The following is a 171,947-nucleotide window of genomic DNA, read 5'->3' on the forward strand; positions in this document are numbered from 1 at the left end:
GTCGAAGACGACCACGTTGTCGTAGAGCACATAGCCCAGAATCGTGAGCAGACCGATGACCGCCGCGGGCGTCACCTCGAAACCGACCAGCGAGTAGATACCCGCGGTCACGATGAGGTTGAAGAACAGCGAGCCGATGGCCGCGATCGACATATCGCGCTCGAAGCGAATCGCGATGTAGGCCATGGTCAGCACGACGAACACCACCAGCGCCAGCAACGCCTTGTGCGTCACCTGGCTACCCCAGGTCTCACTGATCTGAGCGATGCTGATGGCATTGCGGCTGGGCTGGCCGCTCGAATCCTTCGGATGGAAGGCGTCGAACAGCGCGCTCTGCAGCTTGTCGGCCTGGTCGGTCGACAACGAGTCCGACCGGACCTGAATGGTGGCCGAGGAACCCGAGCCCACCTTCTGCGTGGTCACCGGGTCGTGGCCGATCACGGTCCGGTAGACCTCGTCCACCTTCGAGGTGGTGACGTCCGCGGCGGCGGGCAGCTGGATACGGGAACCGCCCGCGAAGTCGATGCCCAGGGTGAATCCCTTGAGCCCCATGCTCAGCGCGGCGATCGCGATGAGCACCACGGCGATGCCGTAGTACACCTTGCGCTTGCCGACGATCTCGAAACCGCCGGTGCCGGTGTACAACCGCTCGAACAGGCTGTGCTTCTTACCCGAAACCGTTGTCTCGTAATCGAGTTCGTTGTCGGGATCCACCGCGATGGGAGAGGACTTGGCCATGATCACGCCTCCTTCACCAGGACACCGGCCGCGGCCTTGCGTTCCTGTGCGAGCTCTGCAATAGCGCCCAGGCCGTTCACCGACGGCTTCGCCCAGAACGGCGAGCGCGAGACCAGCATCATCAGCGGCGCGGTCACCAGGTACAGCACGATGACGTCGAGCACGGTGGTCAGACCGAGGGTGAAGGCGAAGCCCTTCACCTGACCGGCGGCCAGCACGTACAGCACCGCGGAGGCGATGAGCGACACCGTCTTACCGGAGAGGTTGGTGCGCTGCGCGCGCTGCCAACCGCGGGGCACCGCGGAACGGAAACTGCGCCCTTCGCGCATCTGGTCCTTGATGCGTTCGAAGAAGACCACGAACGAGTCCGCCGTCATACCGATACCGATGATCAAACCGGCGATACCGGCCAGATCGAGGGTGAAGTTGATCCACCTGCCGAGCAGCACGATCAGCGCGTACACCGCCACACCGGCCGCGAGCAACGAGAATCCGGCCAGGAAGCCGAGCATGCGGTAGTAGAGCAGGCAGTAGAGCAGCACCGCCACCAGACCGATGGCACCCGCGATCAGGCCCGCGCGCAGCGAGGACAGACCCAGGGTGGCCGACACCGTCTCGGCCTCGGAGGTGGCGAACGACAGCGGCAGCGAACCGTACTTCAGCGAGTTCGCGAGTTCCTTGGCGGTCGTGCCGTTGAAGTTGCCCGAAATCTGGGTGCTGCCGCCGAACTGGCCGCCGGACTCCACGCGCGGCGCACTCACGACCTTGGTGTCGAGGGCGAAGGCCAGCTGCTTGCCGACGTACTCGTTGGTCAGGTTGCCCCAGGCGTCCGAACCGCTCGACTTGAACTCGACGTTCACCACCCAGCGGCCCTGCCGCTGATCCAGGGTGCCGGTCGCGTCCTTGATCTCCTGGCCGTCCAGCTTGGACTTGTCCAGCAGGTAGACCTCGTTGCCGTCGGTGCTGCAGGTGACCAGCGGCAGGTTCGGATCGTCATTGCCCTGCAACGGATCCGGCTTGCTGCAATCCATGCTCGCCATGGCCTGCAACTGGACCGCCTGGTCGGTGCTCTGCCGCAACGCCTTCGCGGCGGCGATCTCGGCCTGGGTCTGCTGCTGCGGGCTCTGACCACCCGGCGCGGGGGTCGGCGACGGCGTGGTCGGGGCCTGCGCGGGGAACACCCGGTTCTGCGGAGCCTCGGTGGTCGGAGCCGGAGCCTCGCTGGTCGGCGTGGCGGTCGGGGTCGCGGTGTCGGTCGCGGGTGGGGTCGTGGGCTGACCGGCCGCCGGTTGCTGCGGAGCCTGCTTGCCGATCTGCGGCGCGGTCACGTTCAGCACCGGACGCACGTACAGCTTCGCGGTGGTGGCCAGCGACTTCGCCTGCGCGCCATCGTCGCCCGGGACCGTGATCACCAGGTTGTCGCCGTCGATGACGACCTCCGACCCGGCGACGCCCAGACCGTTGACGCGCTTCTCGATAATGCTCTGTGCCTGCTTGAGGCTGTCCTGACTGGGCTTGCCGCCGTCGGGGGTACGCGGCGTCAGGGTGACGCGGGTTCCGCCCTGCAGATCGATGCCGAGCTTCGGGGTGTGGTGCTTGTCGCCGGTGAAGAAGATCAGGCCGAACAACAAGGCCACCAGCGCGGCGTAGACGCCGAGCAGGCGCAGCGGATGCGCCGTTCCCTGGGAAGGTGGCACAGTACTTATCTCCTAGGCGGGTCGATGATCGAACGTGTGGGTACACACCGCAGCGCCACCGGGCTGCTGGATTACTCGAGCAGCGCGATGGCGCGGGGCGGTATCAGTCTTTGGTCAGCTTCGGCGCGTCAGCTGCGTCGACCTCGTTGCCGGAGACGACCTCGGTGGTCTTGTCGACCGTGGTCTCCTCGGCGGCGTCATCGTCATTGCGCACCTCGCGGATCGACGCCCGCAGCCAGGTGGTGACGACTTCCTCGGCGATCTCCAGATCGACGCTGGTCTCATCGAGTTCGACCACGGTGCCGAACAGGCCCGACGTGGTGACGACGCGGTCGCCGACTTTCAGGCTGTCCTGCATATCCGTCACCTTGGCCATCTCCCGCTTCTGGCGGCGGACGCCGAGGAACATCGGGATGAGCAGAGCAACCAGCAGCAGCGGCAGCAGAAGGTCCATCGTCGAAGTCAGCCCCTAGTCAATGGTCGGATGGGTGCGTTTCCCACACAGTCTGCCAGTAGACCCTGAGAGCTGCGCGGTCGACCGCCGACTATGCCGACCGCGCAGTCCCACTCAGGCGGACCGCACCCCGTAGGTGTAGTCGTCGAGCGGGAAGTTGGACGCCTCGCGATGCGCGTTCAGGGTGCTGGTCGGACGCAGCAAGGCCGCCTCGCCGTGCTGGTTGAAATAGTAGCTGCGCGCGGTCGCGCACTGGCCGCCGTAGAACACGGACGCACCCAGCTTGTCGGTGACGCGATCCAGGAATTCGGTATTGGCGCGCTCGGTCACCTCGAAGACCTTCTCGCCGCGGCGGAACATCTCACCGAACAGGCGCGCCATGTGCTTCATCTGCGCCTCGATGGTGGTGAAGTAGGACAGACCGCTGTAGGAATACGGGCTGTTGAGGCTGATGAAGTTGGGGAACTTCGGGACGGTGATGCCCTCGTAGGCCTGGAAACGGTTGTCGCGCCAGAACTTTCCGAGATTGCGGCCTTCGCGGCCGATAATCTCGATGGCCGGGAAATTCACGTCCCAGAGGTTGAAGCCGGTGGCCAGGATCAGGGTGTCGATCTCGGTCTTGTGGCCGTCGGCGGTCACGATCCCATCCGGTTCGATGTGGTCGATGGAATTCGTTTCCAGGCGAACATGGTCCTCGTTGAACGTCTTGAAATACGTATTCGAGAACGTCGGCCGCTTGCACCCGAAATCGTAATCCGGCGTCAGCTTCTTGCGAATCTCCTTGTCGCGCACCGACGCCCGCAGATGCGCCTTGGCCAGCACGCCCGCGGCCCGGTTGAGCGGCTTGGCCTGCTTGAAATGCAGCACGCCGACCACCATCAGCGCCTCCAGCATGGAGGTGTTGACCAGACGAGCCGCCTTTTGCGTCAAGGGGACTCGCGCGAACAGGTTCTGCACGGCGGGCGGGATCGGCGCATCCACCTTCGGGACCACCCAGATCGGGGTGCGCTGGAAGACGGTGAGCGCCTGCGCCTTCTTGGCCACCTCCGGAATCAGCTGCACGGCCGTCGCGCCGGTGCCGATGATGGCGGCCTTCTTGCCGGTGAGGTCGAAGTCGTTGTCCCACGCGGTGGTGTGGATGATCTTGCCCGCGAACGTGTCGATGCCGGGGAACGGCGGGGTGTAGGGCTGGGACAGGAAGCCGGTGGCGGCCATCAGATACCGCGCGGTCAGCGATTCGCCGTTCTCGATCGAGACGACCCAGTGCTGCTGCTCCTCGTCCCAGCGCGCGCCGCCGACGACGGTGTTGAAGCGCATGCGGCGGCGCAGGTCGTACTTGTCGGCGACGTGCGCGGCGTACTTCTTCAGCTCCGCGCCCGGCGCGAACAGGCGCGACCAGTACGGGTTGGGCTCGAAGGAGTACGAGTAGGTGACCGAGGCGATGTCGACCGCCAGGCCCGGGTAGTGGTTCACATGCCAGGTGCCGCCCAGATCGTCCTCCCGCTCGAGGATGACGAAATTGCTCAGGCCGAGCCGATCCAACTCGATGCCCGCGCCCATACCGCCGAAACCCGCACCGACCACGATGGCGTCGTACTGAGGTGCCACGCCGAACCTCCCGCAAAGAGTGATACATCAGTCATGGAATGACATCTCATTCCGTTTGTGATCACCGTATCATCGTGCCTGTGACGAAGCCATCCTCGAGAATCGAACGGCGCAAGGCCGAGCTCCGGAAGGAGATCATCGACACCGCGTTCGCCTGCTTCGCCGAGAAGGGCTATCACGCCACCGGCATCGCCGATATCGCCGGTGAGCTGGGCATCGGGCACGGGACGTTCTACCGGTACTTCGAGAACAAGCGCGACATCATCGACCATGTCATCGACGATCTGGCCGCGCGGATCATCGAGTCGCTGGGCACCGACAACGCGCCGGACGCGGCGGACAGTCTCGAGGAGTACCGGGCGCAGGTGGATCGGATCGGCGACGCGCTGAATCGGATCTTCCTCGAGGACCAGCGGGTGGCGCAGCTGCTGCTGTTCCAGGCGACGGGGATCGACGCGGAGTTGACCATGCGGCTCTACGGGCTGCTCGATACGGCGGACTCGTTGACGGCGGGATATTTGGAGCACGGGGTCGAACGGGGTTATCTGCGTGCGGATCTCGATACCGTGAATACCGCGCGGGCGGTGACGGGGATGCTGTTGGCCGCGATCCTGCACGGGATTCGGACGCCGGACGCGGGGGCGGTCGACGATCTCAGCCATGCGATTCGGCATCTGCTCATCGATGGGGTGCGCAAGCGCTAGACGGCTGTGCGCGCCTCCGGTGCAAACAGACCCGTTTGTCCGATGCGGCCGGATCCGCAAGGGGCGGAAGAAATTCGGACATGAGCCCATTGGCACAATGGCGCGCGTGACCCCAGAGGACGTCCGCCGCACCCGGTTCGGCCCCGCACCGTTCGGGCACCCCGGCTACCACCCCGACCAGGTGGACGCCTTCTGCGCGCGCATCGCCGACACCATGGCGGGGCGCGATCACCTCACCATCGCCGACATCCGGCTCGCCGAATTCGACGCGCCCCCGCCGGGCCGCCGCGGCTACGACATCGAACATGTCGACGACTTCCTCGACCGCCTCTGCGTCGACCTCGAACACCTACGTCACGGCCGCCCCCGCACCCCGGTCGGCCGCCCCCACGAACCCCTCACCCCGGACGACGTCCTCCACATCCACTTCTCCGCTCCCCCCTACGGCGTCCCCGGCTACCAAGCCGACGAGGTAGGCGCGTTCCTCGACCGCCTAGCCGCCACCCTCGCCCACCACGGCCCCAACGGCTTGACCGCCAAAGACATCCAAGAAACCACTTTCCACCTAGCCCCCGAAGGCACCCCCTCCTACAACCGCGAAGAAGTAGACGCCTTCCTCGACCTAGCCCTCCACCAACTCGCCCACACCGAAGTAACCCCGGGCTGAGCGAATAGCCAAGGCACTCGCCGCCACAACGAACGCGATGACTCCGCGGATATCGGCCTGACATCGGGGCGAATCCGCACCCGCCGCGCGGGTGGCCACCCTGTGCCGCGCGGCATCGGCGTCGATCCATCGCCGGACACGGACTCCGGGGAGCGCCGCGAGCTTGGAGAGAGGCGGAACATCGAGCCTCGCCGTGGCAGCCTCGGACCGGCCCGCGAAAGGCGCTCGGACAGGTCAGTCGCGCTGGGCGGCGTAGGCGGGGAATCTGGCGCGTAGGGCCTGGTCGAAGGCCTGGGCGCGGGAGTGGGAGTCGGTGGGGTCGAAGCCGAAGCGGCGGAGGCCTAGTCGGCGGTAGGGGCGTAGGTACCAGGGCATGAGGGCGGCGGCCGCGTCGGCGTGGCCGTTTAGCAGCGCCCAGACGGTGGTGGCTCGCACGCGGGCGGCGGGAATTCGGCCGTGGCGGTTGGGCTTTCGGGCGGCGGCGAGGAAGGCTTCGGGGGTTGCGGTGGGGGCGAAGAGGTCCGAGAGGGGGACCGTCATCCACGCGCGGAACCAGGCGAGCATGACATCGATCTCGGCGGGGTAGGTCAGCTGTTGACCGCGCGACACCATGGTGTGGTCTTCGAGTTCGCCGAATCTCAGGTGATCGATTTCGTCGGAGCGGCGGTCCTCGCCGGTGGGTTCCTCCAAGGCTGCTTCGGCGGGCAGGTCGCGGAGGACCTCCGCCACCCTCGTGGAGAGGATCGACGCGTAACCGTCGATCTGTATGCCGCTGCGGCCGATTCGATCGAATCGTGCGCCTATGGCGAGGCGGATGTCGGGGATCGGGGCGTCGGCGATGAACCACAGCCTGTCGTCACCGAGGGAGTCGGTGGGCGTGAAGCCCTGTGCCGCCAGGGTTTCGGTCAATCGGGTGGTCAAAACGTCTAGCATGGCCGCGATTTCCGAGCGTTCGAGCACCTCGAATGCGTCGCGCTCGGCCGAGGGAAATCTCATTCCGTAGCTGTAGCCGATCAGCGCCTCTGCCACATAGATCGGCAGATCCAACGCCCGCTCATCGGTCACGCCGGACGTCAGTTGTTCGCGCAGCGGTTCGCTGACGGGTGGGAGGTCACCGCTCACCCGCAGCTCGCCGGTGTCCAGATCGGTTCTCACCGACCACACCGGTTTGCCGTCCGACCACCCCTCGATTCCGCTATATCCGGTGGCTTCGGCGACCCCGAACCGCAGCACCTCGCACCCTGCTGACAGTTCGGAGAGGTCGGCGAGTTCGTCGAGCGTCTCGCCCGCGTCGCCGACGACGACATACCAGCCGTCATAGTTCGTGGCGGCCGAAAAGGGCTGTTTCTCATAGGGACTGTGCTCGCCTGTGCGGTGCAGGCCCAGCTCGCGGCAGACCGTGCCGGAGTCCTTTCCCCGCACGGCTATCCAGGTGACTGAATACCCCATGGTCGCGCCCTCCCTGTCGCTGGATCAACGGTAGCGGGAGGGTCCGACAGGACTGAGTTTTGTTGGTAGCCAGAGGTTTACACAGCGTGTTGCTTTGATCATGGTGTTGTGTCGAAGTTCTCGAAAGTATGATCGATGTTATGGGTGAAATCGCTGATGACCTGCTCGCCGCCAATGCGGTGGTTGAGCGGCTTCGTGCGGTGCACTCGGAGATTGCCGCATTGCAGGCCGAAGAGGTTGCGTTGATGACGCAGCTGTATCGGATTCGGCGCGCGGAGCAGCTCGAGCTTGGTGTTGGGCAACTGTATGCCGGGGAGGACGCCGCTACCGAGATCGGGATGGCGCTCAAGGTGTCGCAGCGGTCTGCCGATGAGCTGATTGGGATTGGGCTCGGGTTGGAGCATCGGTATCCGGCTACGCGGGAGGCCTTCGCGGCGGGGCGGATTGATTTGTCGCGGGTTCGGGCTATCAGCCAGACGCTGACGAATGTGCCCGAGGAGCTGCTCGAGCAGTTGGAGCCGAAGGTTGCCGCGTACGGCGAGAAGGCCGATCCGGCTCGGCTGCGGCGGACTGCGCGTCGGTGGCTGTTGGAGGCCGATCCGGAGGGGCAGGCGTTGCGGCGCAAGGCGGCTGAGGCGGATCGGTATGTGGATGTCCGCGCTGCTGACAATGGGACGGCTGTGGTGGATGCGGTGCTGCCTGCTGCCGGTGGACAGACGCTGTACGAGCGGTTGCGGGAGATGGCGTCGGGGCAGGTGTGTGGGAAGGATCCGCGGACTACGGCGCAGCGCCGGGCTGATGCTCTGGTGGCGCTTGCCGATGGCACGGGGCGGCTCACCTGCCAGTGCGGGCGGGCGGATTGCCCTCGGGCTGCGATTGATGCGGCCACTCCCCCGGCTCGCAAAGCGCTTGTGCAGGTGGGTGTCTCGGCGGAGACGTTGGCGGGGCTGCGGGACAATCCGGCGCTGTTGGCGGGGCTCGGTGCGATTGACGCCGATCTTGCACGGCAGGTTGCCCGCTATGCCCGGTTCCAGCTGATCGGCGACACGACCGAGGCCGGGTCTACTGCATCGACCACTGAGATCGAGACCGATTGCGCGGCGAAGGAATTGCAGTATCGGCCTTCGGCTCGTGTTGCCGCTCGTGCCCGTGCTCTTGATGGGATTTGCCGTGCGCCGGGGTGTCAGGTTCCGGCGGCGGCCACGGATCTCGATCATCAGGATCGGTTCGATCACAAGGATCCTGAAGACGGGGGTCGCACTACCGAGTCGAATTTGGGTGCGCGGTGTCGGCGGCATCATCGGCTCAAGACGCTCGCGGATAATCGTCGGAATGGCTGGCAGGTTTTTCATCATTCTGACCGGCGGGTGGAATGGCGTTCACCGTCGGGGGATTCGGTTATTACCGGTCCTGAGGGTGTGAAGTACCTGTTCCCGAGGGAGTGGGTACCGCCGGTTACTGCGGGTGGGGTGCCGGATGCGGAACCTCATGGGTCCGTGTGGGATCCGGGGAATGCTGTCAATGCGATGACCGAGATTTTGCATGTCTATGCGACACCGGCTCAGCGACGGGAGCAGTGGGCTCGGATGCGGGCTCGGCACAACATGTGATTCAGATGCTCGAGGCCAGGTAACACGGGGGAAGACTACTTGCGTGCATGGCTGGCAACTGGATTGGTCGCGGAGTGCAGGTACCGGAAGTGTGGTTGCGTCGCCTGCCCTACCGGACTTGGGCTGACGCCAAGTTGGGAGCCGTAACTCACCTACCGGCCCACGGACTGCACGGATCACCTTTTACTACATTTTTTCGGCGGATTTGAAGGTTCTTCTGTAGGTCAAGGGTGATACGCCGATTGCCTCGTGGAGATGCTGGCGTAGAGAAGTGCCCGTGGCGAAGCCGACCTCTGTGGCGATTCTGTCTACCGGCAGGTCTGTCGTTTCGAGCAATTCGCGGGCTCGAAAAACTCGCTGTTGGATCAACCAGCGGCCGGGGCTCATGCCTACCTCGTCTCGGAAGCGGCGGGCGAAGGTGCGGCCGCTCATTCGAGCTTGATCGGCCAGGTCGGACATGGTGACTGGGTGGTGCAGGTTTTCCAAAGCCCATTGGCGGGCGGCGGCGGTGCCTGCGGCGGTGGGTGGTGGGACCGGCTGTTCGATGAATTGGGCTTGGCCGCCTTCCCGCCAGGGCGGCACGACGCAGCGTCGGGCGACCGTATTGGCGACTTCACTGCCGTGATCGGTGCGAATCAGGTGCAGGCACAGGTCAACTCCCGCGGTTGCACCCGCCGAGGTGAGGATGTCGCCATCGTCGACGTACAGGACGTTCGGGTCGACCCGAACCCTCGGATAGTGCCGACGGAAGCGATCGGCGAAATTCCAGTGCGTCGTGGCGGGCCGATCGTCGAGCAGCCCGGCGGCCGCGACCACGATCGCACCGGTGCAGATCGAGACCAGTCGCGCCCCGGGCCGAATCAGAGCCAGCGCATCCGAAACGGCCTGCGGTAGACCGTTTTCGAGGATCGGGACCACATCGCAGGGCGGAATGACCACGGTGTCAGCGGTTTTCAGCGCACTTGCGTCATAGGCGACAGCGATATCGAAGTCGGAGTTGGTGCGCACCGGACGACCATCCAGCGAGCAGGTGACCACCTCGTACCGACCATCGGCCGTACCGAACACCCGGTTCGGAATGCCGAGCTCGAACGGATACACGCCATCCAGCGCCAGGACGACCACACGATGCGGATGCATGGCACGATCCTATCGAATAATGGCAATCCTGCCATTTTCTGGTGACCCGATCGACGGCAAGCTGAGAGCCATGAGCGAGAAGGACACCACGATCCCCACCACGATGAAGGCCATTGGCCAGGATGTTCTCGGCGGACCCGAGGTGCTGCACGAGGTAGAGAAGCCCGTTCCGCAGCCGGGCCCGAGCGAGATCCTCGTCAAGGTGCGCGCCACCGCCCTCAACCCGACCGACTGGAAGCATCGCCGACTGCGGGGGCTCTTCCTGCCGGAGCCGCCGTTCGTGCTGGGCTGGGATGTCTCGGGCGAGGTGGTCGCGACCGGTGTCGGCGTCACCCTTTTCGAGCCGGGCGACGAGGTCTTCGGCATGCTCCCCTACCCGCACGGCCACGGCGCGGCGGCGGAGTACGTCACCGGTCCGGCGCGCGCCTTCGCCCGCAAACCCGCCAACCTCGATCACGCCCAGGCGGCGGCGATCCCCCTCGCCGCCCTCACGGCCTATCAGGCGATTGTCGACACCGCGAATGTGCAAGCGGGCCAGCGGGTTCTGATCCATGCGGCGGCGGGCGGCGTGGGTCACTTCGCGGTGCAGATCGCGAAGTCGCGGGGCGCGTACGTGATCGGTACGGCGAGCGCCGCCAACCATGACTTCCTCCGCTCGATCGGTGTCGACGAGCCGATCGACTATCACTCGGTGGATGTCATGGAGACGGTTCGCGATATCGATATGGTGCTGGACCCGATCGACGAGGAACATGCCATTCGCTCACTGCGTACCCTGCGCCCCGGCGGCATCGTCGTGGCCATCCGTGGTGGTGTGGGCACCGAATTGCGCGCTGCCGCCCAGCAACTCGGTGTTCGCGGCGTCTCGCTGCTGGTCGAGGCCGATCACGCCGGAATGGATGCCCTGCGGGAGCTGACCGAGTCCGGTGCCCTGCGACCCACGATCGCGGGCACCTTCCCGCTCGCCGAGGCGGCCAAGGCACACGCCCTCGGCGACACCAACCGCACCGTCGGCAAGCTCGTGCTCACTGTCGACTGAAACGCTTACGGCTCGAACAGATCCAACTGCGGTTCGCGGGGACGTACCTCGATGGAACCGAAGACCAGATCCGGCGGCGGTACCAGGCCCAGGTGCTCCCACGCGGCCGCGGTGGCGACGCGCCCCCGCGGGGTGCGCGCCACCAAACCGGCTCGAACGAGGAAGGGTTCGCAGACTTCCTCGACCGTGGCGGCTTCCTCGCCGACGGCCACGGCCAGCGTGGAAACGCCCACCGGGCCACCGTTGAAGCTGCGGATCAGCGCGCCGAGGACGGCGCGGTCGAGGCGGTCCAAGCCGAGAACGTCCACGTCGTAGACAGCGAGCGCGGCGTGGGCGATATCGGGGGTGACCAGACCGTCGGCTTTCACCTCGGCGTAGTCGCGGACTCGGCGGAGCAGGCGGTTGGCGATGCGGGGCGTGCCCCGGGAGCGGCCCGCGATTTCGGCGGCGGCGTCGGATTCCAAACGCACGCCGAGGATTCGGGCCGAGCGCTCGAGGATGAGTTTCAGTTCGTCTGGCTCGTAGAAGTCCATGTGGCCGGTGAAGCCGAAGCGGTCGCGCAGGGGGCCGGTCAGGGCTCCGGAGCGGGTTGTCGCGCCTACCAGCGTGAAGGGGGCGATGTCCAGGGGGATCGAAGTTGCGCCTGGGCCTTTGCCGACGACCACGTCGACTCGGAAGTCCTCCATCGCCAGGTAGAGCATTTCCTCCGCTGGCCGGGCCATGCGGTGGATTTCGTCGATGAACAGGACATCGCCCTCGACGAGGTTGCTGAGCATGGCGGCGAGGTCTCCGGCGCGTTCCAATGCGGGGCCGGAGGTCAGGCGCAGGGCGCTGCCCAGCTCGCCCGCGATGATCATCGCCATGCTGGTTTTGCCCAGGCCGGGCGGGCCGGACAGGAGTACGTGATCCGGTGTGCCGCCGCGCAGTTTCGCGCCGCGCAGGACCAGGGCCAGCTGTTCGCGGACGCGGGGCTGGCCGATGAAGTCGTCGAGGGACTTCGGGCGCAGGCTGGCTTCGATCTCGCCGTCGGATTGCAGATAGCTTGCGGTGACGGCGGATTCGGTGTCTTCGGTGAAATCCTCGGTCATGATCGCCTATCGATTCTTGCCGAGCAGACCGAGAGCCGTGCGCAGGGCCTGGGACGTGCCGAGAGTCGGGTCGTCGGCGAGGACGGCGTCTACCGCGCCCTCGGCCTGGCGGGCGGGGAAGCCGAGGCCGATCAACGCGTCGACCACCTGTTCGCGCACGGGGGTGGCCATGGGGGCGGGGCCGGAGCCGGGCGGGCCCGATTGCACGGGAACCAGATTCACCTTGTCGCGGAGTTCGACGACCATGCGTTCCGCACCACGCTTGCCGATGCCGGGGACTCGGGTCAGGGCGGCGACATTGGATTCCGCGAGGGCCTTGCGCAGAGCCTCGGGCTCGAGGACCGCCAACACGGCCATGGCCAGTTTGGGGCCTACGCCCGAAACCGTTTGCAGCAGACCGAAAAGTTCGCGGGCCTCGGTGTCGGCGAAGCCGAACAGCGTCATGGAGTCCTCGCGGACGATCATGGTGGTGTACAGCCGCGCGTCCTCGCCGCGGGTCAGTCCGGCCAGCGTGGCGGGGGTGGCGTTGAGGCGGTAGCCGACCCCGGCGGCCTCGATGACCACATGGTCGAGTCCGATCTCGAGTACCTCGCCGCGTACCGACGCGATCACCGTGTTACCGCCTTCCGTTGCTGGGCAAGCCGTTCCTCGTACAAGCGCTGCTGTGCCGCGGCCATCGCCTCCGCCTTGGCCATGCGCTCCAGCATGGGTGCGCGCCAACAATGGCAGATGGCCAGGGCTAGCGCGTCGGCGGCGTCGGCGGGTTTGGGCGCGACGGACAGCCCGAGGATACGGGTCACCATGGCGGTCACTTGCGCCTTGTCCGCGGAACCGTTTCCGGTGACGGCCGCTTTCACCTCCGAGGGGGTGTGGAAGCGGACGGGGATGTCGCGGCGGGCTGCGGACAATGCGATGACGCCCGCGGCCTGCGCGGTGGCCATGGCGGTGCGCACATTGTGCTGGGAGAAGACGCGTTCGATGGCAACGACCTCGGGCTTGTGGGTGTCCATCCACGCCTCGGCCCCGTCGGCCACCAGCAGAAGGCGTTGCGCCAGTTCCATTTCCGGCGGGGTGCGGACCACGTCCACCTGCAGCATGGTCACCTTGCGGCCCATGCTGCCGACGACCATGCTGAGCCCACACCGGGTGAGCCCGGGGTCGACGCCCATCACCCGCACCGAAACCCCTCTCACCGTGAACGAACAACTGTTCGAGAGTCTAACGGACGCCCGTCGCGACATTCTCCATCGACACGGCGGGGATCGGTGCGGGGTCGGCGGATTCGGCCGGAATCAGGAACCGCTGGGCGCGGGCACGCCGGGGCGGCGGCGACTGGAGTTGTCGACCGTGGCGCTGAGGTAGTCGATGCCGGTGACGTAGCTGGGTTCGTAGGTGTCGGGATCCCACGTGGTGGGGCCCGTGCTCCAGGTGCCGTCGGGGTTCATGGTGGAGGGGCCGGGGTGCATCATGCCGTGCTTCCACGTGCCTAGGCATCCGGCGCGCACCTCCTCTGTGGAGTGGCTGTTCACCCAGACCGACATGTCGTGCGTGCCAACGAAATCCGAGCAGTGCACGCGGACCTGCACGCGGTAGATGTCGTCGGTGTCGTTGCGGCACACGCGATCAGCGCACGAGACGCCGTCGGCCAGGTCCTGGGCGAAGGCGGCGGGGGCGAACGCGACGGACAGCAGGGCAGCCGCGCCGAGACCGACGAGCAAGCGGTGAGCCATGCGTGAAACTCCTTTGCGACAGTGTCCCGACCTGGGATTCAGCTTGTCGCACAGGAGGTTTCAGGTATATCGGGGAAATCCCTTAATTCGTCGCTCCCCCACCCTGATTCGCGGAGACGACGCGGGCCGCCTCCGTGCTGGAAGCGGCCCGCGTCGTGTGAGCTTTGTCAGCTAGGCATCAAGCTCGGCCAGCACCTCGTCGGACACGTCGATGTTGGTGTAGACGTTCTGCACGTCGTCGCAGTCCTCCAGCGCGTCGACGAGCTTGAACACCTTGCGGGCCAGCTCGGCGTCGGCGGGGACGGTCACCGAGGGCTGGAAGCCGGACTCGGCGGAGGTGTAGTCGATGCCCGCCTCCTGCAGCGCGGTGCGGACCGCGACCATGTCGCCGGGCTCGGAGATGATCTCGAACTCGTCGCCCAGGTCGTTGACCTCCTCGGCGCCCGCGTCGAGCACGGCCATGAGGACGTCGTCCTCGGTCTGCCCGGCCTTGTCCAGAGTCACCACACCCTTGCGGGAGAACAGGTACGACACCGAGCCGACGTCGGCCATATTGCCGCCGTTGCGGGTCACGGCCACGCGGACCTCGCCCGCGGCGCGGTTGCGGTTGTCGGTGAGGCACTCGATGAGAATGGCGACACCGCTGGGTCCGTAGCCCTCGTACATGATGGTCTGCCAGTCGGCACCACCGGCCTCTTCGCCGCCACCGCGCTTGCGGGCCCGCTCGATGTTGTCCTGCGGCACCGAGTTCTTCTTGGCCTTCTGGATGGCGTCGTAGAGAGTCGGATTGCCATCCGGGTCACCACCACCGGTGCGCGCCGCGACCTCGATGTTCTTGATCAGCTTGGCGAACAGCTTGCCGCGCTTGGCATCGAGGGCAGCCTTCTTGTGCTTGGTGGTGGCCCATTTTGAATGGCCGCTCATTCCCTACTTCCTCGTTTCGGGGGTCTGTGTTGTTTCCGACATTCGAGAGTACGTCAGACTCCGGCGCGCGGGCGCACCACGGTGTCGACGAACAGCTTGTGCACCCGAAGATCGCCGGTTACCTCGGGGTGAAACGAGGTGGCCATGACATTGCCCTGGCGAACGGCGACGATGCGTCCGGCGGCGGGGCCGGAGGGGACGGTGGCGAGGACCTCGACGCCCTGGCCCGCCTGCTCGACCCAGGGGGCGCGGATGAAGACCGCGCGGACAGGGCCGTCGTCGAGGCCCTGGAACTCCAGGTCGGCTTCGAAGGAGTCCACCTGCCGACCGAAGGCATTGCGGCGCACCGTCATATCGATGCCGTGCAGGGGCTTCATGTCCGGGCGGGTGTCGAGGACCTCGCTGGCCAGCAGGATCATGCCCGCGCAGGAGCCGTAGGCGGGCAGGCCGTCGCGCAGGCGCTGTTTCAGGGGCTCGAGTAGCTCGAAGACTTCCAGGAGCTTGCTGATGGCGGTGGATTCGCCGCCGGGGATCACCAAACCGTCAATGGTGGCCAGCTCGGATTCGCGGCGCACGGCGACGACATCGGCTCCGCAAGCTTCCAGCGCATGCACGTGTTCGCGCACGTCGCCCTGCAGGGCCAGCACGCCAATTGTCGGTTTCACGCCGTCGAGCATACGTTCGCGGGTGGTTGTGGCCCTGCTCACCCAGGGTGTCAGGGTTCCGTTAGGACGAGTGTCCAGGACGCGGCGCGGGTGAAGACTCCGGATGTGACTGATGTTCTCCCGCACACCTCGTCCGCGGCGCGAGGTGGACTCGAGGTGCCGCCAGCCCGGCACGGACTGACCGTATCGACCGGGTTGGCCGGGCTCTCGCTGGACGCCATGGCCTCGGTCGCCTACGGACCCGAAGCGATCGTGCTGGTGCTGGCCGCCGCCGGGACCGTCGGACTGGGCTTCACGCTGCCGGTGACGCTGGCGATCGTGGTGCTGCTGGCCGTGCTCATCGCCTCGTATCGGCAGGTCATCGCCGCCTTCCCCAATGGCGGCGGCGCGTACGCGGTGGCGAAGGAGCGGCTCGGGCATCGGACCAGCCTGGTCGCGGCCGCGTCGCTGATCGTGGATTACGTGCTCAATGTGGCGGTCTCGATCGCCGCGGGTGTGGCGGCGCTGACTTCCGCGTTTCCGGCCTTGTTCCCCTACACGGTATGGATCTGCCTGGCGGTGCTGGTCGGGATCACGGCGCTGAATCTCTACGGCATCCGGGAAAGCGCTCGCGCGTTCATGATTCCGACCGTGGTGTTCGTCGTGGGCATTCTGGCGGTGATCGTGGCGGGTCTGCTGCGGGGTGAACCGGCCACGGTGGCTACCGGCGAGGTCGTGTCCGAGAATGCGCGGACCATTGGAATCCTGTTGCTGCTCAAGGCTTTCTCCAGCGGGTGCGCGGCGCTGACCGGGGTCGAGGCGATCGCGAATGCGGTGCCCAGCTTTGCCACCCCGAAGGTGAAGCGTGCGCAGCGTGCCGAGGTGGCGCTGGGCGTGCTGCTGGGTGTCATGCTGATCGGGCTGGCGACTCTCATCGAGAAGTTCTCGATACGTCCGCTGGATGGCACGACCGTTCTTTCCCAGCTCACCGAGGCGGCGCTGGGGCACGGAATCGGTTACTACGTCGTGCAATTCGCGACCGTGATCCTGCTGGCACTGGCGGCGAATACCTCCTACGGCGGGTTGCCGACGCTGACCAAGATCCTCGCCGACGACAACTGCCTGCCGCACCGGTTCGCGGTGACCTCGCCTCGCCAGGTGTATCGGTTCGGCGTTCTGGCCCTGGGCATTTCGGCGGCGGTACTGCTGATCGCCTCCGAGGGCAATATGAACGCGTTGGTTCCGCTGTTCGCCATCGGGGTGTTCGTGGGCTTCACCATCGCGCAGGTCGGCATGGTGCGGCACTGGCTGGCCAATCGAATTCCGGGGTGGCGCTGGCGAATCGGGCTGAACGGGTTCGGCGCGGTGCTGACCTTCGTCGCGCTGGTTGTCACCACGTCGATGAAATTCGCCGAGGGCGCGTGGCTGATCGTGCTGGTGCTGCCGCTGCTGGTGCTGGGCATGGAGCGGATTCGCAAGACCTACGGGCGAATCGAGGGCTGTCGCGGCGCGGGGTGCGTGCCCGCCGAGCCGCGGCCCTCCGACACCGCGATCATCGTGCCCGTGTCGGAGGTGTCGGAGCTCAGCCGCGAGGCGCTCTCGGCGGCCATGTCCCTGGGCCGGGACGTGACGGCCGTGCACGTGTGCCTACCGGGCGAGAACATCACCGTGTTCACCAAGGCGTGGGAGGCGTGGCATCCCGATGTGCGGCTGCTGCTGCTCGAGGACGGTGATTCGACCGTCGGCGGGCCGGTGGCTCGGTATGTGCGTGACAATTTCGCGGGGCGGCGCAAGGTGGTGGTGATCGCCGAGATCGAGCCGCCCGCGGGGTGGAATCACGTGCTGCCCAGCCATCGCAGTGACGAGTTGGAGAAGACGCTGCGCAAGATGTCCGACACCGTCGTGTGCCATCTGCGGGTGCAGACGGCCTGAGCGGCTAGGCGGTTCCGGGCGGGAAGGACGCGGCCTGCGGATCGCGGAAGGTGCGAATCAGGCCCTCCTGCATGACAACCGCGACGAGCTCCCCCGCCTGGTTCCAGATCCGCCCGCCGGTGAGCGCGCGGCCCGCTCCGGCGCTGGGCGACTGCTGGTCGTAGAGCAGCCAGTCGTCGGCGCGGAACGGGCGCAGGAACCACATGGCGTGATCGAGCGAGGCGTTCTGGGTCGGCTCGTCGGGGTGGATGACCTTCGACGAGCCCAGCAGGGTCATATCGCTCATGTACGCCAGCGTGCAGACGTGGAACAGCGGATCGTCGGGCAGCGGGTGCCGGTAGCGGAACCACACCTGCTGCTGGGCGACCGTCCCGTCGCGGCGATCGATCTCGTCCTGCGGAATGGTGCGAATGTCCCAGTGCTCCCATTCGCGCATGGCCCACAGGCGTTCCGGGCTCATGGACTCCTTGGCGTCGGGCAGCTCCAGCGGCGGCCGCACGATGGGCATGACGTCCTGATGCACCGGCCCCTCGTCGCCGAGATGGAAGGAGGCCGACATGGTGAAGATGGCCTCACCGTTCTGCACCCCGGTCACCCGGCGCGTGCAGAACGACCGGCCGTCGCGAATGCGATCGACGAGGTAGACGGTCGGCTGCGCGGGATTGCCCGGCCGCAGGAAGTACCCGTGCAGTGAATGCACCTGATAGTGCGGATCCACCGTGCGCACCGCCGACACCAGCGCCTGCCCGGCCACCTGCCCGCCGAACGTGCGCGGCAACTGCGTCTTCGTCGACGCGCCCCGGAAGATGTCGCGTTCGAGTTGCTCTATCTCGAGCGCCTCTTCGATCGTCGCCATGCACCCGTCCCTTCGCGTTTGTCGCGCTCAGGCTAGCAAGGAGCGATTCCAAGGAATCCTTACGGTTTGTTTATGCCGAGCGGTGGCAGCATGTGCTGACGGGCTCACGCCCGCTGAGCAATTTCGCTTTCTACAGGGGGTGCCAGTGTTGGCAATCGCCGAGGCCGATCAGGCCTTGGCCCGGCTCGACGCCGACCGGGGTGGGATGTCCGCGAATCTCGCGGAGCTGGAGGAGCATCCGGGCGTGCGGTTCCTGGATGGGGTGCCATTGACGGGTGTCAGCGCGGCGCGGTGGGCCGCGGCCCGGGCGCGACTGGACGCCATGTGGACGCAGTTCCGATTGTTCGAAAGTGTGGTGGCGCAGGCACATCGGGTCCGCGGGCGACGCGTGCGGCCGGGCCACACGGAGTTGACGGAGCTGACGGAGTTGTTGTGCGGGCCGTCGGTTGTGCTCGCGCCGCAATCGATTCCGCTGTCCGAGCGGGACCTGCTCGGCCCGGCGGCGGTGCGCCGCTCGCTGACGCTGGCGCAGCTGGTGGGCGAGATGACCGCGGGCTATCGCGAGGTGGCCCAGATCGCGACGATCGCGGACACGGTGGCATCGAACTTTCTGCCGGGCGTGGATCGAGCCGGGACGCGGCTGACGGAGGCCCGGCGGCTGGCCGTGGATCTGGATCTCGCGGCGATCGGGCATCCGCTGCTCGCCCGGCTCGACGAGCTCGAGCGACGGTTGAATACCGAACGGGCGCTCGCCATGTCGGATCCGCTCAGCCTGGCGGAGCGACACGCCGACGGTGCTGACTCTTCGGTCTCGAGTCGCGATATCGATGACGTGCAGGCGAAATTGACGGAGCTGGCAGCCCGGCGCGACACCGTGGCCGAGCGGCTGGCCCGGTTGGATACCGCGCTCGACGAGGCGGAGGCGGCCGCCCGCGCGGCCGACGCCGCCGCCACGGTGACGGGCATGAAGATCGCGGGCTTCTCCCCCGCGCCGCTGGAACCGCTTGCGCCGCTGCGCGATCGGCTGCGGGCGCTGCGGGCGGGCAGTGCTCGGCACTGGACCCGGCTCAATGACGACGTGGTCACGGTGACCCGCGAGGTCGAGCGTGCCCGCGCCGCCGCCGACGCGGTGCGCGACACCGCCGAGGCTCTCATCGACCGGCGTGACGAATTGCGTGGGCGCGTCGACGCCTACCGGGTCAAGGTCGCGCGGCTGCGGCTCACCGAAGATCCCGTCGTGGACGCCTGCTATCGCCGCGCCCACGACCTGTTGCATTCCGCGCCTTGCGATCTCGCCGCCGCCACGCGGGCGGTGGCCGAGTATCAGCGGGCGATCACCGAGAAGACGGCATAACCCTGATGACCACTTGCATGCGGCCCGGTTGCGGCGGCACCATCCTCGACGGTTTCTGCGATGAGTGCGGGTTGGCCCCGGCCGCCGTCACGCATTCGGGCACACTCGCCGGATCCTCGGCACGGACCGGATCCGGTCGGCAGAGTCGGCGCGGGTCCAGTCGGTCCTCGTCCCGCTCCACCCGGACCGCTCGGTCCAGTCGCGGTCGGCTCGGTGCGGGCCTGGTGTCGATTCCCCAAGTGCCCTATCGGGATCCGTCGACCGCCGTCCTGGCCGACCCGCGGGTGCCCGAGCACGAACGCTTCTGCAGCAACTGCGGTCAGCAGGTGGGCCGAGGTCGCGATGGCGCGCCCGGCCGCACCGAAGGCTTCTGCCGCAACTGCGGCACCGCCTACTCGTTCACACCCAAGCTGGTGCCCGGGGATCTGGTGGCCGGGCAGTACGAGGTGCTGGGCTGTCTCGCGCACGGCGGCCTGGGCTGGATCTATCTGGCCCGGGACCGCAATGTCAGCGACCGCTGGGTGGTGCTCAAGGGCCTGCTGGATACCGGTGACGCCGACGCCATGGCCGCGGCGGTGGCCGAGCGGCAGTTCCTGGCCTCGGTCGAGCACCCGAACATCGTGAAGATCTTCAACTTCGTGAAGCATCCCGACCCGCTCACCCACGAGCCGGTCGGCTACATCGTCATGGAGTATGTCGGTGGCGCGTCGCTCAAGGAGCTGCGCTCACAACGGGATTCGTACGGCAACCTGCAGCCGATGCCGCTGGCGCAGGGCCTGGCCTACATTCTCGAGATCCTGCCCGCCCTGGGCTACCTGCACGGCATGGGCCTGCTCTACTGCGACTTCAAGCCCGACAATATGATTCAGACCGAGGAGCAGCTCAAGCTCATCGACCTGGGCGCGGTCCGGCACCTGGACGACGAGGACAGCGCCGGATTCAAGACCGACGGCTATTGCGCGCCGGAGCTGGAAGACGAAGGCGCGTCGGTGGAATCGGATCTGTTCACGGTGGCGCGCACCCTGGCGGTGCTGACCTTCAACTTCGACTACCGCGGCGCGTACCGGTACACGCTGCCGCCCGCCACGGAAGTGCCGCTGCTGGCGCAGTTCCCGTCGTTCCGGCGGCTGCTGGAGCGCGCCACGGCCGCCGATCCCAATGAGCGGTTCGGGTCGGCGTCGGAGATGGCCGAACAGGTCACCGGTGTGCTGCGCGAGGTGGTGGCGGCTCAGGACGGGCAGCCGCGACCGGCGCTGTCCACCGTATTCAGCGGGGAGCGGGCGGCTTTCGGGTCGAATCCGGAGCAGTGGCCCGCCACCCCCGACCCCGCCGCCATCGCGGCGGCGCTGCCGGTGCCGATGGTGGATCCCACCGATCCGGCCGCCGGGTTCCTGGCCACCACGTCCATCGGGGATCCGGTGCGGTTGGTCGCCGCGCTGGAGGCGGCGCCGGTGTCCTCGCCGGAGGTGACCCTCGCGCTCATCCGGGCCCGCATCGAGGCCGGTGATATCGACACGGCGCTGGGTGAATTGGCGGAGTGGGAGAAGTCCGAGGACGCCGACTGGCGGATCACCTGGTACCGCGGGCTCGCGGCGCTGGTCCGCCGCGACTTCACGGCCGCGTGTGACGCCTTCGACACCGTGTACGGCATGCTGCCGGGCGAGTCCGCCAGCAAGCTGGCGCTGGCGGCGGCGCGCGAATGCGCGGGTGAGCACGACGCGGCGTCGCGGCTGTATCTGCGGGTGTGGCGGACCGATCACGGATTTCCCAGCGCCGCTTTCGGTCTGGCGCGGACCCGGCTGCAGGAGCGCGATATCGACGGTGCGATCGCGGCCGCCGAATCGGTGCCGTCGAGCTCGAGCCATTACACCGCCGCGCAGCTGGCGGCGTTCGGGGCGCAGCTGGCGGGTGGGTCGGAGCGGTATCTGGTGGCCGCGGGCACGCGGCTCGAGGCGCTGCCGCTGGATCCGGAGCACAAGGCGTGGCGCGGCATCGCGGTGCTCGACGCGGCCCGCGCGCTGGCGGCGGCCCGATCGGTCGAGCCGGGGACCACGGTGCTGGGCTGTCGATTCACCGACGACGAGCTGCGCCGCGCGCTGGAGTTCCGCTATCGCGAACTGGCTCGCTTGTCGTCGAGCAAGCTGGCGCGGCGCGATCTGGTGAACCGGGCCAATGCGATTCGGCCCGTGAGTTGGGTGTGAGGGACGTGCGAGAGCTGATGACGATCACAGCGGAGGAGACCGGCGTGTGCCCGGTGTGCGGGGCGGGATTCACCGCCGGAGATCGCTTCTGCGAGGACTGCGGCGCGAACCTGACGGGCGAGGTGGCGGTCACGGTCCCGGATCGGCGCGAGTTGGATCTGGGCGTGGCGGCGGCGGTCACCGATCGCGGAAAACGCCACGCGCACAACGAGGATGCGATGGCGGTACGCGTGCTGGACTCCGGGGTCCGCATTCTCGTGGTGTGCGACGGCGTATCCAGCTCGGATCACGCCGACGACGCGTCCGCCCGCGCCGCCGCGACCGCGGCCGATCGGCTGTCCGTCGAGGTGGGTGGCGGGCTCGGGGTCGAGGCGGCGACCGTGCTGGCCGTCGGGGCGGCCGCCGATGCCGTCGCGGCGTTGGGGGCCAATGGTGATCGCACGCCGTCGTGCACCATCGTGTGCGCGGTGGTCACCGACCGCGCGGTCACCGTCGGCTCGATCGGTGACAGCCGGGCCTACTGGCTCACCGCCGAGCCGTCGGGGAGCCCGGCCCGCAAGCTGAGCACCGACGATTCGGTGGCGGCCGGGCTGGTCGAGCTCGGCGTCGACGAGGCCACCGCCATGTCCATGCCGGACGCGCACACACTCACCGCCTGGCTCGGGGCCGACGCCGAGCGCATCGATCCCCACGTCCGCACGTTCGTTCCGGATACGCCGGGCGCGGTGCTGGTGTGCAGCGACGGCCTGTGGAACTACTTCCCCGCCGCCGACACCCTGTCCGAGCTCGCCCTGCCGCAGGCCCGCACCGCGCCCCTCGCCACGGCGCACCGACTGGCCGACCTGGCATTGGCCGCGGGCGGCGGCGACAACATCACCGTGGCGCTCACCCCGTTTCCCGTGAGCACGAGGAGCTACTGATCATGAACGACCCCTTGGGTTTCCGGATCGAGACCTTCCAGAACGAGTACCTGCCCGCCGGGGCGACCCGGGTCAACGCGGTGGTGACGGTGACCGCCACGGGCAGCGGCGCGATGCCCGTCGGCGGCGGGGCGGCCGAGGTGATCATCGTCGATTGCTCGGGCAGCATGGACCACGCCTACGGCAAGCTCGCCGCGGCCAAGAACGCCACCGCCGCCGCCATTTCGGCGGTGCGCGACGGTGTCGAGTTCGCGGTGGTGGCGGGCACCGACGTGGCGCGCATGGTGTATCCGGTGACGCCGACACTGATCACCGCGACGCCCGGCAACAAGGCCAATGCCATTGCCGCCGTGCAGAACCTGCGCGCGGGTGGCGGCACCGCCATCGGCACCTGGCTGCGGCTGGCCCGGCAGCTGTTCGGGAATCGCGAAGGGCTGCGCCACGCCATCCTGCTCACCGACGGGCGCGACGAGCACGAGACCCCGCAGCAGCTGGACGCCGAAATCCAGGCCAGCACGGGCGTTTACGTCTGCGACTGCCGCGGGGTGGGCACCGACTGGGAGATCGCGGAACTGCGCAAGGTCTCCACCGCGCTGCTGGGCACTTGCGATATCGTCGCCGATCCCAAGGACCTCGTAGCCGATTTCCAGGCCATGACCACCACGGCCATGGGCAAGTCGGTCGCCGATGTGGCGCTGCGGCTGTGGACGCCGCGCGGGGCGAGCGTGAAGTTCGTCAAGCAGGTCGCACCCGAGCTGCTGGATCTGACCGGGCGGCGCACCGAAACCGGTACGCAGACAGGGGAATACCCGACCGGGTCGTGGGCTGGCGCGGAGAGCCGCGACTACCACCTGTGCGTCGAGGTCGCGCCGGGCGGGCTCGGCGATGTCATGCTCGCCGGGCGGGTGAGCCTGGTGCGCGGCAGCGGTGATCGGGCCGAGGTGCTCGGGCAGGGGCTCGTCAAGGCCGTGTGGACCGATGATGTGGCGCAATCCAGCAAGATCAGCCCGGAGGTGGCGCACTACACCGGGCAGGCCGAACTGGCGGGCGTCATTCAGGAGGGCCTGGCCGCGCGCCGGGACGGCGATCTCGACACCGCCACCAAGAAATTGGGGCGCGCGGTACAGATCGCGGCCGCCTCGGGCAACACGGACACCGCCAAGCTGCTCGAGGGCGTCGTCGATGTGCTCGACGCGCGGACCGGGACGGTGCGCTTGAAGGCGGCGGTGCGCAAGGCGGACGAGATGACCCTGGACACGCGGTCGACCAAGACTTCCCGCGTCCACAAGCGGTGAGGTGAGCGCTGTGCAGACCTGCCCTGCCGGACACGATTCGACCGCGACCGACTACTGCGACGTGTGCGGACTGCTGCTGGGTGCGACCGAATCACCCACGCCCGCACCGGAACCCGAGGGTGAGCCGTGCCCGTTATGCGGGGAGCCGCGGACCGGACGCTTCTGCGAGGGCTGCAGCTACGACTTCGTGGCGGGCGTCGCGCCGGTGGTCACGCCCGCCGTCGTCGCATCGACCTGGACCGCGACCGTCGTCGCCGATCGCGCCTACTACGACACCATGCGCAGCGAGGACGACGACGTCGAGTTCCCGGCCTACTGCCCTGCCCGGGAATTCCCGCTGCGGGGCAGCCAGGTGCGCGTCGGCCGATTCAGCGCCTCCAAGGGCATCGACCCCGAGATCGATCTCACCGGCCCACCCCAGGACCCCGGCATCTCGCACCTGCACGTGCTGCTGCTGTCTCGGCCCGAGAACGGTTGGGCGATCCTCGATCTCGGCTCCACCAACGGCACGCGACTCAATGGCGCGACCGATCCCATTCCGCGCGGGGAGACCGTGCCGGTGCGCTCCGGCGACCGGATCCATCTGGGCGCGTGGACCACACTGACCCTGAAGCAGGACAACGCATCATGACGACGCTGCTGAATCGGCCCGGTGCGCCGACCGAACCCGCCCGGAGCCTGCCGGGTCGGCTTCGGGCGGCCGTGCCGAGCCGCTCCGACACCCCGACCTGGATCAGCTATCTGGCGATCCTGGCCGTCGTGCTGGCGGCCATCACCGCGGTGGTGATGACCGGCGACGCCCGATCGACGCGGCACGGCATCGATGTCATCGGCCACCACACCGCGCCAACCGTCACCTCCACCGAGGACCTGTACTTCGCGCTGGCCGACATGGACGCCCAAGTGGCGAATGTGCTGCTCGCCGGGGACGATTCGACGCTGGCGACGGTGCGCAAGAACGCGCTGGCCACCTACGAGCAGCGCCGTGTGCAGGCCGACACCGATCTGCAGCAGGCCATGACCATCGCCACCAATGACGACGCGTCCCAACAGATCCGGACCCTGCTGGACAAGTTCGGGCAGTACCAGGCACTGGCGGCGGAGACCTTCCAGCTCAGCGACCTCGATCGCGGCGCGGCCGGGCAGCCGTCGGCGCGCACCCTGGCGGCGTATCGGTCCGCGACGGGCATGGTGCCCGATCTGCTCTCGCGCGCACAGAAGCTCGCCGATACCAATAGCGGCGTGCTGAGTCAGGCGTACCGCGATGCCGAGGACACCACGGTGACGGGACGGGCGTGGATCGCCGTCCTGGGTCTGCTGTTGTTGGCCGTGCTCATCGGACTGCAGGTGCTGCTGCGGGTCGCCGTGCGGCGGCGGGTCAATCCCGCGCTCGCCGTGACCACCCTGCTGGCGGCGGGGCTGCTGGTAGGCGGCTACGTCGCGGAAGGCTCGGCGGCACACCAGCTCACCGTGGCCAAGCACGACGCGTTCGACTCGCTGCTGGCGCTGCGGCAGGCGCGGGCGATCGGCTACGACGCCAATGCCGACGAGAGCCGGTACCTGCTCGACCCCGAGCATGCGACCGACTACCAGCAGAGCTATTTCAAGAAGTCGCAGCGGCTGGTCGGGGTGCAGGCCCGTGGCGTGGACGACTATTCCGCCGCACTGGACCAGGCGCTGGCCGCGCACGGCACCGACATGAAGCAGGCGATCAGCGCCGATTCCTTCCTCGGCACCGAATTGCGCAACATCACCTTCGGCGGCGAGGGTGCGGCGGCACAGCAGAGCGTGACCGCCTACCAGGCCTACCAGCACGACGATCACACCCTGCGCGGGCTGGCGGGCACCGATCTGCGGGCGGCCATCGCCCTCGACACCGGTGCCTCCAACGATCATTTCGCCGCCTACGACAAGGCGCTGGTAGCCACGATCGACATCAACCAGCACGCCTTCGACGCGGCCATCGCCGACGGTGAGGACGCGCTGTCGGGCTGGACCGACTGGCTGCCCTACGGCGCGGCGGTGCTGTTCGCGGTGCTGATCCTGGTGGGCGTGCGCCCGCGACTGGCCGAATATCGCTGACCCGGCGGGAACGGGCACGGGAGCTCGGCCATGATGGTCTCCGTGCCCGAATTCACCGCCATCAGCCCGGAGGGCCTGCTCGATCTGATCGCCGAGCGGGCCATGGCAATGCCGGGATACACGGTGATCGCTGTCGACGGCGCGGATGCGGCCGACCCGGTATCCGTCGCGAAGGGTGTCGCCGAACGGCTTCGGGCGCAGGGGCGTCCGGCCGAGGTGGTGTCGCTGCACGATTTCGTGCGGCCCGCGTCGGTGCGGTTGGAATACGATCGGGACAGCGAATTCACCTACCGCACAGGCTGGTTCGATTACGCGGCGGTGAATCGCGAAGTGGTGAAACCGCTTCGAGACAGTGGGCGGTACCTACCCGCACTGTGGAACGAGCGGGCCGATCGATCCGCCCGCGCCCGCATCCGAGAGGCCGTCGACGGAACCGTCCTGCTGATCGCCGGTCCCATGCTGCTCGGACGCGGGTTGGATTTCGATCTCACTGTCGCCCTTCGTATGTCACCGGCCGCGTTGCGGCGGCACACGAGCCCCGACCAGATGTTCACCGTCGAAGGACTCTTGGAGCACGGCCAAGCGGACGACGCCGATCTCGTGATCGCCTGGGACCATCCCGATCGGCCCGCCGTCCGCCTGACCTGAGCTCGGTGCGCTAGCTGCTCACCGGGAGCCGGGCCGCTCGCTCGGCCAGGGCGGCGAAGGCCGGTTTGGGTTGCCAGGCCAGGGTGGTGGGCTCACCGTGGCCAGAGTCGAGGACGCGGACCAGACCCGGGCTGGCGAGATCCAGGTCGTCGAGGGGGTTTTCGCGGTGCGGGAGGTCGTAGCGTGCGAAGCAGTAGCAGAAGGCCGCGTCCACGCCTGCCGCGTCGAGGATGTCGAGGAGTTCGGTGATGTGGGCCGCTTGGGCTTGGTCGTCGCGCTCGTAGTTGCCGTTCAGGCGGAGCGGGCGGGCGGTCGCGGGGTCCCAGTCGATGATGTCGAAGCCGTGCGGGCCCGCATCGGGCGCGCCGCGGAAGCTCGAGCAGCCGAATTCGGTGATGGCTACCGGCTTTCCGAGGGCCTCGCCCCGCGCCGCCCAGGCGCGCATGGTGTCGGGGTAGTCGCGGGCGAGATCGGATCCCCGGTATCCGGCGTCGGCGGCGAGGATGTCGAAGAGGTCCCAGTTCACGTTTTCGAACGGGAGGCTGCAGTAGGTCAGCTTGCCGTGGAAGCGTTCTCGCGCGATTTTCGCGGCGCGGGCCAGAAGAGCGTTGACGCGCTGCGGGATTCCGGCGACAGCGCGCTGGCCCTCGGGTGTGCGTAGCGCGGCGGAGCGTTCGTCGAGGGTGTCGCCCGGCAGATAGCCCAGGACGAACATGGTGAGTTCGGAGCCGACGGCCAGCACGATGGTTGCGCCGCTAGTGCGCAGTTGCTCAGCGTGTTCCGCGCAGTCGGCGACGACAGCCAGGACCTCGTCCTCGGTGACGTCGTTCAGGAACGGGCACAACCACACCTCGAGATCGGCGGCAGCGGCTTCGGTGGCGGCCAGTTTCAGCCTGTCCGGGTAGCCGCCGGTAATCCGGACGGCCCGGCAGTGCAGGTCCTGCCGGATGACGCGCATGTCCTCGCGGACTCTCGCGGTTTCGAATGGTTCGTGCGTGCTGTTGCCGCGGTTCACGAAGCCGGTGTCGTAGCAAACGCCGATCGCTCTCATCGGCCACCTCCTGCAATTAAGGTACATCTCGTACTCTAACAAGGTACGCTCGGTACCGTTATGAGCGATACGACACCTCGTCCAACCCGCCGCCGGGGCACGGCACTCGAACAGGCCATCCTGCGCGCGGCCGTGGACGAACTGCTCGAATCCGGCTATCCGGGGATGACCATGGATTCCGTCGCCAAGCGCGCGGGCACCAATAAGAACGCCATCTACCGGCGCTGGCCCAATCGCGCGGCACTGGGGGTCGCGGCGTACCGGCAGCTCACCTCGGCCGCCCTCGACCTGCCGGACACCGGCAACCTGCGTGAGGACGCGCTAGAACTGTTGCGGCGCGCCAATTCTCATCTCGCGTCGCCGCTGGGCGAGATCCTGCGCAGCCTGTTGTCCCAGCTGGCCAACGAGCCGGAGTTGCTGGCGCAGTTGCGGGAGCAGGGGGGCGACGCCGGGGCGCGGCCGTGGCTGGCCATCCTCGAGCGCGGGGTCGCGCGCGGCGAGGCACCCGCGGCCGCCTGCGTACCCCGCGTCGCCACGACGCCAATCGACCTGCTGCGCAACGAGTTCGTGACGCGCGGTGTCCCGGCGGTACCCGACGAGGTCCTGGTGGACATCGTCGACACCGTCTATCTGCCGCTGCTGCGCGGCTATTCGGTACCCGGCTGACCGCTCACCGGTCTCGGAAATCCGCCAGCGCGTCCTCGGCGGTCGCGGGCGCGAACGGCTTGACCGCCGTCACCCGGAATTCCCGCAGCTTGGGTAGCGGACCGTCGGTGTCGACCAGGATCCAATCGTGGTGGGTCCGGGCCGTCATCGCCTGATCCCCGGCCGCGATGCCCTGCCAGGCGAAGTCGACCGCCACCGTCAGGGTGCCGTCGGCATTGCGGGCGACCTCGAGATGCTCGACTCGGTGCGCACTCGCCTCCACGGCCCCGGCGGTCCGGGTGTACCAGGCCGCGATCTGCTCGGGCGTCTCGGCCGAGCTGCCATCGGACAAATGCAGCACGGCGTCCTCGGTCACCAATTCCAGAATTCGGGCCGGATCCTTGGCGGGCGGCTCGATCAAATACACCCACGCATACACGAACGCGAGCACCCGATGCTCCAACTCGGCTTCAACCAGCGCGCCCCGCAACTGCTCAATCGTCGACTCGGACATGCTGGCAACTTTATCCCCCTGCCCGGAATGGTCGTACGCTAATAGTCCGCAATTCAGATTCGAGGCCAAGGGGATGTCATGCCTGCTGCATCGAATACGGTGGTGATCACCCGGCCGCTCGGCGAGGTGTTCGCGTATTTCGCGGATGCCACCAACAGTGCTCGCTGGCGGTCGGGGGTCAAGGAAATTGTCGCCGAGGGCGAGCCCGCGGTGGGGACGGTTTATCGGCAGACGGTGTCGGGGCCGGGTGGGCGCGGGATATCCGCGGATGTTCGGATCATCGATTTCGTTCCCAATGAAAAGGTTGTGCTCGAGGGTATTTCGGGGCCATTGCGGCCTACCGTCTCCTATGCGTTCGCACCCACGGGCGAGGGCACCGAGGTGACCTTCTCGCTCTCGGCGGAGTTGTCGGGGTTGAAGAAACTCCTCATGAACGGGCCGGTTCAGAAGACGATGAGCGCGGAGGTGGCGGGGCTCGATCGGGCGAAGGCGCTGCTGGAGTCCGGGGCCGCCTGACTCACCGCCGTCGGTGGCGAGGATCGAAGGTTTCGGTGGGAAATTCGTCATCGCCGCGCTTGTTGTCACCCCGCCGGGCAGGCCAGAAGCGGCTGGCGTATTGGCCGCGAATGCGGCTCAGATCGGGCTCGTCGATTTCGGTGATGCCGACCTGGAAGAGCATGAGCATGGTGGCCATGCTGACGGCAATGATCAAGGGGGTCAGCAATTGTCCGGCCTGCGCGCCGGACGGGGCGTGCATGTGGTCGGCGACGTGAGCGCTCATGGCGAACATGCCGGTGTAGTGCATGCCGCAGACCGCCACACCCATAATGAGGGCCGCGCTGATGGTGGCGATGATCCCACTCACGTGCAGGGCGAACCAGAGAGCCGCGGTGGCGGCGACCACCGCGATCACAATGGACAGCAACACGATCCACGGGTCGTATTGCACCGAGGCGTCGGTCTTCATCGCGTACATACCCGAGTAGTGCATCGCCCCCACACCGAGCCCGGTGATCGTGCCGCCGGTGATCAACGCGAACGCCTCCCCGTGCTGATGCACCACGATGTACAACCCCAGCCACACCACCCCCATGGCGATAACGGCGCTCAGGATCGTAATGGGCACGTTGTAGCGAATCGTGCTGTCCTCCACCGAGAATCCGAGCATCGCGATGAAATGCATGACCCAGATCCCGGTCCCCCCGAGCGCCACCGCCCCGGTCGCGATCCACCCACCGTGCCCATGCTGATTCCGCGCCCGCACCATGCACCGCAGCGCCAGCAACGAGCCCGTGACGGACATGACATAGGCCAGAACAGGGGTGAGCCACCCATAGGTGAAATGGTCAATTGCCAGCATGCGGGCTCCTTGCCAGAAAACCTGTCTATGACTGTTCACCAGTGAATGAGCCGAACACTAGCCAGAAACCACCAGGTAGTAAATTTGCCGCAGTACAGTCCGAAATAATTAGCTGAGTTTGCTGAGCGGTATGCACGCAGGTAGCCGGTGGTATGGGCGGGTTGTCCGGCCGACGAGGGTCGCGTATGCGGACCTTGACAGCTAGCACCCTGTCCGCAACCCCGAAAGGGCCGAAAGTCCCTCGGCCGCAATGAAAAAACCGCCGGGCGGTCCAGTGGACCGCCCGGCGGTGTCGAATCAGGCTGTCGCGGAGGCGATTACCAGCCGCGCTCGGCTGTGCTTACCAGCCGCGCTCGGCGAGGCGGTGGGGCTGGGGGATCTCTTCGACGTTGATGCCGACCATGGCTTCGCCGAGGCCGCGGGAGACCTTGGCCAGGACGTCCGGGTCGTCGTAGAAGGTGGTGGCCTTGACGATGGCGGCGGCGCGCTGAGCGGGGTTGCCGGACTTGAAGATTCCGGAGCCGACGAAGACGCCCTCGGCGCCGAGCTGCATCATCATGGCGGCGTCGGCGGGGGTGGCGATGCCACCGGCGGTGAACATGACGACGGGCAGCTTGCCGGTCTCGGCGACCTCGCACACCAGCTCGTAGGGGGCCTGCAGTTCCTTGGCGGCCACATACAGCTCGTCCTTGGACAGCGAGGTCAGGCGGCGGATCTCGGCGCGGATGGTGCGCATGTGGGTGGTGGCGTTGGAGACGTCGCCGGTGCCCGCCTCACCCTTGGAGCGGATCATGGCCGCGCCCTCGGTGATTCGGCGCAGCGCCTCGCCCAGGTTGGTCGCGCCACACACGAACGGCACGGTGAAGGCGAACTTGTCGATGTGGTTGGCGTAGTCGGCCGGGGTCAGCACCTCGGACTCGTCGATGTAGTCGACACCGAGCGACTGCAGGATCTGCGCCTCGACGAAGTGGCCGATGCGGGCCTTGGCCATGACCGGGATGGAGACGGCGTTGATGATGCCGTCGATCATGTCCGGATCCGACATGCGGGACACGCCGCCCTGGGCGCGAATGTCGGCCGGGACCCGCTCGAGCGCCATGACCGCGACGGCACCGGCGTCCTCGGCGATCTTGGCCTGCTCCGGCGTGACGACATCCATGATCACACCGCCCTTCAGCATCTCGGCCATGCCGCGCTTGACGCGGGCGGTACCGATGGTGGGGGTGGTGTCGGGCGTGGTCACGGCAAACTCCTGGGTCATGTGGGCCAATCGGAAAGTTTCGAATCGAACATGTCGATTCTAGGGCCCCCGTGCAGGCCACTTCATAGCCAGTCCGACACGACTGGACTGCCCGCCATCCGACTCGATGACGGGCGTCACACTCGCCGAGCTACCGGTTCGCTACCTACAGCGGTCCGACGACGAAGATCTTCGCCCAGTATTCGGCCGCCGCGGGGCCCATCATCGGTTCCAAGAAGTCGTAGAGCAGGTAAGACACGAAGAACTTTCCACCTTCCACACACGGCCCGCCGATCTCGTTGCGCGGCAGACCTTCCCAGCGACCCTAGCTATCGATCAGCCCAGTGTGAAGACATACCGGCTCGTCGGCACCAGATCCAGATTCAGATGCGCCCCGAACCGCACCACACTCTCCATCAGCGCGGTGACGCGACGTTGCAGTTCAGCGTCGTCCCCACCACTCCCGTAGAACGCGTGCGCACTCGTCATGGCCTCCATCGGGAACAGTTCCTCGACGAGCGCATCCACCCGCTTCCCCTCCGTAATGGGTTCGCTGACAGTGTTCTGCACATACCCGAACGTCCCCTGCGTCTCGATAGCCACCGGCGTATGCAGAACATGCCACCGATACAGCCACTCCTCCCGAGTCAGGTCCTCGGGAATCCGCAAAATCGCGACATTCACCAGCGCGTCGGTCCGCACCCCGTCCTCGACCACCGGAGGCTCAACCGGCCGCCGCTCCTCGACGACCCACCCATTGACCTCATCCGCCACCGTCCGCAGCACATCGGTGACGGACTCGCGCTCCCCCTCTGTCCAGACGCTGACAATCGCATCGATCGGCGCGTCATAGGTCGTGTGCTTCACCTGCGCGTCCGCAACGTCCGCGTCCCGCACATTGATCTGCAACGCCGTGGCCCCCACCCCCGCCAATTCCTTCCTCAGCCCCTCCCCCCGAAGCCGCTCCCCCAGCCCCTCACCCCACAACGCATACATCAACTTCATGCCGTAATTCCTTGCCACAGATCACCATTGATCGCCCCACGCTAACCCGGCGAACGGGCGAACGCGGGCGATCCGGCCAAGGATCCCGGTCAGCGGATGGAGCGGACTTCGGGGTCGGTTTCGGCGTCGGCGGCGGCGAGGGCTTCCGGGAGCAACTGGTCGAGGTGGTAGGGGTAGACGGTTTCGCCGGAGTGGTCTAGGTGGGCTATGTCGGTGGGGGTGCACCATTTGTGGCCCTTGATGGAGCGGCGTTCTATGTAGTCGAGGTTGGTGGGCTTGGCTTCGAAGTTCTTGACGCGGAGGGCGAAGAAGAGTTCTTCGGAGCGGATTAGTTCGCCGTTGAAGGGGAAGACGGCTACTCGGCGCCAGAGGGGGCCGCGGAGGGACGAGGAGTCCGCCGGGTAGCCGGTTTCTTCGTAGAGTTCGCGGATTGCGGCTTCGCGCAGGGATTCTCCGGGGTTGACGCCGCCGCCGATGGTGAACCAGAAGGGGACGTCTGGGACCTTCGGGTCTACGCCCTGGAGCAACAGGACTCGGTCGTTTTCGTCGACCAGGACCACGCGGGCGGAGGTGCGGACGGTGTCGACCTCGAGACCCGTTGCGGCGGCGGGGGTTACGCGTTCGGCGATTTCGAAGTAGGTGGGCAGGGGGGCGGTACCGGCCAGGTGGACCCAGCGGACCAGGCGGCGGGTGCGCAGGGTCAGGGTGTCGCGGACGGCGTCGTTGTGGAAGCGGCGGGCGATCAGTACCCGGGCTTCGGCGTCGGCGAGTTCGGCGACCAGCTGCGGGGGCAGCAGGGCGATGTCGACGGCGGACAGGGCCGCGGCGAGCTGGTTTTCGACGGTTTCGCGGTCGCGCCAGTTGGAGCGTTCGGCGCGGTCGGCCAGCGCGGTCAGGCGGCGGGCCTGTTCGACCAGGGCGGGGTCGTAGAGACCGGCCAGGGTGGTCGCCACCGAGCGGGCCACCACGGCGCGGCGAGCCAGTGCCGCGTCCAACGCGTGCCGGGCCTGGTCGGTGCGGACGTGCAGGCGGTCGAGCCGGTTCGCGGTGGTGTACGCCCAGACCGAGGCGGTGATGAGCAGGGCCGCGATGAGGGCGAGGACCAGGATGGTGGTCGCCGAGAAGGTGATCATCCGGCGGTCCTGACGCGGACGTCGCCGACGGTCACGGTCTCGTAGACGCGCAGGATCTGCTCGGCGACGACCGGCCAGTCGTATTCGCCGACAACCTGATTCGCGGTGCGGATGTAGTCCTCGCGCCGGGTGTCGTCGGTGAGCATGGTGTCGATGGCCCGCGCCAGCTCCCCGGAGTCCCCGACCGGCACCAGCATGCCCGCGCTGCCGTCGCGCAGCACGCGGCGGAAGGCGTCCAGATCGCTGGCCACGACGGCGGTTCCGGCGGCCATGGCCTCGACCAGCACGATGCCGAAGCTCTCACCACCCAGGTTGGGGGCGACGTAGACGTCGACACTGCGCATGGCGGAAGCCTTTTCGGCGTCGGAGACCTGGCCGAGGAACCGCAGATGCCGCGCGTTCTCGCCCGCCTCGCGGCGCAGCCGGTCCTCGTCTCCCCGGCCGACGATCAGCACCTCGAGATCCGGGTGCCGCCGCACCAATTCCGGTAGCGCGCCGAGCAATACCTCCATGCCCTTGCGCGGCTCGTCGAAGCGCCCCAGGAACAGCACCGACCTACCGGGCCGCGGATAGCCCGCCAGCAGCGGCGCGTGCGCGAACGCGGGAACGTCCACGCCATTGGGGATTTCGACGGCGTCCCCGCCGAGTGCCTCCACCTGCCAGCGTCGCGCCAGCTCACTCACCGCGATCCGGCCGCTGATCTTCTCGTGATACGGCCGCAGCACGCCCTGAAAGGTACTGAGCACCAGCGATTTCGTGGTCGAGGTGTGGAAGGTGGCCACGATCGGCCCCTCCGCGATCTTCAACGCCAGCATCGACAGGCTGGGCGCGTTCGGCTCGTGAATGTGCAGGACGTCGAAATCGTTTTCGGCGATCCAGCGGCGAATACGCGTATACGCCGTGGGCCCGAACGAGAGTCGAGCCACCGACCCGTTGTAGGGAATCGCCACGGCCTTGCCCGCCGACACCACGAAATCGGGCAGCGGCGTGTCGTCGGCGGCGGGCGCGAGCACGCTCACCTTGTGGCCGCGCTCGATGAGCACCTGCGCCAATTCCACGACATGCGCTTGCACACCGCCCGGCACGTCGAACGAGTACGGGCAGACCATGCCGATCCTCATAGTGCCCCTGTTCCGCGAGACCCGGCGTCAAACCCCAGTGTCCGCTGCGCGGCCGCGATTTTGTCCAATCTCGCCTGCGACAAGTCACTTTCCCACATGGGCTGCAGCATGTGCCAGTCGGCGGGATGGGCGGCGATATTGGCGGCGAAGACATCGGCCAGCGCCTGGGTCGCGGGGGCGATGCCCGGCGAGACGTCGATGGGCGGGAAGACCGCCATGCCCCAGCCCTCGGTGCCGTCGGTCTCGGTGAACCAGCAGTGCACGGGCAACAGCGCGGCTCCGGTTTCGACGGCGAGCTTGGCGGCCCCGGCGGGCAGCCAGGTGCGTTCGCCAAACATGCTGACCGGGACGCCCTTGCCCGTGAGGTCGCGCTCCCCCATCAGGCAGACAACCTTGTTCTGCCGCAGGCGATCCGCCAGCTGCGGGAACGGCGGCTGCTCGCCGCCGGTGAGCGGGAAGACCTCGAAGCCGAGGCTCTCGCGGTATTCGACGAAGCGCTCGAACAGCGACTCGGGCTTCAAACGCTCTGCGACGGTGGAGAATCGGCCGTGGTTCTGGACCAGCCAGACACCGGCCATATCCCAGTTGCCGGAGTGCGGCAGGACCAGCAGGGCGCCTTTGCCAGCTTCCAGCGCCGCGTCCAAATACTCGGTGCCGTCGACATGCAGCTGGCCCAGCGCCTTATGGTCCATCGACGGCAGTCGAAACGCCTCACGCCAGTAGCGGGCATACGAGCGCATGGCCGCTTCGATCAGACTGTCGGGTACCTGCGCGGGCGTCGTACCGAGCACGTGAGCCAGATTGCGCCGCAACATGTTCGGCTCCCCGCGATGCGCCTTCCGGTTCGCCCGCCGAGCCACCAAGTTCGCCCCGGCGTCGAATCCCTTGCGCACCATGCCTTCCGGCAGCCCGCGCACGACACGCCAACCGGCCGCGTACGCCTTGTCGGTCATCGCGGACGTGAAATCGGTGGTCACCGCTGCGGTTCCTCCGGAGCCTTCGCCACGGGGGCGAGAACATCGCGCGCGCCGGGCGACCTGCGCACCGCCAACACCCGCTGGAACACGGTGATGATGCTCAACACCGCGAGGATGTACATGGCGACGTAGACCGCGTAGCCGAGCCACTCGATGCCGTAATAGTTACCGATACCAGTGAATCCCGCCCCGACCAGCACGATGATGAGCCGGTCGGGACGCTCGATGAGACCGCCGTCGGCGGACAGGCCGGACGCCTCCGCCCGCGCCTTGGCGTAGCTGATGACCTGCGAGGTCACCAACACCACCAGGGTCGCCACGAACAGGTGCTTGGAGTTCTCGTGGTACACCGCCCACCAGGCCAGCGCCGCGAAGATCGCGCCGTCGGCCACCCGGTCGCAGGTGGCGTCCAGCACCGCACCGTATTTGGTGCCGCCGCCGCGGGCGCGCGCCATGGCCCCGTCCAGCATGTCGAACATGACGAACAGCCAGATCACCATGGTTCCCCAGAACAGGTGACCGGTCGGGAACAGCGTCACCGCCGCGGCGATCGAGGCGGTGGTGCCGATCAGCGTCATGGCGTCGGGCGTGAGCCCGGTGCTCACCAGCGCTTTGCCCAGGGGGGCAGTCGCTTTGGCGAACGTCTCGCGACCGAAGAAACTCAGCACGCTGCCCGTTGTCCTTTCGTGCCGTGTCCCTCGCTCATGCCTAGTCGGCTTCCTTCCACGCCCGTGCCAGCAGCGCCCGGGTTTCCCGCAGCAGCTGTGGCATCACCTTCACTCCGCCGACGACGGTAATAAAGTTCGCGTCCCCACTCCAGCGCGGCACGATATGTTGATGCAGGTGATCGGCGAGTGAACCACCGGCGACACCACCGAGATTCAGCCCGACATTGAAGCCCTCCGGCCGCGACACCTGCTTCATGACCCGAATCGCCTGCTGGGTGAACGCCATCAGCTCGGCGCTCTCCTCCGGCGTCAGATCCTCCAGATTCGCCACACGACGGTACGGCACGACCATGGTGTGGCCGGGGTTGTACGGGTACAGGTTCAGCACCGCGTACACCCACTGCCCGCGCGCGATGATCAGGCCGTCCTCGTCCGACATCTCCGGAATGTCGGTGAACGGGTGCCCGGTCTTCTTGGGGGCCTTGGGTTCCTCGACCTCGCCGGTGATGTAGGACATGCGGTACGGGGTCCAGATCCGCTGCAGCCGGTCCGGGTCCCCGGCCCCGGTGTCCACGATCTGCTCGGGCCGGGGCGCGGTCGGTTCACTCATTGATCGCCTTTGCGGATCTCGAAACCCTCCGCGGTCGGAGATGCGTTCTCGCGCCGCTGAATCCAGTCGGTGATGGTGGCGATGGCGTCGGCGACGGGCACGCCGTTGACCTGGGTGCCGTCGCGGAAGCGGAAGCTGACCGCGTTGTTCTCCACGTCGCGGGCACCGGCGAGCAGCATGAACGGGATCTTCTGCGCGGTCTGGTTGAAGATCTTCTTCTGCATGCGGTCGTCGGAGCGATCGACCTCGGCGCGAATATTGTTGTCGCGCAAGGCTTCGATGACGCCGTCCAGGTGCTCGGCGAAGGTCTCGGCGACCGGGATGCCGACGACCTGCACCGGCGAGAGCCAGGCCGGGAAGGCACCCGCGTAGTGCTCGGTGAGCACACCGAAGAAACGCTCGATGGAACCGAAGAGCGCGCGGTGGATCATGACCGGGCGGTGCTTCTGCCCGTCGGAGCCGGTGTATTCGAGCTCGAAACGTTCCGGCAGGTTGAAGTCCAGCTGAATCGTGGACATCTGCCAGGTGCGGCCCAGCGCGTCCTTGGCCTGCACGGAGATCTTCGGGCCGTAGAAGGCCGCGCCGCCCGGATCCGGGACCAGCTCCAGACCGGAGTCCGTGGCCACCTTGCGCAGGGTCTCGGTGGCCTCCTCCCACAGCTCGTCGGAGCCGACGAACTTCTTCGGGTCCTTGGTGGACAGCTCGAGGTAGAAGTCGTCGAGGCCGTAGTCGCGCAGCAGGCTCAGCACGAATTGCAGCGTGGAGGTGAGCTCCGCGTGCATCTGCTCCTTGGTGCAGTAGATGTGCGCGTCGTCCTGCGTCATGCCGCGCACGCGAGTCAGGCCGTGCACGACGCCGGACTTCTCGTAGCGGTACACCGAGCCGAATTCGAACATGCGCAAGGGCAGTTCGCGATACGAGCGACCGCGCGACCGGAAGATCAGGTTGTGCATCGGGCAGTTCATCGGCTTGACGTAGTAGTCCTGGCCGGGCTTGCGCACCGAGCCGTCCTCATTGAGTTCGGCGTCGAGGTGCATGGCCGGGAACATGCCGTCGCGGTACCAGTCCAGGTGGCCGGAGACCTCGAAGAGGTGGCCCTTAGTGATGTGCGGGGTGTTGACGAACTCGTAGCCCGCGGCAATGTGGCGGCGGCGCGAGTAGTCCTCGAGCTCCTTGCGGACGATGCCGCCCTTGGGATGGAACACCGGCAGGCCCGAGCCCAGCTCGTCGGGGAAGGAGAACAGGTCCAGCTCCAGGCCCAGCTTGCGGTGATCGCGCTTCTCGGCCTCCTCGAGCAGGCGCAGGTACTCGTCCTGGGCCTCGGGGGATTCCCACGCGGTGCCGTAGATGCGCTGCAGGTCCTCACGCGACTGATCGCCACGCCAGTAGGCGGCGCTGGACCGGGTCAGCTTGAACGCCGGAATGTACTTGGTAGTCGGCAGGTGCGGGCCGCGGCACAGATCGGCCCAGATCAGCTCGCCGGTGCGCGGATCCAGGTTGTCGTAGATGGTCAGCTCTTTACCGCCGACCTCCATGACCTCCGGATCGTCGATGCCCGACTTGTCGGAGATGAGCTCGAGCTTGAACGGCTCCTTGGCCAGCTCGACCCGGGCCTCCTCGACCTCGACCACCCGGCGCGAAAACCGCTGCGCGCCTTTGATGATCTTCTTCATCCGGGATTCCAGCTTGGCCAGATCCTCGGGGGTGAAGGGGCGCTCGACCTGGAAGTCGTAGTAGAAGCCGTCCTTGATGTACGGGCCGATGCCCAGCTTGGCGTCCGGGAACTCCTGCTGCACGGCCTGCGCGAGCACGTGCGCGGCCGAGTGGCGGATGACATTGCGGCCGTCCGGGGAATCGGCGGTGACGACCTCGACCTCGGTGTCCAGCTCCGGAATCCAGCTCAGATCCTTGAGGTCCCCCGCCGCGTCCCGCACCACGATGACCGCGCTCGGCCCCTTGCTCGGCAGGTCCGCCTCGCGCACCGCGGCCCCGGCGGTAGTCCCAGCCGGAACCCGGACGCGGGCGACTGGGGTCTGCTGGGCTGAGGTGGTCACGGCTGCGCACTCCTTGGCATCGTCATAGGCGAGAGGTCCCGCCAGGTCTGGTGCGAGGATCTTCTCCCCGCGATCGTGGCCGGTCACGAATCACATACCTCCGGCCCGCCCACTCTATCTGCACCCATATAACCCCGCGCCCGGCGGACCCTCAGCCCCGGGCCGCGACCTCGGCGAGCAGGGCCTCGCGCTCCGGGGCCGGGCGCTTGGGGCAGCTGGTGCACATGTCGCAGCCTGGGACTTCGAAGACCAGGCAGCAGGAGATGCGGCGGACGAAGGTGCGACCGGCGATGTCTTGGAAGCGCGGGACCGGTAGGCGGCCCGCGACGTCTCGAGCCAGGCGGGCACCCGCGTCGGCGGCACCGATGTCGAGGGCACGATTGCCGATGGCGTCGGCGACTATCGCCCAGAGAGAAGGAACGCCCGCGCCGGAAACCTCGGCAACGACCGGGATGACGCGAGAGAGCGTGTGGCGCAATGCCTGGCCGATCGGCGTGGTGGTGCAGCAGGCGGCCGAATGCGGTTCGGGGTGAGCGCAATTCACTGCAGACGCAGCGGACTCAGCGGTCTGCGCGGACGGGGCAGGCTCCAGACCGACAGCACGATCCGCCGCGAGACCCGCAGCGTGGTCAGCCATGGAAGCCAGGGAGGAGCTGGTCGACAGCAGGGCGGGGCTGAGCGCGATCGAATATGCGTGGGGCTCGGGGACTACGCGCTCGACGCCGCCGTCCGGGCGGATCTCCAGGGCGATGTGTTCTAGGGCCGGGTTGAAGGCGGGGTGGTCGGCGGCGATGGCGGTGACTATTGGGGCGACCAGAGACGAGGCGGCCATGCACCACCAGAGGGTGCCGGAGACTCGGGAGTTGCTGGTGCCCCAGCTGATGCCCATGTCGGCGATGCGTTCGGCCAGCCATTGCGGGCGCAATAGTTCGGTGCCGGGCACCAGGGCTTGTGAAACCGGGGGCTGCGCAACCATTTCCATCCGACTCCGATCAGGCCGACTCTCGCTGATTCCTACCACCCATTACCCACCGCGGTTACAGACCACGATTGACCGCCCGGCGGTTGGATCACCTTCACTACCCGGCGGCGGTAACTTCAGGTTTCACTACTCGGCGGGCTACACCACTTTTCACTATCCGCGGCAGCTACAAACCACAATGTCATGTTTCCGCGCTCTAGCGGCCCGCTCCCCCAGCGACAGCTCCCGCGCCCTCGGCGAGGCAGCCCCACGATAAGCCGCCACCCGCTCCCCCCTCCCCCGACGCGCCCGAATCACCGGGACACGCTTTCCAGACCCCCACGAGCATGCAAATCGGCAGGTGGTTACTCGGGAAATGCCTGCCGATTTGCATGCTCGTCGCTGGTTGTGCGCGTCGTTCCAAGATCGGCGGGGAGAGGGGTCGTAGCCTGGCGGTGGCGCGAAGTCGAGGTGGTCGCGTGTGGTCGTCCCAGTCCCCTGAGCGTGGAGGTCCGCGGCGCGTGAGTCCTGCCATCGAGACGATCGTCATGAGTGGGTATGCGGTCGCGCTACTCGTCGTCGCTCTCGGGCTGGATGCGATGGCGCGCAGGGCGCATCGGGGGGCTCGGGTGTGGGGGCGGGGGAAGGCGGGGCGGTTTCATCGGCGGGTGGCCCTGCTGCTGATGACGGTGTCGGCGGGGTTCCTGGTCGCGGCGGGGGTTCGGCAGCCGTTGGATTTCCTTGTGTTGCTGCCGTTTTCGCTGACATGGGCGGGGGTGGCGTGGGTGTTGACCGCGCATCTGCGGCGGGCGGTTCTCGGCTGAGGCAGAGATGCACCGGCGCGGACCCCCGAAAGGGAGCCCGCGCCAGGTCATTTCGGTCAGTGTGCCGGGGCCAGGGCCGCTAGCTCGGGGGCGTCGATTTCGGCAATGCCCGTTTCGGTGACTTCCAGGACTCGGGCGGGGCCGATGTCGAAGAAGAGGCCCGAGACCTTCAGGCCGCGTTGCAGGATCGCGCGGCGGACCACCGGGTGGGCGCGCAGGGTTTCCACCTGGACGGCCACGTTCACGATCGAAAGCTGGTCCGCGACTCCGAATCCGGCCTGGGCGGCCGCGGCCGCGACCGGGTCGTCGGAGTGGAAGCGGTCCAGGCTCGGTCGGCCGTGGACGAGCCAGTTGCCCAGGCCGGGCCCGGTCGGCCCGCCCGCGACGAGCGCCTTCATGGCACCGCAGGCGGAGTGGCCGCACACCACCACGTTGTCGACCTCGAGTTCCTCGATGGCGAACGCGAGGGCCGCCTCGATCGAGCTGTCGCGCCCGCCGGGCACCACGAGATTGCCGACATTGCGGATGGTGAACAGGTCACCAGGCCCGCTATTAGTGATGACGTTCGGCACGATCCGCGAATCCGCGCAGGTCAGGAACAGCGAGTGCGGGTTCTGGACGTCGCGGAGCTCATCGAGGTGCGGGCGCACGACATGCGCGTTGCGGCGGTGGAATTCGGCCACACCGGAGGCGATGGGATCGCCCTCCGCCTTGCGCCAGGGCCGCAGCACATCGTCGAGCATGGTGCGGGCCCGTCCGCGCACCGGCGGCCCGGTCAGCGCGTGCGCCATGTGCGCGGTACCGAGTTCCACGAATTCGACCGTGCCACCGGTGTTCTCGTGCTGGCGCGCCCAGTCGTGGATGGCCTCGTACCCGGCATGGTCGAGGAAGTCGACGCTCATCTCCACCAGGACGTCGGCACCCGTGGGCACCTTGGACAGCTCCGAGGACAGCTTGGGCAGGGCCAGGAAGGTGCAGGTGCCGTCGATGGTGACCAGCCAGCGGTCGGTCCCGGCGACGGGCGCGGCATTCACCACGACCCGGACCACCCGCCACAGCAGCAGCCCGAAAGCCAGTGCCAGACCGATGATCACGCCTTCCAGGAGGTTCAGGAACACCACGCCGAGTACAGTCACCAGGTACACCAGCAGGTCGCCGGTGCGCTTGGCCAGCTTGATGTGCCCGATCTTGACCAGCTGAATGCCGACCACGATGAGCAGCCCGGCCAGCGCCGATTTCGGAATCTGTTGCACCACACCGACGAGCGCCACCGAGAACACCAGAATCCAGAGTCCGTGCAGGAACGCCGAGGCGCGGGTGCGGGCCCCGGCCGAGACATTGGTGGCACTGCGCACGATGACGCCGGTGACCGGCAGCCCGCCGAGCGCACCCGACACCATGTTCGCCGCACCCTGTCCGACCAGTTCCCGGTCGAAGTTGGTGCGCGGCCCGGTGTGCATCTTGTCGACGGACACCGCCGACAGCAGGCTCTCCACGCTGGCGATCAGGGCGATGGTCAGTGCCGCGAGCACGACCGCGCCCCAGTCACCGGACGGCAGCGACGGCAGTCCGATGGCGTCGAACAGCGAGCCGTTCAACACGATTCGCTCGGGATCCCCGGGCAGCACCAGCGACAGCACGGTGCCGGTCACCACGGCGACCAGCGGTCCGGGAAGCACCCTCAGCTTCCCGGGCACGTATTTCCAGCCGAGCATGATGGCGATGACGACGAGTCCGACGAAGAAGTCGTCGCCGTGCAGGTTCATCAGTTCGCCGGGTAGCTGAATCAGGTTCTGCCAGGCCGAACTGTGCGAGGCACCGCCGAGCAGCACGTGCAGCTGCTGCAGCGCGATGGTGATGCCGATGCCCGCGAGCATGGCGTGCACCACGACCGGCGCGATGGCCAGCGCCGCGCGGGCAATGCGGCTGAGCCCGAACAGGATTTGCAGTCCGCCCGCGAGAACGGTGATGAAACAGGCTGTTTTCCAACCGAATTCGCTGATAGTGGCGGCGACCACCACGGTCAGACCCGCGGCCGGACCGCTGACCTGCAGTGGCGATCCGCCCAAAAGACCAACGACCACGCCGCCGACGACGGCGGCAATCAGTCCGGCGGCAATGGGTGCGCCGGAGGCGACCGCGATGCCGAGCGAGAGCGGCAGCGCGACCAGGAAGACGACAAGGGATGCAGGAAGATCATGGCGCAGCAGGGTGTCGAATCTGCTGGCGGTTCCGCCTGGCGGTGAATCGGTGTCGCGAGACATATCGCTCCTCAGCGAGCATGTGCGGGGGCATCGAAATAAAGACTGCGGACGGCTTTGGCCGCAGACTCACCGGACGAGCAAAGGCCAGGCTAAGAGTAAAGACTTAGCAAAGCCTGAGAAATTTGTGCCCCAAAGTTAAAGGGGTGTGAACCTTTTGGATTCACACCCCTCCGCACTCAACGCTCGGCCCAGGTCGTCAAGCGGGTTGGGCAACCCGCCCCGCGCCGTCGATCTCACCGATGCCGTTCACCGTGACCTCCACCACCCGGGCGGTCGCGATATCGAAGAACAGTCCGGAGAGCACCACGCCCCGCTCCTGCACCCCGCGCCGCACCACGGGATGCGCGTACAGCGTCTCGAGCTGCACGGCCACATTCACCATGCCCAGCTGATCGACCGGTCCGTAGCCCGCCGCCGCGGCGGCCGCGGCCACCGGATGCCCGAGCCGGAACCGCTCGAGGCTGGGCCGCGCGTGCGCGAGCCAGTCGTCGAGCTGGGATCCGGTGACCAGTTCGCTGTGCAGCGCACCCATGGCACCGCAGCCGGAATGCCCGCACACCACGACCGAGCGCACATCCAGCTTGTCGAGGGCGTAGATGAGCGCGGCCTCCATCGAAGAGTCCTGGGCGTCACGCGGAATCAGGTTGCCGACATTGCGGACGGTGAACAGGTCACCGGGCCCGCTGTTGGTAATGACATTGGGCACGATCCGCGAGTCGGCGCACGTGACGAAAAGCGAGTCCGGTTCCTGCCCATCGCGCAGCACCCCCAGATGCGGGCGCATGACGTGCGCGTGACTGCGGTGATAGGCGGCCACGCCCGCGACGATCCGGTCCACGTCATTGGCGGTGCGCCGCCACGGCCCGAGCACCTCGTCGAGCAGATGCCGCGAATGCCCGCGCGCGGCCGGCCCGTCCGCGGCGTCGGCCATGCGCACCGCGCCGACCTCGACGAATTCGACCGTGCCGCCCTCGGTTCGATGCTGATCGACCCATTCCTGCAGGGCGTCGTAGGCGGCGTGGTCCATGAAGTCGACGGTCATCTCGAGCACCACGTCCGCGCCCGGCGGCACCTTGTGCAGTTCGGCGGCGAGCTTGGGCAAGGCCAGGAAGGTGAAGCTGCCGTCGACGAGCACCCGCCAGCGGCCGTCCTCGAGTTCCTCGGCGGTCACCGCGACCCGGACCACCCGCCACAGCAGCAGCGCGAAGGCCAGGATCAGCCCGACCAGCATGCCCAGCAATAGATTCCAGAACACCACCACGAACGCCGTGGCCGCGTACACCGCCAGATCGCCGCTGCGCCGCGCGCGCCGAATGTGGGCGAGCTTGATCAGCTGGATGCCGATCACGATGAGCAGCCCGGCCAGCGCGGCCTTGGGAATCGAGCGCACCACATCGACCAGCGCCACCGAGAACAGCAGAATCCACAGCCCGTGCAGCATGGTCGAGGCCTTGGACCGCGCCCCGGCCTGCACATTGGTGATGCTGCGCACGATGACCGCCGCCACCGGCAGACCGCCGATCGCACCGGAGACCATATTGGCCGCGCCCTGCCCGAGCAGTTCGCGATCGAGATCGGTTCGGCGCGCGTGATTCTGGCGCATCCGGTCCACCGCGACGGCCGATAGTAGGGTCTCCACGCTGGCGATGAGGGCGATGGTGAAGGCCATCAGCGCCACCGTGGCCCACCCGCCCTGCGGAACCTGCGGCAGGTGCAGTTCTTGCAGCAGTGAGCCATTGAGGGTGATGCGCTCGACCCGCACCGGCAGCACCCGCGCCAGCAGGGTCGCGACCACCACGGCCACCAGCGGCGCAGGCACCCGGCGCGCGGGTTCGGGCAGCCGCCGCCAGCCGACCAGAATGGCGATCACGACGAGTCCGATGCACAGATCACCGGCGTGCACGGAGGCCAGCTGGTGTGGCAGCGCGACGATCGCCTCCCACGAGGAGGTCAGGGTGTCGCCGCCCAGGAGCACGTGCACCTGCTCCAGCGCGATGACGATGCCGATTCCGGCGAGCATGGCGTGCACCACGACCGGCGCGATGGCCAGCACGCCGCGGGCGATTCGGCTGAGCCCGAACAGAATCTGCAGACCACCGGCCAGGATGGTGATGAAACAGGTGGCGGGCCAGCCGAATTGGTTGATGGATTCGGCGACCACCACGGTGAGGGAAGCGGTCGGCCCGCTGACCTGCAGTGTGGAGCCGCCGAGCAGACCGGCGACCACTCCGCCCACCACGGCGGCGATGAGTCCGGCGGCGACCGGTGCGCCCACGGCCACGGCGATGCCGATGGACAGGGGCAGGGAGACGAGGAAGACGACGAACGACGCCGGTAGATCGTGGCGTATGAGTCCGGCCAGGCCGGGAAGCGACGTCCGTGGAGGCTGATCGGTGTCGGTGGACATATCTCTCCTTCGCCGGAACGGCGGGGCCGTCCGGTTCATCGGTCAACATGTACTGGCATCGAGAGGCAGCGGCGGGCGAGGCAGGGAGAACCACGACGCTTGGCAGACCGCGGGTAATCGTAAAGACAATGCAAAGGAAGCGAAAAGCTTTTGCGACGATTGAGGCGAACCGCTATCAAACTGTGACACAGCTCACGCCTCGATGCAAACCCTCCTAAGCAACCGGTCGCTTGTACCTATGATCTCCCCAACTGAACGTGGAGATCAGCATGGCCGCAGTCCTCGCCGGTGACCCGGGATATTCGAAAGTCATTGCCCCGCAGGGCTGGAGCCGCTGGCTGGTGCCGCCCGCGGCCCTGTCCATCCACCTCGCGATCGGCCAGGCCTACGCCTGGAGCGTGTTCAAACCGCCGCTGGAGAAGGCCATGCACATCTCGGGCACCGGCAGCGCGCTGCCGTTCCAGCTCGCGATCGTCATGCTCGGCCTGTCCGCGGCGTTCGGCGGCACGATCGTGGAGCGCCGCGGGCCGCGCTGGGCGATGACCGTCTCGCTGGTGTGCTTCTCGTCGGGGCTGCTGATCTCGGCCCTGGGCGCGGCCGTCGGCCAGTACTGGCTGATCGTGGTCGGATACGGATTCGTCGGCGGGATCGGGCTGGGCATCGGGTACATCTCGCCGGTGTCGACACTGATCCGGTGGTTTCCCGACCGGCCCGGCATGGCAACGGGTTTCGCGATCATGGGATTCGGCGGTGGCGCGCTGATCGCGTCGCCGTGGACCACCGAACTGCTGACGGACTTCGGTAGGGATCGACCCGGGATCGCCGAGACCTTTCTGGTCATGGGCCTGGTGTACGCGGCGTTCATGGCGATGGGCCCGCTGCTGGTGCGCGTGCCGCCGCCGGGCTGGGCCCCGGCCGGGTGGACTCCCCCGCAGACCCGGGCCAAACTCGTGAGCGGGCACGACGTGGCGGCCAATGACGCGATCCGGACCCCGCAGTTCTGGCTGCTGTGGATCGTGTTGTGTTTCAACGTGACCGCGGGCATCGGGATTCTGGAGAAGGCCGCGCCCATGGTGGTGGACTTCTTCAAACAGACCTCGACGCCGGTCTCGGCCTCGGCGGCGGCGGGTTTCGTGGCGGTGCTGTCGGCGGCGAACATGAGCGGGCGGATCGGGTGGTCGTCGCTGTCGGATGTGATCGGGCGCAAGAACATGTACCGCGTCTACCTCGGCGTCGGGGCGCTCGCGTATGTGCTGGTGTGGTCGGCCGGGCGGGACAGCAAGCCGGTGTTCATTCTCGGCGCGATGGTCATCCTGTCGTTCTACGGCGGCGGATTCGCCACCATCCCGGCGTATCTCAAGGATCTGTTCGGGACCTATCAGGTCGGCGCGATCCACGGTCGGCTGCTGACCGCGTGGTCGGTGGCGGGTGTCGCGGGACCGCTGATCGTCAATGCCATCGCCGATTCCGGTGCGCGCCACGGCAAGACCGGGCCCGCGCTCTACGGCACATCGTTCGCCATCATGATCGCCCTGCTGTGCGCGGGCTTCCTGGCCAACGAGCTGATCCGGCCGGTGTCGGCGAAGCACCATCTGCGGGGAGCAGACCAATGACCGAGCCCACCCCTGTGCCCCGGCGTATTCCGCTGCTCGTCCTGTCCTGGACGTGGGTGGCCGTGCCCTTCGCCTACGGCGTGGACCGGCTGATCGTGAACCTGCTCAAGCTCTTCCACTGAGCAGGGTTCCGCGGATGCCGCTATCCCGCCGCGCTTTCGTCGCGGGCATTGCCAGCTCGGTCTTGGCCACCGCGGCCTGCGGTAGGCACCCGGAGCCGAACTCGACTTCGGCGGTGACGAGTTCGTGGACCGCGCCGCCCGGATTGACGGGCGAGCTCACGCTGTATTCGGCGAATCCGCAGGAGCTCACCGATGAACTGGTGGCCGCGTTCACCAAGCTGTCCGGGGTGAAGGTCACCGTCTTCAATGGCGAGACCGGGAAGATCACCGCCAAGCTCGACAAGGAGGGCGCGCGGCCGCTGGCCGATGTGGTGTACCTGGCGTCGTGGACTCCCGCCGCGCAGTACGACTACGACGGCCGCACCCTGCCGTACACCCCGCGCGGGGCCGATCGGATTCACAGCGGCTGGATCGGCCAGGACCACGGATTCGTCGGCCGCGACGGGTCGGCGCTGACCATGGTGGTGAACACCAATCTGACCCCGCGCCTGCCCAACGACTGGGCCGATCTGGCCGCACCCGAATTCCACGGCAAGGTCATCATGCCCGATCCCCGCGAATCCGGAACCGCCCGCGATCTGCTCGCCGCCATGGTCAGCGCGTGGGGTAAGGACCGCACCTGGGCCATGTTCGACGGCCTGTTCGCCAATGGCATGACCGTGCGCGGCGGCAATGGCCCGGCCTTGGACGAGGTGACCGCCGGGAGCTACGCGGTCGTCCTCGGCGGCGTCGACTACTCCGCCTACGACGCGGCCGCCAAAGGCGTTCCGCTGCGGGTCATCTCCCCCGCCTCGGGCACCATCATCACTCCGCGACCGATCTTCATCCTCAATACGACCCGCAATCCCGTGGCCGCGAAAGCCTTGGTGGACTACATGTTCACGCCCGAGGCCCAGCGGATCTCGGCCGCGCACAAGATGATCCCGGCCCGCACGGACGTCCCCGTCGCCCCCGGCACCCGCACCTACGACGAGGTGAAACAGCTCCCCTTCTCGTGGGAGTTCGTGAAGGGCAGCGGTGCCGATGTGCTGACCGAGTTCACCGGCCGCTACCTGAGCTGATCAGCCGCGACCGTGCGCCCGCTCGTACGCCTCGCGAGCCGCCGCGGCGCGCTGGCGTTCCCGCTGATCGGCCAGGATCGGATCGAGGCCGTGCTTGGCCAGGCGGGCCCGCCGGAAGACGTACATGAGGGCGGCCGTGAAGTAGATGAGCGGCAGATACAGCAGCGCCATCATGGCCAGCCCCATCCACAGTGGGCCGGGTATGAGCAGGAACAGGCACAGCGGCGGAATGATCGGGATCAGAATGCGCAGCATGTAGCGCCGTGCCGCACCGGGCCCGGTGAGGTCGTCGATCACCCACTGCGACATCGACGGCGGCAGCGTCCCGCCGGTGATATACCGCAGGCGCTGTAGCGGATTCGGTCGGGTGGGCTCGCTCATCGGTGACTGCTTTCGGCGGGGCGGGAGACGAGGTCGCGGGCGACCGCGATGGCGTCGGGGGTGTGTTCGAAGAGGTGTGCCGTGCCGTCACCGGGCAGTGCGCCGATGGCCGCCAGCCGCCGCCGATGGTCCGCGCGCAGCCCGGACATGAGCACGGTGATGCCGCGGTGTTCGAGTTTACCGATGGCGTCGCGCAGGGTGAGCGCGCCGGTGGTGTCGAGCGCGGTGAGATGGGACATGCGCAGAATGACCACCCGCACCTCCGACACCTCGGCCAGTTCGAGCAGGAAGCGATGCGCGGCGGCGAAGAACAGCGGCCCGTCGAGGCGGTAGGCCACGATGTGGTCGTGCAGCAGGCCGTGCTCCTCGGCCAGATGGTCGGCGTCGTCGAGCGGAATCTGGTGCATTCGAGCCTCTTTGGCGACCGAGCGCAGCGCCAGCAGCACCGCGATGCCGACGCCGATCGCGACCGCGGTGACCAGATCCATGGCGACGGTCACGACGAAGGTGACGGCCATGATCGCGGCGTCGCCCTTGGAGGCGCGGGCGATGGCGGCCAGCGAGGCCGTCTCGACCATGCGCACCGTGGTGGCCAGCAGCACTCCGGCCAAGGCGGCCAAGGGAATCCAGGCGACGAGCCCGGCGGCCAGGTAGACGATGGCGGCCAGCACCACCGCGTGGGTCAAGGCCGCCAGCCGGGTGCGCGCGCCGGAGCGCACGTTCACGGCGGTGCGCGCGATGGCCCCGGTGGCAGGCACGCCGCCGAACAGCGGGGCGGCGATATTGGCCAGGCCCTGGCCGAACAGTTCCCGGTCGGGGTTGTGGCGGGTGCCCACGGCCATGGAGTCGGCGGCGGTGGCCGACAGCAGTGATTCCAGTGCCGCCAGCGCGGCAACGGCGAGCGCGGGGGCCAGCAGCGAATCCAGCTGGTCCGGGTGCAGGAAATCCAGTGTGGGAGCCTGCAATCCGGAGGGGATCGTGCCGATCAGATTCAGGTCGAGATGGAAAAGCTTGGTCGCCACCGTGGCGAGAATGACCGCCAGCAGGGCGAAGGGTAGTCGCGGCAGATACCGGCCGCCGATCAGCAGTACCGCCGCGACCGCCAGCGCGAGCACGAGCGAGGTCCAGTTCGGGCTGGCAGCGAACTGCCGGACCGCGTCGAAAGCCGACCGCCACACCTTGTCCCCGTGCGCGTGCGCCACACCCAACGCGGACGGAAACTGTTGCAGCGCAATGACCACCGCGATGCCCGCGGTGAAACCCTCGATCACCGGGGCGGGCATATAGCGCACCGCACGTCCCACCCCGGCGACCGCGAGCACCACCAGCACGAGCCCGGCCAGCAGCCCCACGGCCAGCACCCCGCTCGCTCCGTGCCGATGGAAGATGGGGACCAGCACCACGGTCATGGCTCCGGTCGGTCCGCTCACCTGGAATCGGGAGCCGCCGAAGACCGCGGCGAGCGCGCCCGCGACCACGGCGGTGGCCAGACCGGCGGCCGCGCCGAGCCCGGAGCTGATGCCGAAGCCCAGCGCCAGCGGCAGGGCCACCAGGGCGACGACGAGCCCGGCCAGCAGATCCGCGCCCGGCGCGCGCACGGCCGGTCGCCAATCCGACCACGACGGCAGCAGCGTGCGCACCGTCAGAGCGCTTCGGCCAGACGGATTTTCAGCGCGGCGAGCTGTGCGCGCAGCGCATCGGGCAGGCGGTTGCCGCCGATGGTGGCGTACCAGTCGTCTATGGATTCGATCTCGCGAACCCATTCCTCGACATCGACGGCGAGGGCGGCGTCGATGAGGCCGCGGTAGCCCTCGGCCAGACCGTCGAGATCCAAGGCGTCGGCGGTGGGCACGAAGCCGATGGGCGTGCGCTCGGCGTCGGCGGTCCCGTCCAGGCGTTCGAGCGCCCATTTCAGCACGCGCACATTGTCACCGAAGCCGGGCCACAGGAATTTGCCGTCGGCGCTGCGCCGGAACCAGTTGACCTGGAAGATCTTCGGCAGCTGCGCGCCCTGGCGCTCCCCCATGGCCAGCCAGTGCGCGAAGTAGTCGCCGACGTGATAACCCAGGAACGGCAGCATGGCCATGGGGTCCCGGCGCACCACGCCGACCTGCCCGCGGCGGCGGCCGTGGTCTCCGAGGACAGCACCGACGCGGTGAACACACCGTGTGCCCAGTCGAAGGATTCGGCGATCAGCGGAATCGTGGAGGCACGGCGGCCGCCGAAGAACAGCGCCGAGATCGGCACGCCGCGTGGATCGTTCCACTCCGGGGCCACCGACGGGCACTGCTCGATCGGCGTGCAGTAGCGCGAATTCGGGTGCGCGGCAGGAGTTCCCGACTCCGGGGTCCAATCGTGTCCGTGCCAGTCGATCAGGTGGGCCGGGGGCTGCTCGGTCAGGCCCTCCCACCAGATGTCGCCGTCGTCGGTGCGCGCGGTATTGGTGAAGATGGAGTTGCCCGCCTCGATGGTGGCGATGGCGTTCGGATTGGTCTTCGCGCCCGTTCCCGGTGCGACACCGAAGAATCCGGCCTCGGGGTTCACCGCGTAGAGCCGCCCGTCGGCCCCGAATCGCATCCACGCGATATCGTCGCCGATCGTCTCGGCCTTCCAACCGGGCAGGGTCGGTTCCAGCATGGCCAGATTCGTCTTACCGCACGAGGACGGGAAGGCGGCGGCGATGTAGTACGTCTTGCCTTGCGGCGAGGTCAGTTTCAGGATGAGCATGTGCTCGGCCAGCCAGCCCTCGTCGCGCCCGAGCACCGAGGCGATGCGCAGCGCGAAGCACTTCTTGCCCAGCAGCGCGTTACCGCCATAGCCGGAGCCGTAGCTCCAAATGGTGCGGGTCTCCGGGAAGTGCGCGATGCACTTGGTCTTGTCGCACGGCCACGGCACGTCCGGCTGTCCGGCGGTCAACGGCGCGCCCACCGAGTGCAGGCGCTTGACGAATTCGGTTCCGTCCGTGAGCTTTTCCCACACCGGAGTCCCAGAGCGGGTCATGATCCGCATCGACACCGCCACGTACTCCGAATCGGTGATCTGCACACCGTATTTCGGCTCCTCGGCGTCGAGCGGCCCCATGCAGAACGCGATCACGTACATGGTCCGCCCCGCCATGGCCCCGCGATAGTGCTCGGTCAGGACGGTCCGCATGTCCACCGGATCCACCCAGTTGTTCGTCGGCCCGGCGTCACTCTCGCGCTCGGAGCAGATGAACGTCCGATCCTCCACCCGCGCCACATCGTCGGGATCCGAGACGCACCAGAAGGAGTTCGGCTTCGCCGATAGCGGGACGAAGGTGCCCTTGGCCACGAGTTCGGCAGTGAGCCGATCCCATTCGTCGCGGGAACCGTCGCAGAAGACGATCCGCTCGGGCGCGGTCAACTCGGCGACCTCGGTGACCCAGGCCAGGATTCCCGGGTGATCGGTCGGGGCCGACACGGTTCCGGCGGCGACAGGACGTTCGGGCACGGCGAACCTCTCTTCACGAAATGACTAGGTGTTTATTTTAGAAAACATGCAAACAAGAAAGTCAACGGGTCCCCTGCTGAGGATCGGAGAGGAACCCGCGGTCAGGCGGTGTGTTCGAGGGCTTCGCGTTGGCCGGTGACGACGCCGGTCAGGATGGCGCGGGCGACCGCGAGCAGCTCGGCGACCTCGGGTGAGGTGAGGGCGTAGGTGACCGACAGGCCTTCGCGGCGAGCGGTGACCAGTCCGGCGCGACGCAGAATCGACAGCTGCTGAGAGAGGTTGGCGGCCTCGACGCCGATCTCGGCGAGCATCTCCGAGACCGCGTGTTCGCGCTGGCTCAACAGTTCGAGGACCCGGATGCGAACGGGGTGACCCAACGTCTTGAAGAAGTCCGCCTTCATTTGATAGAGCGGCCGTTGCATTCCTGGCACAGTTGCAGAGTTTAGCAAGCAGGACAATCAACTGGTACTTTCGGTCGTCCCTCGGACCACCCGACAAAAGGATCGACCGTGCCCCTCGCCACCCTGAATGGGATCCGTATCAACTACGACGTGACCGGCAGCGGACCCCTGGTCGTGCTGGTCATGGGCACCGGCAGCCCGGGGCGGGTCTGGCGGACGTATCAGGTTCCGGCACTGGTGAAGGCCGGATTCCGGGTCGCCACGTTCGACAATCGCGGCATCGCGCCCTCGACGGAGAGCGCGTACGGCATGCGGATCGAGGATCTGGTCGCCGATACCGCCGCGCTCATCGAGCATCTGGGCGGGCCCGCGCATGTGGTCGGCACCTCGCTGGGCGCGCGGGTCACGCAGGAACTCGCCTTGGCGCGACCGGAATTGGTGCGCAAGGCGGTCATGCTGGCCACCACCGGTCGGCCACATCCGTTGGCGGCCACCCTGAATCGGGGCGAGCGGGCGCTGCAGGAGCAGGGCGTGAAGCTGCCGCCGGAGTACGCGGCGGCGATCAAGGCCATTCTCAATCTGTCCCCGCACACCCTCGAGGCCGACGATCAGGCCCAGCAGTGGCTCGACATCTTCGAGTACTCGGCCAGCGCCGAGCCCTCGCCGGGTGTGCTCGCGCAAATGCGTTTGGACCGCTCCGCCAACCGCCTCGCCGCCTACGGCGGCATCTCGGTCCCCTGCCTGGTGGTCGGCTTCGCTGACGACCGCATGCTCCCACCGGTTTTCGGTCGCGAAGTGGCCGAGGCGATTCCGGGCGCGCACTTCGTCGAACTCGAAAAGTGCGGCCACTACGGGTATTTGGAACAGCCCGACGCCGTCAACCGCACCATCATCGAATTCCTGCGCGAAGCCTGAGCATCTCGCGACCGGGTCAGTCGACGGGTTCCTGCTGGGTGGTGCAGTGGATGCCGCCGCCGCCCGCGGCGACCGCGTCGATGTCGATCTGCACCACCTGGCGATCGGGGAACAACCGCGCCAGGGTGGCATGGGCCGCGGAATCGGTGTCGGGATCACCGAATTCGGGCGCGATGACGCCGCCGTTGCACACGTAGAAGTTGATGTATCCGGCGGCGAAGTCGTCGTCCGCGCCCCGGTACCGCAAGTGCGAAGGGACTTCGAGGGTTTCGATCTCGAGCGGGCGGCCCTGGGCGTCGGTCGCGTTGTGCAGGATGTCGAGGTGACGGCGGGTCACGTCGTAATCGAAGGACTCCTCGTCATTGTCCAGGGCCGCGACCACGACGCCCGGGCGGACGAAGCGGGCGTAGAAGTCGGTGTGCCCGTCGGTGATGTCGTGCCCGGCGATGCCCGGCAGCCAGATCACCTTCTCGATGCCCAGTAGATGTTCGAGCTCGGCCTCGACATCGGTCTTCGTCCAGCCCGGATTCCGATTCTTGTTCAGCACACAGGATTCGGTGATGATCGCGGTCCCCTCGCCGTCGACCTCCAGTCCGCCGCCCTCGAGCACGAGGTCGGTGTGCACGGTCTCGACCCCGGCATGGCCGTCGACGACGGTGGCGACCGTGGCGTCGCGGCCATGCCGCTGCTTGCCACCCCAGCCATTGAAGTTGAAGTCGACGCCCGCCTTGGTGTCATTGCCCTGCACGAACACCGGGCCGGTGTCGCGCATCCACAGATCGTCGATCTCGGCGGCGAAGAGCTCGACATTCGCGCTGCCGAGCAGACTGCGCGCCACGTCGAATTCGTTCTGGCGCACCAGCATCGAGACCGGCTCGAAACGGGCGATGGTGGTGGCGATCCGCGCCAGATCCCGCTGGACCCGCGGCAGCAGCTCCCTGCCCCAAATGGCTTCGCTCGCACCGAAGGCCATCCAGGTGCGCTTGTGCGGCGCGGCCTCGTCGGGCATTACCCGGCGTCGCTCCATCCCACTGCCTCCTCGCTGTAGGTAGCTCCCACTTGGCCTTGCACGGTTTCCAAGAGTGAGTGTACAGTCACTCACATGACGAAACGAGCACTCTCCACATCGGATTCCCGCCGGGAGGCGGTGGTCGATGCGGCGATCGCGGCGTTCGCCAAGACCGGGTATCACGGGACGCCGACCAGCACGGTGGCGACCAACGCGGGGATCTCCACCGCGTATGTGTTCAAGCTCTTCCCCAGCAAGGTGGAGCTTTTCGTGGCCGCGTTGGATCGGTGCTTCGAGCTCATTCGGCAGTCCCTGGCGACGGGGGCCGCACGGGCGGGAGACGGCGATCCGGCGAAGATCCTGCACGAAATGGGCGGCGCGTACGCCGAACTCATCGAGAACAAGAGCCTGCTCCTGTTGCAGGTGCACGCCCTGTCCGCGGCCGACGTGCCGCAGATCGGCGATGCCATGCGGCGCGGGCTCGGGCTGGTCACCGACTTCGCCAAGAGTCGGTCCGGCGCAACCGATTCCGAGGTGCAGATGTTCATGGCCATCGGGCAGCTGTGCCACCTGGTCACCGCGCTCGACCTCGACCATCGCGAGGAGCCCTGGGCGGCAACACTTTCCGAGGGGATTCGGCACGTCGATTCACCTGCGGACGCGAGCAAGTAAACAAGCAGAGCCCCGGCTTCGGGGCTTTTTTTTTGAACCATACAGTGACTGACCAGTCACTCACCCAATAGTCCCGAAAGGACCGAGACAATGTCGATCAACACCACCACCGCCCTCGAAATCGTGCTGCCCGGTCAGGTCGAGCCCGACGGCCTGCTCGTCACCCATCGTGAACTCCCTGCGCCCGGCCGCGGTCGGGCGCTCGTCCGGGTGGAGGCCAGCGGCGTTTCCTTCGCCGAGCAGCAGATGCGGCGTGGCAAGTATTACGACCAGCCCGCCTACCCGTTCGTGCCCGGCTACGACCTGGTCGGCATTGTCGAGGCGGTCGGGCCCGACGTCGATCCCGGGCTGATCGGGACCCGGGTCGCGGCGCTGACGAAGATCGGCGGGTGGAGCAGCCACGTGCTGCTGGACGCGGCGGACCTGGTGGCGGTGCCCGCCGGGTTGGATCCCGCCGACGCGGAAACCTTTGTGGTGAACGGGATTACGGCCTGGCAGATGCTGCACCGGATCGCGCGGGTGCGGGCCGGGCAGACCGTGCTGGTGCACGGGGCCAATGGCGGGGTGGGGTCGACGCTGGTGCAGTTGGCGCGGCTGGCCGGGGCGCGGGTGATCGGGACGGCCTCGGCACGCAATGCCGAGCAGGTACGGGCGCTGGGCGCTGAGCCGGTGAACTATCGCGGCGACATCGTCGCCCAGGTGCGTGCGCTCGCGCCCGGGGGCGTGGACGCGGTGTTCGATCATGTGGGCGGGCCGGGCATCGTGGACTCGTTCCGGCTGCTCGCCGCGGGCGGAACGCTGGTCGCCTACGGCACCGCCGCCACCAAGGACGAGGAGGGCAATTCCCGTCTGCCCGTGCTGATGCTGATCGGTCGGCTGCTGCTGTGGAACGCGCTGCCCAACCACCGCCGCACCCACTTCTACAACATCTGGGCGGGCAAACGACGGCTCGCGAGGTTCCGCGCGCAGCTCGCCGAGGACCTGAGCGCGGTCCTGGACCTGGCCGCCCGGGGCCAGTTGCGCGCGCAGGTCGGGGCGCGGTTCCCGTTGTCGCAGGCCGCCCAGGCCCTGGCCACCGCCGAATCCCATTCCGTCACCGGCAAAGTCGTGCTCGTCGCCGACTGACCGAACAGCGGACGCTGGCGCGCGAGGATATGCCGTATATCTTTGCGCGCCAGCGTCGTTCGTCGTGGAATCGGCCTAGGGTGAAAAGGAACAAGATCACTTATTGAAGGGAATCGGCGCGTGACGGGCAAGGGCGTGGAGTGGCTGGAACCGATCGAGGCGTCCACGCGGCGCTTCCTCGCGACGGTCGAGACGCTCACCGATGCCGAGATCGCGGGCGAATCGCTGATTCCGCCGTGGACGCGCGGGCACGTCATCGCGCACGTGTGCCGGGCCGGGGACAGCCTGGTCCGGCTGCTGACCTGGGCGCGGACCGGAATCGAGACGCCGCAGTACGCGAGCATGGAAGTCCGGGCGGAGGAGATCGAGGCGGGCGCGGGGCGGCCGGTAGCCGAGCAGCTCGACGATCTCGTGGCGAGCGCGCAGCGGTTCGCGGACGCGGTGCGGTCGCTGACGCCTACGGCATGGAACCGTGCCGTGCGGGCGCGCACCGGAGAATTACGGACGCCCGAGGCGATTGTCCCAATGCGATTGCGCGAATTGGAGATTCATCACGCGGACCTGAATGCCGGGTATTCGTTTTCGGATATTCCGGAGCCCGCCGCGCGCTGGATTCTCGAGGATATGGCCGATGCCTTCGCCCGCCGCGAACACGCGAGTCCCGCACTGCTGCTCCGTGCCACCGATACCGACTTTTGCCGCGATCTCACCGGGGACCGCCGGGCCGCCACCGTCGAAATCGCCGGTGCGCAGGCCGATCTGCTGGGTTGGTTGAGCGGGCGGATTCCGGCCGAGCGGGCCGGGCTCACCGCGGATCGCACCGGGCGGATTCCGCCCGCGCCGACCTGGATCTGATTCGGTCGAATTCGGCCGTCTCCCTGTCGGTCCGGCAGCTCGCGGGTCAGACTTGGATATGATCACCGCCCGCATTACCGCCGCTCTGGCCGCCGTCCTCGTGATCTCGGGTGCGCCCGTCGTCTCGGGGAGCATGGCCATCGGTCCGGACGCCGCGCCCGCCCGGGCCTACGGCCCCGCGTCGTGCGTTCCGGGGAATCCCACCCAGCCCACCGGCGAGCTGTTCGCCACCACCAATACCGAGACGATTACCGATCCGGCCGATCCCCGGCTGTCCGATCCGCTGTCCCTGTTCGAGCTCGAGGTCGATGCGACCGCCGCCACCGAGCTGGCCCTGCCGGTCGGCTCGCAGCTGGTCGACGGAGTCTTCTGGTCCTCGGACTCGAACGCCATCACCTACGAGCGGTCCCGCCAATTCCAGCTGGCCTGCACCGATTACAAGAATCTCTGCTGGGTCGCCGACGATCTGCGCGTACGCCACAACCAGGAATCGGTGCTGACCTTCGAATACCTGCCCGGCGAGGACACTCGCGCCAATGGCTTCACCGTCACCGTCCCCGGCATCGACCGCACCCGCTTCCACGACGCCCTGGTCGCCGACCCCGTGGTGCGCGACCGGCTCGGCGGCGGCTCCATCACCCAGTCCGGCGACCTGATCCTGGTGGCCGACCGCGCCGACATGGACCTGGTCCGCACCTTCGTGACGAGTCTGGGTGGATCCTGGAATGCGAACTCGATTGCCTACGGCGACCGCGAATTCGTCCATTCCACCGGCACTTCCGCCCTCGCCTGCGCGGTGTGAGGACCCTCGCGACGAGCACCCGCGCCTAGTCCAGCTGGTCGGTTTCTTCCAGGAAGATGCGGAGGCCCTCGCGGATCTTGGCGGCCGCGTTCTCCAACTGCTCGGGCGAGAGGGCCTTGCCGAAGGCGGCGGCCTTGAGGAGTTGGCGCTGGACCTCCTCGAGGTTCATCGTCGCCCAGTCGCGTCGTGAGAGTTCCGGCATGGGCCGGTACGATACCTCGAGTAGAACGTTTGTTCGAGTGTCACAGAATGGCCGGGTGTGGTGTCTTGTGGGTGAGAAGTTTCAGAGTCAGGAGGCACCCATGACCACCGCCGCGACCGAGGCGTTCGTCGCACACCGGAATCTGCTGTTCACCGTCGCCTACGAGATGCTCGGGTCGGCCGCGGACGCGGAGGACGTATTGCAGGAGACGTGGTTGCGGTGGGTCGGGGTGGATCTGGACACCGTGCTGGATCAGCGGGCGTATCTGGTGCGGATCACCACCCGGCAGGCGCTGGGGCGGTTGCGGACACTGGGGCGGCGCAAGGAGTCGTATGTGGGTCCGTGGCTGCCCGAGCCGCTGTTGACCGCACCCGATGTGGCCGAGGATGTCGAACTGGCCGAAAGCGTTTCGATGGCCATGCTGCTGGTGCTCGAGACACTCACGCCGACCGAGCGGGCGGTGTTCGTGCTGCGCGAGGTCTTCGATCTGCCCTACGAGGAGATCGCCGAGGCGGTCGACAAGACGCCCGCGGCGGTCCGGCAGATCGCGCACCGGGCGCGCTCGCACGTGGCGTCGCGCCGTCCGCGCGGGACGGTGTCGCAGGCGCAGTCGCGCGAGGTGCTCGACGCGTTCCATCGCGCGGTCGAGACCGGTGATCTGCAATCCCTGCTGGACCTGCTCGCACCGGATGTGGTGGCGCTCGGCGACGGCGGCGGGATTCGCTCGGCGCTGCCGAAGCCGATCAATGGCGCGGACAAGGTGGCGCGGCTGCTCATCAAGGGCTGGCAGGTCCTCGGGCCGGAGGTGTCCTTCGAGACCACGGTGGTCAATGGCCATCCGGCGCTGGTGGTGCGGCGCCTCGGCGAGCTCGACACGGTCATGGCCATGCGCATCGACGACGGGCTGATCACCGGCATCTACTCGGTGCGCAATCCGGAGAAGCACTCGCACATGGCCGAGGTGACCGCGCTGAGCCGGTGAATCCGCATTGGCCGCGGCCGAATCGGATTCAGCCGCGGCCGATGTAGGGCATCCCCGTCGCCATGATGGTCAGGAACGGCACGTTCACATCCAGCGGCAACTCGACCTGCTGGGCCACGACCCGAGCCACATGCGCGGCATCCATGGTCGGCTCGGGTCGTACGCTCCCGTCGGCCTGCAACGAGCCCGAGGCGATTCCGGCGGTGAGTTCCGTTGCGGCATTACCGATATCGATCTGCCCGGCGGCGATATTGTGCGCGCGCCCTTCCAGCGCGAGTGCTTTGGTGAGCCCGGTGATGCCGTGCTTGCTCGCCGCGTAGCCGACGGTGTGCGGTCGCGGCGTGTGCGCGGAGATGGATCCGTTGTTGATGATCCGCCCGCCCTGCGGGTCCTGGTTCTTCATGAGTCGGAAGGCCGCCTGCGCACACAGGAACGCACCCGTGAGATTGATATCGACGACCTGTTTCCACTCGTCGACGGTCACCTCGTCGATCGCCTTGGCGGGCCCGAAGATTCCGGCATTGTTGAACAACGCGTCCAGCCGCCCCCACCGCTCGGTGATATGCCCGAACAGCGCGACCACCGCCGCCGCATCGGTCACATCGGCGACGAACGCCTCCGCGGCCCCCGGCCCCGGCGCGGCGGCCACCGACTGCTCGAGTGTGGCGGCGGTCCGGCCGACGGCGACAACCTGATGCCCGGCCCCGGTCAACGCGTGGGTCACGGCCCGGCCCAACCCGGTACCCGCACCGGTCACAAGAACGATCTTGGATGTGCTCACCGGAGCCAGCCTACCGGCCTCAAAAAATCCGACCGACCAGCCCGTCGAGCTGTGGACCAGCGAGAACTTTACGAACGGCGGTGAAACGGAATACCAAGCCACACCGAATATCCGAGCATGCGGGTTCGGCGGCGTGGCCGGACGTGCTACATCAAGCGTGCACCTGTCCCGTAAACCTTTGCGGCCCAAACGGATCGATCGGCGTTCGACACGTCTACCTGCTAATCTCTGGCAAGAGCGTTCGGCGTGGAGCGAAAGTTCGCGTGGTGGGGCCCGCTTCTGCAGGGGGGAAACGTTGCTGTCGGTTGGGTTTTCGAGGGCCCCGGGGGTCCGCGGTCCGGGTCGGGTCGACCCGAATGGTACCGAAGAATCTTACAGTGCACAGGATTTGGCCGTCGCACGGGCGGCCAAGGCGACGGTCACCGGTGAGATTCTCGACGGTGTCGGGGATGTGGTGTCGTTTCGACATCTCGAGGGTCGGCGTCGGCGCGCGCTGACCGTCACGCTCTCGCTCGTCTCGGCGGGGCTCGGCGGCGGGTATGTGCTGTGGCTGGTCGACAACGGTCTCGGGGCCCAGGACAAGTACGAGCAGTTCGGGACCATCGCCATCATCATGGTGACGCTGGTGGTCACCGTCGAGGCGATTCGTTTCGCACTGGTGCTGGCCATGTCGCTGACCACCGCCCTGGCCCGCAAGCCGGTGCCCATTCGCGCCCGCGCGGGGCTGAACGTGGCGCTGCTGATCACCTTCGTGCCCCGCAGCGAGGACATCGCGGTGCTGGAGCGAACCCTGCTGGCGGCCAAGGACATTCGTCATCGCCATCCGGGTGTGTTCGATGTGTTCGTGCTCGACGAGGGCGATCCGGATCAGCCCGACAAGGTCGCCAAGCTGGTGGCCGCCGTCGATCGGCGGCACGGCAATCGGGTCCGGTATCTGACGCGCGCGGACCGGGCCGAATATCACCAGAAGAAGGGGCCCTTCGAGACCCGCACCAAGTTCGGCAATATCAATGCCGGGCTGGACATGATTCGCGCCGACGCGGATCTGCCGCGCTACGACGTGGTCATGGGCATCGACCCGGATCACAAGCCGATGGCCGAGTTCGGGGAGCGAATGCTCGGCTATTTCAACGATCCGGATGTGGCGTATGTGGCGGGCCCGCAGGCGTACGCGAACGCCGAGGAGAATGTGGTGGCCAAGCTGGCCGAGAGCCAGCAGTTCGTCTTCCACAGCCTGATCCAGACCGCGGCCAATGCCCATGGCGCGCCCATGCTGGTGGGCACCAGCTACGCCATCCGCATGAGCGTGCTGACCGACATCGGCGGCATCCAGCCGTCCATCACCGAGGACATGGCGACGAGCTTCGCCATTCTGCCGCAACGCAATCCGCTGACCCGGCGGCATTGGAAGGGCGTCTACACCCCGGATCTGCTCGCGCACGGCGAGGGACCGGCTTCGTGGGGTGACTTCTACAAGCAGCAGAACCGTTGGGCGCGTGGGGCGATCGAACACATGCTGTTCGGCCCGTTCGTGTGGCAGATGCTGCGCATGTGGCGGACTCCGGCGCGGATCGTGCACTACCTGCTGCTCATGGCCTTCTACCCGGTCATGGGGGCGGTGTGGCTGTTGGGCGCTGCGAATGTGGCCATCTTCAGCTGGTTCGGAGTCAGTGGCGCGGTGGTGTCCCCGGACAGCTGGTTCCTGTTCTACGGCTGGGCGTCGGTCAGCCAGATGACGCTCTACACCTGGGTGCGGCGGCACAATGTGAGCCCGTACGAGACGACCAATTCGTGGGGCGTCTACGGCATGTTCATGAGTGTCATCACCGCGCCGGTGTACGCCAATTCGCTGATCAAATGCCTGCTGCGGCGGCCGGTCGGATTCGATGTCACGCCAAAGGGATCCAAGAGTCGCGGCGATAGCTGGTTCACCTTTCGACTGAATCTGCTGTGGCTGGTCTTCTACGTCACCGTCGCGGTGCTCACCACCGTGCGCGGCTGGGCGGCGGCGGCCACCCTCATGTGGCCGGTGTTCGGCGCGCTCATCTCGGCCGCGCCGATGCTGGTGTGGAAGCTGAATCCGCTCTTCGTGGCCTGGAGCGCGCGCCGCAAGGCCCGTGCCACCACCGCTGTCCTGGTGGTCGAGCCCGTCGAGGAGGAGCGGGCGTGCTGAAGAAGACGCCGACCCGATTCGTCCGCTGGGTGGTCACGGCGGTGGTGGTCGGCACCCTCGCCATCGCGACCACCGCGACCGTGGCGGCGCTGTATCACCGGTTCCAGCACAATCGGCTCATCAACTCCGACACCTACAAGGCGCAGTACGGTTGGTGGGAAGTCGTCACGCTGCCGAAAGACATCGACGCCAACATCATTCACTCGGTGGTGCTGCCGACCGGAAAGGTGCTGTTGATCGCGGGCAGCGGCAACGATCACCACAATTCCGACAAGGGCGTCTACAACTCGCTGATCTTCGATCCGGAGACGCGCACCGCCAAGCGCATCGACACCCCGGTGGATCTGTTCTGTTCGGATCAGGCGTTCCTGGCCGACGGCACCGTGCTGATCGCGGGCGGGACGGGCAGCTACGAGGTGCTGCCGGAGAATCTCACCCACGCGGGCGGGTACATGACCATCCGCAACGAGGACCCGGACCACCCCGGATTCGTACCCAAGGGAACGACTTTCACGGGCAAGGACAGCGGGAAGGTGTATCGGTCCGACCGCGATATCACCGTACCGCCCGCGGTGAAGGATCCGGTCACCTACAAGGTGTCCGCGACCGACCGCAATGTGTACGTCTCGGCCGAGGCGACCGGCACCGACGGCGTGTGGGATCACAACGACCACTACCTGATCGGCGGGCTCACCTACGCCCAGCAGCAGAACCTGTACGGGTTCGCGCCGGAGATGGCGTTGAAGAAGAAGGAATATCAGGGGATCGACGCCTCGTATCTGTTCAATCCGTGGACCGAGAGCTACGAGGCGGTGGGCAGCATGAACTACGCCCGCTGGTATCCGACGCTGACCCGGCTGGCCGACGGGAAGGTGATGGTCACCTCCGGGCTGGACGGGTCGGGGCGAATCCTGGACGGGCAGACCGAAATCTACGATCCGGCCACCAAGAAATGGGTGGAGCGCGACGATCTGCGTCGCAATCTGCCGACCTATCCGGCGGTATTCCAGACCGCGACGCCGGGACGGTTGTTCTTCAGCGGGCCGAGCACCGGGTGGGGTCCGGCCGAGCAGTATCGCGATCCCGCCATCTGGAATCTGAACGACAACTCCTTCGATCTGGTGCCGGGGCTGCGGGACCCGAACATGCTCGAGACCGGGTCGTCGACGTGGCTGGGGCCGGTGCAGGATCAGCGGCTGCTCGTGGTCGGCGGTGGCGGCGTGGGTGATTCGGCGCTGTCGACCGGGCGCATCGATGTCGTGGATTTGAAGGCGGCGCAGCCGAAGTTCGAGCCCCTCGCCGTCCTGCCGCAGGGCACGCGGTATCCGAATCTGGTGCCGCTGCCCAGCGGGGACGTGTTCATCACCAACGGGGCCAATGACTATCGCGGGCGCGGGGCCAGCGACATTCTCGCCGCGTATCTGCTCGACCAGCAGGGCGGGCTGCACCCCATGGCCGATCCGACCGTGGGCCGCGACTATCACTCGACGGCGGTGCTGCTGCCGTCCGGGCAGATCATGACCGAGGGGTCCAATCCGCTGTTCGCGGACAAGAAGAACACGCTGCCGGGCAAATTCGAGCGGCGGATCGAAATCTACACGCCGCCTTACCTGTACAAGCCGGACGGCAGCACGGTGGCGCGGCCGGTGATCACCGGTGGGCCCGCCGAGATCCGGCGCGGAGAGTCGTTCGACTACCAGGTGGGCAGCAGTCTGGCCACCGAGCCGGGGGCGGCCGAGGTGAAGTCCATGCGGTTGCTCACCCCGGCGGCCATCACCCATGTCACCGACACCAATGAGCGGGTGATCGATCTACCGGTCACGCACACGGATTCCGGTCTGTCGGTGCGTGTTCCGGACAGCTCGGCCATCGCGCCCGACGGGTACTACATGTTGTTCGCGGTCAATGCCGCCGGGGTGCCCAGTGTCGCGAAGTGGGTTCACCTCGGCTGAAAAGCGTTGCTAGGACAGCTGATCGAGCAGCAGCTGTCGATCGAACTCGCCCGCGGGCTGATCGCTGGTGCCGCAGCGGCCATCGGACTGGCCGGGGGTCTTGATGAAGGCGTGCTCGACCATGGCGTCGCGGTCGAAACGGGTGCTGGGCAGGGTTCCGACCTTCTGGCCGTGTGGATTACACCAGTCGACCAGGTCGGCGGTATTCGGCGCGCCATTGACCGAACTGTCGATCATGACGTACAGCTGATGGCCGTAGGCCTGCTCGATGCGGGCGGCGTAGGAGCGGATTTCGGCTTCGGGACGCCGGTTGGCCACATTGAGCGAGATTCCGGCCACCGGCTGATTCGGGCTGATGGCACGCAGCAGGTCGGCGACCCGGCCCGGGTCGACCCACGTGCTGTTGCCGACATCCACGTACACGGCCGTCGCTGGATTGTGTTGCAGCAGTTGCCCGTAGGCGAAGCCCAGCAGCGCGAGCCGGGCCGCCCGGTCGGCGTCGTTCATCTCGGTGGCATGCGGGAGCGCGTCGGGCTCGAGGATCACAATGGCCGGATTGGCTCCGATCGTGTCACTCACCCCTTGAATCCACTGCTTGTACGCGTCCGCACCGGCCTGTCCCCCGCCGGACTCGCCGTGGAGGTCCCGGCCCGGAATCCCGTAGGCGACGAACATTGGAATCGACTCGGTGGTGTGCGCCCGTGCGAGGTCCTGCCGGATCGTCCCCACCGTCACGTCCAGGTCCCGGGCCAGCCATTCGGCGACCGGAGTCCGCAGCAGCCGTTCGAGATTCGCCCGCACGTGCGCATCGGTGACCGTCGGCAGGGTGGCCCGCAGATCGGCGTAGTACTTGTCACTGGATTCGAGGAGGTACTCGCCACTGGCGGGCGCATTGCGCGCGGGCGCGGTCACCACGGGAGTCGAGGTGCTGGGTGCCGCCGACCCCACCGGCCCACGCCCGCACCCGCCCAGCACCAGCGGTAACGCCACCGCGCACAGGGCCCCCATCCGGACGACCCGAGCCCGACCCCACCGCGATCGCCCTAGCCGCATGCCCAACAGTATGCCGGTCGCGCGGAAGAGATTCCGGACAGGGTGAGGACCGATGGGTTGAGATTCTCAAAAATTGCCTCGCATTAATGAGACTAGGTTGCGAGGTGGCGGTAGAGGGTGGCGCGTGAGACGCCGAAGCGTGCGGCGATGTCGTCGATGCTGTGGTCGCCGGAATCGCGCAGGCGGCGAGCGGAATCGATCATGTCCTCGGTCATGGCACCGGGGCGGCCGCGCCGGGTCCGGCTCGGGGTCGCGGTCGCCGGTACCGGGCGGGTGGGGATCGCGACGCGCGATGGCGGTGGCGTGTCCAGCAGTCGGCGCGCACCGTTCAGGATGGCGGCGCGCAGCTGGTCAGCGGGTTCCTCGGCGAACCAGACGACCGGGTCGCTGAGGGCGGCGTAGATCTGGGCCGCCCGAACCCGGTCGGCGAGCGCCGGATTCGGGCCGGTGATGAGATCCTGGACCGCGAGGGCGAGATCGCGCAGCCGGGCGAAGGTCGTCGCGTCCTCGGACAGGGCTTGATCGCGCATGTGGATGCGCAGCAATTGCCGGTGCGAGAGCCACACATCCAGCAGACCCTCGATCACCGCCCAGCATCTGACCTGCGAATTCTCGATCGCGCCCGCGGCCTCGAGGACCGCCTCGCTCTCCACCAGCAGCGGTTGCACGAGCGCGGCCAGGATCTCGGCCTTGCTCGGAAAGTGGTAGAGCACGGCGGTTTTCGTCAGGCCGACCCGGTCGGCTATCTCCCGCACGGACACCGCGTGCGCGCCGCGCTCGGCGAACAGCTCGAGCGAGGCGGTCAGGATGCGGGCGCGCGAATCATCGGTCACGGTTCCCCATCCTACCCCTTGACTGACCGACGGTCAGGGGTTTATCGTCAAATCACCGACCAACGGTCAGTAATTTTGAGACAGGAATCCGATAATGAAGAACGAACGAATCCTCATCTCCGGCGCGGGAATCGCGGGCATCACGGCGGCGTATTGGCTGACGCGCAATGGCTTCCGGCCCACCGTGGTGGAGCGCGCGGACGCGCTGCGCAAGGGCGGCCAGGGCGTCGACATTCGCGACACCGCGATCGAGGTCGCCGAGGGCATGGGCATCATGCCGCGGGTCCGCGCCGCAGCCACCGACGTGATCGGCATGCGTTTCGTCGACGCCGCCGGAAACCAGACCGCGGGCGTGGACATGCGGAAGGCCAGGGAGCGCAATGCCTCTCGCGAGGTGGAGATCATGCGCGGCGATCTGGTCGGCATCCTGCACGACCACACCGCCGATCGGGTCGAGTACCGGTTCGGCGACTCCATCCGCGCCCTCGAGCAGGACGCACACGGCGTCACGGTCACCTTCGAGCACGCCCCCGCCGAGCGCTTCGACCTCGTCATCGGCGCGGACGGGCTGCACTCCCAGGTCCGTCGCCTGGCCTTCGGCCCCGAGGAGGCCCTGACCCGGCACATGAACCACTACTTCGCCTTCGGCAATGCCAACCCGGATCTCGGCCCCGACCGCTGGGTCACCATCCACAACACCCCCGGCACGCTGACCGGCATCTATCGGTCCGGAAACCACCCGGATGCCAAGTCCTACTTCATGTTCCGCAGTCCTCGACTCGACATCGACCCGCGTGATCCCGCCGCCGCCCGGACCCTGCTGAGCGACCGGTTCGCCGCCAGCACCGCCTGGAACGTGCGACGCCTGCTCGACGACGCGCTCGCCGACCCGGACCTCTACTTCGACTCGCTGGCCCAGGTTCGCATGCGCGACTGGAGCACCGGCCGCATCGCCCTCATCGGCGACGCGGCGCACTGCGCCTCCCCGATCTCCGGCGCGGGCGCGGAGCTGGCGCTGGTCAGCGCGTATCGAATGGCCACCAGCCTCGCCGAGGCCGAGGGTGAGCACAGCGCCGCCTTCGCCCGCTACAACGAGGCCCACCGGCCCCTGGTCACCCGCAAGCAGAAGCTCGGCCCCAACCTCCGCCTGATGATCCCGAAGACCCGGCCCGGCATCGCATTTCGCAATACCGTCACCCGCGCCGCGGCCCTCGTCGGGTGACTATCGCCACCTCAGAAACAGGTTTCCAATTGGAAACCTGTTTCTGTATGGTCGGATTCGTGACCGAAACACCGACACCGCAAGAAGCGCTCGATATCGTCACCGCCACCACCCAGAAGGCGCGGACCGCGTACCCCCTTCCGGCGTGGCAGCCGCCGCTGGCGGGAATCATGGGAGCGGCCATCATCATTCTGTTCGGGCTGAGCGACGATCGTGGGGACGACCGGCTCTGGCTCGCCGCGATGGCACTCGGCGTGGTGTTCTTCGCAATGATGTGCTGGCTGTGGGCATTACAGCGCAAGCGCGGCATCAAGCCGCGGTACCCGGCGCAACAGCCGATCGAAGGGTGGAAGCGGGGGCTGTGGTCCGTGGTGCCGACGCTGGCCTTCATTATCGTCTCCGATCTCGGGACGGGCTGGATGCACGTGGTGATCGGCGTCCTTCTCGGCGGGTATCTGTGGATCGGGTTCGCGCGACAGCGGGCAGGCAAATGGCCGTACTGAACGAGCTGTTCGCCTCGCTGCCACGCTTGAAACTCGTTGCGTTCCTGGAGGGTTGCAGCGAAGCCGAATTCGGGACGATCACCGAGCTGTGCGAGATGAACAAGTCGACGCTGTCGAAGGCGATGACCGCGCTCGAGGACGCCGGATACCTCCGGGTGCGTAAGGGATACGTGGGACGGCGACCCAAGACGTGGCTCGGGCTGACCGACAGCGGCCGCCTGGCCTACCGCGAACACCTCGCGGCGCTCAGCGCGCTCACGCGCAGCGCCCGTGAGAATGCGGGCGAGACCGGCGCGTAATTTCTTTGGCAGACTTCACGTATGGCAGATCGCTGCCCGTTCACTACGGGAATCCACGATGTCGACGCGTTGCACGAGCAGTTGCGCACCACCGGGACGGGGGTACATCGGGCCGAGTTGCCCGACGGATCGCCGGTATGGGTGATCACGGGATACGACACCGTGCGGCGATTCCTGGCCGACCCGAATGCGTCGGCGGCCAAGGCGGACAGCACCATGGGGTATCGCGGGAACAGCCTGCCGCCCGCCTTGGATGCCAACCTGCTGAACATGGACGGCGAGGATCACCGTCGGATTCGCAAGCTGGCAGCGGAAGCCTTTGCGCCGCCGCAACATTCGGCGCAGGAGAAGGTCGTGATCGATATCGTGACCGACCTCGTCGCCCAGCTCCCGGCGACCGGCGAGATCGATCTCATGGACGGCCTGTGCGAGCCGCTGCCCGTGCGGGTAACCGGAACACTGCTCGGCCTGTCCCCCGACCAGCTCCCCGCCTTTCGCGCCGCGTCGGCTCCCCTGCTGCGCGCCGACGAGTCGCATGAGCCCGAGGCCCTGCGGAATTCGATGCGGACGCTGCTCGGCTTGATCGCCTCGGCGATCGCCGCCAAGCGGGAGCAGCCCGGTCAGGATCTGCTCTCGGCGTGGATCGCCGCCACCGACGGCGACGACCGCCTCACCGAGGACGAGCTCATGAGCCTGGCCTTCCTGACCATTATCGGCGGCTTCGAGAACACCATCGCCCTCACCTCCCTCGTCCTCGACGAACTGGTCCGCCACCACCAGCCCCAGGCCCGCGAACTCCTCGACCGCCCAGCCGAATTCGACGCCCTGATCCGCTCCCTCCTCCGCACCTGCTCCCCCATGAACTACGCCATCCGCCGCTTCCCCCGAACCGACCTCGACATCAACGGCGTCCGAATCCCTCAGGGCCACACCGTCTTCGCCTCCCTCCGCTCGGCCCACACCGACCCCACCGCCCACTCCCGCCCCCACCTCACCTTCGGCCACGGCCGCCACTACTGCCTCGGCGCCGCCCTAGCCGAAATGCAAACCACCCACGCCGTCCGCGCGGTCCTCCAGAAGTACCCCCACCTGAGCCCCCTCGCCCCCCGCGACACCTACCGCCTGCGCTCCTCCTGGGTCACCTACGCCCTCGCCGAACTCACCCTCACCACCACCCAGCCCTGACCCACATCAAGATCAGGGAGTTCTCCATGCGGTCATCCAATCGAATTTCCGCCCTGACAGCTCCCTGATCTTGGTCCGAGAGTGCGTCCTTGGCGGTCGATCCATCAACGTCACAGACCCTCGTCCGCATCGTCCGGCGGAATCTCAGGCAATCCTTCACTCTCCCGCAGTTTCTCGGCCATCGACGTCAGCAGGTCCTGAGATTCTTGGGACAGGTCGAAGGCACGACTCGACAAACGGCGGAGTCCGGAGCCCTGGAGTTGAGACAGCAGCACGAGATCGTGATCGATCTTCGCCGCATAGCTGTCGTTGAAGAAGTAGTCGGGCTTGACCTTGAAGAACCTCGCCAATGCCGCCACCGTCGCGTCCGACGGGTTGGTGCGGCGGCCCGACCTCAACTGCGAGAGATACGGTTTCGAGATCGGATGGCCCGACGCCGTCAAGGCAGCCACCACCTCCGCGTTCGTGTGCGGGTGACGCCCTGGCGGATGCACAGTTTCGAACAGTTTGTTCAGCCGCCGGGCAAAGTCTCCCGTGGACATCGGTGTGTCCGCGACGCGAACGAACCTCCGGTAGTTGATATTCGGTGGTGGTACAGGCGAATCCACAGAATCAGCCGTACTACCAGGTGTCACATCTACATCCCCGACGACTCTGAACGAGCGCCGTGGCGACAGTGAATCCACAATCTGTTCGGTAGCGGCCATGTCTTCCCGCGGAATTTCAGGAGCGGGGAGAGCAATCCCGAACAGCCCGGCCAGTACCCGCCTACTGATCGAGTATCCCTTCGTCACAGGGGGGTTCACCCCACCCAAAGAGCGCCGTGGGATACCGAATAGCCCGGTCAATACGCGCCGAACCATGGAGAGATTCGACATCAGCCCGCCTCCGTACTTGGCGGTCGCGGCTCTTGCGGCGGTTCCGGTTCCGCCGCCGACAGACCACCGGAACCCTTGGACGGGCCTGAGATCACGGCCGCCAATTGCGGGACGGACCCCAGCTGGGCCAGCACCGATGGGGCCGCGAACCCGAGCGCGACCGCAACATACGCGCCGCTGATTTGGCCGGTTGCGCCGAACAGCGCCGCTACGCTGGCTCCGAGCATGGTCCGGACCACCAGCATCCAGGCATGCACCGGCAAATCGATATAGGTCCGCACGTTCGGTGGCTTCCCCCTCACCCTCCCCGTGGGTGTCCGTCTCGCATCCCGCCATACGGCGAGCCAGCGAAGAACCGCGAGCACTTCGACACCGGCACCGCCGCACGCGCCGAGCAGGGAGAACTCCCACCAGTGCACGATGTCCCCTCCCCGGTCAGTTTGATTACAGGACACCATCATCGCGCTCGTGCAGCAACCCATTCACCGGGTGGAAGCCAAGGCCGGATCCGGTCGGATGTGGAACTGCGGACATGGCCAGCCTCGGCGGAGTGGTTGGTGATCTTGCCGTCGAGGATTCGGTACTGTCCCTCGTATGTTGTTGAGGGGGAAGGTCATCGCGTTGGCCGCCGTTCTACCGATCGCGCTCGGCTCGGTCGGTTCGGTTGCGGCCGAGCCGGTTTCGCAGTCTGCGGGGCTTCGGGTCGGGGTGACCACGCTGCATCTCGTCGACGCGGGTCGGCCGGATCCGTGGCAGCCGAGCACGCCGCGGGAGCTCGTTGTCACCATTCACTATCCGGCAGTGCACGCCGAGGGCTATCCCGTGGCGGATCGGCTGCTGCCGGGGATACCGAGCACCGTGCTGGCCGCCCGCGCCCACGTGGACGCGCCGACCGAGGCCGGTGCACTGCCGGTGCTGTTGTATTCGCCCGCGGCCAGTTTCCCGGCGCAGGCCGGTGCGACGCTGGCCGAGGATCTGGCCGACAGCGGGTACGCGGTGGTGTCGATCAGCGATACGCACGGGACGGCACCGGCCACCGTCTTTCCGGATGGGCACGTCGAGCTCTATGACCCGCGGAACGTCACCGAGCCCCTCGACGACGTGCTGCGGATCGCCTCGGCTGCCCGCGCGGGAGACATCGGTTTCGTGCTCGACAAGCTGGCGACGATGGCGCGGGGCGACACTCGCGATGCCGACGGCAAGCAGTTGCCCGCCGGTGTGGGTGCCGCGCTCGATCTGAGCAAGGTCGGCATGTACGGGCATTCGCTCGGCGGCACCATGACGGTGTTCGCCGACCAGCGAATCCAGGCAGGTGTCGATCTGGACGGCTATGCCCCACCGTCCTATCTCGCCCCGGGGCTGGTCGCCGCTCCGGAGCGTCCGATGCTGTTCCTGTTCGGCAATACGCCCGATCCGGATGTCCGTCGCACGTCGGTGGACAGCATGCTCGCGGGCCGTACCGGCTGGACCCGTGAGCTCGCCCTCTCCGGTGCCGGGCACTGGGCCTTCTCCGATTTGGTTTATCTACCAAGGCAACTCGCCGAATCGCCGATTCTGTCGGCGTACCTCGGCACGATTGCGCCGGATCGCGCGCATGCCATCATTCGAGCGTACGTGACCGCGATGTTCGATCGCTTCCTGCGTGGCAGACCGGCACCGCTGCTCGATGCGAATCCCTCGGAGTTTCCCGAGGTGACGGCCGCCTGATCTGATTGCCGGGCGGGGCATCGGTATGCCGATGGGAGGCATAGGATCGGCTATTGGCCAGTCGATGTTGGTGCTGCCTAGCGTGGGATTCGTCAACGATGCATGCGAGGAGATTCCGATGGCAAAGATCCTGTTCGTCATGACCGGCGTCGATTACTGGACGTTGGCGGACGGCAGTAAGCATCCGACCGGGTATTGGGCCGAGGAGTTCGTCGCGCCGTACGAGGCGTTCACGAAGGCCGGGCACGAGATCGTGGTGGCCACGCCGGGCGGGGTGGTGCCGACGGTGGATCGGGGCAGTCTCGCGCCGGAGGCCAATGGCGGGGCCGAGGGGGCGCAGCGGATCGCCGAGGTGTTGGACGCGGCCAGCGAGCTGACGCGTCCGGTCGACTTGGCGGGCGTGGAGCTCGGGGAGTTCGACGCCGTCTACTACCCAGGTGGGCATGGGCCGATGGAAGACCTTGCGGTGAACCCGGTTTCGGGGCGGCTGCTCACCGACGCGCTGGCTTCGGGCAAGCCACTCGGGGTGGTGTGCCATGCGCCCGCGGCCCTGCTCGCCACCGCCGACACCGACGGGAAGTCGCCGTTCGCGGGGTACCGGGTCACCGGGTTCACCAATGCGGAGGAGACCCAGGCCGGATTCGCGGACAAGGCGAAGTGGCTGTTGCAGGATCGCCTCGTCGCGCTCGGGGTGGACTTCCAGGAGGGCGCGCCGTGGGCCCCGCACATCGAGGTCGACCGGAATCTGTACACGGGACAGAATCCGGCCTCCTCGGCTCCGCTCGCGGCGGAGTTGTTGAAAGCCCTGTAAGGCCCGGCGGTTACGCCTTCCGGCCCCAGTTCGGGTCGCGGCGGCGCAACTCCCACTGGGCGATCGAGCGCTTGTGCACCTCGTCCGGCCCGTCGGCCAGACGCAGGGTGCGCAGGTGCGCGTACATGCTGGCGAGCGGAAAGTCATCGGAGACTCCCCCGCCGCCGTGCACCTGAATGGCGCGGTCGACCACCTTCAACGCCACGTTCGGGGCCGCGACCTTGATGGCGGCGATCTCGGTGCGCGCGGCCTTGTTGCCGACGGTGTCCATCAGATAGGCGGCCTTCAGGGTGAGCAGCCGGGCCATATCGATCTCGATGCGGGCCTCGGCGATCCAATCCTGGATATTGGCCCGATTGGCCACGGGCTCACCGAAAGTCACCCGCGACTGGGCGCGATCGATCATGAGATCCAGGGCGCGCTCGGCCATGCCGATGGACCGCATGCAGTGGTGGATGCGGCCCGGGCCCAGGCGGGCCTGGCTGATCATGAAGCCGTCGCCCTCACCGGCGAGCAGCGCGGTCTTGGGGACACGCACATTCTCGAAGGTCACCTCGGCGTGGCCCTCGCGGTCCTGGTAGCCGAAGACCGGCAGGCCGCGCTGCACGGTCACGCCCGGGGTGTCGATCGGCACGACCATCATCGACTGCTGGCGATGGGTGGGCGCGCTGGTATCGGTCTTGCCCATGACGATGAGCACCTTGCAGTTCTTGTGCAAGGCATTGGAGGTCCACCACTTCCGGCCATTGAGCACGTAGTCGTCGCCGTCGCGATCCATGCGCAGCTGAATATTGGTGGCGTCGGAACTGGCCACCGCGGGCTCGGTCATGGCAAAGGCAGAGCGGATCTCACCGTCGAGCAGCGGGCGCAGCCACAGCTCCTGGTGCTCGGGCGTGCCGAAGAGGGTCAGCACCTCCATGTTCCCGGTGTCGGGGGCGCTGCAATTGGTGGCCTCGGGCGCGAGATGCGCGCTGCGGCCCATGATTTCGGCCAGCGGCGCGTACTCGAGATTCGTCAGGCCCGGACCCCATTCGGCGTGCGGGTGGAACAGATTCCACAGCCCGCGCTTGCGGGCCTCGGTCTTGAGTTCCTCCATGATGGGCGGCTGGAAGTGCGGGTCGCCGGATTCGGCCATCTGCGCCTCGTACACCGCCTCGGCGGGGTAGATGTGCTCGTCCATGAAGGCCAGCAGGTCGTCCCGGTAGCGGAGGGCCCGCTCCGACGGCTCGAACATCGAAACTCCTGACGGTGGCGTGTTTTCCGACTCACTCGCGGAAAATATAGAAACGGACCGTACGCGAACTTGACGCCGGATTCAATTCTGGAGCGCGGACAGCCCCGCCTGCAGCAGCGGTTCGACGCCCGCGCCGAAGTGCTCGAAGCCGGAACCGACGGTCTGGCCGTGGGTGAAGCGGAAGTAGATGCCCTCGCTGATCACCGCCAGCTTGTAGGAGGCCAGCGCGACATAGAAGCCGATATCGGAGATATCGCGACCCGAGCGGATCGAATAGCGTTTCAGCACTTCGGATTCGGACGGATAGCCGGGCGCGAGCGCGACATCGCTGACCCCGATCATCCCCTTGTCGCTCATGCGCTGATACACCAGCAGCAGCCCGATATCGGTGAGCGGGTCACCGAGGGTGGCCATCTCCCAGTCGATCACGGCCGCGACCCGGTCGCTGTCGTCGACCAGCACATTGTCGAGGCGGTAGTCGCCGTGCACGATGCCGGTGGGCGATTGCGCAGGCAGGTGTGCGGCCAGCAGCCGGTGCAGCTCGTCGGCGGCGGGCAGGTCGCGGCTGTAGGAGGCGTCGAGCTGCTTCTTCCAGCGTCGGACCTGCCGTTCCAGGAAGCCGTCGGGGTGGCCGAAGTCCCGCAGGCCGACCGCGATCGGGTCGACGCTGTGCAGGTCGGCGAGGGTGTCGATGAGGCCCTCGGCGATGACCCGGGTCCGCTCGGCGCCCAGGGCCGCCAACTCCGTCGCGGTGCGATACGGGGTGCCGAGCACGCGTTCCATGACATAGAAAGGCGCGCCGATGATTTCGGTGTCCTCGCACAGCGCGTACGTGGCGGGCACGGGCACGCCGGTTCCGGCCAGGGCGGTGATGACGCGGTGCTCGCGGGCCATATCGTGCGCGGTGGCCAGCACGTGGCCCAGCGGCGGGCGGCGCACGATCCAGGCGGAGTCCCCGTCGCTGATCTCATAGGTGAGATTGGATTTCCCGCCCGCGATCAGACGGCCGGTCAACGGCCCGCGCACCAGGCCGGGCCGAGCCTCGGCCAGCCACACCGCGAGTCGCTCGAGGTCGAGGCCTGGTAGCTCGGTGTGATCGTCACTCATGGGTGTCCCGCCAATCCCTGTACCGGCTGCTCACTCGCCGAGCAGACGCGCTTGGAAGCGGCGCATGCCCGCCAGCCAGCGGTCGTAGTCGGCACCCTTGTGACGGTACATATCGAGGACCTCCGGATGGGGCAGGATGAGGAATCGCTCGTCCGCCATGGTGGCCAGGACCAGTTCGGCGACCGTGTCGGGGCTCAGCACCCCGCCCGATGTGGTGATCGCGCGGGTTCCGGCCCGGCCCAGGGGATCACCGGATTCCGCGGCCGCGTGCAGCAGCGGTGTCTCCACACCCATCGGGCACAGGCAGCTCACGCGAATCCCGCGATCGCCGTAGGTCACCGACAGCCATTCGGCGAAACCGACGGCCGCGTGCTTGGTGACCGAGTATGCGGCCGAACCGATTTGAGTGAGCAGCCCCGCCGCCGACGCGGTGCTGACGAAGTAGCCCTCGCCGCGCTCCAGCCAGCCGGGCACCAGCAGTCGGGCCGCGCGGATGTGGGCATTGAGGTTCACGTCCAGGGGCACCGCCCAGTCCTTGTCGTCGCCGAGCTCGACCGGACCCATGACACCCGCGTTGGCGAAATACAGGTCGACCGGCCCGAATTCGGCCTCGCAGCGAGCGATCAGCTCCTCGATGCGGGCCGGATCGGAGACATCGGCCCCGACCGCGACGGCCGCGCCCGGCACCTCCGCCTCCAGCTCCGCCACCACGGCGGCCGCGGTGTCCGGGTTCAGATCCGCGACCACCACCTTCGCGCCCGCCCGCACCAGGTGCGCGGCGATCGCGCCGCCGATGCCGCCACCACCGCCGGTGACGATGGCGTTCCTACCCGCGACCTGCACGAGAGCTCCTTCCGGCCCGGACCGACAACCGATTTCGCCGTCTCGGGCTGGCTCGGGTGCGCCGGGTAATGCGAATATGAAATCTACGTCGGATTCAAGTTGACGGCCCGGCTGGCGTCAACCAACCTGGTCACGAGGTGGAGATCGGTGCAGGGACGAGAACTCGTCGAGAACTGGAAGCGGCTGGGTAGCGCCAGCGTCGCCGCCAATGGGATCGAGCTGAAGGTGGTGGAGCACGGTACCGGCGTGCCGGTGGTGTTCTGCCACGGGTTCCCGGAGCTCGGATTCTCCTGGCGGCACCAGGTTTTCGCGCTCGCGGAGGCGGGGTTCCGGACGCTCACCCCGGATATGCGCGGGTACGGCGGCAGTTCGCGGCCCGAGCGGATCGATCAGTACGACATGCTCACCGTGTGCGGGGATCTGGTCGGGCTGCTCGACGCGTACGGGCTCGAGGACGCGATTTTCGTCGGGCACGACTGGGGCGCGTCGGTGGTGTGGCACCTGGCACGGGAGCATCCGGACCGGGTGCGGGCGGTCGCGGGGTTGAGCGTGCCCGCCACACCGCGCGCGTCGGGTCCGCCGACGGCGATCATGCGGTCGCGGCTGGGCGAGGACTTCTACATGATCTGGTTCCAGGAACCGGGCGTCGCCGACGAGGTCCTCGATGCCGATGTGCGGCGCACGCTGCTGCAGGACGACATCCTGAGCGCCCAGAACTTCCTCGACACCCACAAGCCCTTGCCGCCGCTGCCGGAGTGGCTGACCCCGGCCGAATTCGATTACTACGTCGAGGCTTTCACCGCGACCGGCTTCACCGGAGGCCTGAACTACTACCGCAATCTGGATCGCACCTGGGAACGCACCGCGCACCTGGAGGGCGTGAAAATCGGCCAGCCGTCCCTGTTCATCGCCGGATCCACCGACCCGGTCATCCAATTCACGCCCATACAGAAGATGTCCGCCGTACTCAGCGATCTGCGCGGCTCGATCATCCTCGAGGGAGCCGGACACTGGATTCAGCAGCAGCGACCCGAGGAGGTCAACGCGGCGCTGATCGACTTCGCGCGTAGCGTCTAATCCGACTTCAACCCGAGCGCATTGGCCCACAGCTCGGTCAGCGTGGCCACCAGCTTCTCGAACGGAATCCGTTGATTCTGCACGAAAACCAGGTTCGCCATGCGGCTGACCATGCCCGACAGGGCGTGCGCGGTGATCATTGGATCCAGCTCCGCGCTCGCCCGCCCCGACTCCTGCAATTCGCGAATCATGCGGGCATTGCGCTGCGCGAACGCCTTCCCCCGCTCGACACGCATGCGGCGGAAGTTCTCGTCGATGTGCGCGACCTGTTCGAACAGCGCCATGAGTCGCGCGTTTCGCTTGTAGGACAACAGGTAATCGCGGTGGGCGGCCTCGATCAACGCGCGCGGATCGGTAATGCCGCTGCGCTCCCGCACGTGCGGGTGCAGCATCTCCTCCGACACCTGTTCGACCAGGGCGGCGAAGATCTCGTCCTTGCTGTCGAAGTAGGTGTAGAACGAGCCCGAGGCCATTCCGGCGGTCTTGGAGATGTCGGCGATCTTGGCATCCAGATAGCCGTCGCGCTCGAACACCTCGCGGGCCGCGGCGATCAACGCGCTCCGCGTCCGCTCCCCGCGCTTGGTCCGCGGGGCCGTACGGCGGGCGGCACTCTCCCCTGCCATCGATTCGGACGCCAACGCTGATCACTGCCTGTCTGCTGCGGACAACTTCCCGGCAACCGTATCAACCGCGTGTCGCGGTTACCCGGCGTGTGCCGCGATCCGGCGATCGATCACCGGCAGCGCGAACTCGGCCCAGCGAATGTTCTCCTGCTCGAAGGCGATTCCACGCAGCAGGCTCAGATACGGGCCGATGCGGTCGGCCTCGGCGAGATAGGCCTGTTCGCTGCGGCCGTCGAGGAGCCGCGTGCGCAGGCGTTCGTAGCGGGCCAGCTTGGCCTTGGACCACTCCAGTTTGTCGGTGATGGCGGCGCGCAGGGCCGGGGCGTCCTCGGTCCGCATGGCCTGGACCTTGACCATCATCTCGTCGCGAATGGCGGTCGGTTTGGACGGTTCGGCGATGAAGTCGCGCAGGGCCGCGCGGCCCGCAGGGGTGATGGCGTGCAGGCGCTTGGTGGGACGGCGTTCCTGCTCCACGACGCGGGTCTCGATGAGTCCGTCGGCGGCCATCCGCTCGAGCTCCTTGTAGAGCTGCTGCGGGGTGGCCAGCCAGAAATTGGCGACCGAGGCGTCGAAGCCCTTGGCCAGGTCGTAGCCCGAGGCCTCACCCTCGAGCAGGGTCGCCAAGATCGCGTGCCGCAATGCCATTCGCTCAGGCTACTACTCAATTAATTGACTATTCCGGCGTGGCCCGGCTCGGAATGGCGGCGCGGGATCGGCGGCACCGGGGAGACTAGTGCCGTGGACGATGCCGAGCGGTTGATTGTGGTGGATGCCGCCAATGTGGTCGGATCGCGGCCCGACGGGTGGTGGCGGGATCGGGCCGGGGCGGCGCGGCGACTGCTGGCGCAGTTGGCGGTGCTGCGGGATCGACTGCCGGAGACGGTGGTCGTGGTGCTGGAAGGGGCGGCCAAGGCGGCGGCCGACGGGGATCACGAGGGGTTGCGGGTGGTACTCGCGGAGGGGTCCGGGGATGACGCGATCGTGGAGGTCGTGGCGGCGGGGGTCGAGCGGGGCGAGGTCATGGTGGTGACGGCCGATCGCGGATTGCGTTCGCGCGTGGAGGCATTGGGGGCGACGACGATCGGGCCGAGCTGGCTGTGGAACGAGCTCACCTAGCCGGTGCTCGGTGAACGGCCGGAAGATCCACCCCGACCCGACCCTGAGTGGGCATCCCCCGTCGGTGGGATTTGGGCGTGACGGTTTTTCGGTAGGTTCGGAATCGTGCAGCCGCCTTTGAACGTTCGCCTGCGCGGCGCATGCCTGATGGTGGGCGTGCTCTGCGCGTCACTGCTGGGACTGCTGGTGATGGCCGCTCCCAATGCGCGCGCCGACGGGGCGGTGAGCGGGGGTGATCTGACGGTGGCGCAGTCGCTGGGGGCCCGCGAGCTCACGGTGATCGTGCGGCGATCCGAGCCGGGGCCGTTGCGGGTCGATGTCGTGACGCATGCCGGGACGGCGGCGGGGACACTCACGCTGACCGCGACGCCGGTCGATCAGGGTGGTGAGAACTCTTCGGGCACCGTGGAACTCGGGCCCACACCCGGACCGTATTCGGCGACGCTGCGGGTCGATCATGCCGGGCCCTGGGAATTGAGCGTCTCCGACGGTGAACGGACGGCGCGGATTCCGTTCCTCGTCGCCGCGCGGGTGGTCACGCCGTGGGAACGGGCGGCCTATGGTGGATTCAGTGTGGCGGGGGTGCTGTTGCTCGTGGCATTGGGCACCGCGGTGATCTCCAAACGCGGATGGCCGACAGTGATTCCGGTGGGGGCGTTGATCGTGGCATTGAGTGTCGGTGCGACCGGTGCCGTGCTCTCCGGCCGTGCGCCGCAACCGCGTCCGGCCGGGAGTCTGCTCGATCCGACCTCGGGGAATATCGGGAATCCGTATCCGGAACGGGATTTGCCGATGACCACGAATTACTCGCGGCCACCGGTGAATCTGACCGTCGGGGCGGGGAAGAGCGGGCAGGGCACGGAAGTGCGGCTGTCGCTGACCGATTCGGCGACCGGGCGGCCGGTGGATGACCTGCTGGTCACCGACGATGCGCTGCTGCATCTGATGGTCGTGGGGCCGGATGGGCGGTTCTGGCACCGGCATCCGATCCGGGTCGCGCCGGGCGAGTATCGGGTGGAGTTGGGGCTGGGGGAATCTGGGGACTACGCGGTCGCGGCGGAGATCGCGCGGCGAGGCGGCGGGGTGCAACTGCTGCGCGCCGCACTGCACCTCGGCGCGGATCTGGTGTCGAGGGCGGACACCTCCGCGCCCGGGGTGGGCCCGGCAGCACAGACCCCGACGGATACGGGTGCGCCGACCAGCGGCCAACCGGGAACGGCGACACCCACCGGCGGGATGAATGCGGCCTCGCTCACCGTGACCGAGGCCGTCGCGGGCGAACCCACCACGCTCACAGCGGCTTTCGGCGGCTCCGCCGATCTGCAACCGTGGCTGGGGATGCTCGGCCATCTCATTGCCGTCGGCCCGCTGCCCGAGGGCGTGCCGACCGGGACCGCCGCCGCGGCCGTTCCCGTCTGGGCGCACGCCCACGCCATGCTGCCGCTGCCCGCGCTCGGTGCGCAGCCGCCCGACGAGACCGTCGCGGCCTACGGCCCGAATGTGGCCTTCACCTTCACATTTCCACAGCCCGGCCGCTATCTGGTCTGGGCCCAAGCCGAACGGGGGTACTCCGTCATGACCGTCCCCGCCACCGTCGATGTGCGGGCGGGAGGCCCGCGATGACCGCGCGCCGGTGGTTGATCGTGGCCGTCGTGGTGGTGATCGCGATCCTGGTCGCCTGGTGGCTCTGGCCGTCCGGCGGCTCGAAACCGGTGTCGCGCAGCACCGCCGGGCCCTACTTGGTGCGGTTGAAGGTCGACTCGCCGCGCACCGGCGACAACACGATCGACCTCGACATTACCGACCAGCACGGCGATGCCGCGACCCCGGATCGGGTCTCGGTGGAGCCCGCCATGCCGCAGATGGGTCACGCGCTGCCGCCCAGCACCGCCACCGCCGTGACCCCGGGGCACTATCGCGCGACCGTCAACCTGCCCATGCCCGGGCAGTGGGAGATCGCCGTGAAGCTTTCCGGCGCACCGGGATCCGGCAGCGCCACCTTCTCCGTCCAGGCCAACTGAAGCAGGAGCAGCACATGGACCTGACAGCCACCGGGCGCGGCCTCGCCCCCGATACGACCAAGGGTGCGGCGTTGGCGACCGCGCCCATTACCGTCCGACCCTGGTTACCCGCGGCCATTCTGTTCGTGGCCAGCCTGACCTTCGCCATCGGCTCGACCTGGGATATCCAGTGGCACTCCGATGTCGGGCCCGACACCTTCTTCACCCTGCCGCACCTGTTCATCTACGCCAGTGCGGCGACCGCCGGATTCACCGGGCTCACCGTCATTCTCATCACCTCGGCGGCCGGTCGGGCCGGGCGGCGGGTGGACGGGGAACTCGGCGGGCCTGGAATCCACGTCTTCGGGCGCACGTTCACCGCGCCGCTCGGGTACATGGTCGCGGCGTTGGGCGCGGCGTCGTTCCTGCTGTACGGGCTGTGGGATCTGTGGTGGCACAGCCTCTACGGGTTCGACGCGATCATCGACTCGCCGCCGCATATCGGCTTGTTCCTGTCCAGCACCGTGATCTCGGTGGGAACCGTGATCGTGTTCGCGGCCGCGCGCGCCCATACGTGGGGGCGCCTCGGCGCGCTGTTCGCGCTGGCTCACCTGGTCACCAACAGCACGGTGACCGCGCTCGCGGTGCAACGGTTGAGCAATGGGACCGTGCGCTGGACCGTGGCGGTCACCGCGTTCATGGTGATTCTCATGCTGGTCGCGGGGGCCGGATTCAGTCGCTGGGGTGCGACCGTGACCGCCGTGTTCGGGTCGGCGACGCAGGCCGTGTTCTGGTGGTTCGCGCCGTGGGCGGCGCGGGCGTACGCCGACTTCGTGGGATTGCCCATGCGGGAACACATTCGGGGGATTCCCTCGACGCCCGCGTTGATTCCGTTCGTGCTGATTCCGGTCGGCATCGTGGTGGATTTGCTGCTGCGGCGCGGCGCGGGCGATGCGGGCCGACTCGCCCGGCTGCTGCCCGCGGTCGCGGGTGCGGTCGGCGGCGCGATCATCGCCGCCACCAGCCCGGTGCAGAGCGTGCTCATCTATGAGGCTCGCTTCCATCTGTCGGCCCTGGGCGACGGCCATTTCGGGCTCGCCTCGGTCATTGTCGCCACGACCATCGCCGCCGCCGTGCTCGGCGCGCTCGGCGGATTCCTGGGCTGGCGCTTCGGCGGCATGCTCCGGCTGACCGCTCCGAGCCAGGAGGCCCTCGCATGATGAGACGACTATTCGCCGCGGCCGCAACGATTCTCGCGGTTTTCGCGCTGTCCATGACGGCCGCCGGGACCGCCTCGGCGTACGAGCCGGTCAATATCGTGCACACCGAACACGTGCAGGCCGGGCCGTATTCACTGACCGTCGGCTTCAGCCAATGGCCGTTGCGCGCCATGCAATCCCTGGATTTCACGTTCATTCCCGACGGCGGGATCGACGACAAGTCCGGCACGCTCACCGAGGTCCAGCCCAATGGCAAGACCCGGCGCGTCGAACCCCTCTCCCGCCATCCCCGCAAGCGCGAGGACTGGGGCCTCGATGTCCGGTCCCTGGATGTCCAGGGTGCGTGGACGTTCCGCTTCGCCATCGACGGGCCGCAGGGCCACGGTGTCGGCGAACTCACCAACCTGACCGTGCTCCAGCAGCCCGGGCCGCCGCTGGGACTGAGCTGGGCGGTCAGCTCCATTCCCCTGATCGGCCTGATCGTCTTCCTGGCCTACGCGTGGCGGCGCACCCGCCGCGCCGCGCCCGCGCTGCAGCCCGCGTGAGCTACTTGGCGTCGGAGTAGGACTCGACTATGGCCGTGGTGAAGGGGAATCGGACGGGGGTGGGGCCGAAGGTCAGGTGGGCGGCGGTGTGGGCCGCCGCGCCGATCATGGCGGCCACCTGCTCGGCCTCCTCGGCCGGGCAGTGGACGATGACCTCGTCGTGTTGGAAGAAGACCAGCTCGGCGCGCAGACCGGCGCGGTCGATGGATTGACGCAGGGCCGCCAGGACCAGCAGGGCCCAGTCGGCGGCGCTCCCCTGGACCACGAAATTGCGGGTGAAGCGGCCGCGGGCGCGGGCTCTAGCGGTGCCGCTGTAGGCGGAAAGGTCCGCGTCCGTACCGGATTCGTCGAAGGCGGTGACGGGTGGGCAGGTGCGGCCGAGCCAGGTGCGGACCAGGCGGCCCTCCTCGCCCGCGTGCGCGGCGTCGTCGACGTAGGCGATGGCGGCGGGGTAGCGGCGGCGCAGTTCGGCCATGTGGGTGAGGGCGTCGCCGGAGGTTTGGCCGTAGATCGCGCCCAGCATGGCGATTTTCGCCTGCGCGCGGTCGCCGCCGAAGGCTCGGGCGGCCAGGTCGGCGTAGAGGTCGTCGCCGCGGGCGGCCACCTCCATCAGGCCCGGGTCGCGGGAGATCGCCGCCAGGACACGGGGTTCCATCTGAGCGGCGTCGGCGACCACGAGCCGCCAGCCCGGATCGGCGCGGATGGCCTGGCGGACGATCTTCGGAATCTGAAGCGCGCCACCGCCATTGGTGGTCCAGCGGCCGGTGACGGTGCCGCCCGGCAGGTATTCGGGGCGGAAGCGGCCGTCGTGCACCCACTGCTCGATCCAGGACCACCCGTGCGCGGTGTAGAGGCGGTAGAGGGACTTGTAGGCCAGCAGGGGCGCGACGGCGGGATGGTCGATCTCCTGCAGCTCCCATTTGCGGGTGGAGGACAACGAGATTCCGGCGCGGGCGAAGGCCTTGATGATGTCCTGCGGCAGATCGGGGCGCACCCGCATGCCGAAGGCCCGCGACACCTCGTCGGCCAACTCCGCCATCCGCCGCGGTTCTCCCCCACCGGAAAGCCGCTCCCCCAGAACCGAATCCAGCAACTCCCGATGCAGATCCGCCCGCCACGGAATCCCGGCCCGCGTCATCTCCGTGGCGACCAGCAGCCCCGCGGATTCCGCCGCGAGCAACATCCGCATCCGCTCCGGATGCTCGGCCCGCGCCGTGCGCGCCACCTGCGCCCCATAAACCTCCAGCAGCGCATCCATTTCATCCGTGCCGGGCGGCAGCGGCACCGGCCCCGATTCGAACAACGTCGGCTCGGTATCCGCCGCCCGCAGCGGCGCATCCGCCGGAACAGCCAACCGATGCAATCGCGCCCACGCGGCCGCCAACGACCGCGGCTGCCCGGCCTGCCCTTCCTCATGACCGATCAGCAACGCCTCCGCCGCCTCCACGTCATAACACCGATCCACCCGCGCCCCCGCCTCCACCAGCCGCCGATACATCCCCGCCGTAGACCGCCACACCCACCGCTCAACCTCCGGCCGAGACCGCACCGCATCGATAAGCGACGCCTCCCGCACCACCGCCCCGACGGCCCTCCCGTCGGCATCAACCGGGCACAACTCCGCCCCACCCTCATTTGTCTCGACCACCGCCCACCGCATACCGGCGAGTCTCCCAGCAGGCACAGACAACTTCGTGCACCGACGACCCGGCGTCACGCTCCCGGGGGGTTGCGGCGGCCCGACCGCCTTTGTCACGATGGCGGCCGTATGTCGTCTGATCCAGATATCGCGCGCGACAGCCTCGACGGATTGTCCGTCGGCGACGCGCTGGGAGCTCAATTCTTCGTCCCGGGCCGTTCCGTGCCCGCCCTGCTCGCCGGAAATCCACCCGCACCACCGTGGGAATGGACCGACGACACCGAGATGGCATGCTCGGTCCACGCGGAAATCCGCGCGCACGGCCGCATCGACCGCGACCGGCTCGCCACCCTCTTCGCCGAACGCTGCGAGCCCTATCGCGGATACGGCGGCGGCACGGTCGTTGTGCTGCACCAGATTCGGGACGGGCGGCCGTGGGCCGAGGCGGCGGGCGCGGTCTTCGATGGGGTCGGTTCGTGGGGCAATGGTGCCGCGATGCGCGTCGCCCCGCTCGGCGCGTACTTCGCCGGACAGCCGGATCGGGCCGCGGCGCAGGCCGCGCTAACGGCGGAGGTGACCCATCGGCATCCGGAGGCCATCGTGGGAGCCATGGCGGTCGCTGTGGCGGCCAGCCACGCGGCAGCGACGCGCGGAAGCCGTTGCGCACCAGAGGAATTACTGGCGGCCGTCGAGCCATATCTGATCGACGGCCGGACCGCGCGCGGCATCCGCCGAGCACACGCACTGCTGGGCCGCCCCGTCGCCGAGGCCGCCTACGAGCTCGGCAATGGCGCGCAGGTCAGCGCCCCGGACACCGTCCCGTTCACCCTCTGGGCCGCCGCGACCTTCCTGCACGACTACCCCCGCGCGATCACCGCCTGCGTCGAGGCGGGCGGTGACGCCGACACCACCGCCGCGATCGTCGGCGGAATAGTGGCGGCGCACACCGGCATCGGCACACACGGTGATCGGCGCGGGATCCCGACCGCCTGGCTGGCCGCGCGGGAAGCGCTGCCGGACTGGGCTACCGAGTAACCCACCCGGGCAAGCTCAGCTCACGCTCAACCCTGCATGTTCGCGAACATGCCCGGCTCGTAGGAGCCGCCCTTCTGGTGCAGGATGACGCCCATGCGGTTGGCGGCGTTGATCATGGCCACCTGTGCCACCAGTGCCGCGGTTTGGTTGTCGTTGTAGTGCTTCCGAACCTGCGCCCAGGTTTCGTCCGAGACGCCGGTGGCGGCGTCGGCCAGGCGGGTGCCTTCCTCGGCGAGGGCCAGGGCGGCCTGCTCGGCCTCGGTGTAGACGGTGGCCTCACGCCAGGTCGCGACCAGGTTGATCCGAACCGCGGGCTCCCCGGCGGCGGCCAGTTCCTTGGAGTGGGCGTCGGCACAGAAGCCGCACCCGTTGATCTGGCTCGCCCGCAGGCTCACCAACTCCTGTGTCGACTTGGGCAGCTCCGACTGCATGATCAGCATCCCGACATTGGCCATGCGCTTGGCGAACTTCGCGCCGAACTCATTGGCGAACAGATCCATACGGGGTTCCATGATGTCGCTCTCCTCGATTCTCGATGGGACGACCAGAAGATGCCGCCAACACGCGTTCTGTGACAGCCCCACCCATGTAACCCGCGACACACGGTTCCCGACTCAGGCGTTCAGGACGCTCACGATGTATGGCGCGTATCGCATCCCGGCGCTGACTATCGGACGGTGGACCAGTAGCGTGCCGGAACGTGATGACGTATCAGAAGATTGGACGGGTTGCGGTTGCCGGGTTGGCGGTCGTGACGGCGCTCGGGGTGGCCGGGTGTGGGAGTGGGGATAAGAAGGAGAGCAAGCCGAGCAAGGTCACGACGTCGAAGGTGGCTGCGGCGCAGGGGAATTATCCGGCGGCGCCTACTGCTGCGGACCTGAATGCGGAGCTGCAGAAGGTGGTGGATCCGAGTGTGCCCAATGAGCAGAAGCTCGATGCGCTGCAGGGGATTTCGGCTGATCCGACGTTGCCGAGCCGGTTCGCCGATTTTTATCGGCAGAACAATGCGACGGTGACCGTTACCGGGGTGACCGATCTGGGTAATGGGTCGCTCACCGCCGATGCCGACGTTTCGGTCAGTGGCGGGCAGCCGCAGAAGGCCGTGGTGCCGTTCGTGGTCGAGGACGGCAAGTGGAAGGTTCAGAAGGAGTGGATCTGCAACATGCTCCAGTTGGGCAACCAGACCTCGCCCGCCTGTAGCTGATTCGGCTCGGCGCGACAGCGCGGCCCCGCGGTCGACCGGTCCGGATCGGCCGTGGGCGCGGCTCGTGCACTCGTAGGGCGAGAGCGTGCTCAGCGAGCGATTGGCGTGGCCTCCGCGAGGATTGCGTCCACCGTCTGCTCGACGGTGAGGTCGGAGCTGTCGAGCCAAAGACCGAGGGGCGGAGTGGTTTCGCGCAGGCCCGTGTCGAGGTCGGCCACGGTGAAGGTGCCGTAGGCGGTCTTGGCGCGGGCGGCCTCGCGCGCCTCGACGGCGGCCGGGCTGGGTGCGAGGACGACGACATACAGTGGGTCCGTGCGGATCTCGCCGATCAGGTACGGCAGCATGTCGCCGAGCACGACATCCTGAACGACGGCGGTGAAGCCCGCGCTCGCGTACTCGTCGGCCGTCCGCGCGGCCAGGCGATGCCGCAATCGCAATTGCGCGAGCGCCTCGGGATCCGGCTGCGGCGACATCTCTCGGCGACCGCCGACCACGAAGCGGCGGAAGACATCACCGCGCACATGCGCGGACCGTGGCAGCCGCTCCGCGAGGGCTTGGGCCACAGTGGATTTCCCGGCCGCCTGGATTCCGGTGATCAAGTAGACGGCGGGAGCGAACTCTCGATCGGAATCGGCCATGATCCGGACGCTAGCCGAATCGGCAACGCGATCGAAGCCATTATTCGCTCAGGTGAGGGCCTGTGTCGCCGAACGTAGCTCCGTCAGGGCGACGCGAACATAGGGCGCGAGCGCTATGTCACCGCGGGTGCCCGACCATTCGGCGAAGCCCTGCTTGAAGGCGAGGACGCCCAGTTCGCTGGCCAGAATCGCGACGGCCTTGGGGGTGCCGCGGGCGATCAGCGCCTCGGTCATGGCGGCGGCGAGGCCGACGCTCTTGAGCGCATCGCGTTCCTGGAGTTCGACATTGGCGGCGATGGCGGCCTGCACGCGGGGCGCGATCTCGCGGTTCATCGGGCCCATCGCGGCCGAGGCGCGGTCGAGCCCGGCCGCGACGGCTTCGAGCGGGCTGGCGGACTCGGGGGCCTCGGCGATCCCCTCGGTCAGCAACCGGCTCAACGTCTCCTGTCCGGCCACCAGCAGATCGCGCTTGTCGGGGAAGTACCGGAAGAAGGTGCTCTTGGTGACTCCGGCGCGCTCGGCGATCTGCGTCACCGTCGTCGCGTCGTAACCCTGTTCGGTGAACAGGTCCACCGCGGCCAAGACCAGCCGCTCGCGTGCTCCGGATTCCCAGCGTGCCATGCGCATCATCGTAATTGATGGGACCGTTGTCCCATCACTCTGCTACAGTGATGAGACAACGGTCCCATCACAGTCGAGGGAGTTGCCATGCACGTCTTCATTACCGGCGGAACCGGTCTGATCGGGTCGGCCGTCGTGGCCGAACTGCTCGCCAATGGCCACACCGTTCTTGGCCTTGCCCGCACCGATTCGGCCGCCGAAGCGCTCGCGGCCGCGGGTGCCGAATCCATTCGCGGCGATCTGTCCGATCTGGCGACCCTGCGCGCGGCCGCCGCCAAATCCGACGGCGTAATCCATCTGGCCTTCCGTCACGACTTCAGCACCCAGGACGCCGTGGCCGCGGCGGTGGCGGAGGAGTCCGCCGCGCTCGCCGCGCTGGGTGCGGAACTCACCGGCACCGACCGCCCGCTGGTCACGGTCTCGGGCACACCTGTGACGCCCGGCCGCCCCTCTACCGAGGCCGATCCGTTCTCGACCGAAGGACCGGTCGGCGGCCGCGGCCGCTCGGTCATGGCGGTCCTGGATTTGGCCGCCCACGGCGTCCGCAGTTCGGCCGTGCGCCTACCGCGCACCGTGCACAACGAGGGTAGGGGCGGATTCGCCGGAATCCTCACCGAATCCGCGCGCCGCACCGGCGTCGCCGGATATCCGGGCGAGGGCACGCAGCGCTGGCCCGCGGTGCACGCGCTCGATGCGGCCGTACTCTTCCGGCTGGCCCTCGAGCGCGCACCGGCCGGAACCGTGTGGCACGCGGTCGCGGACGAGGGTGACGCCGTGCGCGATATGGCGGCGGTCATCGGTCGGCGGCTGGACCTACCGGTGCAACCCGTGCCGTCCGATACCTTCGGCCCGCTCGGCGAGATCTTCGCTCTCGACCAGCCGTCCTCCAGCGCCCACACCCGAGCCGAACTCGGCTGGCAGCCCGCCCATCCGGGCCTCCTCGCGGACCTGGAGAACATCCAGCCCTGACCTGCCCCCAATGTCCCGGCCGCTCAACGGGTCTGCCCCACCGGAACACGCGATGGTCTCTGGGCTATTCGGGCACACGCGGGCGCGGGTTCGCCTAGCGTAGGCCCATTGACGTCGAGAGGGGTCGAGATGCGGGCCGGGATGTTGAGTGCGGCGGAGCTGGTGCGGCTGGTCGAGGCTGGGACGCTCGACACGGTCTTGGTGGCCATGACCGACATGCAGGGACGGTTACAGGGGAAACGTTGTTCGGCACGGTATTTCGTGGAGGAGGTGCTCGATCACGCGACGGAGGCGTGCAACTATCTGCTCGCCGTCGATGTGGAGATGACCACGGTCGACGGGTACGAGATCTCCTCGTGGGAGACCGGCTACGGGGATTTCGTGCTGCGGCCGGATCTGAGCACGCTGCGGCTCATCCCGTGGCTGCCGGGCACCGCCCTGGTGCTCTGCGATGTGGAGCAGGTGGACCCGCACGGTAAGCCCGGGCAACCGGTCGCCGCGTCACCGCGCCAGGTCCTGCGGGCCCAGCTGGACCGCTTGGCCGAACACGGTTTACACGCCTACGTCGGCACCGAGCTGGAGTTCCTGGTCTTCGACGACAGCTACGAGGCCGCCTTCCGCGGCGGCTACCGCGACCTGACCCCGGCCAATCAGTACAACGTCGACTACTCGATGCTCGGCACCAGCCGCATCGAGCCCCTGCTGCGCCGCATCCGCACCGAAATGTCCGGCGCGGGAATGTATGTCGAGTCCGCGAAGGGCGAATGCAATCCCGGTCAACACGAGATCGCCTTCCGCTACGACGAGGCGCTGACCACCTGCGACAACCACACCATCTACAAGACCGGGGCCAAGGAGATCGCCGCCCAGGAGGGCCGCAGCATCACCTTCATGGCCAAATACAATGAGCGGGAGGGCAATTCCTGTCACATCCACCTCAGCCTGCGCAATGCCGCGGGTGAGCCGGTATTCGCCGACGGCGACGGCCCGTCGGCGCTCATGCGGCACTTCATCGCCGGACAACTGGACAGCCTGCGCGAACTGACCTACTTCCTGGCTCCGAATATCAACTCCTACAAGCGATTCCAGGCCGGTAGCTTCGCACCCACCGCGCTGGCCTGGGGCCGCGACAATCGCACCTGCGCGCTGCGGGTCGTCGGCCACGGGCCATCGCTGCGGCTGGAGAATCGCATTCCGGGCGGCGACGTCAACCCGTATCTGGCCGTCGCCGCGTCCATCGCCGCCGGATTGCACGGCATCGAACACCATCTCCCCCTGGAGCCGGAGTTCCACGGCAACGCCTACCGCTCGCACCGCCCGCGCGTCCCGCGCACCCTGCGCGAGGCGGCACAGCTGTTCGGTGAGAGCAAGGTCGCGCAGAAGGCCTTCGGCCCGGAGGTGGTGCGGCACTATCGCAATGCCGCGCAGGTCGAGCTGGACGCCTACGATGCGGCCGTAACGGACTGGGAGCGGGTGCGTGGCTTCGAACGACTCTGACCCGACATCGACCGACACCGGGACGATCCGGCGGCCGATCATCGGGCTGCCCACCTATTCCGAACGCACCCGGTTCGGCCACTGGGATGTCGATGCCGCCGTGCTCTCGCGCACCTACATCGATATGACCGTGCGCGCGGGCGGCATCCCGGTGCTGTTGCCGCCCACCGGAACCCCGCGCCCCGAACTCGTCGAGCGCCTCGACGGCCTGCTGCTCACCGGCGGCGCCGACCTGGATCCGGATCGCTACGGCGCGGACCCGCATCCGGCCACCGGCGCGCTGCGACTGGACCGCGACGAATCCGAATTCGGCCTGTTCGCACTCGCGCGCGCCGCGGACATGCCGGTACTGGCGGTCTGCCGCGGCCTGCAACTGGTGAACGTCGCGCTCGGCGGCACCCTGCACCAGCACCTACCCGATGTCCTCGGCCACCGCGAACACAACCGCGCACCAGGGGTTTTCACGGTCACCACCGTCACCACGACCCCCGGCAGCCTGGCCGCCGCCATCGTCGGCCCCGAGGTGAAGGCGCACTGCCACCACCATCAGGCCATCGACACCCTCGCCCCGGATCTCGTCGCCTCCGCCCACGCCCCGGACGGCACCATCGAGGCGGTCGAGACCCGCGACGGCCCGTTTCTGCTGGGCGTGCAATGGCATCCGGAAGAGAACGCGACCGAGCTCCGCCTCATGCGGGCCCTGGTCGATCGCGCGACACAGTACGGAAAGGAACGCAACCGGTGACCACGACCGACGTCATCAATCCCGCGACCGAACAGGTGATGGCCACCATCGGCCTGGCCGACGAGGCCGCCACCGATGCCGCCATCGCGCGGGCACAGCGCGCGTTCGAGGGCTGGCGGGCCGTCGCCCCCGGCGATCGGGCCCGGTTGTTACGGCGCTTCGCCGACGCGGTCGATGCCGAGATCGAGCAGCTGGCCCGGCTGGAGGTGAGCAACGCGGGCCACACCATCGGCAATGCGCGCTGGGAGGCGGGCAATGTCCGCGACGTGCTCAACTACAGCGCGGGCATGCCGGAACGGCTACTGGGCCAGCAGATTCCGGTGCCGGGCGGGGTGGACATCACCTTCTGCGAACCGCTCGGCGTGGTCGGCGTCATCGTGCCGTGGAACTTCCCCATGCCCATCGCGGGCTGGGGCTTCGGACCCGCGCTCGCCGCCGGGAACACGGTGGTGCTCAAACCGGCCGAGCTCACCCCGCTCACCGCCATCCGGCTGGGCGAGCTGGCCCTGGAGGCGGGCCTGCCCGAGCATGTGTTCCAGGTGCTGCCGGGCAAGGGCTCGGTGGTCGGGGCCCGGTTCGTCACCCATCCGGCCGTGCGGAAGGTGGTGTTCACCGGCTCCACCGAGGTCGGCAAGCAGATCATGGCCGGGTGCGCCGCGCAGGTGAAGCGGGTGACCCTCGAATTGGGCGGCAAGAGCGCCAATATCGTGTTCGCCGACGCCGATCTCGAGAAGGCGGCCGCCACCGCACCGTACGGGGTGTTCGACAATGCCGGGCAGGACTGCTGCGCGCGTTCCCGAATCCTGGTGCAGCGCAGCGTCTTCGACCGCTTCCTGGAACTGCTGGAACCGGCCGTGCAAGGTGTCGTGGTGGGCGATCCCTCCGATGCGACCACCGAAATGGGTCCGCTCATCTCCGCCGCGCACCGCGACCGCGTGGCCGGATTCCTGGAGCCGTCCACCAAGGTGGCGTTCACCGGCACCAAACCCGAGGGACCCGGATTCTGGTTCCCGCCAACGGTCGTGCTGCCCTCGGGCCCCGAGGATCGCATCCTCACCGAGGAGGTTTTCGGCCCGGTCGTGACGGTCCTGCCGTTCGAGGACGAGGCCGACGCGCTGCGCCTGGCCAATGCCACCGAATACGGCCTGTCCGGCTCCATCTGGACCTCCGATGTCGGGCGCGCCCTGCGTGTCGCCCGCGGTGTCGAGGCCGGGAACCTGTCGGTGAATTCGCACTCCTCCGTGCGGTATTGGACCCCGTTCGGCGGCTTCAAACAGTCCGGGCTGGGCCGCGAACTCGGCCCGGACGCCGCGCGCGCGTTCACCGAAACCAAGAACGTCTTCCTCGCCACCGAGTAAGATCCGCCACCCATTCGAAGGAGATACGTTGCAGCGCTTACAGGATCGAGTCGCGGTCGTCACCGGCGGCGGCAGCGGCATCGGCCTCGCCACCGTCCGGCGCTTCGCCCAGGAGGGCGCGAAGGTCGTGGTCGCCGATATCGACGCCACGAGCGGTGAGGCCGCCGCGGCCGAGGTCGGCGGGCTGTACGTGAAGGTGGACGTCACCGACGAGGATCAGGTGAAGGCGATGTTCCAGACCGCCGTGGACACCTACGGCGGACTCGACATCGCCTTCAACAACGCCGGAATCTCTCCGCCGGAAGACGATTCCATCCTCACCACCGGTATCGAGGCGTGGAAGCGGGTGCAGGAGGTCAATCTGACCTCGGTCTACCTGTGCAGCAAATACGCCATCGAGCACATGCTCGAGCGGGGTAAGGGGTCGGTCATCAATACCGCGTCGTTCGTCGCGGTCATGGGCGCGGCCACCTCGCAGATCTCCTACACCGCCTCCAAGGGCGGTGTGCTGTCCATGAGCCGGGAGCTCGGGGTCCAGTTCGCGCGCCAGGGGATTCGCGTCAACGCGCTGTGTCCGGGACCGGTCAACACTCCCCTGCTGCGGGAACTGTTCGCCAAGGATCCCGAGCGGGCCGCGCGCCGACTGGTGCACATTCCGGTCGGCCGGTTCGCCGAGCCGGAGGAAATCGCCGCCGCCGTGGCCTTTCTCGCCAGCGACGATTCCTCCTTCATTACCGCGTCGCAATTCCTGGTGGACGGCGGCATTTCCGGTGCGTACGTGACGCCGATCTAGTCAGGCGCTGACGGGGGCTTCGGTCCCCGGCGGCTCCTCCACGGTCCGCTTCGGCCCGGTGAACCAGCGCCGGGCCGAGGCGAACCACCAGATGGCGATCGCGCCGACCACGCCGACCAGGGTGATCGGCGCGTAATTGACCGCGTTCCAGGTGAATCCGTCCACCCACGGATAGCCGTGGTCATCGGTGGGCAGGATGAACAGCAGGCTGATGAACACGATCCAGATCAGGGCGATGACGCCGATCGGGCGGTACCAGCGGCCCAATTGCCAAGGGCCACGCTGGAATCGGTCGCCGTGGCGCAGGCGCAGCAGCACCGGCAAACCGTAGGCGATGTACAGGCCAATGGTCGCCACGGAGGTCGCGGCGGCATAGGCGGTCGGGGCGTTGGCCTCGGGCACCAGCATGGACGGGATCAACAGGATGAACGCGAAGACCGATACGAACAGGACCGCGTTCACCGGCACCCTGCGCGAAGACAACGCCGACCACAGCTTCGACCCGGGCACCGCGCCGTCGCGGGAGAAGGCGTAGAGCATGCGGGACGCCGCGGTGACCGAGGCGTAGCCACAGAACAATTGGGCCACCGCCGCGATGATCAGCAGGAAGCCCGACCAGAACGAATTCAGCGAGTTCTGCAGAATGTAGATGACCGGGTAGCCGCTGTTCTTCGTCGAATCCAGGGAATCATCCAGATTCGGGATCGCGAATGTCACCGCCAGAATCAGCAGATAGCCCGCCACGGCCGAGACGATGATCGTATTGATGATGCCCTTGGCCGCCATTCGTGAGGCATCGTGCGTCTCCTCCGACATGTGCGCCGAGGCGTCATAGCCGGTGAACGTGTACTGCGCGTGCAGCAGCCCGAGCAGGAAACTGAAAGCGACGCCACCGAATCCGATCGCGCTGTTGTCGACGGTCTTGGTGAACACGAAACCGATGCTCTGATGGTGATTCGCGCCGAACCCGAGCACCAGCACGAACAGCGCGACACCGCCCACATGCCACCAGGCCGACACATTGTTGATGACCGCCGACAGATGCGGGCCGATCACATTGAGCACCGCGTGCAGCACCAGGATTCCGGCGAACACCATGAAGATGGCATTGCGGTCGGTGCCGATATCCCAGCCGATCACATTCAGCACCACGGTGGTGAAGATCGCCGCCCCGTAATCGATGGCCGCGGTCACCGCGATCTGCCCGATCAGATTGAACCAGCCGGTGAACCAGCCCCACACCGGTCCACCCAACTCCGCCGCCCACCAGTACAGGCCGCCGGAAGTCGGGTAGGCGGAAGCCAATTCGGCCATGGCCAAGCCGACGAACAACACCATCACCGAGACCAGCGGCCACCCCCACGCCATGGTGATGGGCCCGCCGTTCTGCAATCCGATCCCATAACTCGCCAGACCGCCGGTCAAAATCGACACGATCGTGAAACTGATGGCGAAGTTGGAGAATCCGGACCAGGACCGCGCCAAATCCTGCTTGTATCCGAGTTCGGCCAGCCGTCGTTCATCATCGGATTCCGATTGGGTTGCCGTCATGCTCGCTCCCGAGTGAAAACGCCGCCCTCACACGGCGTTTGCCAGGAGCCCAGTGTGCGGCACGCCGCCGACACGCGCAGCCCAACGCAGAATTTGGCAGGCCGATCAGTCTGCTCGGAGACCGGCGGCGGTGACGGTGACCAGTCGGGCGACGGCGGCCTCGGAGGTGGCGTCGGCCGCCGCCGACAGGGCGTGCAGGCAGTAGGAGGCCAGCTCCGCGGGCGGGGTGTCGGTGCGCAATTCGCCTGCGGCGGCGGTCTCTTCGATCAGCTCGCGGATCAACTCGCGAAGCTGGTTCTGCGCGTGGACGATCTGCTCGTCGGGATGCAGGAAGGTCACCAATTCGCGGTCGTGAGCGCCGGTTTGGTGCGCGATGCGGGCGTACGCGGTGAGCACGGCGATCAGGCGGTCGCGCGCACTCCCCTGTCCGTCGCGCGCCTGGACCAGGTCGGCGAGATGCGCGTCGATGCGGCGACCGTGCCAGGTTCGCAGAATCGTCTCCACGTCCGGGAAGTATTTGTACAGCGTCGCCCGCCCGATCCCGGCCCGCTCGGCCACCTGCGACATGGTCACCCCGCGCAGGCCCTGTTCGAAGGCCAAGGCCGCCGCGGCATCCAGGATCGCATCGGTCACCCCGCGACGATGGGCGTCGATCGTATCGTTCCACAGCTTCGGCACCCGACAACCATACAGACTGACCGGCCTATAGACACACACTCTTGACCAGAGACACAGTGTCTCGATAAATTCAACGCATGCCCACCGATCCCCACCCCGAATACCACGACCCCGACGCGCCGGACACGCTGTACGCGACCAAGCCGCCCTGGGATATCGACCGCCCCCAACCCGCCTTCGCGGCCCTTGCCGAATCCGGCGCACTGCGTGGCCGCGTCCTCGATCTCGGCTGCGGCACAGGCGAACACGCACTCCTCGCCGCCCGACTGGGCCTGGACGCCACCGGCATCGACCAGTCGGCGCAGGCCCTCGACCTGGCTCGCGCCAAGGCCGCCGAGCGCGGGTTGAAGGCCACCTTCCGCCGCCACAACGCCCTCGACCTGTCCACCCTGGGCGAAATCTTCGACACCGTCCTGGACTGCGGCCTATTCCACCTCTTCGAGGGTGACGCCCGTACCGCCCTGGTCTCCGGCCTCACCGCCATCGTCAACCCCGGCGGCCGCTACTTCCTACTCGGCTTCAGCGATCGCCAACCCGGCGACTGGGGCCCACACAGGCTCTCCCGCACCGATATCGAATCCGCCTTCCCCACCACCGACTGGCACCTCGACTCCCTCGACCCCGCCACCCTCGACATCAACCCGACCCCCGTCCCGGTCGCCGCCTGGCTCGCCGCCCTAACCCGCCGCTGATCCCCATGCCCCTCGAATCCCGCGTCCCGGTCAGGCGAGACCGGCTCGGAGGACGAGGATTGCTATTTGCGTGCGGTTTTCGAGGGACAGTTTGGCGATGATGCGGCTGATGTGGACCTTGACGGTGGATTCGCTCATGTGGAGGGTGCGGGCGATTTCGGCGTTGCCTGCGCCGGTGGCTACGGCGAGGGCTACCTCGCGTTCGCGGTCGGTGAGTTGGTCGAGGCGGGAGAGGGCGTCGGGTTGTTGGGATGCGGGGCCCTGGGTGAAGGCGGTGAGCATGCGTTTGGTGATGGCGGGGGCGAGGATGGCGTCGCCCGCCGCGACCACCTCGACGGCGCGGGCCAGTTCGCGGGGTGGGGTGTCCTTGAGCAGGAAGCCCGCGGCACCGGATTCGAGGGCGGCGTAGACGTATTCGTCGAGGCCGAAGGTGGTGAGGACGACGACCGCGGGCGGGTCGGCCAGGGCGCGGACGCGGCGCGTCACCTCCAGGCCGTCCACGTGCGGCATGCGGATATCGGTGACCACCACGTCGGGGCGATGCTTGTGGACCAGGTCGACAATGGCGCGGCCGTCGGCGTCCTGGGCCACGACCTCGATGCCGCCGCCCGCCTGAAGAATCATGGCTATGCCGGAGCGGACCAGTTCCTCGTCGTCGAGTAGCACCACCCGGATCACGCGACCTCCCTCATGACGGCGTCATTCGTTGCTCGAATCCGGCTCGGCGAGCGGGAACGTCGCGTGCACCACGTACCCGCCACCCGCCAGTGGGCCGGAATGCAGGGTGCCACCGGCCAATTCGACGCGTTTGCGCATGCCGAGCAGTCCAAAGCCGGACCCCTGGGCGGCCAAGGGCGTGTTGTCGCCGTGGCCATTGCGGACGTCCACATCGAGCACGCCGTCGACCACCGCGAGGGCCGCGCGCACCTCGGCACCGGCCGCGTGCTTGGCGGCATTCGTCAACGCCTCCTGGACGATTCGATAGGCGGCGCGGCCGATAGGGCCCGGCACCGTCGGCAGTTCCTCGGGCATCGACAGCTCCACCCGCTGCCCGGCCGCGACCGCGTCGGCGACGAGTTCGGGGATCGCGGCCAGGTCGGGTGCGGGACGCAGCAACTCGCGGTCCGTCGAATTCCGTTGCGGCACCGTGTCCGCCGGTTCGCGCAGGATGCCCAGCAGCTCCCGCATCTCGGTCAGGGCCAGCGAGCCGGTGGTGCGGATCGTCCCCGCGATCTCGGCCGGTTTGCCGTCGGAGGACACCTCCAGCGCCCCCGCGAGCACGGTGATCTGCGAGATCCGGTGTGCCACCACGTCGTGCAGTTCGCCCGCGATGCGCAACCGCTCCGCCTCGACGGCCGCGGCGGCGCGCAGATCGCGTTCGCGTTCGGCCTGCTCGGCGCGCTCCCGCAGGGCGACAAGGGTTTCCCGGCGCTGACTGGTCCACAGACCTAGCAGCAGCGGCACGGCGAACACGACGGCGACGATCGCGGCGCGGCCGAAGAACAGGGCCGGGTAGGTGCCCGCACCCCACGGCACCGTGACCGCGATCAGGGCGGCCAGCGCCGCCAGCCAGGTCGGACGCCGATTGCCGTAGCGATGGGCGACGCTGTAGATGGCCAGCAGCACCGGCGCGACGGCACCGGCGAGGACCTGACCGAGCACCGCGGCCGCCAGCACGGGCAGCGGCCGATAGCGGCGGAACAGCAGGATGACGCCGACCGCGATGGCCACCGGCGGACCCGCCGCGGCGGGCAGCAGACCCAGCGGCGAGGTCTCCACCTCGGACAGCCCGATACTGCCGAAGGCCAAGGCGAGCACGGCATCGACGACCCACCTCGCGATCCGCCGTGTCCTGCTCACCCAGGCAACCCTAGTCGGCGCGGCATCCTCACACGTCACGGCGCGCGAGCAGCACGACACCGGCCGACAGCAAACCGGCGGTCAACGCGAATAACGGCAGCATCAGCAGCACCGGATTCCCCGTCCCGGGCTGCACCGCCTGCCCGGCGGACAGGAACGGCATCAGCTTCGAACTCAGCCCGGCCAGCACGCCCCCGACCTCCACCACGGTCGGGAAGGCGACGGCCGCGACCATGGCGACGGTGGCGTTGCGGGTGAGGGCGGCAACCCCCAGACCCGACAGTGCGGCCAGCGTCACGTACACCGGCACGGCCGCGAAAGCCCAGACGGTGTGCGACATTTCGCGCGGCATTGTCGAGACCAGGCCCTGCACGAGCACGGTGATACCCACCAGCGCGGCCCCGTACAGCGCGGACAGCCCGCCGACGGTCAGCGCCTTCGCGGCCATCACCCGGCCCGGGCGGCGCACCGTGAGCATGGTGGTGGTGATGGTGCCGTAGCGGTATTCGTGCCCGAAGGCGTTCACCGCGACGGCGGTCGCGAACAGCGCGGCCAGCACCAGCGGCAGGCCGTGGATCGACGCCACGAATTGCTCGGCGGGCGTGGCGTAATCACGGCTGGCGGACAGGTAGGCGATGAAGCCCTGCAGCGCGAGGCCGACCGCCAGCAGCACCCAGGTGGAGCGCACGGTGGCCAGGCGGGTCAGTTCGTAGCGAATGGCATTGGACATGACGGGAATTCCTGTCGGCGTCAGGCGGCGTGGCCGCGGAACTGGGCGGAGTCGGCGGTGGCGTGGAAGAAGGCGTCCTCGAGGCTGGTGCGCGCCTGGGTCAGCTCGGTGACCAGCAGGCCCGCGCCCAGGGCGAGCTCGGCGACGCGCTTGCTGTCGTGACCTTCGACCACCACCGCGCCACCGGGCTCGACGTGAGCGCGGAAGCCATTGCGGCCCAGGATCTCCGCGAGCGCCTCCGGGCTGTCCGTGCGCGCCACGATGCGCTGGGCGGAATTGCGGCTGACGAACTCCGACACCGATTCCGCGGCCAGCAGTCGGCCCGCGCCGATGACGATGAGCGAATCCGCCAGGTGCGCCATCTCATTGAGCAGATGCGACGACACGAGAATGGTTCGGCCCTCGCGCGCGAGCCCCTTGAGCAGATCGCGCAGCCACCGCACACCCTCCGGGTCCAGACCGTTGGCGGGTTCGTCGAGAATGAGCGTGGCCGGATCGCCGAGCAGCGCCGCGGCCAAGCCCAGCCGCTGCTGCATGCCGAGACTGAAGCCACCGGCCCGCTTATCGGCCACATTGCTCAACCCGACCAGTCCGAGCACCTCGTCGACCCGGCTCGGGCAGATGCCCGCCCCGGCCGCGATCATGCGCAGATGTCCCAGGGCGGTGCGCTTGGGGTGGACCGAGCGAGCATCCAGCATCACGCCCACCGACCGCAGCGGATCGTCGAGTTCGGCGTAGGTCTGCCCGTCGAACAGGGTCCGCCCGCTGCCGTGGTCGAGCCCGAGCATGAGCCGCATGGTCGTCGACTTGCCCGCGCCGTTCGGGCCGAGGAAGCCGGTCACCACGCCGGGTCGCACGTCGAAGGACAGATTGTCGACCGCGGGGACGTCCCCGTAGCGCTTGCCGAGTCCGCGCGCCTGAATCATCCATTCACCTCGTCCTGGGTCATTGCTTCACCTTGTTTCGGAGGGGCGACGCCCGTTGCGTCACCGTGTCGCCTTCGACAATGCGGTGTTCGCAGCTCCCGAACATCAGACGACGGCACACGGCTGGCTAACACTTTTGGCTTACCCGGGGTCGCGACGACCTCTTGCTCGGTTGAGCAAACCGGCGTACGTTTTGCTCATGCAAGCAAAAATCGACTCGGGCAAGCAACAGCCGGATCGGACCTTCACCGAGACCGCCCGGCGCGCCCAGATCGTGGACGCGGCCATCGAGGTCATTGCCGAGCAGGGGTACGCGAACGTGTCCTTCGCCAAGATCGCCAAGCAGGCCGGGCTCAGCAGCACCGGGATGATCTCCTACCACTTCCGGGGGAAGGGCGATCTGATGCGCGAGGTGGTCGGCCGCATCATGGCGACGGCCGCCGAGTACGTGGGCGCGAAACTCGATGCCGAGCAAGGCTATCGAGGTCGCATGGCCGCGTTCTTCGGCGCGAATCTGGCGCTGGCCGACGAATACCCCAAGCACGTGCGGGCACTGTCGAACATCGTCGCGAATGCCGGGACCGATGACCCGCACCTGTTCGGATTGCTCGACCAACTCGGTTCCGTGCAGGCCGCCCAGGTGGAGATCCTGCGGGCGGGCCAGCGGGAGGGGGTCTTCCGCGACTTCGATCCCGTCGTGATGATCACCGCCATTCGCGGCTCCCTCGACGCGGCGATTGCCCGTGCCGCCCACGATCCCGGCTTCGACACCGCCGTCGCCGCCCGGGAACTCGCCGAACTCTTCGACCGCGCCACCCGCAAGGACGCTTGATCATGTCTCAGCCCGCCACCCCCGCCCAGACCGTCCCCACCGATGCCCAGAAGCGCGCGGCCCTGCGCAAACACATTGCGCGCCAACTACTCCTGGAGCTGATCCTCCCCCTCGGCGCGTACTACGGACTGCGCGCGGCCGGTGTGAATCCCTGGGCGGCGTTGGTCGCCCCGGCCCTGCTCACCCTCGGCTTCCTCGCCTACGACGGGCTGCGCCACCGCCGCGTCGACGGGGTCGCGCTGTTCACGCTGCTCATGATCGTGGTCGGCACCGCGGTCTCCGTCGTCACCGGCGACCCCCGCACCCTGCTGGTGCGCGACAGCTGGCTCTTCGGCGCGATCGGGGTGTGGATTCTGGCCACGCTGTTCACCCAGCGACCCATGATGCGCAGCGTCGCCCGCACCATTGTCACCGTCAAGATCGGGGAGGCGGGTTATCGGGAATGGGATGCGCGCTGGGACAACGATTCTCGCTTCCGCCATAATCTGCGCGTGCTGTCCGCGGTGTGGGGTGCCGGGTTCGCCCTCGACGCCGTCATTCGGATCGTCGTCGCCTATTCGCTGCCCCTGGACGCCATTCCCCTGGTGACCACCCTGCAATGGCTCGCCGTGCTGGCGGTGCTGATTTCCTTCCATATCGTCTACGTCAATCGCAACGGCCTGAAAGTCTAGGGCCGAAAATTGCGTTAGCCCCCTCGACAAAACTCTCGCCACCAGCCCGAATAGTGATACGTTTTCCCTATGGCCGAATCGGTCGGGTAAATCGTTGCGCATCAGGGAGATGCCGTGTCCAGGTCTGTGAAAGTTACTACCGCATGGGTTTGCGGGGGGATTCTCGGGATTGTTGCCGGTTTGTTCGGAGCGGGCGGCGCGCACGCCGACGACTCCGGCGGTCCGGCTCAGGTCGGGGACGCCGTGTATTTTTCGCTCGACCAGTGGAACTGCTCCATCGCCGGAAACGGCGCGGTGGGCTGTGATCTCGCGGTTCCGGCCGCCGTCATGAATGTGCTGTACGCCGGAGCGCAGGTGCCATTCCCGAATGTGCCTGCCATAGTTATCGATTCGACGGCCACGCCCGCACATCCGGAGTGGAACTCCAATGGCAGCCATACGCTGCCGGGCGGGAATCCGGGTTTGACGGCCATCACCCAGGTGAGCGGACACGATCCGCGGTACTCCATCACCTATGCCGGGGCGACCTGTCAGGTCACCTTCAATGGCTCGGCCGTGTGTAGTTCGATGGGGCACGGGTTCAGCCAAAGGGGACCAGTGCCTTTCGGCTACTGATCCCCTTCGGATTCGATCGATTACCGGAGCCAGACGCCGGAATCCCAGTCACCGTAGTCCCAGACATTGAAATCGTAACGACTATGCGCTCCCCCGAAGAGGTAACCCCACCAGCCCGCGTCGGTGTCGCAGATCTGGTCGTCGCTATTGCACACGGACAGGACCGGGAAGCCGCCGAACCAATCATCGACGCCCGCAAGGGGATAGCCGATGATGCCGCTGCCGGGCGTCGCGGAAAGACCCGGTCCGCCCGGGCCCGCGGCCCGCTTGGGATCCGACAGCAGAATGGCATTCGCGTTATCGACATCCTGGTGTGCGGTGACCCAGGCGTGCACGATTCCCGCGCCCTCGCTGTGGCCGATGATCCGAATGTGGTCATCGGGGCAATCATTGCGGTGCTGCCAGAACAGCCGGTCGAGTTCGTTCAACCCCGACATCGGGTCGGCGGAGTTGTATCCGACGGGCTGGTTCACATACGGAGCGAAGATCGACGACGTGTTGTCGCCGAGTCCGCCGATGCCGATCGCCCAATCACCGGTGCAGTCATCGGCATTGGCCTTCGGAGCCGTCAGGTGTGTCATGGTGGAAAAGAGGAGTGCCAACAGTAATGCGGCGAAGAGCGCCGTTGCTCTACGCATGGTCGTAAACTTTCTCTACGTACTTGCCTCCGGGGCCCGCCCGGCTTGCGCAACATGTACCCAGCAATTGCTGGCGTTCTTCACTTCTGTTGAAACAGTTACAACCACCCCGTTTTTGTAGGCCGTTTCGCGATGTCAGCGGCCCGCGTCCCCGGTTCCCCACCCGCTTGCCCGGCATTGACAGCTCGACACGCGTTGCGAGGCGGGATGTGGGGTCGGCGGGAGGGTGGTGCAGATAATGCGGGAATGGAGGTTGTGGCGGCGTGGTGTGGGTTTGTGGGGGCTTGGGTTTTGGTGGCCGGGCCCATGTATCAGGGGGCGGTCGAGTTGGGAGAGTTGGGGATCAATACGGCGGAGATCAGGGAACGGATCGGAGGGATGCCGCATCCCCGGGTTTCGCCGTGGTGGTGGCTGATACCGCCCGTTGCGTTCGTGAAGACGCGGCGGAGTGAGAGTGCTTGGCAGCGGCAGGTTTTGGAGGCGTTGTCGGAACGGCAGCGGGTGGAGTTCGTGACGTACTCGAACAAGGCGGCGGGATGGTTCGTGGTGGGTGGGGGTGCGGCGCTGATCGGGGTGAAGGAGGCCGTGGAACTGGTCGAGGTGATGGAGTGGCCGGGGGTGGTCGCGGTGGGGTTGATCGTGGTGGCGGCGGCTGTCGCGTTGGCGTTCACGGTGCGGCGGGTGCATTTGACCGACAAGGTTCTGCGGATCAGCGAGAGCGGCCGGGGGTAGGTCGGGGGCTCGAACCTATGATGATTAGGTTCTGGTCGAGGTGTGGCGGGAAGGAGCGGGATGTCGCCGCGGGTCGGGTTGAGTACCGAGCGGGTGGTTCGGGCGGCGGCGGAACTCGCCGATGAGATCGGGTTCGAGAAGCTGACATTGTCGGCGCTCGCTCGGCGGGTCGGGGTGAAGGATCCGAGCCTGTACGTGCATGTGCGGAACCTGCATGATCTGCGGGTTCGGGTGGCGCTGTTGGCCAGTGGCGAGCTCAATGATCGGATCGGGGCGGCGGTGGCGGGGCGGGCCGGGAAGGATGCGCTGGTCGCGTTCGCCGATGCCTATCGCGCCTATGTGCTCGAATATCCGGAGCGGTACGCGGCCACGCAGATTCGCATGGATCCGGCCGAGGTGGCCGGTGAGCCCGTGCTGCTGCGCAGTATCGAGTTGACCGGGGCCATCCTGCGCGGCTACGGGCTGGGCGAGCGCGAGGGGTTGGATGCGGCGCGCCTGCTGCGCAGCACTTTTCACGGGTTCGCCACGCTGGAGGCCGCGGGCGGTTTCGCGCACTCGCGCGCGAGCGCGGACTCCTGGCCGCACATTGTCGACGCACTGCATCAATCACTGTCGAACTGGCCGTCCTACCCCGACTGACCGTCGTGGTTGATCGAGGAATGGTGACAGTTGGACGACGGATCGGTTCAGGCCCGGCCTGTCCGCACCGCGTCCGGCACCTCCCTGCCCCAGGCTGAGACGGGTCCTCACAGTCGTGGGCACGTGCGAAGGGAGGCACACGGTGGGTTTACGACGTCGTGAGCTACTGCTCGGGTTTGCCGGTGTGGGCGGCCTCGCCCTGGCCGGATGCGGCCGACAGGACGCGAAACCCGCCAAGCCACCCCAACCCGCGGTCATCCGATTCGATCCCGCGCCCGGCCCGATCCCTGTCGAACCACGCAGACCCGGGCTGATCACGGTCACCAACGGCACCCTGACCTCCGTCGAGTGGATCGACGAAACCGGCAGGGCGCTACCGGGCATCCAGGCACCCGACCACCGCACCTGGACGAGCTCCGAACCGCTCGGATACGGCCACACCTACACCGCGAAGGCGGTGGCGCACGGCGCGACCGGCGACATCACCGCCACCACCACCTGCACGACCGTCGATCCAGATCGCCTCGTCGACGTCTCCCTGCGCTCGTCGAACCTGAACGAGATAGCCGAAAACGACGTCTACGGCGTGGGTTTCGTCCTCGTCGCCCACTTCGACGAGCCCATCGACCGCGCCGCCGCCGAACCCTGCCTGCAGGTCGTCACCGAACCCGCCGCCACCGGTGCGTGGTACTGGCTCGACGACCAGAACGCCCACTGGCGACCCGAGCACTACCACGCCCCCGGAACCCGAATCACCGTCTCCGCCAACCTGTTCGGCATGCCCCTCGGCGACGGCGCGTACGGCCAACGCGACCAACGGATTTCGATCACCATCGGCCCCGCCCACGTCGCCATCGCCGACGACGACACCAAACAGATCGAGGTCTTCGAGAACGGAAACCTGGTGCGCACCATGCCGACCTCCATGGGCATGGGCGGCACCGCGGTCATCGGCGGCCGCACCCTGTCCTTCTGGACCCGCCCCGGCGTCTACACCGTCCTGGACCGCAAGGACCCGGTCATCATGGACTCGGCCAGCTACGGTCTGCCCACCAGTTCCCGCCTCGGCTACCGCACCAGCATCAACAAGGCCGTGCGCATCAGCCACGACGGCATCTACGTCCACGAGCTGGCCGAAAGCATGTGGGCCCAGGGCAATACCGACGTCTCCCACGGCTGCCTCAATATCTCCCCCGCCGACGCCGCGTGGTTCTACGACTACGTCATCCCCGGCGACGTCGTGGAGGTCCGCAATACCGGCGGCGACCCCCTCGACATCTGGCAGAACGGCGACTGGACCATCCCCTGGCCCGAGTGGCTGCACGGTTCCGCCCGCGGCTGACCGCAAGCCGGGCCCCGACCGAATCCCGGTCGGGGCCTTGACTTTCGGGTACGGCTCGGCCTTCGGATACGGCTCGCGCGAACTAGCGCGCGCTGCCCACCAATTCGCCCGCGGTGCCCGCGAGGATGGCACCGGCGGTCCCCGCGGGCCATTCCAGCCCGGCGTCCAGCTTGGCCAGCACATCCTCGGCGGGCGACTCCATCAGGCACCGCTCGATCTGACTGATCGCCCCGGCCGATGGGCCACCCTGCTTCGCCACATCGGCCTGCGTCCAGCCGTTCTCCTTGCGCCGCGCCTTGACCCGGTCCGCGAGCGCCTGGAGATCCGGCGCGCCCGGCGTGGCACTCGGCTTCGCCGCCGCACTCGCCTTCGCTGCCGCATTCGCATTCGCCTTCGCCGCGGCTTTCGGCTTAGCCACGGCCTCCGCCTTCACGGCCGCCTTCGCGCCCGTCGCCTGCTCCGCCGCGGCGACCTTGGCCTCGGCCGACTTCGCCTCAGCGACCTGCGGCTTCGTCTTTCCGGAAGTGATCAGTCCCTGCGTGATCAGTCGGGACCGCTTCCGCCTACCCATTTTCGCCATATACCGCTCCTCGATCCACGAGCCCAACCGTCATAAGAAACCTCGGAAAGGTTGCCACAGGTTGGCTGGAATCCCGGGCGATCCGCACACTTCGGCGCGCCTCAGGCGGGCGCGGCGGCCACGGTTGCTCGGCGGGTGCGGTATTCGCGACGCCAGCGGTAGTAGCCGAGCAGGACGAGGACGAAGAAGACGCCGTAGACCGCGCCCGAGGCGTACAGACCGGATTTCAGGGCCAACGGGACGCCGACCAGATCGACCAGCATCCACACGATCCAGAAGTCGGTGAGAGCGCGGCTCTGGGCGAAGGTGGCGATGGCGCTGCCGACGAAGACGTACGCATTGGCCCACGGCGACCACGCGATGTGCAGCCACGGCAGGTGCGCGAAGGCCTCGGCGACCGCCGCGGTCCCGATTGCCAAGACCGCCAACAGGGTCAGGCGTTCCCGGCGGGACGCCGGGCGGACCATCAGCGCCTGATGATCGCGGGTGCCACGGGTCCAGGCCAGCCAGCCGTAGCCCGCGAGGACGATGAACAGCAGCTGCTTGAGCGCGTTTCCGGGCACGTGCGCGTGAATCGACGCCACCAGCAACAGCACCGCGCCGACCAGTTGGACCGGCCAGGTCCACACCGTCTTGCGCATGGCCAGCCACACCACCGCCAGCGACAGCACGTTGCCGATGGCGTCGGTCCACAGAATGTGCTCTCCGAGCAGGTCGAATGCGGCGTTCACGCGAACCACCGTGCCATATCGCCCGCCGGAGGGGGTAAGCGCTCGATATGACTCACACGATCACGCCCACCGCCACGGTGCCGCCGGTCGAACCGCCCGAGCCGCGGCCACCGCGGCGGCCCGACGAACCCGTCCCGACCCCGCAACCACCGACACCGTTCCCGTCACCGGGACCGCCCGTCCCCGAACCGCCCGACCCGATGCCGTATCCCCAACCGCCGGAACCGATTCCGAACCCGAACCCGCAATGGTCATGAGACGCCCCCCTTCGATACTGCGCCGCACCCTGCGTACCGCCCCGTGGAGCCGCAATCCCCTGATGCGGCCGCTGGATCGACTCGAGGGCTGCCTGTGGATCCTCGCGTTGCTCGTGGCCGTGGCCGTCCTGCCGTTGGCGGCGGCCTGGGGCAACGACGCGACACACGCGGCCGCGGAGCGCATTCGCCTCGACAATGCGAGCAAGGTCCGGGTCACGGCCACCCTCACCGGCGACCCCGTCCGCCCTTCCACCGGCGACGGCGCGCCGCCGGGTCAGCCTCGCGCCCCGGTCCGATGGAATCAACTCGGCCACACCGGAACCGCCACGATCGAGGTTCCCGATACCGTGAAATCCGGTGACTCCGTCGGCATCTGGCTCAACCGCAACGGCCACCCCACCGGCGCGCCGCGTTCCCTGCGCAATGCCGACGCACAGGGTCTCGATATCGCCCTGCTCACGGTGCTCGGCACCTGGTACTCGGCGAGCATGCTGATCTGGGGCGGCCATCGCGTGCTGAAGCGCCGCCGCGAATCCGAGTGGGGACGCGAATGGCAGGGTCTCGGGCGAAGTATCGGCCATGACCATTAGACGCTTTCCAAACCCCCAACCAGCGTGTGATGGAGTGAAATCTCGTTCGGCCGCCCATCGGTGGAGGATTCTCGCGCGCACGCCGAGCCGGGATGACGGACCCCACGGCCGTGAGTACGTTGGCGATCATGCGTACCGATGACGATTCCTGGGACATCAAGACGAGTGTCGGATCCACCGCCTTGTTCGTGGCCGCCGCCCGCGCCCTGGCCGGACGCGCGCCCGACGCACCGGCGCACGACGAGTTCGCCGAACTGTTCGTCCGGGCGGCGGGCCCGGAGTGGATCGATCTGCTCGAGGGCCGCGCGCCCGAACATCCGCTGCTGACACCGGATTTCGGCGCGCAGTTCCAGCAGCATCAGATCACGCGGACGCGATACTTCGACGACTTCATGACCGCGGCCGCCGCGGCGGGCATCCGTCAGGTCGTGATCCTGGCGGCCGGGCTGGACTCCCGCGCCTACCGACTCCCCTGGCCCGACGGCACCGTGCTCTACGAACTGGACCAGCCACAGGTGCTGGCCTTCAAACGCGACACCCTCACCGCCGCCGGGCACAAGCCGACCGCCGAACGCCACGAGGTGGCGGTGGACCTGCGCGAGGACTGGCCGAAGGCCCTGCGCGAGGCCGGTTTCGATCCCGACGCGGCGACCGCCTGGCTGGTCGAAGGCCTGCTGATCTACCTGACCCCCGCCGCACAGGATCAGCTCTTCGACGCCATCGCCGCGCTCAGCGCACCCGGCAGCCGGGTCGCCATCGAGCAGATGGATCCGCTGCCCGCGGAGGCCGTGGCCGCCATGTCCGAGGGCGACGACTCCGGGTCGGAGTGGGTGTCGATGATCTACAACGAGCCGCGCACCGACTCCGTGGAGTGGTTCGCGGGACGCGGATGGACCGGCGAGCGGGTGCACCTGACCGACTACATTCGCGATCTCGGCCAGACCCCGACCGGCGCGGGCCCGCAGCAACAGTCGCTGATCAGCCTGGTCACCGTCACCCGGCCCTGACCTCGGCGCGGCGCGGGCACCGCGTCCGATTACTATCGGGACATTCGGCTCGAATCCTGCACACCGATCCAGGATGGAGAACACGAATGAACGCACAGACCCGCGCCGCCCGTCGCCGCGCCACCGCACTCCTGGTCTACCCGCGCGCACTGCAGTTGAGCCTCGGCCTCGCCCTGCGCTCCCGACGTCGACGCGGGCTGTATCGCCCCGGGCGCTAGGTCGATTCGTAACGCCGGATCACGGCCGCCAATCCGGGCCACCAGGAAAGGAATTCGTCCCGAATGGGTCCGTGGGTGCCCAGTTGACACAGCACGCCCATGGTCGTGGTGGCCGAGCGGGCGACGGCGGTCAGTTCGGGTGGCAGTGTCATCTGGCGGAAGACGTTGGACAGGCGAATGCGCAGCAGCGCGCGTGACTGCTCACGAACCCATTCCTGAGTGAGCCGAAAGTCTTCGCGCAGCAGGATCTCCAGGAACGGTCGCGCGAGCCGGATGAACTCGTCGACGTCGAAATCCTGTCCGGGACGGACGAATCCGTGTGCGCGCAGGGCCGACTCCAGCTCGGCGGGGGTGCCGTTGTAGAGCGCCTCACCGAGCTCGGCGACGGTGCGTTCCAGATGCGGCGGCGGGGCGGCGCACGCGCCGAAGTCGACGATGCCGAGACGGCCGTCCGGAAGGATCAGGAAGTTGCCGGGATGCACGTCGCTGTAGTGCAATCCGCTACGGACCCGGCTGGATTCGATGAATCGCAGGATCGCCAGCCCGGCCCGGCTGCGCTGTTCCGGGCTGCCGCTGGCGATCACCGCGCTCAGCGGCGTCCCGTCCACCCATTCGCTGATCAGCACCTCGTCGGCGTGCTCGATGACGTTGGGCACCAGGAATTCCGGATCATCGGCGAAGGTGTCGGCCATGATCTGCTGATGTTTGCCCTCGCGGTGGTAGTCGAGTTCGTCGCCGACGATGGCGCACACCATGCTCACCACGGCCCGCACATCCGCCCCGGGCATGAGCGCGCCGATAATGCCCGACATGCCGCGCAGCATGCGCAGATCCGCCTCGACGGCCGCGCGCGCACCGGGATACATCACTTTCACGGCCACCGCGCGACCGTCGTGCCACACCGCGCGATGCACCTGCCCCAGCGACGCGGCCGCCGCCGGGCGATCGTCGAATTCCCGGAACCGGGTCCGCCAGCCGGGCCCGAGATTCGCCGCCAGCACCTGATGCACGAGGGCGGGCAGCATCGGCGGCACCGAATCCTGCAATCGGCTCAGGGCGTCCCCGGCCAGTTCCGCGAAGCCCTCGCCCGCCAGGTCGAGCGGCAGCACCGCGCGATAGACCCCGGCCATCTGACCGACCTTGGCCGCGCAACCGCGCAACTCCCCGAGCACCTCGAACAAATGCTGCGCGGTGCGCAATTGAATGTCGCGCTCCACCTCCGCGGCCGGACGCCCCAGCATCCGTCGTCCCCGCCCCGCCATCCGACGCCCCATGTACGCGACCGGGATACCGGCCAGCTTGGTATCGCGCACCAGACGGCTCGTCGGCACCGGCCGCGCCGTCGCGGGGAACGGGATCACCCGTGCCACCGCTTCCCCCGAACCCGAATCGGTCATGTCCACACCACCCACCGTTTCTGCGGTCTGCAGTCTGGCACATGCCGATCGGTCAGCGGCCGTGGCCTCCGGGGTGATCGTCGGAGTCGCCGACGCCATCGTGGTCGTCGGGGAACTGCGTGCAGTTCGGGTTGTTGACGTCCGGGTACGGGCAGAGCGAGGTATCGGTTCCCGGATCGGGTGTCGTCGGGTCGGCGACCGCGGCACCGGCCGTGCAGATCCCGGCGAGAACGTAGACCGCGGTCAGCGCGGCCACCAGCGGTTTCTTGGTTCTCATGGACGTGCCTCCTCGAGTCGTTGACACGAAACGAAAGCGCATCCAGACAGCGTACCGATCGGTCTTATTTGCCCGGGTCAGAGCCGGATCGGCTCACCGAAACGGCGGGACAGCAGGCGGTAACCCGCAGGGGTGAGGGTGCGGGCCGCGGCGGCCACGCGAAGCCAGCGCGGCACCCAGCTTTCCGCACGACCACGCTCGATCACGCGGACTATCGCGTCGGCGATGGTCTCGGGCGCGACCGGGCGGGGCAGGGAGCGGCCGTAGGGGCGGCCGCGGGCTGTGAAGAAGCCGGTGCGGACCGCGGCGGGGACCACCACGCCGATATCGACGCCGGATCCGGCGGCCTCGAGGCGCAGGCTTTCGGCGAACAGATCGAGTCCGGCCTTGGCGGCCGCGTACACCGCCTCCCCCGCGACGCCGAGGCAGCCCGCGATCGAGCTGACGAAACACACACTGCCGCTGCCCCGTTCGACCATCGCGGGCAGGAGCAGGCGGGTCAGTTCCAGGTGCCCGACGAGATTGACGTCCAGGACGCGATGCAGATGATCCGGCGGCATCGCGGTGAACGGGCCCGACCAGCCCAGTCCGGCATTGGCGACCAGGATGTCGACCCGACCGTAGGCCGCCAGCGCCGCGGAGACCAGGGCCGCGCGCTGTTCCGGTTTCGCGAAATCCGCCACCAGGCCCAGCGCGCCCAGCCGGTCGGCGGTCTCCTCGACCTCCGCGGCGAGGTGTCCGTGCACCAGGACGCGGGCCCCGCGCGCCACGAGCCGTTCGGCGGTGGCCGCGCCGATTCCGGTCGATCCGCCGGTGACCAGTGCCACCGCCCCTTCGATTCGCACCCTCCGATCATGGTACGAGCGCACCGATTTCGGAGGACAATGCGCAGGCATGGACTTCGACCTGTCCGAATTGCTGGCGGCGCGGCGCGGGGAGTCGTTCGCGCTGCACGAGCGGTATCTGAATCCGCAGCAGCCGAAGGTGTTGCGCGCCATTGGATTCGACAAGACGTATACGCGGGCCGAGGGCGCGTACCTGTTCGACGAGGACGGCCGGGACTATCTCGACTTCCTGTCCGGATTCGGGGTTTTCGCGGCCGGACGCAATCACCCCGTCGTGCGGAAGGCACTGCACGACGCCCTGGACGCGGGATTGGCCGAATGGGTGCAGTTCGACTGCCCGCCGCTGCCCGGGTTGCTCGCCGAGCGTCTCCTCGCCCGCACGCCCGGGCTGGACCGGGTGTTCTTCTGCAACAGCGGCGCCGAGGCGGTGGAGGCCGCGCTCAAGTTCGCCCGGCACGCGACCGGCCGCAGTCGCATTCTCTTTTGCGACACGGGTTTTCACGGACTGAGCCTGGGCGCGCTGTCGGCCAACGGCAGCGCCGAGTTCCGGGACGGCTTCGGCTCCTTGCTGCCGGGCACTCGAATCCGGTTCGGCGACCTCGACGCGCTGGCCTCCGAATTACGCGCGGGCGATGTCGCCGCGCTCATTGTCGAACCCATTCAGGGACACGGCATGGCCATACCGCCCGCCGGATACCTCACCGCCGCGGCCGAACTGCTGCACGCCCACGGTGCGCTGCTGATTTGCGACGAGGTCCAGACGGGGCTGGGGCGCACCGGCACCTTCCTCGCCTATCAGACCGAGCCCGTGCGACCCGATATCGTCACCCTCGCCAAAGCCCTGTCGGGAGGCTATGTTCCGGTCGGGGCGATGCTGGCCACCGAGCGGGTCTTCGGATCGGTGTACTCCTCGATGGATCGAGTCATGGTGCACAGCAGCACCTTCAAGGGCGGCACCCTGGCGATGGCGGCGGGGCTGGCGATGCTCTCGGTGCTGGACGCGGAGGACCTAGCGGGCAATGCCGCCCGGGTGGGCGCGCAATTGCGCACGGCCCTCACCGATTTGAGCACGCGATACGACGTTCTCGGCGAGGTGCGCGGCCGGGGACTCATGATCGGCCTCGAATTCACCCGCCCCGTCGCGCGCCGTGATCGAGCGGTCTGGTCGATGCTGCGAAAGGCTCGCGTGGGACTGTTCGCGCAGATGATCGTCGCGGGCCTGTTCCACCGCCATCGCATTCTCACCCAGGTCTCCGGCGATCACATGGAGGTCATCAAACTGCTGCCGCCATTGATCATTGGCGAGCACGAGGTGGCGCGGTTCGTGACGGCGCTGGCCGATGTGCTCGACGACGCCACCACACCCGGCGGCCTGCCGTGGGAATTCGGCCGGACCTTGATCGCGCGAGCGGTGCAGCGCTGAAGGTTCGCCGAGTACCCGTAAGAGGTCGGCGAACTCGGTCCGCGACGTACGCCGATCGGTCTATCCTGAGCGACGCTCCCTCTCGTCTGCTCGGCCGGTCGATGTGCGAGGTGATGGTCGAAATGTCCACTGTGGTGACCCTTGACCAACTTCGGCGAGATCTCCGGGAATTCGCTCGGCTCGCCGAGGTCGACTACGACCCGACCGTCGTCGATCCGATCCTCGAGGCGCTCGAGCCGCAGTGGACCACGTCCCTGATCGGGGTGCGCACCACCACCCATCCGGTCGCGCGCCGCGAACTCAATGTGCGCTTCATGAGCTCCGGTGACAATCCGGTGCCGCCGCTGCTCCACGCCGGGCTGCTCGAGTTCACCGGACATCCCATGGAGAGCTTGCTGATCGACATCCCGGCCGCGGTACCGGTGCTCTACGGCGTCGACGCCGGGGTGAACCGCGGTCTCGAGAAGATCTGGATGCTGCCCGCGCGACCATTCGGCGTGGACGAGATCCTGGATCTGCCGGGCATCCCGAAATCGGTGCACGCCCACGCCGGGCATCTGCGGGCGTACGGCGGCGAAATCGCCATCGTCGCACTGGATTTCCGCAATGGCACCGTGAATCTGTACTCGCAGGTGCTGCCGCCGGGCCGACTCACCACCGCCGACATCACCACCATCCTGTCCGATCTCGGCTTCGTCGCCGCGACCGCCCGGGAACTGGAGTTGCTCTCCCAGACCTTCAACCTGTACCGCACCTTCTCCTGGACCGATCCGCACATGCGCCGCATCTGCTTCCCGGTGCGCTATCAGGCCGCCACCTTCCCGCGCGGCCTCGATCCGGTCCTGGACCGTTTCGTGGCCGGGGCACCGTACGCGGGCACCGGCGACCGCGGCTTCACCTTCTATGCCGCCTACGGCCCCGACGACCGCTACTACAAGATCCAGACCGACTACACGGCCGTCGCCACCGTCCGGCTGCCCGACGGCATGCTGCCACGCATGAACTAGCCCCGCGGTTTTCGCGCCGCCGGGCGGGTAAAACCAACATCATGACGGCGAGATCGGGGTTTCGGCGGGTTGGGCGGTTCGATCGGGCGATCACCGCGGCGATCGCGGAGATTCCGCCCTCCCGGGCGGATGTGATGCTGCTCCGAGTGACGCGCAGCGCGGATTTCGGCCTGTTGTGGCTGGTGTCGGCGGGGGTGCTCGCCACGCGCAAGGGGTCGCCGCGGCGGGCCGCGGTGCGTGGGGTCGCGGCGCTGACGGGTGCGAGCGTGCTCGTCAATTCGGTGCTCAAGCCGATCATCGGACGCCGTCGACCGGCGGCCGAGTTGCTGCCCGTCCGCCGCAGGCTGACACCGCGGCCGCGGTCGTCGTCGTTTCCCTCCGGGCACAGTGCGGCCGCGGCCGCCTTCGCCACCGCGGTCGCGCTCGAGAATCCGCGGGCCGCACGGGTTCTCGCGCCCTTGGCCGCCGTGGTCGCCTACTCGCGAATCCACACCGGCGTGCACTGGGGCAGCGATGTGGTCGCGGGCGCGGCCGTGGGATCGGGATTCGCACTGGCGACCCGGCATTGGTGGCCAGCCCGGCCCAAGGGGGCGGCGCACGCCCGCGCCGTGCGCGACGCGCCCTGCTCGGTCGAGGGCAAAGGCATGGTGGTGCTGGTGAATCCGGCGGCCGGGAATCCGGCCGTCGATGTCACCGCCGAGATCGCCGAGGCGCTTCCGGCCGCGCTCCTCGTGCACACCGAACCCGACGGCGATCCGGCCGACCGCCTCGACGAGACGATTCGCCAACTGTCCGAACCGATTACGGCCCTGGGTGTCGCGGGCGGCGACGGCACCGTGGCGGCCGCGGCCACCTTCGCCCTGCGCCACGGCCTGCCCCTGGCCGTGATTCCGACCGGCACCCTCAACCACTTCGCCCGCGATCTGGGCGTGCTGGGCCTCGACGACACCGTCGAGGCCCTGCGCTCCGGATCCGCCGTCGCCGTCGATATCGCGCACGTCGACTTCGATGACGACAAGGGTGCCCGCAGCGAGCAATTCATCAATACCGCCGGTCTGGGCATCTACCCGGATGTGGTGCGGCTGCGCCGGAAGTGGGAGTCGCGGTGTGGCAAGTGGCCCGCCTTCGCGGCCGCCCTCGTGGTGGCCACCCGCCGCGCCCGGCCCTTCGAGGTGCACATGGACGGGCGACGACTGTGGTTGTGGTCGTTGTTCATCGGCAATGGCGGCTACCATCCGCACGGCGCGGTACCGGCCTTCCGCGACGACCTCACCTCCGGGCTGTTCGACATTCGCTGGCTGCGCGCGGATCTGCCCTGGTCGCGCACCCGGACCGCGCTGGCGGTCCTGCTGGCCACCCTGGACCGCACGCCCGCCTACGGCGAACGCCTGGCGTCGGAGTTGCGGCTGCGCCTCTCGCCCCGCCAGAACCTGACCGCCGATGGTGAAATGATCGGCACCACAACCACTCTCCACTTCCGGCTCGCGGGGCGACTCACCGTCTATCGGGCGACCTGACCGCCTGCCGTCGGCCGTCGAAAGGTGAGGGCGACGGCCAGCGCCAGGGCCGCGACGGCCGCGGCGGAGGCGAACGCGGTCGTCATGCCGGAGACCATGGCGTGCACGGGAGACCCGCCCGCGCTCCGCGCCGCGGTGCCGAAGATGGTGACCATGATGGCCAGACCGAGGGAGGCACCGGTCTGCTGCAGGGTCTGCAGCGCACCACCGGCGGCCCCGGCCTCGTGCGGCTCGACGGTGGACATGATGACCACGTTCAGGGGCGAGACCGAAAGCCCGATGCCGCAACCGATCAGGATCATCGCCAGGAACAGCAGCGGGAAATAGGCGGTGGTCTCGCTGAGTCGAGTCAGCAGGACCAGACCCGCGATCAGGCTGGCCGCACCGGCCACGGTGAGCGGTCGCGGGCCGAAGCGCGGGAGCAGTCGCGGGATCAGGCGAATGGTGGTGAACATCAGCAGCGCGGTGGGCAGGAACGCGAAACCGGTTGCCAGGGCGCTCAATCCGAGGATCTCCTGCAGGAACTGGGTGAGGAAGAAGAACATCGACATGCCCGCCATGGGAACCAGGAAGATATTAGCGTAGGCGGCGGCCCGATTGCGGTCGACGAACAGGTGCAGCGGCAGCAGCGGTTGCGCCGTGCGGGATTCGATGGCCAGGAACGCCGCGATCAGGACCGCGCCCACGGCCAGGCTGATATCGGTGCTCGCGGCCGACCAGCCGTGCGAGGCGGCGCTGATGAAACCGTAGACCAGGGCGGCCACCCCGCCGGTCGCGGTGATCGCCCCGGGCAGGTCGAGGTGAGCCGACTCCCGTTCCGCGACAGGCAGATACAGCAGCGAGCAGATCACGACCGCCAGGCCGAACGGCACATTGATGAACAGCACCGAGCGCCAGCTCAGCCACTCGGTGAGCAGGCCGCCGACGATCAGGCCGATGGCGAAACCCGCGCTCGAGACGCCGGAGAACCAGGCCAGCACCCGAATTCGAGCCTTCGGATCCTGGAACGTGGTGGTCAGCAGCGCGAGGGTATTGGGCCCGGCCATGGCACCGCCCACGCCCTGCAGGACCCGCGCGACGAGCAGCCAGCCCGCGCTGGGCGCGAGCCCGCCCGCCAGCGAGGCGAGAGTGAACAGGCCCGTCCCGGCGATGAACAGGGCGCGCCGCCCGAACAGGTCACCGGCTCGCCCGCCCAGCAGCAGCAAGCCGCCGAAGACCAGGCTGTAGGAGTTCATGACCCACGACAGCCCGGTGGCGCTGAAGTGCAGGTCGGTCTGGATGCGCGGGAGCGCGACATTCATGACGGTGATGTCGAGGACGATCATCAATTGGCAGGTCAGCAGCGTGAGCAGGACGATGCCCGACCGGCGCCGCGGGGGTGCGGAGACACTCGCGACGGCGGTGTCCGCGGAAAGCATGGATGACAAGGAATTCTCCATCGAAGGGGAGTTAAACGGAGGAAGCCTCCGGTTCCGATGGAGTTATCATATGGAGGGTTCCTCCATTTACGCAAGACTATCCGGAGGGTCCATCCGTTTTCTAGTGGAGGGTTCGTGGAAGCACCGTCGACCGGGAAACCGATGCCGCCCGGGAAACCGATGCGCGCCGACGCGCGGCGGAACTACGAGCGGATCGTGGCCACCGCCCAGCAGGCCTTCGCCGAACTCGGCCCGGAGGTGGCGCTCGAGGAGATCGCGCGCCGGGCGGGCGTCGGCATCGGCACGCTGTACCGGCATTTCCCGAGCCGCGACGCGCTCATCGAGGCCGTCTACCGCACCAATATCGAACAGTTGAGTCAGCGGGCGCGCGAGCTGCTCGAAACCCACTCGGGCGCCGAGGCTTTCGAATACTGGCTGCGGGAACAGGTGGCCTGGGTGATGGCCAACAGCGTCCTGGCCACCACCCTGAAGGCGGGCATGGACCACAACACCCCGGTCTTCCAGCTCTGCCGCACCTCCATCATGGACGCGGCGACCATCCTGATCGACGCGGCCCGGGAGGCGGGTGCCATCCGCCCCGATGTCGAGCCCCGCGACCTCCTGCGCTTCGGCCACGGCATCGGCGTCGCCTGCGAGGCCACGCCCGAGGCCGCCGAACGCATGCTCGCCATCACCATCGACGGCCTCCGCACCGAAAAACGGTGAGGGGCAGACGCGTACGGGTGACCGGGGTCAGCGGGTGCGGTAGCGGTGGCCGCCGTCGGCCTTCGCGGCGTACATGGCGCCGTCCGCGTCGTGAATGAGGGTGGCGGCATCGCGGGTGCCCGCGCCGGTGGTGGCGATGCCGATGCTGGCACGGATGTCGACCGGGCCCGTCGACAGCTCGAACGGGCGGGCTATCTCGGCGAGGATGCGTTCGGCAATGCGTTCGGCCGCTTCCTCACCGGCGGTGGTCGCGATGACGAATTCGTCGCCGCCGTAACGGCATACGCAGTCCGCCGGATCGGTGACGGCGCGCAGCCGCTCGGCCACGGCCACGAGCAGTTCGTCGCCGACCCGATGGCCGTGCCGGTCGTTGATCTGCTTGAAGCCGTCCATGTCGACCACCAGGAGCGCCAATGGTTCTGCGGCGGACAGTGGTTCGAGGATTCGTTCCTCGAGGACGGCGCGGTTGGGCAGGCCGGTGAGGCGGTCGTGGGTGGCGGCGTGGTGGAGGCGGTCCTGGAGTTCGGTGATGCGGTGTTCACGGGCGGCGACGGCGGCGCGCAGGATGGTTTCGTGTTCGCCGAGGGCACGTTCGGCCAGGGACTCGGCGTATCCGGCGACCGCGGTGCCCGCGTGCAGGGCCCAGGTCACGTCGGCGGGGGCGGGCGGGGCGGCGAGCATGAGGGCGCTCGCCAGGGGGCCGACGAAGCGGGAGCTGGTCGGCAGGCCGGGTAGGTCGGTGGCCAGTTGGGCGCCGAGTACCCTTGCGGCACTGCCGTTCTCGGGGTCGTCGGTGCTGATCCGGTCGAGTTCACGCAGGAATTCGGCGGCGATCTCGGCGGCCGCCACGGTGCCGGTGCCCGTATATCCGCATGCCGCGAGCAGTTTCAGGTATTCCTCGGCGGCCCGCCGCAGGGTGTGTTCGCGGTCGCAGCGGTCCGATCGGGTCGTACCCATTCGCCGCACGCTCATCGCAGCCTCCCCACACCGGCGAATCCGGGGGTGCGTAGCGCCGACTTCTCGGTCGAAGGGTCCGGCCGCCACGCCGTCGGCGCGACCAATCCCGGTGGCACCGACTCGAATCCGTCGAAGAAGCGCTGGATCTCGTCGCGGGTGCGCATGGTGAACGGGGTGGGCGTGCGCTGATACAGGTCCGCCGCGGCGTGGTGGGCGTCGGTTTCGGCGCTGGCGTGCACGATCACCAGGTAGCTGCCGCGGGCCAGTCGCTTGCGGATGCGCTCCAGGATCGCGATCGGATCATCGGAGTCGGGGATGAAATGCAGCACGGCGATGAGCAGGACCGCGACGGGCTGGTTGAAATCAATCAGCCGACCGGCACCCTCGGCGGACAGCAACTCCTCGGGTTCGCGCAGGTCACCCTCCACGACGAGGGTGTCCGGATCACCCTCGAGCAGCGCGCGACTGTGGGTGACGGCGACCGGATCATTGTCCACGTACACCACCCGCGCCCCGGGCCGCGTCGCCCGCGCGGTCTCGTGCACCGGGCCCACGGTCGGAATCCCGGACCCGATATCGATGAACTGGGTGATCCCCTGCTCGGCGAGGAAGCGCACCACCCGCCCCAGAAACGCCCGATTCTCCCGCGCGATGACCGGCGCATCGGGCATCCGCGCCATCGCCTCCCGCGCGAACGCGCGATCCACCTGGAAGTTGTGCGATCCGCCCAGGTAGTAGTCCCACACCCGCGCCGCGCTGGGCCGGTCCAGATCAACCGTCAACGGCGCCCATTCCGGCCGCCCATCGGCTTTCTCGGGCTCCATCGGCACGCATCCTCCCCACCATCGATCAATCGTTTCCCCGCCACAAATCCACGATCCTCGCCCTACCCGAAGATCAGAGTACCGAGAAAGCGCGCTCACCGTGGGGAAGGACCGCCGCGCCACCCGATCTAGCGAGGATGACCGACCGGTTTGTCATCCCATCCGGCCGCCTCGACCATGTCGAACCAGGTGAGCGCCGGGGCGCTGCCGGGGTAGTACAGGCGATGCAAATGGCTCGCGAAATTCATCGGTGAGGATTTGGCGGGATTCGCGTGCACCTGCGCCGCGATGACCGCGGGCAGGGCGTAACCCACGTCGTGGCGGGGCCAGGCGGCATGGACGCGGGCGGCGAATTCGGGACTGAGACGATCCCGGAACGCGCCCATGATGTCGGTGGCGATGCCCTGCTGCGCGACCGCCGCCACCGGGCCGAAGCGATGCGCGATGCCGTCGCTGGTGTGCAGCGCGATCGCATCCCACACCTGTTTCACGCGAGCCGGATCCACCCCGCGGGCGGTGAGGAATTCCGCCGCCGCGTCCGCGCCGTCGACCTCGAAACGCTGGTCGGTATTGGCGTGTTCGGTCGCGCCCAGATCGTGCAGGAGGCAGGCGATGTAGACGAGTTCGTCGTCGTAGTCGGTATCGGCGCGCAGTCCCGAGGCCGCCGCGATCTCGCGGGCGAACAGGTAGCTGCGCACACAGTGGTTGTAGGTGAAATCCGGGGACACCGAGGCGGCCAGGGCGTCGGCGGCCACCGCCAATTCCGTTGTCGGCACGCCGAATTCGGCGCGCGCGGCGGTGTCGGCGGTCACGTGCGTGGTCATGGAAAGACTCCGTTTCGTAGGGAACGTGCCGATTCTGGCGAGCCCACCGCCGCTCGAGAAGTGGCCAGAATGCCGCGTATCGCTAAAATCTGGCCATGAGAGTTGTGGCCGTGCTCGCCCTCGACAATGTCGTCGCCTTCGACCTCGCCGTCCCGGGGCAGATCTTCGGCACCGCCAATGCCCTGGCACCGACGCCCGCCTACGAGATCCGCATCGTCGCCGCCGGACGGCGGGTGCGCACCGAATCACTGTTCGGCGCAATGGATTTGCACACCGACTGGGATCTGGAGGCGCTCGCCGACGCGCACACCATCGTCGTCCCCGGCCGTACCGCGTTCACCGACCCGGACCCGAGAGTCCTTCGGGCACTGCGGGAAGCACATGCCCGAGGGGCCCGCATCGCGTCGGTGTGCACCGGGGCCTTCACCCTCGCCGCCGCCGGACTGCTCGACGATCGCCGCGCCACCACACATTGGCGCTACGCTGCCGAACTCTCGAATCGCCACCCGCGCATCGACATCGACCCCGCCGTGCTCTATGTCGAGGACGGCCGGATCTGCACGTCGGCGGGCGTGGCCGCCGGACTCGACATGTGCCTGCACCTGGTCCGCCGCGACCTCGGTGCCGCCGTCGCCGCCGACACCGCCCGCTTCACCGTCATGCCGCCCCAACGCCGGGGCGGCCAAGCCCAATTCATCACCCACCCCGATCCCGACACGACCGACACCGTCCTCGACGACACCCTGCACTGGATGACCGCCAACCTGCACCGGCCCCTCACCCTCGCCGAGATCGCCGACCACGCCGCCCTCAGCATCCGAAGTCTCAACCGCCACTTCCGATCCCAGACCGGCACCACTCCCCTGCAGTGGCTGCTCCACGCCCGCATCCGCTACGCGCGCCAGCTCCTGGAGACCACCGACCATTCCATCGAAACCGTGGCCCGCCATGCCGGTTTCACCACCGCCACCGCCATGCGCCACCACTTCACCCGGCACACCGGCCTGGCTCCCCTGCCCTACCGGGCCAACTTCCGCGCGACCCACACCGCCGAGCCGCGGCGAATTCTCGCTAGCCCCACCAGAAAGCGGTCGCGATGATGCCGTAGAGGGTCACCAGGGCCGTGCCTTCGAGCCAGTTGGAGTCGCCGTCGAGGACCACCACGATGGTCACCACGACCGCGAGCAGCAGGGCGACCAGGAGCAGGGGCGGCAGCACCAGGGTGAAGGACGCGCCGACCAGCGGTGAGAGCAGGACCAGGGCGGGGGCGACCATCATGGCGATTTGGATGGGGCTCTGCAGGATTACCGAGAGGGCATGGTCGGACTGGTTGCGGTAGGCGAGTTGAATGCCGACCACGTTCTCGACCGCGTTACCGGCGATGGCGACAATGACCAGACCGGCGAAGGTCTGCGAGATGTGCAGCGAATCCATGGCCGGGGTCAGGGCCGCGACGAACCAGTCCGAGACGAGCGCCGCCGCGACACCGGTGATCGCGAGCATCGCGCCCGCCAGCCAGAGCGGCCAGCGCACCTCCGACTTTTCGGCGGGTTCCTCGGCGGGCTCGTGCTGTCGCTTCATCGAGGCGGGCAAAGACAATGCGAACAGCACCAACAGCAGAATCGACACCACGACCGACAAAGCGCGCTCATGCCCGGCCGCCGGAGTGTGCAGCAGGGCCGTGAGAGCCGGAACCACCAGCGCCGCGACCGACAGGGTCAACATCAACGAGAGCCTGCGGGCCGCCGCCGATTCGAAGTACTGGGTCCCGTTCTTCACGCCCCCGACCACGAACGCCAATCCGAGCACCAGCAGCACATTGGCCAGAATCGAGCCGACGATGGTCGCCGTGGCCACCTCGTACAGTCCGCTTTTCAGCGCGAACAGCACCACGAACAGCTCGGGCAGATTCCCCAGCGCGCTCTGCACCACCCCGGTCGCCCCGGCCCCCAATCGCTCCCCGACCTGCTCGACACTGCGTCCGACCAGACTGGCCAGCAATGCCAGCGCCGCACCCGAGGCGATGAACGGCACGACCGTCCCGCCGATCCGCGCGTAGTGGGTCACGCCCGCCGCGACCAGCACCGCGCCGGTCACCCCGATGAGCCGCCAATCCGATCCCGAGAACGCCATGCCCACGATCATCCCCAGCCAGCGTCCGCGACGGTCCACATCGGCGCGGCGACACGCTCAGTGCCAGCCCGGATCCGCCGGAAGGGTCGCCACGGCGAGGAGGGGAAGCGCGGCGAGGGCCAGGCAGGCGAGAGTGTGTGCCCACTTGTGTTCGAAGAGGATGCCGACGAATTCGCGCAGGATGGCGCTGGGCACGTAGTAGAACGCCGTCGGGGAGCCGACCACGGTCGCGGGCAATCCCAGCTTGCGGGCCAGGATTCCGGTGCGCAGGGCGTGGAAGTTACTGGTAACCAACACGACCGGGATCGGTGCACCGAGGCTGGCGAGCAAATCGCGGGAGTACAGCAGGTTTTCGCGGGTCGTGGTCGAACGGTCCTCGCGCAGTATCGCCTCGGCGGGCAGGCCCTCGGCGATCAGATAGTCGGCCATGGCATCCGCTTCGGCCACCGCCTCATCGGCACCCTTGCCGCCACTGGTGACCAGCAGGGGACGACGACCGAGGCTCAATGCCCCGCGATACACGTCGAGCGCCTTGTCCAATCGGCTCGCCAGCAGTGGGGGCACGCGCGCCCCGATCAGACCCGAACCGTGCACGACGATGGCGGCCGGGGTGCGCGGATAGGGCAGGCGCAGATAGACGAAGGAATACAGCAGGAAGGCCAGCAGCACGAAACCGATGTAGCCGATCATCAGGGTGATCGCGGCCAAGGTGGCAGCGAACCACAGGTTCTGGCTGTAGAGGGCCACGACAAACAGCACGTAGGGCGCAAGCAGCACCACGCCGAGGCCGAAGGACAGCAGGTTCGCGACCCGTAGCCCTTCCCGACGCACCATCAGCACCCCGTTCACTATGAGCAACCCCGCCAGGACCAGCACCAGCAGCGGTGAGAGGACGACGATCACCGCGGCCAGCAGCGACAGCGCGCTGCCGCTGTCGGTGTGAATCACTCCAATGACGGTGAACGCCAACGCGATCAGAAGTACCACGCCGTTGCCGAGTCGGCGCGGCTCCCGACGCACGCGCAGCGCGAAGATCCCCAATCCAAGAATGCCGAGTGCGAGAGCTACCACGTGGCAACAGTAACCGCGGGTCCCGGCCTTGTCCCGGTCATCGCAGGCGCGTCGTGGCTCTGTCGCAGTTCTGTCGCAGGGGCCCGAATCCCAGTCAATTCTCAGAATCCGGTGGTGCCATCGATCTGCAAGCAATTACCCAGCAAATGACAGCGCGGCTGTCGAGAGGAAACCGTGAACACGCGAAAGACCCTGCGAGGCAAACGAACCGCCCAGCTCGCCGCCGGAGTGACCGCCCTGGCGATCCTGCCCATGACCCTGGCCATCGCACCGGCCTCGGCCGCGCCCGGCGATACCCGTCCCGAGACGGTGACCTGCCTGACCGGCGGCTGCGAGACCAAGCGGCCCGGCGGCGAGACCGAGAAGGATCGCGAGGTGAGCAAGGCGCTCCGGGAGCTCGTCGAACTCGAGAAGCGTCAGGAGCAGGAGCGCAAGGAACGGGAGCGGAAGGAACTCCAGGAGCGCAAGGAGCGACAGGAACGCAAGGAACGCAAGGAACGCCAAGAGCGCCAGGACCGTCTGCATGGTTACGACCGATACGGCTTCGACCGCTGGGGCTATGACCGCGGTGGGTACGACCGCAACGGCTACAACCGTGCCGGGTTCGACCGTCAGGGCTTCGATCGCCAGGGCTTCGACCGCCACGGCTTCAACCGGCACGGCGTCGACCGCGCGGGCAACCCGCGCCCGATGCCCGCGCCCGCGCCGAAGAAGCCGCTGCCCGCACCCGTCGACGACTTCCTGCGCGGACTGCCCCAGCCCGTCGAGAACGTGGTGCGCCCGCCGGTCGAGGCGGCCTGGCAGATCCTGCCGCTCTGAGCGGCGCGCGCGTCCCTCGATCGTTTGCTATCAGATAGCCAGATGCGAAGATGACGACCGTGGCGAGCATTCTGCTGGTCGAGGACGATCCGGCGATCCGCGAAGGCCTCGGTATGGCCCTGCGACGGCAGGGCCATACCGTGCGGACCGCCGAGACCGGGGAGGAAGGCGTCGAACTGTCCCGATCCGGGGACACCGATCTGGTGGTGCTCGATGTCATGCTGCCCGGCATCGACGGCTTCGAGGTGTGCCGACGGCTGCGCGCCGAATCCGCGGTCGCCATCATCATGGTCACCGCCCGCGACGACGATATCGATATTGTCAGCGGTCTGGAGGCCGGAGCCGACGACTATGTCGTCAAGCCCGTGCTGCCCCGGGTGCTCGACGCTCGCATCAAGGCGGTGTTGCGCCGCCGCACCACCGAGCCGCCGCGCGTCGACCGCTTCGGCGCGCTGAGCATCGACCGGCAGGCCATGACCGTGACCAAGCACGACGAGCCGATCGCGTTGACCCCCACCGAAATGCGGCTGCTCCTGGAGCTCACCGCCGCGCCCGGCCAGGTCCTCAGCCGCCAGCAGCTGCTCGAAAAGGTTTGGGAGCACGACTATCTCGGCGATTCCCGGCTGGTCGACAATGGCATCCAACGACTGCGGGCCAAGGTCGAGGACGATTCCGCCGTCCCGCGCTACATCCAGACGGTGCGCGGCTTCGGCTACCGGTTCGGACCGGTATGAGGGCCCTGCCGACCGGCATGAGGGGCTGGCCGACCGGCCTGCGCACCCGCCTGCTGGTGGCGTTCGTTCTGGCTACCAGCGCCGGTGCCGCCCTGGCCTCCTGGGCCGGATTCGTCACGGCCCGTTCGGCACTCGTCGGTGACGCGCAGGGTCAGGCCATCGACGCGCTGCGGCAGCGGGTGACCGCCGTCGCGCCCTATGTCAGCTGCCCGCCCACCCAGCTCACCCTGGATCGGCTGCGGGAGGTGGTCGGGGACAACGCGTTGATCACCTACGGCAGCATGCAATCCGGCGCGGGTGACCATCTCGAACTCATCGATCCCGAGTTGCGGGCCGCGACCGCCGAGCGCAATCACATGGTTCTGCAACGGGTACATACTTCGGAGGGCGTGCCGAAATTGGCTCTGGGTATGCCGATTCTCATTACCGAGGTGAATGGCGCTCAGCGCCGGTCGGGTGTCGAGGTTTTCTCCGTGGTCGACCTGTCGGAGACCCAGGCCCGCATCGATGCCACCGGCCGCTCGGCGATCATGACCAGCGCCCTGGCACTTCCCGTCGCCGTGCTGGCGGCTCTGTTGGCCGCCCGCGGTGTGCTGCGGCCCGTGCGTGAATTGCGCGGTGCCGCACGGCGATTCGCCGACGGCGACCTGTCGGCCCGGGTGCGCCCGCGCGGTTACGACGAGCTCGCCGAGCTCGCCCGCACCGTGAACGAGATGGCCGCCGAACTCGAGCGCTCCATTGCCCGCCTGCGCCGCTCCGAGGCGGAGTCGCGCCGATTCGTCGCCGACGTCTCGCACGAATTGCGCACGCCGCTGTCGGCATTGAGCGCGGTCGTCGATGTGCTGGAGGAGGATTCCGAGCATCTCACCGCGGACCAGCGCACCTCGGCGCGCCTGATATCGGAGGCCACCCGCCGATTGACCGGTCTGGTGGCCGATCTCATCGAGGTGTCGCGCTTCGACGCCACCGCCGAACGGCTGCACCCGGAGCGGGCCGACATTCCCACGGCCCTGCACGCCACCCTGCGCGCCCGCGGCTGGACCGATCAGGTTTCCATCGACGCACCGGAATCCATTGCGGCCGAGGTCGATCCGCGACGGCTGGATGTGGTGGTGGCCAATCTCGTCGGCAATGCGCTGCGCCATGGCGCGCCCCCGGTGGTGATCGCGGTGCGCGGCACCGACTCCGAGGTCGTCATCACGGTCACCGATCACGGTCCCGGCCTGCCCGGCGAGGATCCGAACCGGGTCTTCGATCGCTTCTACAAGGGCGATCCCGCCCGATCCCGCTCGCAGGGCAGCGGTCTCGGGCTGGCCATCGCCCGCGAGCACACCCGGCTGCACGGCGGCGATCTGACCGCGGAGAACCTGCCGGGCGCGGGAGCCCGCTTCACGGCTCGCTTTCCGCGCTGGGCGGCGCAAAACCCCGGAGGACAACAATGATTCGACAGTGCTTGATGATTCGACAGTGCGCGGCGGCCGCTCCCCTGCTGGCGGTACTGCTGTGCGGGTGCACCATCTCCACCTCCGAGGTGCACGATGCCGGTGACGCCGCCACCGGCCTGTCCCCCGGGGTGACCCTCTACTACCTCGACGGCCAGGGTGCGCTGGTGCCTGAGTTCCGCGACGCGGGCAATCTCGGCTCCATGGCCGATGCCCTAGATCTGCTGCTGCGCACCGCGCCCGCCCCCGGACTGCACTCGCAACTGCCGCCCGACTCCGCTGCCCGGCGGCCCGCGGTCAGTGAGATCGGCACCGAGATCACCATCGAAATGCCCTATCCGGCAGCCGAACTCACCGCTCCCGCGGTGTCGCAGCTGGCCTGCACGGCCCTGGGGGTGCATCGCCAATCCGGCGGCAAACTCTCGACCGTGCGCATCGTGCCGAGCATCGGAGAAACGATCGGCCCCCGAGGCTGTCCACTGCTGCGCTGACATTCACCGGGTACGGTGCCGACTCTCCTTGCCGGAGAGCGCGGATCGTCGGCACACCCGTGCCCGCTAAACGTCAGCGGAATGGAATAACTGCTTGGGTCTGCGGAGCTCGTCGCCGGGGGTGGGATGGGAGGCGCGGTAGGACACGCGTCGGCTCAGGTTTCGTTCGGCGATCCGCTCCACCAGTAGTGGTATGAATTCCCGGACGCGGTGGTCCTCGAATTCACGGTGAATGCCACGGACTTCCTCTTCGACGACGCGTGCCGGAAGATGGGGAAACTTGTCGGCCAGCCGCGCGACGAGCTCGCTGATCTGGTGCTCCTCTTCGGATGCCGTCATGCCCTGATCTCGCCCTCCATGTGACTGTGTGACACCGGCACCCGACCCCTCAGCGGCTGCGCGGTGGAATGGACAACGGCCCGGGATCATGGTGACTCCCGGACCGTGCCACTCGAGTGTCGTGTCAACCGCCGAATATTTCTCCCCCGAATCCCTTTATGGCACAGCTCGTCACTCACTCGGCACGGCAAGTCGTCGACAGCGACAAATGCAATCGCCAAATGAAATTGCAACTGCAACAGCACCATTCATCAGAAGGGCGCGGGGACCTCGATCGTGAGTTCCGACGGGCTGGGATTCGTGCTGACCTGGACGGCGACATGACCCGAACCGGGCAGGGTGAAGAATGCGGCATGCCACCCGTAATGGCTGTCGTATTGGGTGGTTTGCGTGTCGGTCATGCTCGCCCCGGTGTCCAGATTGCGCATTGTCACGGTGGTGGTGACCTCGCAGTCGGCGGCATTGGACGGGGAGGTCGAGCCGGAAGGGGCGGGGCCGGAGTCCGGCGTGAAACCCACCGTCACCCGCGTCGAGCTGTCGATGAAATTCGCGAACTCGCGCGCCTGCTGCCCCTGGCTGGCCTGAATCTCGGCGGTGACCTTGCCCGAACAGCCCGGTGCCACGGTGACCTGGACCGGATCGAAGTACAACGGCCCGTCCGCGGCGGCGGGACCGGCCGACACGAACGCCGACAACGGCACCGCCGCTATCGCCGCGACCTTGTATACAGCTCGCATCACGTCACTCCGTTCTCATCCCCCTGAACTGGACAAACCTGACGAGGCTCGACGCTAGCACCCGATCTCGACCGTCCGCGCCCAGGCCGGTGGGCGTGCGCGTGTGTAGCCGGGATCGTCTTCGCTCCAGGTCGTGGTCCGGGAGAACAGGCCGACGACGGTCCGGCACGGCGGCCGGGTCGCGGGCCAGGGCGTGTGCCCGTCGGTGAGGGCCACGATGACGTCCGGGCGGGTGTGGGCGCGTAGGGCTTTGGCGAAACCGGTGCGCAAGTCGGTGCCGCCGCCACCCACGAGCGGAATGCCCTCGGCGGCGCACAGCGGGTGGGCGATGCGGGCGGCGGCATCGCAGGACAGGACGGTGACCAGGTCGCGGCGGCCGCCGACGGCACGCGCGATCGCGGCCACCTCGAGCAGGGCGCTGCCGAGTTCGGCATCGCTGACCGACCCCGAGGTATCGATGATCACGCTGACCCGGGGTGGGTTGCGGCGCAGGCTCGGCAGCACCACGCCGGGCAGACCGGCGGAGCGGCGGGCCGGGCGGCCGTAGGTGTAGTCCTCGCCCACTCCGGGCGCGGAGACGGCGGCGCGCAGGGCCGCGCCGAGGAGGTCGCGCCAGGGTTGGGGTGGGTGGAAGACCTGTTCGGCCCAGCGCCGCCAGCCTTCGGGGGCATTGCCGGGGCGGGCGTTGATGCCCTGCGCGACTCGGAACCGGACCGCGTCGCGCTGTTGTTCGGTGAGGCCGTCCGCGCCGTCGGGACCCAGTTCCCAGGGGCGGGCCTCACCGTCGGCACCGCTGCCGCAGTCCAGCCACGCCATCTCGGGCGGGTACGGCCCGAAGTGGAACTCGCGCAGGTACTCCTCCATGAGTTTGCCCGCGGGCAGGCCGAGCTCCGACGGCAGGATCGCGCCCTCGGGTCGGACCAGTCCGTCGCCGAAGATGTCGTCGTTGATCTCGAAGTCGGCGGCGATATTGCGGCGCAAGGCTTCTCCGGGACCGTGCGCGTCGTGTTCGCGGGCGAAGCGTTCGCCGCGGCCGTGGTGGTCGCGCAGCAGATGCGACACCTCGTGCACGAGCACCCCGGCCAGTTCCTCGACGGGCATGCGGTCCACGAAGGCGGGTGACACGTAACAGCGCCAGTATCGGTCCACGCTCATGGTCGGGGTGTGGGGCGACTCGACGAGGTGCAGTGCGAACAGCGCGGTCGCCAGGTAGGGCCGCACGCGTACCGCGTACAGCCTTGCGGCGCAGAGCTTCTCCAGATCCAGTGTCGCCGTGGTCATTGGTTCGCCCGGACGAGGTCGGCGGCGCGATCGGCGCGCTGCGAGATGGAGACGACTCCGGCGAGCTGTTCGATCGCGGCCGGGACGGCCCAATCGTCCTGTCGCAGCGTGGCCAGCGTGGTGGCCGGGACCACCACCAGGTCCGGCGCGCCGGTCTCGACGGCCCGCACCAGCAGCGCCCACGCCGCGTCCCAGCGGGATCGGCTCGGGCGCTTGCGAACCGCCGCCACCACGCCGTCGAGGACGGCCTGGCGCAGATCGCCGCGTTCGGGCAGGATCGCGGCGGCCGGATCGGCCAGCAGGGTTTCCGGGTCGGGCAGGTCCATGCGGTCCAAGCTGGTCAGCAGTTCGAAGCCGGGACCGTCGCCCACCGTGCCACGCACCAACAGCGACAGCACATCTCGCGAGGATCCGGCCGCGGTGGCGAAGGCGATGAGCCGCAACGCCATCTCCCAACTGCGCGGCGAGGCCCAGGCACCGCCCCGACGGGTCTCGGAGGTGGGCATCTGGTGGACGAGCTTGGGCCGGGCCGCCAGCAGGACGCAGACCGCTCGGCGCGCGTAATCCACGGCCTCCGTGAGCTTTTCCGGATCCAGCCGGGGCAGCGTGGCGCGCGGCCAGACACCGCCCAGACCGCGCACGACCACATCGTGGTCGTGAACCCACTGCAAATGCACGAACCGATTGGCCAGCGGCGGGCTCAACTCCCACCCGTCCGCCGCCGAGGACCGCGGATTGGCGGCGGCCACGATCCGCACGCCCGCAGGCAGTTTCAGCGCCCCGATCCGCCGCTCCAACACGAGCCGCAGCAGCGCGGCCTGCACCGCCGGAGGCGCGGTGGACAACTCATCGAGGAACAACAGGCCTTTCCCGGCTCGCACCAGCCGAACCGCCCAATCCGGTGGAGCCATCGGCACACCCTGCTCAGCAGGGTCGTCCCCGACAATCGGCAGCCCCGAAAAGTCCGACGGCTCATGCACACTCGCGATGACCGTGGTCAACGGTAGATCCAGCGTCTCGGCCAGCTGTGTGAGCGCCGCGGTCTTACCGATCCCCGGCTCACCCCAGAGCAATACCGGCAGATCGGCCGCCACGGCCAGGGTGAGCGCCTCGAGTTGATTGTCGGGCCGCGGTTCGGTGGTGGTCGCGCCGAGCAGCGTCAGCAGGTCGGCGGCGATATCGAGTTGGGAGGCATCGCTCCGATGGACATGGGTGTCGATAGGCATATGAATCACCTTGTGGGGTAGACGAATTGAATGGATCCGATGGGATCGGTAATGGCAGTGAGCGCACGTTTGCGCGCGATGTAGGTCAGCGGGTCGAGGCGTGGCGTGGGTGGGCGCGGCGGTCGGTGGGTCGCCGCCGGGCGGGGGCGTTGGGTCCGGACCCGGTCAGGCCAGCGCGGTAGAGCCCGTACGTGATTCGGCGTTGCGCGGACGCCTCCAGCTCGTCGCGGAGTGCGCCGTCGCGCAGTGCGGCCTCGGCACCGAGCAAGTTCGCGATGACGGCGACTGCGCCCGCGGTGTCGCCGTGGTCGAGGCGGTCGCGAATGCCTTGCAGGCAGTCCGGATTGCGGTGGGCCTGATCGATGACCCGCAGACAGGGCAGCGGATTTCCGGTCAGTGCGATCAGCAGGTGTTCGCGCGCCAGCTCGGCCGGGTCGTGGTCGAGCGCGGTCAGCACACCGTCGACCAGCCCAAGGCGGTGTCGCGCTCCCCCGCATTCGACCAGCAGCGGCTGCGCCGAACGGTCCGGGGCACAGCCGGATTCGCTCGGCCTGTAGTCCGGTACCAAAGCGGCGGCGACCAGTGGGTGCAGCCGGTCGGCCGATATGGCTCCGCTGCGCAGCAGTTCCAGATCCGGCGGGATCCAGGTGGCGGCGTCGGGAAGGATCGGCAATCTGGAGACCGCGCCTGCCGGATGCGCCGCCGGTCGCACCACGACATGACCAGCATCGGACCCGACCAGCTCCGCGACGACATGCCGTCGAGCTCCCAAGCGCAGCACGAATGTATCCCCTTGCGCCCCTTCCGCATCGAGCAGAATCCGCGCCTCGGCGGCCCATCGATCGATCGCGGCATGGCGCCCCTCGGGGATCATCCCCAGCAGGTCAGGGTCCACACGCGAGTTCTCTCCGGTGGAATCCCCTGCGCCGAAACGCATCCGAAGCTCATCGACTCTGCGCGCATCCCACAGGTGCCGGTGCAGATCCATCCGGAAGCGCCGATTGGGTCGAGGATGCGGGTGCCGCCCGGCCCCGGCATCGGAGGCGGCCCAGAGCCCCAGTTCGATCCGCTGCCCGGCCTCCGCCCATCTCGGCGCGGTACGAACCACCAAGTGCACTGCACCACACGGTGTTTCACACCCCAGCGGATCGTATCGAGCCAGCGCGATGGTCGACCCCGGACGCAACAGCCCGTCCGGCGCAACCCTCGGCATATGCCACCGCAGCAGATCCGGCGCCAAATGCCGCAGATCGCCCCGAACCCGATTGGCAAGTTCACGACCGTATTCCCGCGCCAGTGAACGTAAATCAATATCCACATCGAACCCGGCGGCCGCACAGGCCCCCGCCCAATCCCCAACCCGACGTCGAGCGGTAGCGGTATCGATCATGGAGGGCGGCACGGCAAACTCACGCACGCGCAGCCAGAAGGACTTTCGGGATCCGTCCCCATTCGCAAACTCGGTGAGCATCAGCACTCACCTGCGACGAACGGGACCCCCAATCTGCGATCAGAAGCAATCATCATCGTCTAGATCATAGAGCCCGCTCCGACTCCCGACCACCCCGGGTTGCCTCCGGCCTGACGAGCGGCACCCGCAGCCGACGGGTTTTCGCCCGCCCGCGTACCGGTGGGCGCGATCCGTAGCGCAGCAGTTCCATCAGCAAATCCTCGGCACGACGGCACTGGGACGTATCCACCCAGAGCCGCCAGACGGTTTCGGGGTCGCCCGCTTCGAGGGGTGTCACTCGGGCGGGGGCGACGTATCCGGCGACGCCGATGTCGGTCAGTGCGAACAGGACTCGGTAGAGGTGGTGTTCCTCGAGGTCGGCGAGGATTACCCAGGAGTGGGCGTGTAGGCCGTTGCTGAAGCCGTGGGGTGGGATCCAGTACGGGACGCGGCGGGTGCCGTAGCGCGAATCGGGGATTTCGGGGACTGCGGTCACGGCTCCACCTCCTCCAGCGGTGATATCGAGCCTAACCCTGGATCTGGGAGCCTAGGAATCCCAAGAGGATCTGGACGTCGTCGGCGTAGTCGACGTGCGCGTTGGAGGCGTAGAAGGTTGCCATGTCGACGCCCTGGCGGCCCAATTGCACCAAGCTGCTGATCGAGTCGGGGCCGCTGAGACTCAGCAGGGTCTGCGCGGCGCCGAGGAGGTCGCCGTGGATCGCACTGGCGAGCGGTCCGGCGACGGCGTTGGCCACATCGAGTCCGGCCGGGCCCAGGGCCGCCACCTGTGCGGCCGCGCCGAGTACGTCGTTGCGCGTGAGGGATTCGACCGCCTGCCACAGGATGTCCTGCATCTGCGCGACGTCACCGGCGATGCGGAGGATGTTTACGCGGGTCAGGGTGTCGGCGATGAGGCTGGCGGCGGCGGTCCAGCCGGTGGGGTCGATGGCGGCGGCCGCGCGGATCACCGCGCCGACGACGGTCAGGTCGACGCCCTCGGCGGCCTGCACGATCGGGGTCAGGGCGGCGTTCACCTCGGTCGCGATCCGATGCGCGCCGAGCAGGTCTCCGGTGGTGATCGCATCGGGCAGCTTGGTGAGTCCATTGAGGATCGTCGGCAGATTCGCCGCCGTCGCCGCCCAGCCGCTGCCCACCACAATGGCCTGGTCGAGAAGCATCTCCGGCTGAATGGCGGCGGGAATCAGATTCGCGATCGGGGTCGTGTCGCCGCTGAGGACGCGTCCGAGCGCCGCGAGGAACGGCGAGGTCCCGGCATCGAGCGAGCAATAGAGATCGCCCTGGACGCACAGCGTGCGGACCCGGTCGGTGAGCGCACCGAAGTTCCGACTCCGGGTTCCGGCGATGCCGTGGCCGGGCTGCGGATCCCCCAGCGCGAGCGAGGCATCCGGATCCCGATGCGGATCGGCGACCAATCCGACGCCCAACACCCGGTCCGCGGCGATCGGACCCGCGCCATTGCCGATCTCGGTCGCGAGGTCCCCGACGCCGTTCGCGCCCTGGCTGTATCCGGCCAGCAGGACCCGCGTCGAGTCGCACAGCTTCCCCAACATCGAGCGGAGTTCGTCCTCCAGACTGGTCAACGATTCGGCGTAGCTCAGGCCCTGATCGAAGGCGCTGGCCGCGTAGGGCGCGTACAGCACCGTGATGTCGCGGCCGAACTGCCGTTGCAGCCCATCCCCGATCGGTCGCAACATACCGACCGGCACCGTTGGATCGGCGTCCATGCGCGTCTCCCACGTCCCCGGCGCGAGAATTGCCGTGTACGGCGTGCACGTCGGCCTGCCGCCCACCTCACCCCGCGCGTCACCCACCACCACGGTCCCGAATGCGACCGCCGCCGCGGCCACCGTGGCCGCGCCGGACCTCACCAGCCTTCTCATCGCCCAATTCCTCTGTTGCCAAGCGAGTTTCGGGGACGGCGCTTCGCAGGCTCGATACCGCCGCCCCATCCCAGCCAATTCTCGGCATTCGGTCCCGATTCCGCAGGACTTTCAGACACATTTTCTTTTCAGATTTGGGGATGGGGTGTTGTCGTGGCAGGCCGGGCCGCCAGGCGGATGCGCAGGCCGCCCGGTTGCAGTGCGCCCGCGGGAATCAGGCGCACCGGGCTGGCTGGGACCGGATGGACGGTGTAGCGGGTGAGAATCCAGGCCAGGACCAGGGTGGCCTCGGTCATGGCGAAGGTGTCGCCCGCGCATTTGCGCGTGCCCGCGCCGAAGGGGATGAGGGATTTTCGGGAGGTGGGGTTGGTCGAGAGCCAGCGATCCGGGTCAAAGCGATCCGGATCGGGGAAGGCGTCGCGACGGTGATGCAGCAGATAGGGGCTGTAAACGACGGTCGCGCCCGCGGGGATCGGGTGGTCGCCGAGGGTGGTGTCGGAGGTGGTGCGGCGGGTGAGAATCCAGGCGGCCGGATACTTTCGGAGGGTTTCGGTCAGGACCCGGCCGAGGAATTCGAGGTGCTGGACGTGGTGGTGGGCCGGGGATTCCCCGCCGAGGACGGCGTCGAGCTCGGCATGCACCCGGTCTTGGAGGACGCTGTCGCGGGAGAGTTCGTGCAGTGCCCAGGAGACGGTGGTGGCGGTGGACTCGGTACCGGCGATGAGCATCAGCGTCAGTTGATCGGTGAGCTCTGTCCGGGTTCGCCCCTCCCCTACCTCCGGTTCGGCGTCGAGCAGTGCCGTCATCAGATCGCCACCGGCACAGGCATTGTCGCGTCCGCCGATCATGTCCTCGACCGAGTCACGGAGGCGACGCCGAGCGCGCTCGTACCGCCGGTTGGCGGGCAGCGGCAGACGAACCAGGCTGGGCGGCAGGAACATTCGAATGAAGATGCCCTGGATGTAGGTGGTGATGTCGGAAATGTTGCGCTCCAACACCTTCGGTGGCAGCGCGACGCCGAAGACGAGGAATGCGGCACAGCGTGCACCGATGCGCAGCATGTCGGGAAAGACGTCGATCACCGCGCCGTCGCGCCATTCGTCGACCACGACGGCGGTCTGATCGACGATCGTGCGGGCGTAGCCGGGCATTCGATGCTTATGGAAGACGGGCTGCACCAGTCGGCGCTGCGTGGCGTGGTCAGCGTAGGGGCAGGTGCCGACATTGTTGCCGGTCAACTCGCGCAGGCGAGTGAAAAAGAAGCCGCCCTTGTCGAACGTACGTGGGTCGTGCAGCAGTTCGCGGGTCCGTTCGGGGGTGCAGACGACGTAGAACGCCCCGGCACCCAGACGTAATCGGACGACATCACCGTGTGCGGTGAGAGATCGCAGCAGCGCCAAGGGATCTCGTAGCAAGGCCAGACTGTGGCCGAACAGCGGCAGGGCACCGGGCGCGGTGGGTACCGGCGCGGGGCGGCGGGCATGCGGGCGCGGCAGGGCGATGGACATGACGATCCTCCGGGCGATGGTGGTGAATTCCCCTGATGGGCACGACTGTTCGGCGGTCGACCGCGACCGCTCGGTGCTCGGCCTGAACTATTCGGCGGACAGCAATCTCGGTGAGGTGCACAGCCGGACGGTGTCGGCCTGCGCGTAACGCTCGGAGCGCAGCGACCAGTCGAGATTGCCGCGCATCCAACTCTTCATGCCCTCGACGCACACCCGCACGGCGTGGCGATCGGCGTCGGCCAGCCCGCACCAGTCGGCGCACATGTCCGCCAATTCCTGTTCCGCGCAATGGAACGCGTCGATATCCTCGGCGACCCGCCGATAGACGAGGTCGATCGCGGTCCGCAGATCGCAGCGCCGCTCGGTGGCCACGGCGAGCACGCCATTGCTGACCTCGCCGATGGCCAACTCCTTGCGCAGCGACAGCACATCATTGACCCAGACCACCACGTCGGCGGTGTGGTCGAACATGCGGCGAAAGGGATCGCTGCGGGCGATGATGCCCGGAACCTCCAGCCCGGCAGCGTATTCGAGCAATCTCAGGCACGGCGTGATGCCACCGGACTGGCGGCGCAGCTGCGCGTACGGCAACACCTTGGGGACGTGCCGCGAGCGCCGATTGATCGCCTCGTAGGCGAAGGACTCCATGAAGCCCGCCATATCGTCGACGAAGCGCAGTCGCCACGCGACACTCTGCGGACCGGCCAGCAAACGCCAGACCGCGGCCAACTGCCGAACCAGTCCGGCGTCGTAATCGCCGGTCTGGCAACCATCCACGGGCAGGGCGGCCAGCACCTGCGCCAGCGCCCGCTCGTGGCCGTGGGTGGCGGCGCCGCCCGGACCGTCGTACCAGTCGTCGATGACGAAGGCCCAGGTGAACCACCCGGCCAGGGCCTCGAGCCGATCCTCTCGCACGAAGGGAAAGGCCCGGGCGACCAGTTCTCCCAATCGAGTTCCGGCCAGTCGCTCGCGTTGGCGCGGCGTCTCCAGCAGCTCGAAGGCATCCGCCCAGTCGAGAATGAGCCGTTCCAGACGGGCGCGATGCGGTGAGATTCGGGCGGGCAGGGCGAAGAGCGGATGCTCGGGAGGCGGTAGGCAATCGAGTTCGCGGACATCGACCGCGGTGGTGGAAACCGACATGGAGCCTCGATTCCGAATGAACGGGAGCTATTGCGCCGCACGGTGGTTCGACCATCCGATCATGTAGCGCTATGAATAACCATAAGTTTGCTAGATCTAGATCGAACAGCCTGGTTTGGGCCACAGACCTGCCAATTTGGGACTCCCTTTCGCCCGTTGTGGGCGAATCGCCAGTGCCGAACGCGCCAACCTCATGGCGAACCTGGCGCAATCGATGGACGTTGGCGCGATCCGTACTGTCGAGCGCATCCGGTGACGACAACGCTGAACCGCGTGACCGACCACGCGACCGGGGGGCTGCTGCAGATTCGTTCCATCACCAACACGGCCCTGCTCGTCGACTTCGCGATCGGGCACGGGCTCTCGCTCGAATCCGCCCTACGCCACACCGGAATTCACGAGCGCATGCTGATGAGCCCGGACGGGTACGTCACCCAGGATCAGGAAATCGCAGTCATGCGCAATATCATCCGCCACGTCGGCGACGAACCCGGGCTGGGCCTGCTGGCCGGAGTCATGTGCCAGCCGCCGCTGCTGGGCGCGCTGGCCTGCGCGATCATGAGCCAGTCCACCGTCCGCCGCGCGCTCGAGGTCGGACTGCGCTACGCGGACCTGTCGTGTTCGTTCGCGCGCTATTCGGTCGAACAGCACGATGACGAGATCTGGCTGGTCCGTGACGATTCCACCGTGCCGGAGGATCTGCGGCGCTTCTCGCTCGAGCACGACCTCGGCGCCCTGGCGTGCATCCAGCGCGAAATGCTGCCGTCGCGGTGGCGCACCAAGCGCGTCGAGGTCACCGTGGCCGCCCACCCGATCTACGACGGCTTCGCCATGGTGCTCGGCGTGCCCGAGCTGATCTGCGACGCGCCGCGCACCCTGATCGTCTTCGGCGCGGAGCTGCTGAACCTGCCCATGCCGCAGGCCAGCCCGATCACGGCGCGCCGATACGAAAGCCAGTGCGCCGCAATGCTCCAGCGTCGTCTGGACCAGAACGGTGTCAGCGGCCAGGCCCGGGGCCCGGTGATCCGCGGCGCTCGCCGTCTGGCGCTGGTCACCGGGGTCTAGGACGCGCCGTGACTCGCTCCGTACATCACCTGCCGGTGGGCGAAGGACTCCCACCGCCGCGACGCGCGCCGAACCGATTCCGGCCCCGCGTATCCCAGCAGCTCGGCCTGGCGCGCCAGCCCGAGACGTTCGCCGTGGGCGTCGGCGCGGCGCAGGCGTTCGAGTCGGGCCCGGTCCAATTCCTGCCGCCAGCTGGTGCCGGATTCCAGGAGTCGGCGCTGCAAGGTCCGGCGGCTCACCGTGAGTCGGCGCGCCACCGCGTCGAGCGAGACGTCGCCCGCGTCCAGTGCGTCGGCGAGCGTCTCGGCCACGCGATCGACCCAGGCGGTGGCCAGGGGTGGTGGCGGGGGCACGGTGGCGGCGATCTGTTCGAGAATGCGGCGCAGGATGGGATCGGCGGTGGTCAGCGGAATTCCGAGGTCCGCGCCGCGCAGAGTGATCGAATCCTCCGAGGCCCCGAATTCGATTGCGCGCGTGCCGAGCAGGTCGTACATATCGGTGTAGTTGCGTGGGGCCCGCTGCCGCAGGCGCACCCGCACCGCGTCGAAGGTGCCCGCCGCGACCCGGCGGGGTCGGCCGAGCAGGGAGCTCACGCCCCACAGGTGGGTGAGATCGCGGGCCCGGTCGTCGCCTTCGACGATCTCGAGTCCGACGGTGACATCACCGTTGTCCTCCTCGGTGAACGACAGCCGGTGATTCGTGCTGATATCGCTGATGTACGGGCCGACCGTGGCGAGACCCTCGCCAATGGTCGCCGAGGTGGAGAACAGGTAGTCGCACAGGCCACCGGCCCCGAGCGTGAAACGACATCCCACGCGAACCGGAAGAATCGGATCGTCGAGGGCCTTTCCGGCGACCTCCCACAGACGGCAGTACACCGAACTCGGAATCTGGACATCGCCGTCGTCCAAGCTCCAGGCGGGCAATCCAGCTTCCCGTAGCAACCACTCGGGCTCCAACCCATTGGCAGCCACCTGTTCAATGGCGAACCGGCACAACGAAAGGCGGTACGTGGTCTCCAAGGCCCCTCCGGCCAAGCGCAGAGAAACACCAACGACAACGAAAATCTAGTCGCCCGAGCAAGATCGGGTGACCACATCGGGAGAGCGGATGCGATTTGTCCGCAACGCGTCAGCGGAGGGGATCCGATGTGGGCTCCCGATCGTGCGGGATGCGCGGCGCGCGGGCGTAGTTCTTTCGATCTACATCCGGGGAGCTACCGCGCGATGGCTAATAGTGGGCGAATGGCTGATGTGCGAGGAGGTCTGCCCTCGGTAGCGTCGAACGCATGATCACAACCCTCCTCGCAGCGACCGACACCGGCACCGGCGAATCCGTGGCATCGGTGGTGTTCGTCATCGGCGTCCTCGCCGTCGCCCTGGCCGCCGTCGTGCTGTTCATCGCGGCACTGGTGAGCGTGGTGCGTTCACGCACCTATGCGGCGGGCGGCAAGGCGATCTGGGCCCTGTTGATCCTGGCGTTCCCGTTCCTGGGTCCGGTCGCCTGGTTCCTGTTCGGCCGCAAATCCACCTTGCTGAACCCGATCCAATATTCCTAGCGATTCCTAGCGGGCCTGCTGGACCACGGCCGAAACGGTCGTGGGCTGGCCGATTTCCCGCTGCGCGTCCGGGATCACGACATGACCGGCGAATCCGCCGACAATGAACGCGCCAATAACGATGCCCGCGATTTTCGAATTGATTCGGCGGGGCTGCTGAACGGCGAACAGGCCGAAATTCTTTACCGAGCCACGTGTCTGGTCGTACATGGTTCCTCCAAACTGCTGGGCCGCCCCGGCGCGGTGGTTCCGTGCCGTCGAAATACCCAATGTCTCTCTCCGACTGTGTTTTCGGAGTTCGAGACCTCAACGCGAATTACGGTCCTAGTAGTACCACGCCGATGGGCCGATATCCATGGGTATTCCAGGTCACAATCCGCCCGGTTCGCTCTCGCAGATCCCCTGCAAGGGGACCCTTTCGTAGGTCGTCGCCAAACCGCGGACCACCACCGGATGCGCGGTTCGGAGAATCACACCAATGAATAAGGGAATTCGCTATGCGGAGGCGTTCGCGCGTGTGCACGACATCACCCTGTGGCGCGACACACGTCCGGAGCGCACACTGGTGAACGTAGAGCCGAATTCCTCCCCCGGAGTTGATGCGATGGCAACCAACGGCCCCTTCGGAATCGATCCCGAAGACTTCGAACGCGCCCTCCGCGAGGCGGGCGTCGACCTCCGAGACCTCCTCGGCAAAGCCTCCGACTACCTCGACCGCACCACCACCAACCCCCTGACCTCGCTCCTCGGTCTGCTGGTCCAGCCCGAACGAGCCCCCAAACGCGAGGGACCCACCACCGGCGAATCCGGCGACGGCGTCTGGGCCGTCTACGTCCTCGACGATTCCGGCACCGCCACCGTCGACCAGATCTTCCCCACCGAACTCGAGGCCCTGCGCGCCCACCGGGACAACACCGACCCCCACCGCCGGGTCCGTTTCCTCCCGTACGGTGTCCCGGTCAGTGCCCTGGACGAATTCACAAAGCCCGAGCCGCCCCAGGACTGACCCTCACTCGGTGACGAGCAGCGACTCCAACACGTGCGAGACCAACTTCGCGAGACACTCGAGCGAAGGATCGGCCCCCAACGCCGCCACATCCGCCTGAATCGCCTCCGGCAGCCCCGCGTCCACCCCGGAGGCGATATCGTTCGCCATCCACTGCACCTCGGAATCGGTCACGAACCCCAGCGACTCCAGCGCCTCCCGCGCCGTCTCGGTATCCAACTCCGGCCCCGCCGCCGCCCGCACCGCCGCGGCCGTCGGCTCATTGACGTGCTCGGCAATGGTCTCCAAGAGACCCTGTAAAGGCTCGACATCGGTCATCTCGATCGATTACCCACCCGGCAATCGAAGAAACTGCTGCCTCTACGCCGCCGATGTTGAATGTGCGTTCGATGAGCTATGCTGTGCGGCGATGACTACCGGGACGGCCTTGCGCCACACACGGATTGGTGACCCGGTGCTGTTCTGAGCACCGTGCGGGCTCCCCCGTCGTGTTGATCACAACCTCGACAGATCAACCACGACAGGAGAATTCATGCCCATCAAGTCACTGCTGATCCCCACTCCGGACGGTCGGGCCGACGGTTTCGCCGCCTTCCCCGACGACGGCGAACGCCATCCGGGGGTACTGATGTACGCCGACGGCTTCGGTTTGCGCCCCGTCCTGCGCGACATGGCCCGCGAACTGGCCGACCACGGCTACTACGTGCTCGTCCCCAACCTCTTCTACCGCCACGGCCCGGCACCGGTGATCGACCTGCCCGCCCACATCGACGCCGACACGCGCCCCGGCATCTTCGCAGAGCTGATGCCCATGATCGAGGCGCACACCCCCGACCGCATCCTGCGCGATGCCGACGCCTACCTCGACTTCCTCACCACGCAGCCCGAAGTCAGCCCGGGACCGGTCGCGGTGACCGGCTACTGCATCGGCGGCCTCCTGGCGACTCGCACCGCCGCAGCCCACCCCGATCAGGTGGCCGCCCTCGCCGCCTTCCACGCCCCCGTGGCCGCCGCCGGACCCGATGCCCCCGCTCAGATCAAGGCCCAAACCCACTTCGGCCACGCCGCAAGCGATCTGACACCCGACGACCTGAACGACCTCAACCAAACCCTGACCGCCGCGGGCCTGACCTACACCTCGGAGATCTACCCCAACACCATCCACGGCTTCACCATGTCCGACACCGACTCCTTCAACCCCTCAGCCCTGCAACGCCACTGGTCCCGCCTACTCCCCCTCCTCGACCGCGCCTTATAGGCACGGCAACCACGGTGCCGCACTGACCACCCCGGTCAGCGCGGCTCCCGCCGATCTCAGAGCGACGTGCCGGTCGAAACACAGCTATTCGTCGCAGGGTTGTACGCCTGGAAAAACAGCGTGCACCCGTGCAGCACATCATCGAGAGCGAAAGAGCCGGTGGAGGATCCGGTCGAAGCAGCCGCTCCGGCCACCGGCGCAGTCGGCTCCTGCACAATCGGTGCCGCAGCAGCGGTACCGACCACGGTGGCAAACCCGACCGCCGCCGAAGCGACGGCAAGCGATCCACGAATCATATTGCGCGCGTTGACCAGTGACATTACTTGTCCCCTCTGGGAGCGATTACCGAACAGAGTGACGAACACTCGTGTTCGCACACCGTACAGCAAGTGACCCACTCCCACTTCAGATCTCGTAGGCGACTGTGCTCGGGTCCGGTGCCAGCAGGAGTTCCGGGGTGAGGCAGCACTGGCGGGTGACGAGGGCGGCCGCGCCGCGGACGACGGCTGCGCTGCCCAGAGGGGAGGCCGCGAGGGTGATTGGGCGTTTGGGGGCGGCGAGGATGCCGGTGATGAGTTCGGCGCGGACGCCGGGGGCGAGGTCGTCGAAGAAGGGTGGGTAGCTGCCGCCGAGGATGATTGTGCCGACGTCGCAGAGGTTGACCAGGGAGGCCAGGGCGACGCCCAGGGCCGAACCGGCGCAGTTGACGGCGGAGCGGGTGTGGGTGTTGCCTGTGCGCAGGGATTCGCACAGGGCGTCGAGGTTGGGTTCGCCCGCGGCGGTGAGGATCGCCTGGAGACCGGCGTATTGCTCGACGCAGCCTTGGCTGCCGCAGGTGCAGGGGCGGCCCGCGCGCTCGATGACGACGTGGCCGAGTTCGCCCGCGAAGCCGCTGCCGCCGCGAAACAGGGTGCCGTCGAGGATGATTCCGGCGCCGATGCCGACATCGCCGGAGACGTAGACGAAGTCGTCACCGGCCAGGCGGCGGGGCCACACGTGGGCGAGGGCGGCGAGATTGGCCTCGTTGTCCACCAGCACCGTCGGCGTCGCGAGCGCGGCCGCCAGGCGATCGCCGATCCTGATGCCGGTCAGCGCGGGGACATTGGGCGCGTGTACGACCGTGTCCTGGTGCACGATGCCCGGTACGGCCAGCCCGATTCCCAGTGCCTCGCGGCCGGATTCAGCGAGCGTGGCGCGGATCAGCTCGGCGAGGCGGTCGATCAGATCGTCGGCGGTGCGGCGGCGGTTGTCGAGGTCGACGCGTGCTTCGGCCGCCGTCGACCCGTCCAAGCGCTGCACGAGGACGGCGAGGTGTCGCACATTGATTTCCGCGCCGACGGCCACCGGGGCCTCGTCGGAGAATCGCAGTGGCCGCGAAGGGCGGCCGCGACCGCTGTTCACCAGGTCGTCCTCGGCCAGAATCCGTTGTCGCAGCAGCGGTTCCACCAGGTTGGCGATCGTGGCCTTGGTCAGGCCGATGCGCTGGGCGAGCTCGGCGCGCGAGGCCGGGCCGTCCAGCAGGGCCGTCAGCAGGGCCTGCAGGTTTCCGGTGCGCACCTGCCGCAGGTGAACGGGGCCGGGCGGCGGCGTCATCGCTCGAGATACTTCGACTGGGCCGACAGGTACCGCTCTCGCACCGCGTCCACCGCGAGGGCCTCGTAACGCCTTGCCGCAGACGCGGGTTCGGGCCAGGACGGGATCTCGGTGCCACCGTGCAACGCCCAGGCGGCCTGGCGGGCGGCGCCCTCGGCGACGTATTCGCCGGGCTCGGGCGCCAGCACCGGCACCCCGAACACCGTGGGTGCGATCTCCCGCACCGCGGGCAGCGCGGCCGCGCCACCGATCAACCGCACGGTGGTGATCGAAACGCCCTGGGCGGTCAGGGCTTCCAACCCGGCAGCGATCCCGCACAGCATGCCCTCCACGGCGGCGCGGGCGAGATTGGCCCGTGTCGTGGTGGCGGTGGTGAGGCCGTGCAGGGCTCCGGTGGCGGTGGGCAGGTTGGGGGTTCGCTCTCCGTCGAGGTACGGGACCAGCACGACACCCTCCGCCCCGGGCGGGGCCGACAGGGCGAGATCGCTCAGCTTCCGCAGTCCGACACCGAGCAGATCGGCGGCGGTGTCCAGCACCCGCGCGGCATTGAGGGTGCAGACCAGCGGGAGATAGCGGTCGGTGGCATCGGCGAAACCGGCGACAATGCCGGTCGGGTCGGCCGGGCGCACGGCCGAGTCCGCCGATACCACGCCCGAAGTACCCAGCGAGACAACCACATCCGTGCCCGCCGCCAAACCGAGCCGGGCCGCCGCATTGTCGCCCGCACCGACGGCCAGCAGCGGACCGGACGCCGACGCCGTCGACTCGCTAGGGCCCATCACCTCGGGGAGGAGCAGATCGCTTCGACCACAGGCCAATTCGAGCAAGTCCCGACAGTATTCACCGGTGCGGGAATCGAAATAGCCGGTGCCCGAGGCGTCCGAGCGGTCGGTGGTGAGCTGCTCGAGTCCGCCGCCGCGCAATCGCCAGGTCAGCCAGTCGTGCGGCAGGCAGACCGCGGTGGTGCGGGCGAGGTTGTCGGGCTCGTGCTCGGCCAGCCAGCGCAGCTTCGTGACGGTGAACGACGCCACCGGCACCGATCCGGTGCGCTGCGCCCAGGTCGGCGCGCCCAGTTCGTCGACCAGGTCGCGGGCGGCATCGGCCGATCGAGTGTCGTTCCACAACAGTGCGTCTCGCACGACCTGCCCCGCCTCGTCCAGGCACACCAGACCGTGCTGCTGTCCGGCGATACTGATCGCCGCCACATCCTCGAGGCCGCCCGCGTCGTCGAACGCTTCGTGCAGCGCAGTCCACCAGTGCTCCGGATGGACCTCGGTGCCGGGTGGATGCGCCGCCCGGCCGAACCGCACGGCCCGTCCGCTCTCGGCGTCACGAATGACGACCTTGCAGGCCTGGGTGGAGGAGTCGACCCCCGCTACCAGTGTCATCGTGCGCCCAGCAGGTGTTCGAGCGCCAACTGGTTCAAGCGGACGAAGCCGTAGCCGCGTTCGCCGACCCGGTCCGGGTCGAAATCGGCTGCCGGATCGGCCAACAGGTCGGTGTAGTGCTCACCCGGGGACAGGGTCGGGGTGTGCAGGGTGTGCACCCCGGCCTCCGAAAGCGCCTGCTGCACTTCGGGATCCGCGCGGAAGGCGCGGGCTCGCTCCTTGAGCAGCAGGTAGGTGCGCATATTGGCGGCCGCGGAATCCCAGACGCCCTCGATGTCCTCGGTCCGCGAGGGTTTGTAGTCGAAGTGGCGCGGACCGTCATAGGCCGGTTCGCCGTTCGGCCCGCCGTTCTCCAGCAGGTCGACCAGGCTGAACGCGTTCATCAGATCGCCGTGGCCGAAGACCAGATCCTGGTCGTATTTGATGCCGCGCTGCCCGTTCAGGTCGATGTGGAACAGCTTGCCCTGCCACAGCGCCTGCGCGATGCCGTGCGCGAAGTTCAATCCCGCCATCTGCTCATGCCCCACTTCGGGATTGACCCCGACCAGCTCCGGATGCGCGAGGGTGGTGATGAACGCCAGCGCGTGCCCGACGGTCGGCAGCAGGATGTCGCCGCGCGGCTCATTGGGCTTCGGTTCGATCGCGAAGCGCAGGTCGTAGCCCCGGTCGCGCACGAATTCGGTGAGTACGTCGAGGCTTTCGCGGTAGCGGTCCAGCGCCGCGCGCACGTCCTTGGCGCTGTCGTATTCCGCGCCCTCGCGCCCGCCCCACAGCACATAGGTCCGCGCCCCGAGCTCGGCCGCGAGCTCCACATTCCGCAACACCTTGCGCAGCGCGAACCGGCGCACGCCCCGATCGTTGCTGGTGAATCCGCCGTCCTTGAACACCGGATGGGTGAACAGATTCGTGGTGACCATCGGCACCACCATCCCGGTCTCCGCCAACGCCTTTCGCAGCCGCTCGATACGCCGCTCCCGCTCCCCCGCGTCCGCCCCGAACGGAATCACGTCATCATCGTGAAAGCTGATCCCGTACGCCCCCAACTCGGCCAGCCGATGCACCGCCTCCACCGCATCCAGTTCGGGTCGAGTGGCATCCCCGAACGGATCCCTCCCCCGCCACCCCACCGTCCACAATCCGAACGAGAACCTATCCGCTTGCGTCGGCGTAACCATGACCATCCTCCACTTTGTTCAGACATTGAACTAAGTGCTCGGCAGCCTACTCACCACCCGCCCAGAAGTTCTGGAAATCGCCAAAATGGCTCGGTTCGGAACCAGGGCCACTCGGTTCAGAACCACGACCATGGGCGCACTCGATTGGCCAGATCGATCAGGTCGAAGCGGTGCTGCGGGCGGGTGGCGGTCCACGCCACCGCGCGCAACGCCGCCTCCACGCCGCGGCGCAACCCTCGCTCGGTTGCCGGATAGCCCAGCACCGTGCGGTCCGTCGCGCCGGTCAGCGCTCCGCAGCGGAGCGCGGCCAGGGCGGCGCTGAGGACGATGACTCGCAGTCGCCGGGCCCGGGATCCGTCGGGCAGCGCCTCCAGGCACTCCGCGGCGCGCTGCACATGCCGCGCACGCAGTTCGGTCGGCGGTCGCGAGACCGCCAGCAGCGCCGCGGTCATCCCAGCCAGCTCGGCCAGACCACTCGTCGGCGGTACCGACGCCAGCGTCGCGACGGCTTGGTCGAGGTCGCCCGCCTCGATACGGCAGCGAGCCGCGCCGAAGGCCGCGCTCTCCATCCCGCGGTCGATGGCCCATACGGCTCGGTAATGCTCACGCGCCGTTGCGCGCCAACGCGATTCGTCGGCGTCGTCCTGGGCTTGCAGCTCCGCGGCCGCACCCAAGGCCATCATCGGCGCGATCTCGCCGGGCAGCGCCCCCCGGACGGCGTCGAACAGCTCATAGGCCGACGCGTAGCGCCCCTCCAGCAAGTCGGCCACGGCCCGATACCAGTCCAGGCGCCAATCCATTTCGGCCGCCGTGCCGTCCAGCCGAGCCATCGCCTCGCGGGCCTCGGCGAGTTTCCCGAGGTCCAACTGCGCCCGCACCTCGGCGAGGGCGGCCTCGTGGGCGAACGAGACCGGTGGTGTCAGGACCCCGGCGGCGGCCGATTCCCTGTAGACGCGCAGCATGTCCAACGCACGCTCGGGATCCTCGTGCAGCAGTGGGGACAGCAGCTCGGCGCTGGGGTCGTCCGGATCGATCAGCGGAACGGCCAGTGCGGCAACGACATCCGGTGACCGCAGCAGTGGCGCGCGGGCGACACCGTCGGCCAGGCCGTCGGTGGGCAGCAGCAGCACCTCGGTACCGAAATCGGCTCGCGCGGGACCGAATACGGTCGAGATCTGGGGAATGCCGCGCCCGGTGTCGGCGGCCAGCACCGCCCGCAGCACCCCGGCCGCCTGGCAGTACATGTCGTACATCGACGAAAAGCGTTGCGCCGGATCGGGATCGGTGGCACGCATCAGCAGGCGGTGAAACGCCGGATACCGCCGCAGCGCGCTCGCCCGATCCGGCGACGGCAGGCCCGGCAACCGGTTTCCGTGCCGATCCAGCGGCATCGGCAGGGTCAGCGCGGCCAGGGTGCGACCGACGGCGTAGATGTCGGCCGCGACGGAGGGACCGGTCTCGGTGTATTCGGGCGCCTGATAACCCACCGTCCCGTACAGGCTGCCGCCGGAGCCCAGCGCGGCCACCGCACCGAGGTCGATGAGCCGGACCTCACCGTCCCCGACCATGATGTTGTCCGGTTTCACATCGTTGTAGCCCAGTCCCAGCCCGTGCAGATAGTCCAGGGCGGGCAGCACCTCCATCACGCAGGCCAGCGCCTCGGCCACCGAAAATCGCTCGGGCGCACGATCATCCAGCAGGACGCGCAGGGATTGGCCGCCGATGTACTCCATGACGATGTACCCCGACACCACGCCGTCCTCGGAACGGTGCTGGACGAAGTTGAAGATCTTCACGATGCTGGGGTGCGCCAACTCCGACAGGAACTGCCGCTCGGCGACCGCGACGATCCGCGCCTCCATGTCGCCGGGGTTCTGCAGGCCTTTCAACACCACCCACCGCCTGCTGACATTGCGGTCCCTGGCCAGATAGATCCACCCCATACCCCCGTAGGCCAGGCACCCGTGCACATCGTATTGATCCGCGACCACGGTCCCCGGCCGCAGCGGAGGCCGGAAGTTGAACCGGGTGCCGCAGCGCGCACAGTTGCCGGTCGGCCCGGCATCCAGTTCGCGGCCGACCGGGTGGCGGCATTTCCAGCAGAACCGCTTGTCCTGGGGCACTTCGGGATCGACCGGCACGGCGGCGGCCGGATCGATCGTCGGCACCGTCGGCAGCGGCACCATCCCGGTGCCGAGTTGCTGCCGCACGGCCCGGAACCGCGCCGCTCGCCCCGAGCCCACGGTGCGTTCACCACCGATCCCCGCGCCAGCGACCGCGGAGGTGACCTCCACGCCGCGCTGCGCGATGGGACCGGAAGTGACGGAAATATCCGACATGAGCACCTCGACCCGTGAACCGACACCTACCCCGGAACCCGAACCGCTCCACCGCGTGGAGGCGCGCGGTGGAGCGGTCGACTGTCGGCCCCTGGGTGGCGTCACTAATAGGGGGGACCGACGAGCTTATGGGATTGTCGAGGACTGGATGAGGTGTCGCAACCACAGCCTCGATATCGCGACACCCGGTGTTCACCCGACCCGGTTCAGTGCTCGCGGTGTTCGAGCGGACGCTCGGCGAGGACCGGGAACTGCCCGGTGAATCCGGACCGGGCCGCGGCGATCGCCATCACCCGTTTGCGCGTCAGGAACCAGCCGATCGTCATCACCGGCCCCATGACCACCACCATCGCGATCAGTGCGCCGCGCTGGGTGTCGTCCTTGCCGAAGGCCATCAACGCGAGCACGCCCACCAGGAAGAGCAGTGCCGCCCAGTTGGTGTAGGGCGCGCCCGGCATCCGGAACTTCGGGCGGACGGCCTTGCCCTCGCGGGCCCAGCGCCACAGCTTCAGCTGGCAGACCAGGATGGCCGCCCAGGCCGCGATGGTGCCTAGTGCCGACATGTTCAGCACGATCTCGAAGGCCTTCGCGGGCACGATCGCGTTGAGCCCGACACCGCCCAGGGCGACGGTGGCGGTGGCGAGAATTCCCACGTACGGCACGCCACCGCGGCTCATCCGGGACGCCACGGACGGGGCGCTGCCGTTGACGGCCATCGAGCGCAGAATGCGGCCGGTCGAGTACAGTCCGGCATTGAGGCTGGAGAACGCGGCGGTCAGCACGATCAAGTTCATCACCGAGCCCGCGCCGTTGATGCCGAGCTTGCTGAAGAACGTCACGAACGGACTGGTACCGGCCTTGAACGCGGTGTACGGCAACAGCATCGACAGCAGCACCAGCGAGCCGACGTAGAACAGGGCGATGCGGGCGATGACGGAGTTGATCGCACGGGGCATGACCTTTTCCGGATTCTCGGCCTCGCCCGCCGCCGTGCCGACGAGTTCCACTGCCGCGTAAGCGAATACGACGCCGGTCGTGGTCAAGACCAAGGGCAGTGTCCCGGTCGGGAACAATCCGCCGTGGGCCGAGATCACACTCGGCCCGGTGACCTCACCCGCGATCTTGAACCGACCGAGCAGGAATACCAGACCGACGACCAGGAAGCTGATCAACGCCACCACTTTGATCAGGGCCGCCCAGAATTCCATCTCACCGAACCACTTGACCGACACCATGTTCAGCGCGACCACGAACACCAGCGCTATGAGTGCGATCGTCCATTGCGGAATCACCTTGGTCGCGCCCCAGTAGTGCACGTAGGTGGCGATGGCGGTGATGTCGACGATGCCGGTCATACACCAGTGGAAGAAGTACATCCAGCCGACGCCGAAGGCGAGCTTCTCGCCGTAGAACTCGCGGGAGTAGGAGACGAATGATCCCGACGAGGGCCGGTGCATCACCAGTTCGCCGAGCGCGCGCAGGATGAAGAACACGAATATCCCGCACACCGCGTAGGCGATGAACAGGCCGGGACCGGCGACCTTGAGACGCCCGGCGGCGCCGAGGAACAGACCGGTCCCGATCGCGCCGCCAATGGCGATCATCTGCAACTGCCGCGGGCGCAGGGCCTTGTGATAGCCCGCATCCTCAGCCTCGATGCCGAGCGCGGACGTCGGCGCGTCCGTTCGACTTTCAACGGTGGCCATAGTGGAAGACCTCTCATGTGCTTGGGCGATAGTGCCCTGAATCACACCATCGTGCGGTGAACCATATACATCGTTTGATGGCACATGCAATGCTGTGATGACAGGTTTACGAACCCGAAACCTGATCCCGCGGAGCAGGCCGTGCGGGACGCGAAGCATCGACGGTCGGATGTGGTTTCCTGGAGACGTGGCCGAGACGGAATTCACGATCGACGAGCTGGCGCGCGAGACCGGCATGACGGTGCGCAGCCTGCGCGCCTACCACGAGCGCGGCGTGCTGCCGCCGCCATACCTGAAGGGCCGCACCGGTTTCTACAACCAGGAGCATGTGAACCGGCTGCAGATGATCAGCCGTCTGCTCGACCGCGGCATCAAACTGCACGGCATCCGCGAATTGCTCGAGGCCTGGGATCGCGGCGAGGACCTCGGCGATGTGCTCGGAGTAGAGGAGACACCCGAACCCGGCACCGAGCAGACCGCCCGCCTCACCGGCCGCGAAGCCACCCCCGCCCGCCGCATTCCGGCCACCCACCTGGCCGAACGCTACAGCGAGGTACCCAACGGCCTGGCCCGCATCGTCGCCGCGGGCCTCTACGAGCCCGTCGACGTGGCCACCTACCGAGAACGCAATCCGCGCTTGGTCGCCCTGACCGAACAACTCGTCACCGCCGGTATCCCCCGCACCCGCGCCCTCGACGAGGTCGAGCGCTTGCGCGCCACCTGCGAACACATCGCCCGCCGCTTCGCCGACCTGGCCGAATCAACCCCGGCCGCACTCCGAACCCTCCCAGGCCAGGCCGCAGCCGACCTGATCGACGAATTCCTCACCCGCTACCTGGATTCGACCCCCCGCGAACTCTCCCGCCCCTATGACTCACCATGAGTGCATAAACCATCAAACAGTGGCACATAAGTCAATGGTCCTCACCGGTCAGGCGTGGTACAGGAGATAGATCGAGAGCAACGTCATCACCACCATCATGGGCATGGTGAACGACAGGAGATACAGCCGGTACCGCCGCTCCCGGCGGATATCCTCCACGGTCGGCGCCACCGGCCCGAGCGTGCCGATGCACAGCTTCCGCGGTCCCCGCCCGAACAACGGCGCCCGGAAATAGATCTGGGTGACCTGCCCGGCCACCACCGGAACAACCGCGCGCGCAGGGATTTTCCCGGGCCCGCCCTGCACCGCGGTGACCACATGCTCCCCCGGCACCACGGGAATATAGGTGCTCCCCCACCGCACCCCCGGCACAGCCTGACCATCGATGGTGACCTTCACCCCCGGCAGCACGATCGTCCCGTCCGGAAACGAGGCCTCGAGGCGAATCCCCGTGCGCCCCGGCTCCGTCGCATACGGAGGAGACCACCCCGCCTCTGCCTCCGACTGATTCGACAACCACATACGAATGGATCGCCCCCAGCCCCCACCCCGTAAACGACTGCGCGGCCGCCTTTCACGACGGTGCGACAAAGGTGGCGAAGTACATCGCGGTGAGCTGTTCGGTCAGTCGTTTGTTCGACCACCGTCGTTGGTGCGCGAGGCGGTCGAGTAGGTCGAGTGACATGAGTGACCACAGCAGGTCGGTCGCGGTATCGACAGAAAGGTGTGGGGCGAGCACCCCTTCCCGTGCCAGCCGTTCGACGACGCGACGGCTGCCTTTGAGCCAATTCCCCTGGGTGGTCCGCCACAATGCCGCCGCGTCCGGGTCGGTGTGCTGGGCTTGCTCGAAAGCCCGCAGCACCGCCAGGATTCGCAGATGTGATCGCACGAGGTGGGCGACCCATTCACGCAGACCCGACACGGCATCGGGGGCATCCCACACGGCCTGGAGCGATTCCGCGAGATTGTCGGTCTCGCCGAGACTGCGGTAGAGCGCGGTGACGAGATCGGTCCGCGTTGCGAAATGCAGGTAGACAGCTCGGCGGGTGACGCCCGCGCGCTCGGCGACGGCCGCCATGGTCAACGCGGGCAAGCCGTCGTTCTCGATGATGTCGCGGGTCGCCGCCAACAGGGCGCCGACCGTGCGGTGGCCTCTGGCGTTCTGCGGCTGGGTCATGTCCGTCTCCGAATGTTGGTGCGAATTGCTGCGAGCACGTGCGGGATGTGCACACCATGTGTAGTTTAGTTTCTACACATAGCGTGTAGTTCATGGCGGTGGTCATGTCGGCTACAGCTGTCACGGGACATTTTGGGGCGGTGGGGAATTGAGCAACCGAATCAGTCGCCGAGCGTTCATCGGCACAGCAGGTGTGGGCGTTCTCGGTGCGACGGCGTGGGCGGTTGGTGATCGTGTCACGACACGCGCGTCGACAGCGGTCGGCGATGGTCTGCGCGCGGTCGTGCGGGGCCGGGTGTCGTTGCCGGGAGACCCGGGTTTCGAGGCGGCGAGCCGACCGTGGAGTAACGCTGTCACGCAGCAGGTGCGGGCGGCGGTGGAGCTCGCCGACGCCGACGATGCCGCCGCGTTGGTGCGGTACGCGCGCCGAGCCGGAGCGTCGCTGTCGGTCCAGCCCAACGGCCATGGTGCCAGCGACGACCTCGAGGGCATAATCCTGGTCCGCACAAGCAAACTCGACACAATTCAAGTAGACCCCGCCGCGCGAACTGCCCGGGTCGGCGCAGGCGTTGCGTGGGGTCGAGTGCTCGCCGAAGCGGGACCGCATGGATTGACCGGACTGGCGGGCAGTTCCGCAGCGGTCAACGTGACCGGCTTCTGCCTCGGCGGCGGATTGAGCTGGTTCGGGCGCAAACACGGGTGGGCCGCCGACAGTGTTACCGCGTTCGACATCGTCGACGCCGACGGTCACCCCGGCCGGATAACCGCCACCTCCGACCCGGACCTGTTCTGGGCACTGCGCGGCGGCGGTGGCGACTTCGCGCTCGTCACCGCAATCGAGCTCGATCTACACCCGGCCCCAGCGGTTTTCGGCGGGCAAATGGTGTGGCCAGGGACCACCGCACCCGCGGTCATGACAGCCTTCCGGGACGTCACCGCACACGCCCCCGACGAATTGACGGTGTGGTTCCAGCAATTCCAGCCCCCAGGATCGACGACCACACTCACCAGCGTTCTCGTCGCTTATCTGGGCGACGAAACCACCGGCCGGGCCCTGCTGTCCGGGTTCGACTCGATTCCGGGCAGACTCCAAGACACCCGCCGCATGATGGCGATCGCCGACCTCGGCGAAATCGCCTCCGAACCAACCGATCCCAGCCCAGAAAGATTCGCCTCAGAGCTGCTGACCGACATCGACGACCACACCGCCGACGCTCTGCTGCAACCAATAACCCCACTGCTCGCGATGGAGATCCGCCACCTCGGCGGCGCGTTCGCCCAGCCGTCCGACAGCGCGGCCGGGCCACTGACGGCCCCCTACTGCCTCATCGAAATCGGCATGGTCACCACACCAGAATCGAAGACGGCGATCGAGGCCCGCCGCCAGCAGTACCGCGACGCCCTACGCCCGGTCCTGGCCGACAGAGCACCCTTCACATTCCTCACACCGGGCGACACCGCAGCACGCGCTTTCACCCCCGCCGCGCTAACCCGCTTGCGCACAATCAAACACAGTCGCGACCCCTACGCAATCATCCGCTCCAACTACCCCGTCCTCGCCTGAATCACCGCCCACCCGAAGCGGCGTCCCCGCCTGGCCGGTTCGGTCAGGCGGGCTTGGGGGTGGTTGAGGCTTGGATGATGGCGGGGAAGTAGGTGCGGGCGAACCAGCGGGCGTGGTCGTCGGTGTTGGTGGGGAGTACGGCGCTGGGGACCATGAGTAGGGATGCGGTGAGGCGGATGAGGATTTCGGCGGCGCGGAGGGCGGATTCGAAGGGGAGGGTGTCGTCGGCGAGGGCGGCGGCGATGGTTACTCGGATTGGTTCGAAGGTGGTGCTGTGGTCGGTGAGGAACGAGGTCAGGGTCTCGGGTTCGTATTGACGTAGTGCTGCGACGAGGGGGTGGCGGCGGCATTCGCGGATGCCGAGAACGAATGCTTCGACCGCCTTGTCGGTGGGGTTGCCCTGGTCGAGGATTTGGCCGCTGATCTCGGCGAAGAAGGATACGACTTCACGGACCACGACCTGGCGAACGATTTCGTCCTTCTCGCCGATGCGCCGGTAGACGGTGGGCCGGGAAACCTTGGCGCGGCGGGCGATATCGCCGACGGAGGTCCGGCGGAACCCGTGCTCGATGAACTCGGCGCGTGCGACGTCGAGCAGACGTGTGTGTTCGGCGTCGCCGGTCGGCGGTGCCACGGCGAGCAAGTGCTCGAGATCCATGCCTGCGTCGGTCATGGCTGTGAGGCTATCGCCTGCCGGATCGCCTGCCGCGCTGCGGATTCGGCTCATCACCCCACCCTTGCCGTCTGTGTTACACAAAGATACTTTTGTAAACATGTTACAGGGTGGTGGCGCAGGGGGCCGCCACCCACATCGTCGAAAGGCCTCCCATGAGGACGCTTCATCACCTCGGCCCATCTCCCGAACACGCCCGCTACCAGGCATTGCTGCCCGAGTTCTGGGACAAGGTCAAACGGCAGGAGGCCGAAGCCCTCGAGCGGGGCTACCCGATCGAGGGCGCCTTCGAATTCGGGCAGAAATGGTTCGGCGCGTGGGCCGATCAGAGCCTGGACAAGCTGCGCGACTGCATGGCCGAGGACTGCGACTTCATCGACAGCTCGACCTTCCAGAACATTCGCATCGGCCGAGCGGAAACCCTCGCCAACTGCGCGGCCTGTTTCGAGGCGTTCCCCGACATCGCGTTCTACCCCCAGGACGACAGCCTGCGATCCCTGCCCTACGGCGACTACTCCCACGGCCAACTGCGCATGGCGATCCCGTGGCGGGGCATTGCCCGCTGGACCGGACCGCTGCGGCTGCCCGGCACCGACATCGTGCTCCCACCGACGGGGCGGTGCCTGAATTTCATTGGGGTGGACCGCTATCTCCTGACCGACGACTTCAAGATAACCCACATCGATACCGATTGGGACATGCTGTTCATGGGTGTTCAGTTGTCCCCGTTGGGGATTCGCGCGCCGCGGTTGGGTGTGTTGAAGGCCGCCGCGCTGGCCGCACAGGTGGCCGTGCCGCTGCTGCGGCGACTGAACAGCGGCGGCCTCGATGGCCACCGTCGCTTCGACCTGCCGTTGCTCAGCATCGCCGGACCGGGAGCGTCGGCATGAGCACGAATTCCGTGACGCGGCCGCGTTCCCGGCGTCGCGTGAGCACCTTCGCCCGGTCGATCGACCCGATGATCCCGGGCCCGAAAGGGCGGCCATTGCTGGGAGTACTACCCGAATTCCGCAGGGACCCTTTCGAATCCGTGCGCGGTTGGGCTCGCGAGTACGGTGACGTGTTCCACGTGCCGCTGCCGATGCTGAACGTGGTGATGGTCAATCATCCCGAATTGGCGGCCACCGTGCTCAACGACCGCGACGGCAACCTGGGCCAGTTCGGCCGCGTCGGGGAATTGGTCGCGCGGGTGACGGGGGCGACCATGCCGATCATGGAAGGCGACGCCCTGCGTCAGCGTCGCCGCCTGCTCAGGCCCATGTTCGGTCGCCGCCACCTGGCGGTGATCGCGGAATCCATTGTCGCGGAGTTCACCCGCCGCATCGAACGCTGGGATCGCTTCGCCGACACCGGAGAAGTCGTGGACCTGCAGGCCGAGCTCATGCGCGTCACCCTGCCCGGGTTCCTGCGGGCCATGTACGCCACCGAACTCACCGAAACCCAACTCGCCCATGCCGACATCGATATTCGCCTGATCCTGCGCACCCTCGCCTCGGGCGTATTCCTTTCTCCCCCAACGATTCCGCTGCCGATACCGGGCACCGAGAACCTGCCGAAGTCGTTCCGGCGCTTGTACGCCCTCGTCGACGGCCTCATCGAGCAACGGCTCGCCGACCCGGCCGAACACCACGACATCCTCGGCCTGCTGCTGGCCAGCCGCTACGAGGACGGCACCGGCCTGTCCCATCGTGACCTGCGCATGGAACTGATCACCCTGATGGGCGGCGGCTACGAAACCATGGTGGCCTCCATGTCTCACACCCTCGCCCATCTGGCGCTCAATCCCGAACCCGCGCAACGGCTCTACGACGAGATCGACGAACTCGACGGCGCCGCACCCACTTACGACGATCTCGCCCGCCTCACCTGGGCGCGAGCGTGTTTCGACGAGGGGCAGCGCCTGCAGGGCCATCCGATGAACCCTCGATTCGCCTGGCACGCCACCGAACTCGCCGGATTCCACATCCCCGCAGGCACCGTCGTCGGGGTCCCCGTCTACACCCTGCACCGCGACCAACGCTGGTGGCGCGACCCGGACCGCTACGACCCCACCCGCTTCACCGACACCACCACCCATCCCCCACGACCCGGCCAAACGTTCATCCCCTTCGGCGCGGGACCCCACCACTGCCTCGGCTCCGCCTTGGCGTACCTGAACGCCCAATTCCTGCTCACCCCGATCTTCCAGCGCTACCGGTTGCACACCCCACCGGGCTGGACACCGCGGCACGCCTCCACCTTCTCCATCACCCTCGACGGCGGTCTGCCCGTCCACCTGACCAAGGTCCGCGATCAGGTCAGAACTTCTCGAACAACTGCTGCGGAATGATCGGTTGGTGGTAGGTGCATTCGCCGGACAGCACAGTGGAACCATGTAGCCGTGACATCGGGATGAGCAGCTTGTCGCCTGCGGTGAGTTGAATTTTGTGGGTGACGTTGTTCCAGAAGTGCATCTCACCGACCTCGATCATGACCAGGCGATGTTCGTCGTGCACATGGGTTGTCGAGGTCTCCTCGTGCGATTCGACGAAGGTGTCGAGATCTACTTCGATGTGCTCGTCGGTGAGGTAGCGGTCGATCTGCTCGGCTTTCCGCTGATGCTCGTCGATGCGGTCCGCCCAGGCCAATTGGGTGGACAGATCCTCGTCCCACAGGTCGGCGAACCATGCCGCATCCGAGAAACCGGCGGCGAAACCCTCGATCGCGCGCGGGCCGAACGCCTCGTACAGCGGCTGGATCAGCGCGTCCACGAGCCGGTCCGGGTCGGTGGGTTCGGTGCCGCGACCGGTGTCGAAATAGTCTGTCCCGCCGCCGAATCCGTCGGTGAACAGCCAGCGGAAGCGGTCGCGGGTCAGCTCCTCGTTGATCCTGCGGTGCGCGACCGCGCCGAGGAAATCGAAGCACCGCTCGCGCCGTCGGCTCAGATAGTGCAGGTGGTTGCCACGCGCGAGTGACGAGGTCAGATACAGCTGCCAATAAGCGCCCGCGCCCGGACGCAATCCGGCCGCGTCGAGCAGGCCGCGGTACTGCTCACCGCGTCGCACCCAACCTCTGTACTCGTCCACGAGCATCTCCCGCAGCGCGGGATGGACGGCCTGATACTCGCCATTGGCCCCGTGCGAGACGGCCACGTACTGGGCCGGTGTGAAGGCGCTGAACTGCAACAGCGTGAAGGTGGCGGCCGCGCGTCGGTCGCGGGTGGCGGCCGCGACCTCGAAGACTCGTCCCGGCTCGGCGAGCCGCCGCTCGTAGTAGTCGCGAACCCGTTGCCGCAGCCATTCCGGCCCGGCGTACTCGACCGGCTCGCGGCCATTGTCGAGCAGTGCGAACAAATGGTTTTCCAGGACCGGTCCCGCCATTGCCGACAGTATTCGGTTCCGGTCGCTGTAGAACCGCGGCTGTTCGATCGCGGCCGCCTTATCGTCGACCGGCGGCAGATAGAGCAGGTCGCAATCGTAGACATTGCGCAGCATCCGATGCCCTAGCAAACCGCTCAGTTTGAGATAGTCGCTCTCGGCGATCGGTTTCGAATAGTCCAGCCATTCCAGGTCGGCCGGGCGGACCGGTCTGCGATACGGATTGTTCTCGGTGGTCAACTCGTCCCATTCGGCGGCCCGAAAGGCGGGATTCGCCGCAAAGGCACGCACAATTGCATTTGCATCGGTTGGGTCCGGCAGCTGCCGGGCGTCGATCTGCTCATTCATTGTCTTCTCCATGGAAGGGGCAGGACTGATACGCATCGGTGTCGTCGTCGGGAATGAAGTACTGACGCCATTCGAAATTCGACGGATCCCCGTAATCCCCCATGGACGGATGCAATGTCGCAACGTCCCAGGCGGCCAGTCGATCGCGTATTTGTTTCCGGGCGGCGGCTCCGGCCGGGGTGCCGCCTTCGATCCCGTGGAAGACATTGCGGGGCTGGAACATGAGCACCAGGCTCTCGCCGAGCCGCCGGGATCGGCGGAGCCGGTGCGTCGGGGCGGCCGCGAAAACGAACATCGCGGTGCCGTGGAAGCAGAACTCCCACAATGGATCTGCCGGATCGCGGGCGAAGTCGGCGGGCCACGGCCGGTCATCGTGCCGGTGCAGGTACCGCAGGGCGGCCCAGAAGGTCTGGGCGTGATCCTCGTGCGAGGCCGAGTCGTCGGGTTCGATGAAGGCGGCGAGCACCTGGCGCAACTTCGGGGTCGGGCGGACGTAATCGAGGAAAACCGCGAGTCGCTCGGCGAGCGGTCGATAGTCGTTCCGTTCGAGCGGAGTGACGAACAATTCTCGCCTTTCCAGCGCCCGCCGACCGAAATGGCAGGGGTAGTCTCGGTGCCCCACCTCCCATTGGAACACGGTCAGCGCTGATGCGAACCAGCGTGGGATCTCCGGCGCACCGATCGCCTCGCCCTGATCCAAGACGTAGATTTCCTGCGCGGCTAGTTCGGACAGTTTGTCGGGTAGAAATGCCAGTGGTTGCGAAACCGGCATAACTCACCCTCCTCCCTGATTCTTTTGTTACGGATACATTACCAATGTCGATCCGCCAGGTATCGTATGCAGACCCCGAGATAGATCGCAAGGAGTCAAAGTGCACCGGCCTTAACACAATTCAATCGGGTTAATATTTGCCATACATTCGGGGGCCGACAGGTAAATCCGATTTCGCATGTGAATGTTTTAGAGCAGGGCAATTTCCGGCCTCGTCGAGAGGCCGTCAATGCGCCGCGACATGAATTACTCGGCGCTTACCGGCGGATGACGATATCCCGAGGTACCGGTCGACGGGTCTCCGCCAGCCGCGTGCACATCAGCAGCGCGACGAACGGAATCGCGATCAGGACGGCCAGCGTGGTGGCGAGACCGCGGGCGTCGGCCAACAGACCGAGCAGCGGCGTGGCCGCGCCTCCGGCCGACACCGCCAAACCCAGCGTGACACCGCTCGCGGTGCCTACCCGGTTCGGCAAGTACTCCTGGCCCAGCGTCGTGTGCACCGCGAACGGAAGGTATATGCCGATGCCACAGATCACGACGGCCACGAACAACAGACCGAGGGCCGGTGCCAGCACGACACCGGCGAATCCCGGTACGGCCAGCAGATATCCGAGGCGCAGGGTGCGAACCCGGCCGATCCGATCGGCCAGCCAGCCCCCGCCGATCGTGGCGAACGCGCCCGCCACCGTCATGGTGGTCAACGCGGCCGACGCTACCGAGTGCGAAGCATGGAATCGATTGATGGCATAGAGCTCCAGGAAGGTCGACAGTCCGAAGAACAGGATGGATCGGCAGATGACGACGCCGGTCAACCAGCCGAACGACCGCCAGTCGTCGAGCCGATCCACCCCACCGGGCCGCGCCACGCCATTGTGGTGCGCGCCCGAAAGCCGTGGCAGCAGTGGCCATATCACCGCGGCCATGGCGACCGCGGGCAGTACGAGCAGCGGGGTGCCCGTCAGACCGGTGGCACCGAGCACCGCGGTGACCGCGACCGGGCCGATCGCGAAACCGAGATTGCCGCCCAGGGCGAACCAGCTCATCGCCTGGGCGGAGTCGCCTCCGACCACACCGACCGCGCGGGCCGCCTCGGGATGGTAGGCGGCGACACCCGCTCCCGAGAGCGCGACGGCCAGCCAGATGAGGGCGTAGTGCGAACCGAGCCCGGACAGCGCGATACCGCTTCCCGCCGTGAGCAATCCGCCGACCAGCAGCCATGACATCGGACGCCGGTCGGCCAGCCAGCCGAAAACGGGCTGTACCACGCTGGATACCAGCGTCGCGGCCAGCGTGATGCCGGTGACCGCCAGGTAGCTGTAGTGATAGGCCAGCAGGAGAAACGGGATGATCGCGGGCACCGCACCCTGGTAGAGATCGTCCACGACGTGACTGAGCGCGAGCAACGCCACCGCGGGGCGGGACACGCGTGTGCGGTCGGTCGCCGTTTCCTCAGATGTCTGAGGACCTTTCGTCATCGTGTCCCTCCCGGGATCCGATTGCCGTGCTAGGTCGTCAAGCTCCGCAGTGCCCGCAGGGTGACGGTGACGTTGGCCTCGGTCGCGGCGGCGGCCGCCTGCGGATCGCCCGCGCGGATCGCCTCGGCCAAAGCGACATGCGCATCGCTCACCCCCGCGATGCCGGGGCCCGCGTCGACATCATCGATCAGATCGCGGAGCGCTTCGGGCAGCCTCGTATTCGCGAGGGAGCCGAAGATCTGGTCCAGCAGCGGATTGTGCGCGGCCGCCACCACCGCACGATGGAATGCGAGGTCCGCGGCGATGAAGACCTCGTCCTTACCGCGCTGTTCCGCCTGTTGCCGCTCGGCCAGCGCGGAATCCATGCGGCGCAGGTCATCCGGAGTGCGCCGCACCGCGGCCAGCCGCGCGGCCTGCAGCTCGATCGCCTCGCGCACCTCGTACACCTCCAGCACGGTGGCGCGGCGGACCAGGGTCTCGAGTCCGTTCGCGGTGGTGGACACCACGAAAGTTCCACGGCCCTGGCGTGATTCGAGCATCCCGAGGTGCACCAGCGCGGTGATCGCCTCGCGCACCGTCGACCGGCCGACTCCCAATTGGGCCGCCAGTTCGGTCTCGGCCGGGATCCGGCTCCCGACGGGCCAGGCTCCGTCGGCGAGCTGACTGGACAACTGGCGCAGCGCCATTTGGACCAATGGCGTGCGACGCAAAGGCTCGAGACTCATCCCACTCCTCAGTTGTCTGAGGACCAGGATAACCCCGGGAGACGACCATGCGGCAGCCCTTCGATCCAACGGAGCGAACCGTCCCACGGCTAACCGTCGGTGGTTCGTTGCCTAGCGGGCGTCCGACACCTGCTGTTCGAGGTCAGCGATCTCGGCGCGGAGCCATTCCTTGTCCGCGTTGGCGGTCGCCGCAGCGAGGGTGAGCATTCCGCGCCGGAATCGATCGGGCATCTCGGCGGCCTTCAGTGGCCGTCCCTGCTCGTAGAAGTAGCTCGCGGGTTCTTCGTAGAACGCGAGTCGGCGGCGCAGGACCGCGGCCTGATCGGCGGGATCCGGCAGGAATCGCAGGAACGCCAGCAGGATGAAGAAGTTGTTGCGGTCGGTGATCTCGACCTGGGCCGGATTCCGCAGGCGCCGCAGCAGTTCCGCGCGACCGGCGTCGGTCAGGGTGTAGACCTGTCGCGCGCCATCGTCGTCCTTGGTGAGCAGACCGGCCGCGCGCAACCGGTTCAGCGCCGGGTAGAGCGCGCCATCGCTGACGGGCCGGATGTGGCCGGACAGCCCCGAGATGCGCTGGCGCAGCTCATAGGCGTGCATGGACCGCTCGAAAAGGAACCCGAGGATGCTCAGCTCCAACATGGGCCAACCATAGCCTCTAATCGACTTATCTCGAAAAGAGGTAGCTCGATTCGAGACACTCTATTAGAGTGTCGGTATGACCGATTTCGTGACTACTTCCGAGGGAACCCGGCTCGCCTACGTGGATTCGGGCGGACCGGGCCGCCCCTTGCTGGCGCTGCACGGCGCGTTCGGCTGCGGCAGGTGCTGGATGCCGATGGCCGAACGCCTCGGCCGCCGCATCATCGCGCTGGACCAGCGCGGGCACGGCGAATCCGATAAACCGGGCGACTACTCCCGGGCGGCGTTCGTGAGCGACGCGGCCGCCGTCATCGAGAAGCTGGGGCTCGGGCCGGTATCGGTGATCGGGCATTCGCTGGGTGCCATCAACGCCTATCAGCTCGCCGCGCAACGTCCGGAGTTGGTCGAATCCTTTGTGGCACTCGACTTTCCGGTCGAGGTGGGCGAGTTCACCGATCCGTGGCTGGACGCGCTCCCGGCACGATTCCCCAGCCTCACCCAAATGCGAGCGACCCTGCACCGACTGGTGTCGATGGGAGTGCCCTTCCACTTCATGGAGAGCGCGGTGCGAGACTCGGACGGCTGGCACTTCCAGTGGCGCGCCGAGGATATGCGGTCAGTGAAGCGCGGCGTCATCGGCACCTGGTGGAACGACTGGACGGGCAGCACATGCCCGGCCCTGCTGCTGCTCGGCGGTGACAGCGCGGTGGTCCCGCCCGACCACGCGCGAGAGATGGTGTCCCGCAGACCGAATACCGCCCTGGCGACCATCGCGGGCGCGGGCCACGACCTCTACCTAACCCACACCGACGAGGTCGCCGCACACATCGCCCGATTCCTACCCTGACCTCACACGAACGCCCGCACCGCGTGTCCACGGTCGAGCAGCGACCGGGTGGCCCGCCGCCCGGTCGCCCCAGCCGCCTCGGTCACCAGAAACGTTGGCTGATCTGGCTTGGATTGCCTTGCCCTACCGTTCAATAGGCGACTGTGAAGACGGTCCTGTGCCGGGTCGGCTTCTCGATCTCGTCGACGAAGGCGATGGCATAATCCTCGCCGCTGATGCACGCGCGGCCCGTGCTGCGCGACACGCAGATTTCCCGCGCCACCGACGAGGCCGAGGCGCGCACCATTCTCGGATGCGATCCGGCCCAATGTCGGGATGTACTCGGCCAATCCGGTGCCGTGGGCCTGCAGGGCAACCACCAGCACATCGGCGCCCGCTGCGACATCACGCACGAATCCCTCGTCGAACAACGAACCCGGACGGAGGACCAGATCACTCCGGTTCGCCAGCGGCCCGATATCGCGTGCGATGGCAACAACCCGATGTCCACGAGTCGCCGCCTCGGTAGCGATGTTGCCACGGAGTAACCGGTGGCGCCGAATACTGCGATCGTCGTCATTGTTCTCCTCGAGTATCACGCGATGGCGATCAGTCGACGATGAGTCCGCCGGTCAGGTTGGCGACGGTGCCGGTCATCGCCGAGGCCCGATCGGAGGCGAGCAGGACCGCCGCTTGCGCGAGTTCGTCCAGCGCGGTCAACCGCTTGCGGTGCGTCATCGCACCCTCCATCTCGAGCAGTTGATCCTTCGCCATGCCGATCGCGTCCGCGTGCAACCCGAACACGGTGTGGATGGTCGGCGTCTCTGCCATGCCGGTGGTGCGCAAGCAGATCGCGCGAACACCGTGCTGCGCCCATTCGGCCGACAGCGCCCTGTTGAGACCTTCCATGGCCGCCCAGCCCACACTCATTCCGCCCACCAGAGGCATCGGCAGTCGGGCAGGTTCGGGGGTGTTCATCATGATCACCCCCGAACGCTGGGGGATCATGTGTCGCGCTGCGGATTTCGCGGTGACGAAATGCGCCCGGGTGTAGGTCGTGATCGGCCGCAAGAAGTTCTCAACCGGCAGGTCGGCGAGCGGGATGCCCTGCAACCCTCGCGGAGAGATCCCGATCGCGTTGAACGACACGTCGATACTCCCGGCGTCGGCGACGACCGCGGCCAAATGCTCGGTTACCGCCTTCTCGTCACCGGCATCCACCACAGCGGTCTCGGCGGTGCTACCGGCGGCCGCTATTTCCTTCGCGACCGCGTCGATGCTCTCGCGATTGCGGCCGGTCAGAAACACTTTCGCGCCTTCGTCGGCGAATGCGCGAGCCACCGCGCTGCCGACCGCACCGCTCGCGCCGTACACGACAACGTTCTTGTTTTCCAGCAACATAACCTTCTCTTCCTGTAGCTCACGGCCCCTACATGGACAGAGGCGAGCTCACCGCGAAAGTTATCGGTGTCGTATCACCGCGAATCCGGGGTCGGCTGCTCTCGACCGGTCGACGGCACCGTCGCCCTGCAATACGCTCATGCATCGAAATCTGTTGATTCACAACGAATACGGGCGTAGTAAGGCCAGGGACGAGGAGGATCGGCGAATGCGGATCGGGACGATCGGGGCCGGGCGGATGGTGGAGTCGCTGGCCGGGCGGTGGGCAGCGGCCGGGCATGAGGTGCGGATCGGTGCCCGCGACACAGGTCGGGCCGCCGAACTCGCCACTCGAATCGGGGCTGTTGCGGGAGGCGGAATACGCGAGGCCGTCGAGTTCGGCAACGTCATACTGTTCGGCGTCAAACAGGCCGCGATCGTCGATGCGCTCGAAGCCGCCGGTGCCGCGGATGGCGCATTCACCGGCAAGATCATCATCGACTGCGGCAATGCGGTGGACCTCAGCGACTTCTCGCAGGTCACCTGGGACGGCAAATCTCTCGCCGAACAGGCCGAGGCCGTCGCGGTGGGCAGCCGAGTCGTCAAGGCGTTCAACCTCGCCGCCTACACCGTCTGGCAGAAGAATCCCGTCCAGTACGACGGCCGCCCACTGGCCATCCCAATCTGCGGCGACGACACCGCGAAGGCAACGATCGCCCCGTTGATCACCGGCATGGGCGCCACTCCGCTCGACGTCGGTGACCTGCGGCAGGCCCGCCAGTTGGAAGCCATGGGCGTGATCATCATCAAACTGCTGTTCGGTGGCGTCGGCCTCAACAGCGTCTTCCAATTCCTGCCCGAACCGGCCTGATCAACCCGAACCATCGATCGCCTGTGGCGCTCAACGGGCGCGGATTCGCGTAGTTCACTACTCATGACGGAGGTCGCCAGCAAGCACAGACTTGGGATGGTTGGGGTGGGATCACAGGCGCTGAGGCGCGGCGAGAGGCTCGTCCGTCGGGGGCTGGATTGAACCGGGGGGAAGCCGACGCACCTCGACTCGGGGCGTAGCACTCGCGCCCGCGAACCATCTCCCGAATGGAGCGTCATGGCAAGCACACTCAATCAACGGCTCACGCCCGCAACGGAGGACCGCGTTCTGCGATCGTCCGCGGTACGTACGCAAACGACAGGCGCGGACTCGTTCATCGCCATTCCGCCACAGATCGACAATGGCGACGAGGCCAGGTACGCCGACAAGTCCGGCACCTACACCAAAGGTGTTCTGCAGGAAGGGATCGGGCTGGTCGACCTGGCCGCCTATGACTCGTTCATACGGGCCTTGAGCAGCGGCAATCCCTCGGACTTCGAAAAGATAGTCCTGGGCGGGCCGCGCACGCTGAATGGTCCGCAGGGCGGGTTGAGCTTTTCCCTGTCCAGCGCGGACGTGAGCCAATTCGCGGTGCCACCGGCGCCAGCGCTGGCGAGCGAGGCGTACGCGACCGAACTCGTCGAGCTCTATTGGGCATCGCTGCTGCGTGATGTCGCCGTCACCGATTACAAGTCGAATCCGACGGCGGTGAAGGCCGCGGCCGAGTTGTCGTCCATGCGGGCCTATGCCGGACCGCGTGATTCGAGCGGCTCGGTGACCCCGGAATTGCTGTTCCGGGGTACTTTCGCGGGGGAAACGGTGGGACCCTACCTGTCGCAATTCCTCGTGCAGCCGACCGCGCTGGGATCATTGCCCATCACTCAGAGATACGTAACGAACAAGGCGGGCAAGGACTTCGCGCTGTCGCCCGCCGAGTACCAGCAGGTGCAGAACGGTCAGCCGACCGGCCAAAGCCTCACTCCGCTCGCGCAGCCGTTGTATCTGCACGACGGGCGCGGACTGGCCGCATACACCCATGACGATGTGCTCTACCAGGCGTACTTCGTGGCCTACCTGGTGTTGAACACCATCAACAACGGTGGACCGGTGCCGCTGAACCCCGGGAACCCCTACCGAGGTTCCAAGACCCAGAACGGCTTCGCGTCATTCGGCCAACCGGATATCGCGGCCACCCTCGCCACCGTGGCCGATCTGGCGCTGAAGGCCGTCTGGTATCAGAAGTGGTGGGTGCATCTGCGGCACCGTCCCGAATCGGGTGGCGCGATCGTTCACCTGCTCCGCACCGGCCAGGGCGGGTCGATTCAGGGCCATGTCAGCGACACCGTGGTCGATTCGCAGGCGGTCGCCGCCAGCTTCGCGGCGAACAACAGTTTCCTGCTCTCGCAGGCCTTTCCGGAAGGATCGCCGACGCATCCCGCCTAACCGACCGGGCACGGCGCGGTCGCCGGAGCCTGCATTACGGCGCTGAAGTTCTTCTTCGACGGCAGCTTCGTCCTGAAGAATCCGATCGTGTCGTCCTCCGACGGCCAATCCACCGCCCCATACACCGCTCCCGCAGGCGAACCTCCGCTGACCGTCAACGGAGAGTTGCACAAACTCGCCGACAACATCAGCTTCGGCCACGGCATTCACGCCGGAATCCACTGGCGCAGCGATACATTGACATCGATTCAGCTCGGCGAGGCGGTCGCACTGAGCTATCTGCGAGACCGCGCCCACACCTACAACGAGCAGTTCAGTATTTCTCTCACGAAACTGGACGGCTCCATCGCGACCATAACCAACCCCTAGCCTTGCGGTTTAGCAGCGAAGCCGCGGGCCATCCGGCCCGCGGCTTCGCTGTGTTGTGGACCTAGCTGGGCGTTATTCAAAACGCGCTGACCTGCATAAACTCCAAAGCACCCACGCCAGAATCAGCTCCACAGCACCACGCAACACATCCCGCCGGCCCAAGAAAACGTCGGAGAACCGGCCACGTGAGCCACGCAGAATCCGGCAGCGCCTCTCACCGGCGACGACCGCCGAGCTGATCCGGGACTACACCGACGGGGTCTCCACCGCGCAGCTCGCGGTCCGCTACGGGATCTCCAAGACCGCGGTCCTCACCCTGCTCACCCAACGCGACGTGCCGCGTCGCTACCAGTCGATGACCGCCGCCGACATCGATCACTCCGAGCGCCTATACCTGAGCGGCCACTCGCTGGTGACGTGCAGCAAGCTCACCGGCTTCCCCGCCAGCACCATCCGCGATGCGCTGCGCCAGCGCGGCACACCCATGCGCCCGGCCGGAGGCCGACCCAGTCACCGCTGATGTCTCGGCGTGTCGACACGCCGCACGCTCCACCAATCTCGAGCAGATAGCAACCCGACAGCGAATCAGTTCGGCAGTCGAGCGACGCCTGAACCCACGCGCGCACAGGAGACCCCCAATGCCCACCACGACCACCTACTCCCCTGAACCATCCGATACCTGCACCGCTCCCACACCGCCGACGCATCAGACCGCACCGCCCAATCAGCGTGCACACACGAGCTTCTTCTGGTGCGTGCTGCTCACCGCAGCCACCGTCAGCATCACCGGGAACGCCACCCACGCCGTTCTTCACGCGCACGCGCTGCCCGCAATCGCCGCCGCAGTCGCGATAGTGCCGCCGATCGCCCTACTTGCCGCAGTCCATGGCGTCACGGTCCTGCTCCGTGCGCACGCGCACGCTCGGTGGATGCACCTGCTCGCCACCGTGATGACGGTCCTCATCGCGGTCGCCGCGTTCCGGCTCTCGTTCACCGCCCTGCGCGATCTCGCCGCCCTCGCCGCCATCCCCCAACCTGAAGCGTGGCTGTGGCCGGTCATCATCGAAGGCTCCATGACACAAGCCACCGTCGCGCTACTCGCACTCGCCCACACCGGCTCGACACGTGCACACGCCACAGCCGGGCAACAGCTCGAAGAAGGCGTCACCCAGAACAGCCGCGCGGAAAGTCCACGTGCACACGATGACTCGGCGACCAACCACGAAACCGCCAACGGTCGAACGCCGCTTCACAGCAATCCATCACCACAGCGATGGTCATCCCTGGCGAACGCGCTCTGCGACCGCGACCCTGCCCACCGACGTGCCCCAGCCGATGTAGCCATCGTCCTCTCCAAGCACTTCGACCAGGGCCGGACCGCTACCGAGATTTCCCGCGAGACCGGGCGCAGCCGGTCCACGATCAGCCGCATCATCGGCGATGCCACCCGTATCCGAGCAGGTGAAGGACACGGCTGTGAGTCGATCCCAATACCACACCCGTGAAGCAACCAGAGGTGCGACGAACACCGAGCGATGACTGATTCCATACTTTACTTTGGAGTAAAGCTTGTGCGAGAGTGTTGCGGCTCATGCACTGCGTACCCATCCCCTGGCGACGCGGGGCGGTGATTGGACAAGGTTCGCCCTGAAATCCCCACAGGCATACGAGGTCGACCGATTGCCCAAGCAGCCTCGCCGGTCCCACGCACCCTTGCTAGTTAGGTAAGCCTGACCTACACTGTCAATGGTGTCAGGATCGAGCGAGGCCCCGAGGGCTGCGGCGGCCCCGATCCGCTGCCGACGGTGGGTTCCATTGATTCAGCATCAATGGAACCCACCGTCCTTCTCAAGCCCAGCCACCAGTGCCAGCCCAACCTTCTACGACTCAGGCCCAGCCCAATCCTCAGCCAACCATTGCTGAAACATCAGATGGCGGAATTCGTACGCGATTCCATTCGCTCGCAGTATCCCTGCTCTTCGCGCCCTGTCGAGAAACTCGGATGGTCGGCTCGAGAACTCCCCACTGACCTTGAGCACGAGCGACGCAGCAAGATGTCGTTGACCCGCGAATCCGACCAAGTACCAGACAACGAACCCAGCCCAAATACCACAGCTGAGTGCCCCCCTGGTCGCGTCCTCAGAGTCATACCGACCGCCCAAAATAAGGAGCGCGGTGGCCAAACCGAATACTCCGAACAGAAGAAAGGCTGCGAGACCCGACCATAGAGCAGACAGCCGGCCGTCACGGATCGTCTGCCTCTCGCTCTGGCCAAGGATCAGTCGCTCCTCGAAGGTCGTCGAAAATCCGAGGATGACGCTCGTGATCCCAGCAACAGCGCCAGCGATGCCAGCCAAGACCGCGTACACGGAAAGGTAGACCGACAACGATTCCGATGGTCCGAATACGCCTGCGAACGCCGTGAAAGCAGCGAAAATTACCAAGGCGCTACCACCGACGACGATGCCGCCCCGCAATGCACGTGGCCATCGAGAGCGGCCGGGAACACGCCACGCGAACCGTTCGGAAATCCCGCGAAACCCCGGCAGCGGCGACTGCGACCCGGCCTCCAGCCCATAGCCCACGAGCAGAACTGGAGCAAGCACGAGAGCAGTGACTGGCAATGTGAGGCCATTTACCCGATGGAGCAATGCGAGAGGTCCAAGTATCGCACCGGCTGCCAGAGCCGACAGTCCCGCGTGGACTGCAAGACACGTCCGGACTCCTGCCAAGCGCCACACCTGATCCAGAGTGAAGCCGGTCCCCTCGCGTCCCCGATGACGTTGCTGTTCGAGATAACGAGCCAGTGTCCTCAGCCAAAGACCTGCGGTGGCTTCGGAAGTCGGTGCGGCCCGATCGTTCTCGTCGGCGCCTGCGACGGCGAGCGGTATGAGGGAGCCCAGAAGTAGGCGTTGCGCCTCCTTCGTCTCGGTGGTCTTCGCAAGCGCGATTGCGGCATGTTCCCCGTCACGATGAAGCATTGCGGCTGCCATACCGAGCATCAAGGGTGTACTCAGCACCTCAACAATCGGACCGTCGGTGTGCTCGACCACCTCATTCACCAACGGCGAAAAAGATTCTGGCGCAATCTGATACCGATCTCGATACCGGTCGAGATATGACCAGATGTCTTCCGCGATCAAACCCTGCACAACCAAGATTTCGGCGCCGGGCAATGCAGGTCCGTGGCTCTCCACCACGTGGTCGTACACGTTCTTCCGACATGCGACAACGGCCGAGCGGGCGCTCCACGGAGCTTTCGTGCACAGTCGTTGCAAAGCCTCGCGAGCACGGTCAGGCTCCTCGCCGACCGGATCCATGTCATCCATACCATCAAGCACAGGAAGGACATGACCATTTCTGACCGTGGCGTATGCGAACCTCCAAGGGACCTGATACTCGAGCGCCAGCTGACCAGCCAACCATTTCGAAAAGTGTTGCCTTCCATCCCAACCTGAAGGACTCACACGGACTGGAACTGGAGTGAGGGCCCTCGCCGATTCAGGGGTTTCCGCCCGCCGCTCGAGCAGATCAAGGACAAGCTGATTCACCGCGCATGTCTTGCCTGCTCCGGCGTCGCCCAAGATGACCAACCTCCGCGGCTGGTCCAGACCTTCGAATCTCGCAGCGAGCGTCTCAAATCCGATCGCCGAACCATCGAGACCACGAAGTTCGAGCGGGATCGTCACCCCAACGCCAGCCCGAAGCTGGTCTCTGAGTCGATCCTCGCTCAGCCTTACCTGATAAGCGAGAAGGTCGGCTGCTTTGATCAGCTCGCCAGGTGAAACCCGCGGCAATCCCTTGGACTTCAACCATTTTCCAACCGGGCCAACCAGACTCGAGCCCAGCTTCAGCGCCACAGCCTCCCCACCGCCTGTCACGGCACGCAAGTCTGCCATCAAATCCCCGATCGATCACTACCCCTGCCACGAAGTTGAGCCTCCAGGGACTAGTACTCCAGCATCACTTCGTGATGTTGTTGGGTAGCATGGGGTTTCGTGCTGGTTGATGAGGATCTGGCGGCGTGGACGGCTGGGCTTGAGGAGTTGTTCGCGCGGGTGGCGGGGCGGTTTCATCGGGCGGAGCCGCGGTTGCGGGCGCGGGCGTATGTGCGGGGCCTGCTGGCTCCGCTGGCGGGGAAAAACGGCTGGACCTTGGCTGAAGCTGCGGGTGATTTGTCGCCGAATGGGATGCAGCGGTTGCTGAACAAGGCGGCGTGGGACGTCGATGGAGTTCGCGATGAGGCGCGCGCCTATGCCGTCGAGCACCTGGGCGATCCGGGCGGTGTGCTGGTTGTCGATGAGACCGGATTCCTGAAGAAGGGCCTGAAATCGGCTGGGGTGCAACGGCAATACTCGGGAACGGCTGGCCGAGTCGAGAATTGTCAGCTTGGTGTGTTCTGTGCGTATGCGACCGTGAAGGGTCGCACGCTGATCGACCGGGAGTTGTATCTGCCGAAATCGTGGACCGCCGATCGGGACCGCTGCCGCGAGGCCGGGGTGCCCGATGAGGTCGAGTTCGCCACGAAACAGGTTCTGGCACAGCGGATGCTGGCGCGTGCGCTGGATGCTGGTGTCCCTGCTCGCTGGGTCACCGCCGACGAGGCTTACGGCGGTGACTCGAAGTTCCGCCGCTGGCTCGAGCGACGGCGGATCGGATATGTGGTGGCCGTGCCAACCAGCGCGCCGATCGTGTCCCTGTCGGGAAGCTGGCGCGCCGACCAGGTCGTAGCAGATGCGCCAGCGGAGGCGTGGAAGCGGCTGAGCTGCGGCGAAGGCGCGAAAGGGCCCCGGCTGTTCGACTGGGCCGTGGCCACGCTGGGATCGCTCAGCGAAGCCGGCGCCGGGTGGCGGCGCTGGCTTCTGGCCCGGCGGTCGCTGACCCGCAACGCCAAGGGAGAACACGAAATCGCCTACTACCTGTGCGGTGCCCCGATCGGCACCAGCGACGAGGAATTGATCCAGGTCGCCGGTGCCCGATGGTCGGTCGAGGACTGTTTCCAGACCGCGAAAACCGAGGTCGGGCTCGACCAGTACCAGGTCCGCCGCTACGACGCCTGGTACCGCCACATCACCCTGGCCATGCTCGCCCACACCTACCTCGCGGTGACGGCAGCTGTCTCCCCAAAAGCGTTGGCAGCGGCCTCATTCCACTCACACTCGGCGAAATCAAGCGTCTCTTGGCACACCTGATCACCCCACACCCGGACCCCACCCGACTGCTCCGCTGGTCGAAATGGCGACGAAGACATCAACACCAGGCAAAACAAGCCCACTACCAGCGAAGACAGGCACTACATCACGAAGTGATGCTGGAGTACTAGTACTCCAGCATCACTTCGTGATGTTGTTGGGTAGCATGGGGTTTCGTGCTGGTTGATGAGGATCTGGCGGCGTGGACGGCTGGGCTTGAGGAGTTGTTCGCGCGGGTGGCGGGGCGGTTTCATCGGGCGGAGCCGCGGTTGCGGGCGCGGGCGTATGTGCGGGGCCTGCTGGCTCCGCTGGCGGGGAAAAACGGCTGGACCTTGGCTGAAGCTGCGGGTGATTTGTCGCCGAATGGGATGCAGCGGTTGCTGAACAAGGCGGCGTGGGACGTCGATGGAGTTCGCGATGAGGCGCGCGCCTATGCCGTCGAGCACCTGGGCGATCCGGGCGGTGTGCTGGTTGTCGATGAGACCGGATTCCTGAAGAAGGGCCTGAAATCGGCTGGGGTGCAACGGCAATACTCGGGAACGGCTGGCCGAGTCGAGAATTGTCAGCTTGGTGTGTTCTGTGCGTATGCGACCGTGAAGGGTCGCACGCTGATCGACCGGGAGTTGTATCTGCCGAAATCGTGGACCGCCGATCGGGACCGCTGCCGCGAGGCCGGGGTGCCCGATGAGGTCGAGTTCGCCACGAAACAGGTTCTGGCACAGCGGATGCTGGCGCGTGCGCTGGATGCTGGTGTCCCTGCTCGCTGGGTCACCGCCGACGAGGCTTACGGCGGTGACTCGAAGTTCCGCCGCTGGCTCGAGCGACGGCGGATCGGATATGTGGTGGCCGTGCCAACCAGCGCGCCGATCGTGTCCCTGTCGGGAAGCTGGCGCGCCGACCAGGTCGTAGCAGATGCGCCAGCGGAGGCGTGGAAGCGGCTGAGCTGCGGCGAAGGCGCGAAAGGGCCCCGGCTGTTCGACTGGGCCGTGGCCACGCTGGGATCGCTCAGCGAAGCCGGCGCCGGGTGGCGGCGCTGGCTTCTGGCCCGGCGGTCGCTGACCCGCAACGCCAAGGGAGAACACGAAATCGCCTACTACCTGTGCGGTGCCCCGATCGGCACCAGCGACGAGGAATTGATCCAGGTCGCCGGTGCCCGATGGTCGGTCGAGGACTGTTTCCAGACCGCGAAAACCGAGGTCGGGCTCGACCAGTACCAGGTCCGCCGCTACGACGCCTGGTACCGCCACATCACCCTGGCCATGCTCGCCCACACCTACCTCGCGGTGACGGCAGCTGTCTCCCCAAAAGCGTTGGCAGCGGCCTCATTCCACTCACACTCGGCGAAATCAAGCGTCTCTTGGCACACCTGATCACCCCACACCCGGACCCCACCCGACTGCTCCGCTGGTCGAAATGGCGACGAAGACATCAACACCAGGCAAAACAAGCCCACTACCAGCGAAGACAGGCACTACATCACGAAGTGATGCTGGAGTACTAG

Annotated in this window: 171 protein-coding genes and 3 pseudogenes (1 of these 174 running past the window's edge); 81 read left to right on the forward strand and 93 right to left on the reverse strand. The window is 67.5% G+C overall.

The window, feature by feature from the left end:
* From secF to VMT40_RS26875, 4 genes are all read right to left on the reverse strand, one after another.
* Positions 1 to 738, reverse strand: partial view of a protein translocase subunit SecF gene (gene secF, locus VMT40_RS26860; protein WP_326361558.1) — the 5' portion only. 471 nt of this gene lie to the left of the window's left edge; 738 of the gene's 1,209 nt are visible here — the first part of the coding sequence; its start codon is at positions 736 to 738; its stop codon lies off the left edge, out of view.
* A 2-nt stretch (positions 739 to 740) separates the two neighbouring features.
* Positions 741 to 2,435 (reverse strand): protein translocase subunit SecD, encoded by a 1,695-nt coding sequence (gene secD, locus VMT40_RS26865; protein ID WP_326361559.1) that lies wholly within the window; start codon positions 2,433 to 2,435, stop codon positions 741 to 743.
* Between the two features lie 103 nt (positions 2,436 to 2,538).
* Positions 2,539 to 2,889 carry a preprotein translocase subunit YajC gene (gene yajC, locus VMT40_RS26870; protein ID WP_326361560.1) on the reverse strand — a complete coding sequence of 117 codons (351 nt, stop codon included), beginning with the start codon at positions 2,887 to 2,889 and terminating at the stop codon, positions 2,539 to 2,541.
* Between the two features lie 114 nt (positions 2,890 to 3,003).
* Entirely contained in the window at positions 3,004 to 4,497 is a 1,494-nt protein-coding gene (locus VMT40_RS26875) for a flavin-containing monooxygenase (RefSeq protein ID WP_326361561.1), read from the reverse strand.
* Between the two features lie 38 nt (positions 4,498 to 4,535).
* Here VMT40_RS26875 and VMT40_RS26880 point away from each other — a divergent pair, with 38 nt between their 5' ends.
* Positions 4,536 to 5,201 (forward strand): TetR/AcrR family transcriptional regulator, encoded by a 666-nt coding sequence (locus tag VMT40_RS26880; RefSeq protein WP_326361562.1) that lies wholly within the window; start codon positions 4,536 to 4,538, stop codon positions 5,199 to 5,201.
* Between the two features lie 106 nt (positions 5,202 to 5,307).
* Complete coding sequence (locus tag VMT40_RS26885) at positions 5,308 to 5,868, forward strand: DivIVA domain-containing protein (RefSeq protein WP_326361563.1); 561 nt, start codon at positions 5,308 to 5,310, stop codon at positions 5,866 to 5,868.
* Positions 5,869 to 6,102: 234 nt separating this feature from the next.
* Here VMT40_RS26885 and VMT40_RS26890 read toward each other — a convergent pair whose 3' ends face one another.
* Complete coding sequence (locus VMT40_RS26890; RefSeq protein ID WP_326361564.1) at positions 6,103 to 7,317, reverse strand: hypothetical protein; 1,215 nt, start codon at positions 7,315 to 7,317, stop codon at positions 6,103 to 6,105.
* 140 nt (positions 7,318 to 7,457) lie between these two features.
* On the opposite strand from VMT40_RS26890, the gene VMT40_RS26895 reads away from it, so the two are divergent.
* Positions 7,458 to 8,927, forward strand: a complete 1,470-nt coding sequence (locus VMT40_RS26895) for an HNH endonuclease signature motif containing protein (protein ID WP_326361565.1) — start codon at positions 7,458 to 7,460, stop codon at positions 8,925 to 8,927.
* A gap of 186 nt (positions 8,928 to 9,113) precedes the next feature.
* Here the strand turns inward: VMT40_RS26895 and VMT40_RS26900 are convergent, their stop codons facing one another.
* Positions 9,114 to 10,067, reverse strand: a complete 954-nt coding sequence (locus VMT40_RS26900) for a GlxA family transcriptional regulator (RefSeq protein WP_326361566.1) — start codon at positions 10,065 to 10,067, stop codon at positions 9,114 to 9,116.
* A 70-nt stretch (positions 10,068 to 10,137) separates the two neighbouring features.
* Here VMT40_RS26900 and VMT40_RS26905 point away from each other — a divergent pair, with 70 nt between their 5' ends.
* On the forward strand, positions 10,138 to 11,106 hold the full coding sequence (locus VMT40_RS26905) for an NADP-dependent oxidoreductase (RefSeq protein ID WP_326361567.1): 969 nt from the start codon (positions 10,138 to 10,140) through the stop codon (positions 11,104 to 11,106).
* A 5-nt stretch (positions 11,107 to 11,111) separates the two neighbouring features.
* On the opposite strand, the gene ruvB is transcribed toward VMT40_RS26905, so the two are convergent.
* From ruvB to pdxT, 6 genes are all read right to left on the reverse strand, one after another.
* Entirely contained in the window at positions 11,112 to 12,194 is a 1,083-nt protein-coding gene (ruvB, locus tag VMT40_RS26910) for a Holliday junction branch migration DNA helicase RuvB (protein ID WP_326361568.1), read from the reverse strand.
* 6 nt (positions 12,195 to 12,200) lie between these two features.
* The gene (gene ruvA, locus VMT40_RS26915; protein ID WP_326307971.1) at positions 12,201 to 12,806 is read right to left on the reverse strand and encodes a Holliday junction branch migration protein RuvA; all 606 of its coding nucleotides are present in this window, start codon (positions 12,804 to 12,806) and stop codon (positions 12,201 to 12,203) included.
* Complete coding sequence (ruvC, locus tag VMT40_RS26920; RefSeq protein ID WP_326361569.1) at positions 12,803 to 13,372, reverse strand: crossover junction endodeoxyribonuclease RuvC; 570 nt, start codon at positions 13,370 to 13,372, stop codon at positions 12,803 to 12,805. The genes ruvA and ruvC overlap by 4 nt, the downstream gene beginning before the upstream one ends.
* 114 nt (positions 13,373 to 13,486) lie before the next feature.
* The gene (locus VMT40_RS26925; protein ID WP_326361570.1) at positions 13,487 to 13,924 is read right to left on the reverse strand and encodes a hypothetical protein; all 438 of its coding nucleotides are present in this window, start codon (positions 13,922 to 13,924) and stop codon (positions 13,487 to 13,489) included.
* A 171-nt stretch (positions 13,925 to 14,095) separates the two neighbouring features.
* Complete coding sequence (locus VMT40_RS26930) at positions 14,096 to 14,848, reverse strand: YebC/PmpR family DNA-binding transcriptional regulator (protein ID WP_326307974.1); 753 nt, start codon at positions 14,846 to 14,848, stop codon at positions 14,096 to 14,098.
* A gap of 53 nt (positions 14,849 to 14,901) precedes the next feature.
* A complete protein-coding gene (gene pdxT, locus VMT40_RS26935) occupies positions 14,902 to 15,525 on the reverse strand; it encodes a pyridoxal 5'-phosphate synthase glutaminase subunit PdxT (RefSeq protein WP_326361762.1) in 624 nt (207 codons plus the stop codon).
* 207 nt (positions 15,526 to 15,732) lie between these two features.
* Here pdxT and VMT40_RS26940 point away from each other — a divergent pair, with 207 nt between their 5' ends.
* Complete coding sequence (locus VMT40_RS26940; RefSeq protein ID WP_326361763.1) at positions 15,733 to 17,424, forward strand: APC family permease; 1,692 nt, start codon at positions 15,733 to 15,735, stop codon at positions 17,422 to 17,424.
* 4 nt (positions 17,425 to 17,428) lie between these two features.
* Here the strand turns inward: VMT40_RS26940 and VMT40_RS26945 are convergent, their stop codons facing one another.
* Positions 17,429 to 18,280: an acyl-CoA thioesterase gene (locus VMT40_RS26945; protein WP_326361571.1), complete on the reverse strand. Its 852-nt coding sequence runs from the start codon at positions 18,278 to 18,280 to the stop codon at positions 17,429 to 17,431.
* Between the two features lie 148 nt (positions 18,281 to 18,428).
* Between VMT40_RS26945 and VMT40_RS26950 the strand changes: the two genes are divergently transcribed.
* Genes VMT40_RS26950 through VMT40_RS26980 form a run of 7 tightly spaced genes read left to right on the forward strand, consistent with a single transcriptional unit; the run spans position 18,429 to position 26,780 of the window.
* Positions 18,429 to 19,634, forward strand: coding sequence for a hypothetical protein (locus tag VMT40_RS26950; protein WP_326361572.1), 1,206 nt, complete (start codon positions 18,429 to 18,431; stop codon positions 19,632 to 19,634).
* A gap of 5 nt (positions 19,635 to 19,639) precedes the next feature.
* Positions 19,640 to 21,835: a tetratricopeptide repeat protein gene (locus VMT40_RS26955; protein ID WP_326361573.1), complete on the forward strand. Its 2,196-nt coding sequence runs from the start codon at positions 19,640 to 19,642 to the stop codon at positions 21,833 to 21,835.
* Positions 21,836 to 21,852: 17 nt separating this feature from the next.
* On the forward strand, positions 21,853 to 22,755 hold the full coding sequence (locus VMT40_RS26960) for a PP2C family protein-serine/threonine phosphatase (protein WP_326361574.1): 903 nt from the start codon (positions 21,853 to 21,855) through the stop codon (positions 22,753 to 22,755).
* 2 nt (positions 22,756 to 22,757) lie between these two features.
* Complete coding sequence (locus VMT40_RS26965; protein ID WP_326361575.1) at positions 22,758 to 24,050, forward strand: vWA domain-containing protein; 1,293 nt, start codon at positions 22,758 to 22,760, stop codon at positions 24,048 to 24,050.
* Between the two features lie 10 nt (positions 24,051 to 24,060).
* On the forward strand, positions 24,061 to 24,681 hold the full coding sequence (locus VMT40_RS26970; RefSeq protein ID WP_326361576.1) for an FHA domain-containing protein: 621 nt from the start codon (positions 24,061 to 24,063) through the stop codon (positions 24,679 to 24,681).
* Positions 24,678 to 26,132, forward strand: a complete 1,455-nt coding sequence (locus VMT40_RS26975; protein ID WP_326361577.1) for a hypothetical protein — start codon at positions 24,678 to 24,680, stop codon at positions 26,130 to 26,132. The genes VMT40_RS26970 and VMT40_RS26975 overlap by 4 nt, the downstream gene beginning before the upstream one ends.
* Positions 26,133 to 26,162: 30 nt before the next feature.
* Positions 26,163 to 26,780, forward strand: coding sequence for a hypothetical protein (locus VMT40_RS26980; protein WP_326361578.1), 618 nt, complete (start codon positions 26,163 to 26,165; stop codon positions 26,778 to 26,780).
* 10 nt (positions 26,781 to 26,790) lie between these two features.
* Here VMT40_RS26980 and VMT40_RS26985 read toward each other — a convergent pair whose 3' ends face one another.
* Entirely contained in the window at positions 26,791 to 27,831 is a 1,041-nt protein-coding gene (locus VMT40_RS26985) for a hypothetical protein (RefSeq protein WP_326361579.1), read from the reverse strand.
* Between the two features lie 60 nt (positions 27,832 to 27,891).
* Here VMT40_RS26985 and VMT40_RS26990 point away from each other — a divergent pair, with 60 nt between their 5' ends.
* A complete protein-coding gene (locus tag VMT40_RS26990) occupies positions 27,892 to 28,497 on the forward strand; it encodes a TetR/AcrR family transcriptional regulator (protein WP_326361580.1) in 606 nt (201 codons plus the stop codon).
* A 4-nt stretch (positions 28,498 to 28,501) separates the two neighbouring features.
* Here the strand turns inward: VMT40_RS26990 and VMT40_RS26995 are convergent, their stop codons facing one another.
* Positions 28,502 to 28,990, reverse strand: a complete 489-nt coding sequence (locus VMT40_RS26995; RefSeq protein WP_326361581.1) for a nuclear transport factor 2 family protein — start codon at positions 28,988 to 28,990, stop codon at positions 28,502 to 28,504.
* Positions 28,991 to 29,068: 78 nt separating this feature from the next.
* Here VMT40_RS26995 and VMT40_RS27000 point away from each other — a divergent pair, with 78 nt between their 5' ends.
* Positions 29,069 to 29,506: an SRPBCC family protein gene (locus VMT40_RS27000; RefSeq protein WP_326361582.1), complete on the forward strand. Its 438-nt coding sequence runs from the start codon at positions 29,069 to 29,071 to the stop codon at positions 29,504 to 29,506.
* A gap of 1 nt (position 29,507) precedes the next feature.
* Here the strand turns inward: VMT40_RS27000 and VMT40_RS27005 are convergent, their stop codons facing one another.
* From VMT40_RS27005 to VMT40_RS27050, 10 genes are all read right to left on the reverse strand, one after another.
* Entirely contained in the window at positions 29,508 to 30,350 is an 843-nt protein-coding gene (locus tag VMT40_RS27005) for an MHYT domain-containing protein (protein ID WP_326361583.1), read from the reverse strand.
* A 340-nt stretch (positions 30,351 to 30,690) separates the two neighbouring features.
* On the reverse strand, positions 30,691 to 31,593 hold the full coding sequence (pdxS, locus tag VMT40_RS27010) for a pyridoxal 5'-phosphate synthase lyase subunit PdxS (RefSeq protein WP_326307993.1): 903 nt from the start codon (positions 31,591 to 31,593) through the stop codon (positions 30,691 to 30,693).
* Between the two features lie 333 nt (positions 31,594 to 31,926).
* Positions 31,927 to 32,595 (reverse strand): hypothetical protein, encoded by a 669-nt coding sequence (locus VMT40_RS27015; protein WP_326361584.1) that lies wholly within the window; start codon positions 32,593 to 32,595, stop codon positions 31,927 to 31,929.
* Positions 32,596 to 32,684: 89 nt separating this feature from the next.
* A complete protein-coding gene (locus VMT40_RS27020; protein WP_326361764.1) occupies positions 32,685 to 33,725 on the reverse strand; it encodes an NUDIX hydrolase in 1,041 nt (346 codons plus the stop codon).
* Positions 33,725 to 34,849, reverse strand: coding sequence for a glycosyltransferase family 4 protein (locus VMT40_RS27025; protein WP_326361585.1), 1,125 nt, complete (start codon positions 34,847 to 34,849; stop codon positions 33,725 to 33,727). Before VMT40_RS27025 ends, VMT40_RS27020 begins: the two co-directional genes overlap by 1 nt.
* Complete coding sequence (locus VMT40_RS27030) at positions 34,846 to 35,802, reverse strand: phosphatidylinositol mannoside acyltransferase (RefSeq protein ID WP_326361765.1); 957 nt, start codon at positions 35,800 to 35,802, stop codon at positions 34,846 to 34,848. Before VMT40_RS27030 ends, VMT40_RS27025 begins: the two co-directional genes overlap by 4 nt.
* Before the next feature lie 20 nt (positions 35,803 to 35,822).
* Complete coding sequence (gene pgsA, locus VMT40_RS27035; protein WP_326308011.1) at positions 35,823 to 36,494, reverse strand: phosphatidylinositol phosphate synthase; 672 nt, start codon at positions 36,492 to 36,494, stop codon at positions 35,823 to 35,825.
* A gap of 40 nt (positions 36,495 to 36,534) precedes the next feature.
* Positions 36,535 to 37,104 (reverse strand): HIT family protein, encoded by a 570-nt coding sequence (locus VMT40_RS27040; RefSeq protein ID WP_326361586.1) that lies wholly within the window; start codon positions 37,102 to 37,104, stop codon positions 36,535 to 36,537.
* Positions 37,101 to 39,158, reverse strand: a complete 2,058-nt coding sequence (thrS, locus tag VMT40_RS27045; RefSeq protein WP_326361766.1) for a threonine--tRNA ligase — start codon at positions 39,156 to 39,158, stop codon at positions 37,101 to 37,103. The genes VMT40_RS27040 and thrS overlap by 4 nt, the downstream gene beginning before the upstream one ends.
* A 151-nt stretch (positions 39,159 to 39,309) precedes the next feature.
* Positions 39,310 to 40,134, reverse strand: coding sequence for a (2Fe-2S)-binding protein (locus VMT40_RS27050; protein WP_326361587.1), 825 nt, complete (start codon positions 40,132 to 40,134; stop codon positions 39,310 to 39,312).
* Between the two features lie 506 nt (positions 40,135 to 40,640).
* Between VMT40_RS27050 and VMT40_RS27055 the strand changes: the two genes are divergently transcribed.
* Complete coding sequence (locus tag VMT40_RS27055) at positions 40,641 to 40,943, forward strand: hypothetical protein (protein ID WP_326361588.1); 303 nt, start codon at positions 40,641 to 40,643, stop codon at positions 40,941 to 40,943.
* Between the two features lie 56 nt (positions 40,944 to 40,999).
* Here VMT40_RS27055 and VMT40_RS27060 read toward each other — a convergent pair whose 3' ends face one another.
* A complete protein-coding gene (locus VMT40_RS27060) occupies positions 41,000 to 43,207 on the reverse strand; it encodes a bifunctional SulP family inorganic anion transporter/carbonic anhydrase (protein WP_326361589.1) in 2,208 nt (735 codons plus the stop codon).
* A gap of 196 nt (positions 43,208 to 43,403) precedes the next feature.
* A complete protein-coding gene (locus tag VMT40_RS27065) occupies positions 43,404 to 45,614 on the reverse strand; it encodes a SulP family inorganic anion transporter (RefSeq protein ID WP_326361590.1) in 2,211 nt (736 codons plus the stop codon).
* A 269-nt stretch (positions 45,615 to 45,883) separates the two neighbouring features.
* On the opposite strand from VMT40_RS27065, the gene VMT40_RS27070 reads away from it, so the two are divergent.
* From VMT40_RS27070 to VMT40_RS27080, 3 genes are read left to right on the forward strand one after another with little or no spacing between them, the layout of a single operon-like run.
* The gene (locus tag VMT40_RS27070) at positions 45,884 to 47,227 is read left to right on the forward strand and encodes an L-lactate MFS transporter (protein ID WP_326361591.1); all 1,344 of its coding nucleotides are present in this window, start codon (positions 45,884 to 45,886) and stop codon (positions 47,225 to 47,227) included.
* Positions 47,224 to 47,349: an MFS transporter small subunit gene (locus tag VMT40_RS27075; RefSeq protein ID WP_326361592.1), complete on the forward strand. Its 126-nt coding sequence runs from the start codon at positions 47,224 to 47,226 to the stop codon at positions 47,347 to 47,349. Before VMT40_RS27070 ends, VMT40_RS27075 begins: the two co-directional genes overlap by 4 nt.
* A gap of 14 nt (positions 47,350 to 47,363) precedes the next feature.
* Positions 47,364 to 48,410 carry an extracellular solute-binding protein gene (locus VMT40_RS27080; RefSeq protein WP_326361593.1) on the forward strand — a complete coding sequence of 349 codons (1,047 nt, stop codon included), beginning with the start codon at positions 47,364 to 47,366 and terminating at the stop codon, positions 48,408 to 48,410.
* On the opposite strand, the gene VMT40_RS27085 is transcribed toward VMT40_RS27080, so the two are convergent.
* The 4 genes and pseudogenes from VMT40_RS27085 to VMT40_RS27100 all read right to left on the reverse strand — a co-directional run bounded on the left by VMT40_RS27085 (position 48,411) and on the right by VMT40_RS27100 (position 52,684).
* Positions 48,411 to 48,791: a DUF5313 family protein gene (locus tag VMT40_RS27085; RefSeq protein ID WP_326361594.1), complete on the reverse strand. Its 381-nt coding sequence runs from the start codon at positions 48,789 to 48,791 to the stop codon at positions 48,411 to 48,413.
* Positions 48,788 to 50,431: a SulP family inorganic anion transporter gene (locus tag VMT40_RS27090; RefSeq protein WP_442790047.1), complete on the reverse strand. Its 1,644-nt coding sequence runs from the start codon at positions 50,429 to 50,431 to the stop codon at positions 48,788 to 48,790. The genes VMT40_RS27085 and VMT40_RS27090 overlap by 4 nt, the downstream gene beginning before the upstream one ends.
* 2 nt (positions 50,432 to 50,433) lie before the next feature.
* Positions 50,434 to 52,262: pseudogene (locus VMT40_RS27095) on the reverse strand (phosphoenolpyruvate carboxykinase (GTP)).
* Between the two features lie 101 nt (positions 52,263 to 52,363).
* Positions 52,364 to 52,684, reverse strand: a complete 321-nt coding sequence (locus VMT40_RS27100) for an ArsR/SmtB family transcription factor (RefSeq protein ID WP_326361595.1) — start codon at positions 52,682 to 52,684, stop codon at positions 52,364 to 52,366.
* An 87-nt stretch (positions 52,685 to 52,771) separates the two neighbouring features.
* Here VMT40_RS27100 and VMT40_RS27105 point away from each other — a divergent pair, with 87 nt between their 5' ends.
* Complete coding sequence (locus VMT40_RS27105) at positions 52,772 to 53,578, forward strand: alpha/beta fold hydrolase (protein WP_326361596.1); 807 nt, start codon at positions 52,772 to 52,774, stop codon at positions 53,576 to 53,578.
* Positions 53,579 to 53,594: 16 nt separating this feature from the next.
* Here VMT40_RS27105 and VMT40_RS27110 read toward each other — a convergent pair whose 3' ends face one another.
* A complete protein-coding gene (locus tag VMT40_RS27110) occupies positions 53,595 to 54,680 on the reverse strand; it encodes an agmatine deiminase family protein (RefSeq protein WP_442790048.1) in 1,086 nt (361 codons plus the stop codon).
* Here VMT40_RS27110 and VMT40_RS27115 point away from each other — a divergent pair, their 5' ends adjacent.
* The 4 genes from VMT40_RS27115 (at position 54,681) to VMT40_RS27130 (ending at position 58,041) form a co-directional block, all read left to right on the forward strand.
* Positions 54,681 to 55,259, forward strand: coding sequence for a TetR/AcrR family transcriptional regulator (locus VMT40_RS27115; RefSeq protein WP_326361598.1), 579 nt, complete (start codon positions 54,681 to 54,683; stop codon positions 55,257 to 55,259). It abuts the gene before it with no gap.
* A 90-nt stretch (positions 55,260 to 55,349) separates the two neighbouring features.
* The gene (locus VMT40_RS27120) at positions 55,350 to 56,384 is read left to right on the forward strand and encodes a medium chain dehydrogenase/reductase family protein (protein ID WP_326361599.1); all 1,035 of its coding nucleotides are present in this window, start codon (positions 55,350 to 55,352) and stop codon (positions 56,382 to 56,384) included.
* Between the two features lie 120 nt (positions 56,385 to 56,504).
* Positions 56,505 to 57,239, forward strand: coding sequence for a maleylpyruvate isomerase family mycothiol-dependent enzyme (locus tag VMT40_RS27125; RefSeq protein ID WP_326361600.1), 735 nt, complete (start codon positions 56,505 to 56,507; stop codon positions 57,237 to 57,239).
* A 133-nt stretch (positions 57,240 to 57,372) separates the two neighbouring features.
* A complete protein-coding gene (locus VMT40_RS27130; protein WP_442790063.1) occupies positions 57,373 to 58,041 on the forward strand; it encodes a hypothetical protein in 669 nt (222 codons plus the stop codon).
* Positions 58,042 to 58,066: 25 nt separating this feature from the next.
* Here VMT40_RS27130 and VMT40_RS27135 read toward each other — a convergent pair whose 3' ends face one another.
* Positions 58,067 to 58,243, reverse strand: coding sequence for a DUF6374 family protein (locus tag VMT40_RS27135; RefSeq protein ID WP_326361602.1), 177 nt, complete (start codon positions 58,241 to 58,243; stop codon positions 58,067 to 58,069).
* A 100-nt stretch (positions 58,244 to 58,343) separates the two neighbouring features.
* On the opposite strand from VMT40_RS27135, the gene VMT40_RS27140 reads away from it, so the two are divergent.
* Positions 58,344 to 59,225, forward strand: coding sequence for an RNA polymerase sigma-70 factor (locus tag VMT40_RS27140; protein ID WP_326361603.1), 882 nt, complete (start codon positions 58,344 to 58,346; stop codon positions 59,223 to 59,225).
* 28 nt (positions 59,226 to 59,253) lie between these two features.
* Here the strand turns inward: VMT40_RS27140 and VMT40_RS27145 are convergent, their stop codons facing one another.
* Positions 59,254 to 60,015 (reverse strand): SDR family oxidoreductase, encoded by a 762-nt coding sequence (locus VMT40_RS27145; RefSeq protein WP_326361768.1) that lies wholly within the window; start codon positions 60,013 to 60,015, stop codon positions 59,254 to 59,256.
* A gap of 379 nt (positions 60,016 to 60,394) precedes the next feature.
* On the opposite strand from VMT40_RS27145, the gene VMT40_RS27150 reads away from it, so the two are divergent.
* Both VMT40_RS27150 and VMT40_RS27155 read left to right on the forward strand, forming a co-directional pair.
* Positions 60,395 to 62,179, forward strand: coding sequence for a glycosyltransferase family 2 protein (locus tag VMT40_RS27150; protein WP_326361604.1), 1,785 nt, complete (start codon positions 60,395 to 60,397; stop codon positions 62,177 to 62,179).
* The gene (locus VMT40_RS27155; RefSeq protein WP_326361605.1) at positions 62,173 to 64,131 is read left to right on the forward strand and encodes a galactose oxidase-like domain-containing protein; all 1,959 of its coding nucleotides are present in this window, start codon (positions 62,173 to 62,175) and stop codon (positions 64,129 to 64,131) included. Before VMT40_RS27150 ends, VMT40_RS27155 begins: the two co-directional genes overlap by 7 nt.
* 9 nt (positions 64,132 to 64,140) lie before the next feature.
* Here VMT40_RS27155 and VMT40_RS27160 read toward each other — a convergent pair whose 3' ends face one another.
* Together VMT40_RS27160 and VMT40_RS27165 are read right to left on the reverse strand one after the other, a co-directional pair.
* Positions 64,141 to 65,184: a glycoside hydrolase family 6 protein gene (locus tag VMT40_RS27160; protein ID WP_326361606.1), complete on the reverse strand. Its 1,044-nt coding sequence runs from the start codon at positions 65,182 to 65,184 to the stop codon at positions 64,141 to 64,143.
* A gap of 92 nt (positions 65,185 to 65,276) precedes the next feature.
* Positions 65,277 to 66,017: a TetR family transcriptional regulator gene (locus tag VMT40_RS27165; protein WP_326361607.1), complete on the reverse strand. Its 741-nt coding sequence runs from the start codon at positions 66,015 to 66,017 to the stop codon at positions 65,277 to 65,279.
* A 94-nt stretch (positions 66,018 to 66,111) separates the two neighbouring features.
* Here VMT40_RS27165 and VMT40_RS27170 point away from each other — a divergent pair, with 94 nt between their 5' ends.
* The 4 genes from VMT40_RS27170 to VMT40_RS27185 are packed head-to-tail and all read left to right on the forward strand — an operon-like array spanning position 66,112 to position 69,226.
* Positions 66,112 to 67,239, forward strand: coding sequence for an FAD-dependent monooxygenase (locus tag VMT40_RS27170; protein WP_326361608.1), 1,128 nt, complete (start codon positions 66,112 to 66,114; stop codon positions 67,237 to 67,239).
* Positions 67,240 to 67,298: 59 nt separating this feature from the next.
* Complete coding sequence (locus VMT40_RS27175) at positions 67,299 to 67,742, forward strand: hypothetical protein (protein ID WP_326361609.1); 444 nt, start codon at positions 67,299 to 67,301, stop codon at positions 67,740 to 67,742.
* Positions 67,730 to 68,041 carry a transcriptional regulator gene (locus VMT40_RS27180; protein ID WP_326361610.1) on the forward strand — a complete coding sequence of 104 codons (312 nt, stop codon included), beginning with the start codon at positions 67,730 to 67,732 and terminating at the stop codon, positions 68,039 to 68,041. The genes VMT40_RS27175 and VMT40_RS27180 overlap by 13 nt, the downstream gene beginning before the upstream one ends.
* A 21-nt stretch (positions 68,042 to 68,062) precedes the next feature.
* Entirely contained in the window at positions 68,063 to 69,226 is a 1,164-nt protein-coding gene (locus VMT40_RS27185; RefSeq protein ID WP_326361611.1) for a cytochrome P450, read from the forward strand.
* A 110-nt stretch (positions 69,227 to 69,336) separates the two neighbouring features.
* On the opposite strand, the gene VMT40_RS27190 is transcribed toward VMT40_RS27185, so the two are convergent.
* Together VMT40_RS27190 and VMT40_RS27195 are read right to left on the reverse strand one after the other, a co-directional pair.
* A complete protein-coding gene (locus VMT40_RS27190; RefSeq protein WP_326361769.1) occupies positions 69,337 to 69,768 on the reverse strand; it encodes a helix-turn-helix domain-containing protein in 432 nt (143 codons plus the stop codon).
* A gap of 335 nt (positions 69,769 to 70,103) precedes the next feature.
* Entirely contained in the window at positions 70,104 to 70,385 is a 282-nt protein-coding gene (locus VMT40_RS27195; RefSeq protein WP_326361612.1) for a hypothetical protein, read from the reverse strand.
* A 313-nt stretch (positions 70,386 to 70,698) separates the two neighbouring features.
* Here VMT40_RS27195 and VMT40_RS27200 point away from each other — a divergent pair, with 313 nt between their 5' ends.
* Together VMT40_RS27200 and VMT40_RS27205 are read left to right on the forward strand one after the other, a co-directional pair.
* Positions 70,699 to 71,811 carry an alpha/beta hydrolase family protein gene (locus VMT40_RS27200; RefSeq protein WP_326361613.1) on the forward strand — a complete coding sequence of 371 codons (1,113 nt, stop codon included), beginning with the start codon at positions 70,699 to 70,701 and terminating at the stop codon, positions 71,809 to 71,811.
* 118 nt (positions 71,812 to 71,929) lie between these two features.
* A complete protein-coding gene (locus VMT40_RS27205) occupies positions 71,930 to 72,622 on the forward strand; it encodes a type 1 glutamine amidotransferase domain-containing protein (RefSeq protein WP_326361614.1) in 693 nt (230 codons plus the stop codon).
* A 10-nt stretch (positions 72,623 to 72,632) separates the two neighbouring features.
* Here the strand turns inward: VMT40_RS27205 and VMT40_RS27210 are convergent, their stop codons facing one another.
* From VMT40_RS27210 to VMT40_RS27220, 3 genes are all read right to left on the reverse strand, one after another.
* Positions 72,633 to 73,856 carry an acyl-CoA dehydrogenase family protein gene (locus VMT40_RS27210; RefSeq protein WP_326361615.1) on the reverse strand — a complete coding sequence of 408 codons (1,224 nt, stop codon included), beginning with the start codon at positions 73,854 to 73,856 and terminating at the stop codon, positions 72,633 to 72,635.
* A gap of 81 nt (positions 73,857 to 73,937) precedes the next feature.
* Positions 73,938 to 74,963: a phosphotransferase family protein gene (locus VMT40_RS27215; RefSeq protein ID WP_326361616.1), complete on the reverse strand. Its 1,026-nt coding sequence runs from the start codon at positions 74,961 to 74,963 to the stop codon at positions 73,938 to 73,940.
* Positions 74,964 to 74,993: 30 nt separating this feature from the next.
* Positions 74,994 to 75,806 carry an SDR family oxidoreductase gene (locus tag VMT40_RS27220; RefSeq protein ID WP_326361617.1) on the reverse strand — a complete coding sequence of 271 codons (813 nt, stop codon included), beginning with the start codon at positions 75,804 to 75,806 and terminating at the stop codon, positions 74,994 to 74,996.
* A gap of 147 nt (positions 75,807 to 75,953) precedes the next feature.
* Here VMT40_RS27220 and VMT40_RS27225 point away from each other — a divergent pair, with 147 nt between their 5' ends.
* Positions 75,954 to 76,883: an alpha/beta fold hydrolase gene (locus tag VMT40_RS27225; protein WP_326361618.1), complete on the forward strand. Its 930-nt coding sequence runs from the start codon at positions 75,954 to 75,956 to the stop codon at positions 76,881 to 76,883.
* Here VMT40_RS27225 and VMT40_RS27230 read toward each other — a convergent pair.
* Both VMT40_RS27230 and VMT40_RS27235 read right to left on the reverse strand, forming a co-directional pair.
* Positions 76,880 to 77,506: a TetR/AcrR family transcriptional regulator gene (locus VMT40_RS27230; RefSeq protein ID WP_326361619.1), complete on the reverse strand. Its 627-nt coding sequence runs from the start codon at positions 77,504 to 77,506 to the stop codon at positions 76,880 to 76,882. The genes VMT40_RS27225 and VMT40_RS27230 overlap by 4 nt on opposite strands.
* 78 nt (positions 77,507 to 77,584) lie before the next feature.
* A complete protein-coding gene (locus VMT40_RS27235; protein ID WP_326361620.1) occupies positions 77,585 to 78,151 on the reverse strand; it encodes a PadR family transcriptional regulator in 567 nt (188 codons plus the stop codon).
* A gap of 93 nt (positions 78,152 to 78,244) precedes the next feature.
* Between VMT40_RS27235 and VMT40_RS27240 the strand changes: the two genes are divergently transcribed.
* The 5 genes from VMT40_RS27240 to VMT40_RS27260 all read left to right on the forward strand — a co-directional run bounded on the left by VMT40_RS27240 (position 78,245) and on the right by VMT40_RS27260 (position 82,387).
* Positions 78,245 to 78,622, forward strand: a complete 378-nt coding sequence (locus VMT40_RS27240; RefSeq protein WP_326361621.1) for an NYN domain-containing protein — start codon at positions 78,245 to 78,247, stop codon at positions 78,620 to 78,622.
* A gap of 105 nt (positions 78,623 to 78,727) precedes the next feature.
* On the forward strand, positions 78,728 to 80,245 hold the full coding sequence (locus tag VMT40_RS27245) for a hypothetical protein (protein WP_326361622.1): 1,518 nt from the start codon (positions 78,728 to 78,730) through the stop codon (positions 80,243 to 80,245).
* Complete coding sequence (locus tag VMT40_RS27250) at positions 80,242 to 80,643, forward strand: FixH family protein (RefSeq protein ID WP_326361623.1); 402 nt, start codon at positions 80,242 to 80,244, stop codon at positions 80,641 to 80,643. The genes VMT40_RS27245 and VMT40_RS27250 overlap by 4 nt, the downstream gene beginning before the upstream one ends.
* A 14-nt stretch (positions 80,644 to 80,657) precedes the next feature.
* On the forward strand, positions 80,658 to 81,842 hold the full coding sequence (locus VMT40_RS27255) for a hypothetical protein (RefSeq protein WP_326361624.1): 1,185 nt from the start codon (positions 80,658 to 80,660) through the stop codon (positions 81,840 to 81,842).
* Positions 81,842 to 82,387: a hypothetical protein gene (locus tag VMT40_RS27260; RefSeq protein ID WP_326361770.1), complete on the forward strand. Its 546-nt coding sequence runs from the start codon at positions 81,842 to 81,844 to the stop codon at positions 82,385 to 82,387. The genes VMT40_RS27255 and VMT40_RS27260 overlap by 1 nt, the downstream gene beginning before the upstream one ends.
* A 1-nt stretch (position 82,388) precedes the next feature.
* On the opposite strand, the gene VMT40_RS27265 is transcribed toward VMT40_RS27260, so the two are convergent.
* The gene (locus tag VMT40_RS27265; RefSeq protein ID WP_326361625.1) at positions 82,389 to 84,047 is read right to left on the reverse strand and encodes a bifunctional 3'-5' exonuclease/DNA polymerase; all 1,659 of its coding nucleotides are present in this window, start codon (positions 84,045 to 84,047) and stop codon (positions 82,389 to 82,391) included.
* 108 nt (positions 84,048 to 84,155) lie between these two features.
* On the opposite strand from VMT40_RS27265, the gene VMT40_RS27270 reads away from it, so the two are divergent.
* The gene (locus tag VMT40_RS27270; protein WP_326361626.1) at positions 84,156 to 85,061 is read left to right on the forward strand and encodes an ADP-ribosylglycohydrolase family protein; all 906 of its coding nucleotides are present in this window, start codon (positions 84,156 to 84,158) and stop codon (positions 85,059 to 85,061) included.
* 26 nt (positions 85,062 to 85,087) lie between these two features.
* Here VMT40_RS27270 and VMT40_RS27275 read toward each other — a convergent pair whose 3' ends face one another.
* The gene (locus VMT40_RS27275) at positions 85,088 to 85,573 is read right to left on the reverse strand and encodes a carboxymuconolactone decarboxylase family protein (protein ID WP_326361627.1); all 486 of its coding nucleotides are present in this window, start codon (positions 85,571 to 85,573) and stop codon (positions 85,088 to 85,090) included.
* Positions 85,574 to 85,764: 191 nt separating this feature from the next.
* Here VMT40_RS27275 and VMT40_RS27280 point away from each other — a divergent pair, with 191 nt between their 5' ends.
* Positions 85,765 to 86,265, forward strand: a complete 501-nt coding sequence (locus tag VMT40_RS27280; protein ID WP_326361771.1) for a hypothetical protein — start codon at positions 85,765 to 85,767, stop codon at positions 86,263 to 86,265.
* A gap of 89 nt (positions 86,266 to 86,354) precedes the next feature.
* Here the strand turns inward: VMT40_RS27280 and VMT40_RS27285 are convergent, their stop codons facing one another.
* Both VMT40_RS27285 and VMT40_RS27290 read right to left on the reverse strand, forming a co-directional pair.
* Positions 86,355 to 86,903 carry an AAA family ATPase gene (locus tag VMT40_RS27285; protein WP_326361628.1) on the reverse strand — a complete coding sequence of 183 codons (549 nt, stop codon included), beginning with the start codon at positions 86,901 to 86,903 and terminating at the stop codon, positions 86,355 to 86,357.
* 48 nt (positions 86,904 to 86,951) lie between these two features.
* Positions 86,952 to 87,524, reverse strand: coding sequence for a TetR/AcrR family transcriptional regulator (locus VMT40_RS27290; RefSeq protein ID WP_326361629.1), 573 nt, complete (start codon positions 87,522 to 87,524; stop codon positions 86,952 to 86,954).
* An 87-nt stretch (positions 87,525 to 87,611) separates the two neighbouring features.
* Here VMT40_RS27290 and VMT40_RS27295 point away from each other — a divergent pair, with 87 nt between their 5' ends.
* The 5 genes from VMT40_RS27295 to VMT40_RS27315 all read left to right on the forward strand — a co-directional run bounded on the left by VMT40_RS27295 (position 87,612) and on the right by VMT40_RS27315 (position 92,886).
* Entirely contained in the window at positions 87,612 to 88,493 is an 882-nt protein-coding gene (locus tag VMT40_RS27295; RefSeq protein WP_326361630.1) for an SDR family oxidoreductase, read from the forward strand.
* A 129-nt stretch (positions 88,494 to 88,622) separates the two neighbouring features.
* Entirely contained in the window at positions 88,623 to 89,990 is a 1,368-nt protein-coding gene (locus VMT40_RS27300) for a glutamine synthetase family protein (protein WP_442790064.1), read from the forward strand.
* Positions 89,971 to 90,735, forward strand: coding sequence for a gamma-glutamyl-gamma-aminobutyrate hydrolase family protein (locus VMT40_RS27305; protein ID WP_326361631.1), 765 nt, complete (start codon positions 89,971 to 89,973; stop codon positions 90,733 to 90,735). Before VMT40_RS27300 ends, VMT40_RS27305 begins: the two co-directional genes overlap by 20 nt.
* Positions 90,732 to 92,093: an aldehyde dehydrogenase family protein gene (locus tag VMT40_RS27310; RefSeq protein WP_326361632.1), complete on the forward strand. Its 1,362-nt coding sequence runs from the start codon at positions 90,732 to 90,734 to the stop codon at positions 92,091 to 92,093. The genes VMT40_RS27305 and VMT40_RS27310 overlap by 4 nt, the downstream gene beginning before the upstream one ends.
* Position 92,094: 1 nt before the next feature.
* The gene (locus VMT40_RS27315) at positions 92,095 to 92,886 is read left to right on the forward strand and encodes a 3-oxoacyl-ACP reductase (protein WP_442790065.1); all 792 of its coding nucleotides are present in this window, start codon (positions 92,095 to 92,097) and stop codon (positions 92,884 to 92,886) included.
* On the opposite strand, the gene VMT40_RS27320 is transcribed toward VMT40_RS27315, so the two are convergent.
* Both VMT40_RS27320 and VMT40_RS27325 read right to left on the reverse strand, forming a co-directional pair.
* Complete coding sequence (locus VMT40_RS27320; protein WP_326361634.1) at positions 92,887 to 94,437, reverse strand: amino acid permease; 1,551 nt, start codon at positions 94,435 to 94,437, stop codon at positions 92,887 to 92,889.
* Between the two features lie 105 nt (positions 94,438 to 94,542).
* Complete coding sequence (locus VMT40_RS27325) at positions 94,543 to 95,070, reverse strand: TetR/AcrR family transcriptional regulator (protein ID WP_326361635.1); 528 nt, start codon at positions 95,068 to 95,070, stop codon at positions 94,543 to 94,545.
* Positions 95,071 to 95,192: 122 nt separating this feature from the next.
* Here VMT40_RS27325 and VMT40_RS27330 point away from each other — a divergent pair, with 122 nt between their 5' ends.
* Entirely contained in the window at positions 95,193 to 95,807 is a 615-nt protein-coding gene (locus tag VMT40_RS27330) for a class I SAM-dependent methyltransferase (RefSeq protein ID WP_326361636.1), read from the forward strand.
* A 30-nt stretch (positions 95,808 to 95,837) separates the two neighbouring features.
* Here the strand turns inward: VMT40_RS27330 and VMT40_RS27335 are convergent, their stop codons facing one another.
* Genes VMT40_RS27335 through VMT40_RS27350 form a run of 4 tightly spaced genes read right to left on the reverse strand, consistent with a single transcriptional unit; the run spans position 95,838 to position 99,323 of the window.
* Complete coding sequence (locus VMT40_RS27335) at positions 95,838 to 96,485, reverse strand: response regulator transcription factor (RefSeq protein ID WP_326361637.1); 648 nt, start codon at positions 96,483 to 96,485, stop codon at positions 95,838 to 95,840.
* A 21-nt stretch (positions 96,486 to 96,506) separates the two neighbouring features.
* Positions 96,507 to 97,667, reverse strand: coding sequence for a sensor histidine kinase (locus VMT40_RS27340; RefSeq protein ID WP_326361638.1), 1,161 nt, complete (start codon positions 97,665 to 97,667; stop codon positions 96,507 to 96,509).
* A 28-nt stretch (positions 97,668 to 97,695) separates the two neighbouring features.
* Complete coding sequence (locus tag VMT40_RS27345) at positions 97,696 to 98,397, reverse strand: ABC transporter permease (protein WP_326361639.1); 702 nt, start codon at positions 98,395 to 98,397, stop codon at positions 97,696 to 97,698.
* 20 nt (positions 98,398 to 98,417) lie between these two features.
* Positions 98,418 to 99,323, reverse strand: a complete 906-nt coding sequence (locus VMT40_RS27350; RefSeq protein ID WP_326361640.1) for an ATP-binding cassette domain-containing protein — start codon at positions 99,321 to 99,323, stop codon at positions 98,418 to 98,420.
* A gap of 199 nt (positions 99,324 to 99,522) precedes the next feature.
* Between VMT40_RS27350 and VMT40_RS27355 the strand changes: the two genes are divergently transcribed.
* From VMT40_RS27355 to VMT40_RS27365, 3 genes are all read left to right on the forward strand, one after another.
* Positions 99,523 to 100,155, forward strand: a complete 633-nt coding sequence (locus tag VMT40_RS27355) for a TetR/AcrR family transcriptional regulator (protein ID WP_326361641.1) — start codon at positions 99,523 to 99,525, stop codon at positions 100,153 to 100,155.
* Between the two features lie 2 nt (positions 100,156 to 100,157).
* Positions 100,158 to 100,826 (forward strand): VC0807 family protein, encoded by a 669-nt coding sequence (locus VMT40_RS27360; protein ID WP_326361642.1) that lies wholly within the window; start codon positions 100,158 to 100,160, stop codon positions 100,824 to 100,826.
* Between the two features lie 180 nt (positions 100,827 to 101,006).
* Positions 101,007 to 101,441, forward strand: a complete 435-nt coding sequence (locus tag VMT40_RS27365) for a hypothetical protein (protein WP_326361643.1) — start codon at positions 101,007 to 101,009, stop codon at positions 101,439 to 101,441.
* A 20-nt stretch (positions 101,442 to 101,461) separates the two neighbouring features.
* Here the strand turns inward: VMT40_RS27365 and VMT40_RS27370 are convergent, their stop codons facing one another.
* Positions 101,462 to 102,022: a cutinase family protein gene (locus VMT40_RS27370; protein WP_326361644.1), complete on the reverse strand. Its 561-nt coding sequence runs from the start codon at positions 102,020 to 102,022 to the stop codon at positions 101,462 to 101,464.
* Positions 102,023 to 102,325: 303 nt separating this feature from the next.
* On the opposite strand from VMT40_RS27370, the gene VMT40_RS27375 reads away from it, so the two are divergent.
* The 3 genes from VMT40_RS27375 to VMT40_RS27385 all read left to right on the forward strand — a co-directional run bounded on the left by VMT40_RS27375 (position 102,326) and on the right by VMT40_RS27385 (position 104,792).
* Positions 102,326 to 102,811, forward strand: a complete 486-nt coding sequence (locus tag VMT40_RS27375; RefSeq protein WP_326361645.1) for a hypothetical protein — start codon at positions 102,326 to 102,328, stop codon at positions 102,809 to 102,811.
* A gap of 60 nt (positions 102,812 to 102,871) precedes the next feature.
* Complete coding sequence (locus tag VMT40_RS27380) at positions 102,872 to 103,450, forward strand: TetR/AcrR family transcriptional regulator (protein WP_326361646.1); 579 nt, start codon at positions 102,872 to 102,874, stop codon at positions 103,448 to 103,450.
* 142 nt (positions 103,451 to 103,592) lie between these two features.
* Positions 103,593 to 104,792 (forward strand): L,D-transpeptidase, encoded by a 1,200-nt coding sequence (locus VMT40_RS27385; protein WP_326361647.1) that lies wholly within the window; start codon positions 103,593 to 103,595, stop codon positions 104,790 to 104,792.
* A gap of 82 nt (positions 104,793 to 104,874) precedes the next feature.
* On the opposite strand, the gene VMT40_RS27390 is transcribed toward VMT40_RS27385, so the two are convergent.
* Positions 104,875 to 105,372 carry a helix-turn-helix domain-containing protein gene (locus VMT40_RS27390; protein ID WP_326361648.1) on the reverse strand — a complete coding sequence of 166 codons (498 nt, stop codon included), beginning with the start codon at positions 105,370 to 105,372 and terminating at the stop codon, positions 104,875 to 104,877.
* 101 nt (positions 105,373 to 105,473) lie between these two features.
* Complete coding sequence (gene pnuC / locus VMT40_RS27395) at positions 105,474 to 106,103, reverse strand: nicotinamide riboside transporter PnuC (RefSeq protein WP_326361649.1); 630 nt, start codon at positions 106,101 to 106,103, stop codon at positions 105,474 to 105,476.
* A 253-nt stretch (positions 106,104 to 106,356) separates the two neighbouring features.
* Between pnuC and VMT40_RS27400 the strand changes: the two genes are divergently transcribed.
* The 3 genes from VMT40_RS27400 to VMT40_RS27410 all read left to right on the forward strand — a co-directional run bounded on the left by VMT40_RS27400 (position 106,357) and on the right by VMT40_RS27410 (position 108,175).
* Positions 106,357 to 106,950 (forward strand): Rv1733c family protein, encoded by a 594-nt coding sequence (locus VMT40_RS27400; protein ID WP_326361650.1) that lies wholly within the window; start codon positions 106,357 to 106,359, stop codon positions 106,948 to 106,950.
* Between the two features lie 128 nt (positions 106,951 to 107,078).
* Positions 107,079 to 107,957 (forward strand): SAM-dependent methyltransferase, encoded by an 879-nt coding sequence (locus VMT40_RS27405; RefSeq protein WP_326361651.1) that lies wholly within the window; start codon positions 107,079 to 107,081, stop codon positions 107,955 to 107,957.
* A gap of 86 nt (positions 107,958 to 108,043) precedes the next feature.
* Positions 108,044 to 108,175, forward strand: a complete 132-nt coding sequence (locus VMT40_RS27410; RefSeq protein ID WP_326361652.1) for a hypothetical protein — start codon at positions 108,044 to 108,046, stop codon at positions 108,173 to 108,175.
* On the opposite strand, the gene VMT40_RS27415 is transcribed toward VMT40_RS27410, so the two are convergent.
* The 3 genes from VMT40_RS27415 to VMT40_RS27425 form a co-directional block, all read right to left on the reverse strand.
* Positions 108,172 to 109,572: an ABC1 kinase family protein gene (locus VMT40_RS27415; RefSeq protein ID WP_326361653.1), complete on the reverse strand. Its 1,401-nt coding sequence runs from the start codon at positions 109,570 to 109,572 to the stop codon at positions 108,172 to 108,174. The two genes, VMT40_RS27410 and VMT40_RS27415, sit on opposite strands and share 4 nt — an antisense overlap.
* Before the next feature lie 52 nt (positions 109,573 to 109,624).
* Positions 109,625 to 109,849, reverse strand: a complete 225-nt coding sequence (locus VMT40_RS27420) for a hypothetical protein (protein WP_326361654.1) — start codon at positions 109,847 to 109,849, stop codon at positions 109,625 to 109,627.
* 77 nt (positions 109,850 to 109,926) lie between these two features.
* The gene (locus VMT40_RS27425) at positions 109,927 to 110,694 is read right to left on the reverse strand and encodes an SDR family NAD(P)-dependent oxidoreductase (RefSeq protein WP_326361655.1); all 768 of its coding nucleotides are present in this window, start codon (positions 110,692 to 110,694) and stop codon (positions 109,927 to 109,929) included.
* Positions 110,695 to 110,743: 49 nt separating this feature from the next.
* Between VMT40_RS27425 and VMT40_RS27430 the strand changes: the two genes are divergently transcribed.
* The 3 genes from VMT40_RS27430 to VMT40_RS27440 all read left to right on the forward strand — a co-directional run bounded on the left by VMT40_RS27430 (position 110,744) and on the right by VMT40_RS27440 (position 114,641).
* Positions 110,744 to 112,117 (forward strand): aspartate aminotransferase family protein, encoded by a 1,374-nt coding sequence (locus tag VMT40_RS27430; protein WP_326361656.1) that lies wholly within the window; start codon positions 110,744 to 110,746, stop codon positions 112,115 to 112,117.
* 122 nt (positions 112,118 to 112,239) lie between these two features.
* A complete protein-coding gene (locus VMT40_RS27435) occupies positions 112,240 to 113,124 on the forward strand; it encodes an aromatic prenyltransferase (protein ID WP_326361657.1) in 885 nt (294 codons plus the stop codon).
* A 41-nt stretch (positions 113,125 to 113,165) separates the two neighbouring features.
* The gene (locus VMT40_RS27440; RefSeq protein WP_326361658.1) at positions 113,166 to 114,641 is read left to right on the forward strand and encodes a bifunctional phosphatase PAP2/diacylglycerol kinase family protein; all 1,476 of its coding nucleotides are present in this window, start codon (positions 113,166 to 113,168) and stop codon (positions 114,639 to 114,641) included.
* On the opposite strand, the gene VMT40_RS27445 is transcribed toward VMT40_RS27440, so the two are convergent.
* The gene (locus tag VMT40_RS27445) at positions 114,626 to 116,059 is read right to left on the reverse strand and encodes an MFS transporter (protein WP_326361774.1); all 1,434 of its coding nucleotides are present in this window, start codon (positions 116,057 to 116,059) and stop codon (positions 114,626 to 114,628) included. The genes VMT40_RS27440 and VMT40_RS27445 overlap by 16 nt on opposite strands.
* A 135-nt stretch (positions 116,060 to 116,194) precedes the next feature.
* Here VMT40_RS27445 and VMT40_RS27450 point away from each other — a divergent pair, with 135 nt between their 5' ends.
* On the forward strand, positions 116,195 to 116,785 hold the full coding sequence (locus VMT40_RS27450; protein ID WP_326361659.1) for a TetR/AcrR family transcriptional regulator: 591 nt from the start codon (positions 116,195 to 116,197) through the stop codon (positions 116,783 to 116,785).
* 27 nt (positions 116,786 to 116,812) lie between these two features.
* Here the strand turns inward: VMT40_RS27450 and VMT40_RS27455 are convergent, their stop codons facing one another.
* The 3 genes from VMT40_RS27455 to VMT40_RS27465 all read right to left on the reverse strand — a co-directional run bounded on the left by VMT40_RS27455 (position 116,813) and on the right by VMT40_RS27465 (position 119,390).
* Positions 116,813 to 117,757 (reverse strand): GGDEF domain-containing protein, encoded by a 945-nt coding sequence (locus VMT40_RS27455; RefSeq protein ID WP_326361660.1) that lies wholly within the window; start codon positions 117,755 to 117,757, stop codon positions 116,813 to 116,815.
* Positions 117,754 to 118,566 (reverse strand): SAM-dependent methyltransferase, encoded by an 813-nt coding sequence (locus VMT40_RS27460; protein ID WP_326361661.1) that lies wholly within the window; start codon positions 118,564 to 118,566, stop codon positions 117,754 to 117,756. The genes VMT40_RS27455 and VMT40_RS27460 overlap by 4 nt, the downstream gene beginning before the upstream one ends.
* 128 nt (positions 118,567 to 118,694) lie before the next feature.
* Positions 118,695 to 119,390 (reverse strand): HD domain-containing protein, encoded by a 696-nt coding sequence (locus VMT40_RS27465; RefSeq protein WP_326361662.1) that lies wholly within the window; start codon positions 119,388 to 119,390, stop codon positions 118,695 to 118,697.
* A 95-nt stretch (positions 119,391 to 119,485) separates the two neighbouring features.
* Here VMT40_RS27465 and VMT40_RS27470 point away from each other — a divergent pair, with 95 nt between their 5' ends.
* Positions 119,486 to 120,490 carry a GlxA family transcriptional regulator gene (locus VMT40_RS27470; RefSeq protein ID WP_326361663.1) on the forward strand — a complete coding sequence of 335 codons (1,005 nt, stop codon included), beginning with the start codon at positions 119,486 to 119,488 and terminating at the stop codon, positions 120,488 to 120,490.
* Here VMT40_RS27470 and cax read toward each other — a convergent pair.
* Together cax and VMT40_RS27480 are read right to left on the reverse strand one after the other, a co-directional pair.
* The gene (gene cax, locus VMT40_RS27475; RefSeq protein WP_326361664.1) at positions 120,462 to 121,523 is read right to left on the reverse strand and encodes a calcium/proton exchanger; all 1,062 of its coding nucleotides are present in this window, start codon (positions 121,521 to 121,523) and stop codon (positions 120,462 to 120,464) included. The two genes, VMT40_RS27470 and cax, sit on opposite strands and share 29 nt — an antisense overlap.
* 57 nt (positions 121,524 to 121,580) lie before the next feature.
* Positions 121,581 to 122,594, reverse strand: coding sequence for a YdcF family protein (locus VMT40_RS27480; RefSeq protein WP_326361665.1), 1,014 nt, complete (start codon positions 122,592 to 122,594; stop codon positions 121,581 to 121,583).
* 174 nt (positions 122,595 to 122,768) lie between these two features.
* Here VMT40_RS27480 and VMT40_RS27485 point away from each other — a divergent pair, with 174 nt between their 5' ends.
* Genes VMT40_RS27485 through VMT40_RS27500 form a run of 4 tightly spaced genes read left to right on the forward strand, consistent with a single transcriptional unit; the run spans position 122,769 to position 126,080 of the window.
* Positions 122,769 to 123,413: a hypothetical protein gene (locus VMT40_RS27485; RefSeq protein WP_326361666.1), complete on the forward strand. Its 645-nt coding sequence runs from the start codon at positions 122,769 to 122,771 to the stop codon at positions 123,411 to 123,413.
* Between the two features lie 50 nt (positions 123,414 to 123,463).
* Positions 123,464 to 124,147 carry a response regulator transcription factor gene (locus tag VMT40_RS27490; RefSeq protein WP_326361667.1) on the forward strand — a complete coding sequence of 228 codons (684 nt, stop codon included), beginning with the start codon at positions 123,464 to 123,466 and terminating at the stop codon, positions 124,145 to 124,147.
* Entirely contained in the window at positions 124,144 to 125,589 is a 1,446-nt protein-coding gene (locus VMT40_RS27495; RefSeq protein WP_326361668.1) for a HAMP domain-containing sensor histidine kinase, read from the forward strand. Before VMT40_RS27490 ends, VMT40_RS27495 begins: the two co-directional genes overlap by 4 nt.
* An 11-nt stretch (positions 125,590 to 125,600) precedes the next feature.
* Positions 125,601 to 126,080, forward strand: coding sequence for a hypothetical protein (locus VMT40_RS27500; RefSeq protein WP_326361669.1), 480 nt, complete (start codon positions 125,601 to 125,603; stop codon positions 126,078 to 126,080).
* Between the two features lie 66 nt (positions 126,081 to 126,146).
* Here the strand turns inward: VMT40_RS27500 and VMT40_RS27505 are convergent, their stop codons facing one another.
* From VMT40_RS27505 to VMT40_RS27545, 9 genes are all read right to left on the reverse strand, one after another.
* The gene (locus VMT40_RS27505) at positions 126,147 to 126,419 is read right to left on the reverse strand and encodes a three-helix bundle dimerization domain-containing protein (protein WP_326361670.1); all 273 of its coding nucleotides are present in this window, start codon (positions 126,417 to 126,419) and stop codon (positions 126,147 to 126,149) included.
* A gap of 251 nt (positions 126,420 to 126,670) precedes the next feature.
* A complete protein-coding gene (locus VMT40_RS27510; RefSeq protein ID WP_326361671.1) occupies positions 126,671 to 127,156 on the reverse strand; it encodes a hypothetical protein in 486 nt (161 codons plus the stop codon).
* 54 nt (positions 127,157 to 127,210) lie between these two features.
* Positions 127,211 to 128,437: a vWA domain-containing protein gene (locus VMT40_RS27515; RefSeq protein WP_326361672.1), complete on the reverse strand. Its 1,227-nt coding sequence runs from the start codon at positions 128,435 to 128,437 to the stop codon at positions 127,211 to 127,213.
* Positions 128,434 to 129,663, reverse strand: a complete 1,230-nt coding sequence (locus tag VMT40_RS27520; RefSeq protein WP_326361673.1) for an AAA family ATPase — start codon at positions 129,661 to 129,663, stop codon at positions 128,434 to 128,436. Before VMT40_RS27520 ends, VMT40_RS27515 begins: the two co-directional genes overlap by 4 nt.
* Before the next feature lie 85 nt (positions 129,664 to 129,748).
* Complete coding sequence (locus VMT40_RS27525) at positions 129,749 to 130,771, reverse strand: hypothetical protein (protein WP_326361674.1); 1,023 nt, start codon at positions 130,769 to 130,771, stop codon at positions 129,749 to 129,751.
* 427 nt (positions 130,772 to 131,198) lie between these two features.
* The gene (locus tag VMT40_RS27530) at positions 131,199 to 131,609 is read right to left on the reverse strand and encodes a hypothetical protein (RefSeq protein ID WP_326361675.1); all 411 of its coding nucleotides are present in this window, start codon (positions 131,607 to 131,609) and stop codon (positions 131,199 to 131,201) included.
* Positions 131,610 to 131,640: 31 nt separating this feature from the next.
* Complete coding sequence (locus VMT40_RS27535) at positions 131,641 to 133,014, reverse strand: cutinase family protein (protein ID WP_326361676.1); 1,374 nt, start codon at positions 133,012 to 133,014, stop codon at positions 131,641 to 131,643.
* A 128-nt stretch (positions 133,015 to 133,142) separates the two neighbouring features.
* The gene (locus VMT40_RS27540; protein WP_326361677.1) at positions 133,143 to 134,522 is read right to left on the reverse strand and encodes a cytochrome P450; all 1,380 of its coding nucleotides are present in this window, start codon (positions 134,520 to 134,522) and stop codon (positions 133,143 to 133,145) included.
* A gap of 87 nt (positions 134,523 to 134,609) precedes the next feature.
* Complete coding sequence (locus VMT40_RS27545; protein ID WP_326361678.1) at positions 134,610 to 135,662, reverse strand: terpene synthase family protein; 1,053 nt, start codon at positions 135,660 to 135,662, stop codon at positions 134,610 to 134,612.
* Between the two features lie 273 nt (positions 135,663 to 135,935).
* Here VMT40_RS27545 and VMT40_RS27550 point away from each other — a divergent pair, with 273 nt between their 5' ends.
* The gene (locus tag VMT40_RS27550) at positions 135,936 to 136,727 is read left to right on the forward strand and encodes an AraC family transcriptional regulator (protein ID WP_326361679.1); all 792 of its coding nucleotides are present in this window, start codon (positions 135,936 to 135,938) and stop codon (positions 136,725 to 136,727) included.
* Here VMT40_RS27550 and VMT40_RS27555 read toward each other — a convergent pair.
* Positions 136,724 to 137,701: an AraC family transcriptional regulator ligand-binding domain-containing protein gene (locus VMT40_RS27555; RefSeq protein WP_326361680.1), complete on the reverse strand. Its 978-nt coding sequence runs from the start codon at positions 137,699 to 137,701 to the stop codon at positions 136,724 to 136,726. The genes VMT40_RS27550 and VMT40_RS27555 overlap by 4 nt on opposite strands.
* A 314-nt stretch (positions 137,702 to 138,015) precedes the next feature.
* Here VMT40_RS27555 and VMT40_RS27560 point away from each other — a divergent pair, with 314 nt between their 5' ends.
* Entirely contained in the window at positions 138,016 to 138,285 is a 270-nt protein-coding gene (locus tag VMT40_RS27560; protein WP_326361681.1) for a PLD nuclease N-terminal domain-containing protein, read from the forward strand.
* A 6-nt stretch (positions 138,286 to 138,291) separates the two neighbouring features.
* On the opposite strand, the gene VMT40_RS27565 is transcribed toward VMT40_RS27560, so the two are convergent.
* Complete coding sequence (locus VMT40_RS27565) at positions 138,292 to 138,555, reverse strand: hypothetical protein (RefSeq protein WP_326361682.1); 264 nt, start codon at positions 138,553 to 138,555, stop codon at positions 138,292 to 138,294.
* 334 nt (positions 138,556 to 138,889) lie between these two features.
* Here VMT40_RS27565 and VMT40_RS27570 point away from each other — a divergent pair, with 334 nt between their 5' ends.
* Positions 138,890 to 139,291, forward strand: coding sequence for a hypothetical protein (locus VMT40_RS27570; protein WP_442790066.1), 402 nt, complete (start codon positions 138,890 to 138,892; stop codon positions 139,289 to 139,291).
* Between the two features lie 3 nt (positions 139,292 to 139,294).
* Here VMT40_RS27570 and VMT40_RS27575 read toward each other — a convergent pair whose 3' ends face one another.
* Positions 139,295 to 139,609: a hypothetical protein gene (locus VMT40_RS27575; RefSeq protein ID WP_326361684.1), complete on the reverse strand. Its 315-nt coding sequence runs from the start codon at positions 139,607 to 139,609 to the stop codon at positions 139,295 to 139,297.
* A 214-nt stretch (positions 139,610 to 139,823) separates the two neighbouring features.
* Here VMT40_RS27575 and VMT40_RS27580 point away from each other — a divergent pair, with 214 nt between their 5' ends.
* On the forward strand, positions 139,824 to 140,549 hold the full coding sequence (locus tag VMT40_RS27580; protein ID WP_326361685.1) for a dienelactone hydrolase family protein: 726 nt from the start codon (positions 139,824 to 139,826) through the stop codon (positions 140,547 to 140,549).
* Between the two features lie 56 nt (positions 140,550 to 140,605).
* Here the strand turns inward: VMT40_RS27580 and VMT40_RS27585 are convergent, their stop codons facing one another.
* From VMT40_RS27585 to VMT40_RS27610, 6 genes are all read right to left on the reverse strand, one after another.
* A complete protein-coding gene (locus VMT40_RS27585) occupies positions 140,606 to 140,869 on the reverse strand; it encodes a hypothetical protein (protein WP_326361686.1) in 264 nt (87 codons plus the stop codon).
* Positions 140,870 to 140,954: 85 nt separating this feature from the next.
* On the reverse strand, positions 140,955 to 142,142 hold the full coding sequence (locus tag VMT40_RS27590; RefSeq protein WP_326361687.1) for an ROK family protein: 1,188 nt from the start codon (positions 142,140 to 142,142) through the stop codon (positions 140,955 to 140,957).
* A complete protein-coding gene (gene xylB, locus VMT40_RS27595; protein ID WP_326361688.1) occupies positions 142,139 to 143,530 on the reverse strand; it encodes a xylulokinase in 1,392 nt (463 codons plus the stop codon). The genes VMT40_RS27590 and xylB overlap by 4 nt, the downstream gene beginning before the upstream one ends.
* The gene (xylA, locus tag VMT40_RS27600) at positions 143,527 to 144,705 is read right to left on the reverse strand and encodes a xylose isomerase (RefSeq protein WP_326361689.1); all 1,179 of its coding nucleotides are present in this window, start codon (positions 144,703 to 144,705) and stop codon (positions 143,527 to 143,529) included. Before xylA ends, xylB begins: the two co-directional genes overlap by 4 nt.
* 116 nt (positions 144,706 to 144,821) lie before the next feature.
* The gene (locus VMT40_RS27605) at positions 144,822 to 147,044 is read right to left on the reverse strand and encodes a serine/threonine-protein kinase (RefSeq protein WP_326361690.1); all 2,223 of its coding nucleotides are present in this window, start codon (positions 147,042 to 147,044) and stop codon (positions 144,822 to 144,824) included.
* A 206-nt stretch (positions 147,045 to 147,250) separates the two neighbouring features.
* Positions 147,251 to 148,750, reverse strand: a complete 1,500-nt coding sequence (locus VMT40_RS27610) for an amino acid permease (RefSeq protein ID WP_326361691.1) — start codon at positions 148,748 to 148,750, stop codon at positions 147,251 to 147,253.
* 187 nt (positions 148,751 to 148,937) lie between these two features.
* Between VMT40_RS27610 and VMT40_RS27615 the strand changes: the two genes are divergently transcribed.
* Positions 148,938 to 149,633, forward strand: a complete 696-nt coding sequence (locus VMT40_RS27615) for a MerR family transcriptional regulator (protein ID WP_326361692.1) — start codon at positions 148,938 to 148,940, stop codon at positions 149,631 to 149,633.
* Positions 149,634 to 149,681: 48 nt separating this feature from the next.
* On the opposite strand, the gene VMT40_RS27620 is transcribed toward VMT40_RS27615, so the two are convergent.
* On the reverse strand, positions 149,682 to 150,032 hold the full coding sequence (locus tag VMT40_RS27620; RefSeq protein ID WP_326361693.1) for a hypothetical protein: 351 nt from the start codon (positions 150,030 to 150,032) through the stop codon (positions 149,682 to 149,684).
* Positions 150,033 to 150,207: 175 nt separating this feature from the next.
* The gene (locus VMT40_RS27625) at positions 150,208 to 150,810 is read right to left on the reverse strand and encodes a TetR/AcrR family transcriptional regulator (protein ID WP_326361694.1); all 603 of its coding nucleotides are present in this window, start codon (positions 150,808 to 150,810) and stop codon (positions 150,208 to 150,210) included.
* A gap of 295 nt (positions 150,811 to 151,105) precedes the next feature.
* On the opposite strand from VMT40_RS27625, the gene VMT40_RS27630 reads away from it, so the two are divergent.
* A complete protein-coding gene (locus tag VMT40_RS27630; RefSeq protein WP_326361695.1) occupies positions 151,106 to 152,374 on the forward strand; it encodes an FAD-binding oxidoreductase in 1,269 nt (422 codons plus the stop codon).
* Between the two features lie 43 nt (positions 152,375 to 152,417).
* On the opposite strand, the gene VMT40_RS27635 is transcribed toward VMT40_RS27630, so the two are convergent.
* Positions 152,418 to 153,047 (reverse strand): TetR/AcrR family transcriptional regulator, encoded by a 630-nt coding sequence (locus VMT40_RS27635; RefSeq protein WP_326361696.1) that lies wholly within the window; start codon positions 153,045 to 153,047, stop codon positions 152,418 to 152,420.
* A 155-nt stretch (positions 153,048 to 153,202) separates the two neighbouring features.
* Here VMT40_RS27635 and VMT40_RS27640 point away from each other — a divergent pair, with 155 nt between their 5' ends.
* Both VMT40_RS27640 and VMT40_RS27645 read left to right on the forward strand, forming a co-directional pair.
* Positions 153,203 to 153,937: a nuclear transport factor 2 family protein gene (locus VMT40_RS27640; RefSeq protein WP_442790049.1), complete on the forward strand. Its 735-nt coding sequence runs from the start codon at positions 153,203 to 153,205 to the stop codon at positions 153,935 to 153,937.
* Positions 153,934 to 155,376, forward strand: a complete 1,443-nt coding sequence (locus VMT40_RS27645) for a cytochrome P450 (RefSeq protein ID WP_326361697.1) — start codon at positions 153,934 to 153,936, stop codon at positions 155,374 to 155,376. The genes VMT40_RS27640 and VMT40_RS27645 overlap by 4 nt, the downstream gene beginning before the upstream one ends.
* Here the strand turns inward: VMT40_RS27645 and VMT40_RS27650 are convergent.
* From VMT40_RS27650 to VMT40_RS27670, 5 genes are all read right to left on the reverse strand, one after another.
* Positions 155,345 to 156,751: a hypothetical protein gene (locus tag VMT40_RS27650; protein WP_326361698.1), complete on the reverse strand. Its 1,407-nt coding sequence runs from the start codon at positions 156,749 to 156,751 to the stop codon at positions 155,345 to 155,347. The two genes, VMT40_RS27645 and VMT40_RS27650, sit on opposite strands and share 32 nt — an antisense overlap.
* Entirely contained in the window at positions 156,744 to 157,523 is a 780-nt protein-coding gene (locus VMT40_RS27655) for a YqcI/YcgG family protein (protein WP_326361699.1), read from the reverse strand. Before VMT40_RS27655 ends, VMT40_RS27650 begins: the two co-directional genes overlap by 8 nt.
* Before the next feature lie 257 nt (positions 157,524 to 157,780).
* Entirely contained in the window at positions 157,781 to 158,950 is a 1,170-nt protein-coding gene (locus VMT40_RS27660; RefSeq protein ID WP_326361700.1) for an MFS transporter, read from the reverse strand.
* A gap of 80 nt (positions 158,951 to 159,030) precedes the next feature.
* The gene (locus VMT40_RS27665; RefSeq protein WP_326361701.1) at positions 159,031 to 159,726 is read right to left on the reverse strand and encodes a FadR/GntR family transcriptional regulator; all 696 of its coding nucleotides are present in this window, start codon (positions 159,724 to 159,726) and stop codon (positions 159,031 to 159,033) included.
* Positions 159,727 to 159,837: 111 nt separating this feature from the next.
* Positions 159,838 to 160,365: a PadR family transcriptional regulator gene (locus tag VMT40_RS27670; protein WP_326361702.1), complete on the reverse strand. Its 528-nt coding sequence runs from the start codon at positions 160,363 to 160,365 to the stop codon at positions 159,838 to 159,840.
* Between the two features lie 76 nt (positions 160,366 to 160,441).
* Here VMT40_RS27670 and VMT40_RS27675 point away from each other — a divergent pair, with 76 nt between their 5' ends.
* Positions 160,442 to 161,212, forward strand: a complete 771-nt coding sequence (locus VMT40_RS27675; protein ID WP_326361703.1) for an alpha/beta fold hydrolase — start codon at positions 160,442 to 160,444, stop codon at positions 161,210 to 161,212.
* A 215-nt stretch (positions 161,213 to 161,427) separates the two neighbouring features.
* Entirely contained in the window at positions 161,428 to 161,739 is a 312-nt protein-coding gene (locus VMT40_RS27680; RefSeq protein ID WP_326361704.1) for a hypothetical protein, read from the forward strand.
* 61 nt (positions 161,740 to 161,800) lie between these two features.
* Here the strand turns inward: VMT40_RS27680 and VMT40_RS27685 are convergent, their stop codons facing one another.
* A complete protein-coding gene (locus tag VMT40_RS27685; protein ID WP_326361705.1) occupies positions 161,801 to 162,592 on the reverse strand; it encodes an SDR family NAD(P)-dependent oxidoreductase in 792 nt (263 codons plus the stop codon).
* A gap of 208 nt (positions 162,593 to 162,800) precedes the next feature.
* On the opposite strand from VMT40_RS27685, the gene VMT40_RS27690 reads away from it, so the two are divergent.
* From VMT40_RS27690 to VMT40_RS27710, 5 genes are all read left to right on the forward strand, one after another.
* A complete protein-coding gene (locus VMT40_RS27690) occupies positions 162,801 to 163,442 on the forward strand; it encodes an NADPH-dependent F420 reductase (RefSeq protein ID WP_326361706.1) in 642 nt (213 codons plus the stop codon).
* A 237-nt stretch (positions 163,443 to 163,679) separates the two neighbouring features.
* Positions 163,680 to 164,885 (forward strand): hypothetical protein, encoded by a 1,206-nt coding sequence (locus VMT40_RS27695; RefSeq protein ID WP_326361707.1) that lies wholly within the window; start codon positions 163,680 to 163,682, stop codon positions 164,883 to 164,885.
* An 87-nt stretch (positions 164,886 to 164,972) separates the two neighbouring features.
* Complete coding sequence (locus VMT40_RS27700) at positions 164,973 to 165,254, forward strand: hypothetical protein (RefSeq protein ID WP_326361708.1); 282 nt, start codon at positions 164,973 to 164,975, stop codon at positions 165,252 to 165,254.
* Positions 165,255 to 165,588: 334 nt separating this feature from the next.
* Positions 165,589 to 165,774 (forward strand): hypothetical protein, encoded by a 186-nt coding sequence (locus VMT40_RS27705; protein ID WP_326361709.1) that lies wholly within the window; start codon positions 165,589 to 165,591, stop codon positions 165,772 to 165,774.
* A 118-nt stretch (positions 165,775 to 165,892) separates the two neighbouring features.
* On the forward strand, positions 165,893 to 166,759 hold the full coding sequence (locus tag VMT40_RS27710) for a DUF2637 domain-containing protein (RefSeq protein WP_326361710.1): 867 nt from the start codon (positions 165,893 to 165,895) through the stop codon (positions 166,757 to 166,759).
* Between the two features lie 375 nt (positions 166,760 to 167,134).
* On the opposite strand, the gene VMT40_RS27715 is transcribed toward VMT40_RS27710, so the two are convergent.
* Positions 167,135 to 169,114, reverse strand: coding sequence for an NACHT domain-containing protein (locus VMT40_RS27715; RefSeq protein WP_326361711.1), 1,980 nt, complete (start codon positions 169,112 to 169,114; stop codon positions 167,135 to 167,137).
* 156 nt (positions 169,115 to 169,270) lie between these two features.
* Between VMT40_RS27715 and VMT40_RS27720 the strand changes: the two are divergent.
* Positions 169,271 to 170,577: pseudogene (locus VMT40_RS27720) on the forward strand (IS701 family transposase).
* A 63-nt stretch (positions 170,578 to 170,640) separates the two neighbouring features.
* Positions 170,641 to 171,947 (forward strand): annotated as a pseudogene (locus VMT40_RS27725) (IS701 family transposase).

The organism is Nocardia sp. CDC160, from assembly GCF_035818795.1.
Classification (GTDB): domain Bacteria; phylum Actinomycetota; class Actinomycetes; order Mycobacteriales; family Mycobacteriaceae; genus Nocardia.

Bases quoted from the DNA above. Each gene is read 5' to 3' on its own strand.
- VMT40_RS27085 (WP_326361594.1), bottom strand. From the start codon at position 48,791: ATGAGCGAGCCCACCCGACCGAATCCGCTACAGCGCCTGCGGTATATC.
- VMT40_RS27235 (WP_326361620.1), bottom strand. From the start codon at position 78,151: ATGGCATTGCGGCACGCGATCTTGGCGACCCTGCTCGAGGGTGAGGCC.
- VMT40_RS27695 (WP_326361707.1), top strand. From the start codon at position 163,680: ATGGCAAGCACACTCAATCAACGGCTCACGCCCGCAACGGAGGACCGC.
- VMT40_RS27100 (WP_326361595.1), bottom strand. From the start codon at position 52,684: ATGCAACGGCCGCTCTATCAAATGAAGGCGGACTTCTTCAAGACGTTG.
- VMT40_RS27210 (WP_326361615.1), bottom strand. From the start codon at position 73,856: ATGTTCGAGCCGTCGGAGCGGGCCCTCCGCTACCGGGACGACCTGCTG.
- VMT40_RS27685 (WP_326361705.1), bottom strand. From the start codon at position 162,592: ATGTTGCTGGAAAACAAGAACGTTGTCGTGTACGGCGCGAGCGGTGCG.
- VMT40_RS27255 (WP_326361624.1), top strand. From the start codon at position 80,658: ATGGACCTGACAGCCACCGGGCGCGGCCTCGCCCCCGATACGACCAAG.
- VMT40_RS26905 (WP_326361567.1), top strand. From the start codon at position 10,138: ATGAGCGAGAAGGACACCACGATCCCCACCACGATGAAGGCCATTGGC.
- VMT40_RS27300 (WP_442790064.1), top strand. From the start codon at position 88,623: ATGCGGGCCGGGATGTTGAGTGCGGCGGAGCTGGTGCGGCTGGTCGAG.
- cax (WP_326361664.1), bottom strand. From the start codon at position 121,523: ATGGCGTTCTCGGGATCGGATTGGCGGCTCATCGGGGTGACCGGCGCG.
- VMT40_RS27070 (WP_326361591.1), top strand. From the start codon at position 45,884: ATGGCCGCAGTCCTCGCCGGTGACCCGGGATATTCGAAAGTCATTGCC.
- VMT40_RS27420 (WP_326361654.1), bottom strand. From the start codon at position 109,849: ATGAGAACCAAGAAACCGCTGGTGGCCGCGCTGACCGCGGTCTACGTT.
- VMT40_RS27050 (WP_326361587.1), bottom strand. From the start codon at position 40,134: ATGGTTGCGCAGCCCCCGGTTTCACAAGCCCTGGTGCCCGGCACCGAA.
- VMT40_RS27610 (WP_326361691.1), bottom strand. From the start codon at position 148,750: ATGGCCACCGTTGAAAGTCGAACGGACGCGCCGACGTCCGCGCTCGGC.
- VMT40_RS27560 (WP_326361681.1), top strand. From the start codon at position 138,016: ATGATCACAACCCTCCTCGCAGCGACCGACACCGGCACCGGCGAATCC.
- yajC (WP_326361560.1), bottom strand. From the start codon at position 2,889: ATGGACCTTCTGCTGCCGCTGCTGCTGGTTGCTCTGCTCATCCCGATG.
- VMT40_RS27665 (WP_326361701.1), bottom strand. From the start codon at position 159,726: ATGAGTCTCGAGCCTTTGCGTCGCACGCCATTGGTCCAAATGGCGCTG.
- VMT40_RS27270 (WP_326361626.1), top strand. From the start codon at position 84,156: ATGTCGTCTGATCCAGATATCGCGCGCGACAGCCTCGACGGATTGTCC.
- VMT40_RS27590 (WP_326361687.1), bottom strand. From the start codon at position 142,142: ATGACGCCGCCGCCCGGCCCCGTTCACCTGCGGCAGGTGCGCACCGGA.
- VMT40_RS27380 (WP_326361646.1), top strand. From the start codon at position 102,872: ATGTCGCCGCGGGTCGGGTTGAGTACCGAGCGGGTGGTTCGGGCGGCG.
- VMT40_RS27625 (WP_326361694.1), bottom strand. From the start codon at position 150,810: ATGACCCAGCCGCAGAACGCCAGAGGCCACCGCACGGTCGGCGCCCTG.
- VMT40_RS27640 (WP_442790049.1), top strand. From the start codon at position 153,203: ATGAGGACGCTTCATCACCTCGGCCCATCTCCCGAACACGCCCGCTAC.
- VMT40_RS27580 (WP_326361685.1), top strand. From the start codon at position 139,824: ATGCCCATCAAGTCACTGCTGATCCCCACTCCGGACGGTCGGGCCGAC.
- VMT40_RS26940 (WP_326361763.1), top strand. From the start codon at position 15,733: ATGGCCTCGGTCGCCTACGGACCCGAAGCGATCGTGCTGGTGCTGGCC.
- VMT40_RS27545 (WP_326361678.1), bottom strand. From the start codon at position 135,662: ATGTCGGTTTCCACCACCGCGGTCGATGTCCGCGAACTCGATTGCCTA.
- VMT40_RS26975 (WP_326361577.1), top strand. From the start codon at position 24,678: ATGACGACGCTGCTGAATCGGCCCGGTGCGCCGACCGAACCCGCCCGG.
- VMT40_RS26960 (WP_326361574.1), top strand. From the start codon at position 21,853: ATGACGATCACAGCGGAGGAGACCGGCGTGTGCCCGGTGTGCGGGGCG.
- VMT40_RS27540 (WP_326361677.1), bottom strand. From the start codon at position 134,522: ATGTCCATCGCCCTGCCGCGCCCGCATGCCCGCCGCCCCGCGCCGGTA.
- VMT40_RS27405 (WP_326361651.1), top strand. From the start codon at position 107,079: ATGCGTACCGATGACGATTCCTGGGACATCAAGACGAGTGTCGGATCC.
- VMT40_RS27275 (WP_326361627.1), bottom strand. From the start codon at position 85,573: ATGGAACCCCGTATGGATCTGTTCGCCAATGAGTTCGGCGCGAAGTTC.
- VMT40_RS27290 (WP_326361629.1), bottom strand. From the start codon at position 87,524: ATGGCACGCTGGGAATCCGGAGCACGCGAGCGGCTGGTCTTGGCCGCG.
- VMT40_RS27180 (WP_326361610.1), top strand. From the start codon at position 67,730: ATGGCCGTACTGAACGAGCTGTTCGCCTCGCTGCCACGCTTGAAACTC.
- VMT40_RS27370 (WP_326361644.1), bottom strand. From the start codon at position 102,022: ATGACACACCTGACGGCTCCGAAGGCCAATGCCGATGACTGCACCGGT.
- VMT40_RS26980 (WP_326361578.1), top strand. From the start codon at position 26,163: ATGATGGTCTCCGTGCCCGAATTCACCGCCATCAGCCCGGAGGGCCTG.
- VMT40_RS27170 (WP_326361608.1), top strand. From the start codon at position 66,112: ATGAAGAACGAACGAATCCTCATCTCCGGCGCGGGAATCGCGGGCATC.
- VMT40_RS27345 (WP_326361639.1), bottom strand. From the start codon at position 98,397: ATGTCCAATGCCATTCGCTACGAACTGACCCGCCTGGCCACCGTGCGC.
- VMT40_RS27135 (WP_326361602.1), bottom strand. From the start codon at position 58,243: ATGCCGGAACTCTCACGACGCGACTGGGCGACGATGAACCTCGAGGAG.
- VMT40_RS27295 (WP_326361630.1), top strand. From the start codon at position 87,612: ATGCACGTCTTCATTACCGGCGGAACCGGTCTGATCGGGTCGGCCGTC.
- VMT40_RS27350 (WP_326361640.1), bottom strand. From the start codon at position 99,323: ATGATTCAGGCGCGCGGACTCGGCAAGCGCTACGGGGACGTCCCCGCG.
- VMT40_RS27060 (WP_326361589.1), bottom strand. From the start codon at position 43,207: ATGTCTCGCGACACCGATTCACCGCCAGGCGGAACCGCCAGCAGATTC.
- VMT40_RS27575 (WP_326361684.1), bottom strand. From the start codon at position 139,609: ATGACCGATGTCGAGCCTTTACAGGGTCTCTTGGAGACCATTGCCGAG.
- VMT40_RS27645 (WP_326361697.1), top strand. From the start codon at position 153,934: ATGAGCACGAATTCCGTGACGCGGCCGCGTTCCCGGCGTCGCGTGAGC.
- VMT40_RS26945 (WP_326361571.1), bottom strand. From the start codon at position 18,280: ATGGCGACGATCGAAGAGGCGCTCGAGATAGAGCAACTCGAACGCGAC.
- VMT40_RS27520 (WP_326361673.1), bottom strand. From the start codon at position 129,663: ATGCCTATCGACACCCATGTCCATCGGAGCGATGCCTCCCAACTCGAT.
- VMT40_RS27635 (WP_326361696.1), bottom strand. From the start codon at position 153,047: ATGACCGACGCAGGCATGGATCTCGAGCACTTGCTCGCCGTGGCACCG.
- VMT40_RS27185 (WP_326361611.1), top strand. From the start codon at position 68,063: ATGGCAGATCGCTGCCCGTTCACTACGGGAATCCACGATGTCGACGCG.
- VMT40_RS26895 (WP_326361565.1), top strand. From the start codon at position 7,458: ATGGGTGAAATCGCTGATGACCTGCTCGCCGCCAATGCGGTGGTTGAG.
- VMT40_RS27200 (WP_326361613.1), top strand. From the start codon at position 70,699: ATGTTGTTGAGGGGGAAGGTCATCGCGTTGGCCGCCGTTCTACCGATC.
- VMT40_RS27140 (WP_326361603.1), top strand. From the start codon at position 58,344: ATGACCACCGCCGCGACCGAGGCGTTCGTCGCACACCGGAATCTGCTG.
- VMT40_RS27535 (WP_326361676.1), bottom strand. From the start codon at position 133,014: ATGAGAAGGCTGGTGAGGTCCGGCGCGGCCACGGTGGCCGCGGCGGCG.
- VMT40_RS27260 (WP_326361770.1), top strand. From the start codon at position 81,842: ATGAGACGACTATTCGCCGCGGCCGCAACGATTCTCGCGGTTTTCGCG.
- VMT40_RS26890 (WP_326361564.1), bottom strand. From the start codon at position 7,317: ATGGGGTATTCAGTCACCTGGATAGCCGTGCGGGGAAAGGACTCCGGC.
- VMT40_RS26990 (WP_326361580.1), top strand. From the start codon at position 27,892: ATGAGCGATACGACACCTCGTCCAACCCGCCGCCGGGGCACGGCACTC.
- VMT40_RS27605 (WP_326361690.1), bottom strand. From the start codon at position 147,044: ATGTCGGATATTTCCGTCACTTCCGGTCCCATCGCGCAGCGCGGCGTG.
- VMT40_RS27495 (WP_326361668.1), top strand. From the start codon at position 124,144: ATGAGGGCCCTGCCGACCGGCATGAGGGGCTGGCCGACCGGCCTGCGC.
- VMT40_RS27265 (WP_326361625.1), bottom strand. From the start codon at position 84,047: ATGCGGTGGGCGGTGGTCGAGACAAATGAGGGTGGGGCGGAGTTGTGC.
- VMT40_RS27440 (WP_326361658.1), top strand. From the start codon at position 113,166: ATGACGGCGAGATCGGGGTTTCGGCGGGTTGGGCGGTTCGATCGGGCG.
- VMT40_RS27505 (WP_326361670.1), bottom strand. From the start codon at position 126,419: ATGACGGCATCCGAAGAGGAGCACCAGATCAGCGAGCTCGTCGCGCGG.
- VMT40_RS27680 (WP_326361704.1), top strand. From the start codon at position 161,428: ATGCACGCGCGGCCCGTGCTGCGCGACACGCAGATTTCCCGCGCCACC.
- VMT40_RS26965 (WP_326361575.1), top strand. From the start codon at position 22,758: ATGAACGACCCCTTGGGTTTCCGGATCGAGACCTTCCAGAACGAGTAC.
- pdxT (WP_326361762.1), bottom strand. From the start codon at position 15,525: ATGCTCGACGGCGTGAAACCGACAATTGGCGTGCTGGCCCTGCAGGGC.
- VMT40_RS27330 (WP_326361636.1), top strand. From the start codon at position 95,193: ATGCCCACCGATCCCCACCCCGAATACCACGACCCCGACGCGCCGGAC.
- VMT40_RS26880 (WP_326361562.1), top strand. From the start codon at position 4,536: ATGACATCTCATTCCGTTTGTGATCACCGTATCATCGTGCCTGTGACG.
- VMT40_RS27465 (WP_326361662.1), bottom strand. From the start codon at position 119,390: ATGACCACGCACGTGACCGCCGACACCGCCGCGCGCGCCGAATTCGGC.
- ruvB (WP_326361568.1), bottom strand. From the start codon at position 12,194: ATGACCGAGGATTTCACCGAAGACACCGAATCCGCCGTCACCGCAAGC.
- VMT40_RS26955 (WP_326361573.1), top strand. From the start codon at position 19,640: ATGACCACTTGCATGCGGCCCGGTTGCGGCGGCACCATCCTCGACGGT.
- VMT40_RS27130 (WP_442790063.1), top strand. From the start codon at position 57,373: ATGGCCATCGGTCCGGACGCCGCGCCCGCCCGGGCCTACGGCCCCGCG.
- VMT40_RS27015 (WP_326361584.1), bottom strand. From the start codon at position 32,595: ATGAAGTTGATGTATGCGTTGTGGGGTGAGGGGCTGGGGGAGCGGCTT.
- xylA (WP_326361689.1), bottom strand. From the start codon at position 144,705: ATGGTTACGCCGACGCAAGCGGATAGGTTCTCGTTCGGATTGTGGACG.
- VMT40_RS27515 (WP_326361672.1), bottom strand. From the start codon at position 128,437: ATGACCACGGCGACACTGGATCTGGAGAAGCTCTGCGCCGCAAGGCTG.
- VMT40_RS27675 (WP_326361703.1), top strand. From the start codon at position 160,442: ATGACCGATTTCGTGACTACTTCCGAGGGAACCCGGCTCGCCTACGTG.
- VMT40_RS27455 (WP_326361660.1), bottom strand. From the start codon at position 117,757: ATGAGCGTGCGGCGAATGGGTACGACCCGATCGGACCGCTGCGACCGC.
- VMT40_RS27205 (WP_326361614.1), top strand. From the start codon at position 71,930: ATGGCAAAGATCCTGTTCGTCATGACCGGCGTCGATTACTGGACGTTG.
- VMT40_RS27355 (WP_326361641.1), top strand. From the start codon at position 99,523: ATGCAAGCAAAAATCGACTCGGGCAAGCAACAGCCGGATCGGACCTTC.
- VMT40_RS27160 (WP_326361606.1), bottom strand. From the start codon at position 65,184: ATGCGGCTAGGGCGATCGCGGTGGGGTCGGGCTCGGGTCGTCCGGATG.
- VMT40_RS27230 (WP_326361619.1), bottom strand. From the start codon at position 77,506: ATGGCAGGGGAGAGTGCCGCCCGCCGTACGGCCCCGCGGACCAAGCGC.
- VMT40_RS27065 (WP_326361590.1), bottom strand. From the start codon at position 45,614: ATGTCCACCGACACCGATCAGCCTCCACGGACGTCGCTTCCCGGCCTG.
- VMT40_RS27570 (WP_442790066.1), top strand. From the start codon at position 138,890: ATGGCAACCAACGGCCCCTTCGGAATCGATCCCGAAGACTTCGAACGC.
- VMT40_RS27460 (WP_326361661.1), bottom strand. From the start codon at position 118,566: ATGGAGCCCGAGAAAGCCGATGGGCGGCCGGAATGGGCGCCGTTGACG.
- VMT40_RS27410 (WP_326361652.1), top strand. From the start codon at position 108,044: ATGAACGCACAGACCCGCGCCGCCCGTCGCCGCGCCACCGCACTCCTG.
- VMT40_RS27445 (WP_326361774.1), bottom strand. From the start codon at position 116,059: ATGCTTTCCGCGGACACCGCCGTCGCGAGTGTCTCCGCACCCCCGCGG.
- VMT40_RS27000 (WP_326361582.1), top strand. From the start codon at position 29,069: ATGCCTGCTGCATCGAATACGGTGGTGATCACCCGGCCGCTCGGCGAG.
- VMT40_RS27375 (WP_326361645.1), top strand. From the start codon at position 102,326: ATGGAGGTTGTGGCGGCGTGGTGTGGGTTTGTGGGGGCTTGGGTTTTG.
- VMT40_RS27030 (WP_326361765.1), bottom strand. From the start codon at position 35,802: ATGACCGACAAGGCGTACGCGGCCGGTTGGCGTGTCGTGCGCGGGCTG.
- VMT40_RS27190 (WP_326361769.1), bottom strand. From the start codon at position 69,768: ATGTCCACGGGAGACTTTGCCCGGCGGCTGAACAAACTGTTCGAAACT.
- VMT40_RS27360 (WP_326361642.1), top strand. From the start codon at position 100,158: ATGTCTCAGCCCGCCACCCCCGCCCAGACCGTCCCCACCGATGCCCAG.
- VMT40_RS27435 (WP_326361657.1), top strand. From the start codon at position 112,240: ATGTCCACTGTGGTGACCCTTGACCAACTTCGGCGAGATCTCCGGGAA.
- VMT40_RS27490 (WP_326361667.1), top strand. From the start codon at position 123,464: ATGACGACCGTGGCGAGCATTCTGCTGGTCGAGGACGATCCGGCGATC.
- VMT40_RS27025 (WP_326361585.1), bottom strand. From the start codon at position 34,849: ATGAGGATCGGCATGGTCTGCCCGTACTCGTTCGACGTGCCGGGCGGT.
- VMT40_RS26930 (WP_326307974.1), bottom strand. From the start codon at position 14,848: ATGAGCGGCCATTCAAAATGGGCCACCACCAAGCACAAGAAGGCTGCC.
- VMT40_RS27005 (WP_326361583.1), bottom strand. From the start codon at position 30,350: ATGCTGGCAATTGACCATTTCACCTATGGGTGGCTCACCCCTGTTCTG.
- VMT40_RS27280 (WP_326361771.1), top strand. From the start codon at position 85,765: ATGACGTATCAGAAGATTGGACGGGTTGCGGTTGCCGGGTTGGCGGTC.
- VMT40_RS27400 (WP_326361650.1), top strand. From the start codon at position 106,357: ATGAGACGCCCCCCTTCGATACTGCGCCGCACCCTGCGTACCGCCCCG.
- VMT40_RS27080 (WP_326361593.1), top strand. From the start codon at position 47,364: ATGCCGCTATCCCGCCGCGCTTTCGTCGCGGGCATTGCCAGCTCGGTC.
- VMT40_RS27690 (WP_326361706.1), top strand. From the start codon at position 162,801: ATGCGGATCGGGACGATCGGGGCCGGGCGGATGGTGGAGTCGCTGGCC.
- VMT40_RS27710 (WP_326361710.1), top strand. From the start codon at position 165,893: ATGCCCACCACGACCACCTACTCCCCTGAACCATCCGATACCTGCACC.
- VMT40_RS26995 (WP_326361581.1), bottom strand. From the start codon at position 28,990: ATGTCCGAGTCGACGATTGAGCAGTTGCGGGGCGCGCTGGTTGAAGCC.
- VMT40_RS26900 (WP_326361566.1), bottom strand. From the start codon at position 10,067: ATGCATCCGCATCGTGTGGTCGTCCTGGCGCTGGATGGCGTGTATCCG.
- VMT40_RS26985 (WP_326361579.1), bottom strand. From the start codon at position 27,831: ATGAGAGCGATCGGCGTTTGCTACGACACCGGCTTCGTGAACCGCGGC.
- VMT40_RS27670 (WP_326361702.1), bottom strand. From the start codon at position 160,365: ATGTTGGAGCTGAGCATCCTCGGGTTCCTTTTCGAGCGGTCCATGCAC.
- VMT40_RS27510 (WP_326361671.1), bottom strand. From the start codon at position 127,156: ATGCGAGCTGTATACAAGGTCGCGGCGATAGCGGCGGTGCCGTTGTCG.
- VMT40_RS26925 (WP_326361570.1), bottom strand. From the start codon at position 13,924: ATGGCTCACCGCTTGCTCGTCGGTCTCGGCGCGGCTGCCCTGCTGTCC.
- VMT40_RS27120 (WP_326361599.1), top strand. From the start codon at position 55,350: ATGTCGATCAACACCACCACCGCCCTCGAAATCGTGCTGCCCGGTCAG.
- xylB (WP_326361688.1), bottom strand. From the start codon at position 143,530: ATGACACTGGTAGCGGGGGTCGACTCCTCCACCCAGGCCTGCAAGGTC.
- VMT40_RS27585 (WP_326361686.1), bottom strand. From the start codon at position 140,869: ATGTCACTGGTCAACGCGCGCAATATGATTCGTGGATCGCTTGCCGTC.
- VMT40_RS27655 (WP_326361699.1), bottom strand. From the start codon at position 157,523: ATGCCGGTTTCGCAACCACTGGCATTTCTACCCGACAAACTGTCCGAA.
- VMT40_RS27390 (WP_326361648.1), bottom strand. From the start codon at position 105,372: ATGGCGAAAATGGGTAGGCGGAAGCGGTCCCGACTGATCACGCAGGGA.
- VMT40_RS27040 (WP_326361586.1), bottom strand. From the start codon at position 37,104: ATGAGTGAACCGACCGCGCCCCGGCCCGAGCAGATCGTGGACACCGGG.
- VMT40_RS27215 (WP_326361616.1), bottom strand. From the start codon at position 74,963: ATGAGTGACGATCACACCGAGCTACCAGGCCTCGACCTCGAGCGACTC.
- VMT40_RS27470 (WP_326361663.1), top strand. From the start codon at position 119,486: ATGAGAGTTGTGGCCGTGCTCGCCCTCGACAATGTCGTCGCCTTCGAC.
- VMT40_RS27285 (WP_326361628.1), bottom strand. From the start codon at position 86,903: ATGGCCGATTCCGATCGAGAGTTCGCTCCCGCCGTCTACTTGATCACC.
- VMT40_RS27115 (WP_326361598.1), top strand. From the start codon at position 54,681: ATGACGAAACGAGCACTCTCCACATCGGATTCCCGCCGGGAGGCGGTG.
- VMT40_RS27320 (WP_326361634.1), bottom strand. From the start codon at position 94,437: ATGACGGCAACCCAATCGGAATCCGATGATGAACGACGGCTGGCCGAA.
- VMT40_RS27075 (WP_326361592.1), top strand. From the start codon at position 47,224: ATGACCGAGCCCACCCCTGTGCCCCGGCGTATTCCGCTGCTCGTCCTG.
- VMT40_RS27250 (WP_326361623.1), top strand. From the start codon at position 80,242: ATGACCGCGCGCCGGTGGTTGATCGTGGCCGTCGTGGTGGTGATCGCG.
- VMT40_RS27430 (WP_326361656.1), top strand. From the start codon at position 110,744: ATGGACTTCGACCTGTCCGAATTGCTGGCGGCGCGGCGCGGGGAGTCG.
- VMT40_RS27415 (WP_326361653.1), bottom strand. From the start codon at position 109,572: ATGACCGATTCGGGTTCGGGGGAAGCGGTGGCACGGGTGATCCCGTTC.
- VMT40_RS27650 (WP_326361698.1), bottom strand. From the start codon at position 156,751: ATGAATGAGCAGATCGACGCCCGGCAGCTGCCGGACCCAACCGATGCA.